At 68.4% G+C, this 230,686-nt stretch carries 220 protein-coding genes, 2 tRNA genes, 4 pseudogenes and 1 other annotated feature (2 of these 227 cut by a window edge); of the genes and pseudogenes, 86 read left to right on the top strand and 140 right to left on the bottom strand.

Annotated features, from left to right (window positions below; genetic code table 11):
- From DEJ20_RS08460 to DEJ20_RS08440, 5 genes are all read left to right on the top strand, one after another.
- Positions 1–139, top strand: the 3' end of a protein-coding gene (locus DEJ20_RS08460) for a PucR family transcriptional regulator (RefSeq protein WP_111033506.1). 1,088 nt of this gene lie to the left of the window's left edge; the window shows 139 of its 1,227 coding nt (coding positions 1,089–1,227); its start codon lies off the left edge, out of view; the stop codon is at positions 137–139.
- Between the two features lie 95 nt (positions 140–234).
- The gene (locus tag DEJ20_RS08455; RefSeq protein ID WP_111235149.1) at positions 235–1,176 is read left to right on the top strand and encodes an ACP S-malonyltransferase; all 942 of its coding nucleotides are present in this window, start codon (positions 235–237) and stop codon (positions 1,174–1,176) included.
- Positions 1,173–2,225 (top strand): beta-ketoacyl-ACP synthase III, encoded by a 1,053-nt coding sequence (locus tag DEJ20_RS08450; protein WP_071405345.1) that lies wholly within the window; start codon positions 1,173–1,175, stop codon positions 2,223–2,225. Before DEJ20_RS08455 ends, DEJ20_RS08450 begins: the two co-directional genes overlap by 4 nt.
- Positions 2,226–2,347: 122 nt before the next feature.
- On the top strand, positions 2,348–2,596 hold the full coding sequence (locus DEJ20_RS08445) for an acyl carrier protein (RefSeq protein ID WP_017886710.1): 249 nt from the start codon (positions 2,348–2,350) through the stop codon (positions 2,594–2,596).
- A gap of 87 nt (positions 2,597–2,683) precedes the next feature.
- Positions 2,684–3,928: a beta-ketoacyl-[acyl-carrier-protein] synthase family protein gene (locus DEJ20_RS08440; protein ID WP_111235150.1), complete on the top strand. Its 1,245-nt coding sequence runs from the start codon at positions 2,684–2,686 to the stop codon at positions 3,926–3,928.
- Positions 3,929–4,185: 257 nt separating this feature from the next.
- Here the strand turns inward: DEJ20_RS08440 and DEJ20_RS08435 are convergent, their stop codons facing one another.
- The 6 genes from DEJ20_RS08435 to DEJ20_RS08410 form a co-directional block, all read right to left on the bottom strand.
- Positions 4,186–4,686, bottom strand: coding sequence for a DUF3145 domain-containing protein (locus tag DEJ20_RS08435; protein WP_027465337.1), 501 nt, complete (start codon positions 4,684–4,686; stop codon positions 4,186–4,188).
- Between the two features lie 158 nt (positions 4,687–4,844).
- Entirely contained in the window at positions 4,845–5,690 is an 846-nt protein-coding gene (locus DEJ20_RS08430) for a DUF1684 domain-containing protein (protein WP_111235151.1), read from the bottom strand.
- Positions 5,687–6,811 carry an AI-2E family transporter gene (locus tag DEJ20_RS08425; protein WP_111235180.1) on the bottom strand — a complete coding sequence of 375 codons (1,125 nt, stop codon included), beginning with the start codon at positions 6,809–6,811 and terminating at the stop codon, positions 5,687–5,689. The genes DEJ20_RS08430 and DEJ20_RS08425 overlap by 4 nt, the downstream gene beginning before the upstream one ends.
- Before the next feature lie 7 nt (positions 6,812–6,818).
- Positions 6,819–6,893: transfer RNA gene (locus tag DEJ20_RS08420), tRNA-Ile, on the bottom strand.
- A 13-nt stretch (positions 6,894–6,906) separates the two neighbouring features.
- The gene (locus DEJ20_RS08415) at positions 6,907–8,118 is read right to left on the bottom strand and encodes a glycosyltransferase (protein ID WP_071405348.1); all 1,212 of its coding nucleotides are present in this window, start codon (positions 8,116–8,118) and stop codon (positions 6,907–6,909) included.
- A 158-nt stretch (positions 8,119–8,276) separates the two neighbouring features.
- A complete protein-coding gene (locus tag DEJ20_RS08410) occupies positions 8,277–9,191 on the bottom strand; it encodes a DMT family transporter (protein WP_181431524.1) in 915 nt (304 codons plus the stop codon).
- A 39-nt stretch (positions 9,192–9,230) separates the two neighbouring features.
- Here DEJ20_RS08410 and def point away from each other — a divergent pair, with 39 nt between their 5' ends.
- Positions 9,231–9,806, top strand: coding sequence for a peptide deformylase (gene def / locus DEJ20_RS08405; protein WP_111235152.1), 576 nt, complete (start codon positions 9,231–9,233; stop codon positions 9,804–9,806).
- Positions 9,807–9,876: 70 nt separating this feature from the next.
- On the opposite strand, the gene DEJ20_RS08400 is transcribed toward def, so the two are convergent.
- From DEJ20_RS08400 to dusB, 13 genes are all read right to left on the bottom strand, one after another.
- Positions 9,877–10,365: a hypothetical protein gene (locus DEJ20_RS08400; protein WP_111235153.1), complete on the bottom strand. Its 489-nt coding sequence runs from the start codon at positions 10,363–10,365 to the stop codon at positions 9,877–9,879.
- 51 nt (positions 10,366–10,416) lie between these two features.
- A complete protein-coding gene (locus tag DEJ20_RS08395) occupies positions 10,417–11,124 on the bottom strand; it encodes a pentapeptide repeat-containing protein (protein ID WP_284183391.1) in 708 nt (235 codons plus the stop codon).
- A complete protein-coding gene (locus DEJ20_RS08390) occupies positions 11,121–12,653 on the bottom strand; it encodes a hypothetical protein (RefSeq protein WP_111235154.1) in 1,533 nt (510 codons plus the stop codon). The genes DEJ20_RS08395 and DEJ20_RS08390 overlap by 4 nt, the downstream gene beginning before the upstream one ends.
- A 129-nt stretch (positions 12,654–12,782) precedes the next feature.
- Positions 12,783–12,855, bottom strand: a tRNA-Asn gene (locus DEJ20_RS08385).
- Positions 12,856–12,970: 115 nt separating this feature from the next.
- A complete protein-coding gene (locus DEJ20_RS08380) occupies positions 12,971–13,981 on the bottom strand; it encodes a D-isomer specific 2-hydroxyacid dehydrogenase family protein (protein ID WP_258377148.1) in 1,011 nt (336 codons plus the stop codon).
- Complete coding sequence (locus DEJ20_RS08375) at positions 13,978–14,907, bottom strand: ATP-binding cassette domain-containing protein (RefSeq protein ID WP_110864664.1); 930 nt, start codon at positions 14,905–14,907, stop codon at positions 13,978–13,980. Before DEJ20_RS08375 ends, DEJ20_RS08380 begins: the two co-directional genes overlap by 4 nt.
- Positions 14,908–15,055: 148 nt before the next feature.
- Positions 15,056–16,753 (bottom strand): ABC transporter ATP-binding protein, encoded by a 1,698-nt coding sequence (locus tag DEJ20_RS08370; RefSeq protein ID WP_110864663.1) that lies wholly within the window; start codon positions 16,751–16,753, stop codon positions 15,056–15,058.
- Positions 16,750–17,748: an ABC transporter permease gene (locus tag DEJ20_RS08365; protein WP_111235155.1), complete on the bottom strand. Its 999-nt coding sequence runs from the start codon at positions 17,746–17,748 to the stop codon at positions 16,750–16,752. The genes DEJ20_RS08370 and DEJ20_RS08365 overlap by 4 nt, the downstream gene beginning before the upstream one ends.
- A 2-nt stretch (positions 17,749–17,750) precedes the next feature.
- Entirely contained in the window at positions 17,751–18,827 is a 1,077-nt protein-coding gene (locus tag DEJ20_RS08360; protein WP_111235184.1) for an ABC transporter permease, read from the bottom strand.
- A 117-nt stretch (positions 18,828–18,944) separates the two neighbouring features.
- Positions 18,945–20,561 (bottom strand): ABC transporter substrate-binding protein, encoded by a 1,617-nt coding sequence (locus tag DEJ20_RS08355; protein WP_071405356.1) that lies wholly within the window; start codon positions 20,559–20,561, stop codon positions 18,945–18,947.
- Between the two features lie 1,112 nt (positions 20,562–21,673).
- Positions 21,674–23,593 carry a DNA primase gene (dnaG, locus tag DEJ20_RS08350; RefSeq protein ID WP_111236446.1) on the bottom strand — a complete coding sequence of 640 codons (1,920 nt, stop codon included), beginning with the start codon at positions 23,591–23,593 and terminating at the stop codon, positions 21,674–21,676.
- Between the two features lie 40 nt (positions 23,594–23,633).
- Positions 23,634–24,929 (bottom strand): deoxyguanosinetriphosphate triphosphohydrolase, encoded by a 1,296-nt coding sequence (locus tag DEJ20_RS08345; RefSeq protein WP_111236445.1) that lies wholly within the window; start codon positions 24,927–24,929, stop codon positions 23,634–23,636.
- A complete protein-coding gene (gene dusB, locus DEJ20_RS08340) occupies positions 24,926–26,092 on the bottom strand; it encodes a tRNA dihydrouridine synthase DusB (protein ID WP_110860455.1) in 1,167 nt (388 codons plus the stop codon). Before dusB ends, DEJ20_RS08345 begins: the two co-directional genes overlap by 4 nt.
- 47 nt (positions 26,093–26,139) lie before the next feature.
- Here dusB and DEJ20_RS08335 point away from each other — a divergent pair, with 47 nt between their 5' ends.
- On the top strand, positions 26,140–26,625 hold the full coding sequence (locus tag DEJ20_RS08335; protein WP_111236444.1) for an aminoacyl-tRNA deacylase: 486 nt from the start codon (positions 26,140–26,142) through the stop codon (positions 26,623–26,625).
- Positions 26,626–26,633: 8 nt separating this feature from the next.
- Here DEJ20_RS08335 and DEJ20_RS08330 read toward each other — a convergent pair whose 3' ends face one another.
- The 4 genes from DEJ20_RS08330 to DEJ20_RS08315 form a co-directional block, all read right to left on the bottom strand.
- Positions 26,634–26,879 carry a hypothetical protein gene (locus DEJ20_RS08330; protein WP_146245494.1) on the bottom strand — a complete coding sequence of 82 codons (246 nt, stop codon included), beginning with the start codon at positions 26,877–26,879 and terminating at the stop codon, positions 26,634–26,636.
- A gap of 5 nt (positions 26,880–26,884) precedes the next feature.
- On the bottom strand, positions 26,885–27,619 hold the full coding sequence (locus tag DEJ20_RS08325) for a DsbA family oxidoreductase (protein WP_111236442.1): 735 nt from the start codon (positions 27,617–27,619) through the stop codon (positions 26,885–26,887).
- A gap of 128 nt (positions 27,620–27,747) precedes the next feature.
- Positions 27,748–29,133, bottom strand: a complete 1,386-nt coding sequence (locus DEJ20_RS08320) for a glycine--tRNA ligase (RefSeq protein WP_111236441.1) — start codon at positions 29,131–29,133, stop codon at positions 27,748–27,750.
- A gap of 107 nt (positions 29,134–29,240) precedes the next feature.
- On the bottom strand, positions 29,241–30,308 hold the full coding sequence (locus DEJ20_RS08315; RefSeq protein ID WP_111236440.1) for an aminotransferase class V-fold PLP-dependent enzyme: 1,068 nt from the start codon (positions 30,306–30,308) through the stop codon (positions 29,241–29,243).
- Between the two features lie 70 nt (positions 30,309–30,378).
- On the opposite strand from DEJ20_RS08315, the gene DEJ20_RS08310 reads away from it, so the two are divergent.
- Positions 30,379–31,335, top strand: a complete 957-nt coding sequence (locus tag DEJ20_RS08310; protein ID WP_111236439.1) for a LysR family transcriptional regulator — start codon at positions 30,379–30,381, stop codon at positions 31,333–31,335.
- A gap of 127 nt (positions 31,336–31,462) precedes the next feature.
- Here DEJ20_RS08310 and DEJ20_RS08305 read toward each other — a convergent pair whose 3' ends face one another.
- The 15 genes from DEJ20_RS08305 to hrcA all read right to left on the bottom strand — a co-directional run bounded on the left by DEJ20_RS08305 (position 31,463) and on the right by hrcA (position 46,916).
- The gene (locus DEJ20_RS08305) at positions 31,463–32,260 is read right to left on the bottom strand and encodes an isoprenyl transferase (RefSeq protein WP_017886684.1); all 798 of its coding nucleotides are present in this window, start codon (positions 32,258–32,260) and stop codon (positions 31,463–31,465) included.
- A complete protein-coding gene (gene recO / locus DEJ20_RS08300) occupies positions 32,257–33,111 on the bottom strand; it encodes a DNA repair protein RecO (RefSeq protein ID WP_027465318.1) in 855 nt (284 codons plus the stop codon). Before recO ends, DEJ20_RS08305 begins: the two co-directional genes overlap by 4 nt.
- Positions 33,112–33,319: 208 nt before the next feature.
- The gene (leuA, locus tag DEJ20_RS08295; RefSeq protein ID WP_110860436.1) at positions 33,320–35,089 is read right to left on the bottom strand and encodes a 2-isopropylmalate synthase; all 1,770 of its coding nucleotides are present in this window, start codon (positions 35,087–35,089) and stop codon (positions 33,320–33,322) included.
- 418 nt (positions 35,090–35,507) lie between these two features.
- Entirely contained in the window at positions 35,508–36,908 is a 1,401-nt protein-coding gene (locus tag DEJ20_RS08290; RefSeq protein WP_111236438.1) for an ABC transporter permease, read from the bottom strand.
- Positions 36,905–37,657: an ABC transporter ATP-binding protein gene (locus DEJ20_RS08285; protein ID WP_111236437.1), complete on the bottom strand. Its 753-nt coding sequence runs from the start codon at positions 37,655–37,657 to the stop codon at positions 36,905–36,907. The genes DEJ20_RS08290 and DEJ20_RS08285 overlap by 4 nt, the downstream gene beginning before the upstream one ends.
- A 112-nt stretch (positions 37,658–37,769) precedes the next feature.
- Positions 37,770–38,459, bottom strand: a complete 690-nt coding sequence (locus DEJ20_RS08280) for a response regulator (protein ID WP_111236436.1) — start codon at positions 38,457–38,459, stop codon at positions 37,770–37,772.
- Complete coding sequence (locus DEJ20_RS08275) at positions 38,456–39,694, bottom strand: sensor histidine kinase (RefSeq protein WP_220035030.1); 1,239 nt, start codon at positions 39,692–39,694, stop codon at positions 38,456–38,458. Before DEJ20_RS08275 ends, DEJ20_RS08280 begins: the two co-directional genes overlap by 4 nt.
- Positions 39,695–39,767: 73 nt before the next feature.
- On the bottom strand, positions 39,768–40,706 hold the full coding sequence (gene era / locus DEJ20_RS08270; RefSeq protein WP_071405703.1) for a GTPase Era: 939 nt from the start codon (positions 40,704–40,706) through the stop codon (positions 39,768–39,770).
- Positions 40,703–42,025 (bottom strand): hemolysin family protein, encoded by a 1,323-nt coding sequence (locus DEJ20_RS08265; protein ID WP_111023144.1) that lies wholly within the window; start codon positions 42,023–42,025, stop codon positions 40,703–40,705. The genes era and DEJ20_RS08265 overlap by 4 nt, the downstream gene beginning before the upstream one ends.
- 3 nt (positions 42,026–42,028) lie before the next feature.
- Positions 42,029–42,490 carry an rRNA maturation RNase YbeY gene (gene ybeY, locus DEJ20_RS08260; protein WP_017886675.1) on the bottom strand — a complete coding sequence of 154 codons (462 nt, stop codon included), beginning with the start codon at positions 42,488–42,490 and terminating at the stop codon, positions 42,029–42,031.
- Entirely contained in the window at positions 42,487–43,629 is a 1,143-nt protein-coding gene (locus tag DEJ20_RS08255; protein ID WP_111236435.1) for a PhoH family protein, read from the bottom strand. Before DEJ20_RS08255 ends, ybeY begins: the two co-directional genes overlap by 4 nt.
- Complete coding sequence (locus DEJ20_RS08250) at positions 43,619–43,972, bottom strand: histidine triad nucleotide-binding protein (protein ID WP_111236434.1); 354 nt, start codon at positions 43,970–43,972, stop codon at positions 43,619–43,621. The genes DEJ20_RS08255 and DEJ20_RS08250 overlap by 11 nt, the downstream gene beginning before the upstream one ends.
- A 38-nt stretch (positions 43,973–44,010) precedes the next feature.
- Complete coding sequence (locus DEJ20_RS08245; RefSeq protein WP_111236433.1) at positions 44,011–44,748, bottom strand: 16S rRNA (uracil(1498)-N(3))-methyltransferase; 738 nt, start codon at positions 44,746–44,748, stop codon at positions 44,011–44,013.
- Positions 44,748–45,863, bottom strand: a complete 1,116-nt coding sequence (dnaJ, locus tag DEJ20_RS08240; protein WP_110860415.1) for a molecular chaperone DnaJ — start codon at positions 45,861–45,863, stop codon at positions 44,748–44,750. Before dnaJ ends, DEJ20_RS08245 begins: the two co-directional genes overlap by 1 nt.
- A gap of 33 nt (positions 45,864–45,896) precedes the next feature.
- Positions 45,897–46,916, bottom strand: coding sequence for a heat-inducible transcriptional repressor HrcA (hrcA, locus tag DEJ20_RS08235; protein ID WP_110860413.1), 1,020 nt, complete (start codon positions 46,914–46,916; stop codon positions 45,897–45,899).
- Positions 46,917–47,026: 110 nt separating this feature from the next.
- On the opposite strand from hrcA, the gene DEJ20_RS08230 reads away from it, so the two are divergent.
- Positions 47,027–47,500 (top strand): DUF4870 domain-containing protein, encoded by a 474-nt coding sequence (locus DEJ20_RS08230; RefSeq protein WP_349815002.1) that lies wholly within the window; start codon positions 47,027–47,029, stop codon positions 47,498–47,500.
- A 30-nt stretch (positions 47,501–47,530) separates the two neighbouring features.
- Here the strand turns inward: DEJ20_RS08230 and hemW are convergent, their stop codons facing one another.
- Positions 47,531–48,784: a radical SAM family heme chaperone HemW gene (hemW, locus tag DEJ20_RS08225; RefSeq protein WP_111236448.1), complete on the bottom strand. Its 1,254-nt coding sequence runs from the start codon at positions 48,782–48,784 to the stop codon at positions 47,531–47,533.
- 29 nt (positions 48,785–48,813) lie between these two features.
- Here hemW and DEJ20_RS08220 point away from each other — a divergent pair, with 29 nt between their 5' ends.
- Entirely contained in the window at positions 48,814–49,506 is a 693-nt protein-coding gene (locus DEJ20_RS08220) for an HAD family hydrolase (protein WP_181431638.1), read from the top strand.
- A gap of 46 nt (positions 49,507–49,552) precedes the next feature.
- On the opposite strand, the gene DEJ20_RS08215 is transcribed toward DEJ20_RS08220, so the two are convergent.
- The gene (locus DEJ20_RS08215) at positions 49,553–50,200 is read right to left on the bottom strand and encodes a DUF1990 domain-containing protein (RefSeq protein WP_035808235.1); all 648 of its coding nucleotides are present in this window, start codon (positions 50,198–50,200) and stop codon (positions 49,553–49,555) included.
- Positions 50,201–50,331: 131 nt separating this feature from the next.
- On the opposite strand from DEJ20_RS08215, the gene DEJ20_RS08210 reads away from it, so the two are divergent.
- A complete protein-coding gene (locus tag DEJ20_RS08210) occupies positions 50,332–50,829 on the top strand; it encodes a hypothetical protein (protein WP_111236431.1) in 498 nt (165 codons plus the stop codon).
- A gap of 88 nt (positions 50,830–50,917) precedes the next feature.
- Here the strand turns inward: DEJ20_RS08210 and lepA are convergent, their stop codons facing one another.
- Positions 50,918–52,765: a translation elongation factor 4 gene (gene lepA / locus DEJ20_RS08205; protein ID WP_027465303.1), complete on the bottom strand. Its 1,848-nt coding sequence runs from the start codon at positions 52,763–52,765 to the stop codon at positions 50,918–50,920.
- A gap of 147 nt (positions 52,766–52,912) precedes the next feature.
- Positions 52,913–54,079, bottom strand: a complete 1,167-nt coding sequence (locus tag DEJ20_RS08200) for a pyridoxal phosphate-dependent aminotransferase (RefSeq protein WP_111236430.1) — start codon at positions 54,077–54,079, stop codon at positions 52,913–52,915.
- A gap of 222 nt (positions 54,080–54,301) precedes the next feature.
- Between DEJ20_RS08200 and rpsT the strand changes: the two genes are divergently transcribed.
- On the top strand, positions 54,302–54,562 hold the full coding sequence (rpsT, locus tag DEJ20_RS08195; protein ID WP_017886662.1) for a 30S ribosomal protein S20: 261 nt from the start codon (positions 54,302–54,304) through the stop codon (positions 54,560–54,562).
- A 179-nt stretch (positions 54,563–54,741) separates the two neighbouring features.
- Here rpsT and holA read toward each other — a convergent pair whose 3' ends face one another.
- Positions 54,742–55,761 (bottom strand): DNA polymerase III subunit delta, encoded by a 1,020-nt coding sequence (gene holA, locus DEJ20_RS08190; protein ID WP_027465301.1) that lies wholly within the window; start codon positions 55,759–55,761, stop codon positions 54,742–54,744.
- Positions 55,762–56,431: 670 nt separating this feature from the next.
- Positions 56,432–57,424: pseudogene (locus tag DEJ20_RS18085) on the bottom strand (ComEC/Rec2 family competence protein); the annotation flags it as partial.
- 14 nt (positions 57,425–57,438) lie between these two features.
- Here DEJ20_RS18085 and DEJ20_RS08180 point away from each other — a divergent pair.
- From DEJ20_RS08180 to DEJ20_RS08140, 9 genes are all read left to right on the top strand, one after another.
- Positions 57,439–58,977 carry a recombinase family protein gene (locus tag DEJ20_RS08180; protein ID WP_111236429.1) on the top strand — a complete coding sequence of 513 codons (1,539 nt, stop codon included), beginning with the start codon at positions 57,439–57,441 and terminating at the stop codon, positions 58,975–58,977.
- A gap of 712 nt (positions 58,978–59,689) precedes the next feature.
- Complete coding sequence (locus DEJ20_RS08175) at positions 59,690–59,989, top strand: helix-turn-helix domain-containing protein (protein ID WP_111236428.1); 300 nt, start codon at positions 59,690–59,692, stop codon at positions 59,987–59,989.
- A 4-nt stretch (positions 59,990–59,993) separates the two neighbouring features.
- Positions 59,994–61,808 (top strand): phage/plasmid primase, P4 family, encoded by a 1,815-nt coding sequence (locus tag DEJ20_RS08170; RefSeq protein ID WP_111236427.1) that lies wholly within the window; start codon positions 59,994–59,996, stop codon positions 61,806–61,808.
- 1,620 nt (positions 61,809–63,428) lie between these two features.
- Positions 63,429–63,812, top strand: coding sequence for a hypothetical protein (locus DEJ20_RS08165; RefSeq protein ID WP_111236426.1), 384 nt, complete (start codon positions 63,429–63,431; stop codon positions 63,810–63,812).
- Positions 63,813–63,870: 58 nt separating this feature from the next.
- Positions 63,871–64,350, top strand: a complete 480-nt coding sequence (locus DEJ20_RS08160) for a hypothetical protein (RefSeq protein ID WP_111236425.1) — start codon at positions 63,871–63,873, stop codon at positions 64,348–64,350.
- The gene (locus DEJ20_RS08155; protein ID WP_111236424.1) at positions 64,347–64,574 is read left to right on the top strand and encodes a hypothetical protein; all 228 of its coding nucleotides are present in this window, start codon (positions 64,347–64,349) and stop codon (positions 64,572–64,574) included. The genes DEJ20_RS08160 and DEJ20_RS08155 overlap by 4 nt, the downstream gene beginning before the upstream one ends.
- A gap of 79 nt (positions 64,575–64,653) precedes the next feature.
- The gene (locus tag DEJ20_RS08150) at positions 64,654–64,833 is read left to right on the top strand and encodes a hypothetical protein (protein WP_146245492.1); all 180 of its coding nucleotides are present in this window, start codon (positions 64,654–64,656) and stop codon (positions 64,831–64,833) included.
- Between the two features lie 45 nt (positions 64,834–64,878).
- Positions 64,879–66,363 carry a hypothetical protein gene (locus DEJ20_RS08145; RefSeq protein WP_284183389.1) on the top strand — a complete coding sequence of 495 codons (1,485 nt, stop codon included), beginning with the start codon at positions 64,879–64,881 and terminating at the stop codon, positions 66,361–66,363.
- An 86-nt stretch (positions 66,364–66,449) separates the two neighbouring features.
- Positions 66,450–67,004, top strand: coding sequence for a sigma-70 family RNA polymerase sigma factor (locus DEJ20_RS08140; RefSeq protein WP_111236421.1), 555 nt, complete (start codon positions 66,450–66,452; stop codon positions 67,002–67,004).
- 458 nt (positions 67,005–67,462) lie between these two features.
- Here DEJ20_RS08140 and DEJ20_RS08135 read toward each other — a convergent pair whose 3' ends face one another.
- The 5 genes from DEJ20_RS08135 to DEJ20_RS08115 form a co-directional block, all read right to left on the bottom strand.
- Complete coding sequence (locus tag DEJ20_RS08135) at positions 67,463–67,930, bottom strand: hypothetical protein (protein ID WP_111236420.1); 468 nt, start codon at positions 67,928–67,930, stop codon at positions 67,463–67,465.
- A complete protein-coding gene (locus DEJ20_RS08130) occupies positions 67,927–68,403 on the bottom strand; it encodes a CofD/YvcK family protein (protein WP_111236419.1) in 477 nt (158 codons plus the stop codon). Before DEJ20_RS08130 ends, DEJ20_RS08135 begins: the two co-directional genes overlap by 4 nt.
- Positions 68,400–69,026 (bottom strand): tyrosine-type recombinase/integrase, encoded by a 627-nt coding sequence (locus DEJ20_RS08125; RefSeq protein ID WP_111236418.1) that lies wholly within the window; start codon positions 69,024–69,026, stop codon positions 68,400–68,402. Before DEJ20_RS08125 ends, DEJ20_RS08130 begins: the two co-directional genes overlap by 4 nt.
- A 378-nt stretch (positions 69,027–69,404) precedes the next feature.
- The gene (locus tag DEJ20_RS08120) at positions 69,405–69,731 is read right to left on the bottom strand and encodes a hypothetical protein (RefSeq protein WP_146245491.1); all 327 of its coding nucleotides are present in this window, start codon (positions 69,729–69,731) and stop codon (positions 69,405–69,407) included.
- Positions 69,724–70,521 carry a TIGR02391 family protein gene (locus DEJ20_RS08115; protein WP_111236416.1) on the bottom strand — a complete coding sequence of 266 codons (798 nt, stop codon included), beginning with the start codon at positions 70,519–70,521 and terminating at the stop codon, positions 69,724–69,726. The genes DEJ20_RS08120 and DEJ20_RS08115 overlap by 8 nt, the downstream gene beginning before the upstream one ends.
- 695 nt (positions 70,522–71,216) lie before the next feature.
- Here DEJ20_RS08115 and DEJ20_RS08110 point away from each other — a divergent pair.
- Both DEJ20_RS08110 and DEJ20_RS08105 read left to right on the top strand, forming a co-directional pair.
- A complete protein-coding gene (locus DEJ20_RS08110; protein WP_111236415.1) occupies positions 71,217–71,786 on the top strand; it encodes a hypothetical protein in 570 nt (189 codons plus the stop codon).
- A 2-nt stretch (positions 71,787–71,788) separates the two neighbouring features.
- Positions 71,789–72,361 carry a hypothetical protein gene (locus DEJ20_RS08105; RefSeq protein ID WP_111236414.1) on the top strand — a complete coding sequence of 191 codons (573 nt, stop codon included), beginning with the start codon at positions 71,789–71,791 and terminating at the stop codon, positions 72,359–72,361.
- 393 nt (positions 72,362–72,754) lie between these two features.
- On the opposite strand, the gene DEJ20_RS08100 is transcribed toward DEJ20_RS08105, so the two are convergent.
- From DEJ20_RS08100 to DEJ20_RS08085, 4 genes are all read right to left on the bottom strand, one after another.
- Complete coding sequence (locus DEJ20_RS08100) at positions 72,755–73,420, bottom strand: nuclease-related domain-containing protein (protein ID WP_111236413.1); 666 nt, start codon at positions 73,418–73,420, stop codon at positions 72,755–72,757.
- Between the two features lie 244 nt (positions 73,421–73,664).
- Positions 73,665–74,552, bottom strand: a complete 888-nt coding sequence (locus DEJ20_RS08095) for a metallophosphoesterase (RefSeq protein WP_111236412.1) — start codon at positions 74,550–74,552, stop codon at positions 73,665–73,667.
- Positions 74,553–74,692: 140 nt separating this feature from the next.
- A complete protein-coding gene (locus DEJ20_RS08090; RefSeq protein WP_146245489.1) occupies positions 74,693–75,649 on the bottom strand; it encodes a hypothetical protein in 957 nt (318 codons plus the stop codon).
- On the bottom strand, positions 75,646–76,290 hold the full coding sequence (locus DEJ20_RS08085; RefSeq protein ID WP_111236410.1) for a hypothetical protein: 645 nt from the start codon (positions 76,288–76,290) through the stop codon (positions 75,646–75,648). Before DEJ20_RS08085 ends, DEJ20_RS08090 begins: the two co-directional genes overlap by 4 nt.
- Before the next feature lie 729 nt (positions 76,291–77,019).
- Between DEJ20_RS08085 and DEJ20_RS08080 the strand changes: the two genes are divergently transcribed.
- Both DEJ20_RS08080 and DEJ20_RS08075 read left to right on the top strand, forming a co-directional pair.
- Positions 77,020–77,820 carry a hypothetical protein gene (locus tag DEJ20_RS08080; RefSeq protein WP_146245488.1) on the top strand — a complete coding sequence of 267 codons (801 nt, stop codon included), beginning with the start codon at positions 77,020–77,022 and terminating at the stop codon, positions 77,818–77,820.
- A gap of 91 nt (positions 77,821–77,911) precedes the next feature.
- Complete coding sequence (locus DEJ20_RS08075) at positions 77,912–78,256, top strand: histone-like nucleoid-structuring protein Lsr2 (RefSeq protein ID WP_111236408.1); 345 nt, start codon at positions 77,912–77,914, stop codon at positions 78,254–78,256.
- A 94-nt stretch (positions 78,257–78,350) separates the two neighbouring features.
- Here DEJ20_RS08075 and DEJ20_RS08070 read toward each other — a convergent pair whose 3' ends face one another.
- The 4 genes from DEJ20_RS08070 to DEJ20_RS08055 all read right to left on the bottom strand — a co-directional run bounded on the left by DEJ20_RS08070 (position 78,351) and on the right by DEJ20_RS08055 (position 80,962).
- Positions 78,351–79,088: a TY-Chap2 family putative peptide chaperone gene (locus DEJ20_RS08070; RefSeq protein WP_284183388.1), complete on the bottom strand. Its 738-nt coding sequence runs from the start codon at positions 79,086–79,088 to the stop codon at positions 78,351–78,353.
- Complete coding sequence (locus DEJ20_RS08065; RefSeq protein ID WP_146245487.1) at positions 79,043–79,870, bottom strand: hypothetical protein; 828 nt, start codon at positions 79,868–79,870, stop codon at positions 79,043–79,045. The genes DEJ20_RS08070 and DEJ20_RS08065 overlap by 46 nt, the downstream gene beginning before the upstream one ends.
- Complete coding sequence (locus tag DEJ20_RS08060) at positions 79,860–80,429, bottom strand: hypothetical protein (protein WP_181431636.1); 570 nt, start codon at positions 80,427–80,429, stop codon at positions 79,860–79,862. The genes DEJ20_RS08065 and DEJ20_RS08060 overlap by 11 nt, the downstream gene beginning before the upstream one ends.
- 110 nt (positions 80,430–80,539) lie before the next feature.
- Entirely contained in the window at positions 80,540–80,962 is a 423-nt protein-coding gene (locus DEJ20_RS08055; protein ID WP_111236405.1) for a hypothetical protein, read from the bottom strand.
- A gap of 268 nt (positions 80,963–81,230) precedes the next feature.
- Between DEJ20_RS08055 and DEJ20_RS08050 the strand changes: the two genes are divergently transcribed.
- The 3 genes from DEJ20_RS08050 (at position 81,231) to DEJ20_RS08040 (ending at position 83,531) form a co-directional block, all read left to right on the top strand.
- Complete coding sequence (locus DEJ20_RS08050) at positions 81,231–81,794, top strand: hypothetical protein (RefSeq protein WP_111236404.1); 564 nt, start codon at positions 81,231–81,233, stop codon at positions 81,792–81,794.
- Positions 81,795–81,883: 89 nt separating this feature from the next.
- Positions 81,884–82,948, top strand: coding sequence for a type IV secretory system conjugative DNA transfer family protein (locus tag DEJ20_RS08045; protein ID WP_258377253.1), 1,065 nt, complete (start codon positions 81,884–81,886; stop codon positions 82,946–82,948).
- A gap of 247 nt (positions 82,949–83,195) precedes the next feature.
- Positions 83,196–83,531 carry a DUF4913 domain-containing protein gene (locus DEJ20_RS08040; protein ID WP_258377252.1) on the top strand — a complete coding sequence of 112 codons (336 nt, stop codon included), beginning with the start codon at positions 83,196–83,198 and terminating at the stop codon, positions 83,529–83,531.
- A gap of 338 nt (positions 83,532–83,869) precedes the next feature.
- Here the strand turns inward: DEJ20_RS08040 and DEJ20_RS08035 are convergent, their stop codons facing one another.
- Positions 83,870–84,817, bottom strand: a complete 948-nt coding sequence (locus tag DEJ20_RS08035) for a hypothetical protein (protein WP_111236402.1) — start codon at positions 84,815–84,817, stop codon at positions 83,870–83,872.
- Between the two features lie 57 nt (positions 84,818–84,874).
- Between DEJ20_RS08035 and DEJ20_RS08030 the strand changes: the two genes are divergently transcribed.
- From DEJ20_RS08030 to DEJ20_RS08020, 4 genes and pseudogenes are all read left to right on the top strand, one after another.
- Positions 84,875–85,339, top strand: coding sequence for a hypothetical protein (locus tag DEJ20_RS08030; RefSeq protein WP_111236401.1), 465 nt, complete (start codon positions 84,875–84,877; stop codon positions 85,337–85,339).
- Positions 85,332–85,730 carry a hypothetical protein gene (locus DEJ20_RS08025; RefSeq protein WP_146245486.1) on the top strand — a complete coding sequence of 133 codons (399 nt, stop codon included), beginning with the start codon at positions 85,332–85,334 and terminating at the stop codon, positions 85,728–85,730. Before DEJ20_RS08030 ends, DEJ20_RS08025 begins: the two co-directional genes overlap by 8 nt.
- A 399-nt stretch (positions 85,731–86,129) precedes the next feature.
- A pseudogene (locus DEJ20_RS18120) lies at positions 86,130–86,357 on the top strand (DUF7927 domain-containing protein); the annotation flags it as partial.
- A gap of 249 nt (positions 86,358–86,606) precedes the next feature.
- A complete protein-coding gene (locus DEJ20_RS08020) occupies positions 86,607–86,804 on the top strand; it encodes a hypothetical protein (RefSeq protein ID WP_146245485.1) in 198 nt (65 codons plus the stop codon).
- Between the two features lie 207 nt (positions 86,805–87,011).
- Here the strand turns inward: DEJ20_RS08020 and DEJ20_RS08015 are convergent, their stop codons facing one another.
- The 7 genes from DEJ20_RS08015 to DEJ20_RS07985 form a co-directional block, all read right to left on the bottom strand.
- Positions 87,012–88,181 (bottom strand): FUSC family protein, encoded by a 1,170-nt coding sequence (locus tag DEJ20_RS08015; protein WP_111236398.1) that lies wholly within the window; start codon positions 88,179–88,181, stop codon positions 87,012–87,014.
- Between the two features lie 9 nt (positions 88,182–88,190).
- Entirely contained in the window at positions 88,191–89,501 is a 1,311-nt protein-coding gene (locus DEJ20_RS08010) for a Glu/Leu/Phe/Val family dehydrogenase (protein ID WP_258377251.1), read from the bottom strand.
- Between the two features lie 153 nt (positions 89,502–89,654).
- Positions 89,655–90,962 (bottom strand): flavin-containing monooxygenase, encoded by a 1,308-nt coding sequence (locus tag DEJ20_RS08005; protein WP_111236397.1) that lies wholly within the window; start codon positions 90,960–90,962, stop codon positions 89,655–89,657.
- Between the two features lie 100 nt (positions 90,963–91,062).
- Entirely contained in the window at positions 91,063–91,938 is an 876-nt protein-coding gene (locus DEJ20_RS08000; protein ID WP_111236396.1) for a substrate-binding periplasmic protein, read from the bottom strand.
- A gap of 35 nt (positions 91,939–91,973) precedes the next feature.
- A complete protein-coding gene (locus tag DEJ20_RS07995; RefSeq protein WP_111236395.1) occupies positions 91,974–92,621 on the bottom strand; it encodes an amino acid ABC transporter permease in 648 nt (215 codons plus the stop codon).
- Positions 92,621–93,256, bottom strand: a complete 636-nt coding sequence (locus tag DEJ20_RS07990) for an amino acid ABC transporter permease (protein ID WP_146245484.1) — start codon at positions 93,254–93,256, stop codon at positions 92,621–92,623. Before DEJ20_RS07990 ends, DEJ20_RS07995 begins: the two co-directional genes overlap by 1 nt.
- 5 nt (positions 93,257–93,261) lie before the next feature.
- On the bottom strand, positions 93,262–94,053 hold the full coding sequence (locus DEJ20_RS07985; protein ID WP_111236393.1) for an amino acid ABC transporter ATP-binding protein: 792 nt from the start codon (positions 94,051–94,053) through the stop codon (positions 93,262–93,264).
- 259 nt (positions 94,054–94,312) lie between these two features.
- Between DEJ20_RS07985 and DEJ20_RS07980 the strand changes: the two genes are divergently transcribed.
- From DEJ20_RS07980 to DEJ20_RS07970, 3 genes are all read left to right on the top strand, one after another.
- A complete protein-coding gene (locus tag DEJ20_RS07980; RefSeq protein WP_111236392.1) occupies positions 94,313–95,500 on the top strand; it encodes an FAD-dependent oxidoreductase in 1,188 nt (395 codons plus the stop codon).
- Complete coding sequence (locus tag DEJ20_RS07975; protein WP_111236391.1) at positions 95,497–96,741, top strand: allantoate amidohydrolase; 1,245 nt, start codon at positions 95,497–95,499, stop codon at positions 96,739–96,741. Before DEJ20_RS07980 ends, DEJ20_RS07975 begins: the two co-directional genes overlap by 4 nt.
- Before the next feature lie 75 nt (positions 96,742–96,816).
- Positions 96,817–97,512, top strand: coding sequence for a GntR family transcriptional regulator (locus DEJ20_RS07970; RefSeq protein ID WP_111236390.1), 696 nt, complete (start codon positions 96,817–96,819; stop codon positions 97,510–97,512).
- Here the strand turns inward: DEJ20_RS07970 and DEJ20_RS07965 are convergent.
- Together DEJ20_RS07965 and DEJ20_RS18080 are read right to left on the bottom strand one after the other, a co-directional pair.
- Positions 97,509–97,634, bottom strand: a complete 126-nt coding sequence (locus DEJ20_RS07965; protein WP_258377250.1) for a hypothetical protein — start codon at positions 97,632–97,634, stop codon at positions 97,509–97,511. The genes DEJ20_RS07970 and DEJ20_RS07965 overlap by 4 nt on opposite strands.
- Positions 97,635–97,679: 45 nt before the next feature.
- Positions 97,680–98,015 (bottom strand): annotated as a pseudogene (locus tag DEJ20_RS18080) (HutD family protein); the annotation flags it as partial.
- 49 nt (positions 98,016–98,064) lie between these two features.
- Between DEJ20_RS18080 and DEJ20_RS07955 the strand changes: the two are divergent.
- The 4 genes and pseudogenes from DEJ20_RS07955 (at position 98,065) to DEJ20_RS07940 (ending at position 102,841) form a co-directional block, all read left to right on the top strand.
- Positions 98,065–98,820, top strand: coding sequence for an SDR family NAD(P)-dependent oxidoreductase (locus DEJ20_RS07955; protein WP_111236388.1), 756 nt, complete (start codon positions 98,065–98,067; stop codon positions 98,818–98,820).
- A gap of 399 nt (positions 98,821–99,219) precedes the next feature.
- Positions 99,220–100,515: pseudogene (locus DEJ20_RS07950) on the top strand (SulP family inorganic anion transporter); the annotation flags it as partial.
- Between the two features lie 107 nt (positions 100,516–100,622).
- A protein-coding gene (locus DEJ20_RS07945) for an IS3 family transposase (RefSeq protein ID WP_258377248.1) occupies positions 100,623–101,725 on the top strand; the annotation gives its coding sequence in 2 pieces (ribosomal slippage) (positions 100,623–100,905 and positions 100,905–101,725; 1,104 coding nt in all).
- A protein-coding gene (locus tag DEJ20_RS07940) for an IS3 family transposase (RefSeq protein ID WP_258377247.1) occupies positions 101,613–102,841 on the top strand; the annotation gives its coding sequence in 2 pieces (ribosomal slippage) (positions 101,613–101,892 and positions 101,892–102,841; 1,230 coding nt in all). The genes DEJ20_RS07945 and DEJ20_RS07940 overlap by 113 nt, the downstream gene beginning before the upstream one ends.
- Positions 101,891–102,004 (top strand) — a sequence feature (AL1L pseudoknot). (Overlaps the previous gene by 114 nt.)
- A gap of 643 nt (positions 102,842–103,484) precedes the next feature.
- Here DEJ20_RS07940 and DEJ20_RS07935 read toward each other — a convergent pair.
- The 5 genes from DEJ20_RS07935 to DEJ20_RS07915 form a co-directional block, all read right to left on the bottom strand.
- Positions 103,485–104,336, bottom strand: coding sequence for an RES domain-containing protein (locus DEJ20_RS07935; RefSeq protein WP_111236384.1), 852 nt, complete (start codon positions 104,334–104,336; stop codon positions 103,485–103,487).
- Positions 104,333–104,710, bottom strand: a complete 378-nt coding sequence (locus DEJ20_RS07930) for a hypothetical protein (protein WP_111236383.1) — start codon at positions 104,708–104,710, stop codon at positions 104,333–104,335. Before DEJ20_RS07930 ends, DEJ20_RS07935 begins: the two co-directional genes overlap by 4 nt.
- A 383-nt stretch (positions 104,711–105,093) precedes the next feature.
- Positions 105,094–107,892, bottom strand: coding sequence for an alpha/beta fold hydrolase (locus DEJ20_RS07925; protein WP_111236382.1), 2,799 nt, complete (start codon positions 107,890–107,892; stop codon positions 105,094–105,096).
- A 649-nt stretch (positions 107,893–108,541) separates the two neighbouring features.
- Positions 108,542–110,059 carry an MFS transporter gene (locus DEJ20_RS07920; RefSeq protein ID WP_111236381.1) on the bottom strand — a complete coding sequence of 506 codons (1,518 nt, stop codon included), beginning with the start codon at positions 110,057–110,059 and terminating at the stop codon, positions 108,542–108,544.
- Positions 110,060–110,418: 359 nt separating this feature from the next.
- Positions 110,419–111,120 (bottom strand): hypothetical protein, encoded by a 702-nt coding sequence (locus DEJ20_RS07915; RefSeq protein ID WP_111236380.1) that lies wholly within the window; start codon positions 111,118–111,120, stop codon positions 110,419–110,421.
- Between the two features lie 809 nt (positions 111,121–111,929).
- Between DEJ20_RS07915 and DEJ20_RS07910 the strand changes: the two genes are divergently transcribed.
- Complete coding sequence (locus tag DEJ20_RS07910; RefSeq protein ID WP_111236378.1) at positions 111,930–112,274, top strand: histone-like nucleoid-structuring protein Lsr2; 345 nt, start codon at positions 111,930–111,932, stop codon at positions 112,272–112,274.
- 141 nt (positions 112,275–112,415) lie between these two features.
- Here the strand turns inward: DEJ20_RS07910 and DEJ20_RS07905 are convergent, their stop codons facing one another.
- Positions 112,416–114,494 (bottom strand): AAA family ATPase, encoded by a 2,079-nt coding sequence (locus DEJ20_RS07905; protein WP_181431633.1) that lies wholly within the window; start codon positions 114,492–114,494, stop codon positions 112,416–112,418.
- A gap of 226 nt (positions 114,495–114,720) precedes the next feature.
- Here DEJ20_RS07905 and DEJ20_RS18115 point away from each other — a divergent pair, with 226 nt between their 5' ends.
- Positions 114,721–115,719, top strand: a complete 999-nt coding sequence (locus DEJ20_RS18115) for a recombinase family protein (protein ID WP_502866594.1) — start codon at positions 114,721–114,723, stop codon at positions 115,717–115,719.
- Here the strand turns inward: DEJ20_RS18115 and DEJ20_RS07895 are convergent.
- The 3 genes from DEJ20_RS07895 to DEJ20_RS07885 all read right to left on the bottom strand — a co-directional run bounded on the left by DEJ20_RS07895 (position 115,691) and on the right by DEJ20_RS07885 (position 117,938).
- Positions 115,691–116,311, bottom strand: a complete 621-nt coding sequence (locus DEJ20_RS07895; protein ID WP_181431660.1) for a helix-turn-helix transcriptional regulator — start codon at positions 116,309–116,311, stop codon at positions 115,691–115,693. The two genes, DEJ20_RS18115 and DEJ20_RS07895, sit on opposite strands and share 29 nt — an antisense overlap.
- A gap of 176 nt (positions 116,312–116,487) precedes the next feature.
- Complete coding sequence (locus DEJ20_RS07890) at positions 116,488–116,739, bottom strand: hypothetical protein (protein ID WP_146245516.1); 252 nt, start codon at positions 116,737–116,739, stop codon at positions 116,488–116,490.
- A 362-nt stretch (positions 116,740–117,101) separates the two neighbouring features.
- Positions 117,102–117,938 (bottom strand): EamA family transporter, encoded by an 837-nt coding sequence (locus DEJ20_RS07885; protein WP_258377280.1) that lies wholly within the window; start codon positions 117,936–117,938, stop codon positions 117,102–117,104.
- Between the two features lie 68 nt (positions 117,939–118,006).
- Between DEJ20_RS07885 and DEJ20_RS07880 the strand changes: the two genes are divergently transcribed.
- Positions 118,007–118,480 carry a MarR family winged helix-turn-helix transcriptional regulator gene (locus DEJ20_RS07880; protein WP_220035038.1) on the top strand — a complete coding sequence of 158 codons (474 nt, stop codon included), beginning with the start codon at positions 118,007–118,009 and terminating at the stop codon, positions 118,478–118,480.
- A gap of 174 nt (positions 118,481–118,654) precedes the next feature.
- Here DEJ20_RS07880 and DEJ20_RS07875 read toward each other — a convergent pair whose 3' ends face one another.
- The 3 genes from DEJ20_RS07875 to DEJ20_RS07865 all read right to left on the bottom strand — a co-directional run bounded on the left by DEJ20_RS07875 (position 118,655) and on the right by DEJ20_RS07865 (position 120,221).
- Complete coding sequence (locus DEJ20_RS07875; protein ID WP_111236736.1) at positions 118,655–119,230, bottom strand: PIN domain-containing protein; 576 nt, start codon at positions 119,228–119,230, stop codon at positions 118,655–118,657.
- Positions 119,231–119,263: 33 nt separating this feature from the next.
- Complete coding sequence (locus tag DEJ20_RS07870; RefSeq protein ID WP_111236737.1) at positions 119,264–119,704, bottom strand: helix-turn-helix domain-containing protein; 441 nt, start codon at positions 119,702–119,704, stop codon at positions 119,264–119,266.
- Between the two features lie 115 nt (positions 119,705–119,819).
- Entirely contained in the window at positions 119,820–120,221 is a 402-nt protein-coding gene (locus DEJ20_RS07865) for an NUDIX domain-containing protein (protein WP_111236738.1), read from the bottom strand.
- A gap of 168 nt (positions 120,222–120,389) precedes the next feature.
- On the opposite strand from DEJ20_RS07865, the gene DEJ20_RS07860 reads away from it, so the two are divergent.
- Entirely contained in the window at positions 120,390–120,620 is a 231-nt protein-coding gene (locus tag DEJ20_RS07860; protein WP_146245517.1) for a hypothetical protein, read from the top strand.
- Between the two features lie 7 nt (positions 120,621–120,627).
- Here the strand turns inward: DEJ20_RS07860 and DEJ20_RS18075 are convergent, their stop codons facing one another.
- Positions 120,628–120,741 carry a hypothetical protein gene (locus DEJ20_RS18075; RefSeq protein ID WP_349815001.1) on the bottom strand — a complete coding sequence of 38 codons (114 nt, stop codon included), beginning with the start codon at positions 120,739–120,741 and terminating at the stop codon, positions 120,628–120,630.
- Positions 120,742–120,913: 172 nt separating this feature from the next.
- Positions 120,914–121,288 carry a DUF7882 family protein gene (locus DEJ20_RS07855; protein ID WP_258377281.1) on the bottom strand — a complete coding sequence of 125 codons (375 nt, stop codon included), beginning with the start codon at positions 121,286–121,288 and terminating at the stop codon, positions 120,914–120,916.
- A gap of 131 nt (positions 121,289–121,419) precedes the next feature.
- Between DEJ20_RS07855 and DEJ20_RS07850 the strand changes: the two genes are divergently transcribed.
- The gene (locus DEJ20_RS07850) at positions 121,420–121,560 is read left to right on the top strand and encodes a hypothetical protein (protein ID WP_181431661.1); all 141 of its coding nucleotides are present in this window, start codon (positions 121,420–121,422) and stop codon (positions 121,558–121,560) included.
- A 144-nt stretch (positions 121,561–121,704) separates the two neighbouring features.
- Here the strand turns inward: DEJ20_RS07850 and DEJ20_RS07845 are convergent, their stop codons facing one another.
- The 3 genes from DEJ20_RS07845 to DEJ20_RS07835 all read right to left on the bottom strand — a co-directional run bounded on the left by DEJ20_RS07845 (position 121,705) and on the right by DEJ20_RS07835 (position 124,194).
- Positions 121,705–122,058: a helix-turn-helix domain-containing protein gene (locus tag DEJ20_RS07845; protein ID WP_111236741.1), complete on the bottom strand. Its 354-nt coding sequence runs from the start codon at positions 122,056–122,058 to the stop codon at positions 121,705–121,707.
- Between the two features lie 446 nt (positions 122,059–122,504).
- Positions 122,505–123,563: an AI-2E family transporter gene (locus tag DEJ20_RS07840; RefSeq protein ID WP_111236743.1), complete on the bottom strand. Its 1,059-nt coding sequence runs from the start codon at positions 123,561–123,563 to the stop codon at positions 122,505–122,507.
- Between the two features lie 10 nt (positions 123,564–123,573).
- A complete protein-coding gene (locus tag DEJ20_RS07835) occupies positions 123,574–124,194 on the bottom strand; it encodes a DUF308 domain-containing protein (RefSeq protein WP_181431662.1) in 621 nt (206 codons plus the stop codon).
- Positions 124,195–124,293: 99 nt separating this feature from the next.
- Between DEJ20_RS07835 and DEJ20_RS07830 the strand changes: the two genes are divergently transcribed.
- The 16 genes from DEJ20_RS07830 to DEJ20_RS07755 all read left to right on the top strand — a co-directional run bounded on the left by DEJ20_RS07830 (position 124,294) and on the right by DEJ20_RS07755 (position 139,751).
- On the top strand, positions 124,294–124,995 hold the full coding sequence (locus tag DEJ20_RS07830) for an HdeD family acid-resistance protein (protein ID WP_146245518.1): 702 nt from the start codon (positions 124,294–124,296) through the stop codon (positions 124,993–124,995).
- Positions 124,996–125,036: 41 nt separating this feature from the next.
- Complete coding sequence (locus tag DEJ20_RS07825) at positions 125,037–126,521, top strand: basic amino acid/polyamine antiporter (RefSeq protein WP_111236746.1); 1,485 nt, start codon at positions 125,037–125,039, stop codon at positions 126,519–126,521.
- Between the two features lie 14 nt (positions 126,522–126,535).
- Positions 126,536–127,813: an arginine deiminase gene (locus DEJ20_RS07820; RefSeq protein ID WP_111236747.1), complete on the top strand. Its 1,278-nt coding sequence runs from the start codon at positions 126,536–126,538 to the stop codon at positions 127,811–127,813.
- Complete coding sequence (locus DEJ20_RS07815) at positions 127,810–128,871, top strand: S1C family serine protease (RefSeq protein WP_111236748.1); 1,062 nt, start codon at positions 127,810–127,812, stop codon at positions 128,869–128,871. The genes DEJ20_RS07820 and DEJ20_RS07815 overlap by 4 nt, the downstream gene beginning before the upstream one ends.
- Before the next feature lie 40 nt (positions 128,872–128,911).
- On the top strand, positions 128,912–129,778 hold the full coding sequence (locus tag DEJ20_RS07810; RefSeq protein ID WP_111236749.1) for a universal stress protein: 867 nt from the start codon (positions 128,912–128,914) through the stop codon (positions 129,776–129,778).
- A gap of 96 nt (positions 129,779–129,874) precedes the next feature.
- A complete protein-coding gene (locus tag DEJ20_RS07805) occupies positions 129,875–130,081 on the top strand; it encodes a hypothetical protein (protein ID WP_146245519.1) in 207 nt (68 codons plus the stop codon).
- A gap of 679 nt (positions 130,082–130,760) precedes the next feature.
- Positions 130,761–131,249: a ZIP family metal transporter gene (locus DEJ20_RS07800; RefSeq protein ID WP_111236753.1), complete on the top strand. Its 489-nt coding sequence runs from the start codon at positions 130,761–130,763 to the stop codon at positions 131,247–131,249.
- A 607-nt stretch (positions 131,250–131,856) separates the two neighbouring features.
- On the top strand, positions 131,857–132,738 hold the full coding sequence (locus tag DEJ20_RS07795; protein WP_111236754.1) for a PfkB family carbohydrate kinase: 882 nt from the start codon (positions 131,857–131,859) through the stop codon (positions 132,736–132,738).
- 183 nt (positions 132,739–132,921) lie between these two features.
- A complete protein-coding gene (locus DEJ20_RS07790) occupies positions 132,922–133,341 on the top strand; it encodes a CBS domain-containing protein (RefSeq protein ID WP_111236767.1) in 420 nt (139 codons plus the stop codon).
- A gap of 327 nt (positions 133,342–133,668) precedes the next feature.
- Positions 133,669–134,082 carry a CBS domain-containing protein gene (locus DEJ20_RS07785; protein WP_111236756.1) on the top strand — a complete coding sequence of 138 codons (414 nt, stop codon included), beginning with the start codon at positions 133,669–133,671 and terminating at the stop codon, positions 134,080–134,082.
- A gap of 4 nt (positions 134,083–134,086) precedes the next feature.
- Complete coding sequence (locus tag DEJ20_RS07780; RefSeq protein ID WP_181431663.1) at positions 134,087–134,263, top strand: hypothetical protein; 177 nt, start codon at positions 134,087–134,089, stop codon at positions 134,261–134,263.
- A gap of 859 nt (positions 134,264–135,122) precedes the next feature.
- The gene (locus DEJ20_RS07775; RefSeq protein ID WP_181431664.1) at positions 135,123–135,296 is read left to right on the top strand and encodes a hypothetical protein; all 174 of its coding nucleotides are present in this window, start codon (positions 135,123–135,125) and stop codon (positions 135,294–135,296) included.
- 103 nt (positions 135,297–135,399) lie between these two features.
- Positions 135,400–135,930, top strand: a complete 531-nt coding sequence (locus DEJ20_RS07770; RefSeq protein ID WP_111236758.1) for a MarR family winged helix-turn-helix transcriptional regulator — start codon at positions 135,400–135,402, stop codon at positions 135,928–135,930.
- A gap of 823 nt (positions 135,931–136,753) precedes the next feature.
- Positions 136,754–136,969: a hypothetical protein gene (locus DEJ20_RS07765; protein ID WP_146245520.1), complete on the top strand. Its 216-nt coding sequence runs from the start codon at positions 136,754–136,756 to the stop codon at positions 136,967–136,969.
- A 483-nt stretch (positions 136,970–137,452) separates the two neighbouring features.
- Positions 137,453–138,715 carry a BLUF domain-containing protein gene (locus DEJ20_RS07760; RefSeq protein ID WP_111236760.1) on the top strand — a complete coding sequence of 421 codons (1,263 nt, stop codon included), beginning with the start codon at positions 137,453–137,455 and terminating at the stop codon, positions 138,713–138,715.
- A 40-nt stretch (positions 138,716–138,755) separates the two neighbouring features.
- Complete coding sequence (locus DEJ20_RS07755) at positions 138,756–139,751, top strand: intradiol ring-cleavage dioxygenase (protein WP_111236761.1); 996 nt, start codon at positions 138,756–138,758, stop codon at positions 139,749–139,751.
- A 1,181-nt stretch (positions 139,752–140,932) separates the two neighbouring features.
- On the opposite strand, the gene DEJ20_RS07750 is transcribed toward DEJ20_RS07755, so the two are convergent.
- Positions 140,933–141,124, bottom strand: coding sequence for a hypothetical protein (locus tag DEJ20_RS07750; RefSeq protein WP_111236762.1), 192 nt, complete (start codon positions 141,122–141,124; stop codon positions 140,933–140,935).
- 180 nt (positions 141,125–141,304) lie between these two features.
- Between DEJ20_RS07750 and DEJ20_RS07745 the strand changes: the two genes are divergently transcribed.
- Together DEJ20_RS07745 and DEJ20_RS07740 are read left to right on the top strand one after the other, a co-directional pair.
- Positions 141,305–142,012, top strand: a complete 708-nt coding sequence (locus DEJ20_RS07745) for a hypothetical protein (RefSeq protein WP_111236763.1) — start codon at positions 141,305–141,307, stop codon at positions 142,010–142,012.
- 41 nt (positions 142,013–142,053) lie between these two features.
- The gene (locus DEJ20_RS07740) at positions 142,054–142,842 is read left to right on the top strand and encodes a DUF2382 domain-containing protein (protein WP_111236764.1); all 789 of its coding nucleotides are present in this window, start codon (positions 142,054–142,056) and stop codon (positions 142,840–142,842) included.
- A 168-nt stretch (positions 142,843–143,010) separates the two neighbouring features.
- Here DEJ20_RS07740 and DEJ20_RS07735 read toward each other — a convergent pair whose 3' ends face one another.
- Positions 143,011–143,229 carry a hypothetical protein gene (locus DEJ20_RS07735; protein WP_111236765.1) on the bottom strand — a complete coding sequence of 73 codons (219 nt, stop codon included), beginning with the start codon at positions 143,227–143,229 and terminating at the stop codon, positions 143,011–143,013.
- Between the two features lie 384 nt (positions 143,230–143,613).
- Between DEJ20_RS07735 and DEJ20_RS07730 the strand changes: the two genes are divergently transcribed.
- The 3 genes from DEJ20_RS07730 (at position 143,614) to DEJ20_RS07720 (ending at position 145,949) form a co-directional block, all read left to right on the top strand.
- Complete coding sequence (locus DEJ20_RS07730) at positions 143,614–144,615, top strand: GAF and ANTAR domain-containing protein (protein WP_284183387.1); 1,002 nt, start codon at positions 143,614–143,616, stop codon at positions 144,613–144,615.
- A gap of 248 nt (positions 144,616–144,863) precedes the next feature.
- Positions 144,864–145,586, top strand: coding sequence for an ANTAR domain-containing protein (locus tag DEJ20_RS07725; protein ID WP_146245528.1), 723 nt, complete (start codon positions 144,864–144,866; stop codon positions 145,584–145,586).
- A gap of 174 nt (positions 145,587–145,760) precedes the next feature.
- Positions 145,761–145,949 (top strand): hypothetical protein, encoded by a 189-nt coding sequence (locus DEJ20_RS07720; RefSeq protein WP_111236842.1) that lies wholly within the window; start codon positions 145,761–145,763, stop codon positions 145,947–145,949.
- A 56-nt stretch (positions 145,950–146,005) separates the two neighbouring features.
- Here DEJ20_RS07720 and DEJ20_RS07715 read toward each other — a convergent pair whose 3' ends face one another.
- Positions 146,006–146,161, bottom strand: coding sequence for a hypothetical protein (locus tag DEJ20_RS07715; protein WP_284183386.1), 156 nt, complete (start codon positions 146,159–146,161; stop codon positions 146,006–146,008).
- Positions 146,162–146,318: 157 nt separating this feature from the next.
- Between DEJ20_RS07715 and DEJ20_RS07710 the strand changes: the two genes are divergently transcribed.
- Complete coding sequence (locus tag DEJ20_RS07710) at positions 146,319–147,266, top strand: AraC family transcriptional regulator (protein ID WP_284183385.1); 948 nt, start codon at positions 146,319–146,321, stop codon at positions 147,264–147,266.
- A gap of 468 nt (positions 147,267–147,734) precedes the next feature.
- Positions 147,735–148,064 carry a hypothetical protein gene (locus tag DEJ20_RS07705; protein WP_111236821.1) on the top strand — a complete coding sequence of 110 codons (330 nt, stop codon included), beginning with the start codon at positions 147,735–147,737 and terminating at the stop codon, positions 148,062–148,064.
- Positions 148,065–148,200: 136 nt separating this feature from the next.
- Here DEJ20_RS07705 and DEJ20_RS07700 read toward each other — a convergent pair whose 3' ends face one another.
- Complete coding sequence (locus DEJ20_RS07700) at positions 148,201–148,737, bottom strand: MarR family winged helix-turn-helix transcriptional regulator (RefSeq protein WP_111236820.1); 537 nt, start codon at positions 148,735–148,737, stop codon at positions 148,201–148,203.
- A gap of 65 nt (positions 148,738–148,802) precedes the next feature.
- Positions 148,803–148,985: a hypothetical protein gene (locus tag DEJ20_RS07695; RefSeq protein WP_111236819.1), complete on the bottom strand. Its 183-nt coding sequence runs from the start codon at positions 148,983–148,985 to the stop codon at positions 148,803–148,805.
- A 341-nt stretch (positions 148,986–149,326) separates the two neighbouring features.
- Here DEJ20_RS07695 and DEJ20_RS07685 point away from each other — a divergent pair, with 341 nt between their 5' ends.
- Positions 149,327–149,791 (top strand): hypothetical protein, encoded by a 465-nt coding sequence (locus DEJ20_RS07685; protein WP_111236818.1) that lies wholly within the window; start codon positions 149,327–149,329, stop codon positions 149,789–149,791.
- 288 nt (positions 149,792–150,079) lie between these two features.
- Here the strand turns inward: DEJ20_RS07685 and DEJ20_RS07680 are convergent, their stop codons facing one another.
- Positions 150,080–150,484 (bottom strand): four-helix bundle copper-binding protein, encoded by a 405-nt coding sequence (locus DEJ20_RS07680; protein WP_111236817.1) that lies wholly within the window; start codon positions 150,482–150,484, stop codon positions 150,080–150,082.
- Positions 150,485–151,266: 782 nt separating this feature from the next.
- Between DEJ20_RS07680 and DEJ20_RS07675 the strand changes: the two genes are divergently transcribed.
- From DEJ20_RS07675 to DEJ20_RS07650, 6 genes are all read left to right on the top strand, one after another.
- Positions 151,267–153,750: a molybdopterin oxidoreductase family protein gene (locus DEJ20_RS07675; RefSeq protein ID WP_111236823.1), complete on the top strand. Its 2,484-nt coding sequence runs from the start codon at positions 151,267–151,269 to the stop codon at positions 153,748–153,750.
- A complete protein-coding gene (locus DEJ20_RS07670) occupies positions 153,750–154,211 on the top strand; it encodes a hypothetical protein (protein ID WP_111236816.1) in 462 nt (153 codons plus the stop codon). Before DEJ20_RS07675 ends, DEJ20_RS07670 begins: the two co-directional genes overlap by 1 nt.
- Positions 154,212–154,318: 107 nt before the next feature.
- Positions 154,319–154,738 (top strand): HPP family protein, encoded by a 420-nt coding sequence (locus DEJ20_RS07665; RefSeq protein ID WP_258377289.1) that lies wholly within the window; start codon positions 154,319–154,321, stop codon positions 154,736–154,738.
- A complete protein-coding gene (gene mobA, locus DEJ20_RS07660; protein ID WP_111236814.1) occupies positions 154,699–155,355 on the top strand; it encodes a molybdenum cofactor guanylyltransferase in 657 nt (218 codons plus the stop codon). The genes DEJ20_RS07665 and mobA overlap by 40 nt, the downstream gene beginning before the upstream one ends.
- Positions 155,352–155,588 carry a DUF6457 domain-containing protein gene (locus DEJ20_RS07655; protein WP_111236813.1) on the top strand — a complete coding sequence of 79 codons (237 nt, stop codon included), beginning with the start codon at positions 155,352–155,354 and terminating at the stop codon, positions 155,586–155,588. The genes mobA and DEJ20_RS07655 overlap by 4 nt, the downstream gene beginning before the upstream one ends.
- Positions 155,585–156,745, top strand: a complete 1,161-nt coding sequence (locus DEJ20_RS07650; RefSeq protein ID WP_111236812.1) for a molybdopterin molybdotransferase MoeA — start codon at positions 155,585–155,587, stop codon at positions 156,743–156,745. Before DEJ20_RS07655 ends, DEJ20_RS07650 begins: the two co-directional genes overlap by 4 nt.
- A 685-nt stretch (positions 156,746–157,430) precedes the next feature.
- Here the strand turns inward: DEJ20_RS07650 and DEJ20_RS07645 are convergent.
- Both DEJ20_RS07645 and DEJ20_RS07640 read right to left on the bottom strand, forming a co-directional pair.
- Positions 157,431–157,802, bottom strand: coding sequence for a hypothetical protein (locus DEJ20_RS07645; RefSeq protein ID WP_111236811.1), 372 nt, complete (start codon positions 157,800–157,802; stop codon positions 157,431–157,433).
- A 2-nt stretch (positions 157,803–157,804) separates the two neighbouring features.
- Positions 157,805–158,041 (bottom strand): hypothetical protein, encoded by a 237-nt coding sequence (locus DEJ20_RS07640; RefSeq protein ID WP_111236810.1) that lies wholly within the window; start codon positions 158,039–158,041, stop codon positions 157,805–157,807.
- A 275-nt stretch (positions 158,042–158,316) separates the two neighbouring features.
- On the opposite strand from DEJ20_RS07640, the gene DEJ20_RS07635 reads away from it, so the two are divergent.
- Positions 158,317–159,222, top strand: a complete 906-nt coding sequence (locus DEJ20_RS07635; RefSeq protein ID WP_146245525.1) for an ATP/GTP-binding protein — start codon at positions 158,317–158,319, stop codon at positions 159,220–159,222.
- Entirely contained in the window at positions 159,219–159,560 is a 342-nt protein-coding gene (locus DEJ20_RS07630; RefSeq protein WP_111236807.1) for a hypothetical protein, read from the top strand. The genes DEJ20_RS07635 and DEJ20_RS07630 overlap by 4 nt, the downstream gene beginning before the upstream one ends.
- Before the next feature lie 460 nt (positions 159,561–160,020).
- On the opposite strand, the gene DEJ20_RS07625 is transcribed toward DEJ20_RS07630, so the two are convergent.
- Positions 160,021–160,833, bottom strand: a complete 813-nt coding sequence (locus DEJ20_RS07625) for a hypothetical protein (RefSeq protein WP_146245524.1) — start codon at positions 160,831–160,833, stop codon at positions 160,021–160,023.
- A 260-nt stretch (positions 160,834–161,093) separates the two neighbouring features.
- Here DEJ20_RS07625 and DEJ20_RS07620 point away from each other — a divergent pair, with 260 nt between their 5' ends.
- Genes DEJ20_RS07620 through DEJ20_RS07605 form a run of 4 tightly spaced genes read left to right on the top strand, consistent with a single transcriptional unit; the run spans position 161,094 to position 166,976 of the window.
- Positions 161,094–162,863 carry a DNA methyltransferase gene (locus DEJ20_RS07620; RefSeq protein WP_258377288.1) on the top strand — a complete coding sequence of 590 codons (1,770 nt, stop codon included), beginning with the start codon at positions 161,094–161,096 and terminating at the stop codon, positions 162,861–162,863.
- Positions 162,833–163,813, top strand: coding sequence for a type IIL restriction-modification enzyme MmeI (locus tag DEJ20_RS07615; protein WP_258377287.1), 981 nt, complete (start codon positions 162,833–162,835; stop codon positions 163,811–163,813). Before DEJ20_RS07620 ends, DEJ20_RS07615 begins: the two co-directional genes overlap by 31 nt.
- Positions 163,810–165,792 (top strand): DEAD/DEAH box helicase, encoded by a 1,983-nt coding sequence (locus DEJ20_RS07610; protein ID WP_111236805.1) that lies wholly within the window; start codon positions 163,810–163,812, stop codon positions 165,790–165,792. The genes DEJ20_RS07615 and DEJ20_RS07610 overlap by 4 nt, the downstream gene beginning before the upstream one ends.
- Positions 165,789–166,976 (top strand): GIY-YIG nuclease family protein, encoded by a 1,188-nt coding sequence (locus DEJ20_RS07605; RefSeq protein ID WP_111236804.1) that lies wholly within the window; start codon positions 165,789–165,791, stop codon positions 166,974–166,976. The genes DEJ20_RS07610 and DEJ20_RS07605 overlap by 4 nt, the downstream gene beginning before the upstream one ends.
- A gap of 99 nt (positions 166,977–167,075) precedes the next feature.
- On the opposite strand, the gene DEJ20_RS07600 is transcribed toward DEJ20_RS07605, so the two are convergent.
- The 13 genes from DEJ20_RS07600 to DEJ20_RS07540 form a co-directional block, all read right to left on the bottom strand.
- Positions 167,076–168,521 (bottom strand): DUF8370 family protein, encoded by a 1,446-nt coding sequence (locus DEJ20_RS07600; RefSeq protein ID WP_146245523.1) that lies wholly within the window; start codon positions 168,519–168,521, stop codon positions 167,076–167,078.
- Positions 168,522–168,782: 261 nt separating this feature from the next.
- Positions 168,783–169,562 (bottom strand): hypothetical protein, encoded by a 780-nt coding sequence (locus DEJ20_RS07595; protein ID WP_111236802.1) that lies wholly within the window; start codon positions 169,560–169,562, stop codon positions 168,783–168,785.
- 9 nt (positions 169,563–169,571) lie between these two features.
- Positions 169,572–170,372 carry a ComEA family DNA-binding protein gene (locus DEJ20_RS07590; protein ID WP_284183384.1) on the bottom strand — a complete coding sequence of 267 codons (801 nt, stop codon included), beginning with the start codon at positions 170,370–170,372 and terminating at the stop codon, positions 169,572–169,574.
- 107 nt (positions 170,373–170,479) lie between these two features.
- Positions 170,480–173,041, bottom strand: a complete 2,562-nt coding sequence (leuS, locus tag DEJ20_RS07585) for a leucine--tRNA ligase (protein WP_111236483.1) — start codon at positions 173,039–173,041, stop codon at positions 170,480–170,482.
- Positions 173,042–173,091: 50 nt separating this feature from the next.
- A complete protein-coding gene (cydC, locus tag DEJ20_RS07580; RefSeq protein WP_111236482.1) occupies positions 173,092–174,780 on the bottom strand; it encodes a thiol reductant ABC exporter subunit CydC in 1,689 nt (562 codons plus the stop codon).
- Complete coding sequence (cydD, locus tag DEJ20_RS07575; protein WP_111236481.1) at positions 174,777–176,474, bottom strand: thiol reductant ABC exporter subunit CydD; 1,698 nt, start codon at positions 176,472–176,474, stop codon at positions 174,777–174,779. Before cydD ends, cydC begins: the two co-directional genes overlap by 4 nt.
- Before the next feature lie 10 nt (positions 176,475–176,484).
- Positions 176,485–177,489, bottom strand: a complete 1,005-nt coding sequence (gene cydB, locus DEJ20_RS07570) for a cytochrome d ubiquinol oxidase subunit II (RefSeq protein ID WP_111236480.1) — start codon at positions 177,487–177,489, stop codon at positions 176,485–176,487.
- Positions 177,490–177,505: 16 nt separating this feature from the next.
- Positions 177,506–178,918, bottom strand: a complete 1,413-nt coding sequence (locus tag DEJ20_RS07565) for a cytochrome ubiquinol oxidase subunit I (protein ID WP_111236479.1) — start codon at positions 178,916–178,918, stop codon at positions 177,506–177,508.
- A gap of 272 nt (positions 178,919–179,190) precedes the next feature.
- Complete coding sequence (locus tag DEJ20_RS07560; RefSeq protein ID WP_111236478.1) at positions 179,191–180,114, bottom strand: ABC transporter substrate-binding protein; 924 nt, start codon at positions 180,112–180,114, stop codon at positions 179,191–179,193.
- Positions 180,111–180,839, bottom strand: coding sequence for an ABC transporter permease (locus DEJ20_RS07555; protein WP_111236477.1), 729 nt, complete (start codon positions 180,837–180,839; stop codon positions 180,111–180,113). The genes DEJ20_RS07560 and DEJ20_RS07555 overlap by 4 nt, the downstream gene beginning before the upstream one ends.
- Positions 180,836–181,552 (bottom strand): ABC transporter permease, encoded by a 717-nt coding sequence (locus DEJ20_RS07550; protein ID WP_111236476.1) that lies wholly within the window; start codon positions 181,550–181,552, stop codon positions 180,836–180,838. Before DEJ20_RS07550 ends, DEJ20_RS07555 begins: the two co-directional genes overlap by 4 nt.
- Positions 181,549–182,475 (bottom strand): ABC transporter ATP-binding protein, encoded by a 927-nt coding sequence (locus DEJ20_RS07545; protein ID WP_071248155.1) that lies wholly within the window; start codon positions 182,473–182,475, stop codon positions 181,549–181,551. The genes DEJ20_RS07550 and DEJ20_RS07545 overlap by 4 nt, the downstream gene beginning before the upstream one ends.
- Before the next feature lie 229 nt (positions 182,476–182,704).
- Entirely contained in the window at positions 182,705–183,352 is a 648-nt protein-coding gene (locus tag DEJ20_RS07540) for a TetR/AcrR family transcriptional regulator (RefSeq protein WP_111236475.1), read from the bottom strand.
- 139 nt (positions 183,353–183,491) lie between these two features.
- Between DEJ20_RS07540 and DEJ20_RS07535 the strand changes: the two genes are divergently transcribed.
- Together DEJ20_RS07535 and DEJ20_RS07530 are read left to right on the top strand one after the other, a co-directional pair.
- Positions 183,492–184,556, top strand: coding sequence for an App1 family protein phosphatidate phosphatase (locus DEJ20_RS07535; protein ID WP_111225147.1), 1,065 nt, complete (start codon positions 183,492–183,494; stop codon positions 184,554–184,556).
- 78 nt (positions 184,557–184,634) lie between these two features.
- Complete coding sequence (locus tag DEJ20_RS07530) at positions 184,635–186,581, top strand: glycoside hydrolase family 15 protein (protein ID WP_258377262.1); 1,947 nt, start codon at positions 184,635–184,637, stop codon at positions 186,579–186,581.
- Positions 186,582–186,695: 114 nt separating this feature from the next.
- Here the strand turns inward: DEJ20_RS07530 and DEJ20_RS07525 are convergent, their stop codons facing one another.
- The 6 genes from DEJ20_RS07525 to DEJ20_RS07500 form a co-directional block, all read right to left on the bottom strand.
- A complete protein-coding gene (locus tag DEJ20_RS07525) occupies positions 186,696–188,069 on the bottom strand; it encodes a glucose-6-phosphate dehydrogenase (RefSeq protein ID WP_111236474.1) in 1,374 nt (457 codons plus the stop codon).
- Positions 188,070–188,227: 158 nt separating this feature from the next.
- Entirely contained in the window at positions 188,228–188,644 is a 417-nt protein-coding gene (locus DEJ20_RS07520) for a cytochrome c oxidase subunit 4 (protein WP_110860187.1), read from the bottom strand.
- A 4-nt stretch (positions 188,645–188,648) separates the two neighbouring features.
- Positions 188,649–190,385, bottom strand: a complete 1,737-nt coding sequence (gene ctaD / locus DEJ20_RS07515; protein ID WP_027465266.1) for an aa3-type cytochrome oxidase subunit I — start codon at positions 190,383–190,385, stop codon at positions 188,649–188,651.
- 11 nt (positions 190,386–190,396) lie between these two features.
- Positions 190,397–191,299: an aa3-type cytochrome oxidase subunit II gene (gene ctaC, locus DEJ20_RS07510; protein WP_110860185.1), complete on the bottom strand. Its 903-nt coding sequence runs from the start codon at positions 191,297–191,299 to the stop codon at positions 190,397–190,399.
- A gap of 302 nt (positions 191,300–191,601) precedes the next feature.
- The gene (locus tag DEJ20_RS07505; RefSeq protein ID WP_035808216.1) at positions 191,602–191,970 is read right to left on the bottom strand and encodes a HesB/IscA family protein; all 369 of its coding nucleotides are present in this window, start codon (positions 191,968–191,970) and stop codon (positions 191,602–191,604) included.
- A gap of 58 nt (positions 191,971–192,028) precedes the next feature.
- Positions 192,029–193,480, bottom strand: a complete 1,452-nt coding sequence (locus DEJ20_RS07500; RefSeq protein WP_111236473.1) for a dipeptidase — start codon at positions 193,478–193,480, stop codon at positions 192,029–192,031.
- Positions 193,481–193,532: 52 nt separating this feature from the next.
- Between DEJ20_RS07500 and DEJ20_RS07495 the strand changes: the two genes are divergently transcribed.
- Positions 193,533–194,108, top strand: coding sequence for a DUF3043 domain-containing protein (locus DEJ20_RS07495; protein ID WP_111023129.1), 576 nt, complete (start codon positions 193,533–193,535; stop codon positions 194,106–194,108).
- A gap of 226 nt (positions 194,109–194,334) precedes the next feature.
- Here the strand turns inward: DEJ20_RS07495 and DEJ20_RS07490 are convergent, their stop codons facing one another.
- The 26 genes from DEJ20_RS07490 to DEJ20_RS07365 form a co-directional block, all read right to left on the bottom strand.
- Positions 194,335–195,411: a quinone-dependent dihydroorotate dehydrogenase gene (locus DEJ20_RS07490; RefSeq protein WP_111236472.1), complete on the bottom strand. Its 1,077-nt coding sequence runs from the start codon at positions 195,409–195,411 to the stop codon at positions 194,335–194,337.
- Positions 195,408–195,908: a transcriptional regulator NrdR gene (gene nrdR, locus DEJ20_RS07485; protein ID WP_111236471.1), complete on the bottom strand. Its 501-nt coding sequence runs from the start codon at positions 195,906–195,908 to the stop codon at positions 195,408–195,410. The genes DEJ20_RS07490 and nrdR overlap by 4 nt, the downstream gene beginning before the upstream one ends.
- Positions 195,909–195,921: 13 nt before the next feature.
- The gene (gene hisD / locus DEJ20_RS07480) at positions 195,922–197,229 is read right to left on the bottom strand and encodes a histidinol dehydrogenase (protein WP_111236470.1); all 1,308 of its coding nucleotides are present in this window, start codon (positions 197,227–197,229) and stop codon (positions 195,922–195,924) included.
- Positions 197,226–197,363, bottom strand: coding sequence for a hypothetical protein (locus DEJ20_RS07475; RefSeq protein ID WP_181431639.1), 138 nt, complete (start codon positions 197,361–197,363; stop codon positions 197,226–197,228). Before DEJ20_RS07475 ends, hisD begins: the two co-directional genes overlap by 4 nt.
- 46 nt (positions 197,364–197,409) lie before the next feature.
- Positions 197,410–197,760, bottom strand: a complete 351-nt coding sequence (locus DEJ20_RS07470) for a DUF2200 domain-containing protein (RefSeq protein ID WP_027465257.1) — start codon at positions 197,758–197,760, stop codon at positions 197,410–197,412.
- Positions 197,761–197,771: 11 nt separating this feature from the next.
- Positions 197,772–201,251 (bottom strand): DNA polymerase III subunit alpha, encoded by a 3,480-nt coding sequence (gene dnaE / locus DEJ20_RS07465; RefSeq protein ID WP_071245757.1) that lies wholly within the window; start codon positions 201,249–201,251, stop codon positions 197,772–197,774.
- An 878-nt stretch (positions 201,252–202,129) separates the two neighbouring features.
- Entirely contained in the window at positions 202,130–203,035 is a 906-nt protein-coding gene (locus DEJ20_RS07460) for an RluA family pseudouridine synthase (RefSeq protein ID WP_284183383.1), read from the bottom strand.
- A 20-nt stretch (positions 203,036–203,055) separates the two neighbouring features.
- Entirely contained in the window at positions 203,056–203,742 is a 687-nt protein-coding gene (lspA, locus tag DEJ20_RS07455; protein ID WP_258377261.1) for a signal peptidase II, read from the bottom strand.
- Between the two features lie 2 nt (positions 203,743–203,744).
- Entirely contained in the window at positions 203,745–204,425 is a 681-nt protein-coding gene (locus DEJ20_RS07450; protein ID WP_071405424.1) for a DivIVA domain-containing protein, read from the bottom strand.
- A 185-nt stretch (positions 204,426–204,610) separates the two neighbouring features.
- Positions 204,611–204,907 carry a YggT family protein gene (locus DEJ20_RS07445; protein WP_017886631.1) on the bottom strand — a complete coding sequence of 99 codons (297 nt, stop codon included), beginning with the start codon at positions 204,905–204,907 and terminating at the stop codon, positions 204,611–204,613.
- Positions 204,908–204,975: 68 nt separating this feature from the next.
- A complete protein-coding gene (locus DEJ20_RS07440; RefSeq protein WP_111236468.1) occupies positions 204,976–205,560 on the bottom strand; it encodes a cell division protein SepF in 585 nt (194 codons plus the stop codon).
- A gap of 41 nt (positions 205,561–205,601) precedes the next feature.
- On the bottom strand, positions 205,602–206,324 hold the full coding sequence (locus tag DEJ20_RS07435; protein ID WP_111236467.1) for a YggS family pyridoxal phosphate-dependent enzyme: 723 nt from the start codon (positions 206,322–206,324) through the stop codon (positions 205,602–205,604).
- 7 nt (positions 206,325–206,331) lie between these two features.
- Positions 206,332–207,492 carry a cell division protein FtsZ gene (gene ftsZ, locus DEJ20_RS07430; RefSeq protein WP_027465251.1) on the bottom strand — a complete coding sequence of 387 codons (1,161 nt, stop codon included), beginning with the start codon at positions 207,490–207,492 and terminating at the stop codon, positions 206,332–206,334.
- 146 nt (positions 207,493–207,638) lie between these two features.
- The gene (locus DEJ20_RS07425; protein ID WP_111236466.1) at positions 207,639–208,925 is read right to left on the bottom strand and encodes a cell division protein FtsQ/DivIB; all 1,287 of its coding nucleotides are present in this window, start codon (positions 208,923–208,925) and stop codon (positions 207,639–207,641) included.
- Complete coding sequence (gene murC, locus DEJ20_RS07420) at positions 208,922–210,343, bottom strand: UDP-N-acetylmuramate--L-alanine ligase (protein ID WP_111236465.1); 1,422 nt, start codon at positions 210,341–210,343, stop codon at positions 208,922–208,924. Before murC ends, DEJ20_RS07425 begins: the two co-directional genes overlap by 4 nt.
- A complete protein-coding gene (locus tag DEJ20_RS07415) occupies positions 210,340–211,437 on the bottom strand; it encodes a UDP-N-acetylglucosamine--N-acetylmuramyl-(pentapeptide) pyrophosphoryl-undecaprenol N-acetylglucosamine transferase (protein WP_111236464.1) in 1,098 nt (365 codons plus the stop codon). The genes murC and DEJ20_RS07415 overlap by 4 nt, the downstream gene beginning before the upstream one ends.
- Positions 211,434–212,699 (bottom strand): putative lipid II flippase FtsW, encoded by a 1,266-nt coding sequence (gene ftsW / locus DEJ20_RS07410; RefSeq protein ID WP_111123948.1) that lies wholly within the window; start codon positions 212,697–212,699, stop codon positions 211,434–211,436. The genes DEJ20_RS07415 and ftsW overlap by 4 nt, the downstream gene beginning before the upstream one ends.
- On the bottom strand, positions 212,662–214,197 hold the full coding sequence (gene murD, locus DEJ20_RS07405; protein WP_111236463.1) for a UDP-N-acetylmuramoyl-L-alanine--D-glutamate ligase: 1,536 nt from the start codon (positions 214,195–214,197) through the stop codon (positions 212,662–212,664). The genes ftsW and murD overlap by 38 nt, the downstream gene beginning before the upstream one ends.
- Before the next feature lie 4 nt (positions 214,198–214,201).
- Positions 214,202–215,305: a phospho-N-acetylmuramoyl-pentapeptide-transferase gene (mraY, locus tag DEJ20_RS07400; protein ID WP_111236462.1), complete on the bottom strand. Its 1,104-nt coding sequence runs from the start codon at positions 215,303–215,305 to the stop codon at positions 214,202–214,204.
- Complete coding sequence (locus DEJ20_RS07395; protein WP_111236461.1) at positions 215,302–216,777, bottom strand: UDP-N-acetylmuramoyl-tripeptide--D-alanyl-D-alanine ligase; 1,476 nt, start codon at positions 216,775–216,777, stop codon at positions 215,302–215,304. Before DEJ20_RS07395 ends, mraY begins: the two co-directional genes overlap by 4 nt.
- Complete coding sequence (locus DEJ20_RS07390) at positions 216,774–218,420, bottom strand: Mur ligase family protein (RefSeq protein WP_111236460.1); 1,647 nt, start codon at positions 218,418–218,420, stop codon at positions 216,774–216,776. Before DEJ20_RS07390 ends, DEJ20_RS07395 begins: the two co-directional genes overlap by 4 nt.
- Positions 218,421–218,434: 14 nt before the next feature.
- The gene (locus tag DEJ20_RS07385) at positions 218,435–220,204 is read right to left on the bottom strand and encodes a peptidoglycan D,D-transpeptidase FtsI family protein (RefSeq protein WP_111236459.1); all 1,770 of its coding nucleotides are present in this window, start codon (positions 220,202–220,204) and stop codon (positions 218,435–218,437) included.
- A 49-nt stretch (positions 220,205–220,253) separates the two neighbouring features.
- Positions 220,254–220,922: a cell division protein FtsL gene (ftsL, locus tag DEJ20_RS07380; RefSeq protein ID WP_111236458.1), complete on the bottom strand. Its 669-nt coding sequence runs from the start codon at positions 220,920–220,922 to the stop codon at positions 220,254–220,256.
- Between the two features lies 1 nt (position 220,923).
- Positions 220,924–221,889 carry a 16S rRNA (cytosine(1402)-N(4))-methyltransferase RsmH gene (gene rsmH, locus DEJ20_RS07375; RefSeq protein WP_111236457.1) on the bottom strand — a complete coding sequence of 322 codons (966 nt, stop codon included), beginning with the start codon at positions 221,887–221,889 and terminating at the stop codon, positions 220,924–220,926.
- 106 nt (positions 221,890–221,995) lie between these two features.
- Entirely contained in the window at positions 221,996–222,427 is a 432-nt protein-coding gene (gene mraZ / locus DEJ20_RS07370) for a division/cell wall cluster transcriptional repressor MraZ (RefSeq protein ID WP_017886616.1), read from the bottom strand.
- Positions 222,428–223,577: 1,150 nt separating this feature from the next.
- Positions 223,578–223,973 (bottom strand): SCO2097 family morphological protein, encoded by a 396-nt coding sequence (locus DEJ20_RS07365; RefSeq protein WP_111091079.1) that lies wholly within the window; start codon positions 223,971–223,973, stop codon positions 223,578–223,580.
- 96 nt (positions 223,974–224,069) lie between these two features.
- On the opposite strand from DEJ20_RS07365, the gene DEJ20_RS07360 reads away from it, so the two are divergent.
- Positions 224,070–225,188, top strand: a complete 1,119-nt coding sequence (locus DEJ20_RS07360; RefSeq protein WP_071405410.1) for a polyprenyl synthetase family protein — start codon at positions 224,070–224,072, stop codon at positions 225,186–225,188.
- A gap of 70 nt (positions 225,189–225,258) precedes the next feature.
- On the opposite strand, the gene DEJ20_RS07355 is transcribed toward DEJ20_RS07360, so the two are convergent.
- Positions 225,259–225,615 (bottom strand): Rv2175c family DNA-binding protein, encoded by a 357-nt coding sequence (locus DEJ20_RS07355; protein ID WP_171907813.1) that lies wholly within the window; start codon positions 225,613–225,615, stop codon positions 225,259–225,261.
- Between the two features lie 172 nt (positions 225,616–225,787).
- Between DEJ20_RS07355 and DEJ20_RS07350 the strand changes: the two genes are divergently transcribed.
- Both DEJ20_RS07350 and pknB read left to right on the top strand, forming a co-directional pair.
- On the top strand, positions 225,788–227,074 hold the full coding sequence (locus tag DEJ20_RS07350; protein WP_258377260.1) for a LysM peptidoglycan-binding domain-containing protein: 1,287 nt from the start codon (positions 225,788–225,790) through the stop codon (positions 227,072–227,074).
- 82 nt (positions 227,075–227,156) lie between these two features.
- Positions 227,157–229,250 carry a Stk1 family PASTA domain-containing Ser/Thr kinase gene (pknB, locus tag DEJ20_RS07345; RefSeq protein ID WP_146245495.1) on the top strand — a complete coding sequence of 698 codons (2,094 nt, stop codon included), beginning with the start codon at positions 227,157–227,159 and terminating at the stop codon, positions 229,248–229,250.
- Positions 229,251–229,348: 98 nt separating this feature from the next.
- Here the strand turns inward: pknB and DEJ20_RS07340 are convergent, their stop codons facing one another.
- On the bottom strand, positions 229,349–230,686 hold the 3' portion of the coding sequence (locus DEJ20_RS07340) for a class II 3-deoxy-7-phosphoheptulonate synthase (protein ID WP_110864693.1). 48 nt of this gene lie beyond the right edge of the window; the window shows 1,338 of its 1,386 coding nt (coding positions 49–1,386); the start codon falls outside the window, past its right edge — the gene reads right to left on this strand; its stop codon occupies positions 229,349–229,351.

Genomic DNA, 230,686 nt, shown 5'->3' with positions numbered 1-230,686 from the left:
CCGCCTGCGCCGCGTCGCCGACATCATCGGCTGGGACGCCACGCACGCCCGTGACGCCCTGATCGTGCAGTCGGCGCTCATCCTCGGCGCGATGTCCGAGTCCGCGACCGGACGCCGCCGCATCACGCCCCGACGCTAGAGCGCTCCGGACGGTGGAGAACCGACAATGTCCCGCGGGGATTCGTGTGGGAAGTCCACACGGGCCCCGCGGGGCGAGAACGCGAGGATTGTCCGGTGATCGTCGTCGTCGCGCCCGGACAGGGCTCCCAGACCCCCGGCTTCCTCGCCCCCTGGCTCGAGGACGCCACCGTTCGTGAACGAGTCGGGCAGTGGTCGGAGTCGATCGGCGTCGACCTCGCCGAGCACGGCACGAACTCCGACGCGGACACCATCAAGGACACCGCACTCGCACAGCCCCTCATCGTGGCCGCCGGCCTGGTGACCGCCCACGCCCTGCTCGCCGAGGGCCGTCGTGCCCTGGTGGGCGGGGTCGCCGGACACTCGGTGGGTGAGTTCACCGCCGCCGCGGTCGCCGGGATCCTCGAGCCGACCGACGCCGTCGCCCTGGTCGCCGAGCGCGGACGGGCCATGGCCGACGCAGCCGCGCTCGAGCCGACCTCGATGGCCGCCGTCCTCGGTGGCGACGCCGACGCGGTCGCCGCAGCCCTCGCCGAGCACGGCCTGGTGCCCGCGAACCACAACGGTGGCGGCCAGACCGTCGTCGCCGGTGCCGCAGACGCCATCGCGGCCCTCGCCGCCGACCCGCCCGCCAAGGCCCGGGTGATCCCGCTCGCCGTGGCCGGTGCGTTCCACACCCGGTACATGGCCCCCGCCGTCGAGCGGGTCGCCCCGGTCGCGGCCGCCGCCTCCGTGCAGGACCCGACCCTGCCGATCTGGACGAACGCCGACGGCTCCCGGGTCGACGACGGTCGCCGCTTCGTCGACCTCATGGTCCAGCAGATCGCGAACCCCGTGCACTGGGACGCGGTCATGGAGTCCTTCTCCGCCGCCGGCGTGACCGGCATCATCGAGCTCGCACCCGCCGGTGCCCTCGTCGGCCTGGCGAAGCGCGGCCTCCGCGGCACGCCGACCGTCGCCATCAAGACCCCCGACGACCTGCCTGCAGCGATCGACCTGCTGCAGCGCGCGGGCCAGGAAGCAGACGCAACCGCATGACCGACCCGACCACCCCGACGGACGCCCCCACGGGCCTCCCGACCGGATCCGCGCGCCCGCTGCTCCAGCAGCGCCGCGGTCACGAGTTCACCCGGATCCTGGCGTTCGGCGCCGCCCGCGGCGAGAACGTCGTGCCGAACGACGACCTCGTCGGCCCGATCGACTCGTCCGACGAGTGGATCCGCCAGCGCACCGGCATCATCACCCGCAAGCGCGCGGGCAAGGACGTCGAGGCCGTCGACCTCGCCGAGGCCGCCGCGCGCGAGGCCATCGAGAAGGCCGGCATCGAGCCGTCCCAGATCGGCGTCGTACTGGTGAGCACCGTCACGCACACCGTCGCGACCCCGTCGATGGCGTCGCTGCTCGCCGAGCGCATCGGTGCCACCCCGGCGGCCGCGTACGACATCAGCGCCGCCTGCGCCGGGTACGCCTACGGCATCGCCCAGGCCGACTCGTTCATCAAGTCCGGGCTCGCCGACCACGTGCTGGTCGTCGGGGCAGAGAAGCTCAGCGACGTCGTCGACCCGACCGACCGCTCGATCTCGTTCCTGCTCGGGGACGGTGCCGGCGCCGCCGTGATCGGCCCGAGCGACTTCCCGGGCATCGCCCCCACCATCTGGGGCTCCGACGGCTCGAAGTGGGACGCCATCGGCATGACCGCGACCTACAACGAGTGGGAGGCCGGGGCACCGCGTCCGACCATGCGCCAGGCCGGGCAGACGGTGTTCCGCTGGGCCGTCTGGGAGATGGTCAAGGTCGCCCGCCAGGCGCTCGAGACCGCCGGCGTCCGCCCCGAGGACCTGGCCGCCTTCGTGCCGCACCAGGCGAACATCCGCATCATCGACGAGTTCGCCAAGCAGCTCGGCCTGCCCGAGACGGTGACGATCGCCCGCGACATCACCACCACCGGCAACACCTCCGCCGCCAGCATCCCGCTCGCCACGCACCGCCTGCTCGAGGAGCACCCGGACCTGTCGGGCGGCCTCGCCCTGCAGATCGGCTTCGGCGCCGGACTCGTGTTCGGTGCCCAGGTGGTCGTCCTCCCCTGATCCCCGTCCGGTCGCGCAACTGCGCGCCCGGTCCCCATCCCGACGAGCCTCCGCGCACCCGGACCCCGCGTGCCCTAGGCTGGTCAACGGTCAAACGACACCCCCCTTCAAGGAGAACACTCATGGCCCTGTCCAACGAAGAAGTCCTCGCCGGCCTGGCCGAGCTGATCAACGACGAGACCGGTATCGCCACCGACACCGTCGCCGCCGACAAGTCCTTCACGGACGACCTCGACATCGACTCCATCTCGATGATGACCATCGTGGTCAACGCCGAGGAGAAGTTCGACGTGAAGATCCCGGACGAAGAGGTCAAGAACCTCAAGACCGTGGGCAACGCGGTCGACTACATCGTCAAGGCCCAGGCCTGACACGAGCTTCCTGAGCGCCGCGGCCCGCGGACCCCTGCGGGCCGCGGCGCTCATCTTGTTCACCCCAACGAAAGAACACGTCGTTCCATGACCAAGAAGACCGTCGTCGTCACCGGGATCGGTGCGATCTCACCCCTCGCCGCGACCGCCCCGGACACCTGGGACGCGCTGCTCGCCGGCAAGTCCGGCGTCACCCGCATCGAGGACCCCCGCTACGCCGAGCTCGAGCTCCCCGTGGAGTTCGCCGGGCAGGCGCGCCGGTTCCTCACCGACCAGCTCACCCGCCCCGAGTCGAAGCGCCTCGACCCCTCGTCGCAGCTGTCGCTCGTCGCGGCGCGCGAGGCATGGGCCGACGCCGGCATCGACGACGAGTCGGTCGTCCCCGAGCGCCTCATCGTCGACTGGGCGACCGGCATCGGCGGCGTCAACACGCTGCTCGACGCCTGGGACACCCTGCGCGAGAAGGGTCCGCGTCGCGTCCTGCCGATGACGGTCCCGATGCTCATGGCGAACGGCCCCGCCGCCGCCATCGAGATGGAGTTCGGCGCCCGTGGCGGCGCCCGCACCTACCTGTCCGCCTGCGCGTCCTCGACCGAGTCGCTGGCCGAGGCGTACCGGCACATCGCCGACGGCGACGCCGACATCGTCATCACCGGTGGCGCCGAGGCCGCGCTGCACCCGCTTCCGCTGGCCGCGTTCGCCGCGATGCAGGCGCTGTCGCGCCGCAACGACTCCCCCGAGACCGCGTCGCGTCCGTACGACGTCACGCGCGACGGCTTCGTGCTCGGTGACGGCGCCGCGGCGCTCATCCTCGAGTCGAAGGAGCACGCGGAAGCCCGCGGCGCGACCATCTACGCCGAGGTCGCCGGTGCCGGCATCACCTCGGACGCCTTCCACATCACCGCGCCGGACCCCGAGGGCAGCGCCGCCGCCCGCGCGGTCCTGCAGGCCCTCGAGCACGCCGACGCCAGCCGCGAGGACGTCGTGCACGTCAACGCGCACGCCACCTCGACCCCCGTCGGAGACGTCGCCGAGTACCACGCGATGCGTCGGGTCTTCGGCGACCACCTGGACGACGTCGTGGTGTCCGCCACCAAGGCGTCCACGGGCCACCTGCTCGGTGGTGCCGGTGCGATCGAGGCGGTCTTCACCGTCCTCGCGCTGCACAACCGCGTCGCCCCGCCGACGATCAACCTGCACGACCAGGACCCGGAGATCGTCATGGACGTGGCCCGCGAACCGCGTGCGCTGCCCGAGGGCGACCTGCTCGCGGTCAGCAACTCGTTCGGCTTCGGCGGCCACAACGCCGTGGTCGCGTTCCGCAGCGTCTGATCCGTCGTACCCGGGGCACGTCCGCCCCGGCCTGGAGGCCCGTCCCGCGTCGTCGGGGCGGGCTTCCGTCGTTCCGGTGCCGGTCCGGAGTCCCGCCAACACGCCGTCGTGTCGCTGAGGCGCCCCGGGAACGACGAGACGCCGCCGTATTCGGCGGCGTCTCGAGTCTTCGGCGGAGTCAGGACAACACGCCGGCGTGTTGCGCACCCGACGTCGGCGTCCGGCGCACCCGAGACGCCGGCGTGTTGCGAGTTGGCTCAGCCGACGCGGTGCAGCCAGACGACCGGGTTGCCCTCGGCCGCGTGGCGGAAGGGCTCGAGCTCGTCGTCCCAGGCCTGCCCGAGGGCGAGTCGGAGCTCACGGTGCAGTTCGAGGGCGTTGCTGCCCGCGACCTCCATCGCGTAGCGCACCCGGTCCTCGGGGATGACCATGTTGCCCGTGACGTCGGTCTGGGCGTAGAACACGCCGAGGTCGGGCGTGTGCATCCAGCGGCCGCCGTCCGAGGCGCTCGTCGGCTCCTCGGTGACCTCGTACCGCAGGTGTTCCCATCCGCGCAGGGCCGACGCGATCGCGGCACCGGCGCCCACCGCACCGGTCCACGTGTACTCGGTCCGGCGCGCACCGTCCTGTGCGGGCTGGTCGAGCCACGAGAAGTTCACGGCGCGGTTCATGGCGCGACCTGCTGCCCATTCGACGTGCGGGCAGAGCGCGCGGGGTGAGGAGTGCACGTAGAGCACTCCTGTCGTCGTTCCGTTCACGGTTCCTCCGATACGTCAGGTGCGACTTCCCCATCGACCTGGTGCGGAGGATCCTGACCCGAGGGGCCACGGAACCATCGGTATGCGATTGTGATGTCCCGACGGGACACGCCCATTATGCAGCGCTGCGGCTGGGAACGGCAAGGACACGACCCCGATCAGTGCAGGACGGCACCGTCCGCGTCGACCGGGTGTCGCTCCCCCGCCGCGATCGGCACCGGGACGCGGTTGTCCTCCGGTGGGATCGGGCACGCGTACTGGTACGAGAACGCGCACGGCGGCAGGACCAGCCGGTTCCAGTCGAGCTCGACCATGGCCTCCGTGCCGGGGTCGTCGAGGTACAGGAACCGACCCATCGAGTAGGTGCTGCCCGGGTCGTCCTCGGGCAGGGCGCTCGTGGCGTCCTGCACGATGAGCTGCAGCCGCGGGGCTCCGCGGTGGGCGGCCGACCGGACGGCGACGAACCGCACCGTGGCACCACCCACGACGGTCTCGACGTGTCCGGCGACCGGCAGGGCGTCGCCAGCGGCGTCGCGGACGCTGCCACGGGCCTCCAGGCCGTCGCCCGCCAGCGGGACGTACGTGCCGGACGTCACCCAGTCGCCGGACCACGCGAAGCGGGCGATCTGCGCGAAGCGGGCGATCGCCTCGGACGACGGGTCCCAGACGCGCAGGGTGTCGCCGCTGACGGTGCCGGCGAAGCCGTCCGGCAGGGCGACGGTCGACGGCACGACGGCGGTGTCCCCGGCCACCAGGACCGTGCCGTCGACCGGGACGCCGTCGACGACGACGCCGTCGGGCGCCTCGGCCGTCACGGTGAGTCCGCCGACGGCCGGGGCCCACGTCCCGGGGACCGGCCAGACCGGCTGCGGGTGGTCGACGTGCTGGGCGTTCACCAGGGCAAGGGGCCCACGGGCACTGCGCGCCCAGCGGTCACGGTCGTGGACGTGCTCGGCGAAGGCGGCGACGACCGCGTCGTCGGGCGCGCCGGTGCCGCTCGTCACGCCTGCTCCTGACGGGGGTAGATGACCTTCTGCACGATGATGATGACCGACGCCGCGACGGGCAGCGCCACGAGCGCGCCGAGCACGCCGCCGATCGTGCCGCCCGCGACGGCCGCGATGACCACGAGGGCGCCGGGCACCTGGACCGCACGCGACATGATCCGCGGGGAGATCAGGTAGGCCTCGACCTGCATGTAGACGAGGTAGTAGATGGCGGCGGCGAGGGCGGTGGCCGGCGACGCGAAGAAGCAGAGCAGCGAGATCACGATCGCGGCGGCGAGCGTGCCGACGAGCGGGATGAGCGAACCGAGGAACGCGAACGATGCGAGCAGCACCGGCAGCGGCGCACCGATGATGAGCAGGAAGACGAAGCTCAGGATGCCGTTGATGAGCGCCTGCGACACCTGCCCGACGACGTAGCGGCCGACGGCCTGCGTGATCTGCTCGCTCACGTCGATGAAGTTCTGGCGGCGCGACGCCGGCACGAACCGGTACGTCGCACGCTTCATGCCCCGCATCGACGCGAGGAAGTAGAGCATCAGGATGATGACGATGAGCGCTCCGGTGACGCCCGACAGGATTCCGCTGCCGACCGCCAGGATCCCGCCGCCGACGCTGAGCAGGTTGCCCGGCTTCTCGACGAACGACTGCAGCGACTGCAGGGCGTGGTCGATGTCGAACGACCCAGCGAACTGCTTCGACAGGTCCTGCACCCACTGCTGCTGCGAGATGTCCTGCACGATGTCGGGGAAGTTCTGGATCAGGTTCGATGCCTGCTCCACCAGGATCGGCACCACGGCGAACACGATGCCGGCGAAGGCCCCGAGCACCGCGACCACGACGATCGTGATGGCGGACCAGCGCGGGATGATCCGCTCCAGGAACGACACGAGGGGGTCGATTCCGAGTGCCAGGAACAGTGCGACACCGATGTAGACCAGCACCGTGCTGAGCTCGTTGATGATCGCACCGGCGAGCAGCGCGACGAGCACCCCGATGGCGCCCATGAACCCGATGCGGAAGGCGTTCACGCGCACGCCGGTACCGCCACGGGTCACCTCGAAGGTGACGTTCGGTGTCGGTGCGTGGTCGTCCTGCGACGTGTCGCGCTTCCTTGGCATGTGCACGTAGGGCGGGCGGGACTCGAACCCGCGGATCGTTCGGTTATGAGCCGACTGCCTTGACCAGCTTGGCTACCGCCCCTCGCCGGAGACCCTCAGGCCACCGGCTCACCACGATACAGCGACTCGAACGTCGACAGCGTGCGGTTGATGTCGTGTGCCTCGATCATGGCCAGGCTGCGTTCCCGCATCGCCACGTACTCCGACTCGGGCGCGGTGAGCACCGTCGTGAGCTTCGCCGCCAGGTCGTCCACGTCGCCCGGGGTGAACAGGTACCCGTTGCCGTCGATCAGGTGCGGCAGCGCCATCGAGTCGGCAGCGACGACGGGCAGCCCCGAGGCCATCCCCTCGAGCGACGAGATGCTCTGCAGTTCCGCCGTGGACGGCATCGCGAACACCGTCGCGTTGGTCAGGGCCTCCTGCTTGCGCTCGTCGGAGACGAAGCCCAGGAACCGCACGCGGTCCTCGAGCCCGAGCTCCTTCGCCAACGCGGTGAGCTTCGGGATCATCTCGCCGTCGCCGACGATGGTCAGCGTCGCGGACAGCTCGGCGGGCAGCAGCGCCACCGCACGGACCAGCACGTCGAGGTTCTTCTCGGGGGCCACACGACCCACGAAGACGATGTCGTTGTTGACCGGCCGTCCTTCGCGCGCCACGTACCGGGACGCGTCGATGCCGCACGAGATCGCGAGGACCTGCTGGCCGGCGATGGCCTTCCGCAGGTAGTCGGCGGCCAGGTTCGTGGGCGTCGTGATGGTGTCCGCCAGCCGGTAGGTCTTGGCGGCGTCGCTCCACGCGATCTTCAGCGCGAGGGGCAGCGTCCACTTGCCGAACGGCGTGTACTCGAGCAGGTTCTCCGGCATGAAGTGGTTCGTCGCGATGACCCGGATGCCGCGGTCGTTCGCCTCGTGCACGATGCCGCGGCCGATCACCACGTGCGACTGGATGTGCAGCACGTCGGGCTTGACGGCGTCGAGGATCGGGCCGGTCCACTTCCGGACGCTCCACGGCCACACGAAGCGCAGCCACGGGTGCAGCGGCCACTTGTACGACTTCAGGCGGTGCACGACGAGCGTGACGCCGTGGTGCTCCTCGTCGAAGGTGCCGTAGTGGCGGCTCGAGGCCGGGGCCACGACGTGCACCTCGTGCCCGCGCTCGGCCAGGCCGACGGCGAGCTGCTCGGCGAAGGTGGCGGCGCCGTTGACGTCGGGGGCGAAGGTGTCCGCTGCGATCAGCACGCGCAACGGTCGGTGACCGCCCGTCGCTTCCGTCGGTCCGGCGGTGGCGGTCGTGGCGTCTCCTGACACGGCTGAGTTCGTCCTCTCGTGGGCGATGGCTGGTCGGCAGTGACGCTATCGCACCAGGATCGACGGTCGCGTCAGCCGCGCGGATGAGGGCGGCGAGCATCGGGGTGCGCGGCGAGTGCACCGCCGCGTGCGCGGCCGATCGCCCGCGCCGGCCGGCGTCAGGCCCGGGTCTGCGGATGGTGCTTGGCGAGCAGGAACACCCCGGTGATGGCGATGCCCGCGGCCACCACGAACCCCGCGACCGCGAACCACGGCGCCCCCGAGGCCTCGCCGAGCACGATCACGCCGATGCCGACCGCGACGATCGGGTCGATCACCGTCAACCCCGCGATCACGAGGTCGGCCGAGCCGCTCGAGTACGCGTTCTGCACGAAGTACCCGCCGAGCGAGGCCGCCACGACCACCCCGACGATGGCGAGCACGGTCAGCCAGTCGAAGGTGCCGTTCACGAACCGGTTCAGCACGACCTTGGCCAGTGTCGCCACGAACCCGTAGAGCACCCCCGCTCCGACGATGTAGTAGAGCGCACTGCGGTGCTTGGCGACCAGGCGGAACGACACCAGCACGAGCACCAGCACGACGGCCAGGATCACCAGCACGGTGACGAGCTGCTGCCGGGTGATCGCGCTCTCGTGCCCGACGAACGCCGCGATCCCGACGAAGATGCCGACACCGATGATGCACGTCCACACCGCCCGCCGCGCACGACGACCGAGTGGCACACCGGACGACCGCGACGAGAACCACGTCGTGATGACGAGGGCGACGGCACCCAACGGCTGCACGACGATCAGGGGCGCGAACGTGATGCTGATCAGCTGGAGCACCACCGCAATGCCGAGCATGAGCGTGCCGAGCACCCAGTAGCCACTCGAGACAAGCCCCACGACGTGCCGGACGCTCAGCCCCTTCGACTGCCGACCGAGACGCGCCTCGACCCGCTGCACCCCGCGGCTCTGGAACTGCGCCCCGAGCGACAGGAACACCGCACCGACCAGCGCCACCGGGATCATCAGCGCCTGGAACGGCGTGAGGTTGCTCACGGCGTCCGGCAGCTGGAGGTCCGTCGTCACGCGTCGAGGCTACCGTCCCCCGCCGGATAACCTGGGTGAATGGCCGTTCTCCCGATCCGCATCACCGGCGAACCCGTCCTGCACGAGCGTGCAGCCGAGGTCACCGCGTTCGATCACGACCTCCGCACCCTCGTCGCCGACATGCTCGAGACCATGGACCTGGCACCGGGCGTCGGCCTGGCCGGACCGCAGGTGGGCGTCGGCAAGCGCCTGTTCGTGTACTCGTACACCGACGACGACGACGTCCTGCACCGGGGCGCCGCCGTGAACCCCGTCCTGTGGACCACGCCCCCGGTGCCCGAGTCCGTCGAGGAGCTCGACGAGGACGAGGAGTCCGAGGGCTGCCTGTCGATCCCGGGCGAGCGCTTCCCGCTCCGCCGCTCCGAGGGCGCCCTGCTGCGGGCCTTCGACGAGCACGGCACCCCGTTCGAGGTCGAGGCGCACGGCTGGCTGGCCCGGATCTTCCAGCACGAGTACGACCACCTGGACGGCTGGCTCTACGCCGACCGCCTGGTGCACCCCTACGGCAAGCAGGTCGCCAAGGCGATCCGCAAGAGCAGCTGGGGCGGCCCCGGCCAGTCCTGGTTGCCGGGTCGCGACCACCCCGAGGGCTGACGCCCGTCGGCGTCGGCACCCGGTGCCGTCCAGCCCGTCGCTGGTCCGGCGGGCGGCCTGGAGGCCCGGCTCAGCCCCGGTAGGCAGCCAGTGCGTCCCGCAGGCGGTCGGTCTCCGGGTGCCCGGGACAGTACCGCAGGAGCCCGGCGGCCACGTGCGCACCGCGCGCGTCGGCGACCGCCGACGTCCACGGCGTCGAGCCGCGGACCGCGCACGTGCTCGCGAGCTCGACCAGGGTCGCGTCACCGCGCGCCGCCGCCACCGCGGCCTGCTGCTGGCTCGACGGCACCGACCCGGTCAGGCGCTTCGCCGAGCAGTCGGAGCGCTCGGCCTCCCACACCGCCGAGTAGGTCGTGTAGGTCTCGGTGTCCGATTCGTCGCCGTCACAGACGAAGGCGAAGACCACGGGTGACGCGCCCGAGCCCAGGCCGGTGTCCGAGCTCGTCGGGTCCTCGGACGCATCGGTGTCCGGGCCGACGCTGCTGCAGCCGGTGAGCACCGCCGTCACGGCGACGACGACGCCGAGGAGCGTGAGTCGAGGCGAACGGGAACGGTGCACCTGTGAACGCTAACAGCTTCGACCGGGTGGCCGCCGCACGATCGACGTCGGTCAGCCGGTGGGGCCGCTGACCGTGATGGTCGCCCGCTGGTCGAGCCGACCCTCGCGCGCGTCGGTGCTCATCCGGCACCGGACCTCGGTCACGCCGACCTTCGCGTGGAGCAGACGGTCGACGCAGCTGCGTGAGGTCACACCGCGCGGCAGGTCCAGGTCGACGCGCACGGCGACCCGCTCGCCGTCGGGACTGCGCAGTCGACGGTCGGCGAGTTCCATCGGCGTGCCGCGGACCGTCAGCCCCTCGATCTTCGCGCTGGTCAGGTCGACGCCGTCCAGGCGCGCGTTGCTGATGTCGGCACCGACGAGGTTCGCGCCGGAGAGGTCCGTCTGCCGCAGGTCCGCCCCCGTGAGGTCTGCGCTGTACAGGTCGACCCCGTGCAGATCCGCCCCACGCAGGTCGGCGTCCCGCAGGTCCGCGCCGAACAGGACGGCCTGCCGCAGGTCGGCCCCACGCAGGTCCGCGCCGTGCAGGTCGGCCAGGCGGAGGTCTTCGGTGGCGAGGTCGGCGCCACCGAGGTCCTGGTTCGCGCACGTCGTGACGGCCCCCGGCTGCGGGGCGATGCGCACCGTGCAGGACCCGACCTGGCGTTCGCCGGCGCTCGTGCCCCCGGTGCGGGCGAACGCCGCGACGCCGATGACCACGAAGAACAGGACCGTGAGCGCCACGACGATGACGCTGCGGGTGCGCGGTGCCGCGGTCACGAGCGGACCCCGGTCAGCCAGTGCGGCAGGACGTCCTGCGCCCAACCGGAGTACCAGGCCGGCGAGGATGCGTAGGGGAAGAAGGCGCTGATCGGGTTGTACAACGCGAACAACGCGACGCCGACGGCGACCACGACGATCCACGCAGCCGTCGCGGCGCGCCCCTGCAGCCGCCGGAGCCACGCGGTCAGGCCGAGCAGGACCACCGCGACGATCATCGGCAGCACCGGGAGCAGGTACCGACCCGAGAACGCGAACTCCTGACGCAGGTTCACGGTCGTCGCAGCGTTGAAGCAGAGGACCGCCAGGGTGTAGGCGACCGGGACGACCGCCAGCCACCACGTCGCAGCCGAACGCAGCACCCGACGCAGCTGGGTGGCTGCGATGACGGTGGCGGCGAGCACCGTGGTCGCGCCGAAGGCGACGACGCCGAGGTTCGGCCGCCACGGCAGGGTCGGACCCCAGAAGAAGAAGAGGGACCGGAAGTAGGTGGTGGCCCACGTCCACAGGAACGCGAGCGGGTGGAACGGTTCGAGGGTCCCGGCCACGACGGCCAGGTCATGGGAGCGTGTCGCGTTGTAGTTGCGGCGGAAGATGTCGAAGTTCATGCACGCCGCGCGGCTGTGGATCTCGGCGCAGTCGGGGTTCAGGGCGCGGTAGACGAGCAGGTTCACGCCGAAGCGCTCAAGGACCAGCGCGAGCAACACGCCACCGATCACCACCAGCAGGACGGACCGCCCCGGACGCTCCCGGAAGCCCGACACGGCTCGCCGCACCGGGTGCCGGAGCCACGAGAGCCCGTCGACGCGGTACCGGAACAGGATCGCGAAGAACGCCCCCGCGAGGACGAGTGGTGCCTGCGAGTACTTGAGCATCAGTGCGAGCATCGCGGTGACGACCAGCCACGCGAGCGTGCGGAGGCCACCACCGCGTGCGACCTTGACCGCGACGGCGGCGAACAGGAAGAACGCCGCCATCGACGGCGCGTCGTAGCTGATCGTCGCGGCCTGCCAGACGTACCGACCGGTGAAGGCCGTCGCGACGATCGCGAGCAGGCCGATCGCCGTCGGGACACCGGCGTTCCGGAACATCACCCGCAGGGCGTACAGACCGGCACCGGCCGCCAGGACGTCGATCCCCCGCAGGACCATCACGGTCCGCTCCTGGTCCAGGCCGACCGCCAGGGCCGCCCTCGCCGGGAACGACATCACGTAGTAGTACAGGTACGCCGGGAACCGCGTGACCTCGCCGAGCCGGAGCGTCGACGCCGCGGCGTCGTGCACGAACGGCCCGGCCGCCCAGGGCCGCTCCGCGTAGAACAGGATGTTGCCGATGTGCCGGACCTCGTCGGGGGCGGCCGATGCCGGCACGTGGATGGTCACGGCGAACAGGAAGCCCATCAGCACGAAGGCGACCAGCACGACGACGAACGCTGTTCGGGACGCCAGCACCTGGTTCACCCGACCGAGGATCCGCTCTGCCCGACCGCCGACCGTCGGCCCGGTGACGGACTCGGTGGTCAACGACATCGAACAGTGGCCTTCCGTGGATCTGGGTGCGCTGGCTCAGGCTAGCAGCGGGCCGCACCGAGCCCGACGAGGGTGTCGGACCGTCGGGAACGCAAAAGGTCCCCACCCCGGAGGGATGAGGACCTGTCGCTCCCCGAGTTGGACTCGAACCAACAACCTGCCGGTTAACAGCCGGCTGCTCTGCCAATTGAGCTATCGAGGATCACTGTCCGCTGGCGAATGACGTGCGAACAACGGGTAACAGCATAGCAGGACGCTGAGGCCCTCCACCGCATCGGACACGCCGCCCGGGCGCGCCGCGCTCCGAGGCCCCGGTGTCAGTACCCGGCGACCGGGTCGACGACGCCGACGAAGCCCTCGCCGTCGCCCCCGAGGAACGCCGCGGCGTTGAGCCGGACGCGCTCGGCGAGCAGCGGTGCGACCATCTCCGGGGTGTCGGCCTGGTGCGGGGTGATGACCGCGCCGGGCTCCGACCAGAGCGGGTGCCCGTCGGGCAACGGCTCGGGGTCGGTGACGTCGAGGCCCGCCGCGGCGATCTCCCCCGCGCGCAGGGCGGCGACCAGTGCGTCGGTGTCGACGAGTCCGCCGCGGGCGATGTTCACGAGCCGGGCGGACGGCTTCATGATCCGCAACTGCTGCTCGCCGAAGAGCTTCGCGGTGCCCGAGGTCATCGCCGCCGCGATCATCACGACGTCGGCGTCGGGCAGGACCTGGTCGAGCTCGTCGGTGGTGACGGTCCGCGCGGCTCCCGGCACGGGGTCGGGCGAGCGGCGCACGACGGTGACGTCGACGTCGAACGGCGCGAGCAGCCGGAGGTACTCGAGCGCGATGCCGCCGGCACCGATCACGACGACGTTCCGCCCGTACAGCGAGACGCCCTCTGGCTCGGTGGCCCACGACGATGCTCGAGCGCGCTTCTGCAGGACCCGGAGCGTGCCGAGGGTCAACGCGAGCGCGTGTTCGGCGACCGGCTCCGCGTAGGCGCCCTTGGCCGAGGTGAACAGCACCCGGTCGCCGTGCTCCTGGATCAGGTGCGCGAATGCGTCGACTCCGGCGAACGGCAGCTGCACCCAGCCCACCCCCGGTGCGGACGACAACGCGTCGGCGAGGCCGGCCGGGTCGCGGGGGTCGAGCCAGACGACCCCGCGGGTGTCGGCGTCGAGCGGCGCGACGGTGCCGCCGGCCTCGGTCACGGCGTCCACGTGCAGGTCCGTCGGTTCCGGCAGCACGGCGACCGGCCCGGGCTGCGGGGCGTCGATCGGCAGCGGTGCACCCGACGTGGGGACGACGGCGCGGTGGCCGCGGGGGCCCTGGGTTGTGGCGCTCACGCGTTCTCCTGACGGTCGGTGCGCGGGCCGGTGCCGGCGGCGAGCGGACGACGCGGCGCCGACGAACGGCGGGCCGTCGTCGGTGCCGGACGACGCTTCACGCCGCGGGCCGCGGTCGAGGCGAGGGTCTTGACGTAGGGGTCGACCGGGTTGTCGAGGACCTCGTCGAAGGTGCCGAGCCCGACGAGCCGGGCATCGGCCATCACGGCGACGCGGTCGGCGAGGGCGCGGGCCTCGCGCAGGTCGCTGGACACGACGACGGCGGAGAACTGCCGGCCGCGCTGCAGGGTCGCCAGGGCCTCGAGCACGGACTGCCGCACGAGCACGTCGACGCCGCGCGCTGGTTCGTCCGCGACCAGGAGCTGGGGCTCGAGCACGAGTGCCTTCGCCAGGGCGACACGTTGGCGCTGCCCGCTCGAGAGCTCCCACGTGTTCAGGCGCATCGCCCCGAGCGGCAGGTGCACGGCGTCGAGCAGCCGGGCCACGATGAGCCCGGCCTCGCGCCGGTCGAACCGGCGGTCGCGGGCGTAGATCGGTTCGGCGACGGCCTCGCCCACCGTCAGGTCCGGGCTGAGCCGGTCGGCGCCGTCCTGCGGCAGGTAGCCGATCCGGCCGCTCAGCCGTTCGAGCTTGCGCGACGAGGGACGGAGGCCCCGGGTCTTCTGGCCGAGCACGGTCAGCTCGCCGCCGACGATGTGCCGACGGAGGGCACCCTCGCCCTCGCCGTGGGATCCGAGCTGGCCGGCGATGGCGGCGGCGAAGGTCGACTTGCCCGATCCCGACTCACCGAGCAGGGCGAGGATCTCCCCCTGCCGGACCGTGAGGCTCACGCCGTCGACGGCCCGGATGGACTCGCCCCCGCGTCCGCCCCGGTACTCGATCGACACGTCGTCCGCGACGACCGCCGGTCCGTTGACCGCGATCATGGGTCCCCTTCCACGCCGCCCCCTGGCGGCGGTTCGCGACGGGCCGCCCTGGCAGGTCCGTCGTGTGTGCAGCAGTGGAGACGACCGCCCTGGAGGCCCGGCGTGCGTCGACGACGCTGGCCGGGCCTCCAGGGCGGGTCGCGTCGGGTCAGGACCCGACGTTCTCCAGTCGCTCCAGCGTACGCCGTCGCTCCGCCTGCTCGGCTGGGTCCGGCACCGGCAGCGACGCGAGGAGCCGCTGCGTGTAGGGGTGCTGCGGCGCGCCGAGGACCTGAGCCGTCGTGCCCGTCTCGACCAGGTCACCGCGGTAGAGCACCGCGATCCGGTCGGACAGCGCGCCGACGACCGCGAGGTCGTGGCTGATGAACAGCGAGGCGAAGCCGAGGTCCTGCTGCAGCTCGAGGAAGAGCTCGAGCACGCGGGCCTGCACGGAGACGTCCAACGCACTCGTCGGCTCGTCGGCGATGAGCAGCTTCGGCCGGAGCGCGAGCGACCGGGCGAGCGATGCGCGCTGGCGCTGCCCGCCGGAGAGCTCGTGCGGGTAGCGGTCGCCGTAGGCAGCCGGCAGCTGCACGGCCTCGAGCAGCTCGTCCACCCGCTTGCGCGCGGCACGGGGGCTCGAGACCTCCTTGTGCACGACCAGCGGCTCGGCGACGCACTCGGCGATCGTCAGCAGCGGGTTGAACGAGGTCGCCGGGTCCTGGAACACGAACCCGATGTCCTTGCGCAGGTGCTTGAAGTCGCGTTCGCGGTACCCGAGCATCTCGGCGCCGAGGACCTTGAGCGAGCCGCCGGTGACCTTCGTCAGGCCGGCCATGGCCCGGCCGATGGTGGTCTTGCCGGAGCCGGACTCCCCCACCAGGCCGAGGACCTCTCCCGGACGTATCGCCAGGTCGACGCCCTTGACCGCCTTGAACGCCGGCGAGCCGAGCCGCCCGGGGTACTCGATCTCGAGCCCCTTCGCCTCGACCAGCGGGGTGACGTCCTCGGAGATCGCGGCGCGCCGGGCCACCCCGGTGGACGCCTCGAGCCGGGGCACCGCCGCGAGCAGCCGCTTGGTGTAGTCGGCCTGCGGCGTCGCGAACAGTGCCGTCGCCGTGGCCTCTTCGACGATCTCGCCCTGGTACATCACGGCGACGCGGTCGGCCAGGTCGGCGACCACGCCCATGTTGTGCGTGATGACGACGATCGCGGTGCCGAACTCGTCGCGGCAACGGCGCAGCAGGTCGAGGATCTCGGCCTGCACCGTGACGTCGAGCGCCGTGGTGGGCTCGTCCGCGATGATGACGCTCGGCTCGAGGGCCAGTGCGCTCGCGATGACCACGCGCTGCTTCTGCCCACCGGAGAACTGGTGCGGGTAGTGGTCGACGCGGGTCTCGGGGTCGGGGATGCCGACGCGGCCGAGGTAGTCGATGGCCTTCGCCCGTGCTTCCTTCTTGGACACGCCGCCGTGGGCACGGAGCCCCTCGGCGATCTGCCACCCGACGGTGAAGACCGGGTTGAGCGCGGTCGACGGCTCCTGGAACACCATCGCCCCGGCCGTCCCGCGCAGCTCACGGAGCTTCTGCGAGCCGACCGACACGACGTCGGTGCCGTCGAGCAGCACGGCGCCGCCCAGTGTCGCCGTCTCCGGCATGAGCCGCAGCATGCTGCGGGCCGTGACGGACTTGCCGGAGCCGGACTCGCCGACCAGGGCGAGGACCTCGCCGGGGCGGACGTCGAGGCTGACGCCCTTGACCGCGTCGACGGCGCCGCCGTCGGTCGCGAAGGTGACGGTCAGGTCGTCCACGACGACGACCGGCTCGGTGGTGGTGTCGCCCGGTTGCAGGCGGGTGGTCGGGGTCATGCGCCCGTCCCTTCCGTGTCGTTCCCGGCGGTGCGCGTGGACACGAGCTGCTTCAGCCGTCGGCGTGCTCGCAGGCGGGGATCGGAGATGTCGTTCAGGCTCTCGCCGATGAAGGTCACACCGAGCACGAGCACCACGATCGCGACACCCGGGTAGACACCGGTCCACCAGACGCCGCTCGCGACGTCCGAGAGCGCGCGACTCAGGTCGTAGCCCCACTCGGCGCCGGACGTCGGGCCGATGCCGAACCCGAGGAAGCCGAGCCCGGCCAGGGTCAGGATCGCGTCGCTCGCGTTGAGCGTCAGGATGAGCGGCAGCGAACGGGTCGAGTTCCGCAGGACGTGCCGCGTCATGATGCGCCACGGGTTCGTGCCCATCACGCGCGCCGACTCCACGAACGCGTCGTTCTTCAGCCGGACGGCCTCGGCACGGACCACGCGGAAGTACTGCGGCACGTAGACGACGGTGATCGAGATCGCCGCCGCGATGATGCCGCCCGAGTAGCTCGAGTTGCCGCCGGAGATGACGATGGACACGATGATCGCGAGCAGCAGCGACGGGAACGCGTAGATGGCGTCGGCCACGACCACCAGGACGCGGTCGAGCCAGCCGCCCAGGTAGCCGGAGACCATGCCGAGCAGGACGCCGACGATGATCGAGACGATCACGGCGACGATGACCACCAGCACGGCCGTGCGAGCGCCGTAGAGCACGCGGCTGAACACGTCGAAACCGCCGACCGTGGTGCCCCAGATGTGCTCGGCACTCGGTGCGCCGGTACGCGGGAAGCTCTGGCCGTCCGCGCCCTGCAGCTGGCCGAAGCCGTACGGGGCGAGGAGCGGGGCGAACACCGCGATCAGCAGGTAGAGGGCGCAGATGACCACGCCGACGATGAGCATCGCGCGCTGCCAGCCGGTGCTCCGGCGGAGCTGGACCACCACGGGGAGCCGCTTCCAGAGCGGCTCGTGGCGGTCGACGAGGGTGGTGTCAGCCATCGTCAGAACCTCACTCTCGGGTCGATCAGGGCGGCGACGACGTCGACGATGAAGTTGGTCACCGCGACGATCACCGCCAGCATCGCGACGATGCCCTGCACCGCGACGAAGTCACGGGCCGACAGGTACTGGTTGAGCTCGAAGCCCAGACCGCGCCACCCGAAGGTCGTCTCGGTGAGCACCGAGCCGCCCAGGAGCATCGCGATCTGCAGCCCCATCACGGTGATGATCGGCACGAGGGCCGGACGGAACGCGTGGGTCCGCACCAACCGCGACTCGCGCACACCGCGTGAACGGGCGGCGTCGACGTACTCCGAGCCGAGCGAGCCGATCATGTTCGCGCGCACCAGGCGCAGGAAGATGCCGGCGGTGAGCAGACCGAGCGTCAGCGCCGGCAGGACGGCGTGCTGCAGCACGTCGCCGATGACCGCGGCGTTGCCGGTGCGGAGCGCGTCGATGATGTAGATGCCGCTCGCGCCCGGGATGCCGTCGAGGATGAGCGACACCCGGGTCGAGGCACGGTCGCCGAGGGGCAGCCAGCCGAGCCACACCGAGAAGACGAGCTTGAGCAGCAGACCACCGAAGAACACCGGCGTGGCGTAGGTCAGGATCGCGAGCGCACGGAGCAGCACGTCCGGCCACTTGTCGCGCGTGTACGCGGCGAGCATGCCGAGCGGGATGCCGAGCACGAGCGCGACGATGAGCGCGTAGAACACGAGCTCCGCGGTCGCGCCGCCGTACGTGACGATGATGTCGGTGATCGGACGGTTGTCCGTCGACGAGGTGCCGAAGTCACCGCGCAGGATGTTGCCGAGGTACTCGAAGTACTGCACGAGCACCGGCCGGTCGTACCCGGCGGCGTGCAGGCGTTCCTGCAGCTGGCTGGGCGTGAGTCGACCGCCGACCGACGCGGTGATCGGGTTCCCGATGACGCGCATCAGGAAGAACACGAGCGTCACCAGGATGAAGACGGTCGGGATGATGAGGAGGAACCTGACGAGGATGTACCGGCCGAGTCCGCCACCACTGCTCTTGGCACTGCGTTGTGCCTGTGGCTTGGTGGGATCGGTGCCGTTCACGTCCTGCGTCGCCTCGGGAGTGCTGAGGGTCACGGGGTGTGTGCCTTTCGTCGCCGTTGCACAGGCACGCGGGCGCTCCTCGTGGGAACGCCCGCGACCTGCACGTGGGGCTTGGTGCTACTTGCTCAGGGTGGCGTACCGGAACTTGAACGAGGCGTCGAGGGTCAGGCCCTTGACGTCCTTGCCGGCGACCGCGACGGACTTGCCCTGCAGCAGCGGCAGCGTCGAGATCTGGGTGGCCTCGCGCTCCTGGGCCTGCTCGATCAGGTCAGCACGCTTGTCCGGGTCGGACTCGGCCTGCTCCTTCGCGATGAGGTCCTGGATCTCCGGGTCGTCGTAGTGGTTCTGGACGAAGTTCTCCTTGGTGAAGAACGGCGACAGGTAGTTGTCGGCGTCGGAGAAGTCCGGGAACCAGCCGAGCTGGTACACGGGGTAGGCGTCCTTGGTGCGCTCCTGGGCGTAGGTCGTGTAGACCGTCGACTGGATGTTGACGGTGAACAGACCGGAGTCCTCGAGCTGCTGCTTGAGCAGCGCGTACTCGTCGTCCGAGGCCGAACCGTAGTGGTCGGGCGCGTACTGGATGTCCAGCTGCACCTTGCCCTTGACGCCGGCGTCCGACAGCGTCTTCTTCGCCTTGGACACGTCCGCGCCGCCGTCGCCGTCGCCGTACATCTCCTTGAACGGCTGGACCGCGCCGGTCAGGCCGTCCGGGACCATCGAGTACAGCGGGGTGAAGGTGTCGTTGTAGACCTCCTTCGCGAGCTGGGCGCGGTCGACGACGTCGGCAGCGGCCTGACGCACGGCCAGGGCCTTCGCCTCGTCGGCGTCGTCCTGCCCGGTGCCGAACGGCTGGGTCTTGAAGTTGAAGACCACGTAGCGGATCTCGCCGCCGGGGCCGTCGGTGACCTTGAGGGAGTCGTCCTTGCGCAGGTCCGAGATGTCGGTCGGCGTCAGGGAGCGGTACGCCACGTCGACGTCGCCCTTCTGCACGGCGAGCTTGAGGTCGGTCTCCTTGGTGTAGTAGCTGGCGGTGACCTCGTCGGTCTTCGCCTTGCCGAGGAGTCCGTCGTACTTCGGGTTCGTCTTGTACTGGATCGTGTCGTTCTCCTTGTAGGAGCTGATCTGGTACTGCCCGGCGAAGGCCTTGCCCTTGACGATGTCGTCGGCGCTGGTGAGCTTCGTCGCGCTGAAGACGTCCTCGTCGACGATCGGACCCGCGGGGCTCGAGAGCACCTGCGGCCAGGTCTGGTCGGCGTGGTCGAGGTTGAACACCACGGTGGTGTCGTCCGGGGTGTCGATGCTCTTGAGGTTGGCCAGCAGCGACTGCGGACCGTTCTCGTTGTTGATCTTCAGCTCGCGGTCGAACGAGAACTTCACGTCACTCGAGGTGAGCTTGTTGCCGTTCGCGAACTCGAGCCCGTCCTTGAGGGTGACCTCGTAGGTGGTCGGGTTCGTGAACTCCGCCTTCGTGGCGATGTCCGGCTCGACGTCCGGGCTCCCCACGGGCGTGTTCATCAGGAACGGGAACACCTGGTTCTGCACGGCGAAGGAGCCGTTGTCGTACGAACCGGCCGGGTCGAGGGACGTGATCTTGTCCGTCGTCCCGATGCTCAGGCCGTTCAGTTCGGTGTCACTCACGCTGCTGCTCGCGCAGCCGGTCAGCACCAGCGCCGTCGCTGCTGCACCGGCGCCGAGCGCGATGCCGCGCTTGCCCCACTTGGTCACGGATGCCATGTCCGCTGCCTCTCTCGTCATGATTGCAAGAGTCCTGAGCCGGAGGGTGGAACGTCTGTGTGCCCGGCCAGGAACGCTCATTGGTATCACCCTGTCACGGAACAGAACGAACCGGGGGCGATTTGTTTACACCGCTGTAATGCACGGGCCCGCCGCGTGATGCATGATTCCGCCGGAGTCGAGCGGCGCGTCACGCACGAAAGTTGCGTGGTGCAACCTGGGCGCTCTAGCGGTCGAGAGTGCCTGTCGAGCGACGGTTCGTGCGATCTCGCCCGCCCGGCCGGGAGGCCCGCCCCGCGTCCGCCGCGCCCCACACCCCCGCCGACTGGTCACGACTCCCCGCCCGCCCCACCCCGCGCGGTCACGTCCCGTCGGCCGGACCCCGGCCAGCCGACACATCGCGACCACTCGAAGCCCCACACGCGGCACGTCCTGACCACTCACGGACCCCCGAGGTCGCACCAACTGCCGCTCACGGGCCTGCCGCGCGACAGTCCGTGCGACCTCGGCGAAACGGACACGGCGCGTCGTGCGACCTCGCCTCCCCCGCCTGGAGGCCCGCCCCGCGTCCGCCCCGCCCCACGCCCCCGACGACCGGTCACGACCCACCGCCCGCCCCACCCCGCCCGGCCACGTCCCGTCGGCCGAACCCCGGCCTACCGACGATCTGCGACCACTCGAGGCCTCACACGCGGCACGTCCCGACCACTCACGGACCGCCGAGGTCGCGAACTGCCGCTCACGGGCCTGCCGCGCGACAGTCCGTGCGACTTCGGCGAAACGGACACGGCGCGTCCTGCGACCTCGCCCCTCGGCCGGGAGGCCCGCCCCGCGTCCGCCGCGCCCCGCGCCCCCGCCGACCGGTCACGACCCACCGCCCGCCCCACCCCGCGCGGTCACGTCCCGTCGGCCGGACCCCTGCCTACCGACGATCTGCGACCACTCGAGGCCTCACACGCGGCACGTCCCGACCACTCACGGACCGCCGAGGTCGCACGAACTGCCGCTCGCGGCCCCGCCGGGCGACAGTTCGTGCGACCTCGGCGAAGCGCACGCGGCGCGTCGTGCGACCGGGGCGACCCCGCGCACCCGCACCAGACGCGGAAAGAGTCCTAGGACGCCTCGGCGTCGGCGCGCAACCGCATCCGCTGCCCGTCGATGTCGACGAGCTGCCGCTGGATCTCGGCGCGACGCTCGGCCTGCTCGTGCGGGTCGGCGCGCTGCAGCTGTCCGAGCAACGAGGCCTTGCGGGCGAGCAGGTCGCGCTCGACCAGGGCCACGACGATGCTCCGGCAGTAGGCCGCCAGGTCCTCGGCGTTGCGCGCGGGGATCGGTGCGAGGGCGAGTTCGTGCGTCAGGGTGCGGAGGGGCGCCGGCACGTCGGCGAGCAGCCGGTCGAGCCAGTCCCCCGCGCCGATGACGTCGACGTTGGCGACCACGGCGTCCCGCACGGCGGCGAGCATCGGCGTCGAGAACGTGGCCGACGCGGCGAGCCCGAGCATCGGTGCCCCGACGGACGTGGGCTGCTGCACCATCGCCATCACGGCGTCGCGCTCCATGCGGCTGATCGGGTCGTTCGGCAGCGAGCGGATCCCGGCGACGGGCTCGTCGGGGGTGTCCGCCCCGTCGGTGCCGTTGCCGGTACGGCCGTCGCGCCCTGCGCCTGCGGACCGGTCGTCCTGCCCGGCGGAGCCCGCACGTCGTCTGGCGGTCTCGACCGACCGACGGACCTCGGGGATCTCCATGCCGAGCCAGCCGGCGAGTTCGCGGACGTAGCCCTGTGTCAGTGAGCGGTCGCGGATGCCGGCGAGCACGGGCGCAGCAGCGCGCAGGGCACCGACGCGCCCCTCGACGGTCTCGAGGTCGTGGCCGTCGAGCGTGCGGCGGATCATGAACTCGAACATCGGGCGCTTGTTCGTGACCAGTCGGCGGATCGCGTCGTCACCGCGGGCGAGCCGGAGGTCGCACGGGTCGAGGCCGCCGGGCGCCACGGCGACGTAGGTCTGCGCCGCGAAGCGCTGTTCTTCCGCGAAGGCACGCGAGGCTGCGCGCTGCCCGGCCTCGTCGGGGTCGAACGTGAACACGACCTCGCCGTTGGCGTTCGGGTCGGCTCCGGCCAGGTCACCGAGCATCGGCCGCAGCACCTTGATGTGGTCGACACCGAACGACGTGCCGCAGGTGGCGACCGCGGTCGTGACGCCCGCGACGTGACACGCCATCACGTCGGTGTACCCCTCGACGATGACGACCTGCTTCTGCTTCGAGATGTCGCGGCGGGCAAGGTCGAGCCCGTAGAGCACCTGGCTCTTGTGGTAGATCGGGGTCTCGGGCGTGTTGAGGTACTTGGGACCCTTGTCGTCCTCGAGCAGGCGGCGCGCCCCGAAGCCGATGGTCGCCCCGGTGACGTCGCGGATGGGCCACATCAGGCGCCCGCGGAACCGGTCGTACGGCGAGCGGTCGCCCTGGCTGACGAGACCGGCGGACACGAGCTCTTCCATCGTGAAGCCGCGCCCGCGCAGGTGGTCCTTGAGCATGTCGTAGGACTTCGGGGCGAACCCGACGCCGAAGTGCTGGGCGGCCGAGGGGTCGAACCCGCGCTCCCCCAGGAACCGGCGGGCCGGGTCGGCGGCGGCCGTGGTGAGCTGTCCCGTGAAGTACTCGAGCGCGGCTTCGTTCGCGGCGATCAGCCGGGCACGGGTGTTGTAGTCGGTGCGCGGCCCGTCGCCCTCTTCGTAGTGCAGGGTGAAGCCGATCTTCGCGGCCATGCGCTCGACGGCCTCGGCGAAGGTGGTGTGGTCCTGCGCCATGATGAAGCTGAAGACGTCGCCGTCCTCACCGCAGCCGAAGCAGTGGTAGCGGCCGACCTGGGGCCGGACGTGGAACGACGGGGAGCGTTCGTCGTGGAAGGGGCAGAGGCCCTTCATCGACCCGACGCCCGCGTGCTTCAGCGTGACGTAGTCGCCGACGACGTCGGCGATGTTGACACGCGAGCGGACCTCGTCGATGTCGTTCCGCGCGATCCTGCCAGCCACCCCTCGATCCTAGTTCGTGGGACCGACGTCGGCGGACCGGTCAGACGGCGATGTGGACCGGGTCACGGTCACCCACCACCAGACGTCGGTGCCACGCGAGCGCGCCCTGGTCGGTCAGGCTCGCGACCTGGTCGACGACGGCGCGCAGTCGGCCGGCGTCGTCGTCCGCAGCGTGCCAGTCGGCGGCGAAGCCCGGCTCGAGGTCGGACGCACCGGTCGCCGCCAGCGCGTCGAGCAGTTCGGTCAGCACGCGGCGCTGGTCCTCGTACACGGGCTGACGGTCACCCTGGGTCATCACGAAGGCCGCGACGATGCCCTTGAGCACCGCGATCTCGCCGATGATCTCGGGTGGGGTGACGACCGACGCGGCGAACCGCACGAGCGACCCCGAGGCGTAGGACTCGCGCGTGGCCGTCGTGGCGGTGCGCGCGAAGCGTCCGATCAGCTGCGACGTCAGGTTCTTCAGGCGTGCGGCGTCCCGGCGGGAGCCGTCGTACGCGGTCATCCAGAGCGGCAACTCGCGCAGGCGGTCGAACGCCTCGAGCAGCTCGTCGCGGCTCAGGTCGTCGCCGACCCACGCGTGCATGGCGGTGACGATGTCGTTCTCACCCACGCGGTCGCCCAGGGCCGCGACGTCGATGAACCCGGCGACGACGGCGTCCTCGAAGTCGTGCACCGAGTACGCGATGTCGTCGGCGAGGTCCATCACCTGCGCCTCGATGCACCGCTGGCGGCGCGGCGCGCCGGCGCGGAGCCACTCGAAAGCGTCGTGGTCGTCGTCGTAGAAGCCGAACTTGGTGCGCCCGGACGACGACTCCGACACCCCCTGCGCAGCGGGCCACGGGTACTTGCAGCTGGCGTCCAACGACGCACGGGTCAGGTTGAGCCCGAACGGACGGTCGACGTCGGCGCCGGGCCGGACGCCGTAGACCTTCGGCTCGAGCCGCGTCAGCAGCCGGAGGGTCTGCGCGTTGCCCTCGAAGCCACCGATGCCGGCGGCCCAGGCGTTCACCGCGGTCTCGCCGTTGTGCCCGAACGGCGGGTGCCCGATGTCGTGCGCCAGGCACGCCGTGTCGACCACGTCGGGGTCGAGTCCGAGCGAGTCGGCGAGCTCACGGCCGACCTGCGCGACCTCGAGCGAGTGGGTCAGCCGGTTGCGGGCGAAGTCGAGCCCCGCCGTCGGGCTGAGCACCTGGGTCTTGGCGGCCAGACGCCGGAGCGCACTGGAGTGCAGCAGTCGGGCGCGGTCACGGGCGAAGTCCGAGCGGCGGTTGCCGTGCTCTTCGGGGAGCCAGCGCTCCGCGTCCGCCGGGCCGTACGAGGCGGTGGCGCTCATCCGCCGCTGTGGTGCAGCTCGGCGGCGGCCAGGACCTTGCGGAACTCGGAGTCGACGTCGCGGCTCTCGAGCCAGCGGTCGGGCAGGGCGGTGCGCTTCGGGTGCCCGGCACGACCGCGCGGCCCCTCGGCGTCGGCACCCGGGTACGGCGCGTCGTGGTCGAGCTGGCCGAGGAAGTCGTCGATCTCCTGCAGGCTCGACGCCATTGCCAGGCCGGCCCGGACGTCGCTGCCGATCGGGTACCCCTTGAAGTACCAGGCCACGTGCTTGCGGATGTCGCGGCAGGCGTGCTCTTCATCGCCGAAGAACTCGACGAGCAGCTCGGCGTGCCGGCGGAACCCGTCGGCGACCTCGCCCAGGGACGGCATGTACCGCAGCCCCTCGCCGCGGAACGCCGCGGCCAGGTCACCGAACAACCACGGGCGGCCGAGGCAGCCACGCCCGACGACCACGCCGTCGGCGCCGGTCTCGTCGATCATCCGGAGCGCGTCGGCGGCCGACCAGATGTCGCCGTTGCCGAGGATCGGGATGTCGGTGACGGTCTCCTTCAGCGTGGCGATCGCCGACCAATCGGCGTGCCCGGAGTAGTGCTCGTTCGCGGTGCGGGCGTGCAGCGACACGGCGGCGACACCGGCGTCGCGCGCGATGCGGGCGGCGTCGAGGTAGGTCAGGTGGTCCTCGTCGATGCCCTTGCGCATCTTCACCGTGACGGGGACGTCGCCCGCGGCGCGCACGGTCTTGGTGACGAGTTCGCGGAACAGGTCGAGCTTCCAGGGCAGAGCCGCGCCGCCGCCCTTGCGGGTGACCTTGGGCACCGGGCACCCGAAGTTCAGGTCGATGTGGTCGGCGCGGTCCTCGCCCACCAGGATCGACGCCGCCTCGGCCACCGTGTTCGGCTCGACGCCGTACAGCTGGATCGACCGCGGGGTCTCGGACTCGTGGTGCTGGATGAGCTGCATCGACACGGGGGTCCGTTCGACCAACGCACGCGAGGTGATCATCTCGCACACGTAGAGCCCGGCGCCGTACTCGCGGCACAGCCGGCGGTACGCCATGTTCGTGATCCCGGCCATCGGCGCGAGCACGACCGGCACGTCGACCTCGATCGGGCCAATGCGCAGGGGGCCGCCGACTCGCGAGGCGGGTGCTTGTGTGATCGTCATACCTGTCCCATCTTCCCACGTCGGTGCGCGCCGGTAGCGTTCTCCACATGACGACCGACGCCAGCACCCGGTTCCACGCCGACGCCCAGGCCCGTGGCCTGCCGGTCGAGGTGGTCGAGCGCCCGGCCGCGGACTCCCTGCACGAGGCCGCCGGACTGCTCGGCATCGAGCCCGGCGACATCGTCAAGACCCTGGTGGTGAAGCGCCACGACGGCGGGTTCCTGCTCGCCCTGGTGCCCGGCGGCCGCAGCATCGCCTGGAAGAAGCTCCGCACGGTCGTCGGCGTCAACAAGCTCTCGATGCCCGACGCCGCCACCGCGCTCGGAGCGTCCGGGTACGAGCGCGGCACCATCACGCCGATCGGCGCCACAGGCGACCTGCCGGTGTACGCCGACGAGCGCATCGTCGGCCGCCGCGTCGCCCTGGGTGCGGGCCGGCACGGGGCGAGCGCCTTCGTCGACGCCGACGCGCTCGTCGCCGCCTACGGTGCAACCGTCGCCGACATCACCGACGAGGAACCGCAGCGCGACTGACGCAGCCGTCAGTCCGGCACCTCGGACCAGTCGCCCTCGGCCCCGGCGAACGAGCCGGCGTCGATCAGGCACGCATCGCCCTCGCAGACCGGCGCACCGCCGGGCGCGACGAGCGTCAGCAACGCGGGACGGGCCTCCAGGCCGGAAGCGGCGGAGAGGCCGCCCACGCCCGGCAGCCCCGTGAGCGCGTCCGGCACGGACGGAACCGACGTCACGGCCTGGAGGCGCACCGCGCCCTGGTCGCTGATGGCCATGTCCGTCATCGGGTCACCGCCACGTCCGCGCTCGCGTCGTCCGCGGCGCGCTCGGCCGCCGAGGCGACCTCCTCCGGCGTGGTCTCGCGGAGCGCGACCACCTGGCGGAGCACCTGCTCGAACGTCGTGGGGTCCTGGGCGCCGGAGACGCCGTACTTGCCGTCGATCACGAAGAACGGCACGCCGTTGATCCCGTACGCCTGCGCCTGGGCCTGGTCGGCGCGGACCGCAGCGAGCTGGGCGTCGTCGCGCAGGGTGCTGAGGACCTCGTCGCGATCGAGGCCGATCTCCGCCGCCAGGTCGGCGAGGGAGGACTCCTGTCCGACGTGCTCGCCGCGCTCGAAGTAGGCGGTGAACAGACGCTCGACCATCTCGAGCTGCTTGCCGTGCTGCTTGGCGAGGTGGATGACCTGGTGGGCCTTCACGGTGTTGGTGTGGTGCATCGCCTCGAAGTCGTAGTCGAGGCCGACGCCCGCGGCGATGGCGGTGACCTGGTCGAGCATCTGCTGCGCCTGGTCGACGGGCATTCCCTTGTGGCTGGAGAGGAACTCGGCCTCGGTGCCCTCGAAGTCGACGGGGGTGTCCGGGCTGAGCTCGAAGGAGTGGTACTCGACCTCGACGGGGCGGCCTTCGCTCGAGGCACCGAACGCGGCGACGCCGGCCTCGAACTTGCGCTTGCCGATGTAGCACCAGGGGCAGGCGATGTCCGACCAGACATCGACCTTCACGGAGTCGTTCATGCTGACCCCAACGCGCTCGTGCGGCGCGCATTCCCGTCACTGGCAGCAGAACACCGGTGTTCGCAGGTCGAACACCCGATTGCGGGTGTGCAACGCACGAACACCGGTGTCTTGCGGAGCCGAACCCCCTAGGCGCCGAGCAACCGCTGCGCGAGGTACCCCTGCAGCTGGTCGAGCGAGACGCGCTCCTGGCTCATGGTGTCGCGCTCGCGCACCGTGACGGCCTTGTCCTCGAGCGTGTCGAAGTCGACCGTGATGCAGAACGGCGTGCCGATCTCGTCGTGGCGACGGTAGCGACGGCCGATGGCACCGGCGTCGTCGAAGTCCACGTTCCAGTTCTTGCGCAGGTCGTCGGCCAGGCCGCGGGCGACGGGCGAGAGCTGCTCGTTGCGCGACAGCGGCAGGACGGCGGCCTTCACCGGGGCCAGGCGCGGGTCGAGGCGCAGGACCGTGCGCTTGTCGACGCCGCCCTTCGCGTTGGGGGCCTCGTCCTCGTGGTACGAGTCGAGCAGGAACGCCATGAGCGCACGGGTCAGCCCGAACGACGGCTCGATGACGTACGGCACGTACTTCTCGTTGGCGGCCTGGTCGAAGAACCGGAGGTCCTGGCCGGACGCCTCGATGTGGTTGTTCAGATCGAAGTCGGTGCGGTTCGCGACGCCCATCAGCTCGCCCCACTCCGAGCCGGTGAAGCCGAAGCGGTACTCGATGTCGGCGGTGGCGTCGGAGTAGTGCGCCCGCTCGCCGTCCGGCACGTCGAAGCGACGCAGGTTCTCCGGGTCGATGCCGAGGTCGGTGTAGAACGCGACCGAGTCGGTGATCCACTGCTCGTAGTGCTCCTGGGCCGAGGCCGGCGGCACGAAGTACTCGATCTCCATCTGCTCGAACTCGCGCGTGCGGAAGATGAAGTTGCCGGGCGTGATCTCGTTGCGGAACGCCTTGCCGACCTGCCCGATGCCGAACGGGGGCTTCATGCGGCTCGTCGTGACGACCTGCGCGAAGTCGACGAAAATGCCCTGGGCGGTCTCGGGGCGCAGGAAGTTCAGGCCTTCTTCGGACTCGACCGGGCCGAGGTAGGTCTTGAGCATCCCGGAGAACTCGCGGGGCTCGGTCCACTCGCCGCGGGTGCCGCAGTTCGGGCAGGCGATCTCGGCCATGCGGCCTTCGGGGTCACGGCCCTTCTTGGCGACGAACGCCTCGATCAGGTGATCCTCGCGGAACCGGTGGTGGCAGTGCAGGCACTCCACCAGCGGGTCGGTGAAGGTCGCGACGTGGCCGGAGGCCTCCCACACCTTGCGGGGCAGGATCACCGCGGAGTCGAGGCCGACCATGTCCCCGCGGCCCCGGACGAACCGCTGCCACCACTGACGCTTGATGTTCTCCTTGAGCTCCACACCGAGGGGCCCGTAGTCCCATGCGGAGCGGGAGCCTCCGTAGATCTCACCCGACTGGAAGACGAAGCCGCGGCGCTTGGCCAGGGCGATGACGCTGTCGAGACGGGAGGGCTGTGCCAAAGGGTGCTCCAGAGGTCGCCGAGCTGGGTGCTCGGTGCGGAAACGGTCCGGGCAAGACTACCGGCGATCCCGGCCCGGGAGGCCCGCCCCGGGTCCGCCCTCCGCGCTCACCTCGCCGACGTGCCCGGCCCCACCCCGCCGAGCGCGGCCACGACGTCGGTCACGTCGGACTCGTCGTTCCACAGGTGGAACGCGATGCGCAGTCGACCGGCACGCCCCGAGGCGGTGAGCCCCGCGGCGGTGAGGGCCCGGAGGGCCGCCCCGTCGGCGTCCGCGAACGTCACGATCGCCTGCCCGTCACCCTGCCCGTCGCCCTGCCGAGGCGACCCCAGGGCGGCGCACAGCCGATCCGCGAGACCGGTGGCGTGCCTCCAGACCGCCTGCTGGTCGAGCGCGACCGCGTGCTCGAGCGCGGCCACGGCACCGGGCCACGCCTGCCAGGCCGGCGAGACGTCGAAGCGACGCGCGTCGTCGGCCAGGTGCATGGCGGGGCCGTAGCAGGAGGACCAGACGTCCTGGCCCGCGTACCAGCCGGCCTGCACCGGGCGGAGTCGACCGAGGGCCGTGTCGGACAGCGTCATGAAGGCGACCCCACGCGGTGCGCAGAGCCACTTGTAGGCGTGCGTGAGCGTCACGTCGAACGGTGCCGCGTCGACGGGCAGGACGCCGGCCGCCTGCGTGAGGTCGCAGAGGGTGAGGGCGCCGACGCGTCGGGCGGCGGCCACGACCGGCTCGGGGTCGGTGACCACGCCGGTGGCGGACTGCACCGCGGACCAGGCGACGAGGGCGGTGTCCGGTCCGACGGCGTCCGCGAGCCGGTCGAGCGGGACGCTCCGGACCCGGACGCCACGGTGTGCCTGCGCGAGGAACGGGAAGACGACCGAGCTGAAGTCACCGTCGGGGACGACGACCTCGGCCCCGTCCGGCAGGGCGTCGGCGACGACCGCGGCCATCACCGAGGTCTGCGAGCCGGTCGCGACGCGCTCCGCCGGGACGCCAGCCAGCGCGGCGAAGAGCGCACGCCCCTGCTCGACCAGCGCGCCGTACCGGGCGGGTGACGTCTCGGCCCGGGACCACGCGTCGAGGTCGGCGCGCTGGGCGGCGAGGGTGCCGCGGGTCGGCAGGCCCGCGGTGCACGCCGCCAGGTAGCCGCGGCCGGCGGGGAAGGAGTCCATGCGGACAGCGTCCTCGTTCCCGTCCCATCACACCAGAGCCGGTTCGTTGTGCCACCGATAACATCGGGTGATGGACGAGATCGATCCCCAGTTGCTCCGGGTCCTCCGCGCGGTGGCTGACGGCGGGTCGATCACCCGCGCTGCCGCCGCACTCGGGTCGAGCCAGCCGGCCGTCAGCCAGCTGGTGGCCCGGGCCGAACAGCGCCTCGGCCACGCGCTGGTCCTGCGGGGCGGACGGGGCGCGACCCTCACGCACGCGGGGCAGGTGCTCGCCGACCACGCTCTGCACGTGCAGGCCGCGCTGACCGCGGCGCGCGAGGACCTCGACGCCGTCGGCGGGCTCAGCCGTGGCCGGGTGCGACTGGCCGGATTCCCGAGCGCCTCCTCCGCCCTCGTGCCCGCGGTGCTCGCCCGGCTCGCCGCGACGGCGCCCGGCGTGACGACCTCGTACGTCGAGGTCGAGCCACCCGAGGCACTCGACCTGCTGCACGGTGGCGAGGTCGACGTCGCCCTGACCTTCACCTACGTCGGCGGCGAGGTCGGGACCACCCCGGACCCGGGCCTCGTCACCCGGGCGCTCGGTCGCGATCCGCTCGCGCTGGTGACGCCGGTCGAGGACTCGCGCTCCGCCATCTCCGTGGGCGCCGGTGTCGTCGGCTCGGCCGTCGTGGACCTCGCGTCCCACCACGACGCCCGGTGGATCGGGGGCTGCCCGCGTTGCCGTGGGCACCTGCTCGCCTCGTGCGCGAGCGCGGGGTTCACGCCGGACATCGTGCTCGAGACGGACAACGCCGCCGCGGTGGTGGGACTCGTCGCCGCCGGGCTCGGGGTGGCGCTGCTCCCCCGGCTGGCTCTCGCGACGACGGTCATCCCCGCCGGTGTCGCGATCGACCCCGTGGACGACGAGCTGGCCCGGCGTGTCGAGGTCGTCGTCGCGCGTGGTGCCGACCGTGTGCCGAGCATCCGGGCGGCGCTCGACGCGGTGCGCTCGGCCGCCCACCTGCTGGAGGGCCCGCTGCCGGGCTGAGGTGTGGCGGGCGCCGAGTCTCGGCTGCGCGGACACTCCGCGCCGCCCGGACGGCGCAGACTGTCCGCGGATCCGAGACTCGGTCCTGGCCCGGCGCCCGGGGCCGGGGCCGGGGCCGGGGCTCGGGCTAGGCCGTCGGGGCGTCGACCGCGCCGCCGTAGCGTCGGTCGCGGCTGGCGTACTCCTCGATCGCACCCCACAGGTCGGTGCGACGGAAGTCCGGCCAGAGCCGGTCGAGGAACACCATCTCGGCGTAGGCGGACTGCCACAGCAGGAAGTTGCTCGTGCGCTGCTCCCCCGAGCTCCGGAGGAACAGGTCGACGTCGGGCATCTCGGGCACGTACAGGCGCTTGGCGAGTGCCTTCTCGGTGACCTGGCTCGGCTTCAGGCGTCCGGCGGCGACGTCCTCGGCCATGCCCCGCACGGCGTCGACGATCTCGTTCCGGCCGCCGTAGTTCACGCACATCGTCAGCGTGAGGACGTCGTTGCCCGCCGTCATCCGCTCGGCGGTCTCGAGCTCGTCGATGACGCTCCGCCACAGCCTCGGACGGCGGCCGGCCCACCGCACCTTGACGCCCCACTGGTGCAGCTGGTCACGGCGACGGCGGATGACGTCGCGGTTGAAGCCCATCAGGAACCGGACCTCTTCCGGGGAGCGCTTCCAGTTCTCCGTCGAGAACGCGTACGCCGACACGTGCCCGACGCCGATCTGGATCGCCCCGGCGACGACGTCGAGCAGCGAGGCCTCGCCCGCCTTATGCCCCTCGATCCGGGTGAGGCCGCGGCCGTTCGCCCACCGGCCGTTGCCGTCCATGACGATGGCCACGTGCTCCGGCACGAACCGGGCCGGGATCGCCGGGGGCGTCTCGCCGGTCCAGTCGATCGGGCGGAACGGTTCGACGTCGTCGGGGCGGCGGGGGCTCATGCGGTGGGGGCTCCTTCGACAGCGGGATCAGGATCGGGCTCGGGTACGGCGGGTGCCGGGGTCGAGGCCACTGCGCGCGCCGTCGCCTCGGGTCCGCCGTGGGTCTGCGGCACCGGCATCGGGTGTTCGGAGCGGTCGACGTGCGGCAGGGACCGGAGCGATCGTTCCAGGTGCCACTGGGCGTAGGCCGCGACCACGCCGGAGGCCCGCGAACGTGTTCGTTCGTCGGTGGCGTCGACCGTCGCCCAGTCACCGGCGAGCAGGGAGCCGAGCACCCCGAGCGTCGCCGGGTCGAGCCGCGGGGTCCCCGGGGGTGCCGCACGGTCGGCGACGACACCACCGAGCTGCACCACGAACGCCGAGTGCGGGCCGGGCTCCCCCGTCACCGCGCAGTCGCTGAACGAGGGCGCCCACCCCGCGATGCTCATCGCGCGGAGCAGGTACGAGTCGAGGGTCGCGCTGGACTGGTGCTCCCCGCGGGACAACGAGCGGAGCGCCCCGACGAGCAACAGGTACTGCTGCAGCCCGGCGTCGGCTTCGCTCAGTCGGTCAGCGGTCTCGACCATGGCGCTGGCCGCGGTGTACGCGCCGTAGTCGGCGACGATCTGCGCCCCGTACGCGCCGAGGGACTCCGCCTGGGTGACGATGTCGAGCGACCGGCCCTCGTAGAACTGGGCGTCGACGACCATGAACGGCTCGAGTCGGCTGCCGAACTTCGACGCGGTCCGCCGCACGCCCTTGGCCACGGCGCGGATTTTGCCGTGCTGCCGCGAGAGCATCGTGACGATGCGGTCGGCTTCACCGAGCTTGTGGGTGCGCAACACGACGCACTCGTCCCGGTACAGCGGCATGCCCCCAGTATCCCCCGCCCCGCCGACAGCCGCGTGCGGTGCGGGAGGCCCGGGCGTACCGAGTGGAATCGGGCGTACCTGGTCGGAAGGAACGACCAGGTACGCCCGATTCGACCTGCCATCGCGCGTGACGGGGGGAAGACCGGGCACAGACAGGAGGCGCGGTGCGGGACGGACCCGCGCCACGCCTCCAGGGCCGGTTGCGATCTCAGGCGGAGACGAGCTCCGGCGCGCCGGCCGCGGCACCCGCACGCACCGCGCGGTTCACCGCGGACACGATCGCCTTGAGCGACGCCGTGGAGATGTCGGCGTCGATGCCGACGCCCCACAGGCGCACGCCGTCGACGTCGAGCTCGACGTAGGACGCGGCCTTCGCGTCACCGGAGGCGCTCATCGTGTGCTCCGAGTAGTCGTACAGCGTGACCTGGACGCCCTGCTCGGCGAGCACCTTGAGGAACGCGTCGATGGGACCGGTGCCGACGGCCTCGGCCGTGACCGCGCCCTCGTCGACCCGGAGTGCCACGGACAGCGAGGTCGTGCCCTCGAAGTCGCTCGACGTCGCCGTCTTGGTGAGCTCGTACCGGCCCCACTTCTCGTCGTCGATCGACGCGGGCAGGTACTCGTCCTGGAACACGTCCCAGATGCGCTGCGACGAGAACTCGCCACCCTCGGTGTCGGTGTGCCGCTGCACGACGCCGGAGAACTCGATCTGCAGCTTGCGGGGCAGGTCGAGGGCGTGGTCGGTCTTGAGCAGGTACGCCACACCGCCCTTGCCGGACTGCGAGTTGACGCGGATGACGGCCTCGTACGAGCGACCGATGTCCTTCGGGTCGACGGGCAGGTACGGCACCGCCCACTCGATCTCGTCGATGTCCTTGCCCGCGGCGGCGGCCTTGGCCTTCATCGCCTCGAAGCCCTTGTTGATGGCGTCCTGGTGCGAGCCGCTGAACGCCGTGTACACGAGGTCGCCCGCCCACGGCTGGCGCTCCGGCACCGGCAGCTGGTTGCAGTACTCGACGGTGCGCTTCACCTGGTCGATGTCGGCGAACGAGATCTCCGGGTCGATCCCCTGCGTGAACAGGTTCATGCCGAGGGCGACCAGGTCCACGTTGCCGGTGCGCTCACCGTTGCCGAACAGGCAGCCCTCGATGCGGTCGGCGCCGGCCATGTAGCCGAGCTCGGCGGCCGCGACCGCGGTGCCGCGGTCGTTGTGCGGGTGCAGCGAGAGGATGACGTCCTCGCGGTGGGCGAGGCGGCGTGACATCCACTCGATCGAGTCGGCGTAGACGTTCGGCGTGGCCATCTCGACGGTGGCGGGGAGGTTGATGATGACCTTGCGCTCGGGCGTCGGCTCGAAGACCTCGAGGACGGCGTTGCAGATCTCCAGTGCGACCTCGAGCTCGGTGCCCGTGTAGGACTCCGGCGAGTACTCGTAGTAGATCGTCGTGTCGTGCTGCAGCGTGGCTTCGGCCGCCTTGCAGAGCTTCGCACCGGTGACCGCGATGTCCACCACGCCCTGCACGTCGGTGCGGAAGACGACCTCGCGCTGCACGATGCTCGTCGAGTTGTACAGGTGGACGATGGCCTGCTTCGCGCCGTCGATCGCCTCGTAGGTGCGCTGGATGAGGTGCTCGCGCGCCTGGGTCAGCACCTGGATCGTGACGTCGTCGGGGATCGCGCCCTCGTCGATCAGCGACCGGACGAAGTCGAAGTCGGTCTGCGAGGCGCTCGGGAACCCGACCTCGATCTCCTTGTAGCCCATCCGGACGAGGAGGTCGAACATCGCCCGCTTGCGCTCGGCGTCCATCGGGTCGATGAGGGCCTGGTTGCCGTCACGCAGGTCGACGGCACACCAGCGCGGCGCCTTGTCGATGCGCTTCGTGGGCCAGGTGCGGTCCGGCAGGTCGACGCTGATCTGCTCGTGGAACGGGACGTACTTGTGGATCGGCATCCCGGAGGGCTGCTGGGTGTTCTGCATCGTTCTTCGCTTTCGTCGCGTGTTCGTGAGCTGTTGTGGTGCGGCCACGACGGACTCCGCGACGAGGTGGGCCGGAGTGTCAGGCCTCGTCGCGGCAGCGAAGGAGGAGGAGTGCCGAGTACATCGAGACCCACGGTAGCACCGGAGCAGCGGGCTGGCGCAAGAGTGTGACGCGGGAGGCCCGCGGCTTCCGAACGGGGTGCCGAGTGGTCGAGACATGCCGCGGGCCGGTCGCCGAGTGGTCACGATCTGTCGCCCGGGCCGCGTCCAGACGACGGTTCGTGACACCTCGGCGGACGTGAGCGGCGTGGCGGGGCCGGCCAGGGCAGGTCGACGCGACCTCACGACGGACGGGAGGCCCGGTGCCAGCTGGCACCGGGCCTCCCGTGTCGTCGCGTGGTGCGACCAGGGCGACGGGTCAGTCGACCGCGAGCGCCTCGGTCGGCGGGACGCGCATCGCGCGCCGCACCGGGGCGATGGTGGCGACGACCGCCAGGGCCAGCGCGCCGATCACCACGATGCCGATGGTCAGCGGCGGCAGCACCGGTGCCACGGGCGTCCCGAGCGAGCCGAGCAGCGTCTGCCCGCCGACCCAGCCGTACAGCGTGCCGAGTGCAAGCCCCGCGACGACGGCCGCGACGACCATCTGCACGGCCTCGGTCACGATCATCCGTCGGACCTGCGCACCGGTCAGGCCGAGCACCCGCAGCAGCCCGAGTTCGCGTCGACGCTGGAGCACCCCGAGCGCCAGGGCGTTCACGACCCCGACGGCGGCGATCACGGCGGAGAAGCCGACGATCACGCTGACGACGGCGTTGATCTGCACGAAGAGGTCCCGTTGCGCCTCGATCATCTCGGGGGTGGCGCTCCCCGCGCTCATGGCGCGCATCTCGGTCTCGAGCACGTGCTGCATGATGCCGAGCGCCACCGCGAAGGTGACGAGCAGGGTGACGCCGATGACGAGTCCGATGGTCGCCCGCGAGGACCGTCCCGGCGCCCGCATCGCGTTCCGTCCGGCGAGCAGGACGACGGGGTCGTGCGAGCCGATGCGGCCGATGAGCTGCAGCACCGGCGGCATCACGACCGTCGCCCCCACCGCGACCCCCGCGAAGGACACGAACCCGCCGAGCGCCGCCGGCAGGACCGCGACCGGGGACAGTGAGCTCACCGCGAGCCCGAGCAGCATGAGCACCGCGCCGCCGGCCATGAGCACGATCGACCAGACCTTGCGGGCGGTGCCGGACCGGACGTCGTCGTGGCTCGGCTCGACCGACGACGACAGCGCTTCGAGCGGTGTGACGGTGAGCACGCGGCGCGAACCGGCAGCGAAGGCACCCCAGGTGGCGAGGACGACGGCCACGACCGGCAGGACGAGCTCCCACGGCACGTACGTGTACTCGGCGTCGGGCAGCACCCCGTTGCCCCGCAGGACGACGACGAACGAGGCCGAGAGCGCGGTCCCCACGACGGCGCCGACGACCCCGCCGAGCACGCCGACCACCAGGCCGGTGCGGGTGATCCGCGCCCGCAGGGTCCCGCCGGTCGCGCCGACCAGCCGCTGCAGGGCGATGATCCGGGTCTGCCCGGCGATCAGGGTGGCACAGGTGTTCGCGGTGACGATCGCGCCGACGTAGAGCGCGATGCCGAGGAACAGCCACCCGACCACCGACAGGATCGCCTTGATCGGACCGAGGTCGGCGACCCCGGCGGCTCGGAGCGCCTCGGTCACGATCCCCGGCGCGATGACGAGGGCGGAACCGAACGTGGTGCCGAGGGCGGCGACCAGGACGGTGGGGGCGAAGGAGCGGACGCCGTTCACGCTGCTGCCTCCATCCCGAGCATCGTCGTGGAGATCGCGCCGGCGTCCATCGCGGGGCGGTCGGCGACGATCCGCCCGTCGGCCAGGAACAGGATGCGGTCGGCGTTCGCGGCCGCCACCGGGTCGTGCGTGACCATGACGACGCTCTGGCCCCATTCCTGGACGGCGCCGCGGAGGATCGCGAGCACGTCGCGCCCCGTCCGGGAGTCGAGCGCGCCGGTCGGTTCGTCGGCGACGACCACCGCCGGTCGCGAAGCGAGCGCCCGTGCGATGGCGACGCGCTGCTGCTGCCCGCCGGAGAGCTGGTGCGGCCGGTGCGTCAGCCGGTTGCCGAGCCCGAGCATCTCGACCAGCCGGTCGATCCAGGCGGTCTCCTCGCGCGAGGGCTTGTGCCCACCGAGCAGGAACGGCAGCCGGATGTTCTCGCTGACGTCGAGCGTCGGGACGAGGTTGAACGACTGGAACACGAAGCCCAGCCGACGACGACGCAGCTCGGTGAGGTCCTTGTCGCCCAGGGCCGTGATGTCGACGCCGTCGATCTGGATCCGGCCGGCGGACACGGCGTCGAGGCCGGCCGCGACGTGCATGAGCGTCGACTTGCCGGACCCGGACGGGCCCATCACCGCGGTGAACTCCCCCGCGCCGATGTCGACGCTGACGTCGTCGAGCGCGGTCACACGTCGGGCGTCGTCGCCGTAGTGCTTGGACACGTGGTCGAGGCGGATGATCGGGGCGTGGCTCGTGGTCATGCCTCCACGATGACGGTCAGGGGTCCCGTCCCGCGTCGCCCGCTCGGCTCCTGTGGATCGTCCGCTCGGCTCGGTTGCCTGTGGAGGGGTCATCCCCGCGGATGACCCGGCGTCAGTCGGCCTTGGTGACGAGCCCGTGTTCGTGGGCGAAGACGACGAGCCGCACCCGGTCGCGGAGCTCGAGCTTCGTCAGGACCCGCGAGATGTGCGTCTTCACGGTGGCCTCACTGACGTACTCGTGCTGGGCGATCTCGCTGTTGCTGAACCCCCGGGCTGCCAGGTCGAAGATCTCGCGCTCACGCGGGGTGAGGTCGGCGAAGGCTGCTGGGACGGCGGCGGCACGGCCGACCGAGTCGTCGTACCGTCGTAGGAGCTCCCGCGTGGCTGACGCGGCGAACACCGCGGTGCCGGCGTGCACGGTCCGGACCGCCGCGAGCAGGAACTCGGGGTCGGCGTCCTTGAGCACGAATCCGCTGGCACCGGCGCGGATGGCCTTGGCGGCGGCCTCGTCGAAGTCGAACGTGGTCAGCACGAGGACCTTCGCACCGTCGGTGCCGGACTGCCCGACGATGTGACCGGTCGCCGTGATGCCGTCCATCACGGGCATCCGGACGTCCATCAGCACCACGTCGGGACGGGTCCGCCGGACGAGTTCGACCCCCTCGGCACCGTCGCCCGCCTCGCCGACGAACCGCAGGTCGGGCTGCGAGTCGATGAGCATCCGGATGCCGGTGCGGAACAGCGCCTGGTCGTCGACGAGGGCGACGCGGATCGAGTGCTCGTCGGTCGGGATCGTGGTCATCGGGCGGTGCGCTCCTGCTCGGTCGGGGTGATCCTGCCGCGGGGCATCTGCCCGCTGGCCGGGACGGTCGGCATCCGGACGGCGACCGCGAAGTCGTCCCCTCGGGCCCCGGCGGTCATGGTGCCGCCGGTCATCACGGCGCGCTCGCGCATGCCGACCAGGCCGTGGCCCGTGCCGGGGCCGCGGACGCCGTCGTCGGCACGACGGTTCACGACGGCGATCTCCACGGTGTCCGGCCGGTAGGTCAGGGCGGCACGCACCGGACTGCCGGGCTCTCCGTGCTTGTACGCGTTCGTCAGGCTCTCCTGCACGATCCGGTAGACGGCGAGCTGCGTGGTGGTGGGCAGCCCGGCGGGGTCGCCCTCGCGTTCCACCCGCACGTCGAGCCCGAGCTGCCGCATCTCGTCGACGAGCCGGTCGATGTCGTCGATCTCGGGCGTCGGCGCGGTCCCCTGCTCGTGCCGGAGCGCGCCGAGGAGTTCGCGGACGTCGCCGAGTGCCCGCCGGGCCGTGGCCGAGATGGTGCTGAGGGCCTGGTCGGCCACCGCGGGGTCGGCCTTCAGGGCGTACCGGGCACCGTCGGACTGCGCGATGACCACCGCGAGCGAGTGCGCGACGATGTCGTGCATGTCGCGGGCGATCCGCACGCGCTCCTGCTCCACCGCGACGGCCCGGTCGGCCCGCGCGGCATCACGCTCGGCCAGCAGCTGGGCCTCGCGACTCATGCTCGCCGAGCGACGGGTCCGGACCACGAGTCCGGCGAGCCACGGCAGCAGCAGCAGGAGCAGGACGACGGCGAAGAACGACAGGGTGACCTGCAGCGACTCCGGCACGGACGTCGAGGTGGTCTCGTAGGTCAAGCGGTTCCGGTAGTCGTCGAAGCCCATGTACGCCGCCGCCGCCACGGACCCGACGATCGCCGACACGAGCCCGGCCAGCCGCACACGGCGGCTGCCGTACGCACTCGTCGTGTACATGACGCCGGCGATGAACGCGTTCGACACGTCCGGGACCTGCAGGGTGGCCATCTCGAAGACCGCGAACACCCACGCCACGGCCAGGGCGAGCCCGGGTGACAGGCGCCGGAGTGCCAGGGCGGCGGTCATCCCGACCACGGTGACCACGGACAGCGGCCCATCGAGCCCGCGCCCGCTGGCGACCAGCACGAGGCCGCCGAGCAGCACGGCGATCAGCAGGTCGGTGATGACCTGCGCGCGCAGCATGGGACGGAACACCCGCCCACGGTACGGCGGGCCGCTCGTCCCCGCGTCCCTCGCCCGGATGACCCGGGGTGCGAGCGGTGGACGGTCAGAAGCCGAGCCGTCCGAGCTGCTTCGGGTCACGCTGCCACTCCTTGGCCACCTTCACGCGGATGTTCAGGTAGACGTGCCGGCCGCCGAGCAGCGACTCGATCTCGACGCGGGCCCGCGAACCGACGTCCTTCAGGCGCTCGCCCTTGTGTCCGATGACGATCGCCTTCTGGCTGTCCCGCTCGACGAACAGGTTCGCGAAGATGCGGAGGGGGCCGTCGGCGTCCTCGTCGGCGTCGGGCTCGACGATGTCCTCGATGACCACGGCCAGCGAGTGCGGCAGCTCGTCACGGACGCCCTCGAGCGCGGCTTCGCGGATGAGCTCGCCGATGCGCTCCTCGTCGGTCTCCTCGGTCACCGCGCTCGAGTCGTACAGCTGCGGCGACTCGGGCAGCAGGCTCGTGACGACGCCCAGCAGGTCTTCGAGCTGCATGCCCCGGGTGCCCGAGGTCGGCACCACGGCGTCCCAGTCGCGGAGCTTCGAGACGGCCAGCAGCTGCTCGCCGACGCGGTCCTTCGAGGCGCTGTCGATCTTGGTGACGATCGCGATCTTCTTGGCGCGCGGGTACTGGTCGAGCGTGTCGTTGATGAACCGGTCACCAGGACCGACGGGCTCGTTCGCCGGCACGCAGAACCCGATCACGTCGACGTCGCCGAGCGTGGACTGCACGAGGTCGTTCAACCGCTCGCCGAGCAGGGTGCGCGGACGGTGCACGCCCGGGGTGTCGACGATGATGACCTGGCCGTCGGGCCGGTGCACGATCCCGCGGATGGCGCGCCGGGTGGTCTGCGGCTTGGACGAGGTGATGGCGACCTTCTCGCCCACCAGGGCGTTGGTCAGCGTCGACTTGCCGACGTTCGGACGGCCGACGAACGAGACGAAGCCCGCGCGGTAGGGCTTCTCCGAGCCGGCCTGGGTGGTGTCGGGGTCGGTCATGCGTGCGTGGTTCCCGTCGTGGTGGGTTCGGCGTCGTCGAAGGCGTCCTCGACGTCGGCCAGGGCGTGGGTGCGCTCGGCGAGCACGGTGATGAGGTGGCGGCGCTTGCCCTCGACCCGGTCGGCGGTCAGGACGACCCCGGACACGGTGACGGTGTCGCCGGAGACGGCCAGGTGTCCGAGCTCCTTGGTGAGCAGGCCACCGGCGGTGTCGACGTCGTCGTCGTCGAGCTCGATGCCGAACAGGTCACCGAGCTCGTCGATCGGCAGTCGGGCGGAGATCCGCCAGATGCCCGGTTCGACCTCGGTCCGGTCGACGACGGCGCGGTCGTACTCGTCGGAGATGTCACCGACGAGCTCTTCGATGAGGTCCTCCATGGTCACGAGCCCGGCGACACCGCCGTACTCGTCGACCACCAGCACCAGGTGGTTCTTGGCGACCTGCATGTGCCGCAGGGTGTCGTCGGCGTGCTTCGACTCCGGCACGAACTCGGCGGGCCGCAGCAGTCGGCTGACCCGCTCGCTGCGGGACGTCGGCCGTTCGTACAGCGACCGTGCGACGTCGCGCAGGTAGAGCACGCCCCGCACGTCGTCGCTGTCTTTGCCCGTCACCGGCATCCGGGACACCCCGGCGGCCAGGAACTGCTCCATGGCCGCGGCGAGCGTCTCGGCACCGTCGACGGTGAGCATGTCCGTGCGGGGCACCATGACCTCGCGCACAAGGGTGTCGCTGAACTCGAACACCGAGTGGATGAGCTCGCGGTCCTCGTCCTCGAGCACGTTGCTCTCGGTGGCCTCGTCGACGAGCGAGAGCAGCTGCTCCTCGCTCGACACGGTGGAGGCGCTCCGGCCGCGGCCGGGGGTGACCCGGTCGCCGATCCGGACGAGCAGCCCGGCCAGCGGACCGAGCACGATGCGGACCCCACGGACGATGCCGCCGGTCGCACCGATCAGCCGCTCGGCGTGGGCACGTCCGACGCTGCGGGGGCTCGACCCGACCAGCACGAACGACACCGCGGTCATGATCGCGGCGGAGAGCACGAGTGCGAGCCACCAGCTGTCGAAGGCGCGCACGAGGGCGATCGTCACGAGCACCGCGGCCGCGGTCTCGGCGAGGACGCGGAAGAAGTTCAGCGCGTTGACGTGCGCCCCGACGTCGTCCGCGATCGCCTCGATGGCGCGCCGGCGTTTGTTGCCCCTGGCGATCTCCTCGAGGTCGGCACGGGAGACCACCGAGAGCGCGGCGTCACTCGCGGCGAGGAGTCCGCCGAGCACGACGAGCCCCAGCGCCACCGCGAGGAGTCCGGCGACGACGACCACCGACTACCGCCCTCGGTGCTGGGCGGCGAAGGCGGTCAGGATCTCGCCCTGGATGCCGAACATCTCGGCCTTCTCGTCGGGCTCGGCGTGGTCGAAGCCGAGCAGGTGCAGGATGCCGTGGCAGGTGAGCAGCAGCATCTCGTCGGTGCTCGAGTGCCCGGCGGTCTTCGCCTGCTCCTCGGCCACCTGCGGGCAGAGCACGATGTCGCCCAGCAGCCCGGCCGGCGTGGGGTCGTCCTCGGTGCCGGGACGCAGCTCGTCCATCGGGAAGCTCAGGACGTCCGTCGGGCCGGGCTCGTCCATCCAGCGCACGTGCAGCTGCTCCATCGCGCCCTCGTCGACCAGCACGATCGCGAGCTCGGCGTCGGCGTGGACGTGCATCGCGTCCAGGGCGAAGGCGGCGAGCCGCTGGATCGCGGCCTCGTCCACCTCGACGCCGGACTCGTTGTTGAGCTCGATGCTCACCGGGTGCCTCCTCGGGCGTCGTTCTGGGGGTACGGGGGTCGTGCGCGGTCCTGCGGCGGGCGCCCACGGCGTTCGGCGCGGTTGGCGCCGTCGGGATTGCCGACCGGGGCGGTGCCACGGCCACCCGGGCGCTGCCCGGCCTGCTCGGCGAGGCGCTCCTCGTCGTAGACCGTGTACGCGTCCACGATCCGGCCGACCAGGGTGTGGCGGACCACGTCCTCGCTGCCGAGACGGGCGAAGTGGATGTCCTCGACCTGGTCGAGGATGCGCGTCACGAGCCGGAGACCGGAGACGTTGCCCGGCAGGTCGACCTGGGTGATGTCGCCCGTGATGACCATCTTCGAACCGAACCCGAGCCGGGTCAGGAACATCTTCATCTGCTCGGGCGTGGTGTTCTGCGCCTCGTCGAGCACCACGAAGGAGTCGTTGAGCGTCCGGCCGCGCATGTACGCCAGCGGGGCCACCTCGACGGTGCCGGCCGCCAGGAGCTTCGGGACCAGCTCCGGGTCCATCATCTCGTTGAGGGCGTCGTACAGCGGGCGCAGGTACGGGTCGATCTTGTCGGTCAGCGTGCCCGGCAGGAAGCCGAGCCGCTCGCCGGCCTCGACCGCGGGACGGGTGAGGATGATCCGGTTGACCTCGCGCCGTTGCAGCGCCTGCACCGCCTTGGCCATCGCCAGGTAGGTCTTGCCGGTACCGGCCGGACCGATGCCGAACGTGATGGTGTGCTCGTCGATGGCGTCGACGTAGGCACGCTGCCCGTCGGTCTTCGGGCGCACGGACTTGCCGCGGCTCGACACGATCGGGGTGCCGAAGGTGTCGGACGGCTTGCGGTCGTCGTCGAGGATCCGTGCGGACATCGGGATGTCGGCCGGGCCGATCTCCTGCCCGCGCCTGACCATGCCGACGAGCTCGTCGACGAGCCCCTTCGCGCGGGCGACGTCGCGCTCCGGCCCGCTCAGCGTGACCTCGTTGCCACGGACGACGACCCGGACGCCGGGGTACTGGCGCTCGACGGTCTTGAGCAGCCGGTCCTGGGGGCCGAGCAGCTGCACCATGGCGATGCCGTCGACCTGGAGCGAGACCGAGACGGGCTCGTCGTCGGCGGCGGTGGGCTGTACTGGTTCGTTAACCGGCAAGGGTGCCTTCCTGCAGTTCACCTGCGAGTACGTGCGCGTGCACGTGGAACACGGTCTGACCGGCGGCTTCGCCGGTGTTGAAGACGAGTCGGAACTGACCGTCGGCGCGCTCGTCGGCGATGCGCTGCGCGGTGGCGACGACGTGGGCCAGCAGGTCGGGGTCGCCCGCTGCGAGTTCGCCGACGTTCGCGTACTGCTCGGTCTTGGGGACGACGAGCACGTGGACGGGAGCCTTCGGGGCGATGTCCTCGATCGCGATCACGCGGTCGTCCTCGGTGACGATGGTCGCCGGGATCTCGCGCGCGATGATCTTGGAGAAGACGCTGGGCGTGCTGCTGCTCATGGCTCCATCGTAGGACGCGCCCGACGGCGTGGTCCGGCTCACCAGCGACCCAGTCGCGCCTGCAGGACAGCGAGTGCCGCCGGTCCGGCGGTGGACGTGCGGAGCACACTGTCGCCGAGTCGGACCCGCACGGCGCCCGCGGCCTCGAGCCGGTCGAGCTCCGCGCCGTCGATGCCGCCTTCGGGGCCGACGACGAGGGCGATGTCCTCGGCGTCCGTCGGGGGCTCCCAGGTGGCGAGCCGCACGGTCGCGGTCGGGTCGAGCAGGACGAGGGTGGTCCCGTCCCCCAGCGCGGACACGAGCTGTCCGGTCGTCACCAGCGGCGCGACGACGGGCACGCGCGGACGGATCGCCTGCTTCGCGGCCTCGTGCGCGATCGCGGCCCATCGGGCACGGCCCTTCTCGACCTTCGCACCGTCCCACCGGGAGACGCTGCGCGCGGCCGACCACGGCACGACCCGGTCGACCCCGATCTCGGTCGCCGCCTGCACCGCCATCTCGTCGCGACCGCCCTTTGCCAGCGCTTGCACGAGTGTCAGCGACGGGCGCGGTGCGTCCTGGTGCTCGACGGTCTCGACCGCGAGCTCCAGCGTGTCCTTGCCGAGTGCCGTCACCGGGCCGGAGACCACGGTGCCCCGGCCGTCGGCGATCCGCAGGACCTCGCCGACCCGGACGCGCGCGACGGAGACCGCGTGTCGGCCCTCGGCGCCGTCGAGCGACACCGGGTCACCGACGGCGACGCCGTCCAGCGAGTCGACGAGGTACAGCGACGCCATCAGTGGTTGAAGAACCGGTCGCGGAGCTTGCCGAACATGCCCTGCTGGAACCGGGCGAGCTGCGGGGCGGTGGTCTTGTGCGACTTCGCGAGCTGCTCCACCAGCTGTCGTTCCTTGTGGGACAGCTTGGTCGGCGTGACGACCTGCACGCCCACCCGCAGGTCACCGCGGCCGTTCCCACGCAGCTTCGTGATGCCGCGGTCCTTGATGACGAGGACGTCGGCACTCTGCACACCGGGACGGATCTCGAGCTCGACCGGACCGTCGAGGCCGTCGATCGTGGTGGTCGTGCCGAGGACGGCGTCGGTCATACCGACCTCGAGCGTCGCGAGCAGGTCGTCGCCGTCACGGCTGAAGACGTCGTCGTGGCGCACACGGATCTCGAGGTACAGGTCACCGGACGGGCCGCCGGCCGGACCGACCTCGCCCTGGCCCGGCATCTGCAGGCGGAGACCGGAGTCGACACCGGCGGGGACGTCCACCGGCACGGTGCGACGCGCGCGGACGCGGCCCTGACCCTGGCAGGTCGGGCAAGGGCTCGGGATGACGGTGCCGTACCCGCGGCAGGTGCCGCACGGGGCGCTCGTCACCACGTTGCCCAGGAGCGAACGGACCTGGCGCTGGATGTGCCCGGAGCCGCCGCAGATGTCGCACGTGCGCGGGCTTGTGCCCGGTGCGCAGCAGGAGCCGTGGCAGGTCTCGCACAGCACCGCCGTGTCGACCTCGACGTCCTTGTGGGTGCCGAAGACGACCTCGTCGAGGTCGACCTCGATGCGGAGCAGGGCGTCCTGGCCGCGCTCGGCACGGCTGCGCGGGCCCGACCCACGGCCGCCGCCACCGCCGCCGCCACCGAAGAAGGCGTCGAAGATGTCGCTGAAGCCACCGGCGCCACCACCGAAGGGGCTGTCGGCCTGCGGCCCGGCGTCGTACCGGCGCCGCTGCTCGGGATCGCTCAGCACGTCGTACGCGTGCGTCACGTCCTTGAAGCGCTCGGCGGCGTCGGGTGCCGGGTTCACGTCCGGGTGGAGCTCACGCGCCAGGCGGCGGTAGGCCTTCTTGATGTCGGCATCGGAGGCGTCTCGCTGGACGCCGAGGACGTCGTAGTGGTCTGCCACGTATCCCTCAGTCGGTTGGGTTCGGTCGGTTGGTCAGTGTTCGCCCAGGAGCTTGGACAGGTAGCGGGCGACGGCGCGGACGGCCGCCATGTTCGTGCCGTAGTCCATGCGGGTCGGTCCGAGGACGCCCAGGCGGGCCACCTCGCCACCGGCCAGGTAGCCGCCGGCGACGATGCTCGTGGCGTCGAGCCCGTACTCGGCGTTCTCGACGCCGATGCTGGCCGCCACCGCGATGTCGTCCACCTGCATCTCCCCGAACAACCGGAGCAGGGTGACTTGTTCCTCGATCGCTTCGAGCACCGGGAAGAGTCCGCCGGAGAAGTCCTGCTCGCTCTTCGCCAGGTTGGCCGCACCGGCCATCAGCAGGCGGTCCTGCCGGTTCGCAGCGACCTGCTCGATGAGCGTGGCGACGACGACACCGCCGAGCGTCTGGGCGTCGGGGCGGAGCTGCTGCGGCACGGCTCGGAGCGCGGTCGGGACGTCCTGCAGCAGGAGCCCCACCGTCGCGCCGTTCACCACGGTGCGGAGTTCGCCCAGCGAGCCTTCATCGAGCGGGACGTCGGTCTCGACCACGCGCTGTTCGACACGGGCGGTGTCGGTGATGAGCACCACCATCAACCGGGCGTCACCGAGCCGGACGAGCTCGACGTGCTGCACCCGGGCACGCACCATCGAGGGGTACTGCACCAGGGCGACCTGGTTGGTGAGCTGGCTGAGCAGCCGGACGGTGCGCCCGAGGACCTCGTCGAGGTCGTTCGGGGCACCGAGGAAGGTCTCGATGGCGTGCCGCTGCGCGCTGGAGAGCGGACGGGCACCCGCCAGGTGGTCGACGAAGACGCGGTACCCCTTGTCGGTCGGCACCCGGCCGGACGAGGTGTGCGGCGCGGCGATCAGCTGCTCGTCCTCGAGCAGGGCCATGTCGTTGCGGATCGTCGCGGCGCTGACCCCGAAGGCGTGCCGCTCGACGATGGTCTTCGACCCGACGGGTTCACGCGACGCCACGTAGTCGCGCACGATGGCCTTGAGGACCTCGAGGCTGCGTTCACTGACCACGAGCGCCTCCTTTCCCGATCGACCTGGCACTCGGACGTGTCGACTGCTGATCCTACGCCCGACCGCTGACGGCCCGGGACTTCCGGGCGGTCGGCCGATACGCTTCCGCCATGACCTACGGACAGCAGCCCGACGGCCCCGGACCCGAGCAGCCCGGCGGCCCGTACGGCCACGGCCCCGGTGGCCCCCAGCAGCCCGGCGGCCCCCAGTACCCCGGCGGGCCGCAGTACCCCGCCGGCTACACCCCGCCCCAGCCGATGAGCCCGGAAGACCAGCGCCTGTGGGCCACGCTGACCCACATCGGCGGCATCTTCTTCACCGTCGTCGCGCCGCTCGTCGCCTACCTGGTCCTCCGCGATCGAGGCGGCTTCATCCGGGAGCACACCCGGGTCGCCCTGAACTTCCACATCACGATGGCGATCGCGTACTTCGTCGGTTCGCTCACCTCGGTGTTCGGCGTCGGGTTCCTGATCATCCTCGCCGCTGCGATCGTGTCGCTGATCTTCAGCATCATGGCGGCGGTCGCCGCGAACCAGGGCCAGTTCTACCGCTACCCGCTCTCGATCGAGTTCATCAAGCAGTAAGCGGCAAGCACTCGGCAGCAAGCACGCCCCTCAGTCGAGCAGCTCCCGCACCACCGCGTCGGCGAGCAGGCGACCCTGCAGGGTCAGGTCGATCCGTCCCCGCACCGCGGCCGACCCGTCCACGAGCCCGCGTGCGATGAGGCCGGCGACCCGGCCACGGGCCTCCTGGCGGATCTCGCTCGTCGCGAGCTCCCCGCGGACCCGCGCCGCCAGCAGCAGGCGCTCGACGTACCGCGTCTCGTCGTCGATGGTCTCGCGGCCGGCGGCCGGCGACTCACCCGACAGCACCCGGTTCGCGTACGCAGCCGGGTGCTTGACGTTCCACCAGCGCGTGCCGGCGACGGCGGAGTGCGCGCCGGGGCCGACGCCCCACCAGTCGTGGCCCTTCCAGTAGGACAGGTTGTGACGACTCGCGTGCGCGTCACCGCGCGCCCAGTTCGACACCTCGTACCAGGAGTAGCCGGCGTCGCCGAGCACCTGGTCGGCGAGCTCGTACATGTCGGCGGCCAGGTCGTCGTCGGGGGCGGGGAGCTCGCCGCGGGCGACCATGCGGCCCATCGCGGTGCCGTCCTCGACGATGAGCGAGTACGCCGACACGTGGTCGGGCTCGCAGGCGATCGCGGCGTCGAGCGAGGTCCGCCAGTCGGTGAGGGACTCCCCCGGCGTCGAGTAGATGAGGTCGAGCGAGACGTCGAGTCCCTGCTGCTTCGCGAGGTCGACGACGACGGGGACCCGGAGCGGGTCGTGCGTGCGGTCGAGCGTGGCGAGCACGTGCGGCACGGCGGACTGCATGCCGTAGCTGATCCGGTTGAAGCCGCCGGCCCGCAGGGTCTCGAGCGACGCCGCGTCGACGGAGTCCGGGTTCGCCTCGGTGGTGACCTCGGCACCGGGCAGGATGCCCCAGGTGTCGTCGATCGCACGGAGGATCATCGCCAGGTCGGACGCCGGCAGCATGGTCGGGGTGCCGCCGCCGAAGAAGACGGTCGACACCGGCCGCCGCGGCACACCGGAACGGTCGAGCACGGTCGCGGCCCACTCGATCTCGCGCACGGCGTGCCCGGCGTAGTCGTCACGACGGACGCCGCGGAGCTCCGACGCCGTGTAGGTGTTGAAGTCGCAGTAGCCGCACCGCACGCGGCAGAACGGCACGTGCACGTACACACCGAAGGGCACGTCACCGGCGGCGGGAGCAGCCCCCGGCCCGGCAGCGGCGCCCGCTGCAGCCCACGGGGTGATCAGCCCGTCCGCTGGTGCTGGATCGGCGATCGGGAGAGCACTCGGCATGGAGTCCATTGTCCGTCATGATGGGAGCCATGGAGCACCATCCCGTCCCCACCACGGTCCTGTGGGACATCGACGGCACCCTCGTGATGAACGCGTCGTCCCCGGGCAACCTCTACCACCTCGCCCTCGAGCGGGCGGTGGGCCGCGACCTCACCCTGCGGGTCGGGCACCAGCACGGCCGGACCGACGCCGGCCTCATCGCCGAGCACGTGCACGCCCACGCCTTCGAGGACGCCCTGATCCCCTCGGTCAGCCGGCACCTGCACGACCTGACCGCCGAACGGCACGCCTCCGGCGACCACCGCAGCCCCGTCCCCGGGGCGAAGGCGCTCCTGACCCGCTTCGCCGAGCTCGGCTGGCGCAACGGCCTGCTCACCGGCAACTCCGAGTACCGCGCCCGGGTGAAGCTCACCGGCGCCGGGTTCGACGCCGACGTCTTCGACTGGGAGCACTCGTACTTCGGTGACACCGAGGTCGAGCGGACCGGGGTCACCCTGCGCGCCGCCGCGGAACTGGTCGGCACCCGGGCGGTCATCGTCGGCGACACCCCGCGCGACGGCGAGGCCGCGGACGCCGCAGGCATCCCCTTCCTGGCCGTGGCGACCGGTGTCTACGACGTGGACGCGCTGCGGCACACGAACGCCGTGACCGTCGCACGCGACTGCCAGCAGGACGCCGCCCTCATCGAGGACGCGATCGCCGCCCTCCCACCGCTCCGCTGAGGAGCGGGAGCGAGCGACCGCCAGCGACCGCCAGCGGGAGCGACCGCTAGTCGCCCCGCAGCGCCGCCAGGTACTTCTCCGCCATGACCTTCTGCTGCCGCCGCACGAACGGTGCCACGAAGCGCCACTTCCGGCTCGCCGGCTGCGAGAACTGCCGGACCTGCAGCCACACCGAGCCGTCCGGGGTGCGCTCGACGACGAACGACTCCTCGCCGGAGAGCGGGTGCCCCTCGAGGGTGCCGTAGGCGAACCCCTTGCGGTCGTGCTCGTCGATGATCGACACGACGCGCACCGGTGCCAGCACGGTCTGCCCGAACGCGTGGATCGTCAGCGTCGCGCTGGTGCCCGCCGTCAGCAGCGGGGTGCCGTCGGGGGCGAACTTCTCGACCCGGGGTGTCCCGATGGACGCCGGGGCGATCGGCACACCGTCGTCGTCGAAGGTCACCGGGTTGTACCGGACCTCGTCGTCGTCGGGCTGCTCCTCCACTCGCACACGGACTCCGCTGCGCTCCTGGATCTGCCACGTGAGCGCCTGCACGACGGCGGTCTCGAACCGCTGGTCGCCGTGTCCGATCCGCGCGCGCGACTCGGCCGGCGTGAAGCCGTCCGGCGGGTAGGTCATGAGGTCCGACGCCTGGGTCGCCCCCACCGCGCCGTACGTCAGGGCGGTCCGGTAGCTCCCGCGGATGCTCATGCCGCCATGCTACTTGGGCGGGCCGCCCCGGATCGAACCGATCCGCCCTCACCTCCGTCGGATCGACCCACCCGCCCTGCGCCCCGAACTGGAGGCCCGACAACCGCCCGCCCCGGGGCTATCGTCAGCAGGTGCCCCACCCCGCCCCCGTCCGTCCGCGGTCCGTCGACCGCCGGACCGCCGTCCTCGCCGTGCTCGCGCTCGTCGCGTTCAGCGTGGCGGCGACCGCCCGGGTGCTGGTGGACGTGACCACGTCGGCCGCGGCGTCACCCGCCCGGTACGCCACCGTCGTGCTCGCCCCCGAGGCGTGGAACGGCTTCGACACCGCGAACGTCATCGCCGCCGTCGGGGCGAGCGGCGCCGGCGCCGGGGTGCTGCTGTTCGGTGCCGCACTGGTGTCGGCGGTGCGGCGTGAGCGCGGCCGTCGGCTGGCCCTGGTCCTCGCGGTCGTGACGCTCGCGATGGTCGTCGGCGCCGTGGTCGCCGGGGTGGTCTCCGGCGAGCAGACCGACTTCGACGCGGCTGCCCACTGGGCCATCCTGCGGACCGCACTGGCGGGACTGGCCGCAGCGAGCCTCCCGGCCCTCTGCCTGGCCGCCCTGCGGGCTCGCGCCCGCCGCACCGGCTGAACCGGCACCGGGCTTTCGCGCTCACCGACAGATCACGGTCGTCGCAGCGCGTGAGGTGTCGCTCAGCGCGAAACTGGCTGAACCGGCGCTACTTCTTCTTCTCTTCGACGTCGCCGGAGAGCGCCGCGATGAAGGCTTCCTGCGGGACCTCGACCCGACCGATGGTCTTCATGCGCTTCTTGCCCTCCTTCTGCTTCTCGAGGAGCTTGCGCTTGCGGGTGATGTCACCGCCGTAGCACTTCGCCAGGACGTCCTTGCGCATCGCGCGGATGCTCTCGCGAGCGATGATGCGGGCGCCGATGGCAGCCTGGATCGGCACCTCGAACTGCTGGCGCGGGATGAGCTTGCGCAGCCGCTCGGTCATGAGCGTGCCGTAGGCGTACGCCTTGTCGCGGTGCACGATCGCACTGAAGGCGTCGACCTGGTCACCCTGCAGCAGGATGTCGACCTTGACGAGGTCGGCGGCCTGGTCGCCGGTGGGTTCGTAGTCGAGCGACGCGTAGCCCTGGGTCTTGCTCTTCAGCTGGTCGAAGAAGTCGAAGACGATCTCACCGAGGGGCATCTCGTAGCGGATCTCGACGCGGTCCTCGCCGAGGTACTCCATGCCGAGCAGGGAGCCGCGGCGCTGCTGGCAGAGCTCCATGATCGCGCCGACGTAGTCCTTCGGGGCCAGGATCGCGGCGCGGACCATCGGCTCGCGGACCTCGACGATGCGCCCGCTCGGGAACTCCGAGGGGTTCGTGACCTCGGTCACGGCGTTGTCCTCGGTCGTGACCTCGTAGATCACGCTCGGGGCCGTGGTGATGAGGTCGAGCCCGAACTCGCGGGACAGCCGCTCGGTGATGATCTCGAGGTGCAGCAGCCCGAGGAACCCGCAGCGGAACCCGAAGCCGAGCGCGACCGAGGTCTCCGGCTCGTAGACCAGTGCGGCATCGGACAGCTTGAGCTTGTCGAGCGCCTCGCGGAGCACCGGGTAGTCGCTGCCGTCGATCGGGTACAGGCCCGAGAACACCATCGGCTTCGGGTCCGTGTAGCCGGGCAGCGCCTGGGTCGCTGGCTTCTGTGCGCTCGTGACGGTGTCGCCGACCTTGGACTGACGGACGTCCTTCACACCGGTGATCAGGTAGCCGACCTCGCCGACCGACAGCCCCTTCGTGGGCTTCGGCTCCGGGCTCGAGACCCCGATCTCCAGGATCTCGTGCGTCGACTTGGTCGACATCATCTGGACCTTCTCGCGGGGCGAGATGGTGCCGTCGATCATGCGGACGTAGGTGACGACGCCGCGGTAGCTGTCGTAGACCGAGTCGAAGATCATCGCGCGGGGCGCTGCCTCGGCGTCGCCGACGGGGGCCGGCACGCGACGGACGACCAGGTCGAGGAGCTCCGGCACCCCGACGCCGGTCTTGCCGGACACCCGGAGGACGTCCTCGGGCTTGCCACCGATGAGCTGCGCGAGCTCGGCCGCGTACTTGTCCGGCTCGGCCGCCGGGAGGTCGATCTTGTTGAGGACGGGGATGATCTCGAGGTCGTTCTCGAGCGCCAGGTACAGGTTCGCGAGCGTCTGCGCCTCGATGCCCTGGGCGGCGTCGACGAGCAGGATCGCGCCCTCGCACGCGGCCAGGGAGCGCGAGACCTCGTACGAGAAGTCGACGTGCCCGGGGGTGTCGATCATGTTCAGCGCGAAGGTCTCACCGTCGAGTTCCCACGGCATGCGCACGGCCTGCGACTTGATCGTGATGCCGCGCTCGCGCTCGATGTCCATGCGGTCGAGGTACTGCGCACGCATCGCGCGGTCCTCGACGATGCCGGTGATCGACAGCATGCGGTCGGCCAGCGTCGACTTGCCATGGTCGATGTGCGCGATGATGCAGAAGTTGCGGATCGCGTCGGCCGGGGTCGCTGCGGGCTCCAGCGGAGCGGATGCTTGTGGGCTCACGGTTCCTCAGGTGGGTCGGACGGTCGCAACAGTCTCCCACGCTTCACCCGCCCTGGAGGCACGGCGCGCGTCCGCCACGTGGGTGACGGACGCGGGCCGCGCCTCCAGGGCCGTGGTCCGGTCGACGAGGCGGGCGTCGGCCGCCGGTCAGACGGTCGCGTGCGCCGGAGCCGGCAGGGCACCGAGGCCGTGCCGGAGGTCGTCCGCGGTGGCTGCGAGGCAGACGCGGATCCAGCCCTCGCCGGTGCGTCCGAAGGCGCTGCCCGGTGCGACGGCGACCCGCTCGCGCTGCAGGAACCCCAGCGCCCACTCGGCGATGTCCCCGTCGGAGGCGTGCGACATGTCGATCCACAGGTAGAACGCCCCGCGCGGGTCGAGGTACCGGATGCCGGCGGCGTCGAGCGTCTCCTTCGCGACCTCGAGGTTCGCGCGGTAGTGCTCCCGGGCGTCGCGCACCGCGGAGTGGTCCCCCACGATCGCCGCGAGGGCCGCGTACTGGTCGGGTTCGGCGACGCAGCTGATCATGGCCTCCTGCGTGGTCCGCATCGTCGCGCCGAGCCCCTTCGGCGTGACGAGGTAGCCGACGCGGACGCCGGTCATCGCGTACGTCTTGCTGAGCGAGAACGCCGAGAACACGCGGTCGTCCTCGTCGAGCGCCGCCAGGCTGACGTGCCGGGTGCCGTAGGTGAAGTACTCGTAGACTTCGTCGCTGATGACCCAGAGGTCGTGCCGCTTCGCGAAGGCCAGCAGCGCGCGCAGGGTCTCCTCGCCGAAGACCGAGCCGAGCGGGTTCGACGGCGAGTTGACGATCAGGACCCGGGTGCGTTCGGTGACGCTCGCCTCGAGGGCCTGCAGGTCGGGTTCGAACCCGTGCTGCGGCTCCAGCCGGTACGGCACCGGGGTCGCGCCGATGATGTGGGCGTTCATCGTGAAGGTCGTGTAGCCGGGGTCCGGCACGAGCACCTCGTCGCCCGGGCTCAGCGTGAGCGTCATCGCCTGGAACAGCGCCTGCGTCGCCCCGATCGTCATCCAGATCTGCTCGAGGTCGGCCTCGATCCGGTTCTCACGGCGGAGCTTGTCGCGGACGGCTTCGCGGAGGGGCGCGATCCCGCCGTTCGGGGTGTACCCGGTGCGGTCCTCGGTCCAGGCGCGACGGGCCGCCTCGCTGATGTGCGGTGCCACCGGGACGTCCGGCTCGCCGATCACGAGCATCGTGACGTCGGTGCCGCTCGACTGCAGCAGGGCCGCCTGCTCGAAGACCCTCCGGATGCCGGAGGCGGGCACGGTGTCGATGCGCGGTGCGAGGGAGGGCATGTCCGTCACGGTATCCGGTGCGTGTTGCCGTGGGGTTTCGGCGCGGTCGGCCGCGGGCTTCCGCCGATCCGGCGGTGTTTCGTGCTTTGGTGGCAGCCCGCTTGCCTGGTAGTGTTGGTGGCTGGCTTCCGCGTTCCCCGCCCACGGGTGGAACGCGATGCGACCAAGGGCCCCTCTACCCTGCGGTCGCGCCCACCCGTACGAGACGAGCAGGAGCAATTCATGGCGAACATCAAGTCGCAGATCAAGCGCATCAAGACCAACCTCAAGGCCACCGAGCGCAACAAGGCCTACAAGTCGGAGCTCAAGACGCACATCCGTCGTGCCAACGACGCCGTCGCCGCCGGTGACAAGGACAAGGCCGTTGCCGCCCTGGCCCTCGCGTCGAAGAAGCTCGACAAGGCCGTGAGCAAGGGTGTCATCCACAAGAACCAGGCCGCGAATCGCAAGTCGGCCATCGCGAAGAAGGTCTCGTCGCTCTGACGTCCTGACCCTTCTGGTCAGAAGGCCCCGCACCGTTGGTGCGGGGCCTTCGTCGTGCGTGGGGCTTTTGGTTCGCTTCGTGAGCAGAAACGGTCGGGTCGCGAGGGCGCACCCGACCATTTGTGCTCACGAAGCGCCGGCCGACCGGCGCGAGGGACGGCCGGGAGGCCCGACTCGCCTCAGCGGGGTTCGCCGCGTCGGGCGATGGTGCGGACCATGACCTCGAGCGCGTAGTGCGCGTCCCGCGAGCCACCCTTCACCGCGGTGTCCGCCTCGGCGATGCTGATGATCGCGTTCGCCAGCCCGGACTCGCTCCAGCCGGCGACGTCACGCTGCGCGCGCTGCACCTGCCACGGCGCCATCCCGAGCGCCGAGGCCGCCTGCCCGCTCGGACCCCGGAAGGCGCTGACCTTCGCCATCGTGCGGATCTTGCTCGCGAACGCGGCGACGATCGGCACGGGTGCCTCGCCGGTGGCCAGGGCGTGCCGCAGCTCGACGATCGCCGGTGCCGACCGGCCCGCGAGGGCAATGTCGGCGACCTTGAACGCGTTCGTCTCGACGCGACCGCCGTAGTACTTGTCGACGACCTTGTCGGTGATCTCCTCGGCCTCGTCCGCCAGGAGCTGTCGGCACGCGGCGGCGAGTTCGGCGAGGTCGTCGGCGAACGCGGTCACCAGGGTCCGGACGGCGGAGGGCGCGATCCGGCGTCGTGCGGCGCGGAACTCGGCGTTCACGAAGTCGATGCGGTCGGTCTCGCGCTTGAGCTCGTCGCACAGCACCTCGACCCCGCCGCCGACACCGCTGCGGATCGTGTCGAGGAGCTTCTTGCCGCGCACACCACCCCCGTGCCGGAGCACCAGGGTGACGTCGTCGGCGGGGGCCTGCAGGTACGAGATCGTCTCGGTGATGAAGGCGTCGGTGCACTTCTCGACGTTCGTGACCTGCACGAGTCGCGGCTCGCCGAACAGCGACGGGCTGGCGAGGGTCGCGAGGAGCCCGGGGGCGTACTGGTCGGCTTCGAGGTCGTGCACCTCGAGCGCGGGGTCCTCGCCCTGCAGCAGGTCCTTCAGCACACCGCGGGCGCGGTCGGCGAGGAACGCTTCGGGCCCGGTGATGAGCACGACGGGTGCCGGACGGATCCCCGACCAGGGCACCTGGTCGATCTTCGCTGCGGCGCGCGCGGGCTTCTTGGCGGCCATGTGGTCCTTCCGGTGGTGCCGGCCCGGACGGTGCCGGGTCGAGTGGTGCATCGACGATCCTACGGGCGGCCGCCGACGACGAGCGCTCCGTCCACACCCGCACCTCGTCGCTGCCGGACCGGGCGAGCACCACGGTGCCGCGCTCGTCGGTGCGGAGCGGCAGCGTGCCCGCTGCCTCGAGCATGCCGAGCGCGGACGGCGTCGGATGCCCGTAGGTGTTGTCCGCGCCGACCCCGATGAGCCCGACCCGCGCGGCGAGCCCTCGGAAGAGCTGCGGGTCCTGGTCCGCGGAGCCGTGGTGCGCCACCTTCACGACGTCGATCGGCCCCGCCGGCAGACCACCCGCGTTCCGGAGCCGACGCTGCGACGACTCCCCCAGGTCGCCGAGGAAGACCCCGGTCAGGCACGCCCGACAGGAGCCTCCGTCCGCCGGCCCCGTGACCAGGACGATGCTCGCGTCGTTGCCGGCGGCACGGTCGTCGCCCGGTGGCCACACCACGCGCCAGGCGAGCGGCCCGAGGGTGCCGGAGACCCGGTCGTCCGCCGTCCGGACATCGACACCGGCACGCCGGAGGTCGTCGACCACCCGCTCGTCCGACGCACGGCCGACGGGTCCGACCAGCGCGGTCTCGACGGTGCCGGCCACGGCGCCCACCGCGCCGACGTGGTCGCGGTCGAAGTGCGTCAGGACGAGCAGGTCGATCCGGGTGACCCCGAGCAGGTCCAGGCACGCCCGGAGCCGTTCCTCGTCGTCGCCGGTGTCCACGAGCGCAACGGCGTCATCACCCCGGAGCAGCACGGCGTCCCCCTGCCCGACGTCACACGCGGCGACCGACCAGTCGCCCGGCATCGAGCCCCGGACGACGAGCACCGGCACGGTGACCGCTGCGACACCGACCACGACCACGACCCCCGCGGCGAGCAGCAGCCGGGAGCCGAGCTGCCCCCGGACCAGCACGGCGATCGCGATGCAGCCACACACGAGCACGGCGGCGGCCACACCGAGCACACCGGCCGGCCAGGGTGCCGAGGCGTACGGCAGGGCGGCTGCCCCGTGCGCGATGCCCCCGACGGCGGCGGCCGGGACCCACGCGACGGCCGCGAGCCCCTGCGCACCCACCGGCCACACCGGAGCGAGACCACATGCGGCGAGTCCGACCACCGTGACGACCGGCGCGAACGGCTCCGCCAGCAGGTTCGCCGGCACCGCGTAGGTCGGGAGCGCCGCCGACAGCGGGATCGTCACCGGCCAGCAGGCCACCTGCGCCGCGACGGGGATCGCGAGTGCGGCGGCGACCGGCGGCCACACACGACGTGCCAGGAGCTCGGTGAGCGGCGGTCCGAGCACCACGATCCCGCTCGTGGCGAGCACGGACAGGGCGAACGCGAACGACCGTGCGAACCAGGGGTCGACGACGAGCATGCCGACCGCGGCGAGGGCGATGAGCGGGACGCCCCGCACCGGTCGACCGGCCAGGTGCACGGCGAGCACCACGATCGCCATCACCGTCGCCCGGACGATCGAGGGGTCGGGCCGCACGAGCACGACGAACACCAGGAGCACGCCGACGGCCGCCGCGGCCCGGGGGCCTCTCGGCAGACCACAGGCGCGGCCGAGGACCACGACGAGCCCGACCACCACCGCGCAGTTCGCCCCTGTCATGGTTTAATTTAGAGGTGCGTGCTCCAGCCTTCGTCGTCCGTGAGTATCTTCGCGTGTCTCGAGACCGCGCAGGGACCGGTAAGAGCCCAGATCAGCAGCACGACGAGAACCTGGCATCGATCGAGCGCCAGGGCTGGTCGATGCACCCTGACGCTCCGTACCGCGACACTGACCGCAGTGCCAGCCGCTTCGCCAAAAAGGGTCGCGAGGACTTCAAGCGCCTGATCGACGATCTCGAGCTGGACGGCTTCGGTGCCGACGTGTTGGCGATCTGGGAGTCGAGCCGTGGCTCTCGCCGCGTCGGCGAGTGGGTCGATCTCGTCGACCTCTGCAAGGAGCGCCGTGTTCAGATCTGGGTGACGACGCACGGAAGACTGTACGACCCAGCGAACGCCCGCGACCGGCGAAGCCTTCTCGAAGATGCTGTCGACGCCGAGTACGAGTCGGACAAGACCTCGGAGCGGATCCGACGGAGCGTTCGGGCGGCCGCCGAAGCCGGTCGACCGCACGGCAAGCACCTCTACGGGTACGAGCGCATCTACGATCCGAAGACCCGAGCGCTCCTTCGCGTCGATGCACACCCTGAGCAGGCCGCGATCGTCAAGGAAGCTGCTCGCCGAGTCCTCGCTGGTGAATCCTTCTACGGCATCGCGAAAGACTTCAACGAACGTGGCGTGCCGCCGCGGCGGCCGGCGATGAAGGCTGATCGAACGAACTTCGGGTGGACGCCTCCGGCGGTCAAGCAGATGTTGTCCATGCCGGCCTACGCGGCCAAGCGCCAACACCGAGGCGAGATCGTTGGCGACGCCGACTGGCCGGCCCTGATCCCCTACGACGAGTGGATCAAGCTGCAAGCGATCCTGTCACCGCAAGACCGCCGACGGACGAACGATTGGCCGGCCAAGCACCTCTTGGCGGGCATTGCTGTCTGCGGTGTCTGTGGCGCGAAGATGCGCGTAGGACGCCAGAACGCTGGCAGTCGCTCTACCGGCCCCGATGGTGTTCCACTGCCCAGGAAGACCTACTTGACCTATGTCTGCGCTGGCGTGCCTGGGCGTCCAGGACCCGGCGAGCGAATGGGCTTCCACGTGGCCATGCGTGTGGAGCACCTCGATCAGCTTGTGACCGAGGCACTCCTTGCACGTATTCGAAGGGCGGACTTTCTCGCCTTGGTTGGAGCGCGCGGCGATTCAGCAAATGTCGAGCGTGAGGCCCTCATCGAGGAGCTGGACGGATATCAGACCTACCTTGAGTCGGTGCGCACTGAAGCCGCAGCCATGATGCGTACCGACCTCCTGTTCGACCAGGAACGGCGGATGGAGCCGAAGATCAAGGCGGCACAGGCGAAGCTCGAGCAACTGAGCGGCATCGACCCGTTCGTGGTCACCTTTGTCTCGGGTGGCGCGGCCGACCTGGACTGGCAGGATCTCGAGCTTGCCAAGAAGCGCGTCCTCATTCGCGGCGTCCTGGTCCCACGTGTTCACCGGATCGCGCCGGAGGATCGCGGCAAGCGCGCGATCAACCCAGACCGCGTCGAGTTCGTCTGGATCTGAGACGGCCGCACCTGCACACCTTGCGCCTGGCCGGACTCGACTAGAGACGCGCCAAGCCAGGGCGACCGCGTAGGCGTAAGCGCGACTCGACGCGACGACGTCGCACAGGAGCGAACTCGGATGGTGCTACATGTCAGTGCGCTGTCGAGTGCGACCCTTGGATGTGGGTGGATTCAGCGAGGTTTGCCACGCTGTCGCACTGTCTCACTCAACAACAAGAAGTCTTACCGATGCCCCCCATCGGGTCGCAGCGAGCCAGAAGTTTCTGCAGGGACAGTGCGACCATCGCCCCCTCCCCCGCGAGCACACGAAAGTAGGCATCGCACTCGCCGCTCACCACGATGTGCGACACGCCCTCGCGCGCCCACCGCTCGCGGCGGCCCGCTGCAGTCGTAGGTAGAAAAAGATTCGAAGCGCGGCGTCAACCTCATGTTACTTTTCTTGAGCACGGCACTCGCCGGGCGCACAACTCAACAGATATACCGACCGCTGTCAGGCGAATCGGCGAACGCTACATGACCAGAACAGACAAGACCCCTCGGGGGGCGGACCGCAAGCTCGTGGCTGAGCCCGGCCCAGAACGAACAAGCTCATTGGACGAAAGACTCCGTCGGGGGTGCGGACCGCAAGCTCGTGGCTGAGCCCGGCCCAGATCGAACAAGCCCAACACACGAACTTCTGTCGTTGTGCTCCTCCTCATCAGGGAGCACCAATGGCTACCACTACACCGGAATACATCGACCTCGCCACCGCCGGCACTCGAAGCGACATGAGCACGTCGCTCCTGCGCTACTACATCCGCACGTCACGACTGCCGGCGGTGAAGATCCGTGGCAAGGTTCACGTTGCGCAGGCGGATCTCGACGAATTTCTCGCGCCGAAACCCCTCCGAGTCGACGATGGCACGCTGCGCGCGTGGGCCGAGAAGGTCGCAGCAAAAGCTCCGCCGCTGCGGCCCGAGCAGGTTGACCTCATCGTGTCGACCTTCAGTTCCGTCCTGAAGGGCAAGTGAACCCTTGAGTGCACAGAAAAACCGCCCCACCGAAGATGAAGCGGCTTCCCACGAGTTTGGCGGCTCTGGAAGCGAGATTAACACGGAGCTCCACGACAGCGACACCGAAGGAGCAGGAGTCGAACTGGAGTTCCTGACTCGTGACGAGATCTTGCTCCGCGGCGCAGAGCTTGCGGTCGAGAGGATCGCCATCACACCCCTGAGCGCACTCGGGAACGCCTGCGTTCGGGAGACCGAACGAGTCGTCTCTGCCGAGAATTTGAAGCGCAAAAACCTGGGAGTCGACCGCCTCGCGCCCATCCGCGAACTCGAAGCAGTCCAGGCCGCAGCGCTCCTCCAAGCGAAGTTGCGCATTGTCGAAGTGACCCCGAGCGGCGTTCGCAGTGATTCCGGCCTCGGCATCTTGGCGATTTACCAGCAGGAGGGTGACTTTGAGGGCGTCTACCTTGACGCCGAGAACGGTCTCCTGGACGAACTCGCCGGCCGACTACGGCCATCGGGACATGAGGGCTGGCACAAGGAGGTCCGAAACGCCCTTCGTCGGACTGTCACGAAGGCATCGGAGGTCTCCGACCCGGACCTGATCCCGATGCACAACTGCTGGTTCAACTACCGCACCGGAGAGCGGATCGTATTCTCGCCGGAGCTCGTGACGCTCGCAAAGTTCGCCACCGAGCTGCCTGAGAGGCAGCCGCCGGTCCCCCGGATCGTGAACCCTGACGGAACCTCGTGGGATGCCTCCGAATGGATCGCCGAGGTTACGGGCGATCCTGACACGCTGAACTTGACCTATCAGGTGATCGGCATGTGCTTCCGGCCGAACGTCGTATGGCGCGTCATGGTCTACCTCAAGGGTGTCGGGCTGAACGGCAAGGGAACGCTCCTCGAACTGATCCGCGCGATGGTCGGTGCTGGGCTGACCGTCAACATCCCGCCGAGCAAGTTCGGTGAGCAGTTCGCCCTCGGCCCGGCGATCGGCAAGCGCCTGAATCTGGTCGACGAGGACGACGTCGGTAAGCGAGTCGAGGAAGGCTCCAAGCTCAAGCAGGTGATCTCGCACGACCCGGTACCGATCGAACGCAAGTACCGCGACCCCGTCACGGCAATCCTCCGCATGAGCATCCTCGTCAGCGTCAACGAGACGCAGTCTCATAAGGACTTGACCCAGGCCATGACCGACCGGCAGGTGCTGATCGAGTTCCCCGGACGCTTTGTCGGAGGCAACCGGAACGAAGCGATCAAGAATGACTACGTCACGCGCGCCGACGTGCGGGAGTGGTTCGCCTACCACGTGCTCATTGCCCTCCCGAAGTACTACAAGCTCCTCGAGTCCGACACGGCGAAAGCGGCCAAGAGACGCGCCATGCTCGACTCGGACAAGATCCTGGCCTTCCACGACGAATACGTAGACCAATTCGAACGAGACTTCCTTCCGTTTGCGATGCTCTACGACCTCTACGTGGCCACCGAGCGCCGCAACAACCCCCGCGGGTCGGTTGAGGCAGCGCGCACCTTCACTCCGCGCTTGAAGCGGCTCATGGATGGCGGTGAATGGGTGGTGCCCGCTGGTACTTCGAAGGACCTCGAGCTCGGTCTCACCCAGTGGATCTTCGGAACGGAGCCGGTCCTTGCCGAGTACAGCCATGTCCCTGAAGTCTCGAACTGGGACTGGGACTTTTTCGGGAGTCGGCCCAACGGCCAGTTGACGAAGTGGATGCAGAACAAGCGGAAGGCGCGGGGCTTCGTGCGACGCGCCGCTTGGGAGCGGTTCCAGGCTTCGGGCGCGACGCCCTACGGTGTGGCACGAGGCGTCGCCTGAGAGATGACGGCGACAGGAACGTTCCGGTAATCGTTTCGCGAAATGATTACCGGAACGTTTCCGCGTAGGGGCGACGTCTCGGTCGCTGGCCGCGCAAAGCAGGTGGCTACCGAGCCGTCAGCTCTGCTTCTGGCCACTCACGCGGCCGCGGCCGCGCTGTCGATCCCGACCCGGCAGGGGCGGATCCCAGACGGTGTCCGAGGGGAGCGGAGCGGAGGATCGGTACCGGCGCAAGGCACCCGAGAACGCCCCCACAGGGCCGTTCGAGGGCGAGGAGCGAAGCGACGCAGTAAGGGCCCCAAGGAGCGCAGCGACGAGGGGTGAGGGACACCGGAGACCGAGCGCAGCGAGAGGCTCAGAGGGTTCCGAAGAGGCGTCGGCTGCGCCGACCACAGACCAAGACCTCGACGAGCGCAGCGAGGAAGAGAACGCGGGTCTGTGCCACCTCGCCTTATGCCCTTTTCTTCTTTGAGCCGAGATCGGAGCTTCAGCGACGAATCGAGGTCACAACTGCTGTTGTGATCAGGGGAAACGGATGGTGCCACACCATCTGGTACCAGACCGGAATCCGGAGGACGCGAAGCGCGGGCTGGTACCAGGAGCATCCATAGCCCCTGGAAAGTCGGGGATTGACCGGTACCACCACTGAGCGCTCCTTGGCACAGTGGTACCGGTCTGGTCGCGCAGCGGCCGCGGGGGTGGTGGAGCCTGCGGAACCAGCCCCTTTCCTCCCCGACGCCGACGCGGGCACGCGGCGGTCATCGGTCTCGCATCAGCGCAGGTCGCAGCATCGCGGAGACCTCTCCTGCGGGTCTGTTGCAGCGGCGTAGCCGCATCGCGGCGACCGAGGAACGAGCGTCGTCGCAGGCCTTCCGCGCCGTCCCGAAGGGACGCAGTTGCAGGCTCTTCTTTCGCCCCATCAGGGCACGACTGTGGAGTGCCCGGGCCGTCTCGAAACAGCAACCTCACCCGGTCACAGCACCGGCACAACCTGGTGCTCAGGTTGCCGCTATCGCTCCGCGCTTCCGCCCACCCTGGCCCACCATGGGAGCGTCATCGGGTGCAGCGCACCTGGAATCTGTGACCAGTTGCCGGACCGTTGTGACCACCTTGTGGCCCTATAGGTCCGTTCGGTGTCCCAAGACTGACCACGACGTGGTCACTGCGGCGGCTGGAAGGCTCCGTAGGATGCGCCGGCGCGCGATCCGGGCTCGATCTGCGTCCCGTCACCACCTACTGACCACCTCTTGGTCAGCGCGCGGACCGATCGGTCCGTCCCGCGGTCACCACCCTTTTTTTCAGCCGTCTTCGCTTCTTGACAGGCCTCCATGACCGGCACGTGGCCATCGCTTGGTCAGCCTGCGGACCATCACTCGGCGACGTTGACGCGGCCGGTCTTGCTCTCGTGGTCGGCGGCGAGGGGCTTAAATCGGCTCGGAAAGTCACACAGACGACACCTACATCATGACGAGCCAGCTCGTCTGACCTCATCCGGGACGGCCAGGAGTCCTCCCGCGAAGACGAAAGCCCTCGACGCAGCGACTGCTGCGAAGGGGGCTTTGTCGTGGGGTGCGCGCGGTCGGCTCGTGATCACTCATCGCGCCGCACTAGGGTCGGCGCATGGGGCTCCGGGGGCAGACGCAGCGCGCACCGATCAACGTCCGGGCGCTCATCGCCATCGCCTTGATCGTCGTGACGGGCGCCGCGGTCACGGCGACCGGCGCGTTCGACCCTGCCTCCCAGACCCCACCGTCCCAGTTCGACTACGACGGTGGCAGCATGTCGCCGACGGCAGACGATCGAGCGATCGCGACCGTGCAGGCCGTCGCGCTGATCGGGACGCTGCCTGCGGCGGCGATCGCCCTCGTCATCGCGACGAGTTCTCTCCGGCTCTGGAAGGAACAGGTGTCCGCGATCATCGCGACCAGCCTCGCGAGCCTGTCGGCACTGGCCAGCGTCTTCTTCGTCTGGGTCGGCGTCGGCACGCTGGTCTTCTTCACGTAGCGCGCGCTCGACCTCAGGTCACTCGTCCTGCCGCGGAGGGCACCACTACGCTGCGACGGTGACCACACCGCACGCCTCCGACTCACTCGCACAGCGCGACGCCGAGCCGCTGATCATCGCCGCGGTCGCCGCGTACGCCGGCGTACCGCTCGCGCCGGCAAAGATCGAGATCGAGGACGGGGTCCGAGTCGAGATCGATGGAGCCTCCGAGGACCGAGCAGTGCTGGTGGAGGCGTACGCGCACACGGGAGCGCTTCGAGGCGGTCAGCCGAAGAAGCTCGCGACCGATGCGTTCAAGCTGACGTGGGCCGGGCGGAAGCTCGGCCCGACGCGGCTCATCATCGCCGTGATCGACGAGGAGGTCGAGCAGCACCTGCTCCGACCGAAGGCGTGGCTGACCGCAGCGCTGCGCGACAGCGCAGTCGAGGTCGTCCGGGTGGACATCGCCGAGGATGCTCGGGCCCGAGTCGCGGCCGCGCAGCGCCTACAGACGATGACGGGCAGCGCGGATGCGCGTCCAGAAGGGATTCGATCATGATGTTCGGCAAGCTCCTGCGAGACATCGCGAACGCCCTGTCATCCGACTCGACGCCGAAGGACGACTACGACTGGAGTCAGAACGAAGGCAACTGGCGTTGGCGTTGCTCCTGCGGCGCGCAATCGCGTGGCGAGGACATCAAGTACGACACCACGTACAACGCGCAGCGTCACCAATGGCGCTCCGGGGCCGATCACCCTATGCCCGAGGTCTACCAGGCCTAACCTTTGGCGCTAGCCGATGCGAGAAAACAGAACCCCCGCAGCCGGATGGCTGCGGGGGTTCGTCCTGGTGGGCGGGAGGATGACCGGGTCAGGGACCGTCGACGTCGCCGGTCAGGATGGCGCCGGTCACGCCGGCGTCGAGCGTTTCGTGGAGCACCGTCGCGATGAACTCCTCGGCGCCGAGCGCGAGGAGGTGGTCTGGGACTTCCGCCGCGTTCTTGCGAACGCGATCCAGGTCGACACCACCACCTGCTCGTAGCAGCGCACCGGCGTGACCGTCGGAGGGCACACCTACGATGCCCCCGTGGGGACGAAGGTGGATCTGGCCGAAGCGGCGAAGGTCTTGCGCGATGCTGGGTGTACACCGCTCGAGCCGTACCCGGGGAACGCGACGCCGTGGCGTTGCGTGCACGAGCCGTGTGGCCGGGAGATCGCTCCGACGTACGCGAACATCCGGCGACGCGGGTCGGCGTGCAAGCACTGCGCCGCTGACGCGCGGGGAGCGAAGCGTCGCGCCGGGCTCGCCGACGCCGCCGTTGCCGAGATGCGAGCAGCCGGCTTCGAGCCGCTAGAGCCCTACCCCGGAACCGCGAAGCCGTGGCGCTGTCGCCACGAGCTCTGCGGCCACGAACGCACCCCGACGCTGAACACCGTCCGGATGAACGGCACCGCGTGCCGAGACTGTTCCGCGCGAGCTGCCGGCCGCGCCGTCTGGACTGCGGCAGGCGCCGAAGCGGAGTTCCGGGTCCGGGGTCTCGATCCCCTGGAGCCCTGGCCGGGCTCGTCGACGAAGCCGTGGCGTGCGCGACACGTCAGCTGTGGACGCATCGTCGCGCCTCGCCTGGGCAACGTCGTCGCTGGTCAGGGCCCGTGCCGCGAGTGTGGGCTCGAAGCCTCGCACGCTGTGAAGCGGCACGATCACGACGAAGCCGCGAAGCTGTTCCGAGCCGCGGGCCTCGAGCCGCTTGAGCCGTACCGCGGCGTCGACATCCCATGGCGGAGCCGTCACCTTCGGTGCGGTGACGAGACAGCGCCCACATACACGAACGTGAAGGCGGGGAGCCGCGGATGCGCGCGCTGCTTTCGGACCGACCTCGCAGCCAGCTTGCGGATGCCCGAGGCTGAGGCCCGGGCGATCATGCTCGCGAAGAGCCTCGAGCCGGTCGAGCCGTACCCGGGGAGTGGGCGCCCGTGGGCATCGCGGCACTCGTGCGGACGAGTGGTCACGCCGACGATGTCGAACGTCGCGCAGGGGAAGGGCATCTGCCGGTACTGCTTCAGCGACTTCCCCTACGACGGCCCCGCCGTGCTGTACCTCGTGGTGGACCGGAACGCGGTGAAGGTCGGGTGCGCCAGTCCGAACCTGCGGAGGCTCGGCGACCACCGACGGTTCGGGTGGAAGCTGGCATGGACGGTCGACGTCGGCACGGGCGATGAGGCCTACAACCTCGAGCAAGCACTGCTGACGTGGTGGCGCGAGGACCTCGGCATCGCACCCGCGTACCTGCCGCACGAGCTCCCACAGACGGGCTACTCGGAGACAGCACCCTGGGCCGAGATGTCGCCGGCGCGGGTCCTGGCCAAGCTACGAGAGATCGCCGACGAACTGCGGGTCGAGCTCGTCAGCGTCTCGGAGACCGAGTTTGCAGTCGACCGTCCGGAGACTGCGGCAGACGCCATCGGCGCGCGAGCTCGAGCGGCGCGTAGAGGCCGTGAGAAGAACGACCAAGACGAGGCACTCGCCGCCTCGCGCCCTGCGCCCGTTGGTCACGACATCGTCGTTCCATGACCGATCACAGCGATCATGACAACTCAGGCTGTTCAGTGGGTGAACAGTTCTTGTGTTCGCTACCGCTGTCCCGTACGCTCCTCATCATGCACAAGGTCACCGTCAGTCGCCAGGGCCCGCTCTGGCTTTTCGTCACGGACACGGCCGGCGCCGGGCAGGCCGACACCCTGACCGGCCTGGTCACGGCAGTCAACCTGCGCTTGGAGAGCGCCCTCGGGCAGTCAACTGCCATCGAGTGGTCCTTCGAAGATGACTTCGTTCGCGAGGCGATGCTCGTTCAGGAAGAGCGCGCGCAGCTGAAGCGCCTCGAGGACGCGCTCGACGCGAAGACACGCAAGCAGGTCGTCGAGCTGACCGATCGCGGACTCTCCATGCGCGATGTGTCGACGCTCCTCGGCATCAGTGCGGCGCGCGTGACGCAGCTGCGCGGCTCCGGCTTCGTTCACGGGGATCCCGACGACTCGACGAAGCGCGCGTGGGTGGTCAGCCTGCTCACCGCGAAGGGTCCCGTCACCAAGTACGTGCGTGGTGATCTGCCTGATGAGCTTGAGTACGACGGCGAGTCGTACCGCTCGACCGGCGGCGGCCACAGCGTGAACGGTGACGACGTGAAGTTCACCTACGTGCCGGTGATCACCTGATGGTCCGTCCACAGCGAACAGGGCCGGGGGCGACGATGCCATCCCCCTAGCCTTGAAGACGGGGCATCGAGAGCACGCCGACTCGACCGCCCTAGGGCAAGGATGAAGCCCAGGTTGCGCTAACAGCCTGGGCTTCAGAGTTGCTCTCCGAGTGGAAAGCCAGGGGGATGCGTCCCCGAGTGGATCTACTCGGAAGTCTAGGCCGACCAGATGGCATTTGCAATCTGCGACGCCCGGGCATCCCTGGCCTCCCCGCTTCTCGTGTCCGTCGGCGCCGACACTATGGGAGGTGATGCCTCATGAGGAATCATGACCAGCATCACGGACGTCGAGTCGACTGGGTAGCAGTGATCACCATGGTGGGCACTGTCGTACTGGTCGTCCTCGAGGTCTTCCACGGCTTGATCTAGATCAGGCCAGACGCCCCGCCCGCTTCGGCTGGCGGGGCGTCGCCCTTCTCACCAGCCCTCGTCGCCATCGTCGTCGTCATCCGGGATCGGCACCAGCAGGTGGTCGATCGCCAAGCCCAGCTGGTGCGCTTCCGCGAGCACTTCGGCTGCACGCGCTGCCGCGGCCGCCGCCTTGACCTCGAGCTCGCCGGCGGCCTTCCAGGTCTCGGGCACCGAGAGGTGGTCGAACCGACCGGGGCGGCGCGTAGAAGGCCCCGTCGTCTCGACGAGTCCAGTCAGTCGACGCCGGGCTGGCACGACCCGGGTGATGGCGCGCTTCGACAGTGGCACGCCGACTCGTGCCCATCCGTGGGTGTCGAGGGGCAGCAGGAGCTGGTCGGCCGCCCGCCACTCCTTCGGGACGGGCTCGTTGCAGTCGTGTTCGTCCGGCTTCGCGCGCGTGGGGTCGAGCAGTCGATAGGTGAGGTGTCGGTGGCCGGCGTAGGTGTTCCCGACGACGCGGAGCCATCGGGTCACGGCGCACGCCAACAGCTTGCCGGGTCATCGCTGCTCGGGATCACCCGGCCACGGATTCGGAGGATGCTCGTGGTCTCGATGTCGCGGATGCCGACGCTACGTGCTTCGTTCCTGCTGAGGCGCAGGTAGCCGGTCAGCACGATCAGGAACGCGTCGCGACGGCCGTGGAGTCCGGCCGGGTGGCGGTACTTCGGGATCTCGGCGAGGGCTCGCTCAACGTCGGCAAGGACATCACTGGCGTGCCACACGGTCTCGACGGCAGGCGGTGCGATCGGCGACGACTCCCCCGCGGCGGCGTGGTGGCGGTCGATGGCCTGGCGACGCAGACGCTGCTGCGACTTGGACCCGCCGAAGTGCGCGAGGAACTCGTCGACGGTGTCCGACGTCGCAGGTAGTGCAGTCCTCCCCCAGGCAGCACACCAGTCCTCGAAGCGCGACCAGTGCGCCTCGAGCAACACCTCGCGGGAGGTCACAGCTTGATCCTGGTCGATGCGTTCCGTCGGAGCGGCGTGTACTCGCGGTCGTACTGACGCAGCGAAGCACTCGAGCGGTGATCGGTCTGGTCCATGATCTCCTGGTCCGTCGCCCCGGCGTTCCGCGCTTCGGTGATGAAGCCGGCGCGCATGGAGTGCCCGCTGAAGTCGTCGGCGTCGTCGATGCCGGCACGGCGCACGCGGGACTGCAGCACCTTGCCGACCGCAGTTGAGGTGAGCCGGCTGTCGCGGAAGAGTCCCCACTTGCTGACCGCACGGAAGAAGGGTGCACTCGGGTCGAGTCGTTCCTCGAGGGGTGGCATGCCGGTGTCGCAGACGTGGACGTCGTTCGTGACGTCCTTGAGCGCCTCGTAGATCCCCTTCTGCCCGAGCTGCTCCTGCGCGACCTGCAGTCGGTAGAGGCGGAGGAACGCGCACGGGCCGCAGGTGAGCGCGTTCGAGCCGTAGCGGATGACCTTCGGACGGCCGCCGCCCTCCTGACGAGTCTTCGAGCGCCGCATCCGGACGCGTACGCCCTCGTCGGGCACGAGACGCAGGTCGCTGACGTCGAGGGCGACCAGCTCGCTCTCGCGGAACGCGCCGACGAAGCCGAAGAGCAGCATGGCGTAGTCGCGCGTGTTGATGGCGCCGCGATCGAGGTCCGAGAGGTCGATCGCGCGCAGCGTCTTCTGCAGCGGCTTCAGCGTGAGCGGCGCCGCGCGGGCGATGGGCGGCGGGTCATCGCGTCTGATGCCCTTGAGGGTGTCGCGGACGCGGGGGTGGTTGCCTGGCGGGTCGTAGTGGAGGCGGGCGTGCTCCCAGTTGATCGCTGCGAGGTAACGGGTGACGGTCGACGGCGCGTAGCGACGGACGCCGGGCGAGATCTCTGCCTGCGACTTCGCGGCCAGGAAGTCTGCAACCTCCTTCGCTATCCTCGGCGCTGTCTTGATCCGGGCGAGATCCTCGGGGTCGTGCGGCTCGTGCTCCTTGAAGCCGGCGAGTCACCGGGCGAACTGGCGCAGATTGCTGCGGTACGCGCGGACAGTGCTCTCCGGCAGCGACTCGCGCGCGAGCTGCTCGGCGGTCTTCGCTGGCGCCGGGGGTCGAACGCCGCGGCCGGCTGCGCGCCGGAGGGCTGCGCTCGTGCGGCTGCGTTCGGCAGCCTCCCGCTGGGCGGGCGACATCGCCTTGCCCGACACGCTCCGCACGGGGCTCAGTCGCAGTCGGTCGTCTTCCTCGAGCTCGGGGAGCACCTTGACCCGCTCCCCCGCGGCGCTCTCAGCCACAGCGCTGGAGAGCACGACGTCGGTGCCGGGCTCGTCAGGCACCGGTGGCACCACCGTCGCGGCGGGCCTTTGCTCGGTCGACCATGCGCAGCAGCAGGTCCGCGAGGTGGATGATGCTGGCCGCCTCGATCGGGCTGTTGAACTCCACCGCGCGGTGACTGGTCGGGTTCTTGAACGCTCCGATCGCGCCGGCGAAGAGGTTGGCGACTGCCTCCTGCTCGGACGTCACCTCTCCCCCGTCCGCCAACGGCCCGTCGACCTTGAAGGCGTCTCGCACCATCGGGACCCCGTACTTGTCCGGACCGAAACCGGCGGCCGCACGCACCGCCACCTCGACCTGGTGCATCGCGGCGAACACAGCGGTGGCGTAGTCGCCTCGCTCGAAATTGGGGCGTGCCGACTCGTTCAGGACGGGGTGCAGCTGCGCGTGGAGCTGAAGCGTGGCGTCGATGTGGGAGCTGGACCCCGAGGCGGCGACCGCGATCCCATCCGTAGTGATCATCCACTCCTGGGAGGGATGACCATCCACCGGACCCACGAGCCCGCGCGCGAACGCCCAGCCGAAGCCGTCGGCGACGAAGCGTCGGATGTGAGTCTGCAGCTCCCGTGCTCTCGGTCCACGGACCCCTGCACCGGTGACCGCAGACCATGCGTGGACGACGACGTTATGTGACCCCGTCGTCTGGTCCGGAGTCTGAGCGAGACCGGCGAGGAGAGTCATCCCCGCCTCACTCGCTGTCGCATCAAGGAGCGCCTCGAGCGTGAGCCGCTCCCCCGCGACCGAGAGCTCGATCGTCCGTTCGGTGTCCGTGAGGGTGTCGCTGTTCGGCATCTAGCTCACTCCTGCGGGCCCCTGAGGCCCATCGTTATATCGCTGACAGGTCGGTAACCACCGCACAGCCCCGCAGGAGGTCACTTCCGATAATACGCATTCTCGGAACACGTAGGCGGGGGGGTGACGTGCGCACAAGCTGAGCAGTTCGCGGAGCGATGAGGGTCAGTTCTTCGGCGGTAGGCACGACGGAGGGCTCGCCAGCGGGCTGCGGCAGGACCTTCGCGTACTGCGGGGTGGATCGTCCAAGATTCGAATTGGCGGCGCGCGGGTCGTTCGACGAATACCGGAAATCCTCCGGGTCTTCGCTTTGGCAGGTCGTCCACGACCTGGTCAACCGCAGCGTCGACCTCACTACGCGTACAACCGGGGGTGGTCATGGAACGTCTGAACTCGCGACTCTTTGAGCTCAGGGTCTCCCCGTGCATGGGCTCCATCCCTGGACTAGCGTGCGCAATATGCAAGCGCGCAGACCAGAGGTCGGCGTCCTCTGGCAAGGATCGACCGGACCACCGGCGCGCGGTCGGAGGGGATAAGGGCACCGAGGTCGAGGGTAGCGAGCTCGGCGATGTGCTCGACCGGAACTCGGCAGGGGCGGAACGGTCCCAGCGCTGTAACCTCCGTCGCGGTGAGTAGTTGGAGGATCTCACTGTCAATCCCGCTACCGTTGCGCCGTGACTCCTACCCCAACACCGATGCTGATCTCGGTGCCGACAATTTCCCCCTCTCCAACGCCTCACATCGTCGTGGACCTCGTCGACCACGCGAGTTCCAACGCTCCGTGGTGGGGAGTAACGGTTCTAGCGGGCTTCTTCCTAGTAGTTGGCGCTTTGATATCGTTCCTCGCAACCCGCTCGATCGACGACCGCAAGGCGAAGAGGGACCACGTGAATCGGTGGCACGACGAGGTCCGGAAGCTCGGTACCGATGCGATTGCAGCCGCACGGGAGATTCATCAGCACTCGGTCGACCAGGCAGGGTTCTACAACGTGCCCGATCCCCTCGATCAGCCAGAGGCGGACAGGCACATCGCCACCCTCCAGAATGAGCTGGACGCCGAATACGCGAAGCTACTGCACACGCAAGGCGGGTTGAACCTCGTCGCACCGGCTTCGATCACCAAAACCCTGGGGGAAGTCGTGACGGCAGCGCACAACGTCGTTATCGCTAACGAGCACCAACACAAAACTGCCCGCGACGACCTCCGGCCCAAGATCACAACGTTCATCGAAGCCAACCGCAAGCATTTGGGGATCGCGGACTGACCATGCTGAACCTGATTGCTGCGATGCCCAGCCCTGTCTCCGAGGCCGTTGCGTCACCGGCTGCGCCTTGGTGGGGTGTGCCAGTGGTAGCCGGAGCCTTCCTCATTGTCGGCGCGATCCTCGGCTTCTTCTTCAACCGGCTGCAGGACAAGCACCGCGCGGATCGCGAGAAGCTTCAGCGGTGGGATCAGAACGTGCTCGGCCACACTTCGCGCGTCGTCCTTCTGGCGGAGCGGTTTATCACCGAGGCGCACGAGCACGAGCTCTCTACGCGGACCCTGGCCGAAGCCGGTATCGCGCAAATGCAAGCAGGCAAGCCGATCGACAGCCCACCGGTTCCCGTCCCGAGCCTTGCCCGGTTCATGGACACGTACGAAGAGATCACGAGCGAGCTGACGTCGCTCCGGCTGGTGGCGACGAGCAGCATCCGCGATGACGCCCAGCACGTCAAAGAAGAGGTGTGGCAGTTGATGATGACGAGGGGCTACGAAAAGATCTACCAGCGGGAGAAGACCGTGCGCAAGGCGGTCAGTTCCCTTGAATCCGCCGTGCGGGACCACTTCGGAATCGAGTAAGCGACCGCGGAGTAAGCAAGTGCGCCGAAAAGCCCCGCCGCAGGGCTCCGACGGAGCCTTGGCTGTGTTGAAATGGCGGGTCAAAATCGCAGCCACGCTCGAGGGCGGGAAGTTGACCCGTGGGACCGAGCGTGAGCCCCTTTCGGGCTGCGTCGTGGGCCAGCAGGTCAGCACCGGGCTGACCGAACGGCAAGAGCGTTGGCCACTACACGACGATCATCGGCTTACCGGCGTCCATCGACTGGGTTGCGCAGTCGAACGCGCCGCACGAGGTGGTCTTTCGGTCCTCATTGAGAGCGAAAGCCCGCCCGTGCGTCGGGAAGGTCAGGCAAACGTCAGTGAGGACTTCCGAGGTGCGAAGGGCGCATTCTTCGCCTGATGCGGGCGCAGTCCTCAGGCAGGCGGGAAACGAGCAGCGATTGCCGCCGCGCTGTCCTCGACGTCAATTGGACCATCGGTCGCGGCGACGAGCTTCGCGAGCCGCTTCGGCCGGAGCACGTGTACGTCGCAGGTCGCGAACGAACCGCCGAGCGTCGGCAAATCGGCGTCGATGAAGCAGAGCGCGCCGGTGACCGGGACAGCCCGGCCTGCGCTGCCGAGGACCTCGCTGACGAGCTCCACCTGATGGAGCACCCCGTCCACGAGCTTTGTCCGGTCGCCACCGACGACCAGCTTCTCGACTCGCGGGCGGAAGAGACCCCCGTCGATGCGGAGCTGCGGGCGCTTGGCCTGGTAGCGCTTGGCATCGATGACCCAGACGCCGGCACGGGTGACGACGATGTGGTTGATGTTTGCGCGACACCGCGGGACGCGTCGGTCGTGTAGGACGACGATCTGGTCCGACGCGAGCGCGTCGAGGCGGGCCCCGACCACTGCCTCACCCGTCGCACCGGATATCCATGCGCTCGTGCTTTGTCGCTCCGACGACAGGGCTAACGCGATGTTGCCGAGGCGCCCGCTCCCCCACCGATCGCGGATCTTCGCCTCGTTCTTCGCCCGTCGGCGTTCGTACTCACGCTGCGCTGACGTTCCGGCCGCGTTCTCCTCCTGTGTGTCCATGATCTCGAGCCAGTCAGAGTCGAGGCCGCTACACGAGCCCCCATCTCTGGGCGCGAAGGCGTGCGGCTCGGCTTGTCGTCACAACGGCATCCGACGCCGAAGGACACTGCGGTGAGACCCCTGATCGGAAAAGGACACGATGGCCGGCCCGGAGAGCGCGGACGGCTCGCCCGAGCGCAAGCGAATCTCGATCCCGAAGGTCGACATGTCCGTACTCTGGCGGACGTGCATGAGGCGCTGGACGTTAGCGTCCTCGGTAAGCCCGCAAGTCACCCTTCGCTGCGGGGGCGCGGTGACGTCGTAGGCCGGGCGACAAGGCCGGCCTTACGTCAACCTCAAGCTGATCGACCTCGACGATCCCGACGCTGTGGGCGGTGCGGTTGCGGTCCAAGATGACGCTCCGGACGGCGGCGCTTTCGCCGCCGCGTAGTTGGAGCCGCACGGTGGTGTCGACGTGGTGATGGTAGTGCCCGGACAGAACGAGCTTCGGGCGGACCTGACGGACGCCGCGGTGGAACATAGCTTGGCCAGCTGCGGCGTAGGCGATGCCTCCCGGAGTCCAGAATCGTCGTTGTCGTGCCGTGTGCCGCTTGAGTGCTTTGCTGATGGGTGCGTCGTGGCCGAGGAGGATGTCGACCGGGTTCGATCCGAGCGTCAGAAGGTCGTGTTCGGTGATCTGTTCCTCCGGGTGCCAGGCGGCGACGTGTCCGGACACCGATGGGTCCCGGCGGTCGCAGTTGATGCTGTTTGCGCCGCCGAGACTTGCAACGACTGTGCCCGCGGCGGTTGTTCCACGCCATCCGCGTTGGAGCCAGATGATCCGCCGGGAGAGCCTCCGGTATCCCGTTTCGTCGACCGGGAACAAGCGGTGCAGTGCGGGGTATCCCTCGTGATTCCCCTCCGTGACGTACAGGAACATGTCGCGGGACTCCAGCTGCATCGTGAGCAGCCGCAGTCGGTCGCGTTCGTGCCGGCTGCCGCTTGAGAGGAAGCCGAAGTCGCCAAGCACATGGACTTGCCGGATGCCGGCGCGGTGAAGGTTCCGGATCGCGAGCTTCATCCACTGCAAGTCTGCGTGGGGATCGCCAAGTACCCCGATGCGCTCATCAACCAGCCGATGCCGGTCAACCATCGGACACTCGGGCGTCACTGACGCGGTGGGGGCCACAAGAGGTAGTCCGTCCAATACTCGACGTCGTCATCCCGACGCCGCGCTTGGGTCTCGACGGTCGGGGCGGCGAACTGCACGAACACGTCGCCGTGGAGCGTGCTTCATCCAAAACGGAATGCTCCCGCTTGACGAGCGAGACGAATCACGTCGTCAGCTCGCTCAGTTCGGAGCGCCGCTGCGGGGGTGAGGCCCTCGAGGTCATCGCTTGGAGCGTTCAGCCATACGGCGTCACCCCACGGGTCGACCTCTTCGGGATCGAGTTCCGCGAGCACGTCGCGCAGGCGAGGTAGCGGTTGCCCGCCCTCGTCGATCTGGAACGCGGGGAAGAGGCGGAAGCCGTCCGCAGTCACAACGGCGAGCAACTGGCCGCTTCGAACCTGCGCCTCGACTGCCTCGCTGCTGATCTGGAACCAGCGACGCAGGGCGCCGGTGTCATAGAACGGTCCGATCCGGTCAGAGAGCGTGGTTGCTTGGGAGTCGGAGGGATCCTCCATGGAGCCCCTGTTACCGGGGGCCCGATTGATGGGGTCCGCTTGATCCCCGGCCTCCGGTCGGAAATCCTCGGAAGCGTCATCTGAGGGCGGGGGCTTCCGCACGGCGCTGCGCTTGGCTGCTTTCGGCGGATCGACACCCCGTGGCCCAGTCGCAACCTGGTAGCCGGGATCTGGCTGCCTGTCCGGATCCACCAGATACGCACCGGCATCGACGAGTGCGGTGATGAAGGCAACCGCTTCGCCACCGCTCATCCGTCCCTCGGCGACCCACCGCGCGAGCTCCCGGGCATACGGGTCGATGACAGCGATTCCCTCAGCGCCTTGGGCGGCGTCGGCCAGCGCGATTGCTCGGGTGGCAGTTGCGTCGTCGGCACCGTACGGGCGGCTGCTCTTGACGTGGTCCGAGATCAACGCCATCGCCTCGGAGGGGCGCAGCGACCCGGACACGATCGCGTCAAGCAGAGCGACCAGCACCGGATCCGTGACCGGCGTCCCTGCCCGCCGATGCACCGTGCCCTCCCATGCCTCAGCGTCCGATGGGCCGTCCGGTGGCATGTCCGTCACGTCCAGAGCCGTGCCTCGAGCAGGTCCAGCAGCGGCCGCACATCCCGGCGCGCAGTGAGCCATTCGACGGGCGTCGCTGGTCTGCCGCCGGTAAGCGTGTCCGGGTGCGGCGTGGTCATGAAGCCGAGGATCGATGCACGGTGCATGGCGTCATCGAAGGCTGCCGCCAACCACGACAGGTGATCCAGCACGGGGTGTTCCGGGTCGTCTGTGAATTGCCACGCCGGGAAGAGAAGCTCGTCATCGCACACGAAGGCGAACAGATCCCCGAACGCGAGGTCGGTCAGAACCCGCCCGGTTCCGACATTCAGCCAGTCCGCTGCCTCGTCGACTGATAGGGAGGCGCTTATAGCTTCGTGATCGGTGCGACGTTCGAGGTCGTCCAGCTCGCCCCGCGCTACCTCAGCCTCCGCCGCTGCCCACTCATCGCGGGAGTGCGTTGACGACGTGGTGAGGAACTCCCGATCGTCGTCCGCCGGTTTCCGACCAGTTTGGGGGCGCGGCGGATTGTCGTGCCGCCCAAAGTCGTGACCCGCGGCGTGCACGCCAACCAAGAGGGCGAACGAGAAACACCGTGGGGGCGCCGTCGAGCGGTGAGGCATGCCCGACGGGGTGGCATCGTCCGCGTCCGCGAAGCTCATAGCGGCGATCGCGCGAACAGTGTGTGCGAGGGGCTCACTCGAGAGATTCGCAAGGCTGACACGAGCGCGAGCTCGAGCGATCTGCACTCGCGTCGGCATCTCACGCCCCGTTCCGTGCCATCGATGCCCTTCGCGGGCAGCGAGGGTCGAGGCCGGAGGTCAGCAAGCCCTCGGGAGGCACGCGGCCTTCAACGACGAGGCCGAGCCGAGTCCTCATGAAAGAGGAGGAATCACGCTGCCAGCTCAAATGGGAGGAGATCGCAGGGCGCTGTTCAGGGAGGTGCGGCGACCGCTGGCGAGCCCGCCCAACACCGAGCTGCCACCCCGTGAACCGCAAGCGGGGGTCCTCTGTCAACATCTTTCCAGGATGCCCGTCCAGCTCTCCACCTTCAAACCCCTTTGGGCTACTCCGCTTCCCCGAAGCACCCGCCGAGACAGGGCGACCAGCAATTTTTGCTCGTAAACGAGCGTTATTTAATATACCTGCGAGATCGCCGGGGATGAAGGTGAGCGCGCATGCTGCGCGGGTTGGGACCGCCGGCGCCGACGTCCGAGGCGATATCCGGGGCTCACCAAGGCAGTCGCGGTGAGCAGAGCTCGACGCCTTGAAGGGTCGACGGCACTCCGAAAAGCCACATCTCCTCGTATATGAACGGAAAAAACAAAAGCCCTGGTCCGACCCACTTTTGCGTCTTGCGCGCCCCGCCGGCAGCTGCCACGATCGGGTTCGTGAATACGGAAACATTGAGCGAACTAACCGGAATGCCGCAACAGAGAGCGAACGAGCTCCTGCAAGGCGACCCAAAGCTCTTGGAGCCATCTAGCGAACAGTGGGTCCTCGAAAGCGCCATCTTCGATCGCCTGTGGACGATCGCGTGCGGACACACCCCCGGAAGCACCGAACGCGCCATCCGGTACGTGGAACCCGGCCAGCGCGTCCTTATCATCCACCCGGGTCCAGAACTCGACATTCAGCAGCTTGCTGCGTCGCTGACCCCTCAATTTGAGGCAGGCGGCTGGCAGAACGGCATCCCCGCGTTGCGGTTCGGGCCGAGCAACCGGGGCGTCGTCTTGTTCAGGGAGGGCATCGACGCAGCCGTCCTCCTTGCAGGGGTGTCGCATCACGATTGGCGCGATGCGGTTGAGGCGCTCGACACGGGCACGCCGGAGCGCTACTACTTGAAAGGTGGCCGTGTGACCGCAGAGGAAGCGGCATGGATCCCCGTCGAAGCGAGGTACCGCACCCGGTCTGGAAGCATCATCATGCGTCGCGTCGGAGCGATCTACGCACTGCCTCACACGGGGATCCACGTCTACTCCAAGCCGCCCGGAATCGTGCTCGAGGTCTTCCAGCACGAACGGAGCAGCGAAGCGGAGTACGGGCTCGTCCGAGCGTTGGAACAGGCTGGCCTTGAATTGATTGATTGGGACACAAGCCCCAACGAAATTGCCTTGACATTCCAGCACCAAGAGGATCAAGGACCCCTACGGGTCCGCCTCGCTCACCAACCACTGGTCTTCCCAGGCTGAGAAAGGCGCCACCGCCGCTAGTGGTTTGACACCGACGAGCAACAGGCATGCGACAGTAGACGAACACTCCCTACTGAAAGGCGGCGTTCCTATGGCGCAGAAAGTCACCACGCACTTCGTCGACGACCTCACCGGCGACACCATCGAAGACGGCAAGGGCCGTACCGTCAACTTCGGATTTGACGGCGCCAGCTATGAGATCGACCTCACCGACGACAACGCCGAGCAGCTCCGTGAAGCGTTCTTCGACTACGTTGCCGCTGCCCGCAGGGTGGGCGGCCGCTCCGGGCGCACTAGCGTTGGCAGCGCTCCGAAGCGGGGCAATTCCGACGAGCTCGCGAAGATCCGCGAGTGGGCCAACGCTAATGGCCACGAGGTCTCCTCCCGCGGGCGCATCAGCCAAGCCGTTCGCGACGCCTACGACGCCGCGCACTGACGCGCTCCCCCAAGCAGAACAGCCGGTCACCCAAGAGGTAGCCGGCTGTTCTTGTTGACACCGATAGGGCGTTCGTCTGTCGTCCGCCGGTCGGTCAGGGCAGGTACTGACCGAGCACCGAGCCGACTACCCCGGTGAGGTGCCGGTCGTGCTTGAGGCACTCACGCCGCAGGTTGCGGCGGCCGGCGAGGGTGTGTACGTCGCCGTACATGTCGAACAGCGCGACCGACTGCAGGTCCTTCCAGAGCGCCCAGATGTGTGTCGCGCCCTGCGCGGCGAGTACGCGGGGTTCTTCGTCGAACCATCGACCGACGAGGTCCTCGAGCGATTCAAACCAGGAGGTGTCTCCAGCCCAGGTGATGTTGTCGAGGACGCCATCATCGGTCGGACGTTCCCCACGGATGATCCAGGAGTGCCGATCGTTGACCAGAAGGTTCAGGGTGTGGGCGATGGCGCGGTAAGTGAGGGCGATATCTGTGGTCGCGGGCGCCGGTGCGCTCGGTCGGAGCATCAGTTCGATCTCGAGGCGCTTGACGATTTTGTGCGGGGAGGCTGAGGCGAACGTCTCGGCCCAGTCGATGTGCGAGAACGGTGCGCCGACGACGTTGATGCCCGCCACCGGGTTCAACAGCACCTGGTACGCGGCCGGATCGGCCGGGTCGTACACGGACCGCGACGCGCCAACCTGCCGGTCGTGCGTCTCCGCGACGCGCACATGGGGGCTGCGGCGCGCGAGTTCGCTGGCGATCCACCAGGCCTGCGCAGCGGTGTAGCGATCGGCGAGGATCATGCGTTGCCCATCATGTGCGTGCTGTGCTTCCCCGAGAACCACAAGCCCGTGTCGGCGGAGCGGCGGAATGTGCCGATGAGGCCGACGCTGTCGACGTGCACCTCAACCTTCCAGGAGTGCACTCCGCGCATTGGGAGCTCGCTCTCGAGGTTGAGGAGCGCTGGGTACCAGCGCATGTCTGGGGACAGCAGCACTGCCAGCTGCCGCTCCGGCTCAGCCTTGATCAGCCGGGCGCCAGGGGTGGGTCCCGGTTCTTGATTCAGGTGTCCCCCGAGATGCAACGGGTCGTAGCTGCTCGAGCCAAAGTGCGCGAAGCGCCGCTCATAGCGGCCGGCGATTTCGACGCCCTTTTGGCTCAGTTCACGATTCGCGGACTCTAAATCTGAGGGGAATGAGGGATGCCCCGAGCGGAGGTCGTAACGAAGCTGTCGGCGAAGGGCCCATGCGTAGTAGATGTCGAGTCCGTCATCGGCGCCCCAGATGGCGTCGACAAACTGCAGCGTGAGGTCATCGACTTGACGACCGGTTTCGGACCACCGGTAGAGGCCAAGGTACGGGCTTTCCCACCCGAGTCGGTACTTCAAGAGGTAGTGCAGCACTGCCCAGTATCCTCGTGACTGCTCGTGTGGATCCGTGGGCTTCGGCACGTCAGGGACGGCAGCGTCCGAGCCCGGCGAGGTGATCGCGCGGAGGGTGCCGGGGAGACCCCACGACCACTCCCACTGTCCTCCGACGAGCTCATCGTTGACCACACCGCTCGCGCATTCGTAGTGTGAGCGACGGATCGAGTGCGCGGCCCGCAGAGTAGTCTCGTCATCGGTCACCGGAGCCTCCGTTCTTTCTCGCGATCTCTAAGCGGCGCAGACCGCGACGGGCCCTCGCCATTTTACTCGGCAGCGCGACATTCGCGAACGGCATCCGACCACCATGGTCCTGCATGAAGTCGAGAATTAATTCGTCTTCCACATCCTTCGCCTTCGAGTCCGTGCCGATAGTCCTCCAGCCCACAAGCAGCTCCGCGTGGTCCTCGAGTTGCCAGATCATGCGTCCACCACCGTGGCCCGTCTTACCGAGGCCAAAGCGCCTGTATTCCTCGAGCCTCTTCGCCAGACCGGCTGTGGTGGTCTTCCGTGCATCGGCCTTACCGATATACACAATCACCGCACCGGAAACCCATTCATCCGCGACTCGTTCGCGCGGGTAGGCGCTTTCACGACCGCGATAGCGCCCGCCTGCGGTGGTGTCGGTGAACACCGGTCCTGCTTCTGAGGTCCTCACGATCACATAGACGCCCGGAGCGTCGTCTACGTGCGCGGCCACCTCAGGAAACGTCACAAACCCCGTGAACCCCGCCTTGCGCAATCCATCGACGGTCCAGTCCATTCCGTTAGCATAGGACGAGCGTGGCGGCTCAGCAGACGAACCAATGCCTCGCGCACCACGGTCCGCAGCCGTCGGGCCGCGGAGCTTCTGCTTCGCTTCAGGACGGGGCCCTACGCGTAATCCACTTCGACTGCGCGGACCGCGTGTTCGATGACAGGGACGCCTTCGGGGTCGTTGAGTATCACGATCATCCCCATCCCGACGCCCTCTCCGCGGGCGATTCTGACGAACGCGTCCTGATGGACCTGAGTCAAGCCACCCCAGTTTCGCGCCGTGGTGATGAACACCGTCCTTGGATCCGGCTCGCCAGCGAGCTGTTCGAGGAACCACTCAGCGGTCCCGGGATCACCGTCGTCGAGCATCGGGAACATATCCGTGCTCGGCGGGTTCTCGGCGACGCCGTGCTGTTGCTCATCGATGAGTTCTTGTGCGATGCCGTCGGCGACGCTACTTTCCGTCGCAAGTGAGTACGGTTCGGCCGTCTCCACGACTACGAGGTGATGCTCGATCCCAGTGAGCCCGATGTTAAACACGAAGCGCCCTTCCGCCGTTGAGAGCTACATCCAAGCGCAGCGAAGGATGACGGTCAACGACACCGGTCGCTGCCCGCCACAAGCATCAGTCAATGCTCGAGGTAAGCGACCAGCTACATCCCCGTTGATGCAGGACCGGGTCCCACGAACCAGGCTGGTGTGCTCTCCGGAGGGGAACGAAGGTTGCGAGCACCATGCTCGGGCGAGCTGCTGCCCTGAACCAGGGCAATGACGGGTCCGAAGAACGGGCGCCGGCTAATCTCCTTCCGTGGAAGCGTTTGAGCAGTTCGTGGCCCTCGCGATGGAGACGGAAGGCTTAGTGGTCTCGAGCGCCCTGAAGTTCCCAGTCAGGCGCCGCACTCGGAAGATCGCCTACGAGGAGTGGCAGACTCATGGCTTCGAGGTCGATCTCGTGGGCGCCCGTGCCGACCGACTCGTGCTGTCTACGGTGAAGTCCTTCTTCGGGTCCCGCGGCGTGGTCGCCGCCCACGTTCGCGGGGAAGCCGCCGACCCGCGCTTCAACGCGCTGTACGCACTGATCAATGACAGCGTTGTACGAGACGCGGTGGTTCAGGGCGCCGCCGAGCGGTTCGGCTTTGCAGTCGACCAGGTCGAGCTACGGCTGTACGTGGGCCGGTTTGCGGGTGGCACAAACGAGGCGGAAGTTCGACAGTGGTGCGCCACGCAAGTGGTCGGCGCGGGGCCAATAACGGTGGTTGGCGCGACCGAGGTGGTCAAGACGGTTCGTACGGTCGCGCAGTCAAAGCAGTACCGGGATGACGCAGTCCTTGCGACGCTGAAGCTTCTCGACGTAGCCGGTGCGCTGACCTGAAGCTGGCGTCCACGCGGTGACGACCCGGTCGATTCGAGCCAAGGTGATCGCAAGCGGCGGCCTCGCCCACGGTCCTCTAGGTTGGCAGCATGAAGCCATTGAAGGTTGCTCGGGAACAGCAGATTGCCATGTTCGGCGAATCCGGCAGCGGGAAGACCGTGTTGCTCTCGTCGTTCTACGGCGCCGCACAAGAACCAGCCTTCATCAAGAAGAGTCTGTACAAGATCACCGCGGACACGGCCGCGCAGGGCCTGCGCCTGCATCAAAACTACCTCGGCATGAAGAACTCTGGCGCGACCCTGTCCGGGCCGGAGTCGGCGCTGCTGGGCCTGAAGGGTCAGCCGGACAAGACTCGCGGCAGCGTCTACGCCACCGCGCAGCGCATGGCGTCGGCGATCGCTAACGACAAGCTGCTGGCATGGACGAGCGCACCGGGGGTGCGGAAGTTCCACGCGGAAGCGTTCGTCCGCAGCACCGACACCGCTGTGCTGATTTCCCGCAACGGCCCCGGGTCCGGTGGTGCGTTCGTCGCGTCGCTGGTGCGGTCGATCTCCCGTGCTGGTGAACGCGCCGCGGCCGCCGACGGTGGCCGAATCACTGTCCCGGTCGTGTTCGAGCTCGACGAAGTCGCGAACATCGTCCGCTGGCCCGAGCTGCCCGACGTCGTCTCGTTCTACGGCTCGATGGGCCTGATTCTCGGCATGTACTTCCAGTCATGGGGGCAGATCGTTCGCGTGTTCGGCTCAGAGGGCGCCGACACCCTCTGGAGTGCATCATCGATCCGCGTCTACGGCGGCGGGGAGTCCACGCAGTCGCCGTTCCTGAAGCGGTTCTCGGAGAGCATCGGCACGTACGACGAGTGGACCACCAACACCTCCTCCGGCAGCAACGGCACGTCGAAGTCCCGGACGGCCAGGTCGAAGCCGATTCTGCCGCCCGAGAGGCTGGCGCACCTGCCGAAGTGGCGAGCCGTGTTCGATTCGTGCGACGTCGGCCCGGTGCTGATCCGTACCCGCCCGTGGTTCCTCGACAAGGTGCTCATCGCGATGATCGAAGGCCGCGAAGTGAAGAACGGGAAGATCGTCAAGGAGAAGAAGACGCCGACCGAGCGCACGTCGACGTCGGGAGGGACCGGCCGTGTCGAGTCCGTTTAACCCCAACGAATGGCCCGAAGGGTACGGGCCCGGCAGCGGATTCGTCGGCGGTGCCGGCGGTGGCGCGGGCGGCGGAGACGTACCGCCGCCGTACGACCACGATGTGCCGCCTGAGGACGATGAGGGCCAGTTGCCGGCGGACCCAGCGACCGGGGAAGTGCTTCCGACGTCGGACGGTGGGGCACCGAAGCAGAAGCGGAAGTCCCCGCCGACTGCAGCGGAGCAACGAGCTGCGTTCATCAAGTGGGTGCAGCTGCAAGTCGGCCGGGTGGAGGCGTACGGGCAGCCCGTCCGGAAGCAGGCACCTTGGTGCCCGGAGTGGTGGGAGCACCCCGAAGTCGTCCAACGGCTCTACGTGTCCTGGAGGGGCTACCTCAAGGCGGCGAAGCTGCAGACGGAGGGTGACGGTCTGGCAAAGTCAGCGTGGTGGGTGCAGCACTGGGACCACCACGCCCGCATCATCTTCGACGAGCAGTACGGGCCGTTCCGTGCCTGCAACTCCGCGGGGCACCTCGCCGACAACAAGGGCGAACCACTGACGATCGCCCCGCAGACACCACCCGACGGTGCAGAGCTGATCTGAGTAGTGACGTGGGTACGAGCGCGGCTGCAGGCGATACGACACCTGCCGGCGTCTGAACCGTCAGGGCGCGGTGGTACCGAGCACCTCGGCGCGCTCTCGCCACCTCCGTGCGCGGTCCGGACGTTCGAGCTGCTGTGCAAGCCCGTAGGCAAGGTGCGCCAAGGAGAGGCGGAGATCTGGAGCATGGACGAGGTCGATCGCTTCGTCCTTGAGTCGCCACAAGTACGCGCCCCCACGCAGTGACTCCGCTGGCCCTCGCTGCCAGTGATATTCAGCGCGCTCGAGCGCTTCCCCGTGGCGCCCAAGGAGCGCCAACGCCGTGCATACGTTGATAAGCGTCATGGTCGGGTTGTCCGAGGTCTCCAAGCGGATGGACTCGAGGTGATGCAACGCCATCTCAGCCGAAGCGGCATGAGGCAGAAACCTAGGTTGTTGCGTGCGAGCACGTCACCGGGCGTCTGCTTAAGGTAAAACTCGAAGAGCGCCGCCGCCTCTGTGTAACGCTGTTCGGTCAAGAAGTTGATGGCCTGGTCCTGGAGCTGGAAGAGCAGCTGTAGCTGATCGGGAAGGTCTGGGCCGCGGACCCACCGCTTGGCCATCTGAATGTGCAACTCGGCATCGGCCTCCCGGTCAACGGTCAGGCCGTCCAGGGGGAACGGAGGCTGCCAGTCTTGCTCACGCCACTGGAATTCGAGACGCAGGGAATCGCCAGACCACTTGGACATGTCGTCGTTGCCAAAGCGTTCCCAGAGCCAGCGATACGCGTCCGTGACGCTGCTCGGGGGGCCGCCAGCAGTGACCTGTTGCAGAAGTTCTGGTGCGGGTGGGGTGAGCGTAACGACATCCTGGATCGGTGCATCAAGGACCCACGTGGGTAGCAGGTGCATCGCTCGATCGATGAGGGTCGACATCGCGTCCTCGTCTGCGTCCGTCGCTTCCAGTCCGTCGGAGCCGGGTCCGCTAGGGAGAGGGAGCGCGTCCAACAGGAGGGCGCGCATCCAACCGTCGATGTCGATCGGGCTGTCCTCGACCGCCAGCTCGTCCGCATTGATGATCAGTAGTGAGATGACCGGGACCCAGGCGAGCCCGGCCATGCCATGGCGAATCAAGGCAGCCGCGTCGACCCCGTGCTCTTCGATGCCCGACATGAGCAGACGGAGTTCGATCGCACGTCCCCTGCGGTCCTCGTCGCGGAGGGGAGCACGACGGAGCACCTGCCCCAACCGGTGGACGAGTGTCCCAAGCGAACCGTCGCCGGTGTCGTCTGCGCTCTCTGCATCTTCCATCACGCATCCTCAAAATCCATAGCAACGTCCTACCCAAGATCCTGCTAATCTTGGAGCATGTCGACCGAGACGTACTCTGTGAGCGATCTAGCCGGCGCCAAGCGCACCCAATTCTTCGAAGACGCCCGGGCCGGGCGCGCCCGCGTGCGGGACAAGGACGGTCAAACATTCGTCATGCTTCGTGAGCAGCGGCTGGACGTCCTCGACCAGTTCGCCCACTGGTCCACAGCCCAGCAGCGACTTCAGGCCGTGGTCGCGGCCGGGAGAATGCCTTCAGTAGCCGAGCTGGGTGATCTTGCTTGGGTTCGCGGGTTTGATCTGGAAGACCTGGCCGATTTCGCCGAGGAGCTTCACACCGCCCTTATCTCTGCCCTAGCAGACCAAGACACCAGTCTTGTTCTGGATGTCGTCGATGCCTGGAGAGTCACCGCCCGACAGCTCGAAGACCCGCTCCGAAAGTCCATCCTGCTCGGCGATTTAAGCACTTCGTCCTTCGTTGAAGTGGCCGCCCCCCGTGGGTGACGCACCGCTTCCCGGTGCATACGCGCCGTTCGTCTCCGCGCGACGGCCTGGCGGCTTCCCAGAGGAGGCGCCGCTGTATCGCGTTATGGTGCACCGCCAATACGTGGACCTGTGGGCCGAGTTGGAAACCCGCATCGGGACGCCGGGCGCGCAGGAGTTCTGGGATCACGTCGCGACGAGCCCTGGATCGATCTCTGGAACAGCAAAGACGACGATTCTTCGAGGAAAGGCAGGGAAGCCGAAGCGGCCAGGCTGGTCGCGCACGTACCACTTCGAAGTCTCCGGTGCCGGGAGAATCGACTATCAGTTCGACAACGCGCACCGCACCACGCCGGATGGAGACGAACATCGCGCGGTCTTCATCCTCACGATCAGCTACTCGAGCCACTAGGAACCGACCGCGACAGGCTCGGTGCCGATCTGACCCACCCGCAGGCACTCTCATTGCCCGCAGCGCATCCACAATTGATGGCCTTGGGGGCGCGGGACGGGGTGAGCGCCCCGTGACGCCGAACTCCTTGTGCACGCGCGAGACTTGCCGAGCCGAGCCGCACGCGGGAGTGCGAAACCGAAGGCCACGCCGTGACTTCTGAGCCGATAATGTATCTTATGTCAGATTGCGGCTGTGGGTTCCATGCCCGCCGCCGCTTTGCTCCCTCTTCATGGTCAGCACTGAACAGGTCCTCACGCCTCGCTCGAGTACCTCCACCGGGTTCGCACCGACAGCTACCACCGTGATGCTGCAGCGCAGGCGTAGCCGCCCGGCGCTGTCGGTCACGAAGACGGCAAGGTCGGCATCGCCGGTACCCCCGCGGGCGGTCAGCGGGTCACCGTCACGTACGCGGTGACGACGAAGTCGTGGGCGCAGCAGGGTGACCACATGATGAAGAGCTACCTCGACCCCGTAGGGACCGCCCCGGCTGACCGGTGCGTCTCCAATGACCCGATCTGCACCACCAACTCGATCGCGGAGCCCTCGACTCCGACTCCGGGTCTGGCCTTCAGGGTACGGAGCTAGTTGGACCAGGCGTCGCCCTGGCGCTGCTGCTCCTCGCCCTGGGCGGTGGGCTGCTCATCGTCCGACGCGGCCGGCAGAGCCTCGACGTGCAGGACAACTCCTAACGCATTCGTGGCCCGGCCGACACACCGTTCTCCATCTCCACCGCCTGCCGAAAGGACACTCGAACCATGCGCCAAGCGGGTGGCCGCCTGCCTCGCGATCGCGGCGCGAAGCGGTCTTAGGACTGGTCTACGCCGATACCTGGTCGTGGACGAAACCGCCGCCCTGATCTCATTCGTCTTCGACGCCCTCGGCCTGCTGTATGTTGCAGACCCGTCCACCATCAGCGCGAGCCTTAGGGCGGCAACGGAATTCGGCGGCGAGCTCGTCCTCGACATCCTCAGCATCGGTGCCCTGGGCGCCGAGGTCGAGCGACTGGACGGCCTCGGCGTGCGTCACCGCTGAACGTACCGGGCTGAGCAGTAGGCGACGGGAAGCACGCCGCTCGAGGACCTCAAAGTGATGAACCAGCATGCCTCAGCAGCACGGGTCGCAGCCGCCGCAGCATCAACCGCCCCACGATCGCCGACTACGCCGAGCTCCACCCCGACGTCGTCATCGTCGGTACGGGCATCACGAAGGCAGACGATTCCGCACGGGAAGCCCGGCTCATCAAGGAAGCGATGAACCGTGCGCTTCCCATTCCGTCCAACCCGTGACACGGCGGCGAACGCCGAGGACCGAGGCAGCACCCGGTAGATCGATCGTCGTAGTCGCGGGCGGCACCTCGGCGACGGGGAGTACACCCCGGGCGGTCTCGTCACTGTGGCCGATCGCGACCAGGCCGTCGACCACAACCTGCCGGAGCATCGCAAGCATGCCCTGATCGATGGACGGCCGACCGTCGAGCTCTCCGATCCGCTGCGCTGCCAATGAGAACGGTTCGGCGCTGACGTCCTGCTCCGGATCGGAGTGGCCGAGCGCCAAGAGGTCGAAGCCCTCCGCGATGTCGCTGATCACCGCTGCGGTCCGCAGTTGCGGCCTGCCGGTTGCTGAGAGGACCGCGGCCCGGCGTGCGACCATCCGAAGGTCGGTCGTGGCGCGGGCGAGTCCCCGGTGGATCGCCACGCGCATGACCCACGCATTCCTCCCACGTCTCGACAGCGGCGAGAACGCGGCGACGGCGCGAGCCGATTCGAGCGTGACGCCCCATGCCTCGATCCGTGCTCCGTTCGCGCGGAGTCGTTCCAGAGCAGTCCGCGCCGGGCCCGGGTCGCCGTCAGCGAGTGCCCGGGCGATGAGGTGCGTACAGTCGGCCACCTCCTTGATGACCGAGTCGCCAGCCAACAACGCCCGACGCATCGGCGCACTCGGCAGCACCGCGGTGATGAAGAGGGCGCAGAGTCCGCCGACGGCTCCGTCGACCGCACGCATGTACGGTCCGCCGACCGGGTCGGGGAGCACCGCCACGAGCATCGACTGGGTGCCGGCACTCAGTGCGAACGCCGGGTTCCGCGACAGCAGGGTCGCGACGGTCAGCACGACGATGATCGTCCCGGCGACCTGCGCGGGGCCACGGCCGAGGGTGGTGACGACCGTGGCGCTGAGCGTGATGCCGAGCACCATGGCGATCGCGGTCTCTGCGACCCGTCGGGGACGTGCATCGCGGTTGAGACTGAGGCTCGACAGCGCGACGGTGCATGCCAGCGCGGGCGACGTGTGCCCGAGACCGTAGTGAGCGATGGAGAACGCCAGCGTGACGGTGAGCGCGAGTTGGAGGATTGTCGGCCCAGTGGCTCGGAGCCGCGTGATCGTCGGGAGGAACCGGTCGGGAACGCGCATCACGAACGATCAGGGGTAGAGGCCGCGAAGACGGTGCGCATCCACCACGCGTTCGACGGCGACGGTCATCGCGGACTGACGCAGCGTCCGACCGGACCGTTCGGCGCCGCCGAAGACGCTGTCCCAGCTCTCGTCCATCCGGCTCCGAAGGCGTCGTTCGACATCGGCGATGTCCCAGCGGTACGCCTGTTGTGCCTGCGCCCACTCGAAGTAACTGACCACGACACCGCCGGCATTGGCGAGGATGTCCGGAACGACGAGCACGCCGTTCCGGTTCAGGATCTCGTCGGCCTCGGGCGTGGTGGGACCGTTGGCACCCTCGACGACGATCCCTGCCCGCACCCGTGCAGCGTTGCCGACGTGAAGGGCACCCTCCACTGCGCAGGGCGCGAGGACGTCGACGGGCAGTTCGAGGAGCAGGCCCGCGTCGATCGGCTCGGCTCCGGGAAACCCGACGACCGTGCCTGCCCGGGCGACGTGTGCGGTGAGTGCGGGGACGTCAATCCCCCGGTCGTCGTGGACGGCGCCGAACTGGTCGCTGACGGCGACGACGTCGACGCCGGACTCGGCGAGGAGCCGCGCGGCTCCGGCCCCGACCTTCCCGAACCCCTGCACCGCCGCGGTACGACGACCACGGGTCCGTCCACGGGCGGCGAGTGCGCGGAGCGCGATGACCGTAACGCCGAGGCTCGTTGCGTCCGCACGCCCGAGCGAGCCGCCGAGGGCGATCGGCTTGCCGGTCACGGCACCGGGCATCGTCGCACCGCGCCCGGCGGAGACGGTGTCCATGATCCACGCCATCGTCTGCTCGTCGGTGCCGATGTCCGGTGCCGGGATGTCGCGGTCCGGGCCGATGAAGTCCCCGAGCTCGTGGGCGTACCGCCGGGTCACGCGTTCCAGTTCCGATCGGGAATACGCGGTCGGATCGATGGTCACACCGCCCTTCGCACCCCCGTACGGGACGTCGACGAGGGCGCACTTCCACGTCATCCACATCGCCAGTGCCCGGACCTCGTCGAGATCGACGTGCGAACTGAACCGCACACCGCCCTTGGCCGGGCCGCGGGTGGTGTTGTGCTGGACCCGGTACCCGGTGAAGACGGATACCGATCCGTCGTCTCGGCGCAACGGGACGCTCACGGTCAGTTCGCGCCGCGGTCGAGCGAGCATCGCGTGCTGCCCGGTCGACAGATCGAGGTGCGTCGCGGCTTCGGCGAGCTGCTGCTGTGCCGCGGCCCAAGGAGTGCTGCGCACGGTCGCGGTGCGGAACGGTTCCGGGCTCGTGTCACCGACGATCGGGATGGGCTGGGTGAGCGTCAACGTCTGCTCCTGCTTGGTGGATCCGGTCGGGGCGGGTCGTGGAGGGAGATCGTCAGAGTGGTCAGTTGTAGCCGAGGACGATGTGCTGGTCGGCCTCGGTCGTCACCGGGACCGCCGTCGGCCGCGGCTCGGCGGCGGTCCCGGTGTCGAGGGTCATGCAGTCGCGCCCGCCGCTTCGACACGGTCGAGCTCACGTGCGTTCTCGTACGCGTCGAAGAGCCGTTCCGTATCGGCGAGCATGTCGAACCACTCGTTGCGGACGATGTCGATGCGGTCCTCGTCTGCCTGGAGTCGGCCGAGGTAGTCGGCGACGCCGGCGGAACCGTCCGCTGCCGCCTCGTGCAGCGCGAGCACGCGGGTCGCGAGCTTCGCCTGCACCCCGTACACCGGGATCTGTGGGCCACGGGGCGCAACGAGCCCGATGTAGTACAGCTTCTCCAGGCCCTTCGGGATCAGCCCACCAGCGTGCCGGAGCGGGATGTCGCTCCTGCGTTCGATGAGCGATTCGTCGAGGAACGGCAGGCTCGCCTTGAAGCCCGTCGCCCAGAGGATGGTGTCGTACTCCTTGGAAGACCCGTCGGTGAAGTGCACGGTCTTGTCCTCGATGCGCGCGATGCCCGGGCGGATCTTCACCCGACCGTGCTGGACCCAGAACAGGAGCAGGTCGTTCACCGTGGTGCGGCCTTCGGCGAGGGTCTTTGCCTTGGGTTCCGGCATCCCGGGGTAGTCCTTCCACTCGCCGATCGAGACCTTCGCGAGCATCCGGGCGATGAAGTCCTGCTCTTCGGCGCTGAACTCGGCGAGCCAGGGCATGACCTGGCGGGGCACGCCGAAGTAGGACTTCGGCTGGAAGAAGATCCCTTCGCGGATCACGATGTCCACATCGAGGCGGTGCTGCGCAGCGTCGACAGCGAGGTCGCAGCCGGAGTTGCCGGCGCCGACCACGAGGACCCGTTCACCATCGATGTCGCTGGGGTTCCGGTACGAACCGGAGTGGACCTGCTTCCCGGTGAAGTCCGCTCCGACGGCCGGGACCTTCTGGTCCCAGAGGTGCCCGTTCGCGACGAACACCCCGTCGTACTCGATCTGTTCCCCGGACGAGAGGGTGACCGTCCACCCCGCGGAACCGACGGCACCGCCGGTCGGGATCGGAACCACGGACTCGACGGCGACACCGAACTGGATCAGGTCGTAGAGCCCGTGGTGCTCGGCGTACGACTCGAGGTACTTCCGGACGAGGTCGCGACGCGGGAAGTGCGGGTAGTCCTCCGGCATCGGGAAGTCCTCGAAGTGCGTCTGATCACGCGCGGTGATGAGGTGCAACGCGTCGTAGTCGGTGTGCCAGTGCCCGCCGACTCGGTCGGTCTTCTCGTAGCAGTCGGCGTCGTAGCCCGCCTGCCGGAGCTGCTGGAGGGTGGAGATCCCGGCGGCCCCCGCGCCGATGACGCAGTAGCGAGTCATGTTGATGGTCCTTTCGAGCATGCTGCGACGACGGCGGCGCCGGTCGTCGGTGGGTGGTGCGCCGCCGCCCGGGAGATCCAGCCGGGCGGCGGCGGGTCTTCTAGAGTTCGTACGGGTCGCCGACCTTGGTGATGGTCTCGTTCACGCCGTACTTCTTCACGATCTTCTCGACGGTGCCGTCTTCGCAGAGCGCCGAGATGTCCTCGTTGAGGGCATCGGTGAGGTCGCTGTTCTTCTTGCTCGTCGGCCAGTTCACCTGACCGGGCTTGTCCGTCTCCGGGATTCGGTCGTCCGCGGTCAGCGGCACGATCTCCGCGCCCTTGACCGGCTTGCTCTCGAACCGCGCGGTCGTCGAGGCGACGTTGTCGATGATCGCGTCGACCCGGCCTGCGGCGAGATCGCTGAAGGCGGACTCGCCGTCCTGGTACACGGTGAAGTCGTCGCCGAACACCTTCTGGAACCCGTCGTTCCAGAGGTTGCCCGCGACCGAGCCGATCTTCTTGCCGTCGAGGTCAGCGACGGTCTTGTAGCCGGCCTTCGAGACGATCGCTCCCTGGTCGAGGATGATGGGGTCGCTGAGCGAGACGACCTTCGCCCGGGCCGTGGTGCGCCACCAGTCACCGGCCGCGAGGTCCGCCCGCCCTGACTGGACCGCGGGGATGGCTGCGCTCGCGCCGCCAGAGGAGAGCACGCTCAGCGAGAGGCACTCGCGCTTCGCCACGGCCTTGAGCAGCTCGCCCTCGATGCCGGAGACGGAGCCACCCTTGAGCTCGGTGTAGGGAGCGAAGTCGTAGGTGGCGACGGTGAGCGTCCCGGAGGCGATCGTGGTGAAGTCGTGTGCCGGCTTGCAGTCCGGGTCGACGCCGCTCGCTGCGTCGGAGCTCGACGCGCAGCCGCTGAGGGCGAGCGCCGCGGTGGCGACGAGGACGGTGGATCCGAGGAACGTGCGCCGGGTACGGCGGAGGGTGCGGGACATGCTGCTTCCTTCTCTTACGGGGATTCGGGAGGGTGCTAGACGTGCCGGTTGAGTCGGCGCTCGACGAGGCGGACCAGGCCGAGCACGATGAGGGTGACCGCGGCGTACATGGCGGCGGTGAGACCGAAGACGCTGAGGTACTCGAAGGTGATCGAGCCGAGCTCGTAGGCCTTCGACATGAGCTCGGGGACCGCGATGACGAACGCGAGCGAGCTGGCTTGGAAGATCGTGACGGCGAGGCTCGCCAGTGGCGGGACCGAGATGCGCATCGCCTGCGGCAGCACGATGTGTTGGAAACCGGTCCAGCCGTTCAGGCCGGAGGTGAGTGCCGCCTCCCGCTGCCCGCGGGGCACGGCTGCCAGACCTGCACGGAACAACTCACTGGAGTACGCACCGGTGGTCCAGACCATCGAGATCACGGCCGTGACGAACGCCGTCAGGGTGATCCCGGCTTCCGGGAGTCCGAAGTACATGATGTAGAGGAGCACCAGGGCCGGGGCTCCTCGACCGACCTCGACGACGAGGAACGAGATCAGTCGGACCGGCACGAAGCGGCTCTCCCCGATGACCGCGAGCAGCAGTCCGAAGGGAAGCCCGATGAGGAGGCAGAGGCCGGTCAGCCGCAAGCTGATGAGCAGCCCGGGACTGAGCCTGGGGGCCCATTCGATCCAGTCCTGCAGCATCAGGCGACCTCCAACTTCGCACGCATGCGTCGGTCGACGCGTCGGGTGGCGATGGCCAGCGGAATGCTGATCGCGATGTAGAGCAGACCGGCGATGCAGAACGCGAGCAGGCCCTGGTGGGTGCTCCGAGCGGCGAGGTTCGCCTGGAAGGTGATGTCCTGGACGCCGATCGTCGATGCCAGCGCGGAGTCCTTCAGGAGGGCGATCGCGTAGGTGGTGATGGCGGGCAGCGTCACGCGGAACGCCTGTGGGGTGATGATCGTGAGTGTCGTCGGGGCGAACCGCATGCCGAGTGCTGAGGCTGCTTCCCACTGCCCGGTCGGGATACTGAGGAGACCGGATCGGTAGATCTCTGTCATGTACGCCGAGGAGATCACCGAGAAACCGACGACCGCTGCGGTGAAGGTGTCGAGGCGCAAGGCGAACTGCGGGAGCCCGAAGTAGATCAGGAACAGCCAGGTGATCGGCGGGATCGCACGCACCAGGTTCACGTACGCGCCGGCGACGGCGCGGATCCAGCCGATCCGCGACCGGCGTGCGGCGACGACGGGCAGCGCGATCAGCGATCCGATCAGGAGCGAGAGCGCGGTCACCCACAGGGTCATACCGATGCCAGACAGGATCTGGACGAACATCGGCGTCACCGGTCCAGCACGGCGCGGAGGAACCGGCGCGTTCGCTCGTGCTGCGGATCGGTCATGACCTGTTTGCTCGGCCCGGTCTCGACCACACCGCCGTCGGCCATGACCATCACGCGGTCGGAAACGTCGCGGGCGAAGTGCATCTCGTGCGTCACCACGATCATCGTCATTCCCTCGTCGGCGAGGTCCCGCATCACGGCGAGGACCTCGAGACCGAGTTCCGGGTCGAGTGCGGAGGTCGGCTCGTCGAACAGCATCACCTTCGGCGAGAGCGCCAATGCTCGAGCGATCGCGATGCGCTGCTGCTGGCCGCCGGACAGCCGGGCCGGGTGCTGATCCGCCTTCTCCGCGAGTCCGACCCGGTCGAGCAGTCGTCGGGCGACGTCGGCGGCTTCGCTCTTCGAGGAACCCAGGACCTTCCGCTGCGGGAGCGTGATGTTCTCCAGCACCGTGAGGTGCGGAAAGAGGTTGAAGCCCTGGAAGACCATGCCGGTGACCCGCCGGAGGTGCTCGAGGCTGGTCTTGTCCGGCTTCTTGGCTCCGGCCTCGACGCGAGCGCCGCCGATGGTGATCGTCCCGGCAGTCGGTGTCTCCAGGTAGTTGAGGCAACGGAGGAAGGTGCTCTTCCCCGCGCCGGACGGCCCGATGATCGAGACCACTTCGCCCTCGTGCATCGAGAGGTCGACGCCGTCGAGGACCGCGTGATCACCGTACTTCTTGCCGAGTCCGGAGACGTGGACGCCTCCGGTGACCGGGAGTGGGGACGTTTTCGTCCCGAAGGTGAAGACCATTTCGCTCGCCCTTTGCGGTAGTGGGTTAGCGCTTCCGAACTGATGCGCTACCGCCGTGTTGGCACCACTGAAGCATGCAACAGATGTGATAACAAGTGACGGTTCGCTCTCGAAACGGACCGTTTACAAGCCGGAAACAGGCTCGTTCTCCCGCTTCAAATCAACGATCCGAAGGAATAGCGCCGGACTGAGAAAACGTGGTATCACAATCATCACGGCCTCGATCGTTTGATCACACGGCCACGGATCGGAAGGCGTCATGGAAGACTTCGTCGTCATCGGAGCAGGGCTCGCCGGAGCAGCGACCGCGATGCAGCTGGCCGCGCGCGGTCACTCGGTGACCGTGCTCGAACGCACCACGCCTGGCAACCACGAGGGGAGTTCGCACGGTTCGGCCCGGATCTTCCGGTACGCGTACCCGCAGCGGCTCTACGCGGAACTCGTCGTCCGTTCACGCTTCGGATGGGATCTCCTGGAGGAGCAGAGCGGTCGGTCGTTGATCACTCCCACCGGATCGCTGGACCACGGGGAGCTCCGTCCTGTGCAACAGATCGCGGAGACGCTGGACGCCGTCGGTGTCGAGCACGAGCTGCTCTCGGCCGCGCAGGCGGCGGAACGCTGGCCACATCTCCGGTTCGACACCGACGTGCTCTGGCACCCGGCCGCCGGCGTCCTCGACGCCATCGGCACGGTCGAAGCGATGCTCGACGTCGCACGGAGCACCGGGCGCGCTCGTGTGCTGAACGGCTGGGAGGTCCGCCGCGTCGAACGCACGTCGACGGGTTTCCGCATCCACGGAACCGCAGGATCGACGGTCGACGCCTCTCGCATCGTCGTGACCGCCGGTGGCTGGCTGCCAGCGCTGATCGGGGACCTCGCGTTGCCGAGCGCCTTCGTCGACGCCTTCCCCGCACTCCAGGTCCGGCAGGAGCAGGCGGTGCACTTCCCCTACCGCGAGCAGGAGACGGAGTCGACGAGCGCGGACGGCACGGCGACGGTCCGAGACTGGCCGACCTTCATCTACAAGGGCACGGACATCCAGGCCTACGGCCTCCCCGGAGGACGGGATGCGGAGCACCACGGCCAGAAGGTCGCGGAGTTCAACGGCGGCAAGGTGATCTCGTCGGCGTTCACGCAGGACGGCGTCGTCGACCCGGCCGCGCGTGCCCGGATCGTCGCGTTCGCCGAGCGTTGGCTCCCCGGGGTCGACCCGACGCCGTACGCGGAGACGACGTGCCTCTTCACGAACACCCCGAACGAGGACTTCGTGTTCGACTCCGTCGACGGGGTCACTGTCGTCTCGCCCTGCTCCGGTCACGGCGGCAAGTTCGCACCACTCATCGGCAAATTCGCCGCTGACCTCGCACTCGGGACAGGCGATGTCCCGGACGTTTTCCGGGTCAGCGCACACACGAACGCCAAGGCGTACACGGGTGCCGGCGCATGAGCGTCGAATCGCTCTTGTCCGACATCCGCGACATCGGCCGCGACCGCACCCGCGGCGGGTACTCGCGCCCGGTGTACTCGACGGCCGAGCTGGAGCTCCGCGAGTGGTTCATCGCAGCCGCGACGTCCCGCGGGCTCGCGGTGGAGACCGATCGGAACGGTGTGATCTGGGCTTGGTGGGACGTCCCCGGCGGGGACCGCACCGGTGCGATCGTCACCGGAAGCCACCTCGACTCCGTCCCCGGCGGCGGCGAGTACGACGGCCCACTCGGGGTCGCGTCAGCCCTCGCCGCCATCGACACGCTCCGCGCGACCGGGACGGTTCCGCCGAGGGCGATCGCCGTCGCCGTGTTCCCCGAGGAAGAGGGGTCCGGATTCGGAGTCGCTTGTCTCGGATCCCGGCTGCTCACCGGAGCGATCACACCTGATCGTGCCCGCAACCTGCGCGACGACTCCGGTGCCACCTTCGCCGAACGCTCTGCCGCGGCTGGTGTCGATCCCCGGCACATCGGAACCGACCGCGACGCGTTGGCACGGATCGGCACGTTCATCGAACTCCACGTCGAGCAGGGCCGTGGGCTCATCGACCTGCGGCAGCCGATCGCGATCGGGTCCTCGATCCTCGGACACGGGCGCTGGCGGATCTCCATCAGTGGCCAGGGCAACCACGCTGGCACGACCCACATGGTCGACCGTCGTGACCCGATGATCCCCGCGGCGAAGCTCGTCCTCGCGATCCAGGAGATCGCCGCGGGCACACACGACGCTCGTGCAACAGTCGGTCGGATCGAACCCGTGCCCGGCGGCACGAACGTCATCGCGTCCCGCGTCGACGTGTGGGTCGACGTCCGGCACCCCGACGACGAGGTGACCACCGATCTCGTCGCACGGATCCGACGCCGCGCAGGAGCCCTCGCCGAGGCATCGCGATGCGATGCCGTGATGGTCGAGGAGTCGTTCTCCCCGACCGCCCGGTTCGACCCCGACCTCGCCGCGCACCTCGCGACCGTGCTGCCCGATGCCCCGGTGCTCGACACCGGCGCCGGGCACGATGCCGGCGTCCTCGCGGGGCACGTCCCGACCGCGATGCTCTTCGTCCGCAACCCGACGGGCATCTCCCACTCGCCGGAGGAGCTCGTCGAGACAGCTGACGCGGAAGCCGGCGCGCTCGCGCTCGCGACCGCCCTGACCAACGTCGATGTCGCACACACGATCAGTGTCGATGTCACAGAGAGGAGGTGAAGTGTGGTTCCGTTGACCAGAGCGACACCCGTTGCCCGTCCCCCGGTACCCGCACCACGCGCGCATGGAGACCTCATGACCTCGGATCTCGACCCCCGCCGGACGAAGTCCGGAACGCCGAGCCTCGTCGCCGATCAGGTGTACGAGTTCGTCGAGGGAGAGATCCTCTCCGGCCGGATGCCCGGCGGGACGCGGCTCCGCGTGCGGCAGGTCGCCGAGATGGTCGGCACGAGCGTCCAGCCAGTCCGCGATGCGATCAGCCGTCTCGAGGACGCCGGACTCGCGTCGCGGTCACCCCACAAGGGTGCCGTCGTGAAGCAGTTCAGCATCCCGGAGCTCATCGAGATCTACTCCGTGCGCAAGCTCCTCGAGGAGTCCGCAGCCTTCGACGGGGCGAGTCGGGTGACCGCGGAGGACCTTGCCGTCATGGAGCGCGCGGTGCAGGACATGGAGCGGGCACTCCGCGAGGGACGGGTCCACGACGTGATGTCCCACGACGACGTCATGCTGCGGACCCTGTACCGAGCGAGTGGCAACGCCACCCTGCTCAACCTCATCGACGCGCTCTGGAAGCAGTGCCACTACTACCGGATCATGGCGGCGACAACCGCGTACATGAACGGTGACTACGGCATCTGGCAGACCGAGCGGGACATCGTCACGGCGGTTCGCGACGGAGATCCCCGGACGGCTGCGGATCTGGTCCGCACGTCGATCGAGTCGTTCACGACGGCGCTGCGGAACCGCACGGAGTACTCGGCCGCCGTCTAGTACACCGCTGCCGAGAGCCCCTCGACGACGCTCGGCCCGAGCAGGTCGAGCCACTCGGCCCCGTCACCAGGTTCGAGTGCCACGGCACGCAGGAACCCGCTCGCACCCTGCTGGACGCGCATCGACCTCGAGGTTCCAGCGCCTCCCCGCACCATCAGGTTGACCGCGTGACACGGCCGGTCCAGCTCAACGAGCTCGACCGCGCTCTCCCCGGAGAACTGCAGCACCTTCCCGTGCTGCACGCGCTGGTCGACGCCGTCAATCCGCAGCACGACGGTTCCGCCGACGGGTGAGAACGACCGCCACGCACCGGGCAGCGGCGAGAAGGGCGCAGGCGCAGTGAGTGTCGCAACGCTCAACCGCCAGGGCTGCGCTCTTGGGGTGAGCTGACCGCTCTGCTCCCAACCGACGTACTCGGACGTCGCCCCGGCCCCGTTCGCCCACGGGTCGGGCTCCACCTCCACGAATCGACGTTCCACCGTCACCACGACCACTCCAACCATCCAGCGGACACCGTCCGCACCGGATCATCCCACCGAACGAAGGAACCCCATGACCGACACCATCACCTCCCGTCGTCTCGAAGGCAAGGTCGCGCTCATCACCGGCGGCTCGCAGGGGCAGGGCGCAGCGCACGTCCGCCGGCTCGCCACCGAGGGAGCGACCGTCATCGCCGGGGACATCCAGGACGCCCAGGGCGCCACCTTTGCCGCAGGCCTCGCAGCCGAGGGCCTCCCCGTGACCTACACGCACCTCGACGTCACGAGCCAGGACGACTGGACCAGGGTCATCGAGGAGATCACCGAGGCGCACGGGCGCCTGGACATCCTCGTGAACAACGCTGGGATCCTGCACGAGGTCTCGATCGAACAGGAGACCCTCAGCGCCTTCAACCGGATCCTCGAGGTGAACCTCGCCGGTCCGCTCCTCGGAATGCAGGCGGCACTGCCGCTGCTCCGCCAGCAGGAGGGCGCCTCGATCATCAACACCGCGTCGATCTTCGGCCCGGTCGGCGCGATCAACAACGGAGCGTACTGCGCGAGCAAGGCCGGCCTGATCGGGCTCACGAAGACCGCCGCACTCGAGTTCGCCCCGCTCGGGATCCGGGTGAACGCGCTCTGCCCCGGCGGCGTCGTCTCCCCCATGACCGAGGCCGACCCGCTCGGCGGTGTGGTGCCCGACACCCCGTTCCGTCGTCGCGCACGCGCCGACGAGATCGCCGGTGTCGTCGCGTTCCTCGCGTCCTCCGACGCGAGCTTCGTGACCGGCGCCGAGTTCACGGTCGACGGCGGCTTCACCGCCCGCTGACACCACGACGGACTGGAGGCACGGTGCGGGCCCGCACCGTGCCTCCAGTCCGTCGCACTGTCACGTTCACCACCGAACCGATGCGAGTACGACCGCGACAGCTCTGAACCGCCCTTCGCGCGGTCGGAGGCACGCTTGTCGGTGGGCGTCCGACCCGGTCACCGGGCCTTCAGAGCGGTCGTGCCCCCCCCTACCAACCCTCCCATGGCGGAAAGGTTGGAATGTGCCGGAAGCTCCGAAGCCGCCGGCTGTGCGCGATGACGCGCCCCACGACAGCTCTCGCGGGTGTAGCGCCCGCACCCCCTCACCGAAGGAGAACCGTGACGACCGTCACGCAGTCCGTGCCAGTCCAGGCGCACCACAGTCCAACCGTCCTATCCGCCCTGCGGAACCCGAAGCGGCCGCGCCGCGATGATCTCCGGCGCGACCGGCGCCATCGCCCTCGTCGTCGCACCGGTGATGAAGGAGCACGGCCTCGACTACCTCATCGCCACCGTCCTGCTCGGCGGGGTCTTCCAGCTCATCCTCGGCGGGCTGGGAGCTGCGAAGCTGATGCGCTTCGTGCCGAGGTCGGTGATGGTCGGGTTCGTCAACGCCCTCGCGATCCTGATCTTCACCGCGCAGCTGCCGAACATCATCGGCGTCGACTGGCTCGTCTGGCCGATCACTATCCTCGGCATCGCGATCATCGTGCTCCTGCCCCGGCTCACCAAGGCGATCCCCGCACCCCTCGTCGCGATCGTCGTCCTGACGCTCGTCACCGTGTTCGCATCGATCGCGATCCCGACCGTCGGCGACGAGGGCAAGCTCCCCGACAGCCTGCCGACGCTGTTCATCCCGAACGTCCCGCTGAACCTCGAGACGCTGACGATCATCGCCCCCTACGCACTCGCCATGGCACTCGTCGGGCTCCTCGAGTCGCTGATGACGGCGAAGCTCGTCGACGAAGTCACCGACACCGGCTCCCGGAAGACCCGCGAAGCCCTCGGACAGGGCATCGCCAACATCTGCTCCGGGTTCATGGGCGGCATGGGTGGTTGCGCGATGATCGGCCAGACGATGATCAACGTCAAGGCCTCCGGTGCCCGCACCCGGATCTCCACCTTCCTGTCCGGCGTGTTCCTGCTCGTGCTCGTCGTCGGGCTCGGCGATGTCGTCGCCATCATCCCGATGGCCGCCCTCGTCGCCGTCATGGTGATGGTCTCCGTCGGCACCTTCGACTGGCACAGCATCAAACCCTCCACCCTCAAGCGGATGCCCGTCGGGGAAACCATCGTCATGGTCCTCACCGTCGTCATCGTCGTCGCAACCGACAACCTCGCCATCGGCGTCATCATCGGCATCATCGCCGCAATGATCGTCTTCGCCCGCCGGGTCTCGCACTTCACCTCCGTGACCCGCAGCATCGAGACCACCGAGACCGGCGAGCAGCACGCGCTCTACACCGTCGAGGGCGAACTCTTCTTCGCCTCGAGCAACGACCTCACCACGCAGTTCGACTACGTCGACGACCCCGAGCTCGTCGTCATCGACATGACCCGGTCGCACGTGTGGGACTCCTCCACTGTCGCCGCGCTCGACGCCATCGAAACGAAGTACCACGCGCACGGCAAGCGAGTCGACATCCGGGGCATGAACGAGGCCAGCCAGGCCTTCCATGGCCGCCTCGCCGGGAACCTCGGCGCAGGCCACTGATCCCACTAGATCTCCGCTCGCCTGCCCGAACAGGCGCGGGACTGCTGCAGATTCGGTTGACTCCTTGACAGGTAGGGGCGTTGGCTCCTGCTGGAAGGATGTGCGCCATGGTGAAGGCGTATCCGGAAGAGTTCCGCCGTGATGTGATCGCGGTCGCCCGGAAGGGCGAGACGTCGGTGCGGCAGGTCGCGAAGGACTTCGGTGTGTCCGAGTCCTGCCTGGCCCGCTGGTTGCGGCTCGCGGACCGCGATGATGGCGTCGGTGTCGCGGCGGTGCCGTCGGCGAAAGCGGTGGACCAGGCGGAGCTGCGGGACGCGCAGAAACGGATCCGGCTGCTCGAGCAGGAGAACGAGATCCTCCGCAGGGCCGCGGCGTACTTCGCTCAGTCGCAACTCCCAAAATGATCTACCCGCTGGTCCTCGAACTCGCCGACGGCGGTGTTCCTGTTGCGGTGGCCTGCCGGGTGTTGGGTTTTTCGAAGCAGGCCTTCTATCGGTGGCGTGCTGATCCGGTGACTGAGCGAGACTGGGCGGACGCGCACCTGACCAACGCAGCGATCGATGCGCACCGGGACGATCCGACGTTCGGGTACCGGTTTATCGCCGATGACCTTCATGCTGCCGGCCATCGGGTGTCCGAGCGGCGGGTGTGGCGGTTGTGCTCGCAGCAGCGGCTGTGGTCGCTGCATGCGAAGAAGCGTGGCCTGAACCGGAAGGCCGGGCCGCCGGTGCACGACGACCGGGTCCGGCGTGCGTTCACGGCGCCAGACCTCGACAAGCTCTGGCTGACCGATATCACTGAGCACCCGACTGGTGAGGGCAAGCTCTACCTCTGCGCGATCAAGGACGCCTGCTCGCGCCGGATCGTGGGTTACTCAATCGGCGATCACATGCGGTCCTCGCTCGCCGTCGCGACCCTGCGGATGGCGGTGCACCGCCGGAACCCGACCGGGACGGTCGTCCACTCGGATCGCGGTAGTCAGGACGTATTCAACCGGTCGTCGCAACAGTTGCTTGTTGTGCTGAGCGTAGTTGATCGGCGAAGGTGTTCCGCCCCGGGTCTGATGGAGGCTCTCAATCCACGGGAGGATGAGAGTCATGGGAGCACCGAGGAAGTACCCGGAGGAGCTTCGGGAGCGGGCGGTGAGGCTCGCGGTGGACGCGCGCCGCGACCCGAGCACCAGACCTGGCGCGTTGCGTCGGATCGGTGAGCAGTTGGGGATCAATCCGGAGACGCTGCGGAACTGGGTGCAGCAGGCCGAGGTCGATGCCGGCGATCGGCCGGGTGTCACCTCTGACGACGCGCAGCGGATCGCGGAGCTCGAGCGTGAGGTCCGGGAGCTGCGGCGGGCGAATGCGATTCTGAGGTCGGCGTCGGCTTTCTTCGCGGCGGAGCTCGACCGCCCGTCCAGCAGATGACGCAGTTCATCGATCAGCACAAGCACGAGTTCGGGGTCGAGCCGATCTGCAGGACGTTGCAGGTCGCCCCGTCGAGCTACTACGCCGCGAGGTCGAGGCCGCCGTCCGCGAGGTCGCGCAGTGATGTCGTCCGGAGTGCCGAGATCGTGCGGGTGCATCGATCGAACTACGGCGTCTACGGCGCCCGGAAAGTGCACGCGCAACTGCGCCGAGAGGGCCACCTGATCGCCCGCTGCACCGTCGAACGCCTCATGCGAGCCGCCGGCCTGCATGGCGTGAGCAAACGGAAGGGGCCGAGGACGACGATCCCAGGTCCCATCGGGGATCGGCCCGCGGACCTGGTGCAGCGGGCGTTCACCGCGACAGGTCCGGACCAGCTCTGGGTTGCCGACATCACCTACATCCGCCCCTTCTCGGGCTGGGTTTACGCCGCGTTCGTCACCGATGTGTTTTCCCGCCGCATCGTCGGGTGGCAGCTATCAAAGAACATGCGCACCGACCTCGTTCTCGACGCCCTCGAGATGGGTATCTGGACCCGGCAACGCGACGGCCGAGACCTGTCGCAGCTGGTCCATCACAGCGACCGCGGCGTTCAATATCGGGCCTTTCGCTACACGGACCGGCTCGCCGAGGCTGGCGCGGTCGCGTCCGTCGGGTCGAAGGGCGACAGCTATGACAACGCGCTCGCGGAGGCGGTGAACTCGATCTTCAAAGCCGAACTGATCCGCAACAAGGGGCCTTGGCGTGGCATCGAGGACCTCGAGATCGCGACCGTGGAGTACATCGACTGGTTCAACCACCGCCGCCTCCACGGCGAACTCGGCATGGTCCCACCCGTCGAGTTCGAACACTACCGGCACGACCCCGCTCCGACTACCGTCGAAGCGGCACTACCGAGCCTCTACTAAACCCGGGGCGGAACAACCGGTGTCCGCTTTCGCTGTCAACTCACGGGGGGGGTGCTGCGGGGTCCGCGCGATGTTTCACCGCTGCGCGCCATACCCACGCCGCGGTTTTCGCCTGGCCGCTTCCCCACTCGATTAGCACCGCGTCGTCGGTGGCTGCGATTGCAGCGCATCGCACGCGGATGTCGCGACCGTGCAGCGTTCGGATCCATGCCCACACCGGTCGTGGCGGGTCCACATCGATGACTGGCGCGCGGCGTGCTGCAACGGGAAGCGACACCGCCTCCGGTGGCCGCCACCGGTCAGAACGACGCCGCGCCATCGCTCCCCCGCGGCACCAAACAGCCTGCGACGACGTGGGCTGTGGGGTGCGAGTTGCATGCGGTTGAGGGTAGGGGCGTCCGCCGACGTCGCCGGGCGTAAGGGACGATAGAGGCGTGGCAATTCATCCGGCGATCGTTCTTACCTGCGATGGGTATCAGTGTGGCGAGAAGCTGGCGCTGATCGGCCCGAACGCCGTGAGCTACCACGGTGCGCGCAGTCACGCGGAATCGTACGGCTGGGACTGCTCAGCCGAGCACGTGGACTGGTGCCCGAGCTGCCGCGCCGCGCAAGCATCGTTATGAATCGGTCGTTTCATAACAGATCATCGCAACAACGCGGGAACGCGGCCCCGTGGCCACCGAGCTGTGACGGCCAGGGGACGTCGTCCTAGCGCCGGCGCTTCTAGAACGCGGATGCCGAAGCGGCGGGTCGCGGTGAGGAAGTCAGGGTTGTCGAGCGTGATCGGCTCGGTGCCGGTGACCGTGAGGTCGCCTGCGGCGCGGTCGAGCCAGAACGCTCGGCACCACGAGCCGCCGAACTTGCTTCCGAAGTGGATGCCCATCGGCTGGGAGCCATCATCGAGGCTGGCGTCATGGACGATGTCGGCGATCGCGGTGGTGAGGGCTCGATCGTCGCTGCGCAGCGCGGCGGTCGTGAAGGTGGCGTAGCCGCCGACAAGGAGGTGCGTTGTGAGAATCGGCTCGAGTGCGCTGATCGAATCGGGATGCTCGACGTCGACCAGCCAGCCCGCCGCGGGCTGGCGGATCAGCAATGCGGCGCGGTCGTCTCTCCAAGATCGGGGCAGCGCACCGGTCTGCATGAAGGATCGCTCCTCCCAGTCAGCCGCGACGTCGACGAGGAACTCTTCGAGCGTGAGTCCTAACGCTCGAGCGTCGACCTCGAGCGCGCTTCCGGTCCCGAGCGGCAACTTGAAGCTCGAGAGAACTTCGGCCAACGCTCCCGTGCGAGAGCCCCCGGTGTAGAGCGTCTCGGTGCCCACTGCGTCATAGCGGCCCCAGCTGGAGCGCTCAGTGTGGTTGTCACCAGCATCGTGGCGAGTCGGCGCGGATATCGGGGCGTAGGTGTTCTTCGCAATGCGGTGCCCGATCTCACCAGTGCATGGAAGCAACCGCAGCCCGGTCGCGGTGCATGTCCGCGGTACACGGACGGTCACGCGTCGACAGTGCCGTCGATGAAGGCCTGCGCGGCACGGCCGAGCTGAGCGGCATCGTCGTCACGGATCGCGGTCAAAGGCGTGCGCTCCCCGAGGAAGGGGTTCGCGCCAATGAACCAGGCCCGAGCGACGTGCGCGCCTTCGTGCTCGGCGACGACACCCCACGTCCTCGCCATCAGACGCAGACGGCGTTCGAAGTCCGCGCCAGGACGGGGACCGTCATCCTTGGCCCACTTGATCGGAAGCTTGCGGTCCTTGCTGCCGGTAGCAGCCGCAACCAGAGTCGGACCGAGCGCACCATTGAGCTCCCGGACAAGTTCATGGATATCAAGCCGGGTGACTCGACCATGCTGAACCTCGGTTGCGACCGTCATGCCACCGGTCTTACACCCTTCGCCCACTCGTGCCAGGGAGCCTCGAATCGCTTCCGCCGGACCTTGAACGCATACTCCGGGGAGCAGTTATGCAACAGCCCGTTGCAAAATCCCCTCCCCCGGCCAAGCCGCGGCAGGGGCCCGTGACGCTAGCGGCCGCCCCTATCGCGGGGGCGCCTCGAGATAGTCCCAGCGCTCCCCCAGCAGAGACGGACAACTTCCGTGCTCACGCGACACTGTGCAGCAACCTGGCAGCGCGCGTACCCAGTACTTCAGCTCAGCAAGAGCAGCGGCATAACCAGATACGACCGGCGACGAATCAGATCCGGCGCTGGCGACCCCGCGATAGACCGCCACCCAGCCAGCTAGTCAGCAGCCGCACATCAAGACTCCGCGAGCTTGGACGGTGCCACGGCCAGGCTCTCCGCCATCGCCGCTGCCAGGTCGGCGACGTATGGTTCGCGCAAGACCGAGGTGTGTTCAGCGTGCAGCCGGATCTCCGCGACCTGACCGACCAGGAACGGTGCCCATCGTGCTGCACCAGTGTCGTTGCCGTCCGCGATGACCAGGGTCACCGGTCCCGCGTACACCGGCGGGCGGTAGCGACGGGATACGACGAGGGCGTGGTCGAAGAACGCGCGGAACTGGCGCTGCCCCTTCCAGCGGAACATGCCGGCGCCGTACGTACGAGCACGCCGTCCGAGCTGCCCGAATGGTCCGACGAAGCGCTTCCTGAACGTATCGATCAGGCCGCTGAGGACCCGTCCGAAACCGTTGGTCGATCGTGCCTCGGGCTGCGCGCTGTTCATCACTCCGAACTCAACGGTGTCAGCCTGTTTCGCTGCCTGCTCGGGCAGGAAGGTGTCGAGGAGGACCACTTGTCGTACCTCTTCACCGGCCGCGGTGAGCATCGCCGCCATCTCGAGCGCGACGAGGCCACCGAACGAGTGTCCGACGAGGCTGTAGGGCCCCCGCGGTTGGATGAGCCGCATGAGTTCGGTGTAGCGGCGCGCCATCGCGGGGATGCTCCAATCGGGGACGGAGCGGCGTTCGATGCCGTGCTGCTGGAACGCGAACACCGGGCGGTCGCCCAGGTGCCGCGTCAGCGGGGCGTACGTCAAGGCAAGCGCACCCGCACCGGCGACGCAGAAGAGCGGCTCACCAGTCCGGCCGACACCGCCAGCCAGGGTGACGACGTCCGGATGGCTGGGGACCGCGGCTGCCCCAAGCCGGATCCGCGCGGCAAACAGCCGCACGGTTGGGTAAGCCAGAAGCTCCGACGACGGTAGGTGCACGCCAATCTGATCACCCACGGCTGCGAGCATCTCTTCGGCGGACAGCGAGTCCCCGCCCAATGCGGAGAAGTCGTTGTCGAGGCCCACGGCGGGCAACTGGAGCGGCCCGACGGTGGGCAGTCCGAGCACGTCCGCCCAGATCTGCGCGACCGCAAGCTCCCATTGATCGTACGTGTCCGCGGTGAACGCGCCGACGTCCTCGCCGAGCATCATTGCGAGCGATGGGGCTTCCGGGAGCCTCGCCCGGTCGACCTTGCCGCGTTCGTTTCGAGGCAGGGCAGAGATCGGCACGATGGCTGTCGGCACCATGTAGTCCGGCAGCAGCGCCCGGAGTGCGTTGCGGATCGCGGCGGGCGATGCCGAGCGGCGTCCCTGCCGAGTCACGACGTACGCAACGAGGCGCGTCGGAGCGGGCGGCGCCTTGACAGCGATGACCGCCGCCTCCTGCACGGTATCGACCGTGCGGAGCGCCGCCTCGACCTCGCTCGGCTCGACGAGGTACCCGCGCACCTTCACCGCGTCGTCCGCACGTCCGAGCAAGGTGAGTCGCCCCTCCTCATCGAACCGGCCCAGGTCACCAACCGCCCACGTTGGCGTGCCGTCCTCGGCCACCCCGGTCCGCGTCGCGGTCTGCTCGGGCGCACCCCAGTAACCACTCGTCATCGCGTCCGAGATGCAGATGATCTCGCCGGTCTCGCCGATGTCTGCCAGGGTGCCGTCCGCACGACGGAGATCAACCCGTTTACCGACGACGATCCGGCCGGACGGGATGCTCCGTTCTGGGATCGGGTCCCCCGGCGCGATCTCGTTGACCGCGTAGACGTTCGTCTCGCTGGAACCGGTCCAGTTGAAGAACGAGGCGGTCGCACCGAGCAACGGGCGGAGTGCTGCAACGTCCGGCCCAGTGATGGCCTCTCCCACCGTGGCGACCATCCGGAGCCCTTGCAGTCGCTCCTCGGTCGGGACGAGCGCACCGACGAGGGAGCGAACGAGGTGCGGTGTTGTGTGGAGCGTCGTGAGGCGTGAGGTCGCGATCCAGGTCACGAGCCGGTCGATGCCGGTGTGTCGCGGGTCAGCCAGGTGCACGGACGCGCCAGCGAGCAGCGAGGAGAGAACGAGCATGAACCCGGCCGCGAACCCGTGCGGTAGGACGGAGGCGACCCGGTCCTCTGGAACGAGGCGGAACGTCGCGCGCTCGGCGGCGGCGTCGGCGATGGCCTGACGGTGCGTCATCACCACGCCCTTCGGCGCGCCGGTCGATCCCGACGTGAAGATGATGTCAAGCGCGTCACGACCGCCACGGCTGGCCGCTCCGGGGACCTCCGAGATCTCCGCACCCGACGTTGCGATGCTCCGCGCTTCGGCCAGAAGGGATCCGAACGGGAGGATCATGGCCGGGTCCGCGACAAGAGCTGATGCCTGCTCGGTGTGCTCCTCGTCCGCGATGACGTCGACGATGCCTGCGAGCGAGAGCACGTGCTGGAGGCGCGCATCCGGCAGGAAGGGGTCGAGCGCGACGATGATGCGACCGGCCCGCACAAGTCCAAGCAGCGCCACCACAGAACCAACCCCGTGTGTCACCATCACTCCCACCGGCACGGACGCACCGCCCTGCGCGACTTCGACGCCCCGTCCGCTCTGGTCGTCCGGTGTCAACCGCTCGTGCAGCAGCACTCCGAGCGCACGGGTCACGCGATCAAGTTCACCGTGGCTCATCTCGATGTGCTCATCAGCGACGGCGAGTGCGTCCGGACGTTCCGCAGCAATCACGTCAAGCCCCGCAAGCAGCGACGTGTCCGGGACGACTCCTCCCACGTGCTCCGAGCTCAAGGAATGGGCCGGACTCGCCGCTGCTGTCGCGGTCGTGGTCTCAGTGGAGATGAGCACGCGGTCCCCTCACGGTTCGTTCGTCGAGTGAAATCTCCTGACGCTAACCCCACAGAACCTTCCGACGTGAGGTCGGAATCCCACATACGGCAAGCCGCCAAACGGTGCGACATGCCGCAGGCACCTGCGAACTCGTACTAACCCACGATTCGCGGCAGCGCCCCTGAATGAGAAATCGGTGACCGTGCTTCTCCCCAGACCGGCATCGCCTTACGTCCAGCTGACCCGATTCAGGGAGATCGGGGACTGCTGCTGGTTGGGCTGACTCGCCTTATGTTTGGCGTCGCTCTTGGGCTGTCTGCGTCTGCCGATCCCAGCAGTTGCACCATCCCGTGCTGGCCGGCCGGGCAGTGACTTCATAGGAACTTGGCTGCACAGCACTCCCGCCGGCGGTGGCCACCCGACCTGGCCCGCCTATGCGCTGAGCTGGTGCCCGGACGGTTAGTCGGTCCTGAGGTCGGCGCGGTGGTTGCGAGTTGGTCGGCTACGTTCGGACGCACCGCCGGTCGTACTCGCGGTGTGATCCGACATGGCGGGGGAAGCTGTCGGATGAGAACGGCGAGTGCAGATCGCTCGTCGCCAGCGATCACGCTCACCTCGACCGTTGTCACGCTCCGCTGAGTTGCAACCGTCGCGACTACCCGGACGCTCATGTTCGTTCGTGCGCGTTGACAGTCTCGCTGCGCGCGTCGTGCACCACGAACGGGAGCTCGGACGTGTCCAGGTGCGGGTTGTTGTCCTGGGTGCGAACAAGTTCGCGTGCCTCGTCAGCTGTTTCGACCGCCGGCATCGACCCGGGTAGTGGCCGACGCGACGACTCCTTCATACAGAGCACGCCCACAGCCCCAACCAGGCTTGTCGCCATCAGGAAGTACGCCGGCGCGAGCTCGTCACCCGTCGCAGTGAGCAGCGCCTGCACGATCAGCGGGGTCGTCCCACCGAACACAGCGATTGCGATGTTGTAGGCGAAGCCCATTCCGGCGTACCGCGTCGAGGTCGGAAACAAAGCGGGCAGCGAGGCCGCCTGGTTCGACACCCACAGCGCGGTCATCAATGCCAGGAGCGCGAGGCCGGCAAGCGTCGACCACTGCGCACCGTGCCCGATGAGCATGAAGGCGGGAATGACGAGTACGACGGTCGTGGCGGCGCCGATCCACATCACAACGCGCCGGCCGAGCTTGTCGGACAGCTTGCCGGTGAGGGGCAGCATCACGGCGAGCAGCACGAGCACCGGGATCGTCAGGAGGGTGCCATCGAGCGCCGAGTAGCCGAGCGAGTCGGTGAGGTACGTCGGCATGTACGAGGTCAGGGCGTAGCCGACAGTGTTCGACGCGGCGACGAGCATGATCGCGATGACGATCGGGCGCCAGTGCTGCCGGACCATGGCGAACACGCTCGATGGACGCTGGCCGGAGGCGTCGACGCGGGCGTCGGTGGCTGCCTCCTGCGCGGCCTGGGCCGCCTGGAACACCGGGGACTCCTCGATGCGCAGGCGGAAGTAGATCGCCACGACACCGATGACACCGGCGGCGAGGAACGGGAAGCGCCAGCCGTACGCGGTCATCGCCTCGTCACCGAGGGTCAGCTGCAGCACCGTCACGACCGAGGCGCCGAGCGCGAAGCCCATGTAGCTGCCGAAGTCGAGGATGCTCGCGAAGAACCCGCGGCGGCGGTCCGGGGCGTACTCGGTGATGAAGGTCGTCGCCCCCGCGTACTCACCACCCGTCGAGAAGCCCTGCGCGAGCTTCAGCACGACGAGGACGATCGGCGCGAACACCCCGATCGAGGCGTAGGCCGGCAACGCACCGATCAGGAACGTCGACGCCGCCATCATGATGAGCGTCGTGGCGAGGACCTTCTGGCGGCCGATCCGGTCACCGAGACGACCGAAGACGATGCCGCCGAGCGGTCGGGCCACGTACGTCGCCGCGAAGACCCCGAGGCTGAACAGGATCTGCACGGCAGGTTCGGCGGTGGGCAGGAAGACCTTCCCCATCGTGACGGCCAGGTAGCCGTAGACACCGACGTCGTACCACTCCATCGTGTTGCCGACGACCATGCCGCTCACCGCTCGGCGCATCATGCTCTTGTCGACCACGGCGACGTCGCTCTCGCGGAGCCGACGGGCGGGCCGGCGGCGCTCGGTACTGCTGGGATCAGATCCCATTCGTCGCTCCTCGCATTGTCGGGCCGGCAATTCCGGCCCGGTCGAACAGCCACCGACGGTAGCGAGATATTGGACTGCTGTCCCCTCCAGCTCAGGCCCTCCTGTGCAAATCGCCGCGGAGGCTGGGGTCAAGTCAGCAGCCTGGTGGGGATCAAGCGGGTTGGTCACATCCCTGTAACGCTTATCTTCACCGTGATACTGCGCTGCCGATCAGGCTTGCAGCTCCGGCACCTGCTTGCAGGGCTGACGGTCGATTTCATCGACGCCTACAGCACGGCTGTCCTGTCTTCAAGCCAAGGGCTCTCGGCGTCTCTCTGGCAGATGCCGCATGAGGAAGCGACCCAGCAGATCCGGCTTGTTCAGGCTGCGGCGTCGTAGCGGAGGAAGACGATTGTCCGCCCGTTCGCGAATCCTGTGAACAGGCCGACCGGACCCGCAGTCCGACCGGCGAGGTCGGCTGCGTTAGCACCCCGGAGCGCCGCCGCCGCACGCCGGGTGACGGCGCTCGTGGTGCCCTCGGCAAGCTGGGGTACCTCGACACCCTCCGGGAGGCGCACCAACGCCGCCACGTAGCTGCCGTCACGGGACGCGGACGACTGCAGTCGCTCCACGCCGTCGGGCAGGCGCACACCGGTGCGTTCCTCGACCGTGCTGAGCGGCGTCCGCGTGCAGAGGCCAATCCGCGCACAGTCACCTAGCGCGCTGACCCGGGTCGCATTCCAGGTCATGCCGGTGATGCCGGCGGCCACGACCGCGAACAGCAGCACCACGAGGGCGACCAGGGCGGACAGCGACCGGAGGACGGAGGGTGGCCGGACGAGGGACACGGCGTCGCACAGCCCGTCCGCTCCGGGCTGAGGACGGAGGGCGGCAGCGGCGAGCACCGGTACTGGTGTGACGTCCGGGAGAGAGGGCGCTCGATCGCCGTCGAAGGGCAGGACGACCAGGGTGGCGTCGTCACGGAACTGCCGTGATATGACGGCCTTCGCACGAGCCTCTACGACGGTGACGGCGTCGATGTCGATCCGGGTCAGGCCCTGCGAGACGCGGAATTTGGGCATCCTTTGAGCATGGCGGGCTGCAGGGCTCCGTAGTGCGGACTGTTGCCGGATCGCAACAGAGTCCCGTGCTGGTGCCGCTCGCACGCGCCTTCCAACCGCTGACGCCTCCCACCGTTAAAGGAGCTCAATGTGACGCGTCCGCACCGGACGCTCACCTGCTCGAAGGGGCACCGGAGGGGTCATTTGACTGGGTGGGTCGGCGGAAGCATCCGACAGTGCTCACTAAACACCGCAGCGGCTCCTTCTGCCCCAAACCGCTCAATCGGCCGGCCGGCGTTCGCGAGGGATCCATGTGGACACAACGGCGCGGCAACTCGGAAGAACCCGCGAAGATCCGCGGAGCGAGCAAACGCGGAGGCCTCGATGTCTCCTCGCACGGCCGCTCAGCCAGGCCGACCGCGACGCGTACCGCGCGGCCGCCGAAAGCCGGTTGCGCGGAGCCCGGACGTCCGTACGCTGCCTCCGGCTCCACGTCCAAAGGAACGACCCCGGAACGGGGCCTGACAGTGCCGGCGCTCGCGCAGGTGCTCGTGGTCGCACTCCCAGAAGTTCGACATCACGTCGGCCGCGATGCGGTCGGCGTCGACGCCGGGCGCGGCGGACTCGGGAAACGTCACGGTCACCGACCTCAGCCTCCCGTTGATCGCCGCGATCGCCGCGTGCATTCTGTCGTTGACCGCCTGCGCTGCCCCTGGAGACGCGTCGAGCACCCCGTCGTCGGACGCCGGGAAGAAGAACCAACAAAGCGATCTATGCGGCGAGCTATGCCAGGGTTGATGTAACCCACAGAGCGAAAGGCGACCCCCACCATGGCGCAGAAAGTCACCACGCACCTCGTCGACGACCTCACCGGCGACATCATCGAAGACGGCAAAGGCCGCACCATCACCTTCGGTTTCGACGGCAGCAACTACGAGATCGACCTGACCGACGACAACGCCGACGCGCTCCGCGAAGCGTTCTCGGACTACGTTGCCGCCGCTCGCAAGGTGAGCGGCCGGTCCGGGCGGACCAGCGGCGGCAGCGCGCCGAAGCGTGGGAACTCGGAAGAGCTCGCGAAGATCCGCGAGTGGGCGAACGCGAACGGCCACGAGGTCTCGTCCCGCGGCCGGATCAGTCAGGTCGTCCGCGACGCGTACGACGCAGCGCACTGACGCCGCTCCCCACGCAGGACAGCCGACCAGCCCCGAAGGGTGGCCGGCTGTCCTCGTTCGTGCCGATACTGAGCTCTTATGTCAACTGGAGGCCACGCGCATCCAAATAAGGCACGAGACAGTATCCGACCAACTAGATAATCAGGGAAATATGCCTGCGAAGATGCTTTCGAGGTCTCCAACGACACCTGCGGCGTCGACCCCATGTCGCGACTCGAAATCGTGCCGAGTCGTCACTTCCCGACAAAACGTCATCGCACTCGAAACCTTGTCGCCGTTGACTGCTGTTTGCGCACAGTAGGCCTCCAGGTCCCCGCGTCGAAGCACAAACACACCTTCGCTCGCCAAAGCCGAGATCAGGTCGTCACGTTTGTTTGCAATCTGCTCGGCCGGCGGGGTGCGAAGTATATCCGTCTTGCTGCGGCTTTCTCCCTGCGCAAATAGCTCGGTCAAGGTGTCCTGCAGCGCAGCGACTGCATCATCATCCCGGTCTGCCTTCCACTCCTCAAACTGCTCCTGGGCGGCGACCCAAAGTTGAGCGGAATTACGCTTCTTCACGATGCCTTTTACTTTGTCACTCTTGACCGTATTCACTGCGGGAAGGTGCTTGGAGACATCATCCATCAATCTGGCATGCTGCTCGCGGAGCGTCACACTATCGGTGAGGTGGTTGAATCCGTCACTCAGTGAGTCCAGATCCGTTATGACGCGGACTTGAACGCCAAACTGCCCAAAAAATGAACGATAGCGCGAGATGCTCCCTTTACCTCCGGTTTTGATGAAACTGACATTGTGCTCGTCGTGATTCCAAGCAGGATTGAGTAGACCCGCGAGATGTGGGAAAGTGAAAGTGTCACTATCCCCCTCGACGAGCACAACGGTTTTGGCGAAGAACGCTGCTTCGTTATTCTCGTACTGCACCATTTGATAAGCATCGCGGTCAGCGAGCTGCAGGTCCACCGGTAGCGCTTCAACGCCGGTTCCCGTCTTCGTTAGCTTGGCGAACCCGTCAGTACTCGGGCCGAAGAATCCGGCCGAGTGTGTCGTGACCAGCACCTGGTGCGCCAGCGCGAACGTGGCCAGAGTGCTCATGAGTTGACGCTGCGCACGAGGATGCAGGAAAAGTTCCGGCTCCTCAAAAAGGAGAACGCAGGGATGGGCCGGAGTCGAACTATCGGGTTCGGATAGGCCACCTGCCCGAAGTGCGGTGTACGCACGCAAGATCGCAAATAGCACTGTGCGCTTAAGCCCATCTCCCTTGCTCACCAGCAACCCGTCATGGCCGTCGTTTACTCGCAACTCGGCCCCGCCCAAAATGGTCGATAGCGCCGGCGCTGGCACATTCATGGTCAGTTCAACGTCGGGAAAACTTTCCCGAACAAATTGCTGAATGGTTGACTCGATAGCCCTTACCGCGTCGAGTCGTTCGTCTACCAGCGTGCCGTCGTCTGCGAGAATCCGGCTCAGTTTCTTTTGGACCTTCAGAAACTCCTTCGTGATGTCCTCGAACTGGTCTTCAACCTCGGTCAGGAGCAGACCTAGCAGCTTCGCAAATGTTGCAGTCCCCGAGGACCGCGCCTCAACTGAAGCGTCCTTCACGGCTTCAATGTAAATCACTTCAGGGAGAAGGGGCTTGATTGCCTGCCAGATACCGGTCTTGATCACCTGCGGGGCAGGTACGAGCTGTTCGGCCGGCAATGCATCAATCAACGCTTGGAAAGCATCCTTGACGTCGCTCGATTTTGGAGTTGTGTCGAGCACTTCGTCAAGCGCGGGAACTGCACGCACCGCGGCCGAGCGAAGATTAGCTCCACGCAAGTTCTTAATGGCGTCACCAAACGTATCCAGCGACCACATTGGATCACTAGGGACCCAGGCCATATACCGGACTTCCGACGTCGAGTTGGGCTCCTGTCGGCGAATAAGAGTAAGGGAATCATCTTTGATCATCGCCCGCACACTGTCCCGATGCGCTTCGGCGACGCGTTGCAGATCACCTTCGCGAATTTTGTCTATGGTCAAAGCCGCCTGGACGGCGCTGTCTTTCTCACGGAAGTCGTCGCTTGTTAGCTTGCCGCCCTCCAGCGCGAACTGAATAGCGTGCAGCAGACTCGATTTGCCGGCGTTATTTTCCCCGATGATGCAGCCGAAACGAGTCAGTGGCAGCGTGGTATCAGTGTGCGCACGGAAGTTGTTAACCTGAATTTTTGCCAGCTGCACTGAGGCTCCTCGACTCATCGTCGAGCCATGTTGAGGTGGGCTCGAGTATGCCGAGTGTGCATCAAGCCGGTCGGATCTTGAAGTTGCCGCGCCGCTGACGTTCGTCGCTCACCGAGCACCGGCGCTGCCCGTAGTGGCGTTTTGGGGTATACCCCAAGGCCACACCCGGTCCGTCCGGTGATTTACGTGGTTTTAGGGTGCGGTTTCGTCCTTTTGCTGCAGGAGTGTGCGAGGGTCTAGGGGTGGTGCAACACAAGACGCAGACCGTCGCGTACGTTCGGTGAGCTCGGTCGATCAGAACCTCGACCGGCAGCTCGAGGCGATCGGTGACGTCGACCGTGTCTTCGAAGAGAAGGTCTCTGGCGGCTCCCGCACCGATCGAACCGCACTCCTCGACTGCATCGGATACGTCCGGGACGGGGACACCGTTCGCGTTGCGTCGATGGACCGGCTCGCGCGCTCCCTCGGTGACTTGCGGGACATCGTCGACGAGATCACCGCCAAGGGCGCCTCGGTCGAGTTCGTCAAGGAGCAGCAGAGCTACAGTCGCGACACCGAGGACGCGATCGGCCGGCTCATGCTGAACCTCCTCGGCGCGTTCGCCGAGTTCGAACGCACTCTCATCCGCGAACGCCAACGCGAGGGCATCCGCATCGCCAAAGCCGCCGGGAAGTACAAGGGCCGCTCGCGAAAGCTCACCGACGACCAAATCACCGAAGCACGCCGACTGATCAGCACCGGTGTCCCGAAGACCGTTGTGGCCCGACAGCTCAGCGTCGACCGCACGACGCTCTATCGGATGCTCGCGACCTCCACCGCCCCCCCCCCCCCCCCCCCCCCCCCCCCCCCCGCGTCGCCAGCGCTGAGCACCCCGAGGGCGAGCACGAAACCGTGTAGCGTTTGGCGCCCCTTCGCCGGGCATTTTTGCGGGACACGCATACGGCAATACCCCTGGTCAGACTGCAGGAGGCAGCGGAAGCCTCCGAAGGCGACAACTGTCGTGTATCGGTGGACGACCGGCTATCGACACACCAATTCGCGTGGGTGGTCGACTCAGGATTCGGCTGTCGCAGGCTGCTGCCGGTTAGCGCAGACGCCAGGCCCGAGGTCCCGGTCCTTGCCTGCGAGCAGGCCGCAACCGCGGGTTCCGGCCGACGTGACCCGAACCGGCGGCGGCACCCGCACCCTTCCCATGCTCAGCCAACGTCGTCCGAGCCCCGGTTGAGCGATGCCGGCTCCTGGGTGTGCTCCAGCCGCGCCCGGGTCGCTGTCGGTGTTTCGCCATACCGGGCGCGGTAGGCCGCTGCGAAGCGACCTGGGTTCGTGAACCCCCAGTGACCCGCGAGTTGTCCTACGGGTGTCTGGTGGTCTGCGAGCAGCTGCGCATGCGCTGCGGCGATCCGAAGGCCGCGGAGGTACCGCATGGGCGTCGTGTTGAGTTCACGTTGGAACACCAGCTGCAAGGCGCGGGGAGAGCACCCGGCCGCGGCTGCAATATCGACGGCAGTGACCCGGCGTCGCAGGTTTGCCTTCATGAAGCGAGTGGCTCGGCGCACGCCAATCGCTGCGGTCTCAGCGGTCGCGTCGACTCGTAGCTCGACCGGAACCACTTCCGCAGCCGCGTCCAGGTACTGGGTCGCGGCAGCACGGGCCTGAGCCGAAGTGCCGATGGGATGCGTGTCGAGGATGAAGGACACGTGCGCGGTGACGTGCGCCCAATACTGGTTGAACGCATGGTGCGTCTCGAACGCCGGGTGTTCCCGAGAGGGCTCGTCTGAGGCTGTGTCGGGATGGACGATGGAATCTGTGGCTTGCACGCTGGCCTCGCCTCTACGCACCATATAAAGAGGCGCCGAAGGGATGCGTGAGGGTCGGTACCAGCAACGTCGTTGCCCAGGGACGGTACCTCAGCGACCTGAGCGTGGCGAGGCATGACTGGCCACACGCTGAGCGTCGAGACGGTTCAGCTGTCCCTGGTGACCCGGCAGACAGATCAGCGTGACGAGTGGAGCACGCTTTCGGCGTGGTCAGCGATGCGGTCACTGATCTGCGCCGCGGCGTCGCTGCTCACCGCGGCGGAACGTTGCTGCATCGCGCGCATCAACCACAACGCCCCCACGTCCCTATCCGTTGCCGTTTGCGCTTCGTGTGAACACTGCGTCGCATTCGTCCGCTCCAGCACAGCCTGACGCCTGTGCGTTATGGCGTCCGCTCGTCCGACGTCGAGGACCTCTTGCCAGTTCATGCGCACCTCCAACTGTTGCCGCACGCGGAAGATCCGCAGAACGATCGTCCCTCCCAGCGCCTCTGAGGGCCAGGGGTGACGCCTTGCAGTAGAGGTGGCCCTCCAACGGGACCGAGGGCATGTCCTATCGTGCTGGTGATGAAGAAGCAGTGTGCGAGCACCTTCGGCCAGTGGCGGTGTCACCTCGAAGCTGACCATGACGGTGACCACCAGCAGACCACCCGTCACGGACGAACCCGGTGGAACGAGAACGCGACGGGGCAGCGGTTGCGCGATCTCTAGCCCCCAACGTCCGCCCGATGAAGGATCGGCTACCGGGCACTCCTAATCGCACCTGACGATTTGCTTCCGGGGTCGTCCGCTCAGGCGTTTGTTCGGGGTCGGGAAAGGACCGCGCTACCCACCGCCGCGATCACCAGGGTGGCGCCGAGGCCTTGGATCGCAGTCAGGGTTTCTCCGGCAGTGGTGATCCCGACTGTCAACGCGACGACAGGGCTCAGTAGGCCTAGGAACGCCGGGACGCGGGCTGGTAGAACCGCTAGTCCGCGGAACCAGACCAGGTAGGCGAAGGCTGTGCCTATGACGGCAAGGTAGACGAAGCCCATTAGGGCCTCGACGCTCAAGGGTGCTCGTGGCAGTGGTTCTGCAACGAGTGTGGCGATGGTGAGGAGGAGTCCGCCTGCCAGGAGCTGCCATGACGTCGTCACGATCGATGGAATATCGCCAGCCCAGCGCTTGGATAGTACGACCCCTGCGGCCATTGACAGCGCGCCGAGGAGTGCTGCGACAACGCCGATCGGGTCGAGTGCCGCAGATGCGCGCAGCACGATGAGGGCGACTCCGATGACGCCGATCGTGCCAGCGGTGATCGTCTTTATGGTGAGGCGTTCCCCGAGGAACCTGGACGCGAGTACTGCGATCAGGAGTGGCTGCACGCCGCCCACGACCGCGGCTACCCCTCCCGGCAGGCGATCGGCGGCGATGAACAGGAACGCGAAGAATGCCGCGATGTTGAGTGCGCCGAGCACGACGGAACGCCACCACCAAGATCCGCGCGGGAGGCGGCGCCCGAACGCAAGCAGGATGAGGCCGGCTGGAAACGCCCGAAGCGTAGCGATGAGCAGCGGGTGTTCGGCCGGCAGAACGGCAGTCGATGTGAAGTAGGTCGTGCCCCAGAGCGCGGGGGCGAGGGCGGTCACTGCGATAACACGAACTTTGCTTAGCACTGAGCAAGTATAGCTGAGTGCTAAGCGACTATGCTTGGGTCGTGGATCACGTAGACGGCATTCTCGAGCAGTGGCGCACCGAGCGGCCGGACCTGGACACGTCGCCGATGGGGATCGTTGGTCGGCTCGGCCGGGTGGCTGCGCGGATTGACGCAGCGCTGGGCGGCACGTTCGCGCGGCACGGTATCGACGCTTCTACGTTCGACGTGCTCGCCACGCTCCGCCGCCAAGGGGAGCCGTACCGGATGACACCCGTCGGACTCGCCGCGGACGCGATGATCACCTCCGGGGCTGTCGCCCAGCGACTCAATCGGCTGGAGGCAGCGGGGTTGGTCCGGCGACTGCCGAACCCGGAGGATGGTCGCGGCAAGCTCGTGGAGCTGACTGCGGCGGGCAGCACACTCGTCGACCGTGTCCTGCCGGACCACCTCGAGACGGAACGTCACCTGCTGGAACCGCTTAACGACGTTGAGCGCGTAACGCTCGCAGCGCTGCTCGCCCGGCTGGATCGTTGACAGTGTCAGATTGCCGCCGCGATACCCGCGGCCGCCACACGCTACCGGAGCTGCCACGTCCCAGTGACGGATGGTTCATCGGACGGAGGACGTGTGCTGGGTCCGGCTCAGAGAGCCGCTCTCTGTCGCTGTCGTTGTCGCGTCACTGCCGGGTCGAGCGCGGCGCCATGCCACCTAATGCCGGGGACGAACTCCGCTTGCGAGCCGCAGGTGGCCCTCCACCCGCTCTGCAAAGTCCGGACAGCCCGCGTCGATGAGCGCCTGCTTCAGGCCCTTTCGGCGGGGCTGCGCGTTCCAGTACTTGAGTTGCTTCATCGCCACCGCGCGTACCCGGTCGGGGACCGCATCATCGGTCAGGCAGAAGAAGTCGTCGCAGCTGTACACCTCGTAAGGAGTGAGGTCGCTCTCTTCGAAGCCCTGGTCCTCGGTGAGAAGGACGTCGGCCTGGCAGGCAACCGCCGCGGCATGGACGTGGCGGTCATCGGGGTCCGCGCCGGAGTACGCAACGGAACCGTTGAAATCGGCGAGTACCTCATCGATCGATTCCAGAATCGCTTGCCGGATATGGACCGTCTCGCCCCCATCCGCGTCCTTGCGGTTCCGTCGAAGGGTGTAGAGAGCCTCCGCGAGAACGTCCTCGGTTGTGTGCAGCTGGAACATCGCCGGAATCTCGGCGCGGAGCAAGCAGATCCAATCGCGCAGAGTCCTGCTCACGAACACGTTTGCGTCGACGAAGACCCGTTGCACCACCCTCCTACCGTACCGGCGATGCCCGACTAACTTTCAGTCGAACGCTTCGCCCGCCCGGAGCAGTTCATCCGCGGCCGCCCGTCGACGTTCCTCACGGCGCAGCCGAAGATCCAAGACGTCATCCCGACGCAAACGCGTGTGCGACTTCACCTTCGTTGCCGGTAGCTCGCCTGCAGCAATCATCTTCATCAGCGTTGGCCGCGAGACGCCGAGCTGCTCGGCCGCGGTCGTTGTGGTTAGCTCTTCCGGGAGCGAGGAAGTGAAAATCACCGAGCCGCTCGCGACGCTCCGGATCGCACTCTCCAAGAACCGTGAGAGCTGCGCCGGAAGCTCAACCGTCGCACCGTCTTCGAGAAGCAACGCCAGCCGCCGAACGCGGCGGTCGTGCGCGTCGTCGACAGCCGTGGACGCTTCCGCCCTGACGGCGTCATCGATCGCAAGCTGTTCAGTAAGCACTGATCGCACGGGTGCCATGAGGCCCTCCGAATCTGGCAGGTGGGGAGATCACCCACACTAGGCAACTTACACTCTTAACTGCAAGCGAGGCCGACGTCGCCCTACGAGCTGGTCGGTCTCGATGGGCGATCCCCTACCGGCGCGCCTCGAGGACCAGCTGCACCGCTCGCCTCGCCGCTTCCGGCACCAACGGGATCTGGGCGAGCAAGGCCACTTCAACCCACCTCGGCTCGTACTGGTTCAGTTCTGATGCTCGTTCGATCTCTGGGCCACCGAGCACCAACGGACCAGGACGCACTTGGGCTGCGAAGTAGGCCGCTGGAGCGGCGCTATCCACTGGCACGTCGAGCAGATCGCCGATGATCGCCTCAAGGCCAGTCTCCTCGCGCAGTTCGCGCCGGCAAGCCTCGCGGAGGCTCTCACCTTCCTCCACCCCACCACCAGGAAGCACCCAGTAGTTTCGACCGTCCTTCAACCGATCGATGACGAGCAGGCTCTCGTCTCGGATGACGACGGCCGCTGATCTGACGCGCATCCGGCTAGCACACCACGAAACGCCTGTTCGTGTCCCACAGCCCGGCGTCGAGGCGTCCCGATTGACGATCCTCCAGCGGAACGAATCAGAGCTGCTTCCATCGCGGCTTTGGATGGCCGTCGACGCGCTCTCAGCAGCGCGGCGGTCCTATCGGCCATGCTCGGATGCATGCAGCGGTTGTGGGCTTGGCTTTCGGCTTTCCTGGGCCTGGTCATCATTGTCGTCGACTACGTCGACGGCGCGATCCTCGGGACCTGGTTCGACGAGCATGCTGTTTTCGATGCCCCGGACGTCGTTGGCGAGTTCTTCATCGCCGGCCTCGGTCTGGTCCTTCTGGTCGGAGGCGTACTCACGGCCGTGCTACGTCGGCATCCCGAAGACCACTCGAGCACCCGGTAGCCGATGGTCATCCGGACGTCTTGCCACGCCTTCCTGTGACCGGCTCGTTCTCTCGTCGAAGCCCCCGGTACACAGTCGTCCGGCTGATGCCCAGGTCGTCGCCAATCTGCGCGACCGTCATGCCCTGCTGCTCGCACACCTCGTCATGACCTCCGCGTCGAACCCGACGGCAGCGTAGCGCGAGGGCGTCTGCACGGAACCCGAACCGGCGGTAGACGCCCTCGCAACTCCGTGGCGAACACCCCCTGAGGAGCTGGTTCGGGCTCGTGCAGAGCCATGTTGATCGCGGCGAGTTACGAAGCGTCGATCGTTGTCGGATGAGTGGGCGGAGCACCGGGAACGTCGTCGGAGGAGACGGGGCCGCTGGTGTCCGCGGATTCGGGTGTCAGGACCAGACCGGACCCGCTCCCAGCGCTCTCGTAGAGGGTCTCGAGCCAGGACCGGTTGATGCTGGGTGCTTTCCCGCCAGCGAACTTGAAGTGGAGCCCGCAGTACGGGTGGATCCAGATGCTGCTGCGGCCATCGCCGACGGCGGCGTCGTCTTTCCACGAGAACACGAAGCTCTCGCCGCGTCGGATGAGGTTCACGATGACGATCTGCAAGTGCGTGAGTGCGCGGTCGTCAAGGCGGAGTTCAAGGGATTGCGAGTCGTAGATCAGCTGTCCCATGAGGGATGCCTTCCGGTGAGTGCCCCCGTGGGGCGTGTCATACCGAACGCACGGGTGAGCGCATCCAGCCCCAGCAGGGGCCTTCATCGAGGTCGAACTGGAGCTGGTCGATTCGGCCAGCGCGGCTGTCGGTGATCGAGATCGTCTCGTTGTCGGCGAACGTTCCGAACGTCGCAACCGACGCCCCATCGCCCGGAATGAGGGTCAGGAAAGGCGGGCTCAAGCCGGAGTCCGGCACAGACCCGGAGCGGCTGCTGCTGAGGGCGGTCTGAAATTGGTCGTGGTGCGCCTTCTCATTGCGTGCCGCAACCTGGCCCGGACAACGGTGCGCTGCCGGTTCGATCCCGGCTTCACAGTTCGGTGGACCTTTCGCGCGCGACCAAATGCCGAATTCGGCGGCTGCGCCGTCTCACCGATCAGGATGAGCGGTCGACGGAGATGTTCGGGGTTTCGCCGAACCGGGCCGTGTAGGCGGCGCTGAACCGGCCGTAGTGCACGAATTCCCACTGCCGCACGAGCTCGCGCACGGCAGCAGCAGTACGGGCCGTGTGGAGGCCAGCATGGACGCCGTCGAGCCGAAGCCGCCGGAAGTGTTGCAGCGGAGAGGCGCCCATCTGGTGTCGGAACTGCTGGTGCAGCTCATGCGCGGTGACATTGGCGGCCGCTGCGATCTCGCCGACAGTCACGGGCCGGCCCACGTGGACGTGCATGAACGCAACCGCGACGACGACGCACTCCCCAGCCGGCCCCTCAGGGAACGGATCGGTCATACCGAACTCCGGGTGCGCGGTGCGCGGTGCGCGGTGCGCGGTGCGCGGTGCGCGGTGCGCGGTGCGCGGTGCGCGGTGCGCGGTGCGCGGTGAAGTATAAGGATGGCGGGTCGCGGGTGTACCACGAGCCCCGGATCGATGAGTGCTCAACGGTGCGCCTCTGGTGTCATTTGGCCCGAGAGCCGGGCTCCTGCTCAGCTACACCCCAGGCCCTGCAAGCGATACCCCGACACTATGCCCGCAGGTCGCCCCGAGTAGGGGTCGACCGCAACCGGTTTTCGTGCGATGCGCGCGCAGCGAGCGAGATTGCTGACTGTCGCGGCCTTCGGGCGGCTGCAAACATGCAGCCGTCCGAAACCGTCAGGTCGTGCGCGGTCCAACACACTGTCCCGGTAGACGGTGCCGGCTGAGTTCGCCTTCGCTGCAGCAGGAGCCAATTCGCGACCTCATGTCTCGGCTCGGTTGCGCTTGCTGGAGTTGATCATGGGCGCGATCCATGCAGCTCGCGGGTCAGCGTCGATGAGCACAGCTCGGAGAAGCAGCGTGCACGGGACAGCGAGGATCGAACCCACCGGTCCTAGCACCCATCCCCAAAACACCAGGGACGCAATCGTTACGTACATGGCCAGGCCGACGACGTCGCCGACGACCTTCGCCGGGAGCACGGTCGTCACGAGCGAGTTGAGGACGAGGTAGACGAGGACGATGAGGATCGCGGTTCCCGGATCGCCGTCGAGGAGGGCGATGACCGCGGGCGGAATGAGTCCGATGACGAAGCCGACGTAAGGGATGAAGTTGCAGGCCGCGGCGAGAACGCCCCAGAGCACTGGATGCGGCACACCGAGCAGTGCCAGGAATGCGGCGTCGAGACCGCCAACGATCACCGCGAAGAACGCGGTCACGCCGAAGTAGCGGCGCGTCAGGACCGCCCACTCCTGGAGCGCATCCGCCAATCGAGTCCGAGTGCGTCGGATCCCGGACATGCGGACGTCGACTTGCGTCCCTTCGACGCCGAGGAAGATGAGCAGTCCGGAGAGGAAGACGGCCGTCATCGCGAAGCTCGTCAGTGAGGGCACGACCGCCGAGGACCATCGCAGTATCTGTGCCGGTGACACTGCCTCAAGGAACTCGTGTACCTGTGGCGTGGTGAATCCTGCGCCGACGAGAGTGCTTCCGGCACCGCTGAGGAGCTGATCGAGGTCAGAGCGTCGTTCCACAACGACCCGGGTCAGGCGGGCGCCAGCGAGGAGGACGACGGCTGCCAGAGCGAGGATCATCCCGTACCCGGTAATGACGCTCGTCAGGGTCGCCGCCCACGACGGGACTCCGCGCGCGCGGAGTCCACGGACAATCGGGTACGTCAGCGTCACGACGACGAGCGCCAGAAACAAAGGGGCGATGAGCCAGGCGAGAACGCACGCTCCAGCAACCCCCAGGACGACACCTCCGACGACGATGGCGATGTGAGCGCCGCGTCCGAGCGTCGAACTCGTGTCCTCGCTCATTGCGGGTCCGCTAGCGCCGGGGTCGCGGCGTCTCGACGACCACCGTCTCGTACCGTGGGGGGAGCCAGACGAGGACTCCCTCGAACAGCTGCGCTGCGGAGAACAGCACCAAGAACACCGCGCTCGAGGCGGTTGCGGCCCGAACACCGATCGCCGGGTACAGCAGGAGCGCGAGGGCGATGCACACGCAGAGGACCGCGGCGATGAGCGTCAACGACCTGGCAACGGAGAAGGTTGAGCCGGTGAGGATGACGCCGGCCTCGAGTACCCAGGCGATCGCGATCAGCGTCACCCACGCGCTGAGTTCGCCTGCCGGGTGCACGACAGCTGCGACGCCGGCGATCAGCACGAGCGCACCGAGGACGCCATGGATGACGCGGCGGCCCATCGCCATGCCGTCTCCGATCTGCGCGCGGCCGATGCGGAGGATGCCCGACATCACCATGTACGAACCGAGCAGATGCACTTCGGCGTCGAGCGCTGCCGGGGGCCGGGTGAGGATGAGGATTGCGACGATGAATCCGACGATTCCCGTGATCAGCAGCACCATGCCCTGGCGGGCACGTCGTGCCGACGGACCGCCACGTTTCGTCTGCGACCCGCTGCGCTGACCCTCGACCGTCTTCGACATGCCCCTGCCCTCCGCCGATGCTGAGCCGCTTCGCTCGTTGGCAGGGTTCCTACTCCTCTTGGACCGTGCCGGTACCTCCCGCATACGAACGCATGTGATGTGGACAACAACTCAATTCTGGGTGTAGGCCTGTCGCCAAGACGCGAGTCGAAGTCGAACGAGCACGATCAGCTATCCGAGCCTTTCAGGGAAGGTCAGGCGGATATGAGTGTTGAAAACGACATTGACGAGACCGAAGAGTTCTCGTCGAGAGTCAGTGGTCGGCTGCGGGCGGCGCTCGGGATCGTCGGAGGAGTCGCGATCGTCGCCGGATTGGCGGCGTTGGTGCTGCCGCACGCGACGTTGTTTGCCGTGGCGTGGGTGTTCGGCACGTATCTCTTCGTCTCCGGCGCGGTGATGATCGTCCGCGCGTTCTCCTCGTCGCCTCGAGCGTGGTGGCGGCGCATCGGACTGATCGTGCTGGGGCTGCTGGTCATCGCTGGCGGGGTCGTCGCGATCCTTCTTCCCCCAATCGGCGTGCGATGGGTGGCGTTGCTGATCGGGTTCTCCTGGATCCTCGAAGGCATCTCGCTCCTCTACGCGCCAGCACAGGGTCACCGCGCGCTCACCGTGATCCTGGCGGTGCTGAGTGTCCTCAGCGGGATTCTCGTGATCAACCTGCCCTACCTCGGAGCAGTCCTGACCGTCGCCGCGGTCGGCAGCGTCCTCATCATCTTCGGAGTCGTCCAGCTCATTTCCGCGTTCGCGTGGACTCGCTTCGGATCGGGCGAGCCTGACGTGACCGTAGCGGCCAATCGGTAACCCGTCGTCTCGGCCTCGAGCGACCGATCAGGGAGGCAAGCATGGCAGTGCAGGAGAAGGACGTAGCGGTCACTCAGGAAGACAAGTCACTGTCGGTGCTTGCCCTCGCGGCGATGGTGGTCGGGTCGATGGTCGGGGCCGGGGTCTTCTCTCTCCCACGGAACTTCGCCACCGGCGCTGGTGTCATTGCGACGGTGGTCGCGTGGGTGGTCGCGGGCGCCGGCATGCTGATGCTCGTCTTCGTGTTCCAGGCCCTCTCGACCCACCGTCCTGACCTTGACGCCGGCATCTTCGCCTACGCGAAGGCGGGCTTCGGCAACTACGTCGGGTTCTTCTCGGCCTTCGGGTACTGGGCAAGCGCCTGTGTCGGCAACGTCACCTATTGGGTCCTCATCGGATCCACCCTCGGCTCTGTCCTGCCGGCATTCGGGGAGGGCGACACGTTGCTCTCCGTCGTCGTCACGTCCGCGATGCTCTGGGCGTTCCATCTCTTCGTCCTGCGCGGCACGAAGAACGCAGCGGCGCTCAACACCATCGTCACGATCGCGAAGCTCGTCCCGATCCTGTTGTTCCTCATCGTCGGTGCCATCGTCGGCACCCACTGGGAGACGTTCCAGCTCAATCTGTGGGGTGGGGCAGACCCGAGCGCTGGAGAACTGTTCAGCCAGGTGCGCTCCACCATGCTGATCACGGTCTTCGTGTTCCTCGGGGTCGAAGGTGCCACCGTGTACTCGAGGTACGCCCGCCGCCGGGAAGACATCGGCCGGGCAACGCTGAGCGGGTTCCTCGGCGTCCTCGCCATCTTCGCCCTGGTCACCCTGGTCTCTTTCGCTGCGCTGCCAGCAGCGGATCTTCGAGGGATCCGACAGCCATCGATGGCGGGGGTCTTCGGCGCGATCGTCGGGCCGTGGGGAACAGTGCTCATCAACATCGGACTCGTCGTGTCCGTGCTCGGCGCGTACCTCGCGTGGACGCTGATGTCGAGCGAGGTGCTCTTCCAAGCGGCCAGACAGGAAGACGCCCCGCGGTTCCTGACCAAGGTCAACCGGCACGGCACCCCGTGGATGGCACTGCTGTTCACCAGCGGCCTCATCCAGATCTTCCTCATCATCACGATGTTCTCCGACGACGCGCTGACCTCGATGCTCGAGCTCTGCAGCTCCCTGTCGCTGATCCCGTACCTCCTGTCGGCGCTCTACGCCGTCCAGTTCGGCATCCCGAGGTGGTCCCGGGGCGCGCACGGCGGAGTTGCACCAGCGGGGGCGGTCGGCGGACTCACTCGCAAGCAACTCGTCGCCGCGTTCGTCGCGGTGATCTACACGATCTTCCTCGTCATCGCCGCGGGCCCGCAGTACCTGCTGCTGTCGTTCCTCATCTACGCGCCGGCGACGATCCTCTACGTGATCGCCCGCAAGGAACGCACGCTCCGCGTCTTCACCACACCCGAACGCGTCCTCTGCATCCTGTCGGTCGTCGGCGCGGCCGCAGCGATCGTCGGGCTCAGCACCGGATTCATCACACTCTAAGAAGGGGCACCCTCATGGGCACGGAGACCACCACCATCGGCAACGAGACGAGTACCAGCCCCGCGTTCGGCGCGTTCTCGGAGGTGGGGAGGCTGCGGAAAGTTCTCGTCTGCGAACCGGGACTGGCGCACAAACGACTCACCCCGAGCAACAACGACGCGCTGCTCTTCGACGACGTGCTCTGGGTCGAGAACGCGCAGGAGGACCACCGGACGTTTGTCCGTGACCTCGAAGGCCGCGGCGTCGAGGTGTTGGAACTCCACCAGGTCCTCGCCGAGACGCTCGCTGTCCCCGGCGCCCGGGACTGGCTGCTCGAGCGGAAGATCACGCCGAACGAAGTCGGTCCGCTCCTCGTCGACGCCACCATGCAGCACCTCGGCCGGCACACCGACAAGGGCCTGGCCGAGGTGCTCATCGGTGGGTTGAACGTCGAGGATCTCGAGCCCGATGGCCGCCCCGACTACCTGCGCCTGCACGGCAATGCGTCTGCGGCGGACTATCTCATGCCGCCGCTGCCGAACATGCTCTACACCCGCGACACCACCTGCTGGATCAACGGTGCCCTGACCCTCAACCCGCTGTACTGGCCCGCACGGCACGACGAGACGCTCCTGATGAAGGCGATCTACTCCTTCCATCCGGCGTTCACACCGGCGCTCGACAAGATCGTCTGGGGTGACCCCGAGCAGGACTGGGGACTCGCGACGTTTGAAGGCGGTGATGTCCTCCCGGTTGGCAACGGTGTCGTCCTCATCGGCATGAGCGAACGAACCTCGCGGCAAGCGATCACGCAGGTCGCGGCGGCCCTGTTCGATCGCGGCGAAGCGGAACGGGTCATCGTCGCGGGCATGCCGAAGCTCCGCGCGGCGATGCACCTCGACACGGTTCTCACCTTCGCCGACCAGGACGTCGTCACCGTCTACCGGCAGATCGTGGACCACATCCACCCCTTCACGCTCCTGCCCGGCAGGACCGGTTCGGTGCAGGTCATCGACGAGAGCGCGCCGTTCCTCGACGTCGTCGCGGCGGCCCTCGGCATTGACGGGCTCCGCGTTGTCGACACCGGTGGCGATGAGTACGCCGCGGAACGGCAGCAGTGGGACAGCGCGAACAACGTCGTCGCGCTCGAACCCGGCGTCGTCTACGCATACGACCGCAACACCCTCACCAACGACCTCCTCGCGAAGGCCGGCGTGGAGGTGCTCACCATCCGAGGTGCCGAGTTGGGCCGCGGCCGGGGCGGCGGTCACTGCATGACCTGCCCGCTCCTGCGCGACCCATTGCCGGCATGAGCACGCCGGGCCCGAGGGCCGAACCCAACCGGGTCCGGTACTGGGTCTTCTTCGCGGTGAGCGTCGTCGCCGTTGTCGCGGTTGGCGCTCTCGCCGGGTGGATCGGATCGAGAACCGGAGCGCCGACCAATCAGGCTGCTGTCGGCCGCACCAACATCTCGTCCGTGTGCAATGCAGCCGACGTCGCACGACGCGTCCTGCCGAGCGTGGTTACCATCGAAGTCGCCTCCGCGAGTGGCGAGGGCTCCGGCAGCGGTGAGGTCATCGACGCGTCCGGGATCGTGCTGACCAACGACCACGTCATCGCTGCCGGAGGGGGCGGCAGCATCACGGTGCGCCTCGACGATGGCACCGAGCTGCCCGCCGAGATCGCCGGCCGTGATCCGCGAACCGACCTCGCCGTCCTCCGCACGAACCCCGACCGTCGTTTGCCGGCGCTCTCGTGGGGCAACTCGAACCGGCTCGTCGTCGGCGAACCCGTCGTCGCCCTCGGCGCCCCACTCGGACTCTCCGGCTCCGTGACCACCGGCGTTGTCAGCGCCCTCGGACGAAGCGTCCCGGTCCCCACCGGCGACGGCACGGGCAGCACGGTGCTCACCGGAGCGATTCAAACCGACGCCTCTATCAACCCAGGCAACTCCGGCGGGGCGTTGGTGGACTGCGACGGCCGACTCGTCGGCATCAACACGGCGATCGCGACGATCCCCAGCTCCAGCGGTGAGACCAGCGGCAGTATCGGTATCGGCTTCGCCGTCCCCGCCGCGGTCGCCCGACCGATCGCGGATGCGCTCCGCACGGACGGCACGGTGGCGCACCCCACCGCGGGCGCGCAGACCACCCCGGTCGCGCTTCGCAGCAGCGCCGGCGCGATCAGCGTCGGTCTCCAGATCACCGCCGTCACGAGGAACGGTCCCGCAGCCGATGCCGACCTGCAGGTCGGCGACGTTATCACCGGAATCGACGGCGTGGATGCCCTCCATCCGGAGACCATCACGTACGTCCGCGACGGCCGACAAGAGCAGGCAACGGTGACGCTGCGGGACTCCGCAGCGTCGTAAGCCGACCGAAGAACGCCATTGACAGCAGGGAGAGAACGACATGGCAGAACCGCAGGGGCGCATCGTCGTCGGGTTTGACGGCTCCGACGAAGCAGCCGGGGCGCTTCACGCGACTTTGAGGTTGGCGGAACGCCTCAGCAGCACCGTCGACGTCGTGACGACATGGCGGTGGCCGATTACGTGGAGCTCACCACCGATCGGGTCGAGCTGGTCACCCCTCCACGATGCCGAGGAGATCCGCGCCCAAGCGAATGCGCTGATCAGCAGCCCGCCGTCACCGCCGTCAGCAGCGACCACCCGAACGGTCGAGGGAGGCGCGGCAGAGGCGCTCGTCGACGCAGCCCGGGGGGCCGAGCTGCTCGTCGTTGGCACCCGGGGCCGTGGCGGCTTCCGCGGGCTCCTGCTTGGCTCCGTGAGCACCGCCTGCATGCAGCACGCACCCTGTCCAGTTCTGATTCACCGAGCACAAGACCCCTCGGATCGAGAGTCCCGCACCATCGTCGTCGGGGTGGATGGGTCACATGACTCCGGGGAGGCGCTCCGGTTCGCGGTGACTCTCGCTCGACGACTCGGGTACGCAATCCGCACGGTCACCACCTGGCAGTGGCCGAGCGCCCTCAACCGGAAGGCGCCCCCGTTCGACCACTGGTCGCCGGAAGCAGACGCCCGCGCAACCGCGTCGTCCGCGCTCGACGCTGCTGCCGACCTTTTTGATGACGACGTTCAGATCACGAGCGAGATGGTCGAGGGTCCCGCAGCCGCTGTGCTGCTCGAAGCGAGCCAAGACGCTGCGTTCCTCGTGCTCGGCAACCGTGGGCTCGGCGGATTCAAGGGGCTCCTCGTCGGCTCGGTCAGCCAGGAGTGCGCCCAACACGCCGCGTGCTCCGTGATCATCCACCGGTCATGAGCGCCGGCCATGCGCAGAGCGCTTCGCTGGGAACAGGACGGGCCGAAATCCTGGGCAGCACGAGAGCACGACGAATGCTTGGGGCTCATCCTCCGAGTGGGCGACCAGTTCCTCGCCTTCGACACGGAGAATCGTCCGCTGGGCAGCGAGAGCACCCTGCAGGCTGCGCAGCAGCTGGTGAGCACTGCGACGCGACCGACGATGCCGCCGCGGAGAGACGCCTTAACACTGATGGTGTCGGTCGTCGCGGCGTTGACCGTCGGTGGAGCAGCGCTCCTCATCGCCGTGCGCGCCCTGACCTGATTGAGCCTCGGCACGAACTGCCCGTAGGAGACGTCCATGCCTGAGATTGAGGACACCGATGCTGCGGGTCGCCCGGTTCCGGGCACTGCTGCAGATTCCGACGATGTCACGGACGAACCGGGATGACACTGCTTGGGATCAGTTCGGGCGGTTGCGGGTGACGCTTCGCGACCGGTACCCGCTGACGCACAGCGAACTCGAACGACAACGCATCGGCGACACCGGAATCCTCTTCGATGGGCCGAACCAGGCTCCCCAACCGTCCTGATGGGGCGCTACGACGTCTGTGGTCGCCACCGACGAAGGGTGGACCTACCCGCCCTCCGCCGGAACCGTCGTCATGCGCGACGGACGGCAGATCCTCTGGAGGCACGATCGACAGAAGGAGCAGGTGGTCGCGATCCACGAAGCTGTGGAAGCCGAAATGCACTGGGAGCCATACGACTATCTCCGATCGCGCGCCGCCAGACAGCTGAGGCGCTGCGGCGGCAAGCTGAGGAACGCCCCCGTCTGTCGGATTTGGGCCGGCGTTGCATAGCAAGCCTGTTCGGACAATCGTCGTCGACGGAAGTATTCCATCGCGCCCGATCATGAGAGTTCGCCCTCGCAGTCTGGATGCACGTCGGGACTCCGGCCGTCCGCTCGGCAGTTGTACGTGTACATCAATCGAGCGGCACCCGTGCATCCCCTCCTCCGGACCACCGGGGCCCGTCTGGCTTCCGGTCTCGCCCTCGTCGTCGTCGCCGCGATCGCCTGGTTCGTCCGGGTCCCGCGGACGGTCGTGGCGACGATCACCGCCTTCGGCGCCGGAGGCCTCATCTCCGCGCTCTCCTTCGACCTGGTCGCCGAGGCGACCCGGTCCGGCACGTTCTGGACGGCGATGGCCGGGTTCCTGGGCGGCGCGGTCGTCTACGTCGGCCTCGACGTCCTGCTGGAACGGCGTGGTGCGCGGAAGAAGCGCAGCGAGGCCGGGTCGCCCGGCTCCGGCACGGGGCTCGGGATGCGCGTCATGGCGTTCGTGTGGCCGCTCACGATGCTGCTCGGCGGTGTCGTGTGGCTCGTCTTCTACCTGCGTCGGGGCGGGCGACGGCGCCCGGCCACGGACGGTGGGCGGGCACCGCGATCCACACGAGCCACTGCGGGGCCGGGTACGCCCTCGGCGACCTGATCGGCGGGTTCGGGCTCGCGGCGTTCCCGGCCAACAGCAACACAGCGAGCCCGAGAAGAACGACGCCGATGCGCACCAGCGTCCACAACGAGAAGGCGTCGGCTCAGCCACTGACGATCCGTCATGATGCTGAAGCTACCCGTGGCGCGACCCGATCGACGTCCCGATGAGCGATCGTTCTGCTGGAAGTGAAACGGCTGTCCGAAGCGCTATCGCGTCCACGCGCCTACGTGATGTCTTCCGCGGGCCGGTATTCGTATGACAGTGGGCATGCTGACGGTTGGATCATGTTGCCTGTGGCGCACAGGCCCGTCCGTCGTGTACGAACCGGGCTGGTGGGTCTCCGCGGATGATGAGCTGGTGGGCACATTCGTGTTCGTCGACGAGTGCGAGCCTGCGGACGGTCCCGCCTGGGTCGAGCGTGAGGATTTCCCGGTCCTTCATGATGCTGCCAGCCTTCTTCTCGCCCAATCGCCTCGCGTCTGCTTACGGCGGACCGATCGATGTTTCTGGGGTGTGGTGCGGTCTGGACGGTACTGCCAGCCGGATGGGTGGCCATGGACCTCACCCCGGCGGGAACGGAGTCGCCGACGTGTAGGAGGGACGCATGGTTGACGTTGTGGTGGTCGGGCAAGTAGCACGGGATCTGGTGATCAGCACCGACGCGATTCCCGCCGCTGGCGGCAGCGCACCGGTGCACAAGCGCATCGAGCGGCTCGGCGGGAAGGGCGCCAACCAGGCACTCGGCCTCCATCAACTCGGGCTCAGTACCGCGGTGCTCAGCGTGGTGGGAACGGACCAGGCCGGCACCGACGTACTGAGGGAAGCCGAACGAGAGGGCATCGACGTTACCGGCGTGTGCCGACGCGGCCGCACCGCGCTGCTCCTCGACATCGTCAATGCCGAAGGGCAGCGCCGTCTGTTCGAAGACGTCCCCAGCTCAGCGCTCCTCGACCCCGATGACCTCCGCTACGCCGACGAGCACTTCCGCACCGCGCGCACTGTGTGCCTGCAACTCCAGCAACCCATCGACACGGTCCTCGCTGCCGGTGAGATCGGGAAACGCCACGGCGCCCGCGTCGTCCTCGATGGTGGAACCCGGGAAGGAGGGGATGCGCTGCTCGAGCTGGCGGATGTGGTGCGGGCTGACGCGGCGGAAGCCGAACAGCTCACCGGGGTGCACATCACCACCAAGGCGGACGCAGCTCAGGCCGCCGACAAGACCCTCGGTACCGGTGTCGAGGTGGTCGCGTTCGATGTTCCCGGGTACGGCAACCTCGTCGCGTGGCGCAACGGGCGCCATTTCTACCCCTACGGCAAAGCCCCCACGGTCGATCCCACCGGCGCCGGCGACGCGTTCCTCGCTGGCCTGGTCGCTGCCCTCCACCGAGGCCACACACCCGCCGACGCTGGCAGCCTCGCCACCAACGCCGCCGCCGCCACCGTGACACACCTGGGCGGACGCCCCGACCTGAGTCGGCTCCGATGAAAGCCCCTCCACGTATACCGCACCAAGTGTTGGTTCCGTGCTGCCGCTGGCATCGGATGGTTGGGGTGAATGCCCGTCTGGTTGTGGACGCTGTCATGTTCGATGCGGACGGCACGATCCTGCGACGCTCGCGAGCCGCGTACGCGTATGCCGGACGGAGCCAATGATGGAGAGGTGCTGACCATGACCACCGCACGAGAGATCATGACCGAGGGTGTGGAGTGCGTTCGAGAGGACGACACCCTGACCGACGCGGCGAAGAAGATGGCCGACCTCGACGTCGGCGCGCTGCCAATCTGCGGTGAGGACGACAAGCTCAAGGGTGTCCTCACTGACCGGGACATCGTCGTCAAGTGCGTCGCCGCCGGCGGCGACCCCGGGAACACGACGGCGAAGGACCTCGGCTTCGCGGAGGTCGTCACCATCGGAGCAGACGACGACATCCAGGACGCGTTGAACACGATGGAGACGCACAAGGTACGTCGACTTCCCGTGATCGACGGGCACCGCTTGGTCGGCATGATCAGCCAGGCCGACATCGCGCGGAAGCTGGCACCAGCCGACGCCGGGCAAACCATCGGGGTCATCTCCCAGGACGATTGATCCTGCGCGAAGCCTTGTCGGAACGACCAGGAGGACTTGGAGCAACCATGGCGCGAGGGCTCGAGATCATCACGCTCGACCCCACCGGACCGGTTCACCCGATCGCACTCGTCGGGGAAACGGGCTCACCAATGGAGGTCATCATTCGTGGTGATCCCCCCGCACGGTTCGTGCACGCCGGCCGGGCCTGGTGCGCCACGGGCGAGATGATCCAGCCGCCGGCCTGTCCCCTCTCCTACGAGTACCGACCGGCCACCGAACTCTCATGACCCAAGCGTCAGGCGGCGGGGGTAGTCAGGGGTGTGTTCGAGACGAAAGGAGTCAATCATGACGACTGCACGCGAGATCATGACCGAAGGCACCCGGTGCATCGGGGAGAACGACACGCTGATCGATGCGGCGAAGCTGATGGCGGACCTCGATGTCGGTGCCCTCCCGATCTGCGGCGAGGACGACCGGTTGCAGGGGATGCTCAGCGACCGGGACATCGTCGTCAGGTGCCTCGCCTATGGTGCCGACCCGCGGGAGAAGCGGGCGAAAGACCTCGGAGGCGGGGAGGTCGTGACCATCGGTGCTGATGACGACATCCAGGAAGCCTTGCGGGCGATGCAGCAGCACAAGGTGCGCCGTCTGCCCGTGATCGACGGCCACACCCTCGTCGGAATGATCAGTCAAGCCGACATCGCACAGCAACTCGACACCAACGCAACGGGCAGCACCGTCCGCAGCATCTCGGAGTAACACCATGACTGCAACCGACGTGAAAATCGACTGGCAGCTCCTGCATCAGGTGCGGGAGCGGACCGGCATCGACAACGACACCGAAGCTGTCCAAACTGCCCTGACCCAGTTCCTGACCCCTCCGACAGGCAGCAAGGAGGATCGGCTTCCCACCGAGGAAGCGACCTCTTACTGGGGCTGACGACGACCATGGCGGCGCCGATGGTCCCGCTAATAGGTGGCCAGTCGGTCAGGTAGTGACAAACGCGGCCCGCGCAGCCTCCCGGGTCGGCACAGTGAGTTCGCCGCCCGGTTCAGACATGAACGTGACCCGGTAACGGCCTCCGGCGCGTCGCACAAAGCCGAGGAGCCCGAACACCTCGTCCGTGGCGGCGGTGTTGACACTGGCCGAGCGCGACCGGCTGCAACGCCACATCCTCCGCTCGGACGTGCTCCTGCTCGGCGCGAAGCTGCTCCCGCCACCACATGTCCTCATCGCCGGTGTTGCCAGCGCCAACCTCGTGCTCCGGGACGTCATCGCCCATGATCGCGCGCACCTCCTCACTACATCCAACCTCCCGCACACGACGCTGGCCGACATGTTGCAGCTTCGCAACCGAACGCCAGGCGACGCCTCAGGCGGCGGACCACGAGACGCGCAGCCCAAGCGTTGCCGCTCGAGGCCTCCAGCACACCCGTGTCCATCAAGGTGTGCCGGGGTATTCCATGCACTCGCATCGTTTACGGCGTAAACCGTACACGGCGTGTACGTCTTCTTGCGTGAAGGAGAAGGGGTATGGCATCGTCATCGCCACCCTCTTGATGGGGGACACGACGAAGGGAAGTGCGATGCACGCGATGCCACGGCGGCTCCGACCAGCACATCTGAGCCCGATGACCGAAGTTCGAGAAGCAGCCCGCACCCGAGCCCTGATGGTCACGGCGACCCTCACCGGCATCGTCACGGTGACCACGGCCGCCGCCGGGCTCGTCGCCGTCGCGCTGTAAACACGGCCAGCTCCTTCCCGAAGCGGTTCCTCCGCAGAAAGGTCAGCACTGCCATGCACACCACGTACCAGTCCGCCAGCCCCATCGACACCGAGCAGTTTCACCGTTTCGGCCTCACGCACCCCGCGGTCATCGAGGCGTACGTCAGCCACCGAGTCAACGATCCGTCGCTGCTGACCCGCGCCGATAGCCCCCGCTACGCAGACTTCTTCGCCACGGCAGACTGACCCGCCCCCACTCCGCGCCCGTCACGGCGTTCCCCCGTCTCTAGATGGGACCGGCTGTAGGGTGCGGTAGTCCCGGGTCCGGTCTGGAAGGAGTTCGACAGGCATGCCGTTGACCGTTGTCCGTCACGAGTCAGCACACCTGTACGCACGCGAGCCGAAAACGGCAGGTGGGAAGAAAGCTGTCGCCGCGCTGCTGCGCCTACAGCATGCGGAAGAGTACGAAGTTGAACACGCTCGGATCGCGTCGGGGCTGAACCGGAACGAGTTCCAGGCGCTGCGCTACCTGCTGCAAGCACAACGCGACGGCCGCGCCATGGGACCCAAGGACCTGGCCGTGATGCTGCACGTCTCGACCGCGTCGGTGACGAAAATCGTTGACAGTCTCGTCAACAAGGGCGAGTTGCGGCGCATCCCCCATCCCACGGATCGGCGAGCGACCATCCTGGAACCCATCGACGGGGCCAGCGAGAAGATCAACAACGCCTACGCGCGCTTCCACCAGGTGATCGTCGAGATCATCGACACCCTGCCCGAGCAGGACAACGAGCTGCTCGCCGCACGCATCGAACAGGTCGCCTCCGCCCTCATCGAAGACAACCCGGCGCTCGAACAATCAGTTTCGCCACCGCAGTAGCGGCAGGAGTACCCGCAAGCGGTTCACGTGCCCAGAAGACGATCGGCTACCGGAGCACGCTGCGCCTGCGTCCCGTCATCCAGTCGCTGGGTGCGGGGGCTGTGGTTGTAGCAATCCGGTGGGGCGAGCGTTTCGGGTCCGCGCACCCCACCGGATCAGAAGGCTTGAGCCCCTGACATCACCGGCTGGGTCAGCCGGTGATGTCAGGGTTCACGATACGGAGGACCACCTCGCTGGCGGAAGGGAATCACGCCCGATTGCGCGAAGCCGCACGAGCCCAGTGCTCCTCACGGCCGCCTCCGCCATCTGATCCCCTTGCAGCGCGAGGCTGCGCAAGTTCTGGCCGCGGCTACGCGTCATGCTCTCCCAGAAAGCGAGCTCGCCTCGGTCGTCCGCGCTGATCGGCGCCCGGCACGACGCTTCACCTTCTCGCGCAACCCCTAACGCTCGTCGGCGATGTGGTGGACGATGGGCGCCAGCGGACCTTCCGCCGAAGCAGCGACCCGACTGGAGATGCTGCATGAACTGGCAAGAAGTCCTCAACCGCGGCAGAGCCGACGCTCAAGCCCACCGACAGCAAGCCGTCCTGGAACGAGCCAGCGCCGCCGACTGCGCCCGAGAAGCGAAGACGGCACCCGACACGGACAGTGGCCTCCTATGGCTGATGCGCGCCATGCAGCAGCGGTCCGCAGCAGTCAGCAGCGACGCAGCATCAGAGATCAGCGACCGAATCGCCGACCACGCCGAACGCGTACTCCACCCCAGCCCATAACTCCACCCCCTTCCCCAGCAGTTGCCTGGTCGCCTGCGCGAAGATGAGGGTGTGCGCTGGAGAACCGGATACGAACCCGACGGTGACAACGATCCCGAAGAGGCCATCGTCGAAGCGCCCACATCGGCAGATGCGCTCCATCGACTCCGCGAGGTGGTCGGCACCAACACCGACGTCATCTACGTCATCCCGGGACCAGCCGACGCCGAAGCGACCGGTGCCACCTACGAGGACTTCCTAACCGACACCACCGACCCCACATCCTGACCCGCAGCCCGGACGCCGCGCACACCGCTCGGTACCGTCGGCTGTGACGTGCGAGCACACGCCACGAACGGATGGCAGGAGCAGGACGATGGACACCTACGAACGTGCGCCCGATGTCGAGCCAGCACACATCGACACCGTCGCGCGAGCGCGGAAGCAGTGGAAAACCACCGGCGCGACCCAACGAGAGGTTAGGGTGGTTGCAGGAAGCGCCGTCGTGTCGATTCGGGTTCGACACGGCGGCGCTTCCGCTACACATCATTGTGTGGACGACAGCGCGGATCCCAACGATTGGCGCGTCGTCGTGTCCGCATCGTTCTACAGATATGAGGCGTGGTCAAGGATTCGGCGCTCTTCCGCGCGGGTCGGACGTGATGGGCGTCTTGCTGCTGTGATCTGTCCCGAAGGTGGGGCTGTGGTCGTCGAGGATGCTCGCTTCACTCGACGACAACTACGAAGCAGGAACCGTGAGGAGGAACGAGCATGCGATCGCTCGTCTACACCAGCACCCAGACCCGTCCCATCACGGATTCCGAACTCGACAACTGCATCGGGATCATCGAGGGCGAGGACGACGACGTCCGGCAGCGCTTCGACCAGGTCCAGGCCAACCCGCGATACACGAACGTCCGGGTCCTGCTCGACGAGCCGATCGCTCAGCGCTCGTTCCCGGACTGGTCGATGGCGTTCCAGTCCCTCGACCCGCTGATGCACGACGTGCCGGGGTTCAGAGATCTGTTCGGACCGGGGCGTCCGACCGATCCGGCGTTCGGTGCCTCCCGGGCTCGCGCACTCCTGGACTGGTTCCGGAAGCACCCGCTGGCACCACTGACGAACCAGAACGCCGCGGACGAGGAAGTCCCGCGCACCCGGGCGATCAACGGTGCGATCGCCGTCCTCCACGACGGCGGAGTCTCACGCTTCTCGCTCGAGGGCGTCGCGGCACGATCGGGGATGCGGCAGGCCGAGATCCTCGAGCTCTTCCCCTCCGAACACGCACTGCTGGCCGCCGCGGTGATGCGGTGGACCCGCGCGGTGTCGGCACCGCTGCTGCCGCTCGCCGGCGAGAAGGGCACGGTGGCGTTCCTGCACGCGCTGCTCTCCGCCCACGCCGAGGACCCGTCCCTCATGCGGCTGATCGCCGCGACGCTCGCCATCTCGACCGACCCGTCGACGGACGGTGCCGACTACTACCGGTCCGCGTACCTGCAGTTCCGCGAGACCGTGCGCACCGCGCTGCAGGAGGACGTCCGCGCCGGCCGTGAACCGGCGACGATGGACCCGATCCGCGGGGCGCAGCAGCTGCTCGCCCTCTACGACGGCATCCGCCTGCAGGCGCTCCTGACGCCGGACACCGACGTCGTCGACACGTTCGACCGTGCCGCCGCACGGATGCGCCGCGGCTGGTCGGAGCAGTACGAGGAGACCACCGTCTCCCCGTCACCGGTGCCCAGTAGTTGCCATCCTCCGCCACAGGTTCTGCCTGACTCTGCCGCTGATGACCAAAGAGTGCGCGCGATCGGCCATGCGGTTTCGCACGAGCACGTCTCGATCCACGAGCGGACGAGGGGGAATGCAACCCTCACCGCCATGGCACCCGGTTGTCAAGATCATCATCGAACGCAGCGTCGGGCCGGGGGCTATGTAGGCGTTCAACTGCCGGCCTTGAGGAGCCGAACACACGGAGGTGCGGGGACTTACGCGATCATGAGGTCGTTCACCTCCAATCCGGAAGCACCCCGGTGATAGTGGTTACGCTCGCACATCCATCGATAGGAGACCGCTCATGGTACGAGTACCGGATCCCGACCAGACGCCTGCCGGGCCCGCCTATGAGGGCAGGCTTCTCGCTCGACCCGAGGACGAGGTCGTTGATCAAGGAGCGGGTTTCGACGCGAAGACCCTCGTGACCCGGCGGGGCGCGCTCAGCCTGTTAGGTCTCGGTGCTGGCGCCTTCACGCTCGCGGCGTGCTCCGCCGTGACCGGTGGATCCTCGTCGTCTCCTTCACCCTCGTCGACAACTTCTACCTCGTCCGGAGCTGCCGCACAGGCAGACGGTGAGATCCCGGAGGAAACGAACGGCCCGTACCCAGCGGATGGCACCAACGATCTCAACGTGCTCGAGGAGTCGGGCATCGTTCGCAGCGACATCACGTCCAGCCTTGACGGGGGCACGACTGTAGACGGGGTGCCGTTGTCGTTGACGTTCACCGTCACAGACCTGGTCAACGACGCCGCGTTCGCGGGTGCCGCCGTATACGTGTGGCAGTGCGACGCGCAGGGGCTGTACTCGATGTACTCCGAGGGTGTTGAAAATGAGACCTACCTGCGCGGCATTCAAGTAGCGGACAGCAGTGGGAAGGTCACGTTCCAGAGTATCGTTCCCGGCTGTTACACCGGACGGTGGACCCACATCCACTTCGAGGTCTACCCGGACGTTGACTCTGCCACGAGCGTCACCAACGTCATCGCGACATCACAGCTGGCACTGCCGGCGAAGATGCTCACAGACATCTACGCATTGGACAGCTACTCCGGATCAGCGAAGAACCTCGCAGGCGTTGGCACCAGCATCGCCGACGATGACATCTTCGCCGAAGGCGACTGGTCCCTGCAGGTCCCCACCATCACCGGAACTCTCAACGAGGGATATGCAGCTGCCCTGGCGGTCGCTATCGACACGACCACGGAAGCAGATCGCGGCGGCACGGGAAGCGGCCAGGGAGGGCCAGGAGGCGCCCCGGGCGGAACACCGCCAGATGGCAGCCCTTCTGACAGTTAAGCGGCCGCGAAGCTCTTCCCGAGAGACAGAGGAAGACGTATCGTTCTCCCGGGCTCAGTTTGAGCATGCTCCCGGACCCAGATCAGAAACGGTGGTGCCGTGCGTTCTCCGCACGGCACCACCTCTGTCTACTCGACGCTCATCACGTCCGTCGGCGAGATCTGCCCCTCCGGTGTTAGGCGGGTTGGGCTTGTCCGAACCCATGTCGAGGGGAAATCAAAATGGATACGCTCCGCGCCCGTCGAACAGCCACTTCGCCCGTAAACCTGTTGATTCATCAGAGCGGCACGGGGCGCTCCTGCTAAGGTTCGAGATCGAGGCACAGCGATCGGGTCACCACCAGCGAGGCCCCTCTCTCGTTTGCTACGGTCGAGGACCGAGACGGCCCGAATCTTGCAGTGCGTGCCGTGTCCTCCGTTTTTCTACGCGCTGCTCCTGATCAGGAGGGTGAGCGCGTATGAAGCGTGAAGAGGTCGCGGCCGGGCAGGAACACGTCGAGGATGATGTTGACGCCCTCCTCCACGGAGCTGAGCCGACGGCGGAGAGCACCTGGGAGCTCGTGTCACCGTCCGCGCTCGCTCGACTCCGCGGGGACCGTCTGTAAGTTGACCGAACACCGGCTGAGGTGCTCAGCGGAGACGGGTCTCCGTCGGCATGGCTCCCTTGTCTCCTCGTAGTAGTTCCGTCACGGTAACGCTGTGCCGCATCACCTGGCGGCAAGATCAGTCCCGCTCGCACCCGGCCTTGACCAAGCGCAGCACCATTCGCGCGTCATGACAGGGTCAGTCCCCCCCCGCGCTGACACCACAACCGGCACGCGTCCGGCGAAAACACCTCGGCAGGGCTCGCAGAATATGCGACACTAAAGGCGCTCGACGCGTCCTGAGCAGAGCGACCTCCCCTCCTGATCCGGGGAGGAATCCGCTCGAGGAGCGCCCCCTCACGCGGGCGCTCCTTTTGTTTGCTCAAAGTTTCTGTTGGGCCGTCAACGGCCGCCTGCAACAGCGCGTCGGGAGTCGTTCCCTCCAAAGTGGCCGTCGTTACCGGAACTGCTGCTGAAACTTGACCACGGGTACGTATCGCTGGGCTCGCGGCAGCGATCGCAACTGCCAGCGTCGTACGTGGCACCTCCGTTGCCTGCGCCCCATCCTCCTCCGAGCAATCCCCGCAGACCGGGGAGCTCAACTGCTCGGGGTGCGGATGAGGAACAGGGTGAGGGCACCGGTGATGAGCGCTGCAACGATGAGCGCCCACCCCAAGACGATGATCAGTCCATCCCATGGGCTGATCAGCAGCGCGCCGCCGCCGACGGCCACGAATGCTGCGGCGGCGAGTGCGAGCCGGTGCGGCCGTGCGGTCCAACGTCGTCCCATACCGCCACGCTACGCGGACCACGTGAACTGCCCGTTGCGGGTGCGTCCGCCACAGCATGCTGCTCGGAGCGTCGGCATGGCCTGTCCCCCGGTTGCTGGACGCCGTCCCCTGTTCGAGGGGGTTGGGTGTGCGCTGTTGGTGTTACAGGTCCGTAGCACCGGGGAAACAGGGAGACTCCGATGAGCGACACCACCGACCCGCGTGGGTCCACGAACGCCGGCAACGGTGACCGGGTCGATGACTCGGTACCCGCCGACCGTGCCGTCCCGCTCGCCCGGCCCGACGACAATCGTCCAGCCGCACACGACCACGATCGCACAGATCGGGAAGTGGTCGTCGACCGCGAGAAGGAAGAGTTCGGCGGGTTCAAGTGGGGATCGGCGTTCTTCGGCTGGCTGACCGCGACCGGCACCGCCGTCCTCCTCACCGCGATCCTCAGCGCCGTCGGCGCTGGTGTCGGGCTCGGCACGAACAACGGTGACGTCAACGACGCCGCGGAGAACGTGACGAAGAACGGCGACGTCGTCGGCATCGTCGGCGCGATCGCTCTCGCAGTGATTCTCCTCGTGGCGTACTACTGCGGCGGCTACGTTGCGGGCCGGATGGCCCGCTTCGCCGGCGTCAAGCAGGGCATCGCCGTGTGGATCTGGGCAGTGGTCATCGCGGTCGTCGTTGCCATCGTCGCCGCGATCGCCGGTTCCCAGTTCAACATCCTCGGGCAGCTGAACAGCTTCCCGCGGATCCCGATCGACGAGGGCACCCTGACCGTGACGGGGATCGTGACCGTCGCGATCGTGGCAGTCATCAGCCTCGTCGGAGCGATCCTCGGCGGCCTCGCTGGGATGCGGTACCACCGCAAGGTCGACCGCGTCGGCCTCGGCAAGTAACACCTCGCAGCACGACATCCATCGGAACTGAAGGAGACATCATGATCGACAGCAGCACCGTCAACAGCATCTTCGACGCAAAGGTCGTCGACCCGAGCGGCGAGAAGGTTGGCACCGTCAAGCAGGTCTACCTCGACAACGACAACGGCCAGCCCCTCTTCGCATCCGTCTCGACCGGACTGTTCGGCAGTTCCGAGTCCTTTGTTCCGCTCCAGGAAGCCACCTTCAGCGGTGACGAGCTGCGCGTGAACTACGACAAGGACAAGATCAAGGACGCGCCCCGCATCGACGCCGACGGTGCCCTCTCCGAGCAGGAACAGGACCGCATCTTCGACTACTACGGCGTTGGCACCGGTACCGGTACCACGGGCACCGACACGACCGCCGGCTACGGCACGGACACCGGCGCTGAAACCACTACCGCTGCCGGCCACGACACGTCGGGTCCGAACACCGACGACGCGATGACCCGTTCCGAGGAGCGCCTCAACGTCGGCACGCAGAACGTGCAGTCCGGCCGTGCTCGGCTCCGCAAGCACGTCGTCACCGAGCAGCAGAACGTGACCGTGCCAGTGCAGCACGAGGAACTGCGGGTCGAGACGGAGCCGATCACGGACGCCAACGTCGGCGAAGCCCTCGATGGCCCGGCCCTGTCCGAGGAAGATCACGAAGTGACCCTCAACGAGGAACGCGTCGTGGTCGACAAGGGGATCGTTCCGGTCGAGCGGGTCCGTGTCGGCAAGGAAACCGTCACCGAGCAGCAGCAGGTATCGGAAGAGGTCGCGCACGAGGAGATCGACCTCGACGAAGACGGCACTGCGCGCCGCTGACCAAGCCACACGCCAGAAGCGGCGGTCCTGCTGAAGGCAGGGCCGCCGCTTCTGGCGTGGTCAGCCGCTACCCGATGCCGGCAATCTTCACGGCCAAGCCATGCCGAGCCGGCAAGCCGACACCGGCGGGGTGCGCGTGGACGGGGTGCGCGACCAGCGACGTCTGCCCTACTGGGCGGCAGGCGGCTCGGGATCCTGCAGGAACGTTTCGTAGGTGACGGCGTCATTAGGGCGGTCGGCAGTGTCCGGGAGGACGTAGAGCACATCCGTATCGGTGCCCACAACCTCGCGGAGCCGTCCAACCGCTTCCACAGCATCAGTCGCCTCGACGCCAGCGAGCTCGGGTTCATCGTCGTCGCCAGGGACGTACGCCGTCGTGAATCGCACACTTGAGTGTCTCCGCGAGGCGCTATGCAAAGCAAATCAGGGTGCTTCGCGCTGCTGTTGGAGAGAGTGGCGCATCGATCAGCTGCGGGAGCTAACGGTTTTGATCGGCGGGGAGCTCGCGTTCGTACTCCGCCAACGTCACCATCAGATTCAGCATCAGCCGGCCCATCGACGTCGCCGGATCAATCTCCGGACACTGATGCCCCGTTCCCCTGACCCGGCAAAGCACGACCCAGTCAAGTTATCGCGCTTGTCACCCCCGCTCGTGCACCGGTGGACAACGGGTATCGAGACACTTCCGGGAGGAGATGACACCGACGTGCGGTGGGCAATCTCCGCTCGTAGATGCGGTGGTCGTCAGGTAGGGGTGGGTTGCGTGGTCGCATGAAGAACCTGGTGTACGGCAGCGAACGTGTGATGACTGGTGACGCGATCGCTGACGCGGTCCTTGCGTACTCCGTCGTCCTCGCGCAGAACAGCACCACTGACGTCGTGAACGTGCCGACCTTCGACGTGGACGGGCTCGCGACCCGGATGGGACTCGTACTCGGCCCCGCGATCGCGGTGATGACCGAACCTGCCCCCGATGACGAGCTCGAACCGACCGACCCCGCGTTCATCGCCGACATCACCCGCCGTATCAACCGGTTCCAGCGCCACGCAAGAACCGGGCAGCATCCCGACCAGTTCGACGGGTTCACCGCCGCGCTCGACGAGATCCTCGACCCGACCCTCGATGTCCTCGACGCACTGGACCGGGTGATCGAGATCTGCACCCGATGCACCTCCGCCAGCGAAGCCGGCATCGTCCTCGCAGACCGCTCCGGAACCCTCCACGTGATCGCGTCGACCAGTGAACGCAGCAGCGACGCCGAGGAAGCACAGCTCGGAACAGACGAGGGTTCGTGCGTGGACTGCTACCGGACCGGCAACACGATCGACGTGCCCGACATCTCCACCCACGCATCCACATGGCCGACGTTCACCGAGACGATGCGAGACCGGGGACTCGTCGGCACGTTCGCGGAACCGATCCGACTGCGGACCGGCACGATTGGGTCGCTCTGCGTCTTCGCCACGCACAACCAGGGTCACGATGACCGCGACGTCGCACTCATCCAGATGCTCGCCGACGCAGCATCCGCGGCCCTCGTCCGACAGCGCGACCAGGGCCGGCTCCAGACGCTGGATGAGCAGGTGCACGACGCACTCGATGCTCGGGTCACGCTCGAGCAGGCCAAAGGCGCTCTCGCACACCGGCAGAGCATCGAAGTCGACGAAGCGTTCCAGCTGCTCCGCACGGGAGCACGCGCCACCGGTCGAGGACTCCGGGAACTCGCTGACGACGTCATCCGCCGCGGTGAACGACTCGACGGGCTGGTCTAACAGCCCCAAGGAGTGCCCAGCCCCCTTGGCCGCGGTGGAGGACCAGTTGCCGGAACTGGCGGCTCGGTGTGCCGACAGGTTGCTGCGTCGAGGGTCTGGGGCCGCGCCCGATGGTGCGTGTGCGTGTTCGGGATCAACGGTCCACGCACGAGTGCGTCGGACGTAGGTTCGGGCCATCGCTCGCGCTGCGTGGGGTGCTGCTGGGCATGAGCCCGGCCTCCAGGCGCGTTGGCGGCAGGAAGCACTCCATGAACGAGCTGCGAAGCAGCCTCACTCCGCTCCCCGTGTCCCTCCCGGACGCGGATCTCGCCGCTCCGTTCCTTGATGTCGTTCACGGTGATGGCGCTTCCGTGGCCTCGTTCGGCGACTTCGCCGGAAACGCGTCCATCTCGATCACTGACAGCCGTGCCGGCGGTATCGACCGGTTGCAGTTCGACCTCGACGAGGGACCCTGCTGGGACGCGCTGCAGCACGACAGGCCCGTCCTCGAGCCCGATGTGCACCATCATCCGACGAATCGGTGGCCCGCCTTCCTCGCCGCGGCCGCCGATGACGGGGTCGGCGCATTGTTCGCTGTGCCGCTTCGGTTCGGCCCGTTCCTCCTCGGCGCAGCCGACGTGTATGCGCGAACCCCGATGCAGGTACCAGCAGCTGATGCGACAGCGGCAATGACCCTCGCCGCCGCCGTGAGCCGACGGGTACTGCGCCATGTGCTGACCCGCCACGACGACGGAGCACCGCTGCGGCTGCGTGAGCGTGCTGTGCACCAGGCCGCCGGCGTTGTCCTCGCCCAAGTCGGCCTCGCACCGACCGACGCGTACCTCCTGATCCGAGGACACGCAGCAGCCCGCAACGAGACGGTCGCGGAGACCGCTGGACTGATCCTTGACCGTGAGCTCGTGGTCACACCCGCCGGTGACCTCGTCGCCCCGACAGTGACCGATCGCTCGCGGGTGTCTCCGACCAGCTAGTGCGCCGTGGAAGCACGGCACCCGCCGAGCGGTTCTGGGGCTGCCCTCATGAGCGAAGCGAGGTGAGCACTCGCGTAGGCGGCTGTAGGTACCGTGCTGGGACGCGTGCAGTCAGCGGGTCCTCGGGAAGCTGTTCACGCTTCCGCTCAGGACGTCAGCGATCGGGGTAGCAGCATGGACACGGACCGCCAACGCCTCGTCGCTCTCGCGGAACGAGCACTCGCCGCCGAGCAGGATGTGATACCCGACAGCGTCGTGTACGAGTGGGGCGACTACTACGGCGACTGGCAGCAGCCCCTCACCGTGCACTACGCCGTCACCGCTCCCACTGGCGTGGAGCACCGACATCAGCACCTCATCTGACGCCCAGCTGTCCCGAGCCTGCCCGCCTCGTCGGGTCCGTCAGAACGTTGGCGCTGCTAGCGGCGTACACGCTCCGGCGCATCGTCGCGGAAGAAGTCGCTGCCGTTACCGGAGAAGCTGACCACGCCCTCGCGGCGCCACTGCTTCCGCAGTCGCTTGAAGGTCGCGATGCGTGCCGGGTCGACGTTGTCGTCGCTGGTGTAGGTGCTCATGGCTGATCTCCCTGTGACTGCCCGTGGTTCCCGTACCCCCTGTTCGAGGGTACCGACACGACCGCCGCACGGTTACGACCACTCGACTGCAGGTATCCGTTTTCGGAAGTTTGTTGCGCCTATTGTGGATATAGGACTGAGGCCACATCATCAGACGGTGACCGAACCGATGCGCCGCACTCGACGCGAGACTCAAACCACCGACCCGGATGTTGCTGCGGAGGCGATCGCTCTCACGCATGTGACGCACGGCGTCGACGTGGACCCGGAGGGCGCCGCGTTCGTGTTCGAGGAGCGGGTGCGTGGCACGCGGCTGCTGTCGTTGGAGTCGACCTCATGCACTGGAGTGGTCAGGGGCACGATCGAGCCGGACAGCGCGATGGTGCTGGTGTGGTTGAAATCCGGCCGGGGCACCGTCGACGGGCACGCGGTCCAGGTCGGCCGGCCGGTGCTGTACCGGAATGCGCCGCAACCGGTCCGGTTCGAGTCGTTCCAGAAAGATGTCATCCGCATCGACCGGACCACAGTCGAACACGTCGCTGCCGAGCGTGGCGGGTGGGCGCCAGGGCCGTTGGAGTTCCAGCCCCGGCACGTTCCGGAAGGGCCAGCGCTGGCTGCATGGTGGTTGATGGTCCGCACGGTCGCCGCGGAAGTGCTCCGCGGACCGGACGAGGTCTCCGAGGAGCGGGAGCGGGAGCTGACGCGGTTCGCTGCCGGCGGTCTCCTCACCGCGATCCCGCACTGGCCCGTCGGCTCGCATGCCCCACTGAACGCTGCCGGCACCCGCTTCGCTCGTGCGGAAGCGTTCCTGCTCGAGCACGCTCGGGAATCGATCACGGTGTCGGACATCGCCGACGCAGCCGGGCTCAGCGTTCGCGGGGTGCAGGCTGCGTTCAACCGGCATCACGGCATCACACCGCTGGCGTACCTTCGCCGCATCCGGCTGCTACTGGCGCGCGAGCAACTCCAAGCCGAGACCGACTGGAGCATCGCCGACGTCGCCCGCTGGGCGGGGTTCGCGCACCTCGGACGATTCGCCGGCGCCTACCGGGCCGAGTTCGGTGAACTCCCACGGCACACCAAACAGATCGCCCGAGGCTGGTGACCACGATCCCGACGCGAGCAGCACAGCACTGTCGTGAGGGCTCGGTGTCCCCCACGCGCAGGCAAGCTACCGATCTGGAAGGCGTAGCATCACGACGATGCCTGTTCACGGGCTCACCGCCTTCGTCCCGACAGGGAGCCGTGTATGCCCTCGCCACTTCCCGCACCAAGCGATCTTGTCTGGACCACAGTGACCGCCAACTCCTGGTCGGCGTCCCGCTCGGACGGAACCCTCCTCGGCGATGTCACGCGAACCGACCAGTACTCCGCGCACAGCGCTGACAACGCCGTCACGGGAACCCACAGCTCCCTGGAATCTGCACGGAGCCAAATCGAAGCCCACGCCCGCTGGTTGCGCTCCCGCACCCACCCCGCCTGGTAGCCCGACCCGACGACTGGTCGTGTTGCGCGGAGCGGAGCAACACACCCCGCACCCAGCCGCAATCGGTTCCATGGAAAGGAGCATCTGATGAAGCACATCCAGTACGACAGCAGCACAATCCTCACCAGCGACGACGTCGCCGATGCCGTCATCGAATATGCCGCCGCCCTCGCCAGCGGCGACCGCGCCGACACCATCGCGATCCCGGCGGTAGCGCACGACGGCACGATGACGACCACCAAGGTCCTCATCGGCCCATCGAGTGAGCTCGTCGTTGAAGACGCCGAAGAAGACGAACTCGAAGTCGAGGACCAGGAATTCGTCGCACGGCTCCGCGCGGCCGCGACAACGTTCGCGCACAGTGAAGTGATTCACGCTGACGCCCGCTCCGACCTCATCGAGCTCACCGACGATTAGGGGGCCAAGCCTGGACTGGCAGCTGCTCCGGTCACGTCAGGTTAGTCCCTCACATAATAGAACGGGTGCCCCTCGGGCAGGCACGAAGCGCGCGAGCCAGCCTTCCGGTAGTAAGGATCGAAGATCCCCACAGCGTTCAGCTGGCCGTGTCGATGGCGTGGTCGTCGGATTCGTCGATGACGGTGTACTCGTCGGCCGGATCAGGCGCTCCGGCGGTGATCAGCGCGTCAGTGATCTTCCCTAGGCACCGTGTGAGCACCTCGTTGTCCTCACGCGACAGGTGATCGATCACCTCGACGACGACCTGGTGGTAGCTCGTGTACGCATCGTCGATTTTCTTCGCCGCCTGCACGGTCGGTTCGAGTACCTGCGCGCGCCGGTCGGTCGGGTGCGGGGTACGCGTGAAGTCGCCCTTGGTGACGAGCCCGTCGACGATCTTCGTCACGGACGCGTTCGACACGTTCAGCATCACCGCGAGGTCCTTCGGCCCCATCGCCCGGCCGTCCCGGTGTGCTTGCAGCATGTACCGGACGGCCTGGAACTCGTTCTTCGACAACCCACTCGCGATGCGCGCCTGCTCGAGCCGCTGCTCCTCCGCGTGCTGCAGTCGAAGGATCGCGTCGGTGGCGATCTTCGCCGACCGTGAACGCGGCTCCCGCGCGTACAGATGCATGTGTTCGCGGCGAACAACAGTCAATGGCACAGTGCAGTGATCCCTTCGGTGGGGTGAACCCAGCGTTACTGGGCCGGCGCGGCAAAGAAGTCCGCGTACGACGGCCCGACCGCCCTGGACAGCAGCGAGGGGTCGTTGACGCGCTGGTTCACGTACGCGTCGACAGTAGCGGGGTCGGTGAGACCGAACCGCTGGTGTGTTCCGGTGATGCGTCCGCTCTGGGGGAAGCTCTGGTAGGTGCTGCGCACGAGAAGTCCCTTTCGTCGTTCAGCGATCGACCCCGATCAGGGCCTCTCCCATCTACGGGAGCGCCAAGACTGTTTCACGATGTGAACAGTTTACGCAAGTGAACTTTCGCAGCAGGGACATTTCGTACGGTGAAGCATGCGTATGCATGGGGACTGTACTCGGCGGCTGTCGGGCGATGCGTAGGCCCATACCGGGTGTCTGCCTAGTGGACGCAGAACTGCTGCACCATCGGGCAGGTGAACGGGTCGCGTGCGGCGAGACAGACCTGGTTGAGGTACTGCACCACGATGGCGTAAGAGCGGATCAAGGGATGTCTCGGTGTAGCGAGCACGACGCATGGGTGCGAAACACGGACCGCCTCGAGCAGACCGCTCAGTCCGTTCGGCAGGCGCTCCTCGAAGCCGACGACAGCCGCCGCGGGAACCCCCGCGCACTGCGGCACCGCCGCGACACCCGCAGCGACCACGAGCGGCTCGAAACACTGGATCACATCGTGTTCCACATTCGTGACATCTCCGGTGCCATCGCGGACACGGTCTGGGACCGACCAGGAGCACTCCGCTTCGATTCCGAGCTGGCGACGCCGATGAGTGCCGCGTGTCGTGCTGTGGCGGATGCCATTGAGCAGCACGGCGCCGAGGGCGTGGCTGGTCATCGTGTGCTGGGCGAGGCGACCCGGGCGCTACGACTCCTTGTCAAAGCCGTGGACCAGCGGAGCACGCTGCGGGGCCAAGCGATGGGTCCCGGCGTGCTCACCGCCATGCACCTGCGCCGTATCCTGATGTGGCTCACCAGACGCGGCTGAACACGATGCTTCTGGCGGTGCCGCTCGGCTACTCGATGACTGCTGATCTTGCAACAGCAGTTGGAATGAACAAGTCCCCGGAGCGGAATCGCCCCACGGGCCGCAGCTCGTTGAGCGGGCTGCAGTTCGCGGGACGAGCGCTTATGTCATGTCTTCGGCGGGCCGATAGTCGTAAGACAGCGGGCACGCCGGCGGTTGCATCACGTCGCCAGTAGCGCACCAGACCCGGCCGTCGTGCACGAACGGGCTGGTGGATCACCAGGGAAATCTCTCGTCGCCGCTTCGGGGTCAGAGCTTAGCGAGGAGCGCTTCGCACGCTTGCTGGCAGCGGCGGCAGGCATCGGCGCAGATCTTGCAGTGCTCGTGCATGTCGGCGTGCTGGACGCACTCGTCACCACATGCCTTGCACGCGGCGCGGCAGGCCTCCAGAACAAGGCGGGTGAGGTTGGCGTCGTAGCCGGTGTGGCGGGAGAGAACATTGCCGGTGGCCGCGCAGATGTCGGCGCAGTCGAGGTTGGTGCGGATGCACTTGGCGAGCTCGGCGACCATGTCCTCCGACAGGCACGCATCAGCGCACGCGGTACAGGTCTGCGCGCATTCGAAACATGCGTCGATGCAGTCAGCGAGGGCAGTCTGGTCGATGCCGCCGAGGTCTTTCGGGTAAGTGCGGAGCATATCCGTGGTGGTACTCATAAGCGTTGTCCTTTCCATCCAGACGGCAACCCGGGCTGGTCCCCTGGGTTACGGGTGACACCATGATGGCCCTGCCCCGCTGGACGGGCTCCCCGGGTGGCGAGATCGATGTTGGCCGCGACAACGACGCCGAGCGCCTGCAGTGCCGTCTCCGACGGCGCCGCAGCTGCAGCCCTCCGGTCATGGCGGCCGGACCGAGACGCACGCTCGAACGGTTCTTCCCTCGAGTGGCTTTGAACCATCGGTATCCCTGACAGGGATGCACCCCAACAGCATTGCAAGCAGCCAGCCGGCTCCTGCCCTGTCCGAGTAGCTGCCAGAATCGCGCCTTCCGGGTATGCATGCTGCTCCCACCTCGATCCCATCTGCAACACTCCAAAGCACGGTGGTGTTGCAACGACCAGTTGGACCAAGATCGTCGCCGGCCTCGTCGTGGTCGTCTTCGCCGTCCGAGAGGGACTGGGGGCATGGCGGTGACGTGCGAAAGCAATCCGTCACAGCCCTCATCGGGGAACGCGAAACCACACCCGCGACTGCTGCTGGTTCAGGCCGGACTGGTATCCGAACGACTCTCGTCCAACGATCGGGTACTGGACGTGGCGAAGTTGAGTCTGGCTGCGAGAAAGCGCTCTCAAGCCCAGCTACCCACGAGTACCGGTCGTCTGGGCTGCGGCTGGTGACGTGGCGCACCGTTCCCGGACGCCGCACCATTGGAAGCCTTTAGCCGTGATGGAGTTGGATGGCGGGGCTCGACCGACGACGGCCGTGCGGGAAGGACGATGATGCCCGACAGGATCGCCGACGTCTGGGGGACCCGGACGCCGTTCGCACGGGACGGACTGTGGCCGGTTCGCCTCGACCAGAAACTCGCCGACGGTGTCGACGAAGCGGACGTGGACCGGTGGGTGCAGTCCGCGTGCACCCTCTGCAGCAACGGGTGCGCCTGTGACATCGCGGTCCGCGGGGGTCGGATGGTCGGCGTTCGGGGCCGTGTGCAGGACACGGTGAACCACGGGCGTCTGGGGCCGAAGGGACTCTTCGGGTCGTGGCAGGGCATGCAGGGCGACGATCGGTTAACCCGCCCGCTGATCCGTGTGAACGGCGAACTCGTCGAGACCGACTGGGCCACCGCGATGGAGCGGATCGTCGGGCGCAGCCGACAGCTCCTCGACGAGAAGGGGCCGTTGAGCCACGGGTTCTACACCAGCGGGCAGCTGTACCTCGAGGAGTACTACGCGCTTGCGATCATCGGCAAGGCGGGACTCGGTACACCGCATATGGACGGCAACACGCGGTTGTGCACGGCGACCGCCGCAGCGGCGATGAAGGAAAGCTTCGGTTCCGATGGGCAGCCCGGCAGCTACGAGGACATCGACTCCTGCGACGCGATCGTCCTCTACGGGCACAACATGGCCGAGACCCAGACCGTGCTCTGGACCCGGGTCCTCGACCGGATCGCCGGCCCGGACCGCCCCCTGGTGGTCTGCGTGGACCCTCGGGAGACCGAGGTCGCTCGAAATGCGGACGTGCACCTGCCCATCCGGCCGGGCACGAACCTCGCCCTGATGAACGGACTCGTCCGCGAGCTCTTCCACCACGGGTGGGTCGACGACGACTACATCCGGGCGCACACGGTCGGCGTCGACGAACTCCGCAGCACCGTCGAGCCATGGACCCTGGAGGCCGTCGCGGAGACCTGCGGTGTCGACGCGGACGACGTCCGGGCCGCCGCGCGGATCATCGGAACCAGCCAGCGCGTCCTGTCCACCGTGTTGCAAGGCTTCTACCAGGCGTCGCAAGCGACAGCGGCGTCCTGCCAGGTCAACAACCTACACCTGCTCCGCGGGATGATCGGCCGCCCCGGCTGCGGCATCCTGCAGATGAACGGGCAGCCAACGGCGCAGAACACCCGAGAGACCGGCGCCGACGGTGACCTCCCGGGCTTCCGGAACTGGGAGAACCCGAAGCACATCGCGGAGCTCGCCGAACTCTGGGACGTCGACGTCGACAAGATCCCGCACTGGTCCCCGCCGACCCACGCGATGCAGATCTTCCGATACGTCGAGCAGGGCAGCATCGAGTTCCTCTGGGTGTCGGCGACGAACCCCGCGGTGTCGATGCCGCAGTCGGGCCGGATCCGGGACATCCTGGCGAAGGATGAATTGTTCCTGGTGGTGCAGGACCTGTACATGACCGAGACGGCGATGCTCGCCGACGTCGTCCTGCCCGCCGCAGGTTGGGGTGAGAAGCAGGGCACGTTCACGAACGTCAACCGCACCGTGCACCTCGCCGATAAGGCGGTCGACCCACCGGGTGAAGCGCGCAGCGACCTCGACATCTTCCTCGACTACTCCCGCCGGATGGACTTCCGCCGGAACGACGGTGCGCCTTTGCTCGACTGGACCTGTCCTGAGGACGGGTTCCGCGCGTGGCAGGAGTGCACGTGCGGAAAGCTCTGCGACTACACCGGCATCAGCTACGAACGGCTCCGCGGCGGCAGCGGCATCCCCTGGCCGTGCAACGACGAGCACCCCGACGGCACCGCCCGGCTCTACGGTGACGGTGTCTTCCGCACGAGGATGAACGACGCCGAGACGTACGGCCACGACCTCCTCACCGGCGCGACGGTCGGCCCGACGAAGTACTCCGCGATGCGCGTGGACGGTCGTGCCATCTTCAAGCCGGCCAGTTACCAGCCGCCGCACGAAGAACCCAGCGAGGACTTCCCGTTGCGGTACACGACGGGACGGACCGTGTACCAGTTCCACACCCGCACCCGCACAGGGCGTGCTCGGCAGCTGAGCCGGGCCGCACCGAAGGCCTGGGTGGAACTCTCTAGAGTTGACGCGGAGGGGCTTGGTGTGCGTGAGGGCGATATCGTCCGGGTGACCTCACCGCGCGGCGAGCTCGTGGTTCCCGCTCGGGTGAGCGACATCCGCGACGGCACGGTGTTCGCCCCGTTCCACTACGGCTACTGGGACCAGGACCGGCCAGGGCCCGGCGACCGGCCGGCCGCTGCGAACGAGCTGACGAGTACGGAGTGGGACCCGGTGTCAAAGCAGCCCCTGTTCAAAGTCGCTGCGGTCCGCGTCGAGAAGGTCGCCGACGGCGGCGGTCCCGCGCCCGCACCGACGACCGCCGCATCGCGACCAGCCTCCGGTGCCGGGAACGCCGTCCCGCCGACGGTGGGGGGACGGGACGCTGAAGTCGAAGAGCGACTGCGACCCACCGACCCGCCGCGGGCTGAAGACCAAGGAGATCACTGATGCTGCTGCCGGTCTACATGGGACTCCTGCACCGCGCAGAACAGTCGCTGGCCGAGTCGTTCCGTCAGGTCGCTGAGGGGCATGCCGCGGAGCCGGACGTGTTCCACCTGTGCCACACCCTGGCGAAGCAGTGTGACGACCACGCCGACGCGCTCGGTCCGGTGATCGAACGGTACGGCGAAGCACACACGGACGACGAACCCGAGCGGCTCCACGCGGACGCCCTGTCGTCGACACGGTCCGGTCCGGTCGGGCTCCTCCGTGACCTGCAGGATGTGTACGTCCTCACCTCACTCGTCGACATCACCTGGACGGTGGTGCTGCAGGCCGGACGGGGGCTCCGGGACGAGGAACTCATCAGCATCGTCAACGCGTGCGCCGCACAAACCGAGTTGCAACTGTCCTGGCTCCGGACCCGAATGAAGCAGGCCGCACCGCAGGCACTGGTCGTGGCGTCGTGACCGCGCGTCCAGACCGGTGGCGGCCCTGCGGTGTGGAAGGCGGCGGCACGCGGAACGCGGTTACCGCCTCGCTCCTCTGTCTCGTTGTCCTCGCCGCGGCCGGTGCGGTGGGCCTCGCGACGAAGCAGCCGTGGCTGTTCCCGAGCCTTGGGCCGACCGTCATGCTGTTCTTCACGGCGCCGAAGCAGAACGCGTCCCGACCGGTGAACGCGTTCGTCGGTCACGTCGTTGCCATCGCGGTCGGCTACGGCTGCTTCATCACATTCGGCCTCGCCGGCACACCACCAGCACCAATCGGCGGCCTCACCCCCGCGTACCTAGCGGCCGCTGCGGTGTCCGTTGCCGTGACGACGCTCGTCCTGCACCTGATCCGGCTGCCGCATCCCCCGGCGGGGGCGAGCACCCTCATCGTCAGTCTCGGGATCCTCAGCCAGCCCATCGCGCTGCTCGACATGATCGGTGCGGTCGCGTTGGTGACGCTCGCCGCATGGGGGTGCAACGCGACACTCGCATGGTGGCGTCGATGACTCACGACGCGATCATCCTCGCCGGCGGGCGCGGTCGCCGCCTCGGCGGCCTCGACAAGGCAACAATCCACCTCAGGAACGGCCGCGGCCGGTTGCTCGACCACGCAATAGCCGCTGTCGCTGATGCGCGCACAGTGGTCGTCGGCCCCACTCGACGGGCAGCTCCCTCGAGCGTGCTGTGGGCGCGGGAAGACCCGCCCTTTTCCGGGCCCGCCGCGGCCGTCGCCGCCGGCTTGGCGAGCCTTCGGGCATCAGCGACTGTCCCTGCCGATTTCACCATCGTCCTCGCCGTTGATCTCGCTGCTGCCGAAGCAGCGATCGCAGGTCTCTGCGCCGAGGTCGACGGCGACACCGCCATCGACGGTTGGATCGCGCAGGACCCGAACGGTCGCCAACAGCCGCTGCTCGCGGTCTACCGAACCGGCCCCCTGCACCAGGCATGCGATGCGTTGTCCGCCACAGAGGGACTCACGAACGCCTCGATGCGTGCACTCCTCACACCGATGCGGTTACGCAACGTACGCCTGGGCAGTGCGCTCTGTAACGACATCGACACGCCAGCGCAGCTCGCAGCGGCACTCCACAACACCACGATAGAAACAGGTGACGGTCTATGACCCACCCGGCAACACTCGACGACTGGGCCGACCGGCTCCGCACCGCACTCGGCATGACCGACGTCGAGGTCAACATCACCAGCGTCCTTGACCTCGCGCGCGATGCCGCCCACGGAGTCGCTCGACCGGCCGCGCCACTCACCGCCTACCTCGTGGGAGTCGCAGTGGGACGCGGCATGCCGCTCGACGACGCCACGGCAGTCGTCGCACGAAACCTCCCGGACGAGGCATGACCACGCTGCAACAAGCCCGAACGCACGCACACGACCTCGGCAACAGTCACCGCACCCCAGCACAGCGCCTCCCCATCGCAGCCACAATGGGCGCGACGCTCGCGGCACCCGTCATCGCGCGAACCGCAGTCCCCGCCAGCGCAGTCTCCGCGATGGACGGATGGGTGACTGCAGGCCCCGGACCATGGCGGATAGACGGGCAGGTGCGGATGGGCGAAGCGCCCAGAACACCACTCATGAGCGGGACAGCGCGCGCGGTGACGACAGGCGGAGCGCTCCCTGCCGGAGCTGCTGCGGTCCTCCGCTTCGAACGTTCCCGCATGGCCGACGGCCAGCTGTTCGCCACCGTCACGCTCGAACCCGGCACCGATGTTCGGCCCGCCGGCGAGGAGCTCGCCCTCGGCGAGGTGATCGCGGCCGCCGGCACAACCGTGACGCCCGGAGTCGTCGCAGCCGCTGCAGTCGGCGGAGTCGACGACCTCGACGTGCGACGGCCGCCCCGTGCACGAGTCATCATCATCGGGGACGAGATCATCCAACACGGGATCCCAGCGCCCGGTCAGGTGCGAGATGCCTTCGAGATTCCCGTGCCCGCAATGCTCGCTGCCCGCGGTATCTCGGTGGTCGAGGTCCTGCACGCAGGTGATGACCTCAACTCCGTCCGCGAAGCGCTCATGCGGAGCGACACGGACCTCATCGTCACCACTGGCGGAACCGGCCGCGGCGACGCCGACTACCTAGCTCCAGCGATCGCGGCCTGCGGCGGAACGCTCGAGATGCGGGGTGTCGACGTCAGGCCAGGACATCCAACCGTCCTGGCCGAGGTGGCAGATGTACCCGTCCTGGGCCTGCCAGGAAACCCGTTCGCCGCGCTCGGAACCCTTGTCGCGATCGGGTACCCCCTCATTGCCGGGCTCCTCGGCGCACCACTGCCACTCCCCCAATGCCGCATCGCCGCCCAGGACCTCGAGGGAAGCCGCTCCGCCACTCGGCTCCTCGCCGTCAAGGACACCGATCGCGGTCTCATAACCGTCGGACGGCAAGGCGCGGCAATGGCCTGCGTACTCGCCGAAGCTGAAGCACTCGCCCTGATCGAACCGGCAGGCGTGCCGGCCGGTCAGCAGGTCAAAGTACTTCCCCTCCCCTGGACCGGCTGACCCAAGTTGCCCCCAATACCGAACGGCGTGGGGACGCGCCACGATCAACGCTTCCATGGCGACGTCGAGGATGAGCTCCACTACAGACGCCCTGACCGCCGGTCCCAGTCCTCGTACCGAATCGCCGGTCAGCCGGCAAGAGAGTCGCAGTATCCCCGGGTGCAGCCGTTCCATCGACGGGGCAGCACCAGTTCAATCGCGAGCAGACCAATCCCCGAGCATGCCGATACCGGTCAACTGCCGGCACCTCCCAGTGCGGCGAGTACCCCGGCGTACGCTCCCCCGGTAAGGGCGATCACGCCTGAGCAGCCAATCCGCCGAAGCAGGAAAGGAACCATCGTAAGCGACACCTCGCACCACGACCAGGACCACGACTCGGACGACGTCGCGTCGCCCGAAGAAGTCGACCCGATCGACGGCACGGACGAAAACGACCGACCGATCGACAACCCGTCCGGCTAAGAACCAAGCACACGCCTGAAGGCCGTGACAGTTGCACGTGACCGCCGCCCAGGGGCAACACCGTCACGGTCCTGCAGAGCAGGTAGCGGCGAACCACATCCCGATCCGCCACGGGATTCCGTACCGTACGGCGCCCCTCGAGGCGCCCGGCCAGCAGAATCAATCCCTGCGCAGGGCGGATCAACTGACCGACCGGCTCAGTTGGGAATTTGCAAGTTGCAACTCAGCTGGGCAGGTCCGAGTTTCGGATCCCCAGAGACGCGCGCAGCTCAGCCTCCGTGGTGCCGGCGAGCCGGTCACCATTCGCGATGAGCAGGTCGACGGCGACGCGAATCAGAGTGTTGTCGGTGAGTCGCTCCCCCGCTCGTCCACGGAGCGAGTTCAGTTCCTTCCGCTTTCCCTCGATCCAGTCCAGCTGGTCACGACGTTGCCGAGTCGGCTTCGGTTCAAACGTGAGCCACTTGGGGACGTCGGCCGCACCATTGTGATCGCCTGGAGCAACGGGCTGAGCCTTCGGAGCCGGCGCCGTGGTGCCGGGCACCGTAACGGTCTCGACCTGCTTACCCAGAATTCCAGCGAGATTCGCACGCGCCATGACTACTTCCCTTCGTTCGCCCAGATGGTGGTGAGCTCAAGCGCCGCCGACATGAAGTCGTCGACCGCGAGGCTCGTGTTACGAGTTGCGGCGTAGTTACTCACAACCTCGCCGGTGCCCTGGGCATCGGAGTGAGCGATGTACTCGCGGATCCAGGTGTTCAGGTGCGGGATGCCGGCGCCGTCGAGAGCTTTGAGGGTGTCGTCCTTGCGTGAGTAAGACGCTTCATTGCGCCCCACCCGGCTGATGAGTGCTCGGTACGGGATAGACCTCGGCTCGACGAGTGACTTGATCGTGCGGAGAAGGGGACGGATGCTGGCTGGCTGCGGTTCGAGGGGTAGGACAGCGAAATCGGTCGAGTCAAGAACGATCCCAATGCGTTCCGCCGCGGAAGGCTCGAGGTTCCCCGGAGTGTCGACGAAGATCGTGTCCCATCTGTCGGCTGCGCGCAGTTGTCGGAGGACCTCAGGATCGTTTTCGTCCGGCCACGAACCGGTTTTCGGCCACGAAGTACGTGTTCTCAGTCAAGCAGCGCCCCAATCCTGTGTCCAAGGGCAAGAAGCCAGCAGCTGAGGAGCTGCGGCTGGTGTGGCACGACTACCCCGGTGAGTGGTTTGAGGAAGAACCGTCAACCGAGGAAGAACTTGACCGACGTGCGGAGACGTTCAGAGAGCTGGTCGCGTCCGATGTGGCAGTGCTGCTCGTGGACGGGCAACGACTCGTTGACAACACTGGTGAGGAAGAGCGGTATCTCAAAGCCCTGCTGACCAACTACATCGCCCACGTGTCCCGGGTCCGCAACGAGCTCCTGCCAGATGGTCATCGGCTTGTCCGGTTCCCCAGGGTCTGGATCCTCGGACTGTCGAAGGCGGACCTCTTGCCGGAGCTGAATGCGACAGCGTTTAGGGACCTGCTGGTGGAGAAGGTTGGGCAGGAGATGACGCTCTTGCGGGAGGAGCTTGCGGCGTTCGCTGAGGAGCCGGAGGCGTTCTCGTTGGGTGAGGACTTCGTTCTGCTCTCCTCCGCGAAGTTCGAACCGGGCCGGATCGACTTTGGGCAGCAGATCGGGGTGCCGCTGATGCTGCCGATCGCCGCGATGCTGCCGCTCTCGCGGCAGCTGCGCTGGGCGAAGGCGCTCCGTCACGGCGGGAAGGTCGCAACCGAACTCATGAAGAACGCCGGAACCGCGATCTCGTTCCTCAGCGCGTTCGCCGGAAAGCTTCCGGGCAAGCTCAAGCTGCTCCCCGCCCTCGTGCCGTTCATCGTCGACCCGCTCATCGAGCACGGCACGGAGAAGCTGCAGGACGCGTACGACAAGGCAGCAGACCGCCACGACTTCCTCACCGCCGTGCTGCTCGGCTTCCGACTCGATCTCAACCGTGCTGTAGAGAACGACGTCCTCATCGAGAGTCCGAAGTGAGGCTCATCTGGGCCACCCGAGGGAGAACCTGGGGATTCCGGTTCCTTCGGACTGGCGGGCTGGCAAAGCCGCTTGAGGTGTACGACGAGGCGTTCGTCGGTTTGGATGGAGTTCCTCTTGCGTTTACCCAGCGGGCCGCGACACTCGCGGTGCGGTTCCCTGATCCGGAGCAGCGGAAGGACCGCGCCGGCCGGGTCATCCCCCACGAGTTCGTCGTGCTTGTCCCCGACCACCTTCGCTTTGCCGACTATGAGAGCGCGCGCGATGAGCTCTGGCACGAGGTTGAGGAGGAATACGCCTCGATCTGGGACCAGCCAGGCAGTTCGCTTAGTCAATGATCCTGCCGGCTGGCTAGAGCGATCGAGCTGGCGTCCACTCGCACAGGGCCGTCGTTCTCGAGCTAGCTGAGGAACGATCCGATGAGCCAGATCGGCGCCATCACGATGATTACCAGCAGCAAGACAATCATCAACATCGCATCGATGATCGCCCAGAACGTGTCGACAACAACCCGAAGCGGCCAGAAGATCGCGTGAGCCAGCCTGCTGCGCTCCGGCCTCGCGCGCCTTCGCTCTTGCACCGCCCGAAGGCGATCCAGCAAGTTGCGCATCAGAGTCGTTCGGCCGTGCGGAGGCTGAGGCAACAGAGCGTTCCCGCGGGACCACTGCCAGCAACAGTCGCTCCTTTGGCCGACATATGCCGTATGCGGGTGGCGGGGTTCACGTTCGCAGACTAAGCCAGGGAAGCGGATGCTGCATCTTCGTCGCGCACGGCAGGAACCTAGCGCCGTCCTTCAATTCAGATGCCGCGAGCATGGTACCGATGAGGGCCAGAGAACCAGAGCCCGCTCTCCCACGACCGTCGATACTCACCGAGGTAACCAACGTCGTGAGCAAACACGCGAACGCGCCACGTCGGCCGGAAACGAGAAGGCAGCCCAAGTCCCTCTCGAATGACGCGGAACGCAGTGCCGAACGACTCGACCTCGAGGACTGCCCGCTCTGCCTCGGCTTCCGCATACCAGCGATGGGCACCGACAGGATCCTGCTCAATCTCCTTCAGGTGGTCGCCCATTTCGAGGTGAAAGCCCGATGGCCCCCACGAACTGAGTAGTAAGTGCTTGTTGTCGGTCAACCAACGGCTCCATCGCGAGTCCGGCGGCAGGGGTGAGGCAGCATCCTGCTTCGGGTAGATCGATGTAGGATTCCGCCCGCCTGGTCCGGCGATCGTCCAAGCCAGATAGCTCTCGATAGCGCGGTCGTGATCCCAGACGGATCGGAGCAGGCTAAGTCGTGGATGCTCAGCGAGTTCGCGACCCTCATCCAGCCACCACTGCAGCCCGAGATCATGCCGGCGCCAGCCGAGCACGTAGGTCAAGTACCCCTGCAGCGCTGTCCAGTATCCAAGGGATGGAGACGAGGTTCGATCGACGTCAGCCGCGGGCCGCTCCGGGAAACGAGCGCGCTCGGGATCCGCGAGAGCACTGAACACGTAGCGCATCGCCCACGTCCAATTGTGTCCGCCGGACTCGGGCCCGTTCTGGTAGAGCTGCCCACTCAGCACAGGATCTTCGTGCGCGGCAAAACGCTGCACGAATCTCGCTTTCATCATTCTTCGCTCCTTCGGCGGCGTCGCACGAGTCCCAGAGCTCCGCAGCGGGAGCGGACCGGCAATCAACGCTACTTGCCGCGTGGTCCGGTCGGCGTCCCATCTACGAGGGACACGGGCTGACAGGGCTCCACTCGCACACCGCCGGACGCCGGCGGCGCCAATAAGATGCTCTACGTGCGACGCCTCGTCTGAGGGGAAGCAGCGAGACGGTACACCCGCTGACGATTCAGATACAGCTGGCGCGAGAGTAGGACACAGACATGACGAGACTCAGCCTCAAGGCGGTCGAGGAGCGTGTTGCTCCCCTCGCAAAACGAGAGACATACGACCGGGAGTTCATTTTCGATCTGCTACTGGCCTTCGGGAAGCCGCAGGGAAACGTTACAAGACTGCGCAACGGCTCCCTGAACGTGGCGGTCGACCCCGAGACCGAGGTCGCGCAGAAGAGCGTTGTCTATTTCAGGGAAACCGACGGCGACCCCCTGCAAGTTGTCGAGGAACTGAAAACGTCACCCGCCGTCGTCCGCTTTAGCACGCGCTTCGTCATCGCGACTGACTACGACGAGGTCGTCGCTCACGACCTCAAAACGAACGAAACGATCGGGTTCCCGATTTGGGAGATCGATCAGCACTTCACCTTCTTCTTGCCGTGGGCCGGCATGGAAAAGGCACAGTACGTTGCCGAATCGCACGCCGACGTCAAGGCCGCCGAGCGCATGGGCAAGCTCTTCGACGAGTTGCTGCACGCCAACCCCGGGATCTTCGACGACGAGCGCGGACGTCACTCACTCAACGTGTTCTTCACCCGCCTGCTGTTCTGCTTCTTCGCCGAGGACACGGGCATTTTCGCGGAGGCCCAGTTCACGAACGCCGTCGGATCACAGACGCAGTCCGATGGCTCGGATCTCGCTGAGTTCCTAACCGACCTGTTCGCAGCGCTGGACACCGAAGATCCCGCAGACAAGCCGAGCCACCTCGTCAACTTCCCGTACGTGAACGGCCGACTATTTACAGTAAAGGACGATCAAGTGGTGCCGCGTTTCACGAGGCAGGCCCGCGATGAACTGATCGCATCGGGAACCCTCATCTGGCGCGACATCAACCCTGACATCTTCGGCTCGATGTTCCAGGCGATCGTGACTCCCGGCAAGCGAAGCGACCTGGGGCAGCACTATACGTCGGTTCCGAATATCCTAAAGACCATCGAGCCGTTGTTTCTCGATGAACTAAAGAATGAGATCAACGAGGCGCAGGACAGCGAGCGGCGACTCGTCCGCCTGCTGGACCGCATTGCGGAAATCAAAGTGTTCGATCCTGCTTGCGGATCGGGCAACTTCCTCGTGATCGCCTACAAGGAGATCCGCAAGCTCGAGCATGCGATCATCGAGCGGCTCGCCGAGCTGAGTCCATCACACCAGGTCCTGTGGGCGGACTCGAGAATCAGCATCGAGAATTTCTACGGCATCGAGATCGACGACTTCGCCGTGGAAGTTGCAATCCTTTCGCTTTGGATCGCAAAGCACCAAATGAACCGGGAGTTCCGCGACAAGTTTCGAGTTGAGATCCCGCTGATTCCACTCAAGGAAACGGGCCAAATAAAGGCCGCAAACGCGACACGGATCGAATGGAGCGACGTTTGCCCGAACGACGGCAACTCCGAAATATATCTAATCGGAAACCCTCCTTACAAGGGCGCGAAAACCCAGACTAAGGAGATGAAGGCAGATTTTCCTTTCGTTTTCAGGAGCCGACCTTACTCCAAGAATATGGACTACATCGCGCTTTGGTTTACCAAGGGCGCCGATTACATCGCGGGCACTCGCGCGCAACTCGCTTTCGTTACAACGAATTCGGTTGCACAGGGTGAGCACGTCGGGTTGATGTTTCCGCGCATATTCCTCATGGGGCTCGAAATCGGATACGCCTACACCTCCTTCAAATGGACCAATAACGCAAAGAGAAATGCCGGTGTACGGTTGCCGTTATCAGCCTCCGCAACGTGCAATCGAAGCCAAAGTACATCTTCGTAGACCAGCTTCGGCTCAATGTAGACAACATCAATGGGTACTTAGCGGATGGATCGAACATCTTCATTCATCGCCGAACTACCAGACCCCTGAGCCCAAATTTGCCAGCCATGGTCTTCGGTTCGATGCCGCGGGCAAAAGGCCTGGTTGTCACGCCCGAAGAACGTTCAAGACTCATCGCAAGTGATTCACGGGTCGGCCGGTTCATCAAGTCTTATATCGGCACCTCTGAGCACCTGGACGGCAAGGACCGCTACTGCCTTTGGATCACTGACGCCGATGCTCCCGATGCTTGGCTTGTTCCTGACATTGCTCGCCGTCTCACGCAGGTTTCGGAAGAGCGCCGCGGCAGCGACGCGGCGAGCACCGCTGCTTTTGCTGATCGCCCGCACCGCTTTGTGCAGATTAGCTACAGGGCCACGGAATCAATCATCGTGCCAAGCGTATCCTCGGAGCGCAGGGAGTACATCCCATTTGGCTACCTAGGACAAGAAACGGTGATCTCGAACCTCGCGTTTGCTGCTTACGACGCCGCACCCTGGACCTTCGCGTTGCTTACGTCGCGCATGCACATGCAGTGGACTCGCGCCGTGGGCGGCCAGCACGAAACACGGCTGAGGTATTCGAACACGATCGTGTATAACAACTTCCCAGTACCGCCTCTTTCGGAAGTGACGAAGGACAAGCTCACGGCTGCGGCACTCCGGGTGCTCGACGTGCGCGAGTACCACTGCGAGCGGACTCTGGCCGAGCTCTACGACCCTGACAACATGCCGCAAGACTTGCGCGAAGCCCACACTGAGATCGACGCACTCGTCGACTCGATCTACTCCAAGAAGCCTTACCAAACCGACGAACAGCGCCTGTCTGACCTGTTCGCGCTGTACGAGCGTATGACTGCCGAGGAAGCCGCGGAGGCCCCGGCTAAGAAGACCCGGAGGACTGCGGAATGACCACGATCAACCAGCCCGTGAACATAGTCGACGTGACGTACGCGCAGACCAAGGCGTCGGTGAACACTGACCCATTAGGGATGCGGGAGATGCAGCAACGCGTCTTCGAGCAGCGCGACGCGCAGCACCTGCTGGTCAAAGCCCCGCCCGCGTCGGGCAAGTCCCGCGCACTGATGTTCGTGGCGCTAGACAAGCTCTACAACCAGGGCCGCAAGAAGGTCATCGTTGCGGTGCCGGAGCGCTCGATCGGTGCCTCGTTCGCGTCGACTGCTCTAACGAAGCACGGCTTTTGGGCTGACTGGGAGATCAAGGACGAACACAACCTGTGCGACGCCGGCTCGTCGGCGGGGAAGGTCGACGCATTCATCGACTTCCTCGAGGGCCCAGACGCGGTACTCGTGTGCACCCACGCGACGCTTCGCTTCGCCTTCGAAAAGCTAGCCCCGGAGTCGTTCAACGGTACGGTACTGGCCATCGACGAGTTCCACCACGTGTCGGCGGACACGGAAACGTCGCGGCTGGGCGCGTTACTACGAGACGTGATGAACGGTTCGGACGTGCACATCGTGGCTATGACCGGTTCGTACTTCCGCGGAGACTCGGTGCCGGTGCTGTCACCTGAGGATGAAGCGAAGTTCACCCCAGTGTCCTTCAACTATTACGACCAGCTCAACGGGTACGCGTTCTTGCACTCGCTCGGAATCGGGCACCACTTCTACCAGGGCCGGTACACGGACGCGATTGACCAGGTGCTCGACCTAGACAAGAAGACGATTGTTCACATCCCGAGCGTGAACTCCGGCGAGTCCACGAAGGACAAAATCGAAGAGGTCGGCCGGATCATCGACGCGATCGGGCACGTCGAGTCGACCGATCCCGACACAGGCATCATCAGCGTGCGCCGCGAGGACACCGGTGAAATCGTACGGGTGGCGGATCTAGTCGACGACACCGATCAGAAGAAGCGCGGCGACACACTGCACTACCTCTCCCACACCGCGTCGAAGGAACGCGACGGGGTAGACATCATCATCGCCCTCGGCATGGCCAAGGAGGGGTTCGACTGGCCCTTTGCCGAGCACGCCCTGACCGTCGGCTACCGGGCTTCCCTCACCGAGGTGATCCAGATCATCGGGCGCGTGACCCGAGACAGCCCCGGCAAGTCACACGCGCAGTTCACGAACCTCATCGCCGAGCCGGACGCATCGCAGGGCGAGGTGAAGGTGTCGGTGAACAACATGCTGAAGGCGATCACGGCGTCGCTGCTCATGGAGCAGGTGCTCGCACCGAACTTCAACTTCAAGACGAAGAAGTCCGACGACGACGAGCCGGCGAAGAAGGGCGAGCTGAAGATTAAGGGCTTTAAGGAGCCCTCGAGCGACCGTGTGAAGCAGATCGTCGCGACGGACCTGAACGACCTAAAAGCGACGATCCTGCAGGACGACACCTTCGCCCGGGCCGCTGCGGGCTCCGTCGACGCCGAGACGACGAACAAGGTGCTGATCCCGAAGATTATCCGTGAGAAGTACCCGGATCTGACCGAAGAGCAGATCGAAGAGGTACGCCAGCAGGTCGTCGTGGACTCGGTCATCAAGAACGGCGAGGTCCGCGAGGTCGGCGACAAGCGCTTCATCAAGATGGCCGAGAAGTTCGTCAACATCGACGAGCTGAACATCAACCTCATCGACTCGGTGAACCCGTTCCAGCGGGCTTTCGAGGTGCTGTCGAAATCGGTCACGCCCTCAGTGCTCCGACTGATCCAGGACACGATCACGTCGACGAAGATCGAGTTCTCGGAGGAGGAAGCGCTGGCGATGTACCCAAAGATCAAGACCTGGGTGCAGGTGCATGGCAAGCGCCCCGATCTGCGGTCGGACGACCCCGCGGAGAAGCGCATGGCTACGGCGCTGCTGTTCCTGCAGAAGCTGAAGCAGCAACGCGAAGCCGAGAAGGCCGCGACGGAGACGGTGGTCGAATGAGCGAGAACGAGACCAGTGAGACATCAGCACCGCTGAGCCTCGACGACATCCTCGACGACGAGCTGCTGATCGCTCCCGAGAAGCCGAAGAAGATCACCTCGTCGGACCGCCTCGAGCGGGCCTTCCTCGAGATCGTCGAGTTCCGGCGGACCGAGAAGCGGCTTCCCAGCTCGCAGACGCGCGAGATCGCCGAGCGCAAGCTCGGCGCGCGTCTGGACGGGTTCCTGGCCGACGAGGCCAAGGCAGAGGCGGTCAAGCACCTCGATGAGTTCGGCCTCCTCGAAGCTACCGAAGCGCCGGCCTCCATCGACGACCTGCTGGAAAGCGATGACCTCGACGAGCTGCTGGGCGATGACTCCGGGATCCTCGACGTGTTCGACTTGTTGGTGATCAAGCGTGCCGAGTCGGCCGAGTCCGTAGCCCAGCGCGTGAAGGCGAAGGACTTCGAGCAGTTCGAGCCGCTGTTCAAGGCCAAGCACGCTGAGCTGCGCGATGGCACCTTCACTCTGAAGCCGTTCACGGGCATGGACCTGATCCGCGAGGGTGTGTTCTTCGTCCTCAACGGCGTCATGTGCTTCGTCGCCGAGGTCGGCGAAAAGGTCGATTTGGTGATCGGCGGCGAATCGCGCAAGAAGCAGCGTCTGCGCCTGGTGTTCGAGAATGGCACTGAATCGGCGATGTACGACAAGAGTCTCCAGACGCGCATGTACGAGGCCCAGGGTCAGGTGCTCGCGCGCACGGGGCATGACGCCAGCGACATCCTCGATGCGGACATCGAGAGCGGGCACATCTACGTGCTGCAGTCCATGAGCGTCGACCCGCTGATCGCGAACATCAAAGACCTGCACAAGATCGGGTTCACGACCACGAGCGTCGAGCAGCGCGTGAAGGGCGCATCGACATCGCCCACCTACCTGATGGCTCCAGTCAGGATCGTGGCCGATTACAGGGTGTACAACGTCAAGGCGTCGGCAATGGAGGCTCTGCTGCACCGGGTGTTTGCCGACGTTCGCCTCGATCTCACTCAAGTCGATCGGAAGGGGCGCGACTACGACCCGTCCGAGTGGTTCGTCGTGCCCCGCCATGTCATCAATCGAGCCGTCGCCATGATCATGTCGGGCGAGATCGTCGATCACGTCTACGACCGCAACTCCCGTCAGCTCGTGCGCGTTCCGGCTTGCTGAAGGGCTGATGCCGCTACGAATATGCCCTGTCCCGGCTGGCCAGCGCCTGGTGGTCGACTTCGGCGTGCGCCAGGTCGCTTATCGCCCGTCGCGGGAGCGCTAGAGGCTTGTAGGAGCGGTACCGGAGTCGATCTTCGACGCGGATAGGGGCCGACGCGCATCGACAGAGGCGTATCGCAACGTGGTGCCGTGAGCGAGCGCAGCAGCCTTCACACGCTTCGGCAGCTCGCGCAGCCGGTTGACCGCTGCCCGGTTGTTGCGATACTGCACCGCCAGGAACCAACCATGGGCCGATCCGTCCGACCTCAGGTAGCTGATCAGTTGGTCTTCGAGCCCGTTCCAAAACTTGCCATTGTGCAGCTTTTTGATCTCGATGAGGACACGAATCGTCGTGCCGGAGGATGCTTTGAAGTCGACTGGACCGCGCCCGAGCTCGACCTCGCGGTCGAGTTCGACGTCGAACTGTCTGAGGTACTGCTGGGCCATCCCCAGGAAGCTGAGTTGCACGGCTTGCTCGGGCTTCTCGGATCCGTCGTCGTTCCACAGTAAGGACCAACCGCGTTGCTGCTCGACGAAGTGCCGGAACCGCTCAATGACCTCCGCGATGAGATCGAGAAGCTCCTCAGAGGACGCGACGCTGCGGAAGGGGAGCGCGTTTTCGACTGCGAAGGCAGCCGGTTCGCGGTCCCACTGCACAACGCCAAGTCGATCAGCGCCGAAATCGTAGCCGCTGAGGTCCGGTCGGGAGGTCTGTTCCCGCGCCCAGTCGCGGACCCGATCGGGGTGACGACGCGCGAATTCGACGATGCTGGACTTCGAGACAGCCTGTCCGACGGGAAGGTTCAGCGAGAGCCGAATGTCCTCGTTGAAGTGCGAGTCGAACCAGTCTTCCGCGTTCAAGGTCGGTATTTCTCCGAGGATACGTTCGGGCAGAAGGATGATCGGACGTCCCGTTGCTGGATTGGACGGGAGCTCGACGACCTCGTCAACCCAGCGTGCATGTTCGACCGAGACTCGCGCGTGTCGGACCTTGTGACCGACCAGCGGCAGGTCGTGTCTGCGAGCAACAGCTTGGGTGTACGAGATGAATCGGGCCTTCAAGACGTTGACGGCAGCGTCCGAGATGCGGTCTGCACCCAGTCCTTCGTTGAGGATGCCGATCTCTTCGATGTGCTCAGGAGTGACGAGCCCAGCGGCGATCGCGACAGCGATACCGTCGACCATTCGACCCGCAAATTTGTCTCCTGCGCCAGAACCGCGAGTCCCCGATTCGGTGTAACCCAGGCCCACCTCGTATGGCTCGGGGAACGTCAGAAGCCGCCGCGCAGCCTGCGCCGAGACGGAGCTTGGTCCCGAAGCTTTGGCGACAAGCTCGTAGCAGTGAACGAAGTGAGCGATCAGCTCTGCGTGCGCGTCCGCCCATTCTTCGCCGGCTTCGAGCAGCAGCAGCGGGTCCACGAAGAGGCGAGTGTCGATCGCCATGTGTGGATCGAACCAGTCATCAACTTCGTCACGCTCGATACCGAAGTGTTCCGAGAACCGCATTGCATCCCCCAAGTCTGTGCGGACGCTCCGTGACGTCTGCAGGGACACCTGTCCGTTATGCGGAGCCGTGCCCGATCAATGCTCGACTCTACGGACTTGCGGCTGGATCTTTCACTTGCCTCGCAGCTCGGGACAAGATCGGCGCCTGGCAAACTGGCGACGATCGGAGTGAGCCGGTGATTGTGAGCGAGAACCCCGTCACGAGCCAGTGCGCCGCTTGCTCGCGCGCGCCCGTGTGAACCGCTAGATGCCCGATGAACATCACGCACCCCCCTTCCGTACGGTGTCCCCGGACACCGCCGTCAGGTGCGTCAGCGCCGAGGTCTCCATCGCTGCCTCGGTCGTCGGGTCGAGGCCGGAGCGGTCCCCGATCGCGAGTCCGCGCAGCAGTGCCGCTCCGGGCTGCGGCAGGTCGGCAGTGGCCCGCACGAAGGCCTGTCGCGCGGTGTCGGTGGCGCCGAGCAGCCCGTCGGGCGGCACCGACGACGGCGTCCCGCGCGCGAACGCCACGAACGCGGTCGCCGAGCCGGGTTCGTCCGGCTGCACGGCGGCGGTCACGGCGACCCGGGCACCGGCTGCCAGCACGGCTCCCGGTGCACCGCCGTGCTGGTCGGGGACGAGTCGGACCGGCACCCGGAGCCCGTCGAGGTCGTCCGCACGCACCAGCGTCGCGATGACGGAGCGGTCACCCGGCACGAGGTCGCGGGTCAGCACCGCCTCGACGTCCACGCGCCCCGCCCCCGGACCGGCGACGAGCGCACGCAGCGGCTCAGGGGCCCGCCGGGACTCCCCCACGGTCACCGACACCGCGAGCAGCGTCGTCAGGGACCCCGCGACGAGCAGCAGCCCGGCGACGACCGGCACGACCCCGGTGCCCCGGCGCCACCGGAGCACGCTGCCACTGACGCCGGTCAGGAGCGCCGCAGCTCCACCGACCACCGGTGCCACGTCGGGCACGCCGACGAGCAGGGCGGTCGCGATCCAGGCGACGGCCACCGGCACCGCGACCCGCAGGTCGATCGCATTCGGAGCGAGCTGCACCGTCGCCCCTCAGACCCGCACACGATCGCGGAGCTCGGCGAACCGCACGTCGCCGATGCCGCTGACGTCGAGCAGGTCCTCGACTGCGGTGAACCGGCCGTGCTCGTCACGCCAGGCGATGATCCGCCCGGCCAGCCCGGGTCCGATCCCGGGCAGGGTCTCGAGCGAGGTCTGGTCGGCGGTGTTCAGGTCGACGACGGCGGACTCCTCGCCCCCGGTGCCCGCCGAGCCACCGCCGCTCCAGGCCCAGGCCCCGGCCCCGGCGGCGGCAGTCGGCCCGGCGGCAGCACCGTCTGCCACCGGCCCGAGCGCCTCGGGCACCTCCTGTTGCCCGACCCGCGGCACGTACAACCGCTCGCCGTCCGTCAGCGCCCGGGCCAGGTTCAGGCGGTCGAGGTCGGCGTCCTCGGTGGCCCCACCGGCACGCTCGAGCGCATCACCGACCCGGCTCGATGCCGGCAACTCGACCACACCGCTCCGCCGTACCGCCCCGAGCACGTGCACCACGACGCGCCCCGCACCCGTACCGGCGCCGACACCCGGAGCAGACGAAGCCCCGAAACCGGCGCCAGCAGAGGCTGACGGCGACGGCGACGGCGCGCCCGACGCCGCACCCGCACCGGCCGTCGGCGCACCACGCACAACGACCCCACCCGTTCCCCCGGAACCCTCGCCCCCACCCGACACCAGCGCCCCGACGATGACCACCACGACGGCGACCACCACCACGACCGCCGCCAGCACCACGGCGGCCCGCGGTGACAACGCGAGACGGGACCACCAGGGTCCGGGAGACGACGGGGACGACATGCCCCGAACGCTACGGAGCCCGGCCGATCGGCCGGGCTCCGGAGGTCACACCCGTGGACGGGTGCCGCGAACGCCCCTGCTGTGAGGGACGACGCCAGCGACGGTCGCTACCCCTTGATGGCGATGTTCACGAGCTTCGGCGCCCGGACGATCACCTTCACGATCTCGCGGTCACCGATGTACCGCTGCACGTTCGCCGACGACCGTGCGAGCTGCTCGAGCTCGTCCGCCTCGATCGACTTCGACACCTCGAACGAGTCACGCACCTTGCCGTTGACCTGCACGACGGCCGTCAGGGTCTCCTGCACGAGCAGCGTCGGGTCGGCCTTCCGCCAGCCGTACGTGGCGACGGTGGCCTCGTAGCCCAGCTTCTCCCACATCTCCTCGCCGGTGTACGGCGCGAAGACGCTCAGCCCGAGCGCGATGGTCTCGACGGCCTCGCGCACGGCGGGATCACCGGCACCGGGGCCGCTGTCGATCGCCTTGCGGGTGACGTTGACCAGGTCCATCAGTCGCGCGATCACGACGTTGAACTTGAACGACTCCATCATCCCGGGGGCGTCTGCGAGGAACCGGTGCGTGACCTGGCGGAGAGCCCGGTCGCCGTCGGCCCACACGACGTCGCGTGCGGACGTGACGTCGAGCGCCAGGCGGTACGCCCGCGCCAGGAAGCGTGCGGAGGCGGACGGTGAGACGTCCTCCCAGTTGATGTCGTCCTCCGGCGGGCCCGCGAAGCCCATCACCAGGCGGATGGCGTCGACGCCGTTCGCGTCGAGCTCGTCACCGAGCGAGACGCCGCCCTTCGACTTCGACATCTTCGAGCCACCGGACAGCACCATGCCCTGGTTGAGCAGTGCCGAGAACGGCTCGGTGAAGTCGAGGTACCCGAGGTCGAACAGGACCTTCGTGACGAAGCGGGCGTAGAGCAGGTGCAGGATCGCGTGCTCGATGCCGCCGATGTACTGGTCGACGGGCGCCCAGCGGCGCGCGGCTGCCGGGTCGAACGCCTGGGTGTCGTCGTTCGCCGACAGGAACCGCAGGAAGTACCACGACGAGTCGACGAAGGTGTCCATCGTGTCGGTGTCGCGGAGCGCCGGGGTGCCGTCGACGGGGTTCGGGACGTTCACCCAGTCGGTCGCGCCACCGAGCGGGGACGTGCCCTTCGGCTTGAGGTCGAGGCCCTCGGTGTCGGGCAGCACGATCGGCAGCTGGTCCTCGGGTACCGGGTGCTCAGTGCCGTCGGCACCGTGGATGATCGGGATCGGGGTGCCCCAGAAGCGCTGGCGCGAGATGAGCCAGTCGCGCAGGCGGTAGGTCTTGGCGGCACGACCGGTGCCGCGCTCCTCGAGCAGTGCGATGGCAGCGGTGATGGCGTGCTGCTTCGACATGCCGTCGAGCGGCCCGGAGTTGATCATCCGGCCCTGACCGGTCAGCGCTTCGCCGGTGGCGACCGGGTCGAGGGTCGGCACGTCGAAGTCGTCGAGCGTCGCGCCCTCGGGGATGACCGGGATCGCGCCGGTGACGGCGGCGTTCGTGTCGACGACCACCTTGACGGGCAGGTCGAACGCCCGCGCGAAGTCGAGGTCGCGCTGGTCGTGCGCGGGCACGGCCATCACGGCGCCGTGGCCGTAGTCGGCGAGCACGTAGTCGGCGGCCCAGATGGGCAGGCGCTCCCCCGTGAGCGGGTGGATCGCGGACCGGCCGAGCGGCACGCCGGTCTTCGGGCGGTCGGCGTTCTGCCGGTCGATCTCAGAGGTCTTCTGGGTCGCCGTCAGGTAGTCGTCGAAGTCGTCACGGACGGAGGACGGCACCGACGGGTCGGCGACCAGCGAGGCAGCCAGGTCGGAGTCCGGCGCGACGACCAGGAACGTCGCCCCGTGGATCGTGTCCGGACGCGTGGTGAAGACCGTGACGGGCTCGTCGCGGCCTTCGATCACGAAGTCGACGTCGGCACCGACCGAACGGCCGATCCAGTTGCGCTGCTGCGCGATGACCTTCGCCGGCCACCGCCCCTCGAGCTGGTTCAGGTCGTCGAGCAGCCGGTCGGCGTACTCGGTGATCTTGAAGTACCACTGCGTGAGCTTCTTCTTCACGACGACGGCGCCGGAGCGGTCCGAGGTGCCGTCGGGCAGGACCTGCTCGTTCGCCAGCACGGTCTGGTCCACCGGGTCCCAGTTGACCCAGCTGTCCTTGCGGTACGCCAGGCCCTTCTCGTACATCTTCAGGAACAGCCACTGGTTCCACTTGTAGTACTCGGGGTCCGAGGTGTGGATCTCGGTGGTCCAGTCGAACGACGGCGCGTAGCGCTTGAAGGACGCCTTCTGCTGCTCGATGTTCGCGTAGGTCCAGTCCTTCGGGTCCACCCCGCGCTTGATCGCCGCGTTCTCGGCGGGCAGCCCGAACGAGTCCCAGCCGATCGGGTGCAGCACGTTGAAGCCCTGCTGGCGCCAGTAGCGCGCGACGAAGTCCCCGAGCGCCCAGTTCTCGGCGTGCCCCATGTGCAGGTCGCCAGACGGGTACGGGAACATCTCGAGGATGTACTTGCGCGGACGGGTGTCGTCGAGGTCGGTGGTGAAGAGCCCGAGCTCTTCCCAGCGGGGCTGCCACTTCTCCTGGATACGACGGAAGTCGTAGGCGTTCGGGTCCTCGGCGTGCTGCTCGGTGGTCACGGTCGTCAACGATACAAGCCGGGAGGCCCGTCCCGCGTCCGCCTGTCGGCTCACCCGGCGAGCAGGCGCCCGTCCCGCATCCGCAGGGTGCGGTCGACCAGCTCCGGGGCCACCGGGACGTGCGAGACGATGACGACCGTCCGACCCGCTGCGCGGGCCGTGGTGACGAGGTCGCGCAGCACGGTGTCCCCGAGGTCCGGGTCGACGTCGGCGGTCGGTTCGTCGAGCACCAGCACCGGGAACGCGTGCAGCAGTGCGCGGGCGAGCGCGAGCCGGTGGGCCTGGCCGCCGGACACGAGCACGCCGCGTTCCCCGACCGGGGCGTCCAGCCCGCCCCGCCGGACGACCCAGTCCCCCAGGCCGACCCGGTCGAGCACGGCGAGCAGTTCGTCGTCGGTCGCGGTCTCACGGGCGAAGAGCAGGTTCTGCCGCACCGACTGGTCGAACACGAACGGGTCCTGTTCGATCAGGCCGACCCGGGCCCGCACCGCGTCGGGGTGCATCGCCCTCGCCTCGACGCCGTCGAGCGTGTAGGAACCCTCGTGCTCCACGAACCGGACGAGCGCGTCGACCAGGGTCGACTTGCCGGCACCGCTCGGCCCCTCGAGCACGACGACCTCGCCGGGGGCGAGCGTGAACGAGACCCCGTCGACTGCACGCTCGGCAGCACCAGGCCAGCGGACGGTCAGGTCCTGCACGGCGAGCGTGACCGGCCCCTCGACCACGAGCGACGCCGGGTCGGCGTCCTCGTCGGGCTCGGGGACGATGCCGACGGGCACCTCGGCGGGCACGACCTGCTCGACCCGTTCGGCCGCAGCGCGCACCCGGCGGAGTGTCAGGACGGCGAGCGGGACGGTCCCGACGACCTCGAAGAGCGCCAGCGGCACGAAGACCGTCAGTGCCCAGAGCGGACCGTCGAGCGCACCGGACACCACGGCGGGGGCACCGACGGCGAGGATCCCGAGCACCGCACCGCCACCGACCAGGCCGACGATCGCACCGACGAGCGACTCGACCGTGCCGCGGCGCCGGACGGCCCGGGTGACGCCGGCGTCGAGCCGGGCGATGTGCGCGAGCCGCTCGTCGAGGGTGCCGTACGCGGCGAAGACGTCGAGCGTCCGGACGGTGTCGAGCACGAGGTCCGCGACACGACCCCGGTCGGCGGCGGTCTCGCGGTCCGAGCGCTCGGCGATCGACCGGGTGACGATCGTGCCGACCAGGGCCGCGACCGCCAGCGCGAGGACGAGCACGAGCGCCGCCGGCACCGACACGAGCGCCACGGCGACGACCGACAGCACCGCGACGACCCCGGCGGAGACGAGCGGCCCGACGACGCGGATCGGCAGGTCCTGCAGCCGGTCGGTGTCGGTCACGAGGCGCGTCATGAGGTCGCCGCGTCCGGTCCGCCCGAGCCCCGCGGGGGCGATCGACGCGAGCCGCCGGTACATCTCCGTCCGCACCACGGCCAGTTGCCGGAAGGACGCGTCGTGCCCGGCGAGCCGGTCGACGTACCGCAGCACGGCACGCCCCAGCGCGAACGCACGCACCCCGACCATCACGAGCGTCAGGTACAGGATCGGCGGGTGCTCGGCGGCACGGGTGATCAGGTAGCCGCTCGCGGCGAGGAGCGCGACGGCGCAGACCGCGCTGAGCGACCCGGCGGCGACCGCCTTCGCCCAACCCGGCCCGTGCGGCATCGCGAGCCGCAGGACGGAGCCGCCACGGGCCTCCCGGCTCATGCGCGCACCCCCCTGCTGACCGTCACGGACCCGCCGGCGCGGACGTCCACGCGGACGTCCGCCGCGGCGACGACCGCCGGTCGGTGGCTGGCGAACACGACGACGGCGCCGTCGGCCGCCAGGCCACGGGCGGCCGCGATGACGCGTTCCTCGGCCTCGGCGTCCAGCGCGGACGTCGGCTCGTCGAGCAGCACGAGGGGCGTGGCGGCGCGGCGTGCGCGGTACAGCGCGCGGGCGACGGCGACACGCTGTGCCTGGCCGCCGGACAGTCCGCTGCCACCGGCGCCGACCGGGAGGCCCGGGTCGAGTCCCAGCCCCGCGTCGCCCAGGGCGGTGCGCACGTCGGCGTCGTCGGGGGTCGCGCTGAGCGCGACGTTCTCGGCGATCGTCCCGCGGACGAGACGCGGCCGCTGGTCGGCCCAGGTGGTGCGCTCGGCGACGGAGGCACCGGCCGGGCCGGGCACGGTGACGACGCCGTCGTGCGGCAGGACGCCGCGGAGTGCGGCGATGATGCTCGACTTGCCGGAACCGCTCGGGCCGGCCAGCACGACGACGGTGCCGGGCTCGGCGTGCAGGTCGAACGGCCCGATCACGACGTCGGGTCGGCGGACGGTGAGCCCGCGGACGTCCAGGGCGGTGGCGGGCGTGACGGCGTCCGTGTCGGCGCCGTCGGTCCCGCTCCCGCCGCTTTGGCTTCGGCTGCTGCGGCCGGGGGCCGGGGCGTCACCGTCGTCGTCGGCCAGCACGTCGAGCACCGCGGCCGAGGCCGCGACGCCGTCCTGGGCGGCGTGGAAGTCGGCGCCGACCTGGCGGATGGGGGCGAAGGCCTCCGGTGCCAGCACGAGCACGAACATCGCGGCCCCGAGGCCGAGCGAGCCGTCGACCAGGCGGATGCCGATCGAGACGGCGACCAGTGCGACGGACAGGCTCGCGGCGAGCTCGAGCGCGAAGCCGCTCACGAACGACAGCCGGAGCACGCCGATCGTGCCGCGGCGGTACTCGTCGGTGACTGCCCCGATGCGACCGACCTGACGGCGGGCGCGGCCGAAGACCTTGAGCGTGGCGAGCCCCTCGACGGCTTCGGTGAAGGCGCCGCCGAGCTTCGCGAGGGCGTCCGACTGCTTCCGCTGCAGCGACTGCGTCGCCAGGCCGATCAGGATCATGAAGACCGGGATCACCGGCAGGGCGAAGAGGATGATCAGCCCGCTCGTCAGGTCGCCCAGGCCGATCGCGACGAGGAGCATCGGCGTCGCGATCGCGGTGAGCGCGAGCTGCGGCAGGTACCGGCCGAAGTAGGCGTCGAGTGCGTCGAGCCCGGGGCCGAGCGTGGTGGCGAAGCCGGCGCTCGACCGGCCCGCCAGCCACGACGGACCGCGCTCGGCGGCGCGGGCGAGCACCGTCGTGCGCATCTCGCTCTTCACCTTGGCCGCAGCGCGTGCCGCCAGGTCGTCGGTCGCCCACGCGGCCACCGCACGCAGGACGAACGCCCCGCCGAGCAGCGCGAGCGCCTGCCCGAACGCCGCCGGCACCCTGCCGTCGCCGACGGCGTCGACCCCGAGGGTGACGGCCGCGGCGATCCCCCACGCGATCGCGATGGTCGCGAGCGTGCGGAGGACGCCGGTGCCGGCGGCGGCGACGATGAAGCCGCGCGCCGTCCGGGACAACCGCAGGAGTCGGGGGTCGAGGGGCTTCATCGTCCTCCGCCTAGTGCGCGGCCGCGGTGACCTGGGCGCGGGAGACGCGCTTGCGGAACACCCAGTAGGTCCACGCCTGGTACGCGAAGACCAGGGGCACGAAGATCAGCGCGACCCAGCTCATCACGGTCAGCGTGTACGACCCGGACGAGGCGTTGTACACGTTCAGGCTGTTCGCGACGTCGTTCGAGGCCGGCATCACGTCGGGGAAGATCGCCGTGAACATCGCCAGCACGATCGCGGCGATGGTGACCGCCATCAGGGTGAAGGCACGCCCCTCCTTGCCCCAGGCGTTGCAGAGCACCGCGAGCACCAGGGCCAGGGCGGCGACGACGGAGAGCACCAGCGAGGCCGGGGTGGCCCGGACGAATGCCATCGACACCAGGAACGCGGCGCCGACGACGATCGTGACGATGCCGGCCCGGGTCGCCAGGCGCTTGGCGCGGACGCGGATGTCGCCCTCGGTCTTCAGCGCGACGAAGACCACCCCGTGGGTGAAGAACACCAGCAGCGTCGCGGCACCGGTCAGCAGCGCGAACGGGTTGAGCAGGTCGAAGATCGTGCCGGTGTAATTGTGCCCGGCGTCCATCGGGATGCCACGGACGACGTTGCCGAACGCGACGCCCCACAGGAACGACGGCACGGCACTGCCGACGATGATCATCAGGTCGAAGCGGCGCTTCCACTCGAGGTGCTTGTTCTGGTGCCGGTACTCGAACGACACGCCCCGAGCGATGAGGGCAGCGAGGATGAGCAGCAGCGCCAGGTAGAAGCCGGAGAACATGGTGGCGTACCACTCCGGGAACGCCGCGAACAGGCACGCCCCGGCGACGATGACCCAGGTCTCGTTGAGGTCCCAGACCGGGCCGATGGTGTTGATCAGGACCCGACGGTCGGTGTCGTCCTTGCCGAGGAACGGCAGGGACATGCCGACACCGAAGTCGAATCCGTCGAGGACGAAGTAGCCGACGAAGAAGACGCCGACGATCGCGAACCAGAGAACGGGGAGATCCATCAGGCAGCGTCCATTTCTAGTAGACCGTCACTTCGTGCTTGACCTCGCCGGTCTCCTCGTCGACCTCGTCCGGGTCGGCGGGCCCCTCTTGCGCGACCTTCTTGATGAGCTTGAACTCGACGACGGCCAGCGAGCCGTAGATCAGGGTGAAGACCAGCAGCGAGATGAGGACCTCGAGCCCGGTCACGTTCGGCGACACACCGTCCTTGGTCTGGAGCAGCCCGAACACGAGCCACGGCTGGCGGCCCATCTCGGTGAAGACCCAACCGACGATCATCGCGGCCATCGGCAGCGGCACCGTCCAGGTGGCGATGCGCCACACCCAGCGCTGCGTCGGGAACCGGCCCTTGCGGGTCAGCCACAGCCCGACCAGCGAGACCATGACCGCGCCGACACCGAGGGCGATCATCCAGCGGAACGACCAGTAGGTGACCCAAATGATCGGCTTGTAGTCGCCGGGGCCGTACACCTGCGTGTACTGCGCCTGCAGGTCGTTGATGCCCTCGACCGTGCCGTTGAACGTGTGCGTCGACAGGAACGACAGCAGGTACGGCACCCGGATCGAGAACAGCTCGTGCACGCCGTCGGGGGTGCCGAGCGTGAAGATCGAGAACGAGGCGTCCTTGCCGGTCGCGGTGTTGTACAGCGCCTCGGCCGCCGCCATCTTCATGGGCTGCGTGTCGACCATCGTCAGGCCGAGCTGGTCGCCGGTCAGGACGGTGAGGGCCCCGGCAGCGAGCATGGTCCACATGCCGAACTTGAGCGCCGGCATCATCGTCTCGAGGTTCTGGTTGCGGGCCAGGTGGTAGGCCGCGACCGCGATGATGACCGCCGCGGCGACCATGAAGCAGGCGAAGAGCGTGTGCGGGAACGCGGCCAGGGCGACCTTGTTGCCGAGCACCGCCCAGATGTCGGTGAGCTCCGCGCGGCCCTTGGCCTCGTTCATCGCGAAGCCGACCGGGTGCTGCATGAACGCGTTCGCGGCGATGATGAAGTACGCCGACATGATCGTGCCGGCGCTCACGCACCAGATGCTCGCCAGGTGCAGGCCCTTGGGCAGGCGGTCCCAGCCGAAGATCCAGATGCCGATGAACGCCGCCTCGAAGAAGAACGCCAGGATCCCCTCGAGCGCCAGCGGTGCGCCGAAGACGTCACCGACGAAACGCGAGTAGTTCGACCAGTTCATGCCGAACTGGAACTCCTGCACGATGCCCGTCACGACACCCATGGCGAAGTTGATCAGGAAGATCCGCCCGAAGAACCGCGTCAGCTGCAGGTAGTGCGCGCGGCCGGTCCGGTACCAGGCGGTCTGGAACACGGCCACCACGGCTGCCATGCCGATCGTCAGCGGGACGAAGAGGAAGTGGTAGATGGTCGTCAGACCGAACTGCCACCGCGACAGGAGGAGCGGATCGAGGAGGTCGTTCATGCGGCGATTCCGAGACGGGTGGCCGCGCGCTGTTCGTGCACGTCAGTTGCTTCCTGTGGAACGGATACATCAGGTGTCACAGCCCTTGGGACACCCCAACGCTATCGTGCGGGACTCCAATTCGACAACTTGTAGAACCAGTCTCTGCACAAACGTGCACCGCCCCTGCACGGCACAACCGTGCGGCACGGATGTTCGCGCTGCCCCTTGTGCGAACGACGACAGGCGCCGGGTAGATACCCGACGCCTGTCGTTTTGCTTTCCGCGAGTGGCTACAGCAGGCCCTCGGCCTTGAGCCAGTCCTCGGCGATGGTGGACGCCTTCTCCTTGTCGGCCGTGCTCTTGGTGTTGAGCTCGATCAGGGCTTCGGTCGTGAGCTTCTCGTTGACCGAGTCGATCGCGTCCGCAGCCTTCTCGTTGACCTTCTTCGAGACGACCGGCACGACGTTCTGCGGCAGGATCAGGTTCTCCGGGTCCTCCAGCGTGACGAAGCCGTTCGCCTTGATGCTCGGGTCGGCCGTGTAGATGTCGGCCAGCTGGACGGTGTCGTCCTTGAGCGCCTTGACGGTCAGGGCGCCGCCGCCGTCCTCGATCGCCTTGAAGTCGACGTCGACGCCGTAGACCGACTTGAGCCCCTTCGGGCCGTACGGCCGCGTCTGGTTCTCGGAGTTTGCCCCCACGGTGAGCTTCTCGTCGACGTTCTTCAGGTCGGCCAGGCTCGTGACGTCGTTGTCCTCGGAGAACTTCTTCGTGACGGTGTAGCTGTCCTGGTCGGTCGCGTCGGCCTCGTCGAGGACCCGGAGGCCCTTCGGCAGCGCCGTGTCGAGCCCGTCGTCGATCTGGTCGGCGGTCTTCGCGTCCGAGTCCTTGTCGAAGTACTGCAGCAGGTTGCCGCTGTACTCGGGCATGACGTCGATGGCGCCCTTCTCGAGCTGCGGGATGTACACCTCACGCTGCCCGATGTTGAAGTTGCGCTTCACGTCGAAGCCGTCCTTCTCGAGGACCTGGGCGTACAGCTCGGCGATGATCTCGTTCGAGTAGTACTGCTGCGAGCCGACGACGATGGTCTTCGAGTCGGACGAGTCGCTGGAGCCGCTGTCGAGCGGGTCGCTCGACGCGCAGCCGGCGAGGGCGGCGACGACGCCCATCGCCATCGCGGCGGCGACACCGGCGCGGATCTTGGGTGCTGTGATCACGAGGGATTTCCTTCCGGGAGTGGATTGCGGGCTCGCTCACGCGACCCCTGACGCTGTCGGGCCGACGGGTCCGCGGTGCCCTTCGGCACCGCCGCCCGCTGCAGCACGGCGAACACGATCTCGAACGCGATCGCGAGGGCGATCACGAGGATGGAGGCGCCGAGCATCTCGGCGTAGTCCTGGGTCTTCAGGCCGAGGAAGAAGTACCCGCCGAGGCCACCGGCCCCGACGTACGCGGCGAGCGTGGCCGTCGCGACGACCTGCAGCACCGCGGCGCGGATGCCACCGATCAGGAGCGGGAGCCCGAGCGGGATCTCGACCTTCCACAGGATCTGCCAGCCGGTCATGCCCTGGGCCTTCGCGGCGTCGACGACCACCGGGTCGACGGACTCGATGCCGGAGTACGCACCGGCGAGCACCGACGGGATCGCCAGGATGACGAGGGCGAGCAAGGGAGCCTGCAGCCCGATGCCGAGCAGCAGCCCGAACAGCGAGAGCACGCCGAGCGTCGGGAGCGCCCGCACCCCGCCGGACACCGCGATCGAGAAGCCACGAGCACGGCGGGTGTGGCCGATCGCGTACCCGACCGGCACGGCGATGACCGCGGCGATGAGCACCGCGAGCAGGGTGATCCAGACGTGCTCCCAGAGGCGCGTGGGGATGCCGTTGTACCCGCCGTAGTTCGTGGGGTCGAACACCCACACGAAGGCCTGTCCGATGATCACGAGGAGACCTCCGCAGCTTGCAGGACCCGGCGGGCCTGTCGGCGTGACACCGAGTTCGTCCGGGTCCACGGCATCACCAGGCGCCCGAGCAGCACGAGGAGGCCGTCGAGGGCGAAGGCGAGCACGAGCACCATCACGATGCCGGAGAGGATCTCCTCGTAGATCCCGCGCCCCAGGCCGTCGGTGAACAGCAGGCCGAGACTCGGGATGCCGAGGACCGCGCCGACCGTGGTCAGCGAGATCGTGGAGACCGAGACCACCCGGAGCCCGGCCAGCAGGACCGGACCGGCGAGCGGGAGTTCCACCCGGAAGAACCGCTGCGCCGGCGAGTAGCCCATCGCGGTCGAGGCGGACTTGGTCTCGGAGTCGACCGAGGTCAGCCCGTCGACCGTGGACCGGACCATCAGTGCGAGGCCGTACAGCGTCAGGCCGATGACGACGTTGATCGGGCTCTGCAGGCCGGTGCCGATGATGCTCGGCAGCGCGACGAACAGGGCGAGCGACGGGATGGCGTAGAGCAGACCGGCGAGGGTCACGATGCTGCTGCCCACTCCCGCTGCGAAGCGCGACCCACCGGGGCGCTGCAGCCGGACCACCAGCCACCCGATCGGGATCGACAGCAGGAACGCGACGATGATCGGCGGGATCGCGATCGCGAGGTGGGAGACCGTGTTGTCCCAGATCGTGTCGAGGTTCGCCAGCACCCACTTCACCGGGTGCCCCCACCCTGCGCCGGAGCACCCGGTGCGTCGTGGGACGCTCCGGCCTCTGCTGCTCGGGCGTCGGACTGCGGCACGGCCTCGGCGGCGTCGACGACCCCGACGGGGCCCGTCAGCACGCCAGCCGCGCGGCCTTCACCGTCGACGACGATCGGACCGGTCGGGGTCTGCTCGACACGGAGCGCGCGGCGCCCGCGCCCGGCCCCGATGAACGTGGCGACGAAGTCGTCGGCGGGTGCGGCGAGGATCTCGGCCGGTGTCCCCTGCTGGGCGATCTCGCCGCCCTTCTTGAGGATGACGACCTGGTCGCCGAGCTTGAACGCCTCGTCGATGTCGTGCGTCACGAACACGACGGTCTTGCCGAGTTCGCGCTGCAGGCGGATGAGCTCGTCCTGCAGGTCGTTGCGCACCAGGGGGTCCACCGCACCGAACGGCTCGTCCATGAGCAGGATGTTCGGGTCGACGGCCAGCCCGCGGGCCACGCCGACGCGCTGCTGCTGGCCGCCGGAGAGCTGTGACGGGTAGCGGTCGGCGAAGGCACGGTCGAGTCCGACGGTGTCCATGAGCTCGAGGGCGCGCTTCCGAGCGTCGGCCTTGGAGACGCCGGTCAGCAGCGGGACGGTCGCGATGTTGTCGACGACCTTGCGGTGCGGCAGCAGTCCGGAGTTCTGCATGACGTACCCGATGTGGCGACGGAGCTCGACGGGGTTGATCCCGGCGACGTCCGAACCGTCGATCTCGACGGTGCCGGAGGTGGGGTCGACCATGCGGTTGATCATGCGGAGCAGCGTGGTCTTGCCACAGCCGCTGGATCCGACGAAGACGGTGGTGGTCCGGGACGGGATGACCAGATCGAAGTGCTCGACCGCAGTCGTGCCGTCCGGGTAGGTCTTGCGCACCGAGCGGAACTCGATCATGGGGTGCCCTTCTGTTCGGAGGTAGCCCGACTCCGGATGAGAGTACCCGGGGGTGCCGACATCGGTTCGCTGTGACGATCCGTGACGAACCCGCGGCGGTCCGCAGGACGGTGGGGATGCCGACGGTCACGACGGGATCGGCGCGGACGACGACGCCCGCGCCTCGGTGTTCGGAGGCGCGGGCGGGTCGGTTCGGTCTCCGGCGTGTCGCGCCGGTTCGACGGGATGGTCAGGAAGCGGCGATCACCGATTCCAGGTGCGCACGGTTCATCCGGCGGTACTCCTCGATCAGCTCCGTGTCGGGGTGCTCGCGGTCGCGGTGCGCCCGCGCCAGCACCGCGTGACCGGACTCGGCGAGGACGACCCACGCGCGGGTGATGCGCTCGTCGTCCGGCAGCCCGAAGCGGTCCCGCATGATCTGGCCGACGGTCGCGCCCAGCGCACCCATGCGGTCCTCGGCGTCGCCCGTGCCGGTGTCCGCCGGGTCGCCAAAGCGGATGGCTCGGAAGCCGGGCTCGGTGCGGTACATCTCGGCGGTCATGTCGATGAGCGCGTCGTTGGCGTCCTGCCAGATCTCGGCGCCGCTGGCGTCGAGCGCCTCGACGAAGCGGGAGGCGAGCCGCTGGGTACACCGGATCGCGAGTGCCTCGACCACGGCGATGCGGTCCGGGAAGTACCGGTAGACGGTGCCGATCGACGCCCCCGCGCGCTCGGCCACCATGGCGGTCGTGAGCCGTTCGAACCCGATCTCGTCGATCACCGCGGCTGCGGCGTCGAGGAGGCCGGCGAGGCGCGCCGAACTGCGGGCTTGGACCGGCTCGTTCCTGAGCAGTGATGATCCCCCCGGCAGAGCGTTCGTTACCTCGGTGACGAGCACGTGTTCTCCTCTTGCGCTCCAGCGCGGTTGGTTGGTGTGACGGGGACAACTTTCGCAGAACGCGCCTGGAACGTGGCTGCGACTCACCAGTTCCGCTCAGCGCGCGGCTTTCGTCAGGCGCACATGGGATGATGACGCCATGCCCGACCCGACGCCCCACGAGCCGTCGTTGGCCGAGCCGCTCCTGCACCGCGCGGCCCGCATCGAGGACGCCGTCCAGGAGTTCCGCGAGCACCGTGCACGCCGTCGCGGACTGGTGCCCACGGTGGTCCCGTACACCGGTTACGGCGCGCCCGGTTGGGTGCGCATCCTCTGCCGTGTGCTGCTGACGCGCCGGGGTCTCGCCTCCGACGTCTCCTACGCGGGCGTCCGCGGTTGGAAGAGCTTCACGAGCGTCGCCGTCGACCACGCCGAGGTCACCGTCACCGCCGGCGGGGTCTCCCACGTCGTGAAGACCGACCGTGGCGGCGTCGTCGACACCATCGTCCCGATCGACCTCGAGCCCGGCTGGCGCACGGTGCGGCTGTCGGCGGGCGGCGGGCGCGACGTCGAGGCCGACGTGTTCGTCGTGCACCCGGACACCCGCTTCGGGCTGCTCTCCGACATCGACGACACCGTCATGGTGACCTCGCTCCCCCGCCCCATGCTCGCCGCCTGGAACTCGTTCGTCCTGACCGAGCACGCCCGCCGCCCCGTGCCGGGCATGTCCGTGCTGTACGAGCGGATCCTCGCGCAGCACCCCGGCTCACCGACGGTCTACCTGTCGACCGGGGCGTGGAACGTCGCCCCGACGCTGCAGCGCTTCCTGTCCCGCAACATGTACCCGTCCGGCACGCTCCTGCTCACCGACTGGGGTCCCACCCACGACCGGTTCTTCCGCAGCGGCCAGCTGCACAAGCAGGAGAACCTGCGGCGGCTCGCCAAGGACTTCCCGGACATCCGCTGGCTCCTGGTCGGCGACGACGGACAGCACGACGAGAGCCTCTACGGGGACTTCTCGCGGGAGCACCCGGACAACGTCGCGGGCGTCGCCATCCGGCAGCTGTCCACGAGCGAAGCGGTCCTGGCCGGTGGTCGCTCGCGGGCGCAGGAACGCTCCCGAGACTCGTCGGCGCCCTGGGTGTACGCACCGGACGGCGCCGGCCTGTGGAGCGAGCTCGCGCGGGTCGGCATCATCGAGTCCGACGCCTCCGACCCGGCCTGAGCGACCCTTCATCACGATCTCGGCCCGGCACCCCCGTGGCCGCCCGCGGCGTTCGGGCATCGGGTGTTCGATCGGTCCATGAGCACCGAGCCGGCCGCACCGCCCGAAGCCGCACCACACCCAGCCGCACCGCACCCAGCCGCACCGCACACACCGCCGAACCGCATCGAGGACCACGCCCTGATCGGCGACACCGGCACCGCTGCCCTGGTCGGCCGCGACGGGACCATCGACTGGGCCTGCCTGCCACGCTTCGACAGCTCGTCCACCTTCGCCTCGTTGCTCGGCACCGAGGACCACGGCCACTGGACGCTGCGACCCGTCGACGACGACGCCACGGCCGAGTGGCGGTACCACGGCGACACCCTGGTGCTCTCGACCGTGTGGACCACCCGTGACGGCGTGGTCGAGGTCACCGAGTTCATGCCCGTCGGGGCGCACCGCCCCTCGATCATCCGCCGGGTGCGTGGGCTCCGCGGCACCGTCGAGCTCCGGCAGACGCTCCGGATCCGCTTCGACTACTCGCGCGCCCTGCCCTGGATCCGGCAGATCGGGGATGACGACGAACCCGCGCTGCTCGCGACGGCGGGCCCCGGCTCGGTGATCGTCCGGGGGCCGCAGTTCCGCGCCGACGACCACCGGCACACCGCCGTCACGACGATCCACGACGGCGACGTGCTCGACACGGTGCTCACCTGGTACCCGTCGCACCGCGAGCCGCCGGAGCCGCTCGACGTCGACGCGGCCCTCGCCCACACCATCTCGTGGTGGACGGCGTGGACCGCCCCCGCGCAGACCACCGGTCGGTACGCCCACGCCGCACGACGGTCGCTGGTGTTCCTCCGCGCGATGACCCACGGCGAGACCGGTGGCGTCGTCGCCGCCGCGACCACGGGCCTGCCGGAGGACCCCGGCGGCGAACGCAACTGGGACTACCGCTACGTGTGGCTGCGCGACGCCTCCCTCGCGCTCGCGTCGCTCATCGCCCACGGCTACCGCGACGAGGCGACGCACTGGCGCGGCTGGCTGCTGCGCGCGATCGCAGGCGACCCCGCCGACGTGCAGATCATGTACGGCATCGCCGGCGAACGCGAGCTGCCCGAACGGGAACTACCCGAGCTGCCCGGGTACCTCGGGTCGACGCCCGTGCGCGTCGGCAACGGCGCCTCGACGCAGTACCAGGGCGACGTCTTCGGCGAGGTGCTCGCGGCACTGCACGACGCCCGCGAGCTCGGGGTCGAGGAGAACGCCGACTCCTGGGCGCTGCAGCGGGCACTGCTCGGCTACGTCGAGGAGCACTGGCAGGAGCCGGACAACGGCATCTGGGAGATGCGCGGGCCTCGGCGCAGCTTCACGCACTCGCGGGTGATGATCTGGGCCGCGTTCGACCGCGGGGTCGCCGCGGTCGAGGAGTTCGGCCTCGAGGGCCCCGTCGACCGCTGGCGCACCCTGCGCCACACCGTCCGCGCCGAGATCGAGGAGCACGGCTGGAACGCCGAGCGCGGTTCGTTCCGCCAGCACTACGACACCGACGAGGTCGACGCGAGTCTGCTCGTCCTGCCGCAGGTCGGGTTCTGCCGCGCCGACGACCCCCGGATGACGGGCACCGTCCGCGCCATCGAGGAGGACCTCCGGGTCGGGGACGACGGCCTCGTGCTCCGCTACCGCACGACGGCCGGCTTCGACGGGCTGTCCGGCGCCGAGCACCCGTTCCTGGCGTGCTCGTTCTGGTTGGTGGAGCAGTACGCCGCCTCCGGTCGGGTGGACGACGCCGAGCGCCTCATGGACGTGCTCGTCGGGTACGCGAACGACGTCGGCATGCTCTCCGAGGAGATCGACGTCGCCACCGGACACCACATCGGCAACACCCCGCAGGTGCTGTCGCACCTGACGCTCGTGTCGGCAGCGGACGCCATCGAGCGCGCCCGTGGCGCGACTGTCGGGCACCGCACGCGGTTGCCCGTCCACGACGGCGGCACCCGATCGTGGACCGGCGAGGGTGAGCGCGCCGGCTCCCCCGCCTGATGCGTCTTGCGATGCCCTGATGGCGACCCCACGACGGACGGGAGGCCCGGTGCCAGCTGGCACCGGGCCTCCCGTCCGTCAGGGCGTCCGTTCAGGACGTCGGCAGCGCGTCCGTCAGGACGACGACTCCCAGTCCGCCGGGCCGCGCGAACCGGCGCGGTACTCCTCGAGCGGGACCTCGTCGGCCTTCCAGGCGGCGACGACCGGCTCCACGATCTCCCAGCAGCGCTCGGCCACGTCACCGCGGATGGAGAGCAGCGGGTCGTCGTGGAAGATGCCGTTCAGGACCTCGCCGTACGGGGTGAGCTCGCCATCGCTGAACGAGGACGACAGGGTGACCTGGCCCATCTCGAACGGGTTGCCTCCGCCGTTGGCCGACACCGACAGCTCGATCTCGTCCGGGTTCAGGACGATGCGCAGCGTGTCGGTCTTCGGACGACCGCTCAGACCGGAGGGCAGGCGCGTGACCGGCTTGAAGGTGATCAGCACCTCTTTCCGGCTGGCGCCGAGGGCCTTGCCGGAACGCAGGGTGAAGGGAACGCCGGCCCAGCGGGCGGTGTCGACCTCGACCGAGATCTCGGCGAGGGTCTCCGTCTTGCGCGACGGGTCGACGCCGTCCTCGTCCTGGTACGACGGGAGTTCCTTGCCGTCGATGGTGCCGGCCGTGTAGACCGCACGGCGCGAGGCGATCTTCGCGTCGTCGCCCTTGAGGCGGGTGGAGCGCAGGACCCGGGCGAGCGACGAGCGGAACTCGACCGCGTCGATCGCGGCCGGGGCGTCCATCGTGACCAGGCCGAGGATCTGCAGCAGGTGCGACTGGATCATGTCGACCATCGCGCCGGCCTCGTCGTAGTACTGGGCGCGGTTCTCGAGACCGAGGGTCTCGTCGTAGAAGATGTCGACCTTCTCGATGTTCTCGGCGTTCCAGATGGGCTCGAACAGGCGGTTCGCGAAGCGCAGACCGATGATGTTCAGCACCGTGGTGCGACCGAGGAAGTGGTCGGTGCGGTGCACGCGGTCCTCGGGGACGAGCTTGAGCACCGTCTCGTTGAGGGCCTGGGCACTGGCGACGTCGGTGCCGAAGGGCTTCTCGAACGCCAGGGTCGTGCCCTCGGGGAGCTCGACGTGCTGGAGCGCCTCACAGATGTCGGACGCGATCTGCGGCGGGAGGGCGAAGTACAGGATCGGCTCGGACTCGGCCGCGGCCAGGAGCGCCTCGAGGTGCTTCGGGTCGGTGGGGTCGCCCTGGATGAACTGCGTCGACTCGATGGTCGCGTCGACCTCCGGCCCCTTGACGTCCTGCGACGCGAAAGACTGCGTGACGATGTCCTTCCACTTCTCGGGGGTGCGCTCGCTGCGGCCCGTGCCGATCAGCTGCACGGGGACGGCACGGCCGCTCTGCAGGAACGTGCCGAGGCCCGGCAGGAGCAGGCGGGAGGCGAGGTCGCCCGTCGCGCCGAAGATGATGAGGGTGCGCTTGTCGGTCACCTGAGGTGACTCCTTTCGCTGTGGTGGGAGGTCCGCTCCAGTCAAGTCGCGGGCGGGCCCGTTTGTTCCGGATCGGGACCGGAGTTCGGCTCCTGGACGCACTTCGGGCGGCACCGTTCTGGTGCCGCCCGAAGTGTCAGGTGCGCTGCAGCGCCGGGTCAGTGCCCGAAGTTGCCGCGGTAGTACTCGTAGACCCAGCCGACCAGGGTGATCGCCACGAGGACGAGCCCGATCGGGACGATCCACAGGCCGGCTGCGACGCCCAGGAAGCAGACGCCGACCGCGGCGGCCAGCAGGATCGGCCACCACGACCACGGGCTGAAGTGCCCGAGCTCGGCGTCGCCGTCCTCGATGTTGGCGTCGGGGCGGTCCTCGGGAAGGACCCCGCCCTGGGACGACATGACCTTGCCGAGGTAGAACGCGATGAACGCGGACATCAGGCCGGTCAGGCCGATGGCGACGGTGCCCACCCACTCGGGCTCGCCATAGTAGATCAGCGCCCAGATGGTGTAGGCGGCATCCGCCAGGATGAAGAACCCGAAGAGGATCCAGAACAGGTTGGTGTTCGCGCGCATGGCGTTACTTCACCTCGCCCTTCGCGGCGTCGTAGGTCGGGGCATCGGGGGCGTCCTTCGCGGGACCGACACCGATCGGCACACCGGCCTCGGGGTGGTTCAGGTCGAAGGCCGGGGACTCCGAACGGATGCGCGGGATCGACGTGAAGTTGTGGCGCGGCGGCGGGCAGGAGGTCGCCCACTCGAGCGAGCGGCCGTAGCCCCACGGGTCGTTCACGGCGACCTTCGGCGCGTTCCGGGCGGTCACGTAGACGTTGAAGATGAACGGCAGGAACGAGATCGCGAGGATCATCGAGCCGATCGTCGACAGCTGGTTCATCCACGTGAAGCCGTCGTTCGGCAGGTAGGTCGCGTAGCGACGCGGCATACCGATGACGCCCAGCCAGTGCTGGATGAGGAACGTGGTGTGGAACCCGATGAACAGGAGCCAGAAGTGGATCTTGCCGAGACGCTCGTTGAGCATCTTGCCGGTCCACTTCGGCCACCAGAAGTAGAAGCCGGAGAACATCGCGAAGACGACGGTTCCGAAGACCACGTAGTGGAAGTGCGCGACGACGAAGTACGAGTCGGACACGTGGAAGTCGAGCGGCGGCGACGCCAGGATGACACCGGTCAGACCACCGAAGGTGAACGTGATCAGGAAGCCGAGGGCCCAGAGCAGCGGGGTCTCGAACGTGACCGAGCCGCGCCACATCGTGCCGACCCAGTTGAAGATCTTCACGCCGGTCGGGACCGCGATGAGCATCGTCATGAGGGAGAACCACGGGAGCAGGACGCCACCGGTGACGTACATGTGGTGCGCCCACACCGTGACCGAGAGGGCCGCGATGGAGATGGTCGCGTAGACCAGGGTCTTGTACCCGAAGATCGGCTTGCGGCTGAACACCGGGAAGACCTCGGAGACGATGCCGAAGAACGGCAGCGCGATGATGTAGACCTCGGGGTGCCCGAAGAACCAGAACAGGTGCTGCCACAGCAGGGCCCCACCGTTGGCCGGGTTGAAGATCTGCGCGTCGAACACGCGGTCGAGACCGAGGCCGAAGAGCGCCGTCGCGAGGACCGGGAAGGCCATCAGGACGAGGAGCGCCGTCACGAGGGTGTTCCACGTGAAGATCGACATGCGGAACATGGTCAGACCCGGGGCACGCATCGTGATGATCGTGGTGATGAAGTTCACCGCGCCGAGGATCGTCGAGAAGCCGGTCATGCCCAGCCCGAAGACCCAGAGTGTTCCGCCGAGCCCTGGTGTGAACGTCGTGTCACTCAGTGGCGCGTAGGCGAACCACCCGAAGGAGGCAGCACCCTGCGGGGTGAGGAAGCCGCCGACCGCGATGAGCGAGCCGAACAGGTAGAGCCAGAAGGCGAAGCCGTTGAGTCGCGGGAAGGCGACGTCGGGCGCGCCGATCTGGAGCGGCATGATCGCGTTCGCGAAGCCGGAGAACAGCGGCGTCGCGAACATCAGCAGCATGATCGTGCCGTGCATCGTGAACAGCTGGTTGTACTGCTCCTTCGTCGCGACCACGTGCAGGCCGGGTTCGAAGAGCTGGGCACGGATCACGAGGGCCATCACACCTGCGAGCAGGAAGAAGATGAACGACGCGATCAGGTACATGTACCCGATGGTCTTGTGGTCGGTGGAGGTGATCCACCGGACGACGATGTTGCCCTTCCGACCCACCTTCGACGCCTGGAAGTCCGGCGACGAGGTCTGGGTCGGTTGGCCGACGAGTGACGTTGTCATCTGACGAGCCCCTACTTGTTCTCGCTGGACGCCTCGACCGGCGCCTTGTTGTTCGGTTCGTTGGAGTTGGTGTTGTACTCGTCACCGAGCAGACCGACCTTGCCCTGGTCCTTCAGGGTGTCGAGGTAGTCCTGGTACTGCGCCGGGGTGACGACCTTCACCTGGAAGAGCATCAGCGAGTGGTACTCACCACAGAGCTCAGCGCACTTGCCCTGGTACGTGCCGAGCTTCTCCGGGATGAAGTACTCCCAGTTGGTCTTGCCCGGGAGCATGTCCTTCTTGTAGAGGAAGTCGATGACCCAGAAGGAGTGGTCGACGTCGCGCGAGGAGAGCTCGATCGCGACCTTCTTGCCCTTCGGCAGGTAGAGGGTCGGCAGCTGCGACTCGTCGATCGCCCCGTTGGCGTTCTCTTCTTCCTGGGCCTGGATGCCCTGGTAGTAGACGCTCTCTTCGGGGTTGTCCTTGTTGATGTAGTTGAAGTCCCACGCCCAGCGCTTGCCGTACACGTGCACGGTGGCGTCGGGGTCGGCGAAGGGCTTCTCGATCGCGGCCTGGTCCTTGGCGGTGAAGGCGAAGAAGCCGAGCACGAGGATCAGCGGCACGATCGTGTAGAAGATCTCGAGCGGCATGTTGTACCGCATCTGCACGGGCAGGCCGGTCTGGCCCTTCCGGCGGCGGTAGACGATCGCGGCCCAGATGACGAGGCCCCACACGATGAGACCGACGGCGAGGAGAACGACCCAGCTGGTGGTCCACAGGCCGACGATGCGGCTCGTGTGGTTGGTGACGTTCTTCGTCTCCTCCGTGCCGGGGAGCCATCCGTTCATCTGCTGCTGCGTGCAGCCAGCCAGTGCGATGACCAGACCGACGGCCACCGGGACGGCCGCCCAACGTATACGGCGATTCGAACGCACTGTTACCTCTCGCAAAAGACGTGAGCTTCGGAGGTCAGCCCGTCGAGTCCGACGGCGAGCCGCACGAAGGCGGCGCATGGCTGGCTCCCAGCTTGATTGGAACACTCCTAGCTTACTCGCAGCTCGGTACCGCTCGCGCACACACGACACGGTTCTGGCCTCGATCCGCATGCTCGTTGGCCGGTTCCACCCCGGTTGCTCCGCGCCCTGGTGCGCCCAGGCGCGCCGCCTCCGGTCACACGAACGCGAGCGGGGAGCGACCCTTCCGGTCGCTCCCCGCTCGCGTGTCGGATCGCTGGTGATCAGTGGAAGCTGTCACCACAGGCGCAGCTGCCCTGCGCGTTCGGGTTGTCGATCGTGAAGCCCTGCTTCTGGATCGTGTCCTCGAAGTCGATCGTCGCGCCGTCGAGGTACGGGACGCTCATCTTGTCGACGACGACCTCGACCCCGTCGAACTCGGCGGTGACGTCACCGTCGAGCAGGCGCTCGTCGAAGTAGAGCTGGTAGATCAGGCCGGAGCAGCCGCCGGGCTGGACGGCGAGGCGCAGGCGCAGGTCGTCGCGGCCCTCCTGCTCGAGCAGGCTCGCCACCTTGCCGGCAGCGGCGTCGCTCAGGAGGACGCCGTGCGACTGCGTTTCGGTCGCCGGTGCTTCGGTGATGGTGTCGCTCATCGCGCGTCTCCCTCCGGGCGGTGCTGGTCACCGCGCCTGGCGTCGATTGTAAGCACCCTCAGCTGCGCGTCGCGAGCCTGGCGAGCAGGATCGTCTCCGACGCGATGGCACGGTGCAGGACACCGAGGTGTTGGGACTCGTTCGGGCTGTGGGCACGGGTGTCCGGGTCCTCGACACCGGTGACCAGGATCTGCGCGTCCGGGAACTCCGCGGCGAGGTCCGACACGAACGGGATCGAGCCACCGATGCCCTGCTCGACCGCCTCGGCACCCCAGCCCTCGCGCATGGCCGTGCGGGCCTCCTGCACGGCCCAGCCGGCGGTGTCGACGAGGAACCCGTCGCCGCTGTCCGGCTCGGTGATCTCCATCCGTGCGCCGAACGGGACGTGCTCGCGCAGGTGCCGCTCGACGGCCGCGTACGCCTGCCGGGCGTCCTGACCGGGGGCGACGCGGACCGAGACCCGTGCCGAGACCGTGGGCAGCAGGGTGTTCGAGGCGTTCGCGACGCTCGGCACGTCCATGCCGGTCACCGTGATCGACGGCTGGAACCACATGCGGGACAACACGGCGCCGGTGCCGATCGGGCGGACACCGGGCACGAGCGCGGCGTCGACGGCGAGTTCATCCTCGGTGCGCTCCGGCACGTCGGCCTCGTACGAGGACAGCCCGTCGACGGCGACCGAACCGTCGGCGTCGTGCAGCGAAGCGAGCAGCCGCACCATCGGGATCATCGCGTCCGGGGCCGCTCCCCCGAACATGCCGCTGTGGCTGGCGTGCTCGAGCGTGGTCAGGGTGAGCTTGAAGGTGACGTTGCCGCGCAGCGAGACCGTGATCGACGGCACCTCGGTCGACCAGTTGTCGCTGTCCGCCACGACGATGACGTCGGCGGCGAGGTGCTCCTTCTGCTCGCGCAGGAACGTGCGGAACGAGCGGGAGCCGAACTCCTCCTCGCCCTCGACGAACAGCACGATCCCGAGGTCGAGGTCGTCACCGAACTGGGCGTGCACCGCGCGGAGCGACGCGATGTGCGTCATCACACCGGCCTTGTCGTCCGAGGCGCCGCGGCCGTACAGGCGGTCACCGCGCAGGGTCGGCTCGAACGGCGGCGTCTCCCACAGGGCCTCGTCGCCCTGCGGCTGCACGTCGTGGTGGGCGTAGAGCATCACCGTCGGCTTGCCGTTCCGCGCCGGGCGCACCGCGAGCACCGCGGGCTGGCCGAGCTCGGTCTCCGCGTCGGCCTCGGCGACGTCGGCGGTCGAGCCGGACACCGCCGAGCGCACGATCCGGACGTCGTCCGCGCCGAACACCCCGGTCGACCGGGCGAGGTCCGCGACGGCCTCGGCACTCGCGCGCACGTTCGCCGGGTCGAAGGCCGACCAGGACACCGACGGCAGACGCACCAGCGCGGACAGGTCGGCGATCGTCGTGGGCAGTGCCCCCTGCACGTGTTCGCGCAGGGCGTCGAGGAGCGCGGGGTCGGTCGCGGGGCTGTGCTGTTCGCTGTCGGTCATGCCCGGTAATCTAGAGGAGATCCCGCACGCACACCGCCGTTAGGAACGCACCGTGGCGAAGGCAGCCCCCAAGACCAACACGACCGTCAACCCGACCGAGGCCGAGCTCCTCGAGCAGGGCAAGGGCCGCCCCACGCCGTCCCGCCGCGAGCGAGAGGCAGCGAACCGCCGCCCCCTCGTCGGCAACACGCCGGTCGACAAGAAGGCCGCCCGCGCACGTCTCAACTCGGAGCGCGAGCGTGCCCGGGTCGGCATGGCCAACGGCGAGGAGCGCTACCTGCCGGCGAAGGACCGCGGGGAGCAGCGACGCTTCGTCCGCGACTGGATCGACGCGCGCTGGAACGTCGGCGAGGTCATGATGCCCGTGCTCGTGCTGTTCCTCATCGTCGGGTTCGCGGCCGCGCAGACCGTGATCGCGTCCTACTCGCTCCTGCTGGTGTGGGCGTTCGTGGCGCTGTTCATCATCGACTGCGTGGTGCTGTGGCTGTCGCTCCGCCGCAAGCTCACCAACAAGTTCGGCGAGTTCCAGCGCGGCACGTTCCTCTACATCCTCACGCGGGCGTGGCAGCTGCGCTTCCTGCGGCTGCCGAAGCCCCAGGTCCGGCGTGGGCAGTACCCCACGCTCTAGACACACGCACACGACGAAGCGCCGCCCGGCCTGCCGGGCGGCGCTTCGTCGTTCCCGCTCCCCTGCTCCCCACTCCCCCGTTCGTGCTTCGTGAGCAGGAATGGTCGGGTGGGCGCGGCGCACCCGACCATTGCTGCTCACGAAGCGGCCGTGAGCGCGCCCCCATGACGGACTGGAGGCCCGTGGCGATGTCGCCACGGGCCTCCAGTCCGTCAGGTGGTCGCGTCTACCGCGCGGCGCGACGCAGCCGCCGACGGCGCAGCCGGTTGATGCGCGCGGCCCAGGTCGGTCCCTCGTAGAGGAACGCCGTGTAGCCCTGCACGAGCGTGGCTCCGGCGTCGATGCGGTCCTGCACGTCCTGCTCGGTGGTCACACCACCGACGGCGATGACGCAGAATTCGGCGGGCACCGCGGCGCGGACGCGACGCAGCACCTCGAGCGAGCGGGCGGCGACCGGCGCACCGGAGAGTCCCCCGGCACCCATCGCCTCGACGTCGGACGGATCGGCCGTCAGGCCGTCGCGGGAGATCGTCGTGTTGTTCGCGATCACCCCGGACAGTCCGAGCTCGACCGCGAGGCCCGCGATCGCGTCGATCTGCTCGTCCGTCAGGTCCGGTGCGATCTTGACGAGCACCGGCGTCCGGCCGGCGGCGTCACGCACCGCGGACAGCAGCGGTCGGAGCTGGTCGAGTTCCTGCAGTCCACGCAGACCGGGCGTGTTCGGCGAGCTGACGTTGACCGCCAGGTAGTCCGCGAACGTGGCGAGCCGACGGGTGGACTCGAGGTAGTCGTCGATGGCGTCCTCGACGGAGACGACCCGGCTCTTGCCGATGTTCACGCCGATGACCGGTCGGCCGGGGTTGCGGCGGGCGCGCTCGAGGCGGCGGGCGGCCGCTGCTGCGCCGTGGTTGTTGAAGCCCATGCGGTTGATCAGGGCGCGGTCGCCGATCAGCCGGAACAGGCGCGGGCGCTCGTTGCCGGGCTGCGGCTTGGCGGTGATGGTGCCGACCTCGACGTGGCCGAAGCCGAGCAGGCCGAGACCGGCGATGCCGCGGGCGTCCTTGTCGAACCCGGCCGCCAGGCCGAACCGCGACGGGAAGTGGATGCCCATCGTGGTGATGCCGTCGGCCGCCGCGGGACGGCAGTAGCGCTCGACGACGCCGCTCAGGAACGGCACGCGGGGCAGCCCCGCGATGACGGCGAAGGCCAGGTGGTGGGCGCGTTCCGGGTCCATGTTCGCGAACACGGAGCGGAACACGACGCGGTAGCCGCCGCGCACGATGCGTTCGGCGATGCCGCTCACGCGCGCGAGCCGGACGGTGTGGACGACCCGGCGGCCGTGTCGGATGCCGCGTGGTGGTCGCGGCGGAGCTGGCCGATGGCGTCCTCGAAGTCCTCGAGCGAGTCGAACGCCTGGTAGACGCTCGCGAACCGCAGGTAGGCGACCTCGTCGAGCTCCCGCAGGGGCGCGAGGATCGCGAGGCCGATGTCGTTCGCGTCGATCTGGCTGGACCCGGAGGACCGCACGGTCTCCTCGACGCGCTGCGCGAGCACGGCCAGGTCACCGTCGGTGACCGGGCGCCCCTGGCACGCCTTGCGCACGCCGGAGACGATCTTGTCGCGGCTGAACGGTTCGGTGACGCCGTTGCGCTTCACGACGTTGAGCGATGCGGTCTCGGTGGTCGAGAACCGCCGACCGCAGTTGGGGCACTGTCGACGGCGGCGGATGGAGGTTCCGTCGTCGCTCGTCCGTGAGTCGACGACGCGGGAGTCCGGGTGGCGGCAGAAGGGGCAGAACATGTCGTTCCCCAGGCTATCGGTTCGTACGCTCCGTCACGGCGGCCCCGTGCGCCGGGAGCTGCTCCTCGGTGGACAGGGCGACGATGTGCGGCGCGACGTCGGCCAGGGCCTCGGGCGTGTACCGGACGATCTGCTGGGGTCGCAGGAACGTCGACGCGGACAGCCCGGACCCGAAGCGGGCCTGGCCGCCGGTCGGCAGCACGTGGTTCGACCCGGCCAGGTAGTCCCCCAGGCTCACCGGCGTGCTCGGCCCGACGAACACCGCACCGGCGGCGTCGATGTCGGCCAGCACGGCGTCGTCGTCGACCGTCTGGATCTCGAGGTGCTCCGGCCCGTAGGCGTTGCTCACGGTCGCCGCGTCGGTCAGCGAGTCCACCAGGACGATCGCGGACTGCGGTCCGTCCAGGGCTGCCTGGAGGCGCACAGCCGTCCCGAGCACCGCCGTGCGTTCCGGGATGGCCACCTCCACCGCGTCGGCGAACGCCGCGGACGTCGTCACCAGCACGCTGCCGGCCTGCTCGTCGTGCTCGGCCTGGCTGATGAGGTCGGCGGCCACGAACCCGGCGTCGGCCGTTTCGTCCGCGATCACGAGGATCTCGGTCGCCCCGGCCTCGGAGTCGATGCCCACCACACCGCGCACCAGACGCTTGGCGGCGGCGACGTAGTTGTTGCCCGGCCCGGTGACCAGGTCGACCGGCTCGAGGTCGATCTCGGCGACGCCGTACGCCAGCGCGCCGACGGCTCCGGCGCCTCCCATCGCGTAGACCTCGTCGATGCCGAGCAGCCCCGCCGCGGCGAGGATCGTCGGGTGCACCGCGCCGCCGTGGTCGCGCTGCGGCGGCGACACGAGGGCGATCGAGGGCACGCCCGCGACCTGGGCCGCGACGACGTTCATCACGACGCTGGACGGGTAGACGGCCTTGCCACCGGGCACGTAGAGCCCCACACGGCGCATCGGCTGCCAGCGCTGGTGGACCTCGGCGCCGTCGGCCAGGGTGGTCACGGACGGGGCGGGGATCTGCGCGGCACTCGCGGCCCGGACGCGGCGGATGGCCTCGTCGAGTGCTGCTCGGACCTCGGGCGTGAGGCCGGCCACGGCGGCGGTGATCTCGGCAGCGGGCACCCGGACGTTCGCGGGAGCCCCGCCGTCGAAGCGCTCGGCCTGGTCGTGCAGGGCCGCGGCCCCGCGGTGTCGGACGTCCTCGATCAACTCGCGCGCGGCGTCGACCGCGTGCGTCACGTCACCCGCGGCACGGGGCATGAGTCGGAGGAGTTCGGCACGGGCGGGGAGGCCGCCGCGGAGGTCGATTCGCTGCATCATGAGGGGTCCAGCGTACCGGCGGCGTGCTGCACGACCGCGTCGACCACGGGCCGGTGGCGGGCCGTCTGGTCGGCGTCCCACGCGTCGAGCAGGTGCAGTGTGGCGATCCGGAACGCCAGCGCACGGACGAGCAACTGCGGCCATCCGGGGACGCCGGTCGTGCCGCCGAACGCCCGTCGGTCACGCGGTCCGGAGGATCTTCACCATCGGCCGGCCCTTGGCGACCTCGTCGACGAGCTTGTCGAGGTACCGGATCTGCCGCATGAGCGGGTCGTCGAGCTCCTCGATCCGCACCCCGCAGATCACCCCGGTGATGAGCGGGGCGTTCGGGTTGAGGTGCGCGCCGGCGAAGAAGTCCTCGAACGTGGTCCGGTCGGCCAGGTGCTGCGCGAGCGCCAGGTCGTCGAAGCCGGTCAACCACTCGATGACGGTGTCGAGCTCCGCCTTCGTGTGGCCTTTCCGCTCCACCTTCGCCAGGTAGTGCCCGTAGACGTCCGCGACGGGCGTCCCGAAGATCCGGTGACCGGCCATGCTCGACGCTCCTACACCAGGCAGCGGGGTCCGAGCAGGCTCTTCAGCTCGCCGAACAGGTCGGGGGTCAGGTTCACCGGGAACGGCAGCTCGAAGGTGCGCGCGACGTCGTCCTTGAGCAGCTTCAGCCGGACCTCGGTGTCGCCCTGGTGGCGACCGAGCACGGCGGCGAGTTCCGTCACCGTGGTCGTCGTGGCCTGGCGTTCGGGCAACGACAACGTGAGCGGGCCGGACCCCATCGCGTCGCCGACGTTCGGCTGGAACATGCTCACCGCGTGCAGGGCCTTGCCGTCGTCGCGGACGTTGACGCGGCCGCGCAGGACGACGATCGAGTCGGGCACCAGGGACGGGCCGAACTCCTGGTACGTCTTGCCCAGGAACATCACGCCGATCTGGCCGCCGAAGTCCTCGATGTCGACGATGCCGTACGGGTTGCCGCTCGTCTTCGCCACCCGGTGCTGCACGCTCGTCAGCAGGCCGGCGACGGTGACCGTCTCGCCCTCGATCGAGTCGTCGGCGGTCAGCAGGTCGGCGATGGTGATCGACTGGTGCTTCGCGAGCTCGATCTCGAGCCCGGCGAGCGGGTGGTCGGACACGTAGAGCCCGAGCATGTCCCGCTCGAACGCGAGCTTGTCGCGCTTGGACCACTCCGGACGGTCCGGCACCTGGGACACCGCGGCACTCGGGGCGTCCTCGGCTGCCTCGGCGAAGAGCGAGTCGAAGTCGAACCCCACGTTGCCGTGGGCCTCGTCGCGCTTGACCTTGACCGCACCCTCGACCGCGCCCTCGTGGATCTCCACCAGGGCACGCCGGGTGTCGCCGAACTCGTCGAAGGCACCCGCCTTGATGAGCGACTCGACCGTGCGCTTGTTCGCCGACGAGATCGGGATCTTGCGCAGGAAGTCGTGGAACGACTCGAAGGCGCCCTTCTCGGTCCGCGCCTTGACGATGTCGTCGACGACGTTGAACCCGACGTTGCGGATGGCACCCATGCCGAACCGGATGTCGTCGCCGACGGCGGCGAAAAAGCCGATCGACTCGTTGACGTCCGGCGGCATCACCTTGATGCCCATCCGGCGGCACTCGTTCAGGTAGAGCGCGAGCTTGTCGCGGGCGTCGCCGACGCTCGTCAGCAGCGCCGCCATGTACTCGGCCGGGTAGTGCGCCTTGAGGTACGCGGTCCAGAAGGACACCACACCGTAGGCCGCCGAGTGCGCCTTGTTGAACGCGTAGTCGGAGAAGGGCAGCAGGATGTCCCACAGCGTCTTGATCGCCGCGTCGGAGTACCCGTTGTCCTTCATGCCCTGCTGGAAGCCCGCGTACTGCTTGTCGAGCTCGGACTTCTTCTTCTTGCCCATCGCGCGGCGGAGGATGTCCGCCTGGCCGAGGGAGAACCCGGCGACCTTCTGCGCGATGGCCATGACCTGCTCCTGGTAGATGATCAGGCCGTAGGTCGTGCCGATGATGTCCTTGAGGGGCTCCTCGAGCTCCGGGTGGATCGGCGTGATCGGCTGTTCGCCGTTCTTGCGGAGCGCGTAGTTCGTGTGCGAGTTCGCACCCATGGGCCCCGGGCGGTACAGGGCGATGAGCGCGGAGATGTCCTCGAAGTTGTCGGGCTTCATCAACCGCAGCAGGCCACGCATCGGCCCACCGTCGAGCTGGAACACGCCGAGGGTGTCGCCGCGCTGCAGGAGCGCGTACGCCTCGGGGTCCTCGAGCCCCATGTTCTCGAGGTCGAGCTCGGTCCCACGGTTCGTCTTGATGTTGTCGAGGGCGTCACTGATGATCGTGAGGTTGCGGAGCCCCAGGAAGTCCATCTTGATCAGGCCGAGCGACTCCGCTGCCGGGTAGTCGAACTGCGTGACGATCTGGCCGTCCTGCTCCCGCTTCATGATCGGGATGATGTCGATGAGCGGATCGCTCGACATGATGACGCCGGCCGCGTGCACGCCCCACTGGCGCTTCAGCCCCTCGAGCCCGAGTGCGGTGTCGAAGACGGTCTTCGCCTCGGGGTCGGTCTCGACCACGGTGCGGACGTCGACGGCTTCCTTGTAGCGCGGGTGGTCCTTGTCGAAGATCCCGGTGAGCGGGATGTCCTTGCCCATCACGGGCGGCGGCATCGCCTTCGTGAGCTTCTCGCCCATGCCGAACGGGAACCCGAGGACGCGCGAGGAGTCCTTGAGCGCCTGCTTCGCCTTGATCGTGCCGTACGTGACGATCTGCGCGACGCGCTCCGACCCGTACTTCTCGGTGACGTACTTGATCGCCTCACCGCGGCGCCGGTCGTCGAAGTCGACGTCGAAGTCGGGCATCGAGACGCGGTCCGGGTTGAGGAACCGCTCGAAGATCAGACCGTGCCGGATCGGGTCGAGGTCGGTGATGCGCATCGCGTACGCCACCATCGAGCCGGCACCGGAGCCACGACCCGGACCGACGCGGATGCCGTTGTTCTTGGACCAGTTGATGAAGTCCGCGACCACCAGGAAGTAGCCGGGGAACCCCATCTGGTTGATGATGCCGACCTCGTAGTCGGCGCGGTCCTGCACCTCTTTCGAGATGCCGTCCGGGTACCGGTAGTCCAGCCCCTTCGCGACCTCTTTCTCGAACCAGGAGTGCTCGGTCTCGCCCTCGGGAACCGGGAACTTCGGCATGTAGTTGGCCGAGGTGTCGAACTCGACGTTGCAGCGTTCCGCGATGAGCAGCGTGTTGTCGCAGGCCTCGAGGTTGTCGCGGAAGACGTGCCGCATCTGCGCGGGGGTCTTCAGGTAGAACTCGTCGGCGTCGAACTTGAAGCGGTTCGGGTCGTTCAGGGTCGAGCCGGACTGCACGCAGAGGAGTGCCGCGTGGGACTTGGCGTCGTGGGCGTGCGTGTAGTGCAGGTCGTTCGTGCCGACCAGCGGGATGTCGAGGTCCTTCGCCAGGCGGATCAGGTCGCTCATGATCCGGCGTTCGATCTCGAGGCCGTGGTCCATGACCTCGGCGAAGTAGTTCTCCTTGCCGAAGATGTCGCGGTAGTCGGCGGCCGCCTGCACTGCTTCGTCGTACTGGCCGAGGCGCAGGCGCGTCTGGATCTCCCCCGAGGGGCAGCCCGTCGTGGCGATGATGCCCTCGTGGTACTCCTGCAGGAGCTCGATGTCCATGCGGGGCTTGAAGTAGTAGCCCTCGAGCGACGCCTTCGACGACAACCGGAACAGGTTGTGCATACCCGTCGTGTTCTCGGCGAACATCGTCATGTGCGTGTACGAGCCGGCGCCGGACACGTCGTCGCCCCCGCCGTCGCCCCAGCGCACACGGGTCTTGTCCGAGCGGTGCGTGCGGGGCGTGATGTACGCCTCGGTCCCGATGATCGGTTTGACGCCACCGGCCTTGGCGGCCTTCCAGAACTCGAAGGCGCCGAACATGTTGCCGTGGTCGGTCACCGCCACGGCGGGCATCCCCTGCGCGGCGGTCTCCGCCACGAGGTCGGAGAGCCTGGCGGCACCGTCGAGCATCGAATACTCGCTGTGCACGTGCAGGTGGACGAAGGAGTCGGAATCCGACACGGAACCTCCGGTTCGTACGGTGTGCTGCGGGGTGGGAACAGCCTAACCGCGGCCGCCCACATTCCCGCGCGCGTCGGGGCGGACGGGAGGCGCGGGGCGGGGCCGCGCCGCGCCTCCAGACCGGCAGCGTCGCGATACGCGCGGAGCGCGCCGCCGAGCGGGCAGGACACGCCGCAGGCAGGCCGCCGCGGGTACAGAAAGCGTCGCCTGGCGGCACCGTAGCCGACAGTTCGCGACCACTCGGCGCGTGCGGCCGGGCGCGCCGGGCGCGTAGGACGGGATGCGCGGGTCGGGGCCGCGCCGCGCCTCCAGACCGACAGCGGCGCGACATGCGCGGGGCGCGCCACCGAGCGGGCGGGACACGCCGCGCGCATGCTCCCGCGGGTGCAGAAAGCGTCGCCTGGCGGCGCCGCAGCCGACAGTTCGTGGCCACTCGGCGCAAGCGCATGGGCGTGCCGGCCTGGAGGCACGGGGCGGGGCCGCACCGCGCCTCCAGGCCGGCATCGGGTTGCGACGCGCGCGGGGCGCGCCGCCGAGTGGGCAGGACACGCCGCACGCGCGCCGCCGCGGGTACAGAAACCGACGCCTGGCGGCGCCGCAGCCGACAGTTCGTGACCACTCGGCGCAAGCGCATGGGCGTGCCGGCCTGGAGGCACGGGGCGGGGCCGCGCCGCGCCTCCAGGCCGGCATCGGGTCGCGACACGCGCGGGGCGCCACGCCGAGGGGGCAAGACACGCCGCAGGCAGGCCGCCGCGGGTGCAGAAGGCGTCGCCTGGCGGCACCCCAGCCGACAGTTCGTGACCACTCGGCGCAAGCGCCCGGGCGCGTCAGAGCGACGCACTCCGGATCTGCTCGAGCGCTGCCTGCAGGTCCTCCGGGTACTGCGCCTCGAACGACACCCACTCGCCCGTGCGGGGGTGGTCGAAGCCGAGCCGGACGGCATCGAGCCACTGGCGCGTCAGCCCGAGCTCGGCCGCCAGCACCGGGTCGGCGCCGTACATCGTGTCCCCGACGAGCGGGTGGCGTGTCGCCGCCATGTGCACCCGGATCTGGTGGGTGCGCCCGGTCTCCAGGTGTACCTCGAGCAGGGTGGCCGAGCGGAAGGCCTCGAGCGTCTCGTAGTGCGTGACGCTCGGCTTGCCCTCCGACGTGACCGCGAACTTCCAGTCGCTCGACGGGTGGCGGCCGATCGGAGCATCGATCGTGCCCGAGGTCGGGTCCGGGTGGCCCTGCGCGAGTGCGTGGTAGACCTTCTCGACCGTGCGCTCCTTGAACGCCCGCTTCAGATGCGTGTACGCCAGCTCGGTCTTCGCGACGACCATCAGGCCCGAGGTCCCGACGTCGAGGCGGTGCACGATCCCGGCGCGTTCGGCGGCGCCGGAGGTCGCGATGGTGAACCCGGCGGCGGCGAGGCCCCCGGGCACGGTCGGCCCGTCCCACCCCGGCGAGGGGTGCGCGGCGACGCCGACGGGCTTGTCCACGACGACGATGTCCTCGTCGTCGTGCACGATCGTCATGCCCGGCACGGCCGCCGGCACGATGCGCGGCGGCTCCTTCGGGGTCCACTCGACCTCGAGCCACGAGTCGGCGTGCAGCCGGTCCGACTTGTCGACGGGGACGCCGTCGACGCGGACGCCACCGGCTGCGACGACGTCGGCCGCGAACGACCGGCTGAAGCCGAGGAGCTTCGCGATGGCGGCGTCGACGCGCTCACCGGCGAGCCCGTCGGGCACGGGAAGAGAACGCGATTCGCTCACGTGGCGTCGTGGCCCAGCGTGTCGCGACGGTCGCGGTCGTCCGGCCTGGAGGCACGGGTCGGCTCGTCGAGAGCGGCGTCGGTCGACGAGAACGCGGCCCCACCGTCGAGCGGCTCCGCCGCGCCGACCGGCTGCGCCGCGTCGAGCTGCGCCTGGCGCTTGGCCGAGAGCGTGCGGGTGCCGTCGAGGTTCACCCCGAGGATCACCAGCAGCACGAAGACCACCATGCTGATGCAGATGAAGGAGTCGGCGACGTTGTAGATCGCCGGCATCATCCACGGCGTCGAGATGAAGTCGACGACGTGGCCACGACCGAAGCCGGGCTCACGGAAGAGCCGGTCGAGCAGGTTGCCCAGCGCGCCGCCGAGCAGCATGCCGAGCACGATGGCCCACCACATCGACCGGATGCGACGCGAGTACACGATGATCGCGACGACGACCGCGGCCGAGATGACCGAGAACACCCAGGTCATGTTCACCGCGAACGAGAACGCGGCCCCCGGGTTCCGGACGTACAGGAACTGCAACGCCCCGCCGAGGACCGGGACCGGGGTGCCGTACGGCAGGTTCGCGACGACCAGCGTCTTGGCGACCTGGTCGAACGCCACCACCACGACAGCGGCGAAGGCCAGTGCCGCGATCGCGCGGACACTGACCTTCGCTCGTGATGCTGGTCGCGACAACGTCAGTTGCCGAAGCCCTGCGCCGAAGCCGGCGCCGGGGTGAGACCGGACTGCTCGCCCGAGGTGTCGAGCTCGGAGAGCTGACCCTGGATGTAGCTCTTGAGCTGCGCACGGTAGTCGCGCTCGAAGGTCCGGAGCTCGTCGATCTTGCCCTCGAGCTGGCGCTGCTCCTGCTCGAGCACCGCGACACGCTGACGGTTCGTGTTCTCGGTGTCGGCGATGATCTGGCGCTGCTTCGCCTCGGCCTCGGAGACCAGGCGAGCCGCCTGGGCCGTGCCCTCGGCGATGAGCGCGTCGCGCTTCTCGATGCCCTCGCGGACGTGCTCCTCGTGGAGACGACGCGCCAGGGTCAGGAGGTTCGTGGTGCCCTCGGTGTCCTCGTCGGCGGGCACCGTCGTGGCCGGAGCCGCCGCGGCGACCGGAGCGGGCTCCGGTGCTGCCTCGACCGGGGCCGGGGTGGGCTCCGGCTCGGCTGCGGGAGCGGGCTGCTCGGCCTGCGCCGGCTGCGGGGCCGACTCGGCCGCCTGCAGGCGCTGGCGGAGCTCGTCGTTCTCCGCGGTCAGGCGACGGAGCTCGACCACGACCTCGTCGAGGAAGTCGTCGACCTCGTCCTGGTCGTAGCCCTCGCGGAACTTCGTCGGCTGGAACCGCTTGTTGACTACGTCTTCCGGCGTCAAAGCCATTGCCGTCACCTCAATAGAACTGCTGAACGTGTGGAACCGCGTGCGGTGCGACCGAATCTACCAGTCGTACCGTGCGGTGCGGATGCGCCACCGGAGCGGGCATCGATCCCGACCACCGTACACCGACGATGGGGCGGAACCGTGACCTGCGCCGGGCGTGGCGCGTGTCGCGGACGGGAGTCCGCTCAGATACCGCGTGCCAGAGCGGCGACCACGAACCGGGCGATGATGACGACGAGCATCACGATCGTCCAGCCGAAGTCGAGCGCGACCGGCCCCAGGCGGAGCGGCGGGAGGACCCGTCGCACCGCTCGGATGGGCGGATCCGTGATCGTGTAGACGAACTCGGACACCACGAGCATGCCCCCGCGCGGCCGCCAGGAACGGTTGAAGCTCTGCACGAGGTCGAGCGCGAAGCGCCCCCACATCACGAAGAAGTACAGGAGCAACGCGAGGGAGATGATCCCTAGGATCACGGACACGATGGGGCTCGCTCGTCTCGGGCGAGCGTCGTCAGACGACGCTCAGGGGCGGGTGTGCCGGGTACGGCTCAGGACTGGGCGAAGAAGTTCGCCTCGATGTCGGACTCTACCTCAGCGGGCTCACCGCTCACTGCGACGTGCGCCGGGGAGAGGAGGAAGACCTTGTTCGTGACACGCTCGATCTTGCCGAACAGGCCGAGCGACAGCCCCGAGGCGAAGTCGATCATGCGTCGGGCGTCACCCTCGGTCATCTGCGAGAGGTTGATGATGACGGGGATGCCGTCGCGGAAGCTCTCGGCGATGGACTGGGCGTCCTTGTACTCGCGCGGGTGGACGGTGAGGATCTCGTTCATTTCCTGGACCGGGGTCGCCTTCTGTGCGGTCGTGTGCGAGCGGCGGAGCGGAGTGACCTGGGCGCCGCGCTGGTGGGTGTGCGTCTTGGTGGGAGCCGGGGCCACTGCGGGAGCGGCCGCCGGGGCTGCTGCCGCCGCGGGGGTCTCCTGCGGTTCGGCGGGCGCCGGAGCAGCCGCTGCGGCCTGGCGAGCAGGGGCTGCCTGCTGGCGCGCGGGCTCGGCCTGCTGCTCGTCCTCGTAGTCGAGTTCCTCATCGGCGAGGCCGAGGTAGACCATCGTCTTCTTCAGCGGGTTGGCCATGGTTCCTCCGGGGTTCGTGCTCGTGGTGCCCTGCAACGAGGCTAGGGTGCGGGCGGCCGGTTTCCCGTGATTGCGGTGCCGATCCGCAGGTGTGTCGCGCCCTCGAGGATCGCCTCGGCGTAGTCCCCGCTCATGCCGGCCGAGATGTCGGTGGCGCCGGGCTCCAGCGCCACGACCCGTTCGGAGATCGAGCGGAGTCGGGCGAAGGCGGCTCGGGGCTCCTCGTCGAGGGGCGCGACCGCCATGACACCCCGCAACCGGATCGTCCCGGTGGCCAGCACGCGCGACACCATGGGCTCGACGTCGTCCGGCTGCACCCCGCCGCGGCCGGGGTCGTCGGTGAGGTTCACCTGCACGAACCCGTCGATGACCGGCGGCTCCGGCTCGGCCTCGGTCGGGGCGAACGCATCGACGACGGAGCCACGATCGAGCGACTGCACGACGTGGGCGTACCGCCGGGCCTGGCGGGCCTTCTTCGACTGCAGCTGCCCGACGAAGTGCCAGGTCAGGCCGAGGTCCGCCAGTTCGGCGGCCTTCGCCTGCGCCTCCTGGTGGCGGTTCTCCCCCACGTCCGTCACCCCGAGTGCGGCGAGCTCGCGGACGAGCGACGCCGGGTGGTACTTCGTGACGACGACGAGCGTCAGCTCGTCGGGCGAGCGCCCTGCGGCGCGCGCCGCGTCGCCGATGCCGCTCCGGACGGACGCAACGCGCGCCTCCAGCCCGTCGTCGTGGGACGAGGCCTGGAGGCGCGTGTCGGCTACCAAGGGTGGGTTACTTCAGGAAGTCGGGGACGTCGAGCTCGTCGTCGTCGTCGAACGCCGGGTCGGCGGCGCGCTGCACCGGCGGCTGGTGCTCCTGCGAGGCCCAGGACGGGCTCGACGTGGTCGAGTCCTCGATCGCGCCGGTCGAGGCGGCGACGGGCGCAGCTGCGCTCGACTCCGGGTCGACGTAGCTCGAGCGACGTTCCTTCTGCTGCTGTGCCGGCTCGCCGCCGTCGAAGCCCGCGGCGATGACGGTCACGCGGACCTCGTCGCCCAGGGTGTCGTCGATGACCGCACCGAAGATGATGTTCGCCTCGGGGTGCACGGCTTCCTGCACCAGACGCGCGGCGTCGTTGATCTCGAAGATGCCGAGGTTCGAGCCACCCTGGATCGACAGCAGCACGCCGTGCGCACCGTCGATGGAGGCCTCGAGCAGCGGCGACGCGACGGCGAGCTCGGCCGCCTTGATCGCACGGTCGGCGCCGCGCGAGGAGCCGATGCCCATGAGCGCGGAACCCGCACCCTGCATGACGCTCTTGACGTCGGCGAAGTCGAGGTTGATCAGGCCCGGGGTCGTGATGAGGTCGGTGATGCCCTGCACACCGGCGAGGAGCACCTGGTCGGCCGTGGCGAAGGCCTCGACCATGGAGATGCCGCGGTCGCTGATCTCGAGCAGGCGGTCGTTCGGGACGACGATGAGCGTGTCGACCTCGTCCTTGAGGCCCGCGACGCCGTTCTCCGCCTGGGACTGACGGCGCTTGCCCTCGAAGCTGAAGGGCTTCGTGACGACACCGATGGTCAGTGCGCCGATGGACTTCGCGATGCGCGCGACGACCGGTGCGCCACCGGTACCGGTGCCGCCGCCCTCGCCCGCGGTGACGAACACCATGTCGGCGCCGGCCAGGGCCTCTTCGATCTCCTCGGCGTGGTCCTCGGCGGCACGACGGCCGACCTCGGGGTCCGCGCCGGCACCGAGGCCGCGGGTGATCTCGCGGCCGACGTCGAGCTTGACGTCGGCGTCGCTGAGCAGCAGCGCCTGGGCGTCGGTGTTGATCGCGATGAACTCGACCCCACGGAGACCGAGCTCGATCATGCGGTTGACGGCGTTGACGCCGCCGCCGCCGACACCGACGACCTTGATGACGGCGAGGTAGTTGTGGTTCGTGGTCACGTCAGTCAGGCCTCCGGTAGAACCCTCAACCTCTACTTGAAGTTCAGGGGCAATGCTGGTAGATGTGGTGCTGGCTCCGACGCTACGGGTGCGTTCGGCGCAGTGTCGCCCCGCCACGCCGCGTGTCGCCGATCAGGTCCGGCAATTCAGTCCTTGGCGCGGATGACGCCGTTGTCCGGTGCCGAGACGTCGTACTCGACGACGACGCCGGGGTTCCGTGCCGCGTGGTCCTTGACCAGCGCGGCGAGCAGTTCGGCCTTCGCGACCGAGTCGTCCGGGCTCCCCCACACGACGGTCGAGCCGTCCTTGAGCGTCAGGGTGACGTCGTCGGCCGTCGACCCGGCGACGCGCGTCACCTGGGACCGGACCGTCGAGGGCAGCGCCAGCACGACCTCGGTCATCGTGCGGAAGCTCGAGGACCCCAGGCGCGCGCGGGCGATGTCGGCGAGCGGCATGGTCGCCGGGCGCTTCGGCGACGACTGGACGACGATGCCCGCGGGGTCGACGAGGTCGAAGGTGCTGCCGGAGCGCACCGCGACCACCGGCGTGCGCTCGGTCACCGTGACGACGAGCGTGTGCGGCGGGGCCTCTTCGGTCACGTAGCTCTCGATGAGCGGGAACCCGGCGACGTCCCGCTTGATCGCGTCGAAGTCGAGCCGGGCCAGGGGCGTGCCGATCTGGTCGGACAGCGCCTGGCGCAGCGCAGACTCGTCGACGCGGTTGGTGCCCTTGACCTCGATGGTGCGGAGCGCCATCAGCGGGGAGAACACCGCGACGAGGATCGAGACCCCGAGCACCAGGACGACGCTCGCCGCCGTGATCCACGCGGCGCGACGGTGCCGGCTGCGCCGGGTGAACCGGCGGACCTCGGCACGCTCGAGCAGCCGGCGGCGTCGCTTCGCGATGCGCGCCTCGCGGGCGGTCTCGGCAGCGCGCACCCGCGCCCCGATGGGCGCCTCGGTGTGCTGGTCGGTCCGGGAGGCACTGCCCGCATCGAGCACGTCGGTCACGGTCGCGTCGTGGTCGGCTCCACCGCTCGAGGCCGCTCGGCGTTCCGCGTCGCGACGGTCGGCCTCCGGGTCCCGGTGGTCCTCGTTCGGGGTGTACTCGCGCAGGCGGTCGGCGACGGTGGAGAGCCCGGCGCCGAACCGGCGTCCGGCCGCGCCGGCGAACGCGCCGACGCGGTCCCAGTGCGGACCCGACGTGTCGGCGGCGGGCCGGTCCGCGGGGGTGGGCTCGGCGGTGTCGGCGACCGTCTCGTCGACCGGGGCGTCCGGGGCGGACGCGGGACGGGCCTCCCGGTCGTCGGCGACGCGTCCGCGGAACGGCAGCCGCGGCTTCGAGGGACCACGACGCTGACGGGGCGCTTCCGCGGCCTCGGCCGGGGCGTCCCTGCGGGCGTCCCCCTCGTCGAACCCCTCGGGGCGCTTCACCGGGACGACGCTCCGTCGGTGCCCAGGGCGCCGAGCACCTGCGGGATGATCCGGTACACATCGCCGCAGCTGAGCGTCATGATGATGTCGCCGTCACGGGCGACCGCGGCCGCGCGGGCCGCCGCCTCGTCCCAGTCGGGCAGGAACTCGACGCGCGACTGGTCGGCGAACCGCTCCTGCACCAGGGCGCCGGTCACGCCGGGCTCCGGGTCCTCGCGGGCGCCGTAGACGTCGAGCACGACCGTGTGGTCGGCGAGCTCCTCGTACACCCTGGCGAAGTCGCCGGCCATCAGACGGGTGCGCGAGTACAGGTGCGGCTGGTGGATCGCGATGATGCGACCGTCGCCGACGACGTTGCGGGCGGCCTTGAGCGCCGCGGCGACCTCGGTCGGGTGGTGCGCGTAGTCGTCGTAGACCGAGACGCCGCGCTCGACACCGTGCAGCTCGAAGCGGCGCTGGGTGCCACCGAACGCCTCGAGCCCGCGGACCGCGTCGGCCGGGGCGACGCCGAGGCCGGTCAGGACCGCGAAGGCGCCGACGGCGTTGATCGCGTTGTGGCGGCCGGGCACGCGGAGGGTCAGGTGGTACGCCTCACCACCGGCGCGGAAGTCGACCTCGACGCCGGCCGACTCGGTGATGCCCTCGATGCGGACGTCCGCGTCGACGGCCTCGCCGAACGTGACGATCTCGGGGGCGTCGGCGCGCTGGCGGATGCCGGCCGTGACCGTCTTCGCACCGGCGTCGTCGCTCGAGATGACGACGCGCTCGCTCGCCTTCGCGGCGAACTCGACGAAGGCCTCGGTGAAGGCCTCCTCGCTGCCGTAGTGGTCCAGGTGGTCGGCGTCGACGTTGGTGATCAGTGCCACGGCGACGTCGTAGAGCAGGAACGAGCCGTCGGACTCGTCGGCCTCGACCACGAACAGGTCGCTGGAACCCGGAGCCGAACTCGTGCCGAGGGACTGGATGACGCCGCCGTTGACGAAGCTCGGGTCGAGGCCGAGCTCGACCATCGCGGTGACGATCATGCCGGTCGAGGTGGTCTTGCCGTGCGCACCGGCGACCGCGACCAGGCGGTGCTCGGCGATCAGGGCGGCGAGGGCCTGCGAGCGGTGCAGCACCGGCAGACCGCGGCGCTGCGCCTCGAGGAGCTCGGGGTTGTCGGGCCAGAGGGCGCTCGTGACCACGATGGTGTCTGCCTGCCCGACGTTCGCGGCGTCGTGACCGATGTGCACGGTCGCGCCGAGGTCGCGCATCGTGCCGGTCGTCTCCGTCTCGCGGGAGTCGCTGCCCGTCACGCGGTGCCCGGCGGCGAGGAACATCCGCGCGATCCCGCTCATGCCCGCGCCGCCGATGCCGACGAAGTGCACCGTGCCCAGGTCGTCCGGGATCGGCTGGGTCAGGTCCGGCTTGATGGTCATCGTTCCTCCGTGGTGCTGGGGGCCTGCTTCGCGGCGTCGAGGACCAGGTCGGTCATCCGGTCGGCGCCGTCGCGGTGGCCGACGCTGCCCGCCCGCACGGTCATGTCCGCGATGCGGGAGCGGTCCTGCAGGATGCTCAGCAGCTGGAACGTCACCCAGTCCTGGTCGAATTCCCCGTCGGCCACCAGGACGGCTCCCCCGGCGTCGATGACGTCCTTCGCGTTGTGGCGCTGCTCACCGTTGCCCACCGGGTACGGCACGAGCACGCTCGGCAGCCCGACGGCGGTCAGCTCGCACACCATGCCGGCGCCGGAGCGCGACACGACGAAGTCGCTCGCCGCGTACGCCAGGTCCATCCGGTCGCAGTATGGCAGCACGTGGTAGCCGTCGAGGTCGCTCGGGCCGATGTCCGACGCGGCACCCACGACGTGCAGGACCTGCCAGCCGGCTCCGACGATGGCGGCGGCGGACTTGTTGATCGTCCGGTTGATGCTCCGCGCGCCCGAGGAGCCACCGGTCACGAGCAGCACGGGACGGTCCGGGTCGAGCCCGAACTCGGTGAGCCCCTCGGCCCGGACGGCGCGGCGGTCGAGCGACTCGATCTCGCGACGGAGCGGCATGCCGACGACGCGGCCGTGGCGCAGGCGCGTGTTCGAGAAGGTCAGGCCGACGTGCTCGGTCAGGAAGGCGGCGAGGCGGTTCGCCAGCCCGGGCTTGGCGTTCTGCTCGTGTACGACGATCGGGGTGCCGGTCCGGCGCGCGGCGATGTACGCCGGAGCGGCCGCGTAGCCACCGACCCCGAGGACCACCTCGATCTCGTGGTCGCGGATGATCTGCTCGGTCCGCTTGACCGCCGCGGCGAAGCGCTGCGGGAAGCGCAGGGCCGCACCGTTGAGCTTCCGCGGGAACGGCAGGCGCGGGATCGTCAGCAGCTCGTAGCCGCGCATCGGGACGAGACGGGACTCCAGGCCCTCGGCGGTGCCCAGCACGAGCACCTCGGCGCTGGGCTCCCGCTCGGTCAGCCGGTCGGCGACCGCGAGCAGGGGGTTGACGTGGCCGGCGGTGCCGCCGCCGGCGAAGAGGTACTTGCTCACCGCAGTGATCCGTTCGTGGAGGTCCGGCCGAGTGGGGCGTTCGTCAGGCCGGGGTCGTTCTTGCCGGGCAGGTCACGGGCGAAGGAGAGCACGACGCCGATCGCCACCAGGGTCATGATGAGGGCCGAACCACCGGCCGAGATGAGTGGGAGCGGCACGCCGAGCACGGGCAGCAGGCCGAGCACGACGGCGATGTTGATGAGCGCCTGACCGATGATCCACGCCAGGATGCCACCCGTGACCGTCTTCACGAAGGGGTCGCGGGACTGCCGGATGATCTTGATCATGCCGACGGCGAGCACCACGAACAGGCTGAGCACCACGACGGCGCCGATCAGGCCGAGCTCCTCGCCGATGATCGCGAAGATGTAGTCGTTGTCCGCCTCGGGCAGCCACGACCACTTCGCCTTCGAGTTGCCGAGGCCGACGCCGAACACGCCGCCGGACGCGAGCGCCCACATGCCGTGCACGGGCTGCCAGCAGATGTCCTGGTACTGACTGGTGTCGGTGCACCCGGACAACCAGGCGCTGATGCGGGTGGATCGCGAGGCCGAGGCCATCGTCACGAAGGGCAGCATCACGGCGAACGCACCGAGGCCGACGAGCAGGTGCCGGGCGCGGACGCCGCCGATGTACAGCGCACCGAACACCAGGATGAGCATGACCATCGCGGTGCCCTGGTCACCACCGAGGACGACGAGCCCGAGCGACAGCATCGAGGCGATCCCGATCGGGATGAACACCTCTTTCCAGTCGTCGAGCTTGTCCCGCTTGACGTAGATGATGGCGCCGATGCCGAGCACCAGCCCGAGCTTCACGACCTCGGACGGCTGCGCGGTGAACGACCCGAGCTCGATCCAGTTCCGGTTGCCCTGGATGTCGATGCCGAGCGGGGTGAACACCAGCAGCTGCAGGACGAGCGCAGCACCGAGCAGCCGCATCGCCCACTTCCGCCAGACCCGGGTCGGGACCCGGCTGGCGATGAGCATGAGCGGCACGCCGAGCACGGCGTACAGGCCCTGACGGGACGCCGCCCCGAAGAAGTCGTGGGTCGCCGCGTACTCCTCGACGCTCGACGAGGACAGCACCATCACGACGCCGAAGACGACGAGGAACAGCGTGACGCCGAGGATCGTGTAGAAGGTGCTGGACTCCGCGACGAAGACGTTCTTGACGGCGACGATCGCGCCGTTCGTCCGTCGCGGGGTCGACGCGGTCCGGCCGTTACGGCTGTTCGGAAGATCCGTCGGTGTCGTCGCCATCGACTTCTCCTCCCAGGTGCTCGTTGACCGCGGCCGCGAAACGCTGCCCCCGGTCGGCGTAGGAGCCGAACTGGTCGAACGACGCCGCCGCCGGGGCGAGGAGGACGGTGTCGCCCGGCCTCGCGACCGATGCGGCATGCCGGACCGCCTCGCGCATGACCTGATCAGTGTCCGTCGTCTCGACCTGGAGCACCGGGACCGCGGACGCGTGTCGCGCGAATGCCTCGAGGACCGGGGTCCGGTCGGTGCCGATCACCACGACGGCGCGGACACCCGGGCCGAAGCGCTCGACCAGACCGTCGACATCGACGCCCTTGAACAGCCCGCCGACGATCCACACGACGGTTTCGAACGACGCGAGCGACGCGGTGGCGGCGTGCGGGTTCGTGGCCTTGGAGTCGTCGACCCAGGTGATGCCGTCCGCCTGGGCCACGAGCTCGGTGCGGTGGTGATCGGCGCGGAACGCCCGGACGGCCGACTGGATGGCGCTCGGCTGGACGGTGCCGGCACGGGCCAGGGCAGCGGCGGCCAGGACGTTCATGGTCATGTGCGGGCTGGCGAGCCCGGCGGCCTCGAGGTCGGCGATCGTCGACAGCTCGAGCGCGCTGTTGCGGCGGTCCTCGTTGAAGGCCCGGTCGCACAGGACGTCCTCGACGATGCCGACGTCACCGGGAGCGGGGACACCGGGGGTGAAGCCGACCGCACGGCAGCCCTCCACCACGTCGGCCTCCTGCACCATCCGCCGGGTGGCCTCGTCCGAGGTGTTGTAGACGCACGCCATCACGGTGCGCTCGTAGACCTTGGCCTTCGCCGCGCGGTACGCCTCGGCGGAGCCGTGCCACTCCAGGTGGTCGTCGGCGATGTTCAGGCAGGCACTCGCGAGCGGCACCACGGCGCCGTCACCGGACGTCGCCGCGTAGTGCAGCTGGTGGCTCGAGAGCTCGACGACGAGCACGTCGTAGCCGACCGGGTCGCGGACGACGTCGAGCACCGGCACGCCGATGTTCCCGCACGCAACGGCACGCAGGCCGCCGGCCTCGTACATCGCGGTCGTGAGCTGTGTCGTCGTGGTCTTGCCGTTCGTGCCCGTGATCGTGATCCAGGGGGCCGCGACCGGGCCGCGGACGACCTTGTCGCGCACGCGCCAGGCGAGCTCGATGTCACCCCAGACGGTGCTGTTCGTCACCGACCACTGCACAGTGGCGTTGTGCGGGGGCAGCCCCGGCGACACGATGACGACGTCGGGTGCCTGCTGCACGAGGGCGTCCGGCACGGAGTCGAGCGGCGTCTGCAGGAACCGGGCACCGATCACGTCGAGCAGCTCGACGCTGTCAGCGGGGGCGTCGGACGAGTAGACCGTCACCTCGCTGCCGAGCTCGACGAGCGTGTCGGCGACCGAGAACCCGGTGGCACCGAGGCCGAGGACGGCGACGTTGAGCCCCTTCCACCCCTCGGAGTACCAGCTGTCGAGGGACTGGAGGCGGGACGGCGAGGACACCGGGTCAACCAACGCGTGCGATCCATTCGAGGTAGAAGAGTCCGACCCCCGCCGCGACGAAGAGCCCGGCGATGATCCAGAAGCGGACGACGACGGTCACCTCGGCCCACCCCTTCAGTTCGAAGTGGTGGTGCAGCGGACTCATCAGGAAGATGCGCTTGCCGTGGGTGATCTTGAAGTAGGCCCGCTGCAGGATGACGGAGCCGGTGACGATGAAGAACAGGCCACCGATGAGGACGAGCAGCAGCTCGGTGCGGCTGAGGATCGCGAGGCCGGCCAGGGCACCGCCGAGGCCGAGCGAACCGGTGTCGCCGAGGAAGATCTGCGCCGGCGAGGTGTTGTACCAGAGGAACCCGATGAGCCCACCGCAGACCGCGGCCGCGACCACGGCGAGGTCGAGCGGGTTCGACACGGTGTAGCAGGCGTGTGCGGTGCTCGAGTCGAGCCGGGCGCCGCCGCAGATCTGGTTCGACTGCCAGAAGCCGATGATGACGTACGAGCCGATCGCCAGGATGCTCGACCCGGTGGCCAGGCCGTCGAGCCCGTCGGCCACGTTCACGCCGTTCGACGTGGACACCGTCAGCAGGACGATCCAGGCGAGGAACAGCACGGTGCCGATGACGGTGCCGAGCGCCATGAAGTCGAGCCACGGCACGTCGCGGATCGCCGAGATCATCGTGGACGCCGGCGGCTTCCCGTTGGACGTCGGCACGACCAGGGCGATCGTCGCGAAGATGACGCCGACGATGACCTGGCCGAGGATCTTGGCCCAGCCGCCGAGCCCGAGGCTCCGCTGACGGCGCACCTTCAGGAAGTCGTCGATGAAGCCGACGAACCCGAGCCCGACCATCAGGAAGAGCACGAGCAGCCCGGACAGCGTGATCGAGTCACGCCCGACCAGGTGGCCGACGAAGTACCCGATCACCGCACCGATGATCAGGACGATGCCGCCCATGGTGGCGGTGCCGCGCTTGGTGTGGTGGGACTGCGGACCGTCGTCACGGATGAACTGCCCCCACCCGAGACGGTGGAAGAGCTTGATGAAGGACGGGGTGAGCAGCAACGTGAACACCAGCGACGTGGCGCCGGCGACGAGGAGCGCGATCATTCGGTGACACCTCCGAGGCGGTCGCCGAGGAATCGCAGTTCGGCAGACTTCGAGGACTTGACGAGGACGACGTCGCCGGGGCGGAGCATCTCCTGCATGGCACGGACGGCGTCGTCGACGTCCTCGATGTACACGGACTCGCCGTCCCACGATCCCTCGAGGGTGGCGGCCTGGTGGATGGGCATCGCGCCGCGGCCGACGACCACGAGCTGTCCGATGCCGAGGCGGACGACGAGCCGACCGATCCGGTCGTGCTCCTCGACGGAGTACTCACCGAGCTCGGCCATCTCACCGAGCACGGCGACGGTCCGCTCCCCCGGGCGCACGATCTGCGCCAGGGTCCGCAGCGCCGCCGCGGTGGAGTCGGGCGACGCGTTGTACGCGTCGTTGATGACGGTGACGCCCTCGGGGCCGCCCTGGAGCAGCTCCATGCGCCAGCGCTCGGCGCGCGTCATCGACGCGAGCGCCGCGGCGCCGTCGGCGAGCGGGACGCCCCACAGGTGGGCGACGGTGAGCGCGGCGGACGCGTTCATCGCGTGGTGCTCACCCAGGATCGCGAGGCGCACGTCGACGTGATCCGGGCCTCCAGGCTGTCCTGGAGGCGCAGTGAGGGTGAAGCGGGTGCCGCTGCGGTCCGTCTCGATGCTGGTGATGCGGTAGTCGGCCTCGGCCGACGTGCCGAAGCCCACCACGCGCGCAGCCGTCAGGTCGCGCATCGACGCGACGCGGTCGTCGTCGACGTTGAGCAGGGCCGTGGCGGTCTCGGGCAGGTCGGTGACCATCTCCGACTTCGCGCGCTGCGTCGCCTCGATGCCGCCGAACTCGCCGGCGTGCGCGAGGCCCACCTTGAGGACGACGCCGAGGTCGGGCTCGGCGATCGAGACGAGCTTGGCGATGTGGCCGACGCCGCTCGCGCCCATCTCGACCACCAGGTACCGGGTGTCGTACGTCACTCGGAGCATCGAGATCGGCGCGCCGACGTGGTTGTTGAACGATCCCTCGGGCGCGACGGTCGCGCCGTGTTGCTCGAGGATCGTGCGGAGCATGTTCTTCGTGCTCGTCTTGCCGTTCGAGCCGGTGATCCCGACGACCCGCAGGGGTGCCGGGCGACCATCGGCGTCGACGCGGTCCGCGGTGCTCATCCGGACGCGCGTGACGACCTCGTGCGCGAGCACGGCGAGGGCCTCGTACCCGTCGGCGACGACGATCTGCGGCGCGGTGGTGTCCACGCGCTCGGGCGTGATCACCAGGGCGGCACCGGCGTCGACCGCAGCGGGCACGAAGCGTCGGCCGTCGGTGACCTCACCGGGCAGGGCGAAGAAGACGCTGCCGGGGCGGACCAGGCGGGAGTCGGTCTCGACCGAGCCCTCGACGACCAGGTCGCCGGGCTCGGCGACGTCGGTCGCCTGCGCGCCGCCGATCAGCTCGCCGCCGACCGCGGTGGCGATCTCGGCGAGGGTCATGGCGATCATCGGACGTCCTCCGCCGGACCGGAGTTCGGCTCCCAGCCGGCCTCGCGCAGGGCCGCGCGGGCCTCGTCGCGGGCGGAGTACGGCGTGCGGACACCCTGGATGTCGCGGTAGTCCTGGTGCCCCGGGCCGGCCCAGAGGATCGAGTCCCCCTCGCCGACCAGGCTCACGGCCGTGCGGATCGCCGCCTCGGGCGGGCTGACCTCGTGGATCTCGTGGTCCGGGTACGCGGCACGTGCGGCGTCGACCAGGGTCTTCCGGATCGACGCGGCGTCCTCGAAGCGCGGGTGGTGGTCGGTGACGACGAGGATGTCGCTGCCGGCCGCCGCCACGCGGGCCATGTCGCCGCGCTTCGTGGTGTCGCGGTCGCCGTCGGCGCCGAACAGCATGAGGACCTTGCCGGAGGTGAACTGCCGGACCGCGGCCAGGGTGTTCTCGAAGGCGTCGGCGCTGTGGCCGAAGTCGACGTAGACGCTCGGGCCATGCTCGCCGGAGACGCGCTCGGTGCGACCGGGCAGGTAGCACTCGATGGCGGAGACGCGGTGCGTCTCGCCGTCGCGCTCGCTCGCGTCGTCCTCGTCAGGGTAGCGACGGTGGTTGCTCTCCAGCGCGTGCGCGATGGCACCCAGCTCGAACCCGCCTTCGACGAGCATGACGATCGCGAGTGCCGCGTTCGCCGCCATGTGCCAGCCGATGAGCGGCACACGAGTGGTCAGTCCGCGGCCCTCGGGGCCGGTCAGACGGAACTCGGTGTAGGCGGCGTGCGCCTCGACGATGTCGACGTGCCACTCGGCCTCGACGTCGGGGTGCACGGTGATCGTGGTGACCGGGATGCGGGAGTCCTGCACCACGCGGTGGCCCCAGTCGGTGTCCAGCGAGACGACGCCGCGACGGGCGTGCTCGGGCTGGAACAGCGGGAGCTTCGCCTGGTAGTACTCCTCCATGTCGGCGTAGTCGTCGAGGTGGTCGTGCGACAGGTTCGTGAAGGCCGCGACGTCGAAGACGATGCCGTCGACGCGGTGCCGGCTGAGGGCCTGGGCACTGACCTCGACGGCGACCGCGCGGACCTCGCTCTCGCGCATGCGGGCGAGGAGCGCGTGCATCTCGCTGGCCTCGGGCGTGGTCAGGCGGCTCGTCACGCTGAGCGAACCGATGTGGCGCTCGGCGGTCGAGCTCAGGCCGGTGACCAGGCCGAGCTGCTTGAGGATGCCCTCGAGGATGTAGGACGTGCTCGTCTTGCCGTTCGTGCCGGTGACGGCGAACAGCTGCGGCAGGTCGGTGGCCTCGTCGGGGTGCGTGCGGTAGACCCACGCCGCGACGTCGCCGAGGGCGGCGCGGGGGTCGTCGACGACGAGCACCGGCAGCCCGGACGGCTCGACCAGTGCGGCGCCGTCCTGGTCGGTCAGGACGGCGACGGCGCCGCGCTCGGCGGCCTCCGTCGCGAACTGTGCGCCGTGCCGGTTCGCACCGTGCACGCCGACGAACAGGTCACCCGGCTGCACCTCGGTGGCGCTCAGGGTGACACCGGTGGTCTCGATGCTGTCGACCGAGCCGACGACTCGCAGACCGAACGCGTTGGCGAGTTCGGAGACGGCCCTCGGGGTCGGGTGTTCGGGTCGGAGGACCGGGGGGATCCGTGCGGACAAGTGTTCCTTCTTCCTCACCACGTGGACGGGTAGAGCTTCGCCTCGGACGCGGAGGGGGCTACTCGGTACTTCTCGAGCACCTGGGACATGAGTGTGCGGAACGCCGGAGCCGCTCCGCTGGACCACTTGTTGGTCTGCGGCTTCGTGAACGTCACCGTGACAACATACTGGGGGTCTTCGGCGGGTGCCATTCCGGCCACCGATGTGATGCGCTGACCGCCGTAGCCCTGCGACCCCTCGGCCACCTCGGCGGTCCCCGTCTTCGCGGCGATGTTGTAGCCGGAGATCGGCTTCATGCCCACCAGCGTGCCACCCGTGACGACGCTCTGCAGCATGTCGGTGACCTGCGTTGCGGCTGCTGCGGAGACGACCCGCTGCTTCTGCACGTCGGGCGCGTCGATCGTCTTGCCGTCGGCCGTGGTGCAGCCCTTGACGAAGTGCAGCGGGATCCGGACACCGTCGTTCGCGATCGTCTGGAACACGCTCGCGACCTGGACCGCGGTCGTCGAGATGCCCTGGCCGAACATCGAGTTGATGTTCGTCTGCTGGTCCCAGTTCGGGCTCGTGCCGTAGTCCATCGACGGCTGGCCCGGGTAGTCGATCGCCGTCTCCGGCTCGAACAGCCCGAACTTCTTCATGTAGTCGAAGCGCTGCTGTGCTGTCAGCCGTGCGCCGAGCTCGGTGATGCCGACGTTCGACGAGTTCTGCAGGATGCCGGTCAGCGTGAGGTTCTCGGTGGCGTGGAACTCGGAGTCGTGGATCGTGCCGCCCCAGGGGAACGTGCGCGAGTACGGCACGACCGCCTGGTCGGTCGGGCTCGACTTGCCCTGGTCGAGCAGCGCGGCGGCGATGGCGGCCTTGATCGTGGAGCCCGGCTCGTACGACGCCGTCAGGGCGCGGGAGCCGAAGGCGCCCTTGTCGGTCGTGGCGTCGACGTCGTTCGGGTCCACCGTCGGGTAGTCGGCGACCGCGAGCAGCTCACCCGTCTTGACGCTCGTGACGGTCGCCGTCGCGGACTCCGCCTGCAGCGTCTTGGCGGCGGACGCGATGGTCTGCTGTGCCATGTACTGCAGGTCGCTGTCGATCGTGGTCTCGAGCGTGCCGCCGTCCTTGGCCTTCTTCGTGGTCACGGTGCTGCCCGGGAGCTGCACGCCGTCCTCGCCGCGCTCGTAGGTCTCCGAGCCGTTGGTGCCCGCCAGGCACTGGTTGTAGGAGTACTCCAGGCCGGCCTGAGCGCCGTCCGTGCCCATGAAGCCGGTGAGGTTGCCCGTGGTCGCGCCGGTCGGGTACACCCGCGCCGCCTGCGGCTCCGGGTACAGCCAGGGGATGCCGAGTGCCCGCACGGCCTCGTAGTGCTGCACGTCGAGGCCCTTGACCAGGTACGCGAAGTCGGACTTCGGGTTCGCGGCGATGTTCTTCCGCATGGTCGCGACGTCGCCCCCGGAGGCCTTCGCCAGCGCGCTGAGGGCGGTGCCGACGCTGACGTCCTTGATGCGGGTGCCGCCGAGCTTGCCCTTGAACTGCTTGACCAGGCGCGGCGAGGTCGTGATGTTGTACCGGGTCACGCTGTCGGCGAGTTCGGTTCCGTTGCGGTCCACGATCGACCCACGTGTGCCGTAGATCGTCACGGGGATGCTGCGCTTCTGGGCCGACGCCTTGTTCAGCTCCGACGCCTGGACGACCTGGATGTCGACGAGCCGCACCACGAACACCCCGACGAGGGCGATCACGGCGAGCATCACGATGCTGTAGCGCAGGCGTCGGTTGCGGATCGTCTTCGTCACGCGGTGCGGTCCTTCCCGGGCGGTGCTGAGGGTGCGGCGGACCCGCCGGTCACCGGGTGGAGGGCGCCTGGAGCGGGTTCGCGTCGGACTCTACGGACGACTTCGTCGTCCCCTGGTCCGACGCGCTGGCGCCGCTCGTCTTCTCAGACGTGGCGGTGCTGTCGGTGGATCCCGTGGCACCCGACTTGCTCGTCGTGCCCGTCTCCTTGCTGGTGGAGGTGTCCCCCGGCTTCGTGGCCAGCGGGACGTCGTTCAGCAGCGAGTTCGGCACCTGGTTCTCGGTGGACGCCGTGGCCTCGTCGGGCTTCGCCGGCGTCGGCGTGCCGTACACCCGACCGGTCTTCGGGTCGAGGTACACGGGCGTCGAGTTGGCGATCATGCCGAGCGATTGGGCGTTGCGGGCCAGGTTCTGCGGCGAGTCGAGGACCCGGAGCTGCTCGGACAGCGACTGCTGCGTGCGGGACAGGTTCGTCTGCTCGGCCGACAGCGAGTTGAGCGTGTAGGCGCCCTGGCTGAGCACCATGCTGATGCCGAGCTGGGCCAGCAGCAGGATCCCGAGCGCGGCGACGGCCACCACGGCGTACCCGATGCGGGGGCGTGCCCGGCGCTGGGCCGCGGTCGGGGTGACCTCGACCAGCTCGGGGCGGTGCTGACGGTCGGGGCGCGGGGCCCGCGACGGGACGACCGCAGGGTCGACGAGTGCGAGGTTCGTGCTCATGTCAGTTCCGGATCCGCTCGGCCGCGCGCAGGCGCACGGGGGTTGCTCGGGGGTTGGCGGCGCGTTCGGCCTCGTCGGCCAGCTCGGCGCCCTTGACGATCAGGGAGAAGGTCGGGGCGTGCTCGGGCAGCTCCACCGGCAGGCCGGCGGGGGCGCTCGACTTCGTGCGCTCCACCAGGGCCCGCTTGACGATGCGGTCCTCGAGGGACTGGTACGACTCGACGACGATCCGGCCGCCGACCGCGATGGCGTCCAGCGCCGCCGGGATCGCCCGCTCGAGCACGCTGAGTTCGGCGTTGACCTCGATGCGGAGTGCCTGGAAGACGCGCTTGGCCGGGTGCCCCTGACGCTGGATGGCGACCGGGGTCGCGTCGTGGAGCACCTGGACCAGGTCACCGGACATCTCGAACGGCTTCGTCGCCCGCCGCTCGACGATCGCTCGGGCGTAGCGGCCGGCGAGCTTCTCCTCGCCGTAGCGCTGGAAGATGCGGCGGAGTTCGCCCTCGTCGTAGGTGGCCAGGACGTCGGCGGCGGTCTGCCCCTCGGTCCGGTCCATGCGCATGTCGAGCGGTGCGTCCTGGCTGTACGCGAAACCGCGCTCGGCCCGGTCGAGCTGCAGCGAGCTCACGCCGAGGTCGAACAGCACGCCGTCGACCTTCGTGAAGCCCTCGCCCTCGATCGCGTCGACGATGCCGTCGTACACGGTGTGCACGAGGCGGACGCGGTCGCCGAAGCGGGCCAGGCGCTCCCCCGCGATGCCGAGAGCGTCGGTGTCGCGGTCGAGTCCGATGAGCGTGAGCTCCGGGAACCGCTCGAGCAGGCCCTCGGAGTGGCCGCCCATGCCGAGCGTGGCGTCGACGACGACCTTGCCCGGCCCCTCGAGCGTCGGCGTGAAGAGGTCGACGATGCGCTCGAGCATCACCGGCGTGTGCGGGAAGCGTGGCGTCTCGCTGTCGTTGTCGGCCATGTGCAGCCCCTCGTCTCCTGGGCCGTGGGTCCGGATCCCCATCCATGCGACCTGACACCGGGGAAGTGGCGTCAGGGCTTCACGGCTGGGAGTCCCGATCCGCGGATCAGAAGATCCCCGGGATCACCTCCTCGTCGTTGTCGGCGAATGCCTCTTCGGCTTCGGCGTAGTAGGCCTCCCACGCGGGGGTGGACCAGATCTCGGCACGGTCACCGCTGCCGATGACCGTGAGGTCCCGCTCGAGCCCCGCGTACTCGCGGAGGTTCTGCGGGATCGTCACGCGGTTCTGCTTGTCGGGCTGTTCGGCGCTGGCCCCCGAGAGGAACAGACGCATGTAGTCCCTGGTGCGCTTCGACGTCATCGGGGCGGTCCGGATGCGCTCGTGGAGTTCCTCGAACGTCCGGGCACTGAAGACCACGACGCAGCGTTCCTGGCCGCGGGTCATCACGAGCCCGCCGGACAGTTCGTCCCGGAACTTGGCGGGGAGGATCACGCGACCCTTCTCGTCGAGCTTCGGGGCATGAGTACCGAGCAGCACGTCGGGCCTCCCCTCCGCTCCACCGGACCGTTGCGAGCCCCACTTTACTCCACTCCCCTCCCCAAGCCCAGGAATCCGCTCCCTTTTCGGCCGGCGACACCCCTACTGGGGGCACGCAGACCGGAATGCACCCCGCGGGGAGGACCCCGGATGCCCGGATCCATGCGGTTCGCGAGCGCCAGAGCAGGCGTGGAGGAAAGTGGAGGACTTTCGCAGCCGGTGGAGCGCCTCGGGGCGCGCCGCGGGCGCTCGACGCCGAGCGGGCACGAACTGTCGCTCGCGCGGCCCCCAGCCGACAGTTCGTGCGACCTCGGCCTTCACCGCGGGGCATGTCGTGACCACTCGCGCACGCACCGGCGGCGGTCCGCCCCGGCCACTCCGGCCTGGAGGCCCGTCCCACCTCCGCCGCGGAGCTCACACGGGCGCACGGTCGGCTCCACCACGCCCGGCCGCCGGTCAGCGCACGGTCACGACGTACCGCCGCCGCGACACCGAGCGGGCACGAACCGTCGCTCGCGCGGGCCCCAGCCGACAGTTCCTGCACCCTCGGCATCCACCGCGCGGCATGTCGTGACCACTCGCGCACGCACCGGCGGCGGTCCACCCCGGCCACTCCGGCCTGGAGGCCCGCCCCACCACCGCCGCGGAGCTCACGCGGGCGCACGGTCGGCTCCACCACGCCCGGCCGCCGGTCAGCGCACGGTCACGACGTACCGCCGCCGCGACACCGAGCGGGCACGAACTGTCGCTCGCGCGGGCCCCAGCCGACAGTTCCTGCACCCTCGGCGTCCACCGCACGGCACGTCGTGACCACTTGCGCACACACCGGCGGCGGTCCACCCCGGCCTGGAGCCCGTCCCACCGCCGCCGCGGTGCTCACGCGGGCGCACGGTCGGCTCCACCACGCCCGGCCGCCGGTCAGCGCATGGTCACGACGTGCCGCCGCCGCGACGCCGAGTGGTCACGAACCGTCGCTCGCACCGGCCTCAGCCGACAGTTCCTGCACCCTCGGCATCCACCGCGCGGCATGTCGTGACCACTCGCGCACGCACGACTCCGCAACGACAGGCCCCTGGAAACACGAAACGGGGCCGACCCGAAGGCCGACCCCGTGGAGGAGTGTGGAGGGAGTCCTGGCGACCCCCGTCAGCTACTGACTCTGGTCGTTGCGCTTGTCCCAGCGCTCGTTCATCCGGTCCATGAAGGACCCGCCGCCACCGGTGGACGGACGCGCCGAACCACCGGACGCGGGCTTGCCCGGCCGAGCGGGCTTCGCCTTCGGGGCACGCATGCCCGGGCGCAGCGCGAACAGGACACCGGCGAGCATCACGACGAAGCCGAGGATGCCCAGCAGCGGCGCCTTGATGACGAGGCCGACGATGACGATGGCGACCCCGGCGAGTGCACCGAGGACCCCGAGCGTGATGGCTGTGTACGTCGGACGACCCTGTCGACGTGTGACACGAGCCACGAAATCGGAATCGTTCTGGTAGAGGCTGCGCTCCATCTCTTCGAGAAGGCGCTGCTCCTGTTCCGAGAGCGGCATCTTGGTTCCCTCTGTTCCTGGGATCGACGCGGGGTTGAAAAACGCGGGTTGAGTGGACCGATTCTATGCCTCGACCACTCCACTAGGGTAGGGATCGTGGCTGAGAGTACGCGATTAGTGGACCTCGTATCGGCGCGTATCGACCGGGCACTCGACGAGCAGCGTGAACGGCTCCTCGCGATCAGCCCCGACCTCGCACCGTTCGACCGGTACGCCCGAGACCTGTTGTCCGGCGGCAAGCGCTTCCGGGCACTGTTCTGCTACTGGGGATGGCAGTCGGTGGCGGGCCGTTCGGGCTCGTTCGACCCGCTGGCCGAAGGGTCCCGGCAGACCACCGCCGAGGCCGTCGTCACTGTCGCCGCAGCGCTCGAGGTCTTCCACGCCGCGGCCCTGGTGCACGACGACATCATGGACCGCTCGGACACCCGTCGTGGGCGTCCCGCCGCGCACCGCCGCTTCGAGTCCCTGCACGAGGAGTCCGGCTTCGTCGGCGACCGCGGGCAGTACGGCACGAACTCCGCGCTGCTCCTCGGCGACCTGCTGCTCTCGCTGAGCGACTCGGTCTTCGACGAGGGCCTCGCGCTCCTCGACCCGGTGCGGGCCCGCATCGTCCGCCAGGAGTTCCACGCGATGCGCCTCGACGTCACGGCGGGGCAGTACCTCGACGTGCACGAGGAGACCGCCTGGCCGGTCATCGACGAGTCCGAGCACCTGCTCCGCGCCCAGCGCGTCATCGTCTTCAAGTCGGCGAAGTACTCGATCGAGGCCCCGCTGGTCATCGGCGCCCTGGTCGCCGGCGCGAGCGACTCCCAGCTCGAGGGTCTCCGCGCCTTCGGACTCCCCCTCGGCGTGGCGTACCAGCTCCGCGACGACATGCTCGGGGTCTTCGGTGACCCCGAGGTCACCGGCAAGCCGGCCGGCGACGACCTGCGCGAGGGCAAGCGCACCGTCCTCATCGCCTCGGCGCGCAAGACGCTGGCGAGCGGCCCGCGGCAGCTCCTGGACGAGCTCCTCGGCGACCCCGACCTCGACGAGGAGCAGGTGCAGATGCTCCGCGCCACCCTCACCGAGTCCGGTGCCGTCGCCGCCGTGGAGCGGTCGATCGAGCGGCACGTCCAGCGCGCCAAGGCGGCACTGGACGCCTCGCCGCTGACACCGTCGGCACGCGAGCAGCTCGCGTCGCTGGCCGACACGGTCAGCCGCCGGTCGTCCTAGACACGGCCACAGGACGAAAGGGAGGCCCGGTGCCAGCTGGCACCGGGCCTCCCGTCCGTCCGGAACGCGTCTAGAGCAGCGACTGGGCGATGCGACGCACCTCGGCCTTGCGACCGGCGCGCAGCGCCGCGATCGGCGTGGTGCCCATCGCGTCGTCGACGGTGAGCATCCAGCGCACCGCCTCGTCGTCGGTGAAGCCGTTGTCGCCGAGCACGATCAGCGTGCCGCGGAGTTCGGGCATCGGCTCGCCGTCCTCGAGGAACTCGACCGGGACGCGCAGCACACCGCCGACGCGGGCTGCGAGCAGGGTCTTCTGCTCGAAGAGTCGGTGGATCCGTCCGGGGCTGGTGCTGAACATGTCCACCAGCTCGGGGACGGTCAGCCAGCGTTCGGAGAGGGACAGGTCGTCGACGGGTGCGGCACTCACACGCCCATGGTGCCAGAGTGACCGCCGGAGTGAATGCGCCTCGTTCGTCACATTCGTCACATCCACCCCATCTGACTCTCTGGTTGACTTGGGAATCAGGCCATGCCAGCGTTGTGGCACCTGTGAGTGCGCGCATGCGTGCGCACGGCTCAGTCGAGATCAGGAGAAACCCGTGGACCACGCTGCAGACGAAGTCGCCCGGCGCGCACGATCCGCCCGGTTCGCCACCATGCCCATCGTCCTCGCGGGCACCATCGCCGTGACCGCCAGCCTCACCGGCCCGGTCGCGCACGCCGAGCCGCGGCACGACGACGCCGACGCGAACCACAAGCGCCACGTCGACCAGGACCGCGCCGTCACCGACCGACCGGTGTTCGGCACCGCCGTCGCCCGGCCGTCGCAGACCGTCCTGCGGACCGTCGCCGCGACCACGAAGGGCCCGACCACGGCTGTGCCCACGAGCTACACCGTCCACCACGGCGACACGGTCTCGGGCATCGCCGCCCGCTTCGGCCTGTCGGCGCAGGAGATCCTCGTGCGCAACGGCCTCGGCTGGAACACGATCATCCACCCCGGGCAGACGCTCCACCTGGCATCGACACCCGCCGTCACCACCGCCGCGGCGCGCACCTCCGGCTCGACCGGCGGCTCCGGCTCGGACACCTCGAGCTACCACGTGAAGCACGGCGACACCGTCTCCGGCATCGCGTCCCGCGTCGGCGTGTCGACCACGGCGCTCCTCAGCGCGAACAAGCTGTCGCAGCGCAGCGTCATCTACCCCGGCCAGACGCTGCGGGTGCCGCACGGCACGTCGTCGACGCCGTCGGTGTCCACCGCCTCGGCCCCGTCGACGAAGTCGAGCGTGAAGATCAGCGCCGGCGACACCGTGGGCTCGATCGCCGCCGCGCACCACGTCTCGGTCAAGTCACTCCTGTCGGCGAACGGCCTGTCGTACACGAGCACGATCTATGCCGGCAAGACGCTCGTCATCCCGTCGTCGAACGCCACCGCGGCCCCCGCGGTCGCTGCCAGCGCTGCGGTCAGCGGTGCCGTCGGCCTGAGCGCCGAGCAGCGCCAGAACGCCGCGACCATCGTCTCCGTCGGTCGATCGCTCGGCGTCCCAGACCGCGGCATCGTCGTGGCACTCGCCGCCGCGATGCAGGAGTCGAGCCTCCGGAACCTGGCGCACGGCGACCGCGACTCGGTCGGCCTGTTCCAGCAGCGTCCGAGCCAGGGCTGGGGCAGCGCCTCGAAGCTGCAGGACCCGGCGCACGCCACCGCGCTGTTCTTCGGTGGGCGGAACAACCCGAACGCCGGCAAGACCCGCGGGCTGCTCGACGTGCCCGGCTGGTCCTCGATGAGCATCACCGACGCGGCCCAGGCCGTGCAGCTCTCCGCCTACCCGAAGGCCTACGCCTCCTGGGCGAGCGCCGCCGAGGGCTGGCTGGCGACCCTCTGAGCCTCATCCGGAAGATCGAGATTGGGTCACGGCCGGTGCGCCGGCGCGTCCGAGTGCGGTCTCGATTCGTAGAATGCCGCCGATGACCACCAACGCCGCCACGGACCCGATGATCGGTCGCATGATCGATCAGCGGTACCGCGTCCGCTCCCGCATCGCGCGCGGGGGCATGGCGACCGTCTACCTCGCGACCGACGTGCGCCTCGAGCGACGCGTCGCGATCAAGATCATGCACGGGCACCTGGCCGACGACCAGGCGTTCCGTGAGCGCTTCATCCAGGAGGCCCGCTCGGCTGCCCGGCTGTCGCACCCGAACCTGGTGGGCGTCTACGACCAGGGCGCCGAGGGCGAGATCGCCTACATCGTCATGGAGTACATCCCCGGCATCACGCTGCGCGACCTGCTGCAGGAGCACCACGCCCTGACGCCCGAGCAGGCGACGGACATCCTGCGCGCCGTGCTGGCCGGCCTCGCCTCGGCCCACCGCGCCGGGATCGTGCACCGCGACCTGAAGCCCGAGAACGTCCTGCTCGCGGACGACGGCCGCATCAAGCTCGGCGACTTCGGCCTGGCCCGCGCAACGACCGCGAACACGGCGACCGGCGCGGCCCTGCTCGGCACGATCGCCTACCTGTCCCCCGAGCTCGTGACGCGCGGTGCCGCCGACTCGCGCAGCGACATCTACGCGCTCGGCATCATGCTCTACGAGATGCTCACCGGCGAGCAGCCCTACAAGGGCGAGCAGCCGATGCAGATCGCCTACCAGCACGCCAACGACTCCGTGCCGGCGCCGAGTGCCGCCGTGTCCGGGGTGCCGCCGGAGCTCGACGAGCTGGTCGCCTGGTCGACCGCACGCGACCCCGAGGACCGCCCCCGCGATGCCCGCGAGATGCTCGACCACATGTCGGGCAACCAGCAGCGCGCGACCGGCCAGTACCGCACGGCCGTGCTCCGCCCCGAGAACGGGACCGCGATCCTGCCCTCCGGTGGCGCCGGCACGCTCGGCGCCGCAGCGGCCGCGGCCTCGGTCGGGGCTGCAGGAGCCGCAGGAGCCGCAGGAGCCGCAGGAGCGGACGAGACCGCCATCATCGACCGGTCCGGCGACCGGGACACCGGCGACCGCGGTCGAGCACCCGCCCGTGCCCGCGGCAACGCTCCGGGCCCCCGTCGCACCGGGGCACAGCCGGGCGTGCTCTCCCCCGCCGGACAGCGGCTCGCCGACCAGTCGGCGAAGCGTCGGAAGCGCGGCTGGATCCTGCTGTCCGTGGTCGTCGTGCTCGCGCTGATCGGAGCCGGCTTCGGCTGGTACTTCGGACCGGGGCCGGGTGGCAACGTGCGGATCCCGGAAGTCACGGGCAAGTCGGTCTCGCAGGCCCGGCAGCTGCTCGAAGCACAGGGCCTGCAGGCGGCGTCGAAGACCGGGACACGGTTCGACGCCGTCGTCGCGAAGGGGCAGGTCTCCACGACGAAGCCAGCCGCGGAGCGCGAGGTGCAGAAGGGCACGGCGGTGCAGATCGTCGTGTCGAACGGCCCCCGGATGATCCCGCTGCCGGCGATCGTCGGCCAGCCGCTCTCCACCGTGACGGCCGCGCTCGACGACGACTTCGAGCTGCAGGACGACCGGTACGAGTTCTCCGCCGACGCCCCGAAGGACACCGTGGTCGCGGCGACCGGTCGGGCGTCCGGCGGCAAGGCGCTCGACCTCACGACGGTGCAGGCCTACGGCGAGACCGGGCCGGTCACGCTGACCGTCTCGCTCGGGCCGGTGCCCGACGTGGTCGGCAAGACGGTCGACGAGGCCTCCGCCGCACTCGACGAGGTCGGACTGATCCTCGGAGCCCGCACCGAGGAGTACAGCGACAGCGTGCCCTCCGGCCAGATCGTCTCCGCCGCCGTGCAGGACTCCCCCGCCGTGCGCGGGTCGGCGGTGGACGTCGTCGTGTCGAAGGGACCGACGCCGATCACCGTGCCCGAGGACGGCGTCGTCGGGGCGACGATCAACGAGGCGACGAAGACCCTCGAGGACCTCGGCCTCAAGGTCTCCGTGCCCGACTGCACGAACATCCTCTGCGGCTTCTACGACTGGAAGTCGAAGCTGCCGGTCACCGGCACCGACCCGGGCGTCGGCGCCACGGTCTACCGCGGCGACACGGTCACCCTGTCCTACGACCAGTAGTCCCGCCGGGCAGTTCCCACGGCCCGGAACGTGCGGACACGACGGACAGGAGGCCCGGTGCCAGCTGGCACCGGGCCTCCTGTCCGGGGGTTCCTGCGTTACGAGCGGTCGGGCTGGTGCGCACCGAGTTCCTCGGCCACCAGGAAGGCGAGCTCGAGGGACTGCATGTGGTTCAGGCGCGGGTCGCACAGCGACTCGTAGCGGGTGGCGAGGGTGGCCTCGTCGATGTGCTCCGAGCCGCCGAGGCACTCGGTGACGTCGTCACCGGTGAGCTCGACGTGCATGCCACCCGGGTACGTGCCGACCTGGCGGTGCGCCTCGAAGAAGCCGAGGACCTCGTCCACGACGTCGTCGAACCGGCGGGTCTTGTAGCCCGTCGGCGTGGTCAGGCCGTTGCCGTGCATCGGGTCGGTGACCCACAGCGGATTGGCGTCCATGCCCTTGATCGCCTCGAGCAACTTGGGCAGCTCGTCACGGATCTTGCCGGCACCCATCCGCGTGATGAAGGTCAGGCGACCCGGCTCACGGTTCGGGTCGAGCTTGTCGACGAGCGCCTTCATGTCGTCGACGCTCGTCGTCGGGCCGAGCTTCACACCGATCGGGTTGCGCACCCGCGACAGGAAGTCCACGTGGGCGCCGTCGATGTCACGCGTGCGCTCACCGATCCAGATGAAGTGACCGGACGTGTCGTACGCCAGGCCGGAGCGCGAGTCGATGCGGGTCATCGGGCGCTCGTAGTCCATCAGCAGCCCCTCGTGCGAGGCGTAGAACTCGACGTGCTTGAGCGCCTCGAAGTCGGCGCCGCAGGCGTCCATGAAGCGGATCGCGCGGTCGATCTCCTTGGCGAGGTGCTCGTAGCGGGCGTTCGCGGGGTTCGAGGCGAAGCCCTTGTTCCACGAGTGCACCTGGCGCAGGTCGGCGAAGCCCCCCTGCGTGAAGGCACGGACGAGGTTCAGCGTCGAAGCGGCGGTGTGGTAGCCCTGCACCAGGCGGCGCGGGTCGGCCGTCCGGCTCTCGGGCGTGAAGTCGTAGCCGTTCACGATGTCGCCGCGGTACGCGGGCAGCGTGACGTCACCGCGGGTCTCGAAGTCGCTCGAGCGGGGCTTGGCGAACTGGCCGGCCATGCGCCCCATCTTGATGACGGGCATCGAGGCACCGTAGGTCAGCACGACGGCCATCTGCAGGATCGTCTTCACCCGGTCGCGGATGGAGTCGGCGGTGGCACCGGCGAAGGTCTCGGCGCAGTCACCGCCCTGCAGCAGGAAGGCCTTGCCCTGGGCGGCCGCGGCGAGCCGCTCGCGCAGCTTGTCGACCTCGCCCGCGAACACGAGCGGCGGGAGCGTGGCGATCTCGGCCGAGGCGGCCTCGGCAGCGGCGGCGTCCGGCCAGGTCGGCTGCTGCTTGATCGGGAGCGTCCGCCAATAGTCGAGCCCCTC

The sequence above is a fragment of the Curtobacterium sp. MCSS17_005 genome (assembly GCF_003234225.2).
Lineage (GTDB): Bacteria > Actinomycetota > Actinomycetes > Actinomycetales > Microbacteriaceae > Curtobacterium > Curtobacterium flaccumfaciens.
The sequence above is the reverse complement of the archived record's forward strand: the minus strand, read 5'-3'. Positions and strand labels throughout refer to the sequence as shown.

Coding starts and splice junctions, on each gene's coding strand:
- ftsL (WP_111236458.1), bottom strand. CDS start 220,922: ATGAGCACGAACCTCGCACTCGTCGACCCTGCGGTCGTCCCGTCGCGG.
- DEJ20_RS08325 (WP_111236442.1), bottom strand. CDS start 27,619: ATGAACGACTCCGTGAAGGTCGATGTCTGGTCGGACATCGCCTGCCCC.
- DEJ20_RS08335 (WP_111236444.1), top strand. CDS start 26,140: ATGACGACCGACGCCAGCACCCGGTTCCACGCCGACGCCCAGGCCCGT.
- DEJ20_RS08245 (WP_111236433.1), bottom strand. CDS start 44,748: ATGGCGTCGCTGTACCTCGTCGACTCGCTGGACGGCGTCGCCGTCGGT.
- mobA (WP_111236814.1), top strand. CDS start 154,699: ATGGGGGTGCAACGCGACACTCGCATGGTGGCGTCGATGACTCACGAC.
- ftsW (WP_111123948.1), bottom strand. CDS start 212,699: ATGGCGACGACACCGACGGATCTTCCGAACAGCCGTAACGGCCGGACC.
- DEJ20_RS07810 (WP_111236749.1), top strand. CDS start 128,912: ATGGCAGAACCGCAGGGGCGCATCGTCGTCGGGTTTGACGGCTCCGAC.
- DEJ20_RS08175 (WP_111236428.1), top strand. CDS start 59,690: ATGGCTACCACTACACCGGAATACATCGACCTCGCCACCGCCGGCACT.
- DEJ20_RS07865 (WP_111236738.1), bottom strand. CDS start 120,221: ATGCGCGTCAGATCAGCGGCCGTCGTCATCCGAGACGAGAGCCTGCTC.
- DEJ20_RS08125 (WP_111236418.1), bottom strand. CDS start 69,026: ATGCTGCTCTTCGGCTTCGTCGGCGCGTTCCGCGAGAGCGAGCTGGTC.
- DEJ20_RS07535 (WP_111225147.1), top strand. CDS start 183,492: ATGCCCGACCCGACGCCCCACGAGCCGTCGTTGGCCGAGCCGCTCCTG.
- DEJ20_RS08315 (WP_111236440.1), bottom strand. CDS start 30,308: ATGGACTCCTTCCCCGCCGGCCGCGGCTACCTGGCGGCGTGCACCGCG.
- DEJ20_RS07470 (WP_027465257.1), bottom strand. CDS start 197,760: ATGGCCGGTCACCGGATCTTCGGGACGCCCGTCGCGGACGTCTACGGG.
- DEJ20_RS07720 (WP_111236842.1), top strand. CDS start 145,761: ATGGACACGGACCGCCAACGCCTCGTCGCTCTCGCGGAACGAGCACTC.
- DEJ20_RS07680 (WP_111236817.1), bottom strand. CDS start 150,484: ATGAGTACCACCACGGATATGCTCCGCACTTACCCGAAAGACCTCGGC.
- DEJ20_RS08355 (WP_071405356.1), bottom strand. CDS start 20,561: ATGGCATCCGTGACCAAGTGGGGCAAGCGCGGCATCGCGCTCGGCGCC.
- DEJ20_RS08390 (WP_111235154.1), bottom strand. CDS start 12,653: ATGTCGTTGACCACCGAGTCCGTCACCGGGCCGACGGTCGGCGGTCGG.
- DEJ20_RS07970 (WP_111236390.1), top strand. CDS start 96,817: ATGACCTCGGATCTCGACCCCCGCCGGACGAAGTCCGGAACGCCGAGC.
- DEJ20_RS07650 (WP_111236812.1), top strand. CDS start 155,585: ATGACCACGCTGCAACAAGCCCGAACGCACGCACACGACCTCGGCAAC.
- DEJ20_RS07980 (WP_111236392.1), top strand. CDS start 94,313: ATGGAAGACTTCGTCGTCATCGGAGCAGGGCTCGCCGGAGCAGCGACC.
- DEJ20_RS08085 (WP_111236410.1), bottom strand. CDS start 76,290: ATGAGCTTCGCGGACGCGGACGATGCCACCCCGTCGGGCATGCCTCAC.
- DEJ20_RS07915 (WP_111236380.1), bottom strand. CDS start 111,120: ATGCCCAAATTCCGCGTCTCGCAGGGCCTGACCCGGATCGACATCGAC.
- DEJ20_RS07505 (WP_035808216.1), bottom strand. CDS start 191,970: ATGAGCGACACCATCACCGAAGCACCGGCGACCGAAACGCAGTCGCAC.
- DEJ20_RS08095 (WP_111236412.1), bottom strand. CDS start 74,552: ATGGTTGACCGGCATCGGCTGGTTGATGAGCGCATCGGGGTACTTGGC.
- DEJ20_RS07955 (WP_111236388.1), top strand. CDS start 98,065: ATGACCGACACCATCACCTCCCGTCGTCTCGAAGGCAAGGTCGCGCTC.
- DEJ20_RS07965 (WP_258377250.1), bottom strand. CDS start 97,634: ATGCGCGTCCAGCAGGGTGCGAGCGGGTTCCTGCGTGCCGTGGCACTC.
- DEJ20_RS07975 (WP_111236391.1), top strand. CDS start 95,497: ATGAGCGTCGAATCGCTCTTGTCCGACATCCGCGACATCGGCCGCGAC.
- DEJ20_RS07860 (WP_146245517.1), top strand. CDS start 120,390: ATGCAGCGGTTGTGGGCTTGGCTTTCGGCTTTCCTGGGCCTGGTCATC.
- DEJ20_RS07605 (WP_111236804.1), top strand. CDS start 165,789: ATGAGCGAGAACGAGACCAGTGAGACATCAGCACCGCTGAGCCTCGAC.
- DEJ20_RS08285 (WP_111236437.1), bottom strand. CDS start 37,657: ATGACCACGAGCCACGCCCCGATCATCCGCCTCGACCACGTGTCCAAG.
- DEJ20_RS07705 (WP_111236821.1), top strand. CDS start 147,735: ATGAAGCACATCCAGTACGACAGCAGCACAATCCTCACCAGCGACGAC.
- DEJ20_RS07675 (WP_111236823.1), top strand. CDS start 151,267: ATGCCCGACAGGATCGCCGACGTCTGGGGGACCCGGACGCCGTTCGCA.
- cydB (WP_111236480.1), bottom strand. CDS start 177,489: ATGGATCTCCCCGTTCTCTGGTTCGCGATCGTCGGCGTCTTCTTCGTC.
- DEJ20_RS07985 (WP_111236393.1), bottom strand. CDS start 94,053: ATGGTCTTCACCTTCGGGACGAAAACGTCCCCACTCCCGGTCACCGGA.
- DEJ20_RS07610 (WP_111236805.1), top strand. CDS start 163,810: ATGACCACGATCAACCAGCCCGTGAACATAGTCGACGTGACGTACGCG.
- leuA (WP_110860436.1), bottom strand. CDS start 35,089: ATGCAGAACACCCAGCAGCCCTCCGGGATGCCGATCCACAAGTACGTC.
- DEJ20_RS07365 (WP_111091079.1), bottom strand. CDS start 223,973: ATGCCGCTCTCGGAACAGGAGCAGCGCCTTCTCGAAGAGATGGAGCGC.
- DEJ20_RS07700 (WP_111236820.1), bottom strand. CDS start 148,737: ATGCATCTGTACGCGCGGGAGCCGCGTTCACGGTCGGCGAAGATCGCC.
- DEJ20_RS07920 (WP_111236381.1), bottom strand. CDS start 110,059: ATGGGATCTGATCCCAGCAGTACCGAGCGCCGCCGGCCCGCCCGTCGG.
- DEJ20_RS07590 (WP_284183384.1), bottom strand. CDS start 170,372: ATGTCGTCCCCGTCGTCTCCCGGACCCTGGTGGTCCCGTCTCGCGTTG.
- DEJ20_RS08045 (WP_258377253.1), top strand. CDS start 81,884: ATGAAGCCATTGAAGGTTGCTCGGGAACAGCAGATTGCCATGTTCGGC.
- DEJ20_RS07930 (WP_111236383.1), bottom strand. CDS start 104,710: ATGACGGTCGCAACCGAGGTTCAGCATGGTCGAGTCACCCGGCTTGAT.
- DEJ20_RS08215 (WP_035808235.1), bottom strand. CDS start 50,200: ATGAGCATCCGCGGGAGCTACCGGACCGCCCTGACGTACGGCGCGGTG.
- DEJ20_RS07725 (WP_146245528.1), top strand. CDS start 144,864: ATGAACGAGCTGCGAAGCAGCCTCACTCCGCTCCCCGTGTCCCTCCCG.
- DEJ20_RS07825 (WP_111236746.1), top strand. CDS start 125,037: ATGGCAGTGCAGGAGAAGGACGTAGCGGTCACTCAGGAAGACAAGTCA.
- hisD (WP_111236470.1), bottom strand. CDS start 197,229: ATGATGCAGCGAATCGACCTCCGCGGCGGCCTCCCCGCCCGTGCCGAA.
- DEJ20_RS08075 (WP_111236408.1), top strand. CDS start 77,912: ATGGCGCAGAAAGTCACCACGCACTTCGTCGACGACCTCACCGGCGAC.
- DEJ20_RS07655 (WP_111236813.1), top strand. CDS start 155,352: ATGACCCACCCGGCAACACTCGACGACTGGGCCGACCGGCTCCGCACC.
- DEJ20_RS18075 (WP_349815001.1), bottom strand. CDS start 120,741: ATGACGGTCGCGCAGATTGGCGACGACCTGGGCATCAGCCGGACGACT.
- DEJ20_RS07440 (WP_111236468.1), bottom strand. CDS start 205,560: ATGGCCAACCCGCTGAAGAAGACGATGGTCTACCTCGGCCTCGCCGAT.
- DEJ20_RS07620 (WP_258377288.1), top strand. CDS start 161,094: ATGACGAGACTCAGCCTCAAGGCGGTCGAGGAGCGTGTTGCTCCCCTC.
- DEJ20_RS07995 (WP_111236395.1), bottom strand. CDS start 92,621: ATGCTGCAGGACTGGATCGAATGGGCCCCCAGGCTCAGTCCCGGGCTG.
- DEJ20_RS08375 (WP_110864664.1), bottom strand. CDS start 14,907: ATGATCGCGGTCAACGGACCGGCGGTCGTCGCGGACGACGTGTCGATC.
- DEJ20_RS07565 (WP_111236479.1), bottom strand. CDS start 178,918: ATGAACGACCTCCTCGATCCGCTCCTCCTGTCGCGGTGGCAGTTCGGT.
- DEJ20_RS07625 (WP_146245524.1), bottom strand. CDS start 160,833: ATGATGAAAGCGAGATTCGTGCAGCGTTTTGCCGCGCACGAAGATCCT.
- DEJ20_RS07750 (WP_111236762.1), bottom strand. CDS start 141,124: ATGGGACGACGTTGGACCGCACGGCCGCACCGGCTCGCACTCGCCGCC.
- DEJ20_RS08370 (WP_110864663.1), bottom strand. CDS start 16,753: ATGACCCCGACCACCCGCCTGCAACCGGGCGACACCACCACCGAGCCG.
- DEJ20_RS08330 (WP_146245494.1), bottom strand. CDS start 26,879: ATGGCCATCAGCGACCAGGGCGCGGTGCGCCTCCAGGCCGTGACGTCG.
- DEJ20_RS08440 (WP_111235150.1), top strand. CDS start 2,684: ATGACCAAGAAGACCGTCGTCGTCACCGGGATCGGTGCGATCTCACCC.
- hemW (WP_111236448.1), bottom strand. CDS start 48,784: ATGCCGAGTGCTCTCCCGATCGCCGATCCAGCACCAGCGGACGGGCTG.
- DEJ20_RS08150 (WP_146245492.1), top strand. CDS start 64,654: ATGACCGGGTCAGGGACCGTCGACGTCGCCGGTCAGGATGGCGCCGGT.
- DEJ20_RS07730 (WP_284183387.1), top strand. CDS start 143,614: ATGAAGAACCTGGTGTACGGCAGCGAACGTGTGATGACTGGTGACGCG.
- DEJ20_RS08015 (WP_111236398.1), bottom strand. CDS start 88,181: ATGCGCGTTCCCGACCGGTTCCTCCCGACGATCACGCGGCTCCGAGCC.
- DEJ20_RS08060 (WP_181431636.1), bottom strand. CDS start 80,429: ATGGACTGGACCGTCGATGGATTGCGCAAGGCGGGGTTCACGGGGTTT.
- DEJ20_RS07670 (WP_111236816.1), top strand. CDS start 153,750: ATGCTGCTGCCGGTCTACATGGGACTCCTGCACCGCGCAGAACAGTCG.
- dusB (WP_110860455.1), bottom strand. CDS start 26,092: ATGACGATCACACAAGCACCCGCCTCGCGAGTCGGCGGCCCCCTGCGC.
- DEJ20_RS07845 (WP_111236741.1), bottom strand. CDS start 122,058: ATGACCGATCCGTTCCCTGAGGGGCCGGCTGGGGAGTGCGTCGTCGTC.
- DEJ20_RS08030 (WP_111236401.1), top strand. CDS start 84,875: ATGTCGACCGAGACGTACTCTGTGAGCGATCTAGCCGGCGCCAAGCGC.
- DEJ20_RS08250 (WP_111236434.1), bottom strand. CDS start 43,972: ATGAGCAGCAGCACGCCCAGCGTCTTCTCCAAGATCATCGCGCGCGAG.
- DEJ20_RS08220 (WP_181431638.1), top strand. CDS start 48,814: ATGGAGCACCATCCCGTCCCCACCACGGTCCTGTGGGACATCGACGGC.
- DEJ20_RS07770 (WP_111236758.1), top strand. CDS start 135,400: ATGCCGTTGACCGTTGTCCGTCACGAGTCAGCACACCTGTACGCACGC.
- DEJ20_RS07775 (WP_181431664.1), top strand. CDS start 135,123: ATGCACACCACGTACCAGTCCGCCAGCCCCATCGACACCGAGCAGTTT.
- DEJ20_RS07815 (WP_111236748.1), top strand. CDS start 127,810: ATGAGCACGCCGGGCCCGAGGGCCGAACCCAACCGGGTCCGGTACTGG.
- era (WP_071405703.1), bottom strand. CDS start 40,706: ATGACCGACCCCGACACCACCCAGGCCGGCTCGGAGAAGCCCTACCGC.
- DEJ20_RS07745 (WP_111236763.1), top strand. CDS start 141,305: ATGAGCGACACCACCGACCCGCGTGGGTCCACGAACGCCGGCAACGGT.
- DEJ20_RS07500 (WP_111236473.1), bottom strand. CDS start 193,480: ATGACCGACAGCGAACAGCACAGCCCCGCGACCGACCCCGCGCTCCTC.
- DEJ20_RS08345 (WP_111236445.1), bottom strand. CDS start 24,929: ATGAGCGCCACCGCCTCGTACGGCCCGGCGGACGCGGAGCGCTGGCTC.
- DEJ20_RS08280 (WP_111236436.1), bottom strand. CDS start 38,459: ATGACCACGATCCCGACCGACGAGCACTCGATCCGCGTCGCCCTCGTC.
- DEJ20_RS08110 (WP_111236415.1), top strand. CDS start 71,217: ATGCTGATCTCGGTGCCGACAATTTCCCCCTCTCCAACGCCTCACATC.
- DEJ20_RS07785 (WP_111236756.1), top strand. CDS start 133,669: ATGACGACTGCACGCGAGATCATGACCGAAGGCACCCGGTGCATCGGG.
- DEJ20_RS07645 (WP_111236811.1), bottom strand. CDS start 157,802: ATGGCGCGTGCGAATCTCGCTGGAATTCTGGGTAAGCAGGTCGAGACC.
- DEJ20_RS07790 (WP_111236767.1), top strand. CDS start 132,922: ATGACCACCGCACGAGAGATCATGACCGAGGGTGTGGAGTGCGTTCGA.
- DEJ20_RS07740 (WP_111236764.1), top strand. CDS start 142,054: ATGATCGACAGCAGCACCGTCAACAGCATCTTCGACGCAAAGGTCGTC.
- DEJ20_RS07530 (WP_258377262.1), top strand. CDS start 184,635: ATGAGCACCGAGCCGGCCGCACCGCCCGAAGCCGCACCACACCCAGCC.
- DEJ20_RS07820 (WP_111236747.1), top strand. CDS start 126,536: ATGGGCACGGAGACCACCACCATCGGCAACGAGACGAGTACCAGCCCC.
- recO (WP_027465318.1), bottom strand. CDS start 33,111: ATGCCGCTGTACCGGGACGAGTGCGTCGTGTTGCGCACCCACAAGCTC.
- nrdR (WP_111236471.1), bottom strand. CDS start 195,908: ATGTTCTGCCCCTTCTGCCGCCACCCGGACTCCCGCGTCGTCGACTCA.
- DEJ20_RS08200 (WP_111236430.1), bottom strand. CDS start 54,079: ATGCCCTCCCTCGCACCGCGCATCGACACCGTGCCCGCCTCCGGCATC.
- DEJ20_RS08305 (WP_017886684.1), bottom strand. CDS start 32,260: ATGAGCCCCCGCCGCCCCGACGACGTCGAACCGTTCCGCCCGATCGAC.
- DEJ20_RS08365 (WP_111235155.1), bottom strand. CDS start 17,748: ATGGCTGACACCACCCTCGTCGACCGCCACGAGCCGCTCTGGAAGCGG.
- rpsT (WP_017886662.1), top strand. CDS start 54,302: ATGGCGAACATCAAGTCGCAGATCAAGCGCATCAAGACCAACCTCAAG.
- DEJ20_RS07835 (WP_181431662.1), bottom strand. CDS start 124,194: ATGTCGAAGACGGTCGAGGGTCAGCGCAGCGGGTCGCAGACGAAACGT.
- mraY (WP_111236462.1), bottom strand. CDS start 215,305: ATGATCGCGCTCCTCGTCGCCGGCGCCACGTCGCTGGTGTTCACGTTG.
- DEJ20_RS07755 (WP_111236761.1), top strand. CDS start 138,756: ATGGTACGAGTACCGGATCCCGACCAGACGCCTGCCGGGCCCGCCTAT.
- DEJ20_RS08005 (WP_111236397.1), bottom strand. CDS start 90,962: ATGACTCGCTACTGCGTCATCGGCGCGGGGGCCGCCGGGATCTCCACC.
- DEJ20_RS07545 (WP_071248155.1), bottom strand. CDS start 182,475: ATGATCGAGTTCCGCTCGGTGCGCAAGACCTACCCGGACGGCACGACT.
- DEJ20_RS08155 (WP_111236424.1), top strand. CDS start 64,347: ATGATGTTCGGCAAGCTCCTGCGAGACATCGCGAACGCCCTGTCATCC.
- DEJ20_RS08230 (WP_349815002.1), top strand. CDS start 47,027: ATGACCTACGGACAGCAGCCCGACGGCCCCGGACCCGAGCAGCCCGGC.
- DEJ20_RS08450 (WP_071405345.1), top strand. CDS start 1,173: ATGACCGACCCGACCACCCCGACGGACGCCCCCACGGGCCTCCCGACC.
- DEJ20_RS07870 (WP_111236737.1), bottom strand. CDS start 119,704: ATGGCACCCGTGCGATCAGTGCTTACTGAACAGCTTGCGATCGATGAC.
- DEJ20_RS07910 (WP_111236378.1), top strand. CDS start 111,930: ATGGCGCAGAAAGTCACCACGCACCTCGTCGACGACCTCACCGGCGAC.
- DEJ20_RS07715 (WP_284183386.1), bottom strand. CDS start 146,161: ATGAGCACCTACACCAGCGACGACAACGTCGACCCGGCACGCATCGCG.
- cydC (WP_111236482.1), bottom strand. CDS start 174,780: ATGAGCCGGGAGGCCCGTGGCGGCTCCGTCCTGCGGCTCGCGATGCCG.
- DEJ20_RS07780 (WP_181431663.1), top strand. CDS start 134,087: ATGACTGCAACCGACGTGAAAATCGACTGGCAGCTCCTGCATCAGGTG.
- DEJ20_RS07600 (WP_146245523.1), bottom strand. CDS start 168,521: ATGCGGTTCTCGGAACACTTCGGTATCGAGCGTGACGAAGTTGATGAC.
- DEJ20_RS07395 (WP_111236461.1), bottom strand. CDS start 216,777: ATGATCGCCATGACCCTCGCCGAGATCGCCACCGCGGTCGGCGGCGAG.
- cydD (WP_111236481.1), bottom strand. CDS start 176,474: ATGAAGCCCCTCGACCCCCGACTCCTGCGGTTGTCCCGGACGGCGCGC.
- DEJ20_RS08140 (WP_111236421.1), top strand. CDS start 66,450: ATGCACAAGGTCACCGTCAGTCGCCAGGGCCCGCTCTGGCTTTTCGTC.
- DEJ20_RS07795 (WP_111236754.1), top strand. CDS start 131,857: ATGGTTGACGTTGTGGTGGTCGGGCAAGTAGCACGGGATCTGGTGATC.
- rsmH (WP_111236457.1), bottom strand. CDS start 221,889: ATGGCCGACAACGACAGCGAGACGCCACGCTTCCCGCACACGCCGGTG.
- DEJ20_RS08445 (WP_017886710.1), top strand. CDS start 2,348: ATGGCCCTGTCCAACGAAGAAGTCCTCGCCGGCCTGGCCGAGCTGATC.
- dnaE (WP_071245757.1), bottom strand. CDS start 201,251: ATGCTCGACGGTGCCGCCAGGCTCTCCGACCTCGTGGCGGAGACCGCC.
- DEJ20_RS08100 (WP_111236413.1), bottom strand. CDS start 73,420: ATGGACACACAGGAGGAGAACGCGGCCGGAACGTCAGCGCAGCGTGAG.
- ctaD (WP_027465266.1), bottom strand. CDS start 190,385: ATGACAACGTCACTCGTCGGCCAACCGACCCAGACCTCGTCGCCGGAC.
- DEJ20_RS08425 (WP_111235180.1), bottom strand. CDS start 6,811: ATGCCAAGGAAGCGCGACACGTCGCAGGACGACCACGCACCGACACCG.
- murC (WP_111236465.1), bottom strand. CDS start 210,343: ATGACCATCAAGCCGGACCTGACCCAGCCGATCCCGGACGACCTGGGC.
- DEJ20_RS08115 (WP_111236416.1), bottom strand. CDS start 70,521: ATGCCGAACAGCGACACCCTCACGGACACCGAACGGACGATCGAGCTC.
- def (WP_111235152.1), top strand. CDS start 9,231: ATGGCCGTTCTCCCGATCCGCATCACCGGCGAACCCGTCCTGCACGAG.
- DEJ20_RS07840 (WP_111236743.1), bottom strand. CDS start 123,563: ATGAGCGAGGACACGAGTTCGACGCTCGGACGCGGCGCTCACATCGCC.
- DEJ20_RS08000 (WP_111236396.1), bottom strand. CDS start 91,938: ATGTCCCGCACCCTCCGCCGTACCCGGCGCACGTTCCTCGGATCCACC.
- holA (WP_027465301.1), bottom strand. CDS start 55,761: ATGGCCGCCAAGAAGCCCGCGCGCGCCGCAGCGAAGATCGACCAGGTG.
- DEJ20_RS07990 (WP_146245484.1), bottom strand. CDS start 93,256: ATGTTCGTCCAGATCCTGTCTGGCATCGGTATGACCCTGTGGGTGACC.
- DEJ20_RS08165 (WP_111236426.1), top strand. CDS start 63,429: ATGGGGCTCCGGGGGCAGACGCAGCGCGCACCGATCAACGTCCGGGCG.
- DEJ20_RS07760 (WP_111236760.1), top strand. CDS start 137,453: ATGCGATCGCTCGTCTACACCAGCACCCAGACCCGTCCCATCACGGAT.
- DEJ20_RS07520 (WP_110860187.1), bottom strand. CDS start 188,644: ATGCGCGCGAACACCAACCTGTTCTGGATCCTCTTCGGGTTCTTCATC.
- pknB (WP_146245495.1), top strand. CDS start 227,157: ATGACCACCAACGCCGCCACGGACCCGATGATCGGTCGCATGATCGAT.
- DEJ20_RS08035 (WP_111236402.1), bottom strand. CDS start 84,817: ATGGAAGATGCAGAGAGCGCAGACGACACCGGCGACGGTTCGCTTGGG.
- DEJ20_RS07855 (WP_258377281.1), bottom strand. CDS start 121,288: ATGGGACAGCTGATCTACGACTCGCAATCCCTTGAACTCCGCCTTGAC.
- DEJ20_RS08310 (WP_111236439.1), top strand. CDS start 30,379: ATGGACGAGATCGATCCCCAGTTGCTCCGGGTCCTCCGCGCGGTGGCT.
- DEJ20_RS07890 (WP_146245516.1), bottom strand. CDS start 116,739: ATGAACTGGCAAGAGGTCCTCGACGTCGGACGAGCGGACGCCATAACG.
- DEJ20_RS07450 (WP_071405424.1), bottom strand. CDS start 204,425: ATGGCTTTGACGCCGGAAGACGTAGTCAACAAGCGGTTCCAGCCGACG.
- DEJ20_RS08105 (WP_111236414.1), top strand. CDS start 71,789: ATGCTGAACCTGATTGCTGCGATGCCCAGCCCTGTCTCCGAGGCCGTT.